We start from the raw sequence: 217,533 nt of genomic DNA on the forward strand, positions 1-217,533 counted from the left end.
GGGGCTTATAAAAGTGCCTCTACTCTCGGTGCTGCCATTCTAAATCTCTCAAAAAATGGGCAGATTGGTACTTTGGGTAGACATAGCTATTTTTTTATTGCAGTTTGCGGAAACTCAAGAAGATGCCCTCCGGGACATGGGGAAGGCAAAAAGATCATGGCAGGAATCTTCGGATGCGCATGGTCCTTCCATCTGTCACTATCGTCACAGAGCCGCTCTGCGCTGTCTGGTACACAGAGCATCTCTCTCGGCGCAGCCGGTCCAGCGTCTCCTGGTGGGGATGCCCGTAGCGGTTGTCCCTGCCAGCCGAGATGAGAGCAGCGCTTGGAGACGCCTTTTGGAGAAACGATTCCGATGTGGAATTTCTTGAGCCGTGATGGGCCGTCTTCAGCACATCGTAAGTCTTCTTAAGCCTCTGCTCCAGCGCCTCCTCCCCCTCTCCCTCCACGTCCCCTGTAAGGAGCATGTCAAAGTCCCCGCAGGATATATCCAGCACGAGGGAGGCCCCGTTTCCCGGCTCCATCTCATCCTCCTCCCCGGGCTGGAGGCAGGTCACTGTAAGGCTGCCGCAGGACAGAGTTCCTCCCCTGTCCATGACCGCGACAGGAACACCCCTGCTTTTTGCCTTCCCCGCCAGAGCCTTCAGCTCCTCATCCCAAACGCCGGGGACAGGCAGCACAAGACAACTCACCTTCACACCTGTCTCCTGCCTGTCGAGCAGCTCCTCCACTGCGTTCATGTGGTCGCTGTCCCCGTGGGTCACAAACACATAGTCCAGCACCCCCACGCCCTCCGCCTTCAAAAACGGCTCGACCCTGTATCTGCCGGCCTGGTCCGTATCGCTGCTGCCCCCGTCCACGAGGATAGCTGTCCCGTCGTCCGCACGGATGAAGCTGCTGTCTCCCTGTCCCACATCCAGCATGGTGATCTCCACCTGTCCAAGGCTTCCCAGGCCGGAGGCAGGTCCGGCAAAAAGAAGGACAGCCGCCCCGGCAAAGACAGGCACAAGGGCCCTGCGCCTCTCCGCCGGGCTTTCTCTGCCTCCGGCCCTTTTCTTTTTCTTCGCCAGCACCCAGAGGACTATGGTGATACCCAAAGTCAGGTAATAGAACCAGACCGCCCCCATATCCGGCTGTCCTGTCACGAGACGGCTCCCCGGAAGGGAGAGGGCTGCCAGGCAGCTGACTTCGTAGATGTCCAGTATCCTGCTCCCCATCCAGACAAGTGCCTGCCCGGCCGGCTCCACCGCCATATACATAAGGCTGCCTGTCATCCCCAGGAAGAGGAGGGCTGACATGAGGGGGATGACGAGCAGATTCAAAAAGACCGAGCAGAGTGGAAACTCAAAATAGTGGTACAGAGTGACGGGCAGGAGGATCATCTGCACGCCCAGACTGGACTGCAGCGCCTGCACAAGTCCCTTCTTCGCTCTTACCGGAAGGCTCTTCTCCTTCTCCGGGCGCCGGTCTTTCCCTCTACCGGCCTGCCGCTCCTTCCCGGATGGCCGCATCAGCTCTCCAAGGATCCACATCCCCAGGATAGCTCCGAAGGACATCTGAAATCCCCCGTCGTAAAAGGCAAGCGGCTGCCACAGGATGACCACAGCTGCCGCCGCGGCCAGAGCGGTGATCATGTCGTAAGCCCTGCCTGCCATGTCCGCCCCCACCCGCAGGAGGAACATGACAAGAGAGCGGAGAACCGCAACGCCTGTGCCGATCATGAGGATATACAGGAGCAGGAAGCCGATGCCCAGAAGGCCGCCTGCCAGATAGGAGCCTGTGCGCCGCCTCAGGAGCTGGTAGGAGCCGATGCCGATAAAAGACAGGTGAAGCCCCGATATGGAAAGGATGTGGGCAATGCCATTGACCTGGTAGAGCTCCTTTGTCTCCGGGTCCATGCCCTGCCGGTCTCCCAAGATCATGGCCGCCAGGATTCCCCCGTCCTTCTCTCCCGCCGCCTCAAGGAGAGCCTTCCTCCACTCTCCCCGGAACCTCTCAAGGGTGTCCCGCAGGTGCCAGAAGGAGTCGTCCTTCACCTCCACGCTCTGTGCCCACAGGCCCACGTGGATATTCTGCCTCTGATAATAGAACTGCTGGTCAAAATTACCGGGATTTCGCGCCTCGTCAAAGAAAAAGAGCTGTCCACTGGCGCGCAGGATATTGCCTGTCCGAAGATCCGTCTTCTCGGGATCGTATAAGATAATGCCGGCCTCCTCTACAGTCCGGCCGGACTTTGTGATAGAATTGTCTCTCAGATAAAACACATGGTATTCTGCCCTCTCCTCCTGTTTCCACACCTGACCCTCTACAAGGACCGTATCGTCCTCCCTAAAGGCCGCCTGGACAGGGGGCTTCCGGAGCTCCTCCAGGAAGCGGTCTCCGCCCAGGTGCACGGCCAGAAAGGCGGCCAGCAGAAAGAGCGAGCAAAAAATAAACAATCGCCTTTCTTTCAATGTGATTCCGTTTCCTCCACCAGATCCGGATTTCTCTCAAAGGGCCGGCTCAGATCCACCGTGTTCCGAAAGCTGATGTCTGACTCTCCGTTCACAGATATCTGCACGGCCCGGACCTCCCCGTCCCCGTTATCCACAAGGGAGTTCACCAGGGAGTAGACGACCAGCTCCGGGGAGACCTGGTAGTCCTGGGCGAGAAATCCCTCATCAAAATTTACATAGCAGATGCCATCCTTTACAGAAACACCCAGGAGCATCGCGTCCGCCGGCAGCGTGTCCTGGCTCTCCTGTGTCCGGGGCCCCTTTAGGAGCTGCTCCAGGATCAGCTTCTGCAGGGATGTATTACTGTTGTATCTCACGTTTACCGTTTCCACTGCCAGGCCGTTTCCGTCAGCAGCCGCAAAATAAAGGGTCAGTTCTGTCTTCTGATAAGAATTCAGAGCTGAGCCGATATTCTGCACAAAATCATCTGCTCCCATGTAGCCTGTCTCTGTCCCGTCCGCCTCCCTGAGAGGCTGGTCACCTATAAAAAAGCGCACCCGGCTGACTCCCTCTATCTGAGTGAGGGACTGGACCACCGCGGCACGCAGCAGCACCTCGCTCTTTTTGGGGAGACTGCTGTAGGAGTCGCCAAAGGTCAGGTCCAGCTTCCCGTTCTGCAGGGACTTCACCTCCACAGACACCTCCGCGGGGATCGCGCTCACATACCCGTCCGGGTTTTCCGGGGTTCTCATCTCATCCAGCGCCTCCTGCACCGTATCCCCGGCCTCTTCTCCGGATGGCTGCCAGGCCACCGGCACAAGGGACGATCCTCCCTGTTCCACATAGAGCAGATACTCCTCCCCCGGTTCCGGGATGCTCCTGTCCCTCCCACATCCGGAGAGATTCCCCAGGGTCAGGAGAAAGGCTGCCGACAGAGCCGCCCCCCTCTTCATGGAACTATACAGATTTTTCATCTTCAGGGACCTCCTTCCTGTCTTCCCTGGCAGAGTACTTCCCACACAGAGGGCTCTGCCGGGATGTTCAGACGATATAGCTCAGGGGGATCCGCACCGTAAATGTGGTCCCCTCTCCCACCTGGCTGTACACCTTGACCGCGCCTCTGTGAAGGACCACGGCATTTCTGGCAATGGCAAGTCCGAGCCCGGTGCCGCCGATCTCTCTGGAGTGGGATTTATCCACCCGGTAAAACCTCTCGAAGATATGCTCCTGGGCCTCCTGGGGGATGCCGATACCCGAGTCCGCCACCTCGATATAGAAAAATTTGTGGTCTGCGTTCAGGGACACATGGACCCAGCCCCCTTCTGTATTGTACTTTACCGCATTCTCCACAAGGTTTGTAATAGCAAGCGAAAGCTTTACTTCGTCAACTTCTGCGTTTACCGGGCGGAAGCTCTCAAAGACCATTTCTATGTTGGCCGCAGCCGCGATGGGACGCAGCCTCTTCAGTATCTTCTCCACCAGCTCATTGATATTGGTCTGCTTCACATCCAGGGTGGAGGCGGTCTTATCCATCTTCACAAGGGACAAAAGGTCATTGATGATCTTGTCCTCCCGCTCGATCTCCTCCGACAGGTCCGCCATAAATTCCCTGTACAGCTCCACAGGCGCGTCCTCCTGCACCAGCAATGAATCCGCCAGCACCTTCATGGATGTGATGGGCGTCTTCAGCTCGTGGGACACATTGGCCACAAACTCCTGCCTGGAGTCGTCCAGCGTCTTCAGACGGCCCAGCATCTTGTTGAAGGCCTCGGACAGGAGGCTTGTCTCGGTGTAGGCGTTTTCGTGGAGATAGTTGCTGTCATAGCCCTCGCTGACCGCCTCGATGGAGGAGGTGATCCTGGCAAAGGGCCGGACCATGACAGAGCCCAGTACGACGGCGAGGGCAGCCACCAGAAGGGCCGTCACTCCCACCGCAACCCAGGCTGTGCTGTCCAGAACATCCAGGCTGTCCAGGACAGAGTCCGCCGACACACTGGCCAGCAGGACGCCTGTCACCTGACTGCTTCCGGGCGCAAACACAGGGGAGGTCACCTCAATATACTGGTTGTCCGGGTCATAGATCTTTGTCCCTTCTCCCTCAAAGCACTGGATCACATCCTCAGACACGATGATCTTCCCCGTGTCCAGGTCGTATGTATCCTCTGTGATCTGATACTGGCTGTTGATGAGCATGATGCGGCCGTTATAAATATCAGACAGCTGCTCCAGCTCACTCTCCAGCACCTCCGAAAGGCCCGCGTCAGGATATCCCCCGGCGCCTATCTGGTTGCACAGGATCGTGCACTGGTTCTGCAGCTGGGCGGTCCGCACGTCAACCGCCCTGCTTTCATAGCTTTCCAGGATAACAGCTTTCAAGACGATGCAGGGAATGATCCCCACCGCTATAAAAAGAAAGATAATTCGGAACTTCAGACTTTTTAAAAAATGATTTCTGAAATACAATCTAACCCCTGAAATAGTAACCAACTCCCCACTTCGTGTACACATATTTCGGATCGCTGGGCTGCGTCTCGATCTTCTCCCTGAGTCTTCGGATATGTACATCCACCGTGCGCACGTCACCCGGATACTCGTAGCCCCACACGAGGTTCAGCAGGTTTTCCCGGCTGTACACCTTATTCGGGTGGGTGGCCAGAAGCTCAAGAAGGTCAAACTCCTTTGCAGTCAGGTTGATCTCCCGGTCCCCTATCACTACTCTGCGGCTCTCGCAGTCTATCCGCATATCCCCCTTGGCCACAATGCTCCCGTCTTCCCTCTGGTCCTTCCTTTTGCCGGTGCGGCGTATGATGGCCTTTATCCTAGCCTTCACCTCCAGGATATTGAAGGGCTTTGTGATGTAGTCGTCGGCGCCGTACTCCAGCCCCAGTATCTTGTCCATATCCTCCCCCTTGGCAGTCAGCATGATGATGGGGACATCCGAGTACTCCCGGATCTGTCTGCACACCTCAAAGCCGTCCTTCTTGGGCAGCATGACATCCAGAAGGATGATATCGTATGTATTTTCAGCGGCCAGCTTCAGAGCCTCCTCCCCATCGTAGGCGCAGTCCACTTCCATGTCATCCTGCTCCAGGCTGAACCGTATGCCCTTCACGATCAGCTTTTCATCATCCACAACCAATACTTTCCAACCCATAATGTCTCCCTTAGCTTTTCATTGTTCTGTCGTCACACAGTAATTTCATCTTTCAGCTTCTCGTAGATGCCTTCCTTGATGCCGTCCACGTTCATGATGTCCTCCGGCGCCCGGAAACCTCCCTCTTCCTCCCGGTAGGTGATAATGGCCTCCGCCCGGGTCTGTCCGATGCCGGTGAGAGTCATCAGTTCCTCCAGGCCGGCGGTGTTCAGATTCACTTTTCCTGCTCCCTGCTCCGGGGAAGGGGACGCCGTCTCTCCGGGGACAGCGGCCGCCTCCTCCCTGGAGGGGACATAGACCTTCTGCCCGTCCTCCGCCAGCTGGGCCAGGTTCAGGCTCTCCGGGACAGCCCCATCAAGAGTGCCGCCTGCGGACTCTATGGCCTGATACACACGGGCACCTGCGGGCAGCTCATAGACTCCCGGAGATGCCACCTGCCCACACACATACACACAGATGACATCCTCCTCTTTTTCGGGCTCTTCATCTGCCCCGTCTGAAACATCCTCCTCATCTGTCTCTTCCAGAGAGATCTCCTCTATGCCGGAGCTCTCTTTCTCTCTCTTACATCCACTCAAACAGGCGGTCAGGATCACAAGGACCCAGAGGACCGCTGTCAGTCTTCTACGCATGATTTTCTCCTTTACAGCCGTGTTCCAGCTGCGGACACCCCTCTTATGCCTAGATAAGATCATTGTACTATTTCCACTGGAAAATTGCAACTCCGATCAGGGCCAGCGCCATGCCTCCCACCTTCCGCCACTCCAGGGGTTCTTTCTCCACACCGAAAAGCCCTGCCAGCTCAATGAGATAGGCCACGATAAGCTGGGCTATGACAATGAGGAGCGCCGCCTTGGCGGGACCCAGCTGCTCCATGCTGCGGATGACTGTCCAGGTGATCCCCGCTCCGATGACGCCGCCAAGAAGCATATACTTAGGCTCCACCCGGGCAATGGCGCCAAAGCTGTCTCTGCCCGCAAAAAACCAGACTCCCAGGCAGACAGCGAGGGCCGAGAACTGCACCCAGGCATTGCTCACATACTCTCCTGTTGTCTTGGTCACCTGGGTGTTGAATACGCCCTGTATGCTCATAAGTGCGCCTGATAATAGCGCGATAAAAAAACCGGCCATAGAAAATCACTTCCTTCCTGTTGATCAGAAGTTAGTATTTCCCACAGCCGGCCTGTATATTCCGCCAGACTTTTTAAAGTACTTTTTCCAGCTTTTCGATCATCTCATCCACATGCTCTTCTGTGATGATAAGAGGCGGCACCATGCGGAGTACATTTCCACCCGCCGTGATGACTAAAAGTCCCTCTTTCTGGGCCTTCACAACGACCTCTCCCACCGGCACATTCAGCACAAGTCCCTGCATCAGGCCTTTTCCTCTGCGCATCTCCACAGACTCTTTGCGCTCTGCCAGGGCATCCAGCTGTGCCTCCAGGTAGGCGCCCACCTTCTTCACGTGGTCACAGATCTTTTCCTTCTCGAAAATGTCCAGCACTGCGCTGACCGCCGCGCACACGAAGGGATTCCCCCCGTAGGTGGTGCCGTGGTCTCCCGGAGCCAGGGATTTTTCAGCCACTTTCTCAGTCATGGCAAAAGCCCCTACCGGGACACCGCCGCCGATGGCTTTGGCCATGGCCATGATGTCCGGCTTTACGCCGTAATCCTGCCAGGCAAACATGGTGCCGGTGCGTCCCATACCGCACTGGATCTCGTCCAGGATGAGGAGCACGTGATTCTCATCACAGAGCTTTCTCACCCCCTGCAGGAATGCCGGGTCAATAGGATAGATGCCTCCCTCTCCCTGGAGAGTCTCCATGATCACCGCGCAGGTATGCTCGTTCATCTGCTCCTTCACGCTGTCCAGATCATTGTAACGGGCAAATTTCACGCCCCCTATCAACGGTTCAAAAGGCGTCCGGTAGGCCTCGTTTCCTGTCACAGCCACTGCGCCCATCGTGCGCCCGTGGAAGGAGTGTTCCATGGCGATAAACTCATAGCGGCCAAAGCCCTCTGTGAAGGCGTACTTTCTGGCCGCCTTCAGGGCACCCTCAATGGCCTCTGTTCCACTGTTTGTAAAGAAGACACGGTCCATCTGAGCCGCCCTGGTCAGCTTCTCGGCCGCCTCCGCCGCCGGCTTGCTGTAGTACAGGTTGGAGGTGTGGAGCAGGGTGTCCACCTGGTTTTTCAGCGCCTCCGTGTACTCTTTATGTCCGTATCCAAGGCCGCACACAGCTATGCCTGCGGCAAAATCCAGGTATTTTTTCCCTTCTGTGTCATACAGGTATACACCCTCGCCTCTCTCCAGAACGATGGGATATCTGTTGTAGGTGTGCAGAAGCGACTGTTCCGCCTCATCGATCCATTTATTTGTCATCGTAAAATCTGCTCCCTTCATCATCTAAGATGGCGGTTCCGATACCTCTGTTGGTGAAGATCTCCAGCAGGAGGCAGTGGGGGATCCTGCCGTCCAGGATATGCACTCTGGAAACGCCGTTTTCAATTGCATCGATACAGTTGTTCAGCTTCGGGAGCATACCGCCTCCGATATAGCCCTCCTCCATCAGCTGTCTGGCCTCGGACACTTTCAGCTCTGAGATCAGCGTCTCCGGATCCCTGGGGTCCTTGTACACGCCCTCTATATCTGTCAAAAATGCCAGCTTCTCCGCGTGCATGGCCCTGGCGATGGCGCAGGCCGCGTCGTCCGCGTTGATGTTGTAGGTGTTGTTCTTGTCGTCCAGCCCTACAGGGCACACAATAGGAAGGAAATCCTTCTCCAGAAGGTCCCAGAGGATATCCGCATTCACTTCCTTCACATCTCCCACAAAGCCGATGTCCTGCCCGTCAGAGAGCTTCTTTGTCACCCGCAGGAGGCCTCCGTCCTTGCCGCTGATGCCGATGGCCCGGACACCCAGTCCCTCCACGAACTGGACCAGCTCCTTATTGACCTTTCCAAGGACCATCTCCGCCAGCTCCATGGTGGCCTCGTCGGTCACCCGCAGACCGTTCACAAAGCGGGGCTCCATGCCCACCTTGCCCACCCAGCGGCTGATCTCCTTTCCGCCGCCGTGGACGATGATGGGCTTAAATCCCACCAGCTTCAGCAGGGTCACATCCTGGATCACTCTCTCTTTGAGGGTCTCGTCCACCATGGCGCTGCCGCCGTACTTCACAACAATAACTTTACGGTTAAACCGCTGGATATAGGGGAGGGCCTCGATGAGCACCTCTGCCTTATCCAGATATTTCTGCATATTGTTATCCATTTTTCTTAACTCCTGTAATCTGCATTGATCTCAATGTACCCGTGAGTCAGGTCACAGCCCCAGGCGGAGGCGCTCTCCTGTCCCATCTTCACGTCCGCGATGGCTGTCACTTCCGGCTCGGAGAGGATTTTTGTGGCCTCCTCCTCGCTGTAGTCCACGGCAGTGCCGTTCTCTATGATCTGGATCTTTCCTGCCTGGCTCTCAAAGAACAGATCCACCTTCTCCGGATCAAACTGGGCGCCGGAGTATCCCATAGCGCAGAGGATCCTTCCCCAGTTTGCATCATGGCCCGCGATGGCTGTCTTGGTCAGGTTGGAGCAGACGATAGCCTTTGCCAGCACCTTGGCCTGCTCTTTGCTCTCGGCTCCGATGACCTTGGCCTCAAAGAGAGCGGTGGCTCCCTCCCCGTCCCCGGCGATCTTCTTTGCCAGGTACTCGTTGATCACGTGGAGAGCTGCCTTAAACTCCTCATATTCCGGCGTGCCGCAGGTGATCTCCTCGTTTTCTGCCATTCCGTTGGCCAAAAGAAGGACCGTGTCATTGGTGGAAGTGTCCCCGTCCACGGAGATCATATTGTATGTATCCGGCACATCCTCGCTCAGGGCACTCTGGAGCGCTTCCTTTGTGATGACAGCGTCTGTGGTGATGAAAGAGAGCATGGTGCACATGTTGGGGTGGATCATGCCGGAGCCCTTTGCCATGCCACCGATGGTGACGGTCGTGTCTTTTACCTGGATGGTGACGGCGATCTCCTTCTCCTTTGTATCTGTAGTCATAATGGCCTTTGCCGCCTCTGTCCCTGCTTCAAGGGTGGAAGCTTTCTTCGGGGCCAGGGCCTCGATGCCGGCTTTCAGCTTCTCGATGGGCATCTGTTTTCCAATGACGCCCGTAGAGCCGATGAGCACGCCTTCCGGGTCAATGCCAAGGACCTTCCCGGCCTTGTCCGCTGTGTCTTTGCAGTATCCAAAGCCTTCTGCGCCTGTGCAGGCGTTGGCAATTCCTGAGTTTACAATGACAGCCTGTGATTTCTTTCCACTCTTTACCACCTGCTGGTCCCACTTTACGGGAGCTGCCTTTACTACATTTGTGGTAAAGGTTCCTGCTGTCACGCAGGGCACCTGGCTGTAGATCAGGGCCATATCTGTGCGGTCCTTGTACTTCAGTCCGGCCGCCGCATGGGCTGCCTCAAATCCTTTTGCCGCGGTCACGCCGCCTTCTATTCTCTCCATGTTATCCACCTTCCCCTGAAAATATTTTTATTGCTTTACTGTTCATTGAACGCCGTAATATTGGCATCGTTCAGCACGAAATCATAGTAGTTGAGGTCTTCCCTCTCTGTCCACCCAATGGTATTCCAGAAGGCATTTCCGATATCGTTTTTTGTAAATGCAATGAGACAGACTTTGTTGATCTGCTCCGCCTTCAGTGCCTCCATGGCCTTCACCACCATGGCTTTCCCTATGCCGTGACGGCGGTAGGCCTCGTCCACACACACGTGATAGAGGCATCCCCGCCTGCCGTCGTGTCCGCACAGAATGCTGCCCACGATCTTTCCGTCCTTTTCCGCCACCACGCTGGTGGTGGGATTTCTCATAAGGAAGCGTTCTACCCCTTCTCTGGAGTCATCAATGCTCCGGATGCCAAATCCCTTGATCTGCTTCCAGAGATGGTACACCTCCTCGTAATCGTCAATGGTCATCTCACGGATTGTCATATCTATTCACCTCTACGGGAACATGGGCACAAGATCCAGCCCCTCATCCTCCGGCAGTCCGAAGGCAAGGTTCATGTTCTGCACCGCCTGTCCGGCCGCTCCTTTCACAAGATTGTCAATGGCTCCCATCATAATGATGCGGCCGGTCCTCTCATCGATCTTAAAGCCGATATCCACGTAATTGCTGCCCTCCACCCACTTAGTCTCGGGGTAGACGCCCTCATCGAGGAGGCGGATGAATTTCTCATCTTTATAATATTTCTCGTACACGGCCTTCACATCCGCATAGGTCACATTCTTTGTCAGCTTTGCGTACTCTGTGGCAAGGATCCCTCGGTTCATGGGCACGAGATGGGGCGTAAAATTCAGCACCACCTGGTGTCCGCAGGCATATCCCAGCTGCTCCTCTATCTCCGGGGTGTGCCTGTGGGAGGCCACGCCGTAAGCCTTCATATTTTCATTGACCTCGCAGAAGAGGTTCGGCACCTTGGCTCCTCTGCCGGCGCCGGATGTACCGGACTTGGCGTCAATGATCAGTGTGTCCATGTCAATGAGTCCTTCTTTTGCAAGAGGATAGGCTGTCAGGATGGAACAAGTGGTATAGCATCCCGGGTTGGCGATCAGCCGGGCATTCTTCACATCCTCCCTGTTGATCTCGCACAGGCCGTAAACGGCCTCTTTTATAAATTCCGGACTCTTGTGCTCTATGCCGTACCACTTCTCGTAGGTAGCCACGTCCTTGATGCGGAAATCCGCGCTCAGGTCGATGATCTTCGCCTTTCTTAAGATATCCTCATTTACAAGGGAAGCGCACAGGCCCTGTGGAGTTGCCGTGAATATCACGTCCGCCGCTGCGGCCAGCTCATCCATATTGTCATCCATGCAGACTGCATCCACGATCTGGAACATATTCTGGTACACACTTGCGTACTTCTTATCTATATAACTTCTGGAGCCGTACCACACGATCTCGGCATCCTTATGCCCCATCAGAATGCGGACCAGCTCTGCCCCCGCATACCCGGTGGAACCGATAATTCCTGCTTTTATCATCTCACGCATATCCTTTCTTATTAAAATAGAATAACACTTGTTAAAGTTTATACCACTTTTCATTCCGTGTAAAGTAGATTGCCGGAACTTTTTCCCGGCTGTGTCTCGGTACTGCATGATTATACATCCATAATGAATATTATGCAAGTTTTTTCTCTCAATATTTCTCTCTCTCCTCCTGTCCCCCTCTGTATATCCGCTCTTTTTCCTTCCCGTCCTCTCTCGCTTATCCCTCATTTTTATGCGGTTTTTCCCGGTGCCGTCGGATTTTCCGCAAAAGCTTTGTATAATATACACTAAAATTTGTTTTTTTTGCATTACACTTGCATAATTATAAAATATGGTGTATAGTTAACCTTGCGATTTAGATTGTTTTAAGCGCGGCTCACAGCGGCGCAGAAAAAGGAAAATACATTTCAGGAGGAAGATACGATGAAAGAAAAAGTGGTACTTGCCTATTCAGGCGGACTTGACACAACAGCCGTCATCCCGTGGCTGAAGGAGACATTCGGATACGATGTTATCTGCTGCTGCGTGAACTGCGGACAGGGCGAAGAGCTGGACGGCCTGGAGGAGAGAGCAAAGATGTCCGGCGCTTCCAAATTATATATAGAAGATATCGTGGATGATTTCTGCGACAATTATATTGTTCCCTGCGTGCAGGCTCACGCAGTATACGAGAACAAATATCTGATCGGTACAGCTATGGCCCGCCCGGCCATCACAAAGCGTCTCGTTGAGATCGCAAGGAAGGAGGGCGCTGTCGCCATCTGTCACGGTGCTACAGGAAAAGGAAATGACCAGATCCGCTTCGAGCTGGCCATCAAGGCTCTGGCTCCGGACATCAAGATCATCGCGCCCTGGCGGATGACAGACCTGTGGACCATGCAGTCCAGGGAGGATGAGATTGAGTACTGCCGCCAGCACGGCATCGACCTTCCCTTTGACGCAAAGCACAGCTACAGCCGCGACCGCAACCTGTGGCACATCAGCCATGAGGGCCTGGAGCTGGAGGATCCGGCCAACGAGCCAAACTACGATGACCTTCTGGTCCTCACTGTACCTCCGGAGAAGGCACCGGACGAGCCGGAGTACGTGACCATGACATTTGAAAAGGGTGTTCCAAAGAGCATCAACGGCGTGGAGATGAAGGTCTCCGACATCATCCGCAAGCTGAACGAGCTGGGCGGCAAGCACGGTATCGGCATCATCGACATCGTGGAGAACCGTGTGGTTGGCATGAAGTCCCGCGGCGTCTACGAGACTCCCGGCGGTACTATCCTCTACGAGGCGCACCAGCAGCTTGAGGAGCTGGTCCTGGACCGCGCCACAACAGAAGTGAAGAAGGAAATGGGAGACAAGCTGTCCCAGGTCGTATACGAGGGCAAATGGTTCACTCCCCTCCGGGAGGCCATCCAGGCATTTGTGGAGACCACCCAGGAGTATGTGACCGGCGAAGTCAAATTCAAGCTCTACAAGGGCAACATCATCAAGGCCGGCACCACCTCCCCCTACTCCCTGTACAGCGAGTCACTGGCAAGCTTCACAACAGGCGACATGTATGACCACCATGACGCCGACGGCTTCATCACCCTGTTTGGACTGCCACTCAAGGTACGCGCATTGAAGATGCAGGAGATGAAAAAAGAGAACGAGAGCAAATAGTAAAAGGGGACGTAACACTTTTAAAAAGTGTTACGTCCCAAATCCATTTAACTGGTGTGTAATTGTGTCAATCCGAAATCAACTTATTTCACAAATTACAGTCATATCATATTTTATCTGTCAAAAAAAGCAAGAGCTTTTCCTCATAATAGCGGAGAGACTCTTGCTTTTACAATTCTCATAGCTGTAATGACCGACGCCTTCGCCAAGCGTATGTGACACAATTACACACCAGTTGGTTCAAATCCGGACGTAACACTTTTGAAAAATATTACGTCCCCACTTTCTTGTTTTTCAACCCGGACCGTTTCCAGAGCCAAAGGCCTGACAGCACAACAAACAGCGCCCCGCCAATCAGCTCAATTTCGTAAATGATGTTCTCACTTGTCGTTCCCATCACTGGCAGCGCAGAGCACACGATAGCCACTCCACAGATCACCAGCTCTGAGTATCCGAGAAAACAGCCCCACTTTTTATTTCTTGTCATCTGGTAAAGTTCCGGCTTATCTTCTTTCTCTCTCTTGATCTTAATGTACGCTGCAAACAAGAGCACGTACGGGAACAGGGAGGTCAGCGCTGTCATAGTGACAAGCACATTATAGATAGTCTCCACCGCTGAGAAAAGGTTGACTCCTGCCAGGAGCACCGTGATCAGGACGGCCTGGAACAGGATGGCTTTCTCCGGAATATCATACTGATTTTTCTTCATGAATTTTTCCGAGAAGATCCCAGGCTCCGAATAGCCAAACAGCATCTTCACCGGCTGTACAATGTACAGGACAAGAGCTCCCAGGACAGAAAGCGCGATCCCGAACGCCAGTACCTGCACAAGGATCTGCGGAACTCCCAGGAGTTCACTGGCCTTGGCCAGCGCGTCCAGCGTGCCTGTGTACGCAAAGATTTCCGATGTGGGCAAAAGCATGGTCATGCAGACAGCTCCCACAACATAGAGCACGCAGATCAGTCCCGCCGCTATCATGATGGCACGGGGATAGTCCTTCTGTGGATTTTTCATGTCAGACACAAAGTTGGCCGTGAATTCCGCACCTGTGTAGGCAAAAGTAATTCCCGAGATGGCAACAAGCGAATTCATGTTCATCTTGGGTGTCATCGTGGCCACCGTGTACTCGGAAGCGCTGGGAGCCACCTTCAGGACCACTATGGCCAGGATCGCCATGCCGATCAGAAATATGGTCGGTATCACAGACCCGAAGGCACCCACACTGGTAAAATATTTTCCAAGCTTCATGCCCCTCATGCTGACAAAGGACAAGCCCCATATTACCACCAGTGACATGATCAGCACAAAGGCTTTATTGTCCGCCAGCTCCGGCCTTCCGATCATATAGCTGAAGTTGATGGCAAGGAAGGTCAGAAATGAGGCATACCAGAATATCAGCGCTGTCCAGTGCATCCAGGATACAAGGAAGCCGTATTTTGTTCCAAAGGCAATCTTCACCCAGTCGTTCAGCCCTCCGTCCGTGGGATAAGCCGAGGCCAGCTCCGCACACATCAGCGCCTGCGGGATAAAGAAGACCAGCATGAAAATGACCCACATGGGGATTGCCCCCAACCCCAGGCCAAAGCTGTCTGAGGTTGATCTGGCAATCCATCTGATCCCGTAGAGTGCAGAGACATTCATCAACACAAGTTCCCGAAAACTGATTTTTTTATACTTGATGGTCCTCACCCCTTTCGGTCCTGTCTTCTGTTTTTAGAGACCGTTTCTCTTTACTTTATAGTCGTAGTCTCTGTGGAACACATGCTCTCCGTTGATGGAGGCGTCCATATGGCCGGTAATGTAGAAATTCTCCAGGTCGGCTGTCTGGGTCACCACGATATCGCAGTCCGTGAGCCATCCTTCCCTGCCGTTCTTCATCTTCTGATAAATCGTATACTTTGCTGACAGCGGATCCTTGTTGCTCATAGTCAGCTCTCTCTTCAGATTGTGTTCCACAACTGTGCCGATATCATCAAAGCGGTATACACCCTCGCCGAACACGCCTCCCACGCCGTCCGTGATAGAGGTCCATGTGTCCGTGATCAGATCATATGTGATCTGCCTGTCCACATGTCCAGGTGACAGTGTTGTCATAGGTGTGAGCGGCGCACATCTCGCCTCCATATCCGGTCCCTTGGCGTCCTTTCCCCTGAACAGAGGCAGGGCAAATTTAGCTGTGGACAGATCCAGCTTCAGCGTGGCAAGCTCCGGTGAAGGCCAGATCATAGGCCAGAAGGAATTGGCTATGGCAAGCCTGATCCTGTGTCCTGCAGGGAAATTGTGTCCGCACACATCCAGCTGTACCTTCGCCTTGTATTTCTTTCCCGGCTCCAGATAAACCACCTTCTCGTGGCCCTCCAGATGAGTCAGGTTCATCAGTCCGTAGGACACTCTCGTGGCCGCTCCGTCCGGATGGATGTCGCAGAGTTCTGCGTAGAGGAAGGCGTTTGGCTTGTCGCTGGTAAGCTCCACCTCAAATTCCGGATATCCAAGGATCTCAACCTCTTCTTTTAATATGTCAGAGTCAAATACCATGGCCATCCCATCGTCCACTCTCATATCCGCCGGGCTCTCTCCCGGAACGCCGGCTCCCATCCACTCGTTGGCCAGGAGTCCGTGGTTGGGAAGGGTACACAGATCCACCACTTCCTCCTTTGTGTTTTCTTCGTCCTGGAGATGTCCATAGGTCATGGACATTGTCTTCATCTCCACGTCTGAGGAAGGCCACTTGTCCAGCGCCACCCAGCGCCCGTCACTAACAGGATGTACAGTCTCCGGTTTCATGCTGTCCTCCAGCCACACCTGCACCATGGGGCAGTCCAGTGTATCATTGTCAATGCCTTTGAGCCATTTATCCCACCACTTTGTGGCCTCTCCCAGGAAATCAATGGCCGGCTGCGGCGCTCCGTCATGGGCAAACACATGAGCCCACGGTCCGATCAGGGCCTTTCGCGGAACACTCAGCCCCTCCATCAGGGTGAGCACGCTGTTTGTGTAGGAGTCAGCCCAGCCATCCAGCGCAAAGACCGGCACCTTGATATCATCGTAGTTCACGCTGACTGAACCGTGCTTCCAGTAGTCATCCCTCGTCTGATGCTCCAGCCAGTTAGCGGGCCACAGAGGCATCTCCTCCAGGCGCCGGATGGACTCCTCACGCCAAGTATCCGGCTTGATCTCCGAGTCAATGGCACGGCACATGTACGCCAGCATGATATTGCCCCACCAGAAGTTGTCGTTCAGCAGGCATCCGCCTTTGTAGTGGATGTCCTGGGTGTATCTGTCGTCCACAAAGCCCACGCAGATAATGGCCTTCAGCCCCTTCGGCTGTCTTGCCGCCACCTGCAGGGAGTTGAAGCCGCTCCAGGATTTTCCCATCATGCCCACATTGCCGTCGCACCAGGGCTGCTCTGCGATCCACTCGATACACTCCACCGCGTCGTCCTGCTCCTGCTTCAGATACTCATCGTAAAAGCACTGGTCAGACTCTCCGGCTCCCCGCATGTCCACGCGGACCACATTGTACCCCATACCGGCGAAAAATCCATACATGGGCTCATCACGCCCCCTCATGCCGTCTCTCTTGCGGTAGGGCTGGGTCTCAAACACTGTTGGCAGGGGCTTGTCCGTCTTCGGGTGCCAGATGCGGGCAGATAATCTGCATCCGTCTGACATGGTGATCCATTCGTTCTCGATCACATCCCACTCGTAGGGAAATTCCTCTCTCCCCATCACTCGTTTTGCTTTTGCTTCTACTTTCGCCATATCTACAAACCTCCTCTTTAAAAAATGTGTGAAAATAGATTTAGCTTTCCTCGCTTTTTGCCGCAGCCGGCTTTTTCGCATATTTTTTTGTCCAGATCACTGCCACGACCAGCCCGATGATACCCATTGCGATCATATACATATGGTTCAGGTGATACCCCTGATAGCCCGGATATGTATCCAGCAGCTTTCCGGCTATCGTGTAGCTGAGCACCTCCGGCAGATATCCGAAGGTGGACGCCATACCGATCGCCACACCTCCCAGCTCTACGGGGATGCCCGCCTCCGAGATGAAGGAAAAGTACAATCCAAAATTGGAGAACATGCCCGCGTACACAAGCACGCACGCTGCAACAACAAGGATCATCCTGGTGTCAGAGCTCATTTTTCCCGTCATATCCATGATGACCACTCCAGCCACCATGAGGATATAGCCCACGATCATAGTTTTGCTCTTTCCCGCTTTATCACCGGCAAAGCCGCCGATGGTAGCTGCAAAGGGACGGATATACTGGGACATGACTGTCAGTATAGCCGCGATCACGGCCGTAACACCAATGATATTGCTGGCATAGGGCGTGAAATAATAGGACGACATATTAAATGTATAGCTTGTGTAGATCATGATGATGATCAGCCACATAACAGGCATTTTCAGAACACTCAGGATCTGCTTGAAGGAAACCTGCTGCGAGGAGCCTGTCTCTCCCACCGTATCCGGCTCTTTCAGGATGAATATAAAGATGATGCCCACGATCAGCGGAGCCAGCGAATAAAACCAGATGATCGCGTCAATCCCCATATAGGGCATTGTCCTGGCCTCAAATACACCGAAGATAGCTGTCGCCACAGCAAGATGTGCCGCGTTGAATACACCTCTGCCTCCCTCAAATATCCCGTATGCCCTGCTCTGCTCCTCATCGGTCGCCTGGATCCTCACGATCTTCATAAGAGCCGGCCAGAAGGTCAGCAGCGAAGTCACGCCCCAGAGTCCGTAAATTGCTGCCAGGGCATAGAAATCGCTCACCACCAGATGCAAAAGTCCACCAAGTCCAGTGGCGATCATAGAGAAGATCAGCAGCTTCTTTGCCTTGATCTTGTCCGCCAGGACACCGCCAATGACGTAGGAAAATACGCCGAGCAGCCCATAGGCGCTCCCCAGAAGTCCCATCTGCGTGTTCGTCAGGTCATACATGCTCTGATACGTGTCATAATAGTAAGAACGGAAATATGGGAGTCCGTAAATGATCGAGCCGGCAAATGCCAGCAGAAGGATCGTTCCCAGATTTTTCCTGTACCCTTGTTTGGCCTCTTTAGCCATCCATACCGCCTCCATTTCAATCTCTCATTTTCATGTGCGCCGCGCTGTTTCTTTATAATGATTATACTTGAATTGACAACAAATTCACAAATTTACCTTTTTTCGTATAACGAAAATCCTTCCTCTCAAAATTCAATTAACAATAAATTTCTATGTCCTTTACCCGCATTTCTGCAATTTTCAATCTATTTTTTCATCTTTTTCATTTATTTTTCTCAATATAAGATAGATGTAGATATTTTCTTCAAATCCGTTCTTTATTATTTTATTTTCAAAAAATATATGTCCATTTTCCCGTTTCTATGTTAAAATTTTTAGTAAAAAAAGAATTTCATCAAAATGCTGGGAGGAATGATCGTATGGATTCTGGTTCTTTCTATATAACTTTAGGGCGTCAGCTCCGGGCCAGACGCCGTGCAAAGCACATGACTTTAAACGAGCTGGCTGAAAAATTGAACAAGAGTACAGCAACTGTATCAAAATACGAAAAAGGAGAAATATTCATCAGCGTTGACACGCTTGTAGATATCTGCAGAATCCTCAATGTTGACATCTCCTCTCTTCTTCCGGATACCTGCATGAAGGAAGACCCAAATGACGTGACAAGATATCAGAAATACTTTTCAGAACGCCTCTATCTCTACTGGTTTAACGGGGAAAAGAATAAGCTGCAGAAGGCAGTCCTTGTCAACCAGAAAATGTCCTTTAAAACTACCATGTATTATGATGTGGCTGATATATCCAACTACTATGAAGCCAACTATGTCTATGAGGGAAGGGTCTTCTACACGGACTCCTGCATGGATTTTATCCTGAGCTGCACAGAGCCTCCCTTTGACACGCTCACCCTCCGCCTGTCTTCCCTGAACCGTCACAGCTCCTACAAGGTGGGGCTTCTCTCGACCATCAGCTATTTCTATCAGAACATCGCCATGAAGGTCATTGTCTCTGATGCGCCGCTGCCGGAGGACGAAGAGCTCATCTCCTCCCTGCGCCTGACGGCGGATGATCTGAAAAATATCAAGCGGACGAATTTCTTCTATGCACAGTAAATCAGGTATCGTTCTATATAATAAAAAAGAGGCTGTCCCTGAATCAAGTTCATTGACAGTCCCTCTTTTATATTTCTTTTTTTATTTCTTTTGCTATTTTTTTCTTTCTTGTCGTGTCCCTCTCTACAAGCTTCACATCAAAAACATTCTCCCGCAGGAACTCCTCTCCCTCCACATGCCGTATGATGATGTCTGCTGCCAGACAGCCCATCTCCCTGATCGGCTGGGACACAGTGGTCAGCTCCGGCGTACACATTCTGCTGAACCTTATATCATCAAACCCGACCAGCTGTATTTCCTCCGGTATGCGTTTTCCCCATGCCGCAAGCTCTTTGTATACGGAAATGGCCACCATATCATTACAGGCAAGGATGCCGTCTGTATCTGGAAACCTTCTCAGAAGCCGGGCGGCTGCCCGGCGTCCCGCCTCGTAATCGTAGGTGCAGTCCACATACTGTTCCGCAAGACCATATTTTCCGCATATATCAAGATAGCCCTGGTAACGCTCCCTGCCGCTGGAGCAGGCCAGAGGCCCTCGCAGACAGACAATGTTTTTGCACCCACACTCCACCAGGTGCTCCGCCGCCAGACGTCCGCCCTTATAGTGGTCCGCCTCAATAAAGGCCGTGCCGCTCTTGCCCTTCAGCTTTCTGTCCACTACCACGACAGGAATGGGACAGTCCTCCAGCACCTGACTTGTACTGTCGCAGTTAGTGGTGATGATGATCCCGTCCGCCTTCATCTGGACAAGCATCTGGATATTCATCATCTCCTTTTGCGGGTCGTCGTCCGAGTTACACAGAAGGATCCGATACCCGGTCCTGTATGCCTGCTCCTCCGCAGCTTTGGAGAGCTCGCTGAAAAAGGGATTTTCAATATCCGGAACGATCACGCCGATCATCCGGGACGACTTCTTGTAGAGGGCCCGGGCCAGCTCGTTAGGCCGGAATCCTGTCTTTTCAATCGCCTCCAGCACTCTCTGCTTTTTCCTCTCATCTACATTAGCGGTGCCGTTCATCACTCTGGACACAGTGGCCGGAGACACACCTGCTATTTTTGCCACTTCTCTGATACTGGTCATATATGGTCTGGTTACTCCTTCCGGTCTGAAACCCATTTCATGTCTTTATTATATTTTCCAGCCGGCAGTCTGTCAAACTGCTGAGTAACACCCTCTTCTACTCTGTGAAGGTCCTCATGGGGAATAAACTCCACCACATCTGCGGCGAGCCCCTGCAGATATTGCTCTATCTTCCTCCTAATTCTCTCTCGACTTCCTCTGAACAGGGCATCCCGCTCTGGGCGCCGAACTTTTCTGTGGAAAGCCCGGCAGCCGTGTTGGCGTACACAAGGGCGTTCCGTATGTCATCGCCTGCGCAGATCCGTACGCAGAAGGCTCCGTTCAGTGTATCTCCGGCTCCTGTCGTGTCTGCCACCTCTGATTTTCTCGCCGGTACCCGCAGGAGCTCTCCGCTCCTTAAGCATGTCACCACACCTCTGGCGCCCTGGGTAATGACCAGTTTTTCCGGATATTTTCTGAGCATTCCCTCCATATCCTTCTGTGCTCCAAAGATCAGCGCCGCCTCGTGCTCATTGGGAGTCAGGTAGGTCACCATATCCACGATCTCCTCCGGGACTGAAGCTGCCGGCGCAGGATTCAGCACAATCGGGATTTTCTTTTCATGACACATTTTCACGGTATAGATGACTGTCTCCAGCGGAATCTCATGCTGGAGCACCACCATGTCATATTGCTCCAGTTCAGCGCTGACACTGTCCACATAAGCCTGGTCCACTTTCCCGTTTGCCCCCGGAACAACTACAATGGTATTATCATTTTCCGCCACTGTGATCATGGCCAGCCCTGTGGTGACTCCCTCCAGGACCCGGATATGCCCGGTCCCCACGCCTGCGCCCTGCAGATTTTTCAAAAGGAGCTTCCCGTTGTCGTCATCTCCCACACAGCCAAACATTTCCACCTCTGCTCCCAATCTTGCCATGGCCACCGCCTGGTTGGCGCCTTTCCCTCCGGGTATGCAGCTAATGCTGTTCGCCCGGAGTGTCTCCCCCTTCATTGGGATCCGTTCGGCTGTCACTGTCATATCCATATTGATACTTCCAACTACTGCAAGCTTCATCCCATGTCCTCTCCTTTCATAATCCGCTTTGAAACCGGTTTCAAATCCTGGCTATATTATAAGTCCGCTTTCCTGACCTGTCAATCTGTTTTCTACCTTTCCTTCCACACCCTGAGTGCGTTTTTGTACCAGACCTTATCCAGCTGCCTCTCCGACAGCCCCGCCTTTTTCAGCGCCTCCCGCAGTCTGTCCATGTGCCCTGTATCGGGGATATCCATCCTTTTCAGTCCGTCAAAGCCGTCAAAATCCGTCCCTATGGCGGGAAGGTCTTCGCCCCCTGTCTCTATCATATGGAGAACATGGGCCGTCATCTCCTCCAGACGTGACTCCTCCGGCGTGCCGAGGAAAGGCCCATAGAAATTAAGGCCTGCCACGCCCCCCTGCTCTCCCAGAGCTCTCAGCATCTCATCTGTCAGGTTACGAGGGTGGTCCGCCAGGGCGCGGCAGTTGGAGTGAGTGGCCGCCACAGGTCTTCTGCTGCGTTTTATAACATCCCAGAACACACCGTCAGCCGCATGAGAGACATCCACGATCATGCCCAGCTCATTCATCCTCTCCACCACCCGGATGCCAAATGGTGTCAGCCCTTTCTCCATATTGGAAGGGACCCGGCTGCCCGGGGCGCCGATGCAGTTCTCATAGTTCCAGAGGAGAGTGATGAGCCGCACGCCTCTTCTGTACAGTTCATCCAGGCGTGCCAGGCTGCCGTTCAGCACGCCGCCCTCCTCCACAGTCAGGACCGCTCCTGTTTTTCCCTTTTTTTGGATGATTTCTATGTCCTCGGGCTTTTTTGCCAGCTCCAGCCGGCCGCTGTAGCGCTCCGCTTGCCGAGACATGTGATCTATCATGTCAAGCACATGCCTGTACCCTGCCTCATACTGCTCTTCGGGCGTGTTCCCTTCCATAGCGTCCCGATAGACAAAGCAGGCAAAAAACTGGGCGAGGGCTCCCTCCTCTTCCAGCTTCCGGATACTGACAGAGCCGTCATTTTCCAGAAGATCCCCCTCTCCCCCCAGGTCCATGAGCTTCCAGAGTGTGTCACAGTGCAGATCGATCAAATTCATGTCTTACCTCCTCCTCTCGCACATATACTATACTACAGTATTTCTGAGGAGGAAAGCGTATGACTCCTGTGATCGGAATCGTCACCTGCGGCTTTGCGGGAAACCGGCAGTTTGTCACAGACAGCTACATCTCTGCCGTGTGCCGCGCGGGGGGCTGTCCTGTCCTTCTGCCCTGCGTGGAGGAGGGGGACAGGGGATTTATGGAGGTCATGGCCTCCTGCTGCCACGGATTTCTCTTCTGCGGCGGAGGGGATATCACTCCCTTTCTTCTGGACCGCCCTCCCCTGTCTCCCTCCGGGGAGACAGACATAAAAACAGACATATTCCAGATGCTTTTTCTGAAATATGTCCTTGCCACGTCAAAGCCTATCCTCGCCATCTGCCGGGGCATGCAGGTGCTGAACGCCGCCTGCGGCGGAGAACTTCTTCAGGACCTCTCTCTCAGGGAGGAGCCGTCCCTGAACCACATGCAGCGGTCCCGCCTGCGCAGCGATCTCTGCCACACCATCGCCGTTAAAAAAGATAGCATACTATATGAAATTTTCGGAAAAGCCACAGCCGTCAACAGTTTTCACCACCAGGGAATCCTGACTCCCGGAGAGGGGCTCACAGTGAGTGCCACGGCTCCTGACGGTATCCCCGAGGCACTGGAAATGCCTTCTCGTCCCTTTGTCCTGGGGGTCCAGTGGCATCCCGAGTGCATGACCCGGTCCCTCAATATGCGCCGCCTGTTCCTGACCTTTGTGGAGGCAGCAAGAAGGCAGGGCGTCAGAGCGGAAAAGTGACGGCGGCGGGTCATTTTTACAGAGATTTGCGGATGTTTCTCCAGATGATGATGGAGAGGAGCACTGCAATGTAATCTGTGATGGCCTGCCCGCAGATCACGCCGTCCAGTCCGGCCACCGCCTCCAGCAGATAGAGGAGCGGTATGAGAAGGACACCCTGTCTCATGACCGACAGTACTGTGGCCGGCAGGGCATGCTCCACAGACTGCATACAGTTCATATTGACAAAGAGGAGGCCGATAAAGGGGCCTGAGACCATGTAGGCCACCAGCATCGCCACCCCGTAGCGGACCACGTCATCGTCGCTGATGAACAGGCGGATGATAGGCTCTCTGGCCACAAAGAAGAGGGCCGTTGCCGCCACGCCCACGGCAACACAGCATTTCTTCGTAAAGCTCTCCACCTCCCGGAACCGGTCCGTGCTGCCCGCCCCGTAGCTGTAGCCAAGAAGGGGCTGGACGCCGTTTGCCAGACCCATCTGCAGGAAAGTAATGAACATATTTGCCTTGAACACAATGCCGATGGCTGCCACCGGAGCATTCCCGTAGGACACAAGGATCTGATTCAGCACAATGGTGGACACACTCATGAGAGCTGAAAAGATGGCCGTGGGAAGGCCCGTGGCACAGACTCCCTTCAGTATGCCGTCCCGGCAGGAGAAATCCCGGGGACTCAGGGACATGGACCGGGATCTTTGCAGGAAATACCACAGGTAGTAAGCGCTGGCCATGATATTTCCAATGGTGGTGGCAATGGCCGCCCCGGCCGCGCCCATGCCAAAGCCGGATATGAAAATGGGGTCCAGCACAATGTTGGCAATGGTCCCGATCATGCTGCCCACCATGGCCTCCCGGCTGGCGCCCTCCGCCCGGACCACAAAGCTGGCGGCGGCGGACCAGATGATAAAGGGTGCCCCCACAGCCACGTAGACCGTGTAGCCTCTTGCGTACTCATAGGTCTGAGCGTCCGCACCGAAGAGGGACAGAACGGGACCAGTGAACACAAGGAGGATCACTGCGAAAAGTACGCCCACGATGAGTGAGGCGTAAGTGACAAAGGAAGACACCTGCCGCACCCTCCTCTCATTTTTCTGCCCGAGGGCCATGGATGCGGCGGCGCTGCCGCCCATGCCGAACATGTTTGCAAAGGCCATAAAAAGGATGAAGATGGGGTTGGTCAGGCTCACCGCCGCCACCTGCAGGGCGTCGCCGGTCTGTCCCACAAAAAATGTGTCCGCCATGTTGTAGAGCACAGTCACCAGACTGCTGATGACGCTGGGGATAGCCATTTTGGCCACGGCTCCTGACACCTTCATGCTCCCCATCCAGTCCTTTTCCAGTTCCTTTTCCTTCATTATCTGCTTCTCCTTCCACCTGCAGCTTTCAGCGCTGACTGTTTTACCCGCACCGCTCATCCAGGTTTTCCAGCATTTTCGCCGCAATCCTCAAAAATGTCTCCTGCTCCTCCCGTGAGATTCCCTGCAGGAGAAGGGCCTCCGACTCCTCAATCTCCCGTCTCAGCGCGCGGTGGAGCTTTTCCGCTTTCCTGGTAAAGACGATCCGTTTCCAGCGGCCGTCCTCTTCGTCCGGGATCCGACAGATCAGCTCCCTCTTCTCCAGGGCTTTGAGCACCTCAGATGCGGTGGGCGGTCTCAGGCCGAACTCCCTCTCTATATCCTTCTGGTAGACCTTGCGCTTCATGCTCTCCACCAGGATGTAATCCAGTATGTTTCCCTGAGAGCCACTGATCCCCACCGCCTCCTGTACCGCCATGGAGCGCCTCCTGAGCCGGTTGGAAATCCGGTTGATCATCTTTCCCGTTTCCACACCAAACACCGCCTTTCTCCCTTCAGGGCTTCGAAACTCCCTGCACTCCCGGAAGATCCGGGCTTTTTACTTATTTAGGTTCCTAAGTATTATAATGTCAATTTTCGCGGATGTCAAGAAAATACGCACTCAGACACGCCGGTCTGCACACAATTACACACCAGTATATGTAAAAGCGGACGTAATACTTTTGCAAAGTATTACGTCCGCTTTTACATGCTTTTGCACTATTCAAACGGATATTTCACTCCCCAGTCCGCACGGAGGGCATCCATCCACTCCATGATACGCAGAGTCTCTGCGTGAGGCATCTCCTCACATTCCAGCTTTCCTGCGGCGAGAGCGCGGCGGCAGGCCAGCACTTCATACTCGTAGCCTGTGATCTGCTCCGGCACTTTTATCTCCCGCACAAGGTGTCTGTCCGGGCTGTAGATTTGAATTGTATCAATATTGTTGATATTGCAGGCGATCATGTAGCCCTTTGTGCCATAGATTATTCCATACTGCTCCGTGTCCGCCCACATGCCTGTATGGAGTACGGCAAGCTTTCCGTCCCTGTAGGTGAGGATGATGGCATCCTGCCCGTCCACGCCCGTGTCAGTTTTCACGCACTCGGACGTCATTTTGACGATGTCATCCCCCAGGACCATGCTGGCAAAATTGAGCGTATAGACACCCACGTCCAGAAGGGCGCCGCCGGCCAGCTCGGGCCTCAGCATCCGCTCCTTATCTGTCAGCTCATATCCCAGGTTGGCGCTGATCATCTTGATATCCCCCAATTCTCCGGAAGCGATGATGTCATTGATCATCTTCCGGGAGGGCATGTACCTGGTCCAGATAGCCTCTGTGATAAACACCTTTTTTTCCGCCGCATAGTCCAACAGCTCTCTGGCCTGGGCCGCGTTGGCTGTAAACGACTTCTCGCAGAGCACCGGCTTCCCGCAGGAAATACACAGCTTCCCATGCTCCAGGTGATGGGAATGGGGCGTGGCGATATACACGAGCTCCACTTCCTCGTCAGCCAGCATCTCCTCATAGGAGCCGTACGCCTTCTCTACATGGTTTGCCCTGGCAAACGCCTCTGCCTTTTCAAGGCTCCTGGATGCCACGGCGTAAGCCTCTGCCTCCTTCATCCCGTTCAGTGTCCTTGCCATGGTGGCGGCGATCCGGCCGGCACCCAAAATACCTACCTTCATATCTTGTCTCTTCCTCCTGCTTCCTTATTCTGAATATCTGTCTGTAATATATCACCTTGCAGGAGGGAAGTAAAGCGAAAGCTTCCTGGTATGTCGCTGTCCCCGTCCTGTCTTTTCCCGCACTCCATGAGGAAGGTCCGCAGGCAGGATTTCTTCACATTTCTGTATATTTTCTCAAATTTTTCCAAACACTAACATCGCAGTACACAAAAAGGAGGTAGGAAGCATGTCAGAAATATCTGTTCTCGATCTGCAGAACCTGCGCCATCTCATTGGCGGCTATGAGACCAGCTGCCAGAAAATGACAGAATATGCAGGTATGGCTCAGGACGCGGAAGTAAAAAAGCTGTTCCAGGATGCCGCGGACAGCGCCATGAAGAACAAACAGGAGCTCCTGCGCTTCCTGTGAGCCACACCGGCCCGGAGACCGGCGCAGAGCATGAATGCAGGATATGACAGTAAGGAGGAAAGACAATGTTGAATGAAAAGACCATGGTTGCGGATGCACTTGCAGGCGTAAACGGAGAACTCACCCGCTTTGGCGAGATGATCCCGCAGACAGAAAACAAAGAGCTGAAGCAGTGCTTAAAGCAGATGCGCAATGCGTGTGAGATGTCACAGGAAAGGCTCTATGGCCTGGCCCGTGAGCGCAGCTACTATGTGCCCGCCGCCAGGGCAAGCCAGCAGGAGATCGAGCATGTCCGCTCCATCCTGACACAGCCGTCTGTAAAATAGGCTGCCATTCTCCGCGGCGCGCTTCCGGCCGGAGGCCGCTTTTTGCGCGCCGCCTACATAACCGGGGCCTGCTGCTCCGCCGGACGCATCTTTTCCATGTCTGCCGGGTCCCCCATTCCCTCCTCAAGCGCTCGTAAAATGAATGAAAAAAGCATTAAAATTTCATTTTTATTGATATTTCTTACAAATTTCCTTATTAAATGAATATTTTTGCAGGAAGCAATTGACGAACGTTCAGTTTACCGCTACAATGGTAGCATTGAGTGAAAAATGAGAAAATGATGGAGGATGCAAGGATGGCAGCATATGAAGAATTGTCAAAAGAAGAACTGTTGAAGATCAAATCTGAACTGGAAGCAGAGTTTGAGCAGGTAAAGTCCCAGGGACTGAAGCTGGATATGTCCCGGGGAAAACCGTCTACAGAACAGTTGAACCTGTCCATGGGCATGATGGATGTCCTGAACAGCAGCTCTGACCTTGTGTGCGAGGAGGGCGTGGACTGCCGCAACTACGGCGTCCTGGACGGCATCCGGGAGGCAAAGCAGCTTCTGGCCGATATGATGGAGGTTCCGAAGGATAATATCGTGATCTTCGGCAACTCCAGCCTGAATATCATGTACGACACCATCGCCCGCTCCATGACTCACGGCGTAATGGGGAGCACTCCGTGGTGCAAGCTGGACAAGGTAAAATTCTTATGCCCCGTTCCCGGCTATGACCGCCACTTCAAGATCACAGAATATTTTGGCATTGAGATGGTCAATGTGCCCATGACTCCCACCGGTCCGGATATGGATATCGTTGAGGAGCTGGTGAGCACAGACCCGGCCATCAAGGGTATCTGGTGTGTTCCAAAATATTCCAACCCTCAGGGCATCACCTACTCTGACGAGACCGTGCACCGCTTTGCCAAGCTGAACCCGGCTGCGGAGGATTTCCGCATCTTCTGGGACAACGCATACGGCATCCACCATTTATATGATGACAAGCAGGATTACCTCATTGAGATCCTCATGGAGTGCAAGAAAGAGGGGCACCCGGATATGGTATACAAATTCTCATCCACATCCAAGATCAGCTTCCCCGGCTCCGGCATTGCCGCCATTGCGGCTTCCACTGCCAACCTGAAGGCAATCCGGGAGCAGATGCAGATCCAGACCATCGGGCACGACAAGGTGAACCAGCTCCGCCACGCAAGATATTTCAAGGATATCCACGGCATGGTGCAGCACATGAAAAAACATGCGGACATTATGCGTCCAAAATTCGAGGCTGTTCTTTCCACTCTGGAAAAAGAGATTGGCGGTCTTGGCATCGGCTCCTGGCTGTCACCGAGAGGCGGCTACTTCATCTCCTTTGACGCACTTCCGGGCTGTGCAAAGAAGATCGTGGCAAAGGCAAAGGAGGCAGGCCTTATCATGACCGAGGCGGGCGCCACCTTCCCCTACGGCAGGGACCCGCAGGACAGCAATATCCGTATCGCCCCCTCCTACCCCACAGCTGAGGAGCTGAAGGTCGCCACAGAAATTTTTGTCCTCAGCGTCAAGCTGGTGAGTATTGACAAGATCCTCGAGAGCAAATAAGATTAGGATATGAACATAAAAAACGTGCGCACAGAGCAATCAGAACCTCTTGCGCACGTTTTCTTTTTATCCCGCTGTCAGTTCTCACCCTCCAGGGTCTGCCGGATGATGCTCTCCATGTTCTCCCGGCTTAAGGTCCCGCTGACATAGCCATACACCTTCCCCTCCCGGTCGATCATGTAGGTGGTGGGGTAGGCACTGATCCCGAACATGGCGCTCACCTCCCCCGTCTCATCCATGAGTACCGGATAGGTGTAGCCATTTTCCTCCATAAATCGGATGACCTCCTCCCTGGTCCCCTCGCCTCCTATGCCCGGCGTGGCGACGCTCAGGAAGACCACCTCCGCCTCCTCTCCCATACCTTCGTATTCCTGGTACAGCTCCTGGATATCCGGCATCTCCATCCTGCAGGGTGAGCACCATGTGGCCCAGAAATTCAGGAAGATCACCTTCCCCCTGTAATCAGAAATGCTGTGCTGTGTGCCGTGCTGGTCTGTCAGCGCAAAATCCACAGTATCCGCCCCGCTCCCGCCGCCGTTTTCATCCTCCTGGCTCTGCCCGCTCTCCCGGCCGGAACCGTCAGAGCCATCCTGCTGACTGCTCTCGTCTCCAACGTTCCCTGCATCATCGGACACACTCTCCTGTCCCGCGCTTCCCACGCCGGACAGATAGCCCGTAATATCATTCATCTTGCCGGTAAACATCATAAGCCCCATGAGGAGCATCAGTACAGCCCCCAGCTTGACCGTATACTTTACGATGTTCATGTGTCTCCTGAAAAGTTTCAGGAGGGAGGTGGTAAAAATGCCCACTGCCAGGAAGGGAAGGACAAATCCAAGCGTGTAGACGCCTATCATAAGAAAGCCCTTTGCCCTTGTGCCTGCAGAGGCTGTCATGAGGAGCACGCTGGAGAGAGCCGGCCCCACGCAGGGCGTCCAGGCAAAGCTGAAGGAAAAGCCCATCAGGAGGGCCGTCACAGGGGACATGGCCATCCGGTCCAGATGAAAAGGCAGCCTGTGTTCATTTCCCAGCAGCTTTGAGGAGCCGAACACCCCCAGCTGGTACAGGCCCAGGGCAATGACAAGTATGCCTCCCACCCTGGCAAAAATACTCTGATAGTCCTTGAAAAAGCTGCCCGCCGCGGACACGCCTAAGCCCAGGAGAAAGAATGTAAAGCTGATGCCGAGGACGAAAAACACGGTGTTTACCAGCACCCTTCCCCTGGGATAGTGCCAGACTCCCTCCTCGTCCTTCACCCCCGTCCCGCCCGACAGATATCCGATATAGAGCGGAATGAGGGGGAACACGCAGGGGGACAGAAAGCTCAGAAGCCCCTGTATAAATACTGTAAAAACCGGAATGCTCACTTCCAGATCAAATCCCATGATTACCTCCCAGGAGCGGCACGGGCCGCCGATGATTTCTTCTTATCATATCTGTTTTTCCCCATACCGTCAACTGTCATCCGCCTCTGCCGCCCTTTTTTGCTCCATTGACACAGGCTGTTCGTCTTTCTATAATAGAGAATAGTGTATACGGGAGGAAAACTTTATGCAGGAAAGCAAGCTTCTGACAGGCAGTATCACAAAAAGCCTGCTCATCTTCGCACTGCCCATGATCGCGGGAAATCTCCTGCAGCAGTGCTACAATATCGCGGACACTATCATCGTGGGCCGCTTTCTCGGGGCGGATGCCCTGGCGGCGGTGGGGAGCGCCTACACTCTGATGACATTCCTGACTTCTATCATCCTGGGCCTGTGCATGGGCAGCGGCGCCTCTTTTTCCATCAGCTACGGACAGCAGGATTTCGACCGGATGAAGGCAGGTATCTTTCAGTCCTTTGTCTTTATCGGAGCAGTGACGCTCGTGCTGAACGCGGCAGTATTTATCGGCATCCGCGGTATCATCTGGTTCCTGCGTGTGCCGGACTCCATCACGGGGCTGATGGAGGACTATCTCCTTGTCATATTTGCGGGCATTGTGGGGACATTTCTCTACAACTATTTTGCCTGCCTGCTGCGGTCCATCGGGAACTCCAGAGTCCCCCTCCTCTTTCTGGCTGTGTCCGCAGTGATGAACATCGTGCTGGACCTGGTGTTTGTGGTTGTCTTTTACTGGGGCGTGGCGGGAGCTGCCTTTGCCACTATCCTCTCCCAGTATGTGTCCGGCATCGGACTGGCCATCTACACAAAGGTCCGCTTCCCTGAGATGATGCCCGGGAAGCGGCACAGAAGGTGGGACCGCGGGATCTTTCACGAGATTACCAGCTTCTCCTTTCTCACCTGCCTCCAGCAGTCTGTCATGAATTTCGGCATCCTCATGGTCCAGGGGCTTGTCAACAGCTTCGGTCCTGTCACCATGGCGGCCTTTGCGGCTGCAGTGAAGATAGACTCCTTCGCCTACATACCGGTGCAGGATTTCGGGAATGCGTTTTCCACCTTTATCGCCCAGAATTACGGCGCAAAAAAAGAAGACCGGATCCGCAGGGGAATGAAGAGCGCTTTCCTGTGCGCCTTCTTCTTCTGCCTCGTCATCAGCCTTCTTGTCTGCGTCTTTGCCAGACCCCTGATGCAGATTTTCGTGTCCGCCAGGGAGACGGAGATCATCGCCGCCGGCGTCCATTACCTGCACATTGAGGGAGCTTTCTACTTTGGCATCGGCCTTCTCTTTCTGTTGTACGGACTCTACCGGGCCATCGCCCGGCCCGGCATGTCCGTGGTGCTCACAGTCATCTCTCTTGGCACCCGGGTTGCCCTGGCTTACATCCTGTCCGCCATCCCCGCGGTGGGAGTCACCGGCATCTGGATGTCCGTGCCCATCGGCTGGGCTCTGGCGGACCTGACTGGCGTTCTGTACTATATACATATCCAGCGCAAGAGGAACTAGCGTTCCTCTTTTTTTGTGAGCTTCTTAAACTCTCTGTAGAACAGGGCCGATGTCGTCGTCACTGCGACAGCGTCTGCCACCGGCTCTGCAAGGAACACGGCAAACACCTTGTCCTCCAGGAGCATCGGCAGGATGTATATAAGAGGGATGAGCACGATGATCTTCCGGAAAATGGCAAGGAAGGCGCTGACCCTGGAATTGCCCAGGGCGATGAAGGACTGCTGGCAGGATATCTGGATCCCCATCAGCAGCACACAGGCCATATATATCCGCAACGCCCATTTTGTGAGCTCCGCAAGCTGAGGATCATTGGTAAAGACCGCCACAAACAGCCCCGGCGCAAGCTCCACCGCCGCCCACAGCACAAAGGCAAAGGTAAAACAGCAGACTGTCTGTATCTGAAACGCCTTCTTCACTCTGGCCATGTTTCCCGCACCGTAGTTGAAGCTGATGATGGGCTGCCCTCCCTGGGTGAGTCCCTGCAGGGGCAGCATGGCGAACTGCATGACGCTGGACAGGATGGTCATAGCTCCCACGGCCAGATTCCCGCCATACTTCAGCAGGGAGGAGTTAAAACACAGGAGCAGGATGCTCTCTGTGGACTGCATGACAAAGGGCGCCACGCCAAGCCCCACGCAGGGCATGAGGAGAGACAGGCGGATGCGCAGGTTTTCTTTCTTCAGCCTGAGCACCGTCTTCTTCCCGCACAGGAACCATACCGCCCACACGGCGCTCAGCGCCTGGGACAGGATGGTGGCCAGGGCCGCTCCCGCCACGCCCATGTCAAACAGGAAAATGAACACCGGGTCCAGCACAATATTGGTGACTGCTCCTATCACCACGGTGAGCATGCTGATCTTGGAAAATCCCTGGGCAGAGATAAAAGCGTTCATGCCCAGCGTGAGCTGCACAAAGATGGTGCCCACAGCGTAGATACTCATATACTCCTTGGCGTAGCCTATGGTCTCACTGCTGGCGCTGAAAAGATAGAGGAGAGGCTCCTGGAAAAGGAGCACCACAGCCGTCAGGATGACAGCTATGATGACCAGAGCAGTAAAGCAGTTCCCCATGATCTTTTCCGCCGTCTTATTGTCCTTTTTCCCCATGTAGATGCTGGCTCTCGGCGCTCCGCCCATGCCTATCAGACTGGCGAAGGCGGATATGATCATGATCAGCGGGAAGCAGACTCCCACACCCGTCAGAGCCGTGGACCCGATTTCCGGTATATGTCCGATGTACATCCGGTCCACCATGTTGTAAAGCGCATTCACAAGCTGGGAGGTGATGGCCGGCACGGCCAGTGTCATCAGAAGGCGCCCAATGGGCTCCTCTCCCAGGTTCACTTCCCTCGACATTTCCATTTTCATCGTCTATCTCTCTCCTTTCTCTGTAAATCTGTCAAGAATTTTCGTCATGGTCACCTCCATCTGGTCGATCTCCTCCTGGGAAATTCCCTCCAGAAAGACTTCATTGATTTTTTTTATCTCACGCTCCAGCCTGCTGACAAGGGGCGACGCCCGGTCTGTCAGATAAATCCTCTGTATCCTCCTGTCCAGCTCATCCTGCCTGCACTCCACCAGGCCCTTGGCGGCCAGGGACTCCACGCTCCGGCTCACCAGCCCTTTGGAGACCCCCAGGATGACCTTCAGCTGGCTGGCAGTGTTGATGGTCCGGTTGTTGGACAGCAGGATCAGCACGGAAATCTCATTGGGGGAAAACCGCTCCTCCTCGAATTTTTTATTCAGTTCATTGGCATACACCTGCCTGATCTGGTTAAAATAGCCAAGCATGGCCTCCACAGTCCTCTGCATGTTTTTCCCCTAACCTCTCTATAGTTTACTTGTAAACAATATGTAGTGTATAACAAAAGGCGGCATCTGTCAATGCCGCCCGGATTTTTATGATCACAGCCCGAACTCTTCTGCGTAGATCACAGGGCCGCCAAGTGCCGGGGCTCCCTCAAGGAGCTGAATGGCCATAAAATTGGCAGAGGGAATGCCCTCCGGCACCTCCACGCCAAATCCGGCCGCCTCCCTGTAGCCCAGCCTTGGATAGTATTCCTCACTCCCTAGCACAATGGAATAGGAAAAGCCCAGCTCTCTGGCAATCCGGTGGCCCTCCTCGATCAGAGCTATCCCCACACCCTGTCTCTGAAAAGCAGGGCGCACTGACAGTGGCGCCAGGGCGAGGACCTCCACCTCTCCCACACGGGCCCTTGTGAAGAGGATGTGCCCTGCCAGCTGGCCGCCCTCCTCCGCCACAAGGGAAAGCTCCGGTATAAAGGCATCTCCTTTTCTAAGCGCCTCCACCAGGTCCTGCTCGTTTCCATCCGCATGTTCAGCCGACGCAAAAGCCTCCCTGACCAGTTCATATACTTCCTCGTAATCCTCTGGCTTTTCCTGTCTGATCCTCATCTCAATCTTCTCCTTTATTCTGCTAGCACAGCAAGATTTTACGTGAATGTCCCTGACAATTCGATTAATATTAACTATTGATTGCTATTATAAAGCAATCGGATTTAAAGATGAATCGTCCAGTATCCTTTTCTCCTTGATCCTTCTCGTATGATTATACCATTTTCTGTTAATTTCCTCATCATTCTTTGGACTTTACTTCTTGATAAATTCAGTCTTTCTCTAATCTCTGACTGAGTCAGTTCAGGATACTCTAACAGCAGATCACACAGCTTTTCTTCTAATTCTGTCAGTCTATAATTTTCAGCCTCATTTTTCACCTCACTTTTAGCCTCACTTTTAGCTTCATTTTCTGAAGCTGAAAAATTCAGATTTTTCAATGTAACAGTAAACTCCACTCGGTCAGAATAGAACACTGGCTCTTTATCTGGTGTGTAGTTCTCCGCACTCCGATAAGCATTTCTTATCTTATTCAGCCCACTGCCCTGCCTTTCCATATATCCCAGTCGGCTAAATATATCTGCCAATACCGGATTACGCCTTGTGGATGGAACAGTATCAATATTCCGTTCCTGGATTTTCGTACCGTCCGGCATTCCGCCTGGAGAATATACTACAAGCCGATCATCAAATATGTCTATATGAACTTCACTTCCATTAATCAGGTAATCTCGATGAATAAGAGCATTGACAATACTTTCAAAAACACTTCTCTCACAATAGTCCGGCAGTTCAATCCTTGAATTAGCTGTCTTTTTCCACGCTGTTTTCATATTCCTTTTTACAAAGCTAAATCCTTCATTCAGAAGCATAATCAGGCTTCCAGTAAACTCCGCACTGTCTAAAGCATCAATCCGCCCTCCACTTTTATCCAGCCCACTCCATCTGGTACAAAATAGCCTTGAATAGCGAATTGGACAATTATCAGCCAACAGTGCTCCAGCATTTGTCAATTTTCCATTACTATCAACAATACCAAACGATTCAAAATTTTTTTCTTCCATGCTGCTGCTATTCCACTCATAGTAGCGTTCCCGCAATTTAGAGAAAGAATAGTCCTTAAAATTATATGATGAAATAAGTGAATCGTAAGATGAATTCCTTCCCCTGAGTACAAGTCTTTTTAATTAAGCCGCATTTGCAGTAACGGTTTCATTCCCTATCCGGACGAAAGCCTCCATAGTTCCGTCTCCCTTATAATAATAAGGTGTCTCTTCTCCTTCCATGACCTTTACCGTTAATATATCCTTATCCCCATCTAACTTATGCAATTCCATAAAAATTTCTGGCAAGGGTTCAATTCTCTCTTTTATTTTCTGGCTGACAAACTCTGATGCACTTTTTATATCCGCAAGACCAATAATGTCATCATTATCTGCTATGCCGAAAACCAATATACCTCCTGAGCCATTTGCAAACGCGCTGACTGTCTTCAGCCAGCTTTTAGGCTTTTTAGTTTCAATTGCTTGCTTTTTATCATATTCTGTTGCCTCTCCCAACAGCTCTGTTATTTTCATAATATAAAAAAACTCCCTTATTATTTATCTACTCATTTTTAGGATGAACTTATTTGCTTTCCTATTTATTTTTCATATCTCATTCAAGTCACTACGCACTGTATAGTATTTCCTCGGTGGATGAGCCTGTATCTTTCATTCAGTATAACATACTGAATCCACATTACAACAGCCTTTTATAGCTGAAGGAATGCCAACACCGTTGCCATCAGGAAGGGTTTCCGGTATAATAGCAGATACATGAACATATGCGCACGTTGCGAGAGAGGAGGCGTCCACGTGAGGCTTTGTATTGCAGCTGCTCCGTGCAGAGTCTGATCCCGGACGGGACTGACGCGGAGCTTTGTCAAATAGAAAATAATAACTGCCGTCCGGAAAGGGCTTTGCACTTTTCATCTGTTTTATGAACAAAGAAAAAAGGAGCAAAGTCATGATACGAAAACTGAATACTTTATTTGACGGATTACACACCTTTATCATTCTCTGGGCCACCCAGGGGTTCTCGGCCCTTGGCAGCTCCATGACGAGCTACGCCCTTGTCATATGGGCCTACCAGCAGGAAGGATCAGCCCTTGCCTCCTCCCTTCTGACTGTGTGTTCCTACGCCCCCTATGTGCTTCTGAGTATTTTTGCCGGAGCCTTAAGCGACCGGTGGAACAAAAAGCTGACCATGCTGGTGTGCGACAGCTTTGCGGCTCTGTGCACGCTTTCCGTCCTGGTCCTCCTTGTGACCGGGCGCCTGGAGCTGTGGCACCTCTATGTGCTCAACGCCTTAAACGGCCTCGGAAATACGCTGCAGCAGCCTGCTTCAGACGTGGCCGTGAGCCTTCTGACTCCCAGAGAACAATATCAGAAAGCAGCGGGGATGCGGGCCTTTTCCAACTCCCTTGTGACCATACTGTCACCGGTTTTCGCCACAGCTCTTCTATCGGCTTTTGGCATTTACACAGTGATCGCCTTTGATCTTCTCACCTTCACGGCAGCTTTCCTCTCCCTGGCCTTCTTTGTGAAGCTCCCGGAGCAGGACCTGTCCAAGCGGAACACTGAACAGGCGTCTGTGCTGCAGACCGCCGGCCAGGGGCTCCGCTACCTGAGGGAGAACCGGGGCATCCTGGATCTTATCCTCTTTCTGGCCTGCATCAATCTGGTGGCTTCTGTGTACAACGCCGCCCTCCCCGCTATGCTACTCTCCAGAGACGGAGGAAGCCAGGCTGCACTGGCACTGGTGTCCACCTGTACGGGCCTGGCAAATGTAACCGGCAGTGTCATCGCCACCTTCCTGCCAGCCCCAAAGAGCCGGGTCAGAGCCATCTGCCTCTCCCTCCTCTTTTCCATGAGCACGGAAAACTTTCTGCTGGCTCTTGGCCGGGGCACTCCTGTATGGTGTCTGGGAGCCATCCTTGGCTGGCTATTTATCCCGGTCATGAACACCAACATGGACGCCCTCTTCCGCACCCACATTCCTGTGGAGATGCAGGGGCGGGTCTACTCCGCAAGAAATACTCTGCAGTTTTTCACCATACCCGTGGGCTATCTGCTGGGCGGCGTTCTCGTAGACCAGGTCTTTGAGCCCTTTATGGCAGACCAGGATAAGGGCAGCATCCCGTCTCTCCTGTTTGGCACAGGAAAGGGGTCAGGCGCAGCCTTTCTGTTCTTTGTGATCGCATTTGCGGGCATCCTGGTATGCCTGTATTTCCAGAGAGATGGACATATCTGGAAGCTGGAGGCCAAAAGAAACGATTAAATTTACAGCAATACAAATACGCAGGCGCAGACTTCTCGGTCTGCGCCTGTAACATTTTCAGGAGGAAAGAAAATGAACGGATTTATACTGCTGCTTCCCTTTTTCTTTATCAGATTTGTCGTCCTGGCAGTTCTCGACAGGACCTCCCTGCAGAGGGCAGCCATGTTTGCGCCCCTGAAGGGAAACGAAAAAACAGCTTATTACATATATCTGTTGACAAACGCAGGGGTTATCCTCTATCCCTTCTTTCTCACGGTAAAACCGAAGCTGTCTCCACTCTTTCTTGTCGGGCTCATCTGCTACCTTCTGGGGCTGCTCCTCTGTCTGTTCACAGTAAAGGCCTTCTCCTCGCCGGATAAAAGCGGACTCAACACTGACGGCATTTACCGCTTTTCCCGCAATCCCATGTATGTCTCCTACTTTGTCTGCTTTCTTGGGATAGCGCTGCTGACCAGCTCCACTCTCACTCCCCCTTATATTCCGTCAGGGAATACCTCTCTCCTTCCGCTTCAAACACCTCTTCAAAGGGCAGCCCATCCCGGTAGCTCCATCTCTTGATGAAGACCGGGCTCATCACAAACAACCTCTCGTTTTTCAGGCCGGAATACCGCTCAAAGGAGCCAGGAAAATGTTTTTCGTACAGCCCGGCAAATCTCTCATTTTCCATGGGATGCCCCAGCTCCCTGCAGACGCCCTCAATCTGTATATTGTCCATGCACAGAGCTGCGTTCTTATTCTCTGTAAGCTGCCTGTATTTGAGGAAGGTCCTGTCTGTCTGAAAATACAGAAGCCCCTCCATCAGGATAACGCTCATCATCCTGGAGGAAACTCTGTCCCCCGCGGCAGTGGAGAGCACCATTTTCTTCGCTTCGCCAAAGGCTTCCCAGAAAGAGCGCTGCTGCCTTTGGAACTCATTTTCGTGGTCCCTGGCATACTGCAGGAGCTCCGGCGTCCTGGACCAGTATCTGACGCCCCAGTGTTCAAAATCCCATTCCTCCATATAGTCGTTGCACTCGTAATCAATATAATATAAGACTCCCTCCCGCAAGATAAAGTTGGTGGGAAAATAATCGATGTTGAGTCCTGCCGGGCCGAGGCGGCGGCACATGTCCCTGACCTGCTCCGCGCAGGTTTCCGGCAGTCTGTCTCTTAACACGAGGTCATACACGGTCTCTCCCTCTATGAACTCCTTGACGATCCGCTCCTCCCCCCGGTCCACATCCAGCAGCTCGGGCATGGGGATCCCCACATTTCTCAGTCTTTCATAGTCCCGCAGCTCCGCCTCCAGCTTATCCCCGAACTGGTAGTAACCGCAGGGCTCATGGTGTATCTGCTTTAATACCACGTAGCTTCCTCCTGCAAGGGCCAGGTAAGAATAGCCGCCCTTCCCTTTCCCCAGAAGCTTAAGGATGGTGTACTCTGTTCCGTTTACAACAACTGTCTGTTCCACGTTTTCTCGCCTCTTCAATCGTATTTCTCAATCTTCACCGTCCCGATGGCCGACAGATCCGGCTCCCCGGTGACAAGGTTCTGGGGCGAGGGCACAAGCATCATAAAGCCCTCCTTCCCGTATCTTTTCGCATAGCCCTGGGCATAGTTCTCCTCCACGGACATGTGCTGTACCTCTCCGATGACCATGGCGGCCATGCCGGCGCCGCTTAAGTCCTGGACGTCCCGCAGAGTGCACTCCATAGTCAAAAACGCCTCCCGGATCACCGGGGCATGGATGGTCCTGGCCTCTTCCAGAATGAAATCTCCTGTCTGAAACTCATCGCTGTCGTAGTCGTTATGGAAAATGGTCTCTGTCAGCCTGCCGTAGCAGCTGATGGGCAGGAAATTGACGCAGAAGCATCTCTCCCGCAGGATGTTGGCGTAGGTGTGAGTATGCTGGTACAGATTGCCCATGACCGCGAAAAAGGCGGTCTTGTCCCCGTGAAAGCAGCTCCAGCTATGGAGGCACACGTTGGGCTTCCCGTTCTCCTTCCACGTAGTGATGGCAAAGAGCGGGCCAGGGACGGCGGCGGTCGTCTCAAAGTGGGAGAAAAGCTGGAACTCCTCCGGGTAGAGGGATTTGAAATATCCGGGGAACTCCTTTCCAATCTCGATCTTCATGTTCTGTATCCTCCTATCTCTTGTGGTCACTCCTGTCAAAGGGCTCCTCAATATCTCTGCCTGTCAGGAGACCATACTTCTCCGGACGCCGGTAGGCGTTTCCGTGGACTTCGCTTTCTCTGTAGCCGCGGAGCATGGACAGGTCTATGTCAGCCAGGAAGACGCCTTCCTCCACCCCGGCCTGCAGGATGCACATGTCTCTTGAGCCCGGAAGGTCCGGCAGGTACGCCACCCCGTCAAAGACAGTGGAGCCCCCGTTGCAGTCCGGCACTGTGCCCGGGTAATTGCAGGTGCAGATGGCTGTCATGTTCTCGAAGGCCCTGGCCCGGAGCTGGGAGAGCCGGTTGATCTCCATGGGGCAGGCGTTTGGCACGAGAATGAGCTCCGCCCCCTTCAGCATCAGGATCCTGGCGCTCTCCGGGAATTCCCGGTCATAGCATATCATGGCTCCGGTCTTCACAGGGCCCAGGGGCGTATCCAGATCCGTCACATAAAAATCCTCACCCGGCATCAGGTCCGCCTCTGCCCCGAACTCACAGGTATGCACTTTTGCGTAGGTGAGGACTCTCTCCCCGTTCCGACCAAATAGCGCCAGTGTATTGCGGCATCCCGACCCGCATTTTTCCAGAAATGTGATGCCGATAGCCATGGAAAGCTCTCTGGCCAGCTCCCCAAACGTCCGGACGAAGGAGCTGTCCGCCGGGACCGCCTCCTTCTTCCACTCTTCAAAAGGCCTGCTGCATATATCATAGCCGCAGCTCCACATCTCCGGGAAAAGGGCGATGTGGGCTCCCATCTCTTTTGCTTTTTCACAGTACTCCACTCCCTTTTTCAGATTCCCCTCCTGAGAACCGCAGGGAGCAATCTGAAGAAGGGCTGTCCTCAAAAGATCCATAACCCTTTCCCTTTCGTTTTCCTGCTCATTTCCCTTTATTTCCTCTGTTCCAGCAAAGCCAGATACGCGTCCGCATCCTCTCTTTTCCTGAAGACAAAAATATCCCTGCTGTCTCTGTATTTTTCCAGCATCTCGTAGATACGGGGGAGCTGGTCCTCCGGGAAATCCACGATCCACTGGCGGAATTCCCGGTCAAACTCTTTCTCCACCCAGGGCAGGTCCTCCCTCTTTTTCCCTATGCGCTCTTTGGCTCCGTCCAGGCAGAGCTCCGTGGGATAGTCCAGGAGAAAAACCGTGTCGCACTCCTGAAGCCTCATTTCCAGGGAATTCAGATAGTTGCCGTCTATGATCCACTGTTCTCTGCCTACAATCTCACTTACCTGCCTGACAAACGCTTCCCTGGAAATGTTGGTGCCGTCAGCCCTGTGCCAAATCATATCCAGGTAATACAAAGGCAGCGATGTCCTGTCCCGCAGCTTCCGGGCAAAGGTACTTTTCCCCGCGCCGGGGCATCCTATCACGATCACCTTTTTCATCCTCTCACCTGCTCACCGGGTCCCACAGGTCCCCGTATCCGTAGCAATCCACAATGTATTTCATTCCGTCCACCACCTCATCCTGGGTAAAGCCGTGCTCCTCCAGGAATTCCTCGCTCTTGCACCCCAGCTTCTCATAAAAGCGGAGAGCCATCTCAAAGTAGGACTGGCTGTCCGGGTCCAGCTCGTCCAGGAGCTGATTTTCCGCCTCGTTGATCTGCCCGTCGTCTATCATGGCGGTCAGCTTTTTAAACTGCTGCAGTCTCTCCACAGAGACCGGAAGCTCGTCCTCCTTGTCGATATCCCTGCCAAATATCAGTCTTATGAGCATGCGCGCGATCTCGTGGGTGAGGCGCATGATATAGTCCTTATCCTCTATCATCTGTCCATCCTCCTTACAGTCTGTTGATCCACCCCTGGGCCCACAGAAGCAGCCTGTCCGACATTTCTCCAAGGTCCGCCTTTCCGCCTGCCTTCAGCGCCAGGAATGTTTTGACAATATTCTGTTCCTCTTTCCCGGCTATGTCAAGCAGATCCTTCTGTTTCCTCGTATATTTCCCCGTCTGTAAAAAGCAGATGGCCTGCACCACAAAGGAGGCCGCCTTGTACAGTCCCTTCAGGATCTCCTCCTGTCTGTCGTAGAGCATATTGTGGATGCAGCCGTGGTAAATATTGCACGCGCCAATCCTTACCGCCCGACGCACCGCCCCGTCGTCGATCCGCTCCAGCAGCTCATCCAGGCTTCCCACAATGGGCCTGGTATCATAGTAAAACTGAAAGAGGTCCGACGGCTCCCATCTGAGCAGCTCCTCCTTCCCGGACAGGAAGCCGCAGACAAGCTCCCGGTCCGGCAGTCTGTCCAGCATCCTCTCGTAGGTCCGCACATCAGCAGGCGTCAGCCTATCCAGTATCACCACCAGGTCGATGTCGCTGCCCTCCGTCTCCTCTCCCCGGCCCCTGCTCCCCTGAAGGCCCGCAAACCAGAGGCGCTCCCCAAAGGTCTCCTCCAGCACCCTGATAAAATGTTCTGTCCAGCTCTTTATCTCGATCATATTTTCCTCCTCACTCTGTAATGCTGTAGCCGCTCTTAAATGGGAGTGACCAGGTAGTTCCAGAGCAGCATCACTGCTGTCATGACTACATAGTCAATGACAGACAGCATGGCTGTTGCCGTGTTCTTCTTTGTCCTGTCGTCCATGCAGCTTTTACCTCCAGAGAAAATGAAGCACCCGGAAGGGGTCTCCCCTCCCGGATGTTATAAAGCATACACTCCGGAGACATCCGCCGCAAGACTACAGGCTTATTTCGGAAACAATCCGGAACTGCCTCCTAGTATGTATTGGCAAAATACCTGGCCCTCTCCAGGTCCTTCCTCAGAACAAAGATTTCATACTCGTACATGAGGTCGATCGAACTTCCCACACTTCCAAAACTTCCACGGACCGTGCCATGACCCATCCATCGGTTTCCGCTGCTCCTCGTCCTGTAAGTGTAGGGAATTTTCTCCCTCTCCAGTGCCTCTCTCATCTCGTTAAACCGCTTCATGTCTCTTCCGATCCACAGGCTCTCCCTGTTAAAAATCGTGATCATAAGCCCCCTCCTCTCTGCTCCGGTCCTGGCAGAGTCCGGCCATCCGATATACATATACAATTTTCAAAATACTCACTACAACCAGGCCAATCCCACAGGCCAGCATTGCGATCACTCCCGGTAAAAACAAAAGGGCACTGCAGACAGTACCTACTGCAAATCCTGCCAGCATGCCCACATACCACTGACGCAGCCTGAGCCACTTTTCGCTCAGTATCACATCTCTATCACGCGCAAATTCAGAGTGTCCCGCAAATTCCTGGTACTCTCCTGCTATATCCACAACGGCTGACACAATGACCACCAAAATGATAAGAGTGACCAACAGACTGCCATCCAGAAAATATGACGCGGCAGAAGATACGATTCCTACAGACGCCGACGCAGCTTTACAGAGCCCCGCCATCCTGAAGTGAGCGCTGAAATGTTCCATCTTCAGCAGGACAGCTCCATAAACCGCTGTTGCCAGGACATTCACAAACCACAGCAGCGTGTAGAGCATTCCATCTCCCTCCCCGTTGGAAATGGTCCTTGCAACAGTACATATGATCAGCAGCCAGAACAGACTCTGGTAACATTTTCCACTTATCTCACTCACTTTTCTTTCACCTCCCTCACCTCCACATCCGCCAGCTTCAGCAGCTCCCCATACCGGAAGCAGTCTCTCTGGTGGTCGTTTATCATGCCGCAGGCCTGCAGGTGGGAGTACACGGTGACAGGCCCCATGTACTTCAGCCCCCGCTTTTTGAGGTCCCGGCTGACCCTGTCGGAGAGCTCATTGCTGGCCGGCAGCCCTTCTGTCTGATGGGCGGGATATATGTAAGTCCTCCCTCCTGTAAAGTTCCACAGGTAGGCACTGAAGGACCCTGCCTCCTGCCGAATCTTCTGAAAGCAACGGGCGTTGTGTATGACAGCCCGGACCTTTCTCTCCGACCGGATCATGCCCTCTGTCTGCAGGATACGCGCCACATCCTCCTCCCCGTAGTCCGCCACCTTGTCAAAGTCAAAGTCGTCAAAGCACTGCCGGAAAATTTCCCGTTTCTGTATCATCATGTTCCAGTTCAGGCCGCACTGCATGACCTCCATCATCAGGAACTCAAACTGCTTCCTGTCGTCATGGAGGGGCACGCCCCACTCCTCATCGTGATACCGGATCATCTTTTCATTGCACATGCACCACTTACATCGCTCCAAACTCTTCCCCTCCTCTCTCTGACACACCGGCCTGTCCCCTTCCAAAGCAATGCGCCGTCTTGTCCCCTTCCGGACAGACGCATTATCTTGTGTAATAGAACATGCTGCCATCATACTTTTCATCCAGCGTCTGGCGGCTTGTGAACACGCACTGTACCCCGTCCGCAAATGCCCCAAAGGGATCGTGCCGTTCTGCGATGGCATCCAGCTTTTTTCTGATACTGCCGCATACGCTATCGTCCTGGTGACGGTCCCTTTGTTCATCTGTCTCAAAAAAGACGTGCACACTGTCAAAAAGGATTTCCACCCGCCAAATATCCGGGGCTTCTATGCTCTTTATCTCCCCGGAACACTCCCGGAGCACCCTCTTTTGTATCTCGTCCCTGAACGTGTCATAGGTCACGAGGAAGTCCCCGGGTCTTCGGTAAGCGGGGTGCATCTTATACCTGACACACAAAGCGGCGAATTTCTCCGCTGTGCGTCTCTGTTTCCGCTCATCCGGGTTTGCGCCCTTTTTCATCTTCCCGGCACAGTCCCTGTCCCACAAAAGCAGGCGCAGCCGGGGCCGCCCTGCGTTAGTCAGCCCGCAAAAATAATCGTAAACCCGCAGGCCGTAGGTTTCCTCAAGCCACTGCTCGAGCTCTGTAAAAAGAGAGGTCTTCTCTTCCATACCGGACAGGATCGCCGTCGCATGACTGTACTCTTCTTCTCGCAATAGCATACCGTCACCCTCTGTTCTGTTTTTCTGTTATTCCGCTTCTTTTTTCATTATAATACATATGGCAGGCTTTCGTTCTTTTACATACACTATTGATTCTCCAATTTTCTGCTCTACAACTTAGGATTTGCAGATACCTTTATTCTTTTAAACTTTCCAATTCTACTAAAGAAAGTTCTTTAACCAATATTGCGTTTTTATTTGTATCCAGAGAATACTGTTCGACTTTTTTCAAGGCTACAAAATAATCGGCATCACCTATAATTGTATCTTTAGATGTACTAACAAGCACTAATTTCCACTCCGCTACCGACTTTCCATCAACTTTATACTCTAACTGCGGATTTTTAGGAAGTACAGTTTTAGTGCCCTCAGTTAAAGCTATTGCACCAAACGGACTACCATCAGGTTTCCCATAAAATTTTGGTGTGGCGTTATAAGCATCACTCCAATCGACGCTCTCCTTTTTCCCTTTTAACTTATCAAATAATCCCATTACTCTACCTCCTCAAATTCCATTTTCTATATTTTTCATTATACTCCTCGCCTTTCACCCCCACAAGAAAAACAGCGCAGATAATGTTTCCATTACCTGCGCCATGTTTACTTTTATGCCTCTAAATATTTACTCAAATTATTTCTGCACAATATTGATGATCCTTCCCGGCACATAGATCTCTTTCACAATGTTTCCGGTCAGTTTATCCTGGACAGCTTCCTTTCCTTTTGCAATGGCGTCCTCTTTGGACACATCAGCAGGAAGAGCCACGACTGCCCTTGTCTTTCCGTTGACCTGGACAGCAATCTCCACCTCGTCGTCCTTCATGGCGTCCTCATCGTAGGATGGCCATCCTGCGTGGAAGACAGTCTCTGTGTGGCCCAGCTCCTCCCACATCTCCTCTGCCATGTGAGGTGCGAAGGGCGCCAGAAGCACTGCCATAGTCTCCAGGGTCTCCTTGTCCACGCCGCCCTCTTTCTTGGCGATGGCGGCCAGGCTGTTGGTGTGCTCCATAAATGCGGAGATGACCGTGTTCAGGCTGAAGTTCTCCAGACGTGTGGTCACGTCGTAAACCAGTCTGTGGCGCTCCTTGAGCATATCTTTTGTAGCCTTGATGTCTTTCTCCTTGCTGTCCTGAAGCAGGTTCCAGACTTTCTTGAGGAAACGGTACACACCGTCAATGCCTCTGTCATCCCACTCTGCATCCAGCTCCGGCGGCCCCACGAAGAGCTCGTACATACGCAGGGAGTCACAACCGTAGTCGCGGACAAGGTCGTCCGGGGAGACGACATTTCCCTTGGATTTGCTCATCTTGATGCCGTTCTTTCCTGTGATCATGCCCTGGTTGAACAGCTTGGTAAAGGGCTCGTCAAAGTCGATCACGCCGATGTCGCAGAGGAATTTTGTATAGAATCTGGAGTACAGAAGGTGAAGCACCGCGTGCTCCACGCCGCCGATATACATATCCACCGGCAGGAGGGCGTCTGCCTTCTCCCTGGAAACCAGCTCCTTGTCATTGTGGTTGTCCACGTAGCGGAGGAAATACCAGGAGGAGCCTGCCCACTGGGGCATGGTGTTTGTCTCTCTCCTGGCCGGCTTTCCGCAGACCGGACATTTGCAGTTCACCCACTCGTCGATGGCTGCCAGCGGTGACTCGCCTGTTCCTGTGGGCTCATAGGACTCTACATCCGGCAGCTGCAGCGGAAGCTCTTCCTCCGGCACGGGCACAGCGCCGCAGTCCGGGCAGTGTACGATAGGGATCGGTTCACCCCAGTAGCGCTGGCGGGAGAATACCCAGTCGCGCAGCTTGTAGTTCACTGTGGCACGTCCGATACCTTTTTCTTCTATAATGTGAGGTCCTTCCTTCTTCAGCACGGAGGACTCCATGCCGTTCCACTCGCCGGAGTTGATCATAACGCCGGATGCTTCTGTGTAGGCCTCTGTCATATTCTCAATCTCTTTTCCATCCTTTGAGATAACCTGGATGATCGGAATATCAAATTTCTTCGCAAACTCAAAGTCACGGTCATCGTGTGCAGGCACACACATGATGGCTCCGGTACCGTAATCTGCCAGTACATAGTCAGAGAGCCAGATCGGCACTTTCGCACCGTTCAGCGGATTGATGGCATAGGTTCCTGTGAACACACCTGTCTTCTCCTTGTCCTGCATACGGTCCACGTTGGACTTCATGGAAGCCTCATAGATGTATTTGTCCACAGCCTCCTTGTTCTCAGGTGTGGCAAGGGAAGCCGCCAGAGCATGCTCCGGAGCCAGCACCATGAAGGTGGCGCCGTGGAGCGTGTCGGGGCGGGTGGTGTAGACGGTGATCTTCTCGTCTCTTCCCTCCACCGGGAAGTCCACCTCAGCGCCGTAGGATTTGCCGATCCAGTCTGTCTGCATCTTCTTGACCTTCTCCGGCCAGTCCAGCTTGTCCAGATCGTTCAGGAGACGCTCCGCGTAGGCTGTGATCTTCAGCATCCACTGGCGGAGGTTCTTCTTGGTCACCTCTGTACCGCAGCGCTCACATTTTCCGTTGACCACTTCCTCGTTTGCAAGTCCTGTCTTACAGGATGGGCACCAGTTGATGGGGAATTCCTTCTCATATGCCAGGCCCGCTTTGAACATCTTCACAAAGATCCACTGTGTCCACTTATAATAGTTCGGATCTGTCGTATTGACCTCCAGATCCCAGTCGTAGAGGGCCGCGATCTGGTTGATCTGCTCTTTGATATGTTTGATGTTCTCAGCCGTGGACTTTGCCGGGTGCACGCCCATCTTGATGGCATAGTTCTCAGCCGGAAGCCCGAAGGCATCCCATCCCATGGGATGGATGATATAATAGCCCTGCAGCAGCTTGTATCTGCTCCACACGTCAGAGATCACATATCCTCTCCAATGTCCCACATGAAGCCCGTTTCCGGAAGGATACGGGAACATGTCCAGACAGTAATATTTTTCACGCTTATTGCCGTTCTTATCTTCTTTGGTATTCACCGGGTTCTTTTCCCAGTTTTCCCGCCACTTCTTCTCGATCGCCTTATGATTATAAGGTACTGCCATTGTTCATTCCTCCTAATAATTTGCGTAAATGTACACTATTTCTAATTTTACCATAGGAAGCCCGTCTGTCAAGTTTTCAGCCCGGATTTTCCAGATTTCACTCTGTATTTTCTTAGTACAGAAACATATAAGTTGCATTTCATACTATTTTTATCTGGACAAACCACCGGAAAATAGGATATGATATAGGAGTCTGCCGTCAGATCTGCATTTGTCTGTATTCCAGGCTTTTCCGGCAGATATCAGACTTCATTTTCACCACATAAATATAAAAAAATAGAACAAAAGAAAGAGAGGGGCAAACATGTTTGCACAGATTATCAACACCTTGAGCGACCTGTTATACTCCTACATTCTGATCGTGCTGCTTCTTGGGACAGGCATCTATTTTACGATCAGAACAAAAGGCGTACAGTTTCGCATGCTGCGCGAATCCATTCGCGTTGTTATGGAGCCAAAGGACAATGACGACGGACTTTCCTCGTTCCAGGCTCTGATGGTTTCTACCGCTTCACGGGTAGGTACTGGAAATATCGCAGGTATCTCCACCGCCATCTGTATCGGCGGCCCGGGCGCAGTATTCTGGATGTGGCTGACAGCCATCCTGGGGAGTGCATCTGCATTCATCGAGAGTACTCTGGCACAGATTTATAAGAGGAAGGCACAGGACGGCACCTGCTACGGAGGTCCGGCCTACTATATCCAGGCTGCTCTGAAAAAGCGTTGGCTGGGCGGAGTATTTGCCGTGTTCCTGATCCTCACCTACATGGTTGGTTTCAACATGGTGGCATCTTTCAACATTGCGGACTCCTTCAGAACGTACAGCTTCTTTAACGAGTCCACCACACCGGTGATCATCGGCGTCATCCTGGCAGTCATCTTCTGTATCTGTATCTTCGGCGGAAGCACACAGATCTCAAAGATCACAGGCGTGCTGGTTCCGGTAATGGGTATTTTCTACCTGGCAGTCGCGCTGTTTATCGTAGTAACCCACTTCAACCTGATCCCGCAGATGTTCATTTCCATCTTCAGCAGCGCATTTGACTTTCAGGCCATCTTCGGCGGATTTACCGGATCATGTATCATGCAGGGTATCAAGAGAGGACTTTTCTCCAATGAGGCCGGCGTCGGTTCCGCCCCCAATGCGGCCGCCAGCGCCTCTGTGTCCCACCCTGTAAAGCAGGGTCTTGTACAGATGCTCTCCGTATTCATCGACACCATCGTGATCTGCTCTGCAACCTCCTTCATGCTTCTCTGCTCCGGAGTTGCACCAAGCGACGCGCTGAAGGGAATGCCCTGGGTACAGGCCGCGGCAGCGGAGACACTGGGAAGCTTTGGAACCACCTTCATCACTATCGCGCTGTTCCTCTTCGCATTCACCACACTCATCGGCAACTACTTTTATGCGGAGATGGGCCTCGGTTATCTGTGCGACAAAAAGCCGGGAAAAAAACTGCTGACTGTTTTCCGCCTTTTTGCTACTGTCGTTGTATTTGGCGGCGCCCTCATGGAGTTCTCCGTCGCATGGGCCACGGCAGACGTGATCATGGGCTTCCTTGCACTTATCAACCTGCCTGTCATCATCATACTTGGCAAGCCAGCCATCCGCTGTCTCAGAGATTATGCCAAGCAGAAAAAAGAAGGAAAAAATCCTGTCTTTAAGGCTGCTGACATTCAGCTGAAGGACAAGACAGATTTCTGGAACTAAAGACAAAACCCCGGATTTTACAGCCGTGTGAAATCCGGGGTTTTTTTCTCTGTCATCTATACAAATATTTATATTGTGTATCTGATTAAATTCATGTATAATAAATGTTAAGAAAAATACGTATGTCAAATACATAAAAAAAGGAGTGTTTCCCATGGTAAATTTATTGACAGGACCCAAAGGCAGCGGCAAGACCCAGCAGATGATCGATCTTGCAAATCAGCAGGCCAAGGCATGCAACGGAAACGTAGTATTCATCAAAAACAGCCACCGCGACACAAGCAGCGTGACGTTTGACATCCGCGTTGTATGCATGGACGATTACGAGGCTATCACGAACATTGACGAGTACATAGGCTTCCTCTACGGCATGTACAGCGCCAACCACGATGTGGAGTGCATCTTCATCGACGGCATCCTCAAGAGAGACCATATCAAAGCCGACGACATGCCCAAGTTTGTAGAGAGGCTGAAGGGGATTTCCTCCCAGTGCGGCATTGACTTCTATGTCAGCATCAGCGCAGACAAGAACGAGCTTTCAGAGGTGGACCTTACCGACTGCAAGGTATTAAACTAAAAAAAGCCGGGGAATTTATTCTGAGCGTACAAAAAAGCTTCGGAACAGTATCAGGACTGCACCGAAGCTTTTTTATATTTCTATGCTATTTCATTGTATTTCTGAGCGATGTTGAGAGCGTGGTCCCCTATCCTCTCAAAGTCTGTCAGTATCTCTGAGTAGATAATGCCTGTGTCTGCCTGACAGGTCCCCTTCTGCATCCGGTTCACCTGCCTGTCTCTGTAGTCGTCTCTCATGTCATCGATCTTCTGCTCATTCTGGGCCGTGCGCTCCAGTATGCGGTCCTTCTGTCCGTTTGTAAAATTCCCGATATCATCAAGGGTCTTCAGGCATATATCCCGCATCTTCTTCAGCTCGCCCAGGGCATCCTCCGAGAAGGTCTGCTTCCACTTTTTCAGATTCACAGCATATCCGGCAATGTTCATGGCATGGTCACCGATCCGCTCCAGATTGCTCACTACCGTGTAGTAGCCGCTGATGTTCCTCAGATCCTGGCTTGCCGACTCGGAGGACATGACGTGGACGATGTACCTGGATATCTCCACATTGAGATAGTCAATGTACTCCTCCCTCTCGCTGATCTCCTCACTCCTGCTCACATCACTTGTCAGCAGGGAGTCAAAGCTGTCCTCTATATTCTGGCGCACCATACCGGTCATACGGCCCACCTCCTGCTCTACCTGGGCCTGCACGATGGCAGCCTGCCCTACCTGGTAGCTGGTCTCAAAGGGCGTAATGTATTTGAGGCGTTTCACCTCGTCCTTCTCCTTCTCGCTCTCCGGCAGGATCCTTTCCGCCAGCCTTGCCATATAGGCTCCAAATGGCAGGAGAAGGATAGTCGTCACGATATTGAAGGTTGTATGCACGTTTGCTATCTGGGCTGCCGGATTGTCCGGAGCTGTTGTGGCCATGATATCAACAAATGGCGTAACAAGCGTGAAGACAGTAAATATAGTCGTGCCGATGATGTTGAACATCAGGTGGATGATGGTGGTCCGCTTTGCGTTTGTCCTTGTCCCGATGGAGGCCAGCACCGCCGTGATACAGGTTCCGATATTCTGTCCAAACAGGATGTACACCGCACTGTGGAGCGGAACCAGCCCCGCTGTCGCCAGCGCCTGCAGGATGCCGACCGAAGCGGAGGAGGACTGGATGATGGCTGTGAACACGGCTCCCATGGCTATGCCGGCCAGAGGGTTGGAGAAGGTGGTCATGAAGTTGATGAACACCTCCGAACTCTGAAGGGGCACCATGGCGTTTCCCATCATATCCATACCAATGAAGAGTACGCCGAACCCGGCAATGACCTCACTGATATATTTTACTTTCTCCTTCTTCACAAACATGATACAGGCCACACCGACAAAGGCAAAAAGCGGTGCCAGAGCTCCCACGTCCAGCGCGATGAGCTGCCCTGTGATGGTGGTACCGATATTGGCACCCATGATCACCCACACTGCCTGTCTCAGCGTCATAAGTCCTGAATTCACGAAGCCTACTACCATGACTGTTGTCGCCGAGGAAGACTGTATCACCGCCGTGATGATGGCTCCCGCCAGGACACCCACAAATCGGTTGGATGTCAGCTTCTCCAGAATCGTCTTCATCTTGTTTCCTGCCGCTGTCTCCAGACCGGTACTCATCATCTGCATACCGTACAGGAAAAGAGCAAGCCCCCCCAGCAGCTGCAAAACCTCAGTAATTCCCATTTCTTTTTTCCATCCTTTGTTTTTTCAATTTTTATACAAAGCCCTTCAGATGAGCGCCTCGTAGAGAAGCACCATCAGAGGCATCGTAACGATACAGAAGAGCACGGACATGACGTTTATCACACTGGCATATCTCGCATCCTTCCCGTGGATCTGTGACAGCTGGGTCACCATGACCGCCGCCGGCGCGCTCGTCGCCAGGAGCACGACCATCAGGATGTACTCCGCATCCTGATGCAGGCGCACCGCCCCGCTGAACACAAAGACCGCAATGGTGATGACCGGGAAGAAGACCAGACGCATAAAGCAGATAAAATACGGCCTTTTCTGCCGGAACACCCATCCCAGGTCCACATTTCCGATGATCATGCCCACCACCAGCATGCTGGCCGGACCGATCATGCTCCCAAAGCCATCGACACACTCACCCACAATGTAGGGCAGCTGGATGCCTGTGGCAAAGAGGATAAGCCCGATGGCAATGGCAATGATGTTGGGGTTGAGAAGTATCTTTTTCCAGTCCCTCTCCTGCCCCTGGCATATGACTGACTGCCCGTGGGTCCAGATCAGGACTGTCTGCACGATGATATAGGCGGTCGTGTAGAAGACCCACTCCTCCCCCAGAACGGCCGCCACCAGCGGCACGATCAGATTGCCCGCATTGCTGTACTCCACGGAGGCCTTTTCTATCCCGTTGAAGTGCAGCGGGCCTGCAAGGAGCCGCCCCCCGCCGATCAGGATGACGTGCACAAGGATACAGGCTCCCACCGCCAGCAGGAACCCCTTGAGCTTGTCGGTTGTAAAGTCAATCTGAAACGCATTGACGATGACGCAGGGCGAACAGATATATACCACCATATTGGAGATGATCCTGCTGTCCTCCTCTTTAAATTTTCCTGATTTCACTGTCAGAAAGCCCACCAGGCCCATGAGGAACAGGACCACGATCTGCTCTGCCAGCAGTATGCTTATCTCCATGGTGCTTTTTTCATCTCTTTTCTCCTTCGTGTCCTCTCTGTTACTGCTTGATCTCCGTGACTGTGTTGGCCGGCGAGCCCTCCTGGTATTCCAGGGTGATGCTGTCGCCCTCCTGATACCGGATGATATCCAGGCAGTCCGCCACGGACACGTCAAATACAGCATCAGAGCCTTCCACCATGACATAGTAGTGGGAGTTTCCGTCCACCACCACCTGCGCCATCCGGGTTATGACTCCGGTGACTGTCAGCTTCTCAGCCACCTCCGCCTCCTCTTCTGCTTTAATGCCATTGCTCACGAGGAGCTCACGGTAATTGTCCTGGCACTGGCTGACGCTGTCGCCTATAGCCACGATCTGGTATTTCTGCACATTGACCATGGCATACTTTTTCACCAGGCCGGCATCATCCTTCAGGGCAATAAAATAGGTGGGCTCATCCGCTATATTCAGCAGCAGCGGGAAGGTTGCCTGGTACTTGAGATTTTGTACCTGCCCCTCTGCCGAGTCCATGGCTGCCTGCTCGGTGGCGCCCTCCACCTCGTAATACTTGGTCTCCATGGTCCTCTGGTTTGCAAGGACAAACCCCACGTTGGACTGATCACCGTTGACGGAGGTCACACCCGTGTACATCCACACGTCATCGTCCATCGCAAGATAATTATATCCCTCTGTTGTCTGCAGACAGTCTCTCTGCCCCAGGATACTGTTGAAAAATCCGTGCTTCAGTGTGCCGTAGTAGTCAAAAAGGTCAACCAGAAGGTCAGCCGAGTACACTCTGTCGATCCACTGAGGCGCATCCTCCACATCACAGGTGGTCGTCTCTCCCGTGATGGCATTGCAGAGGACTACTCTTCCTACCGTCTCCCCGCCAAAAAGGCCGATATTGAATTTTTTCACCGGGGCGATCCAGTAGGGCACCCCCTCCTCGTCGATCTCAAAGCTCAGCTCTCCATAGATATAAGTGGGGTGAGCAAACCGCAGATGACGGTAGATATTCCGGTTAAAATATTCGCTCGTGGAATATTTGATCCCCTCATCCAGCTTTACAAGCTCCGTGTTCTGGCTGGCCATGTCAATGAGGATGTAAGCCGGGATCCCTTCCGACCTGTTCGTCAGCCATTTGATGGGGCTGGCGTATTTCAGCGGTGTGACTCTGACAGGACGGTCCTGGTAGTTGATCTGGCTGTAGATGTCATCCGCCTCAAACTGGGAGACCATGTCCACCATGCTCCCCATCTTCCTGTCTCCCAGGATTTCCGCTGAATCCTTGTCAAGGAGCGGGATCTTGTCAAAGGAGAGCTCCTCTATATCTTCCGCAAAATCGCCCTCCTCCACTGTCATAAGCTGCTGATATTTCTTTGCGTTGATGACAGGGGAAGATAGCAGTGTTCCGGCCAGATATACGATGCCCACACCCAGGATCAGTCCAAGGAAAAACTTCATAGGACGGGACTTTCTGATCTCCCCTCTCCCCAGCCGTTTTCTCGCGGCATAAGCAACCGCGAGGACCACCAGCAGGAAGAGAAGGAAAAACCAGGTGTCCGAAGAATGGATATTGACTGCCGGCAGCGCAATATAATAGTAGATACCTGCAAGAAGCACCAGCGCAATACCCAGAATGATCTTTTTACTCTTTTTCATAATTCCTCCTTTTTGAGGGAGTTAGAATTTCTTTCTCCACATATATGAGAATAACATCAAAAAGGGGAATATTTCAAGCCTTCCGGCCAACATATCAATACAAAATACAAATTTTGAGAACAGGGAGTAGTCCGCAAAGCTTCCCACAGGCCCTGTCAGGTTCAGTCCCGGGCCCACATTTCCAATGGTGGTCAGGACAGAACCTACATTTGTGGTAAAGTCAAAGTTGTCCAGGGACACGAGCAGGACGGAAACAACGGCAATGAAGCCGTAGGCCATCAGGTAGATGTACACGTTGTGGATCGTGTCCTCCCCCAGCTTTTTCCCGCTCAGGCGCACCACATTGACAGACTTGGGATGGGCCATCTGCTTGACCTCCTTCCAGATGCTCTTCAGGGAGATCAGAAGGCGGGACACCTTGATGCCGCCTCCTGTGGATGAAGCGCAGGCTCCCACGATCATCAGAGCCGCGAGGACACTCTGGGAGAACACGGGCCAGAGGGTGTAGTCCGCCGTAGCGTAGCCGGTGGTGGTGATGATGGAGGCCACCTGGAAGGCCGCATAGCGGAATGCCTCCAGGGCGGAGCCGTACAGGTGGCAGGTGTTGGCGGTAATGGCCGCGATAGCGCCGCCGATGATCACCAGGTAGGCTCTCAGCTCCTCGTTTGTGAAGACCGGCCTGAAAGCCCTGAGGGCCAGGAAAAAGTACAGGTTGAAATTGATGCCGAACAAGATCATAAACACAGTGATGACCCCGTCCAGGTAGGCACTGTCAAAATGTCCCACACTGTCCGCATAGTTGGAGAATCCGCCGGTGCCCGCTGTGCCGAAGGCGTGGAGCAGCGAGTCAAAAAGATCCATGCCCCCCAGCATCAAAAGAACGACGAGGACCACCGTTAGCACAAAATACATGCCGTACAGTATCTGGGCCGTCTCTCTGGCTTTGGGTACCAGCTTATCCTTCTCCGGCCCGGGCACCTCGGCTCTCATCAAATGGATGGAGCTCTGTTTGTCCAGGTTCGTCAGCACCATGACAAAGACGAGCACGCCCATGCCTCCCACCCAGTGGGTAAAGCTCCGCCAGAAAGTCATACAGTGGGGCAGCACCTCCACATCCCTCAGGATAGTGGAGCCTGTCGTTGTAAATCCGGACACAGTCTCGAAGAACGCGTCCATATAGTTTGGTATGGAGCCGGACAGGAAAAAGGGCAGGGCCCCGAAGAGGGACCAGAGTATCCAGGCCGAGGACACGATAAACAGCCCGTCTTTCCCATAAAGCCCTGGATTTTGCGGCTTTTTCAGGCCTGTCAGGAGAAAGAACACAAACAGGACCGCCGCCGTGACAACAAACCAGACCGCACAGGTCTCCCCGTAAATCAGTCCCACAAAGGCCGGGAGCAGAAGCAAAAGAGCCTCTACCCCCATCATTTTTCCAAGGATATGTAAAATCATTTTTTTGTTCATATCTGTCTACCTCTATCTGCGAAACATCTCTCTTAAGTCCTCTGTCCCGCGCTCTGTCGTGACAATGACAACACTGTCCCCCACCTGTATCCGGTCATCTCCTCCGGGAATGATGATCCTTCCCTTCCGCCCGATGCAGGCGATCAGATACTCCGGCTTTGTGGGAAGCTCTTTGAGCGGCACGTCCGTGTACTCGCACTCCTGGCGGATCAGGAACTCAAGGGCCTCCACCTTGCCCTCCACAAGACGGTACAGGGTCTCCACATTGGCGCTCTTGATGGATTTCCTCCTGGCCCGCACATAGCTCAGGATGGCATCCGCCGTCACGCTCTTGGCGGACACGATGCTGTCGATGCCCAGCCCCTCCACCATCTGCGCCCGGGAATCCTCGTTGACCTTTGCGACGATCTTCGGCACGTTCTGGGTCCTGGCAAACAGCGCCATGATAATGTTCTCCTCATCCATCCCGGTCAGCGCCACCAGTGCGTCCGCACTTTCGATCCCCTCCTCCAGGAGAAGGTCGTGGTCGGTGGCATCTCCGTGGATGATGGTTGCTTCGGGGAGGAGCTCTGTCAGCTTTTCGCACCTTGCATAGTCCTTTTCGATGATCTTCACATGCATCCTGCTATGCTGCAGCTGGTGGGCCAGGTAGTAGCTGACACCTCCCCCGCCGCAGATGAGGACGTTCTTGACCTTCCCTGTCCTCTTGCCCAGGGCGTTGAAGAAGTTCTCAAGCTCTCTGTGGGTGGCTGCAATGTGGATGCGGTCGCCCTCCTCAAGGACTGTGTCACCGTTGGGGATGAAGACCTCTTTGCCTCTGCGCACGGCACAGACAAGGATACGGATCTGGTATTTTCTGTATATATCTGCCAGGGACAGGTCCTTCAGCCTGCTGTCAGCGCGCACGCAGAATTCGACAAGCTCCACTCTTCCCTTTACAAACGTCTCCACTTTACTTGTGTCCGGAAAGAGCAGCACCCTGGCGATCTCGTGGGACACAGCCAGCTCCGGATTGACTGCCATGCTCAGATGCAGGTCCTCTTTCAGGAGTCCTATCTGACGGTAATAAACAGGATTTCTGACCCTCGCAATTGTGTGCTTTGCCCCCAGTCTCTTCGCCAGCAGACAGCTCAGCATATTGAGCTCGTCTGTGGATGCACAGGCAATGACCAGGTCAGCGTGAGGCACGTCCGCCTCCTTCTGCACCTCCACATTCGCGCCGTCACCTGTGATGCAGAAAATATCCATCCGGTTCAGCGCCTCTTTCAGCTTTCCCGCGTTCTGGTCGATCAATACGATATCATAATCCTCTTCAGACAACTGGGCGCACAGCTTATGCCCTACCTTTCCGTCGCCAATGATAACTATCTTCACCTTTTTATACCTCTTTTTCCCATATTCTCTTTAGAACTTCTGTACATTTCCGATATACAGCAACAGGATTATAGCACTTTTGTATCTGCTCTGCAATACGGAAACAGGCATGAAAAGGGCGGCATACATCACAAAAAAGTGTATGCCGCCCCGGCCTCTTTTTGTGCTATTTTCACACCTGCATTTTATCTATGATTTCGCGGAAAAGCTTCTATAGATAAGAGCGTGTTCTTATTCCTCCGCTGCCCTCTTGGCGATCTCCGCCTCCTGCACATCGTGAGGTGCCTGCTCATAGCGCGCGAAGGCGTACTCGTATGTGCCACGTCCGCCGGTCATGGAGCGGAGGGTGGTGCAGTAGCCGAACATGCCTGTCATGGGCACATCCGCCTCGATGACCTGGCGTCCGCCGCTGACCGGGTTCATGCCCAGCACCCGGCCTCTCCTCTTGTTCAGGTCCCCCATGATATCTCCTGTGTACTCGTCAGGCACAGTGACCTTCACAGACGCGATGGGCTCGAGAAGGATGGGGTCCGCCTCCAGGAACCCCTTCTTGAAGGCCTGGATGGTGGCTGTCTTAAAGGCCATCTCAGAGGAATCCACCGGATGATAGGAGCCGTCGTAGAGCACCGCCTTGACACCCACTACCGGGTAGCCGGCCAGCGGCCCCTTCTGCACGGACTCCTGGAGTCCTTTCTCCACAGCCGGGAAATAGTTTTTCGGCACAGCGCCTCCCACAACCTCCTCTGCGAATTCATAAGGCGTTTCCAGATCCCCGGAGGGCTCAAAGCGCATCTTTACATGTCCGTACTGGCCGTGTCCGCCGGTCTGCTTCTTGTACTTGGAATCCACGTCTGATTTCTTTCGGATGGTCTCCCGGAAGGCAACCTTGGGAGTCTCCAGGAGGATTTCGCATTTATATCTGGAGAACAGCTTGCTGGCTGTGATCTCCAGGTGCTGGTCTCCCATGCCGTAGAGGAGGCTCTGCCTGTTCTCACTGTCGTTGACAGCCTTCAGCGTCACATCCTCGGCCATCATCCTCTGGAGAGCCTGGGACACCTTGTCCTCATCGCCTTTATTTTTTACCACATACTTCATATATGTATAGGGCTTGGAGTAGTCTGTCTTGCTGTACACAACCTGGGTTGTCTTGGAGGAGAGGGTATCTCCCGTCTGGGTGTTCGGCAGCTTGGCGATAGCACCGATGTCACCCGCGAACATCTCGCTCACCTCCACAGGCTTGTTGCCGTTCATCGTGTAGATCTTGCCCAGCTTCACCTCTGTGTCTGATGCGGTGTTGTAGAGCGTGTCATCCCCCTTCAGCACGCCGGAGCATACTTTAATGAAGGAATATTTTCCGATAAACGGGTCTACCATGGTCTTGAACACGTAAGCACTCTTAGCGGCGGAGAAATTGTAGTCCGCCTCGAATATCTCGTTTGTCGTCCTGTTCAGGCCGGCACATTTCCTGCAGTCCGGGCTGGGGAAGAAACGGACGATATCGGACAGAAGGTTGGCAACGCCCTGGGCCTGGATGTTGGAGCCCATAGCCACCGGAACGATATCCCCGTCCATGACCTCCGTGCGCATGGCGGCCCGGATCTCCTCCACGGAGAACTCCTCGCCCGCAAAGTACCGCTCCATGAACTCCTCGCTTGTCTCCGCCACGGCCTCCAGAAGCTTTTCCCTGTAAATCTCCAGGTTGGGCTTACAGTAGTCCGGGATCTCGCACTCCTCCCTCTGACCGATGCCTGTGTAGCGGCGTCCGGCGTTCTTGATGACATTGACATAACCTACCAGCTTCTCGTTCTCGCGGATGGGCTGGAAGTGGGGTGCGATCACCTTGCCGTACCGGTCTGTGAGCTGCTGCACGACCTCGCGGAAGCTGGCATCGTCCACGTCCATCTCTGTCACATAGACCATGCGGGGCAGGTTATACTTGTCACACAGCTCCCAGGCCTTCTCCGTGCCGACCTCCACGCCGGCCTTGCCGGAAACCACGATGACCGCCGCGTCCGCCGCGCTGACTGCCTCCTCTACTTCGCCCACAAAATCAAAGTATCCCGGCGTGTCCAGGACATTGATCTTGGCTTTCTCCCACTCGATGGGCACCAGTGTCGTACTGATTGAAAATTTACGTTTCTGCTCCTCTTTATCAAAATCGCTGATGGTGTTGCCGTCCGTCACCTTTCCCATGCGGCTGATAGCACCGGAGACGTAAGCCATAGCCTCCACAAGGCTTGTCTTTCCGCTTCCCCCATGTCCCAAAAGGACCACGTTTCTGATTTCGTCCGTTCTGTAAACCTTCATATAGCTGCCTCCTTGCGTTTGTAAAATCTCATGTGTATATTGTACTAAAAATTTTCTGATTTTACAACTCTTTCATGCAAGTTTTACAAATTCAACACTCTTTTGACAACTTCTGTCAATCGTAGTAGAATTTTTACCAGACGGCCGCTTTTATACCCTGTTTTATACCTTATTATATAAGGAATATTTAAGGGACATTTTCCCACAGGGCAGGGGAAACCAGCGCGGCTGCAGCATAGAGAGAGGAATTTGACAGGACATGGATCAGAAAAAGAAAATCGGTTTTATCGGGCTTGGACTCATAGGCGGCTCCATCGCAAAGGCCATCCGGCAGTACTACCCCGACTACACCATCACAGCATTTGACAAAAACAAGGAGACGCTGGCGCTGGCCACCCAGGAGTCGGTCATCGACGTGGCAGCCACCCACATTGACGACAGCTTCCGGGGATGCAGCTGTATTTTCCTGTGCGCCCCCGTCTCCTACAACAACGCCTACTTAAAGCAGGTCTCCCAGTTCCTTGACGATGACTGCATCCTGACAGACGTGGGCAGTGTGAAGACAAGCATCCACAGGGAGGTGGAACGGATCGGGCTTGGAAAATATTTTATCGGCGGACACCCCATGGCCGGCTCGGAGAAGAGCGGCTACGCCAACTCCAAGGCCATGCTCATCGAGAACGCCTACTATATTCTTACCCCCACGGAGGAAGTGGCCCCGGAAAAGGTGTCGGCTTTTGAGACATTTATCGAAAGTCTGCGGGCCCTCCCCGTTGTGTTGGACTACCGGCAGCATGATCAGATCACCGGCACCATCAGCCATCTGCCCCACATCATCGCCGCCAGCCTGGTGTGCCTGGTGAGGGACACAGACACGAAGGACGAGCTGATGAAGCAGCTGGCAGCGGGGGGATTCAAGGATATCACGCGCATTGCCTCCTCCTCCCCCACCATGTGGCAGCATATCTGCCTGAACAACCACGAGAATATTTCCCACATACTCCAGCGCTATATTGATATGCTGACAGAGGCAAAAGCGGCAGTGGACAACGAGGACGCCCAGGCACTGTACCAGCTCTTTGACAGCTCCAGGAGCTACCGCAACTCCATCCCGGGCGGCTCCTCCGGCCCTATCAAGAAGGTGTTTGCCGTTTACTGCGACATTATCGACGAGGCAGGCGGAATTGCCACCATCGCCACCATCCTTGCGTCCAACAACATCAACATCAAGAATATAGGTATCGTGCACAACAGAGAATTTGAAGAAGGGGTTCTGCGGATCGAGTTCTACGACGACGCCTCCTCCCGGAAGGCGGCTGAGCTTCTGCAGAAATACAGGTATATCGTCTATGAGAGACAGTAGCAGGCTTATCCGCCCGGCCGGGCGTCCGCTTACCGGTGAGATCACCGTGCCCGGAGACAAGTCCATCTCCCACCGGGCTGTCATGTTTGGCTCTATTGCCAGAGGCACCACCCGCATCCGGAATTTCCTCATGGGTGCTGACTGCCTGTCCACTATTGCCTGCTTCCGTCGGCTGGGAGTGGAGATTGATGTGGAGGCAGCCGCAGGACAGGTAACTGTCCACGGAAACGGACTTCGGGGGCTGCAAGGGCCGAAAGGGCTGCAGGGAGCGGGCAGTCTGCATGGCGGCCCGCAGCGCGCCGGCGTGCTTCCGGGGACAGCGGTATTGGACACAGGGAACAGCGGTACAACCACCAGACTCATCTCCGGTATCCTGGCAGGGCAGGATTTCCCCTCCCTCCTCTCCGGTGACACCTCCTTAAACACCCGCCCCATGAAACGGATCATGGATCCCCTCTCCCGGATGGGAGCTCGGATACACAGCGTAAACGGAAACGGATGCGCCCCCCTCGCCATTGAGCCCGGGCAGCTGCACGGCATCCAGTACACCACAAAGGTGGCCTCCGCTCAGGTAAAATCTTCCATCCTGCTGGCAGGGCTCTATGCGGACTCCTCAACCTCTGTGACCGAGCCCGCCCTGTCCAGGAACCACACAGAGCTGATGCTGAAGGGCTTCGGCGCGGACGTTTCTTCTATTATAAAAGAGGACGGCACGGCCACCGCGTCCATTGCACCCTGCAGGGAGCTGTATGCCCAGGATATCATAGTGCCCGGGGATATCTCCTCCGCCGCCTACTTTATCGCTGCCGCCCTCCTGGTGTCGGGCTCCAGCCTGCTCATTAAAAACGTGGGCATCAATCCCACCCGTGCCGGCTTCCTGTCCGTCTGCCGCAGCATGGGCGGGGATATCACTCTCCTGAACGAGCGCCAGGCCGGCGGCGAGCCGTCCGCGGACCTTCTCGTAAGGCACAGCTCCCTCCACGGCGTCACCATAGAGGGCGGCCTGATCCCCACCCTCATTGACGAGCTGCCCATGGCTGCAGTCCTGGCCGCCTTTGCCGAGGGGACCACCGTGATCCGGGACGCGGCGGAGCTGAAGGTAAAGGAGAGCGACCGCATCGCTACCGTCACCGCCAACCTGCGGGCCATGGGCTGTGACGTCACTCCCACAGACGACGGCATGGTCGTCCGTGGCGGCAGTCCCCTTCACGGCGCTGTCCTCGACAGCTACATGGACCACCGCATCGCCATGTCCTTCGCCGTGGCGGGCCTCGCCGCCGGCGGCGAGACCCGCATCAGGCACGCCAATTGTGTAGACATTTCCTTCCCCGGGTTCTACAATTATTTCAACTAACGCAATTGCGGACGTAATACTTTTAAAAAGTATTACGTCCGCAATGACATTATTGATGTACCATTGTTTCAATTGTCTAGTAATATTTGACTTTTACAGTCTTTCCCAGCTTCTGGGCACAGTCCTTCAGCTGCTCCACCAGATTCATCCTGACGCTCAGGTCAAAGGGCAGGTTGGAGTTCTGGTGTGCCGGGTTGAGGGCTTTCCCCACAAAGAGGTGCAGGTCCGTACATTCCTCGATAATGAGCTTGGCCAGCTTCGAGGCCCCGTTTTGCGCATCCAGCTCATTGAAAAACTCCTCATCAAATTCCTCCTGCTCGTATTTCTTCAGGATACCGAGGGCTTTCCCCAGGGTGATCACTCCCTCTGTCACCAGATCCAGCCCCTCGATGGAGGCCGTGGGCGGAACTGACGGGTCCGCATAGTCCACAGAGGTAACGATCTCCTTTTTCAGGACGCGGGCAGCGATATTGGCGCTGGTCCCGCCGCAGACCACCTTTTTTCCTTCGCTCTTCATAAAGTCGCAGATCAGCTGCTCATCATCCTCCTTGTTGGTGGGCGGCCCGGTGAAAATGTTGACCACCTGTCTCTCGATGACCCTGACCACGGCCACCGTGGTGTCGTCCCCGGGCTTTTCCCCGTACAGGTCATAGCAGGCCTGGGACAGCATAGCCGCAAGCCGGGAGGCGGAGAGAGTCTCTTTTGTGCACTTCAGGGTGTACTGGGCCATATCCTTCCAGGTCCATCCAAAGTTGAGCAGTTCCCCCACCCCGGCGTAGATCACGCCGTCACTCATGAGGACAAAGCAGTCGTTGATCTTCACCTGGAACCGATACTCCCGTATCTTCTTATCCTCGATGAAACGCTCCTCATAGGGGTAGTCCACGATCGTCTTATCCCGCACAAAGACGCAGGAAGGATTGTCAAATTCCACAAGATAGGCATTGCCATCGTGGAATATCTGGAGGATGCTGAAGGTGGCGTAGGCCACCTGACGCACCTGGCAGATGGGCAGCGTCCGGGCAATGGTCTCCACGCAGGACTCAATGGCAGCCCCGTTCAAAAACATGGTCCCCAGTATCTTGGACGTGAGGGTGGCCAGTATGTTGGCCTTCACGCCGCTCCCCATGCCGTCCGCCAGTATCACGATATCCGCATCCTCTGTGTGCAGCACCTCCACCTTGTCACCGCACAGCTCTTCATTATGCTTATTCAGGCTTTTCCATGAAATATCCAGGCAAACGCTCATATCAATCTTCCTCTTCAAACAAAATGGAGTCCCTCAGCTTGGACAGAGTCACCTTGGTCTCCGCGGTAGTCTCTCCCAGGAGCCCCGCAATCTCCTGCGCCACCATCATCTGCTTGTCAATGACCTTCTGGGCCATCTCCACAGTCTCCATTTTCAGGTGGTAATGCTGCTCCTTCGCCTTCTCTTCCTTTGAGACATCCTGGTAGGTGACAAGGACAGACTCCAGACGGTCTATATAAATAATGCTCTCCACCACGGGCAGGCCATTGGGCTCCAGGCGGACCTTCTTCCGGATGATGGGCTCTCTTGTATCCAGCACCCTGTCGATATCCTCCGATTCGATAAACTCGAATATGTACCGCTCCAGAGCCTCCTCCCTGGAGACCTCCAGGAGCTTCAGCGCTTTTTTATTGCACTCTCTTATCCGCATCTGGCTGTCCACGATAAGGATCATGCTGGGCGTCACATCCATGACAACATTGGACATGGACTCAGCCTGGGCCACGGCATTGGGAAGGCACATGCCAATCTCCGCCTTCTTCTGAAAAACAGCGGTGGCCTTGGCGCGGCAGCTGGGATAACCGCAGGCACCGCAGTTGAGCTCGTCTGACTTCGTGTATTTCCCCATCGCCCGGAGCACGTCCTCCATCTGCTCCTCCGTGGGCACCGGGTCCTCCACTCGCCGGTCCGCAAAGGTCTTATGCATATCCACATTTGCTCCGTCAATGTCCTCCGCCGGCCCTCTTTTTACCGCATGTCTCTCCACATCCATCTTGGCCCGCACAGCAGAACGGTTCCACTTATCCGAGGCAGGTCCCTTGATGCAGCCGCCCTCGCACACATTCACCTCAAAAAAGCAATTCTTTATCTCCCCTTTTTTCAATTCCTCGAAAAGCTCCATGCAGGCGTTCAGGCCATCCACCGCCACCTTGTAGTAGCGTCCCTGACCCTCGCGAGGCGCTCCCGGTCCAGCCAGCACAGAGTGGATGATGCCCCCGCCGACCGGATAGAGCTGATTGACCATAGGGCAGGGATTGGCCAGGGCCTCGTCCTCACACTCGGACACGTGGATACCGGCCATCTTCCACCACTGTACCACTTCCTCAAAGGTCAGGATGGCATCCACCGCTCCGCTCACCCGCTCGTCTCCGACAGCCTCTGCCTTTTTTGCGATACAGGGGCCAAGGAAGACCACCTTTACATCCTCCCCGTAAATCTGCCGTATCAGTCGTCCGTGCGCGATCATGGGGGACACCACCGGAGCCATCAGGGGCACGAGCTCCGGGTAGTATTTCTCTATCAGGTCGTTGACGCTGGGACAGCAGGTAGTGATGATATTGGGCATCTCCCCTGCCTGCAGCAGCTTCTGGTACTCAGCCGTCACAAGGGCCGCCCCTTCCGCCGTCTCCCTGACCGCATAAAATCCCAGCTTTTTGAGAGCCGCGACAACCTGCCCCGGCCGGTCATACTCCAGCACTCCCAGGTAGGAGGGGGCAAGGGAGATGATCACTTTCATTCCCTGGCGCAGGTATCCTCTCACCCTGTCTATGTCGCTGGCAAATTTTTTGGCGTTCTGGGGACAGACTTCCAGGCAGTGACCGCAGTTGATGCAGTGATCCTTCATGATGTGGGCCTGCTCATTCTGCACGGAAATCGCCTTCACCTCACAGTGCCGCACACATTTATAACAATGGCGGCAGCTTGCATCTTTAAAATCTATAACTCTCACTTTTGCCCTCCTCCCGCAATGCTCTCACTCATATTTATGCATATTATATCATTCCCGACACAGGCAGGGCAACGAAAAAAGGCTGAAATCTCTCCCTATACAGGGCTTGTTTTTATACAGAAGAGGACGTACAATATAAGTATTACATAAGAGGGAGGGGAGACGGTATTTTCCGCGCAAAATACCGCCTTATACAGAGGAAATGTCCGAATTTGAAAATCACAGAAAAAAGGCCCGGGAAATGCAGCAGGTCCAGGAAGCCAGAGAACAGGCTGCCCAGGAGGTGCGGCGCTCCAGGAGACATTCCCGGAGGAAAAATGACCAGAAGTTCTTTCTATTTGTCTTCACCGCCATCATCCTTGGCATCGTGGCCGCCGCTCTTTTGTCTGTCTTTTTCCCTTCAGGAGAAAAGACACCAGCCAAGCCGAAGGCCCAGCCCGTCAGCGCCCAGACACAGGCCTACACGCCGTCCACCGCTACCTGGACGGCTGCGGGAGATATCGTCTTTCACCTGCCCTTTCTGGAGTCCGGGGTGTATCTGAATCCTTCAGATGGCACCTATGATTACACTTCTATTTTTGACCACTGCCGTCCTCTCCTTGAGACAGCTGATTTCTCCACTGTCACCATGGAGACCTCCCTCGCCGGGGAGGAGGCCGGATACAGCGGCTACCCCATGTTCAAGGCCCCGGATGCGCTGGCCGACGCAATGGCGGGGGGCGGATTTGACATGGTCAACCTGGCCAGCAACCATGTGTACGACGGACTGGATGCGGGGCTTACCCGCACCATGGAGATCCTGAGCCAGAAAAATCTCCAGTACATGGGCACCCGTCCGGACTCAGACCACAAAAAATATAACGTAGTCGATGTAAATGGCATCAAGGTGGGAGTTCTCAGCTATGTGTACGAGACCACGGCCGAGAGCGGATCCAAGTCCATCAACGGCATCCCTCTCTCCGACACGATCGCTCCCCTCATCAATTCCTTCGACCCAGGCAATCCGGAGGCATTCTACAGCGAGGTGGAAGCCTCCCTGGCAGCTATGAAGGAGGAGGGCGTCCAGTACACCATTGCCTACATGCACTGGGGCATCGAGTACCAGACCCAGCAGTCCCAGGAGCAGACGGATATGGCCCAGCGGCTCTGCGACATGGGCATTGACACCCTCATCGGCAGCCACCCCCACGTGATCCAGCCGGTGGATGTCCTCACCTCCTCGGATGGGGAACACCAGATGCTCTGCTGCTATGCCGTTGGAAATTTTCTCTCCAACCAGCGCAGCGAATACATGCAGGCTGAGATGCCCACCGGCGAGACGGAGGACAGCTATCTGCTGACACTGACCCTGTCCAGCGACAAAAAGGGAAAGGTCACTCTCACAGACGCAGTCTTCACTCCCATGTGGACATACCGGTATGAGACTGACGCCGGCGCTGCCTTCGCAGTCCTCCCGGTAAACGACACCGCCTCCCTGGAGGAGTCCACCGGCCTTTCCGGCATCAAAGCGGAGGCGGATGAGTCCGCCGCCAGGACCCAGGCTATCATCGGGGCAGGCGTGGAGAAGGTAAAAGCAGCGCTGCCGCTGAAATCCGCCATATAGTCATATAGAAAAAGATGCACCTTCCGCAGAGGATATACCTCCCAAATACGGCCGTGCATCTTTTTTTCCGCCCTTTTATTTTACGATTTTCAGAATATCCTCCACCTTTTCCGCCAGGTAGTCTGCCCCGGCCTGCAAAAGCTCCTCCCTGCTGCCATATCCGTAGAGGACGCCCAGGCTGTCCACACCGTTTGCCCTGGCACCCTCGATATCATGGCGGCGGTCTCCCACCATGAGCACCTGTCCCGGGTCTGTGATACCGCAGGACTCCATCGCATAGGCGATAACCTCTTCCTTTTTCACCCTTGTCTCGTCCAGGGTCGCCCCCGCCGCATAGGTGAAATAAGAAGTCAGATGAAAATGATCCAGTATTTCGCGGGCAAAGGGCTCCGGCTTTGACGTGGCCAGCACCAGCGTCTTCCCCCTCCGTTTCAGCTCCGCCAGCAGCTCCTCCATGCCGTCATAGACCTTGTTCTCGAAAATCCCTCTGTCTTTATAGTACTCCCTGTACAGAGAGATCCCTCTCCTTGCCTCCTCCGGCGTAAAGCCATAGAAATCCCGGAAGGACTCCGCAAGGGGCGGCCCGATAAACCGGTACAGCTTTGTCCGGTCTGTCTCCTCGATCCCAAAGCCCTTCAGGGCGTACATGACGGAGCCTGTGATGCCAAGCCCCGGGTCTGTCACCGTGCCGTCAAGGTCAAATAAAATGTATTTGTATTCTTTCATTTTCTTCCTCCTGCTTATCCCTTGCTCTCTCTGCCGCAGCCAGGCCTCCCTCCAGGCGTCAGAGACGCTTCTTCCTGTATTCCCTGGGCGGCATATGGAACCGCTCCTGGAACACTCTGTTAAATGTCCTCATACTCGTAAATCCCGCACTCATGGCAATATCCGTGATGGAGCCCTCTGCGCTCTGCAGGAGCGCCAGCGCCTGATTCAGCCGCAGTTCATTTAGATACTGGTTGAAATTCGTGTGGAAGATGCGGGAAAAGACACGGGATAGGGCAAAGGGGCTGTATCCCAGATCCCGGGACATCCTGGTGAGGGACAGCTCCTCCTCCCCGTAGTGCTCCGCCATATAGACCACTACGTCGTACACGATATCATGTCCCGGCTGCTCTTCTCGCCTTCGCAGCTCCAGAAAAGGCAGCGTTCTTGCCAGGATCACCTGCGTGAAGGCCTGCCGCAGCACAGTCTTCTGCGGCTCCTCCTGCTCCCCCGTTTCTTTCTGGTGTTCATCCCGAATACCGTCCATCTCCCGCAGACGCTCCAGTGCATAGGGGATGTCCGGATGGACGCGCTCCAACGGGATGACCGGCGCCAGAGGCCGATGGGTCAGCAGCTGCTCTGAAAAGCGGCCCGCGAAAGAGGGCGGCACCAGAAAATAGATGGCCCTGGACTCCTCCTGGCTGAACACCTGGTAGTGGTGGATCACATTGGGGAAAACAATCCCGAAATCTCCCGTCTCCATGTGACATAGCGTCTCCCCCACGCCCAGCTCCAGCGTCCCCCTTGTCACATAGATACATTCCATGGACTTGTGGATGTGGGGCGGATAGTGGACAGACTCCTTTTCATAGATCTCCATCTGGTCTTCTTTTAGCTCGTAGAAAAAATGCATCAAAACCTCCCTGCAAGATTTGGCTGATTTATCTCCTCTTTTGACAAGAATTATATCCCCTGCCACACTATAATGCAATTGAAAATAAAGAGGAGGTGCCAGATATGATCAGAAGATTTAGCAATTTCTTAAGAGACTCTTTTGAGACATATATGCAGATTTACACAAGAGATTTCTTCTAAAAATGGCATAAAAGACAATGAGACAAATGCAGGATAAAAAGCAGGCGACTGTCACTGACCTTCACCGTTCCCGGTGTCCGGTCTTAGACAGCTGCCTGCTTTTATGCTCCGCCCTTTTGCAAGAAGCCCTGCTGGTTTCCGGTCTCTGCCCAGCAAATACGAGGGAGCCGCTTATCTGTCCCCGTCCTTCAGCCACTTCTCCACTATATCGGTCTTTTCTCCAACAGCCTGGGCAATCTGCTCCACGGTCATACCCATTTTCGACATATTGATAGCTATATCCCGCCGGCCTTCCTGCCAGCCTTCCTCCCAGGCCTCTTCTCGCTCCTGCCTTATATGCCTCGCCTGATCATACTCGTATATGTTCATCCTCTTTGCCTCCGCTCGATATTTCCTCAAAAACTCTTCAAGGATCCCCTCCCGGATACATTCCGTGATGGTGCACTCCACCGCCTCCAGCTCCAGCTTATGCTCTTCTTCCTCCACCTGGTACAGGTCCGACAGCTTTAGTATCCGCCTGTCAGGCTGTTTCTCTTCCCCGTTGTAGAAGATGATAAACTGAGGCGGCGGAAGCATTACCTTTTTCCTTCCATACAGGTTTTCACTTTTCGTCAGGTCCGCGTAAAGGTCTGCCAGATACAAAAGCATCCGCAGCGGAAGGTTGGGGCTGTAGGTGGACTGGTGCTCGTACAGGGAGAGCCGGGAGTCGATCACAAAGGACAGGTCATTTTTGATGGCCATGTAGATGACGTTCTCCAGTGTGTTGACGTTCAACGCTCCGGGATCCTTATACTGTTTTCCGCTTACCGCATTATAGAGTCCCAGCAGTTCCTTCTTGTCGCTGAACAGCATGGTAAAAAGCGAAGAAAAGCATTGAGATTTCTTTTAGATCTTCTTATCAGACTTGCAGACACGGCAGACGCCGCAAAAGAAAAAAACTGCCAGAAATATAATGCTTTGTATTTATCATAGCACACATCTCAGACAGTTTCCATAAGTTTTTTCTAGTATTTCGTATCCCTTTTAAGCTTGGAGCAGATAAGGGCACCTGTCCCCGCTTCTTCTCCTCATAAGGAATGCAAGCACTGCATTTGCAGCCACACAGCCTATCATGCATCCCAGTGAGTTGTGCATGATATCATCCAGCTCAAAAAGTCCCCTCCTGAAGATATACTGGCTCACTTCGATCGTCCCCGACAAGAGCAGGCCCACTGCCAGCGCTGCCGCCGGCCTCACCCTGCGCCCCGCTGCCACAGGCAGCAGAAATCCCACCGGGGCGAGCATGACGCAGTTCAAAAGGATCTGCTCCAGCATCGCCATATCCCGGCCCGCCAGCATCTCTCTCCACGACCAGAAAAGAGTCAGCTCACACTGCCGGTCTGTCACACCCCTTGTAAATACGGTGGAGCCAAACACCAGCACTGTGTAGATAAGTGCAGCCAGCGTTCCCACCGCCTGGGTCTTCTTTATCCTGCGCATCCCTGCCGCCGCCAGGAGCAGGAGCGCCACGGCGATGATCACGCTCCCGAAAAACATGACCTCCCTCTCTGACCAGGGACGGCTGTGGATCGCTATGATCTGATATATAAACATAGGCATGCCTCCTTTTCCCTCTGTAAGCATGTGTCTGTATCACCTGTTTGAGACCTCATACTATATGTTTTTGACGGATACGTCAAGGAATACCGGCTTATGTTTTTATTAATTTTCCTTAAACATCTCTTGTCCATTTGCTTTGGGCTGTCCTTGGGAAAAGCTGGTGAAGCGGGAAGAAAACCGCACCGGCTCTCTTCCCGCTTCTTTATATTATATCACATTAGGAGGTGTCTCTTGTCTGTCCTATCGCCCTATCCGTTAATAGTCCTCTTCACATAGGTGGTGTGCAGATACTCGTGGGCCTTGTGGCTGCCCGGCTCTCCTAAATACTCCTCGTAGAGCTTCTTGATGGCCGGGTTCTCGTGAGACTTGCGGATAGCCTTGGCCTCGTCATTGCGGTACAGGACGCCGGCGCGGATGGCCCGCACGTCTGTGAAATTCCTCACTTCGCCGGATACCTGGGGCTGGCCGCCGCCGTTGACACAGCCGCCGGGACAGCCCATGATCTCGATGAAGTGGTACTGAACCTCACCGGATTTCACCTTGTTGAGGAGTGTTCTGGCGTTGGCAAGTCCGGAGGCAACTGCCACCCTGATATCCATGCCAGCCACATTGTAGGAGGCCTCCTTCACGCCCTCTGTCCCGCGCACATCCGTGAAGTCCAGCTTTGCCAGCTCCTCGCCGGTGAGGGTCTCCACCGCCGTCCGCAGGGCCGCCTCCATGACGCCGCCGGTAGCTCCGAAGATGACAGCGGCTCCCGTGGACTCTCCCATGGGATCGTCAAATTTCTCATCCGGAAGGTCTGTGAAGGAGATGCCGCACCGGCGTATCAGCCTTGCCAGCTCGCGGGTGGTGATGGCAATATCCACATCCGGCACGCCGGCCGCGCTCTGGTCTTCTCTTCCGATCTCAAACTTCTTGGCCGTGCAGGGCATAACGCTGACAGACACGATCTTTGCCGGGTCAATGCCCTCCTTCTCGGCAAAGTAGGTCTTCAGCATAGCGCCGAACATCTGCTGGGGCGACTTGCAGCTCGACAGATTCTCGGTCATATCCGGGAAATAGTGCTCGCAGTACTTGATCCAACCCGGTGAGCAGGATGTGATGAGAGGCAGCACGCCGCCATTCTGTATCCTCTGCAGAAGCTCTGTGGCCTCCTCCATGATGGTCAGGTCTGCCGCCCAGTCCGTGTCGAACACCTTGTCAAATCCGATGCGCCGCAGGGCTGCCGCCATCTTTCCTTCCACGTCAGTTCCCATGGGGTAGTCGAACTCCTCTCCCAGGCCGGCTCTGACGGACGGGGCCGTCTGCACCACCACATATTTGTCGGGATCTGCGATGGCCTCCAGTATCTGGTCTGTGTAGTCCTTCTCGTAGAGAGCGCCCGTGGGACAGACAGCGATGCACTGTCCGCAGGAGACGCAGCTGGTCTGGCCAAGGCCCATGTCAAAGGCTGAGCCGATAAAGGTGGCAAAACCTCTGTTGTTGGGGCCAATGACACCGATACCCTGGGTCTTCTCGCACACAGCCACGCAGCGGCGGCAAAGGATACACTTGTTGTTGTCCCGGATCATGTGGGCCGCAGAGGTGTCCAGCTCGTAGTGGTTGGACTCTCCCTGGAAATAATCTTCATCGTCAACGCCGTACTCCCGGCAGAGCTGCTGCAGTTCGCAGTTGCCGCTGCGCACGCAGGAGAGGCATTTTTTGTCGTGGTTGGAAAGCAGGAGCTGCAGGGTCCGCCTTCTTGACTTTATGAGCCTGGGCGTGTTGGTCCACACCTCCATCCCTTCATTGATGGGATAGACACAGGCCGCCACCAGGTTCTTGGCTCCCTTGACCTCCACCACGCACATACGGCAGGCGCCGATTTCATTGATTTCTTTCAGATAGCACAGGGTCGGGATCCGGATCCCCGCCAGGTGCGCCGCTTCGAGAATGGTGGAACCAGCCGGAGCGGATACTTCTAAACCGTTTATCTTTAAGTTGATGTTCTCCATATTCTCCATCCTCCATTATTCTTTGTAGATCGCGCCAAAGCGGCATTTCTCCATGCAGGCGCCGCATTTTACACATTTGTCCTGGTTGATCACATGAGGCTCTCTCACCTTGCCCTCGATGGCCTCGTTGGGGCAGGTGCGGGCACAGAGCGTACATCCGCGGCACTTGTCCGCATCGATCCGGTACTGCAGGAGGTCCTTGCACACGCCCGCCGGACATTTCTTATCTACAATGTGGGCAATGTACTCATCCCGGAAATACCGCAGGGTGGACAGGACCGGGTTGGGTGCTGTCTGTCCCAGAGCGCAGAGGGAACCTGATTTCAGATGCTCTGCCAGCTCCTCCAGACGGTCCAGGTCCTCCATGGTACCCTGTCCCTTTGTGATCTTCTCCAGGATTTCCAGCATCCTCCTTGTGCCCACCCGGCAGGGTGTACATTTGCCGCAGGATTCATCTACCGTGAACTCCAGGAAGAACTTGGCGATGTCCACCATACAGGTGTCCTCATCCATGACGATGAGTCCGCCGGATCCCATCATGGAGCCGATGGCGATCAGATTGTCATAGTCTATAGGCACGTCAAAGTGCTCTGCCGGGATACATCCGCCGGAGGGGCCGCCGGTCTGGGCTGCCTTGAATTTCTTTCCCTTGGGGATGCCCCCGCCGATCTCCTCCACGATCTCCCGCAGGGTGGTACCCATGGGGATTTCCACCAGTCCTGTATTGTTGACCTTTCCGCCCAGGGCAAAGACCTTGGTGCCCTTGGACTTCTCGGTTCCCATGGAGGCGAACCACTCAGGTCCGTTGAGGATGATCTGGGGAATGTTGGCAAGCGTCTCTACGTTATTTAAGATGGTGGGTTTCTGGAACAGGCCTTTCAGCGCCGGGAAAGGCGGACGGGGACGGGGCTCGCCCCTGTTGCCCTCGATGGATGTCATAAGGGCTGTCTCCTCGCCGCAGACAAAGGCTCCCGCACCCAGGCGCAGTTCAATGTCAAAGTCAAACCCTGTCCCGAAAATATCTTTGCCGAGAAGCCCGTACTCTCTTGCCTGGCCGATGGCAATGTTCAGTCTCTCTACCGCGATGGGGTACTCTGCCCGGACGTAAATGTAACCCTGGGAGGCGCCGATGGCGTAGCCCGCGATGGCCATGGCCTCCAGCACCACGTGGGGGTCTCCCTCCAGCACGGAGCGGTCCATGAATGCTCCCGGGTCGCCCTCATCGGCGTTACAACAGACATATTTCTGGTCCGCCTCGTTGGCGGCGGCGAACTTCCACTTCAGTCCCGTGGGGAAGCCGGCTCCTCCTCTTCCTCGCAGGCCGCTGTCCAGAAGGATCTGGATCACGTCCTGGGGCTTCATCTCTGTGAGCACCTTCCCCAGCGCCTCGTATCCGCCGGTACCGATGTACTCCTCAATATTTTCCGGGTTGATGACGCCGCAGTTGCGCAGGGCGATACGATGCTGCTTTTTGTAGAATTTTGTCTCCTGGAGCGGCAGCACCTCCGCGCCTTTGACTGTCTCATCATAGAGGAGACGCTTAACTACTCTTCCTTTTAAGAGGTGTTCGGACACGATTTCCGGGATATCCTCTTCTTTTACCATGGAATAGAAGGCCCCTTCCGGGTACACGATCATGATGGGACCCAAAGCGCACAGGCCGAAGCAGCCTGTCTTTACCACGCCGACTTCATTTTCCAGTCCCTGCTTTCTTATCTCTTCTTCCAGTCTGTCTCTGATCTTCTGGCTGCCCGAGGAGGTACATCCGGTTCCTCCACAGACCAGTACATGTGAACGATACATAGCTGCAACCTCCTTCTACTCTTTTCCGAGCTGCTCTGCGGCGAGGGTGTACTTGGTCACCACCTGGCCGCCTTTTAAGTGCAGGCGGAACACCTCCATCGCCTTCTCGGGTGTCATTTTCACGTAAGTTACCTTCTCCCTGCCCGGCTCCATGACCTCCACAATGGGCTCATACTGGCACAGGCCGATGCACCCTGTCTGGGTGACATTGATATTGTTCAGCCCCTCCTCCTGCACAGCGTCAGCAAGGGCCGTGAGTACAGGGCGGGCGCCGCTTGCGATGCCGCAGGTGGCCATTCCCACCACCACCCTGGTCTGGGTGGCGTCCTCGGAGCGGAAGCCTACTTTTCCCTGCATCTTCTCTCGTATGGCACGTAATTCTTCAAGAGATTTCATATCCTTCCTCCAATCTTTCTTTTTCCTATAACGCACTGCCGCTGTCCACCTCCCTCCGGTTCTCATCCAGGTATTCCTTCAGGAACCTGGACACCTCCGGCGAGCTCAGCGGCACATTTCCAAGTATTTCCCTCATCTCCCGGGTATCCAGCGTGAATGCGCGTCCGTCCCGGGCGTATCTGTAGTAAAGATCCATCTCCTCATGGCAGGTGACAAGTGTATGTATGGTGGCTGTCATATCTCCCAGGGGCATCCTGTCGATGCTATCGAGGACAAACACCGCCTTTGTCACTGTCCCCTCCCCCTCCTTTGACCGGATGGAAAAGCTTCCTCCTGTGGCCAGGGCCGCCTGCTTGAAAAAGGGAATGCCAAGCCCCACCTTCCGGGTATTCCTGGTGGTAAAAAAGGGATCTTCCACTTTTGCAAGCTGTTCCTCTGACATGCCGCAGCCGTTGTCCGCTATTGTAACGGAGAGGGTATTTTCAGCCGTGTCAGCCAGCACTTCGATCCTTACCAGGGTCGCGCCTGCCCGGACGGAATTCTCCGCCACGTCCAGGATATGAAGGGATATCTCCGGCAGCATGGCTATTCGTATTTGGCCAGGATGTCGTCGATATCATCCACCTTCAGCCTGCCGTAGACCTCATCGTTGATGGTCATGACCGGAGCCAGGCCGCAGGCGCCGATACAGCGGCACGCATCCAGTGAAAATTTTCCGTCGGGTGTACACTCCCCGCCCACAATGCCAAGCTTCTCCATCAGCTTGTTGTAGATGTCTCCGGAGCCCTTCACGTAGCATGCCGTGCCAAGACAGACAGAAATCTGATATCTGCCCTTGGGGCTTAGAGTAAACTGTGAATAAAATGTCACAACTCCGTAGATTTTCTCCAGGGGAATCCCCGTCTCATCGGAAATGATCTTCTGCACTTCTATGGGAAGATAACCGTATATCTCCTGAGCCTTCTGCAGAATAGGCATGAGGGCGCCCTTCTCATCTTTCATGCCGCGGATGACAGCAAGAAGCGCCTCTTCCTGCTCTTTCGTTCCCCGGAACGGAACGGTCGACTTCGTAGAAACCATCTGTAAACCTCCTTGTTCTCAATTTTTGTCTGAAAATTACTTTGTCTTTCACTCTTCAATCATTCTATCACAGACTTTTCTAAATATCTACAATTATCTCTCCTGTTTTTTAGTGATTATAACTTTTCTACGTCTATTTTTTCACATTATATGTTAAAAAATGCACAATATTGTTCTTCAATTTTTATCTATTTTATACAAATTGCCTTGATTTGACTATTTTCTGATGCTATACTCTCATTATACTCATTGTTTCATATTTTATATTTTTTTACTTTGTTTGCAGTATTTTCACAGGAGGTTTCCATGGTAATCAGAGAAATCAAAGCCCTTCTGGATGCACAGGTCCTGTCCGGGGAACAGATGCTGGACCATGAGGTGGAGGAGGCCTTTGCCTCGGACATGATGAGCGATGTGCTGGCCTTTGCAAATCCACACTGCGTCCTTCTCACCGGTCTGTGCAATCCACAGGTCATCCGCACTGCCGAAATGCTGGATGTGTCCTGCATCGTCTTTGTGCGGGGCAAGCCCCTGGACAGCGAGATCCTGAATCTGGCAAGAGCAAGGGAGATGTGCGTCCTGCACACAGAAAAAGGAATGTATACAACCTGCGGCATTCTGTACAGCAGCGGGCTGTAATGCCGGCCCTGCCGGCTTCAAGGAGGTAATCAAAACATGAGCGAATGTCTGACATTTGAATATCAGGTCCCCGGCGATGATTTCACCCGCGCCGGCGAGGCCAGCAGCAGTGTAAAGAATAAGCTCAAGATGATGGGCGTGGACAGCGGTGCCATCCGCAGAGTTGCCATCGCCATGTACGAGGGGGAGATCAACATGGTCATCCATGCGGGAGGCGGCGCCATCAAGGTCATGGTCACTGACGACAATATCCGGATCATACTGGCGGACACAGGCCCCGGCATCCCGGATGTGGAAAAAGCCATGCAGCTGGGCTACTCCACCGCCCCGGAGGAGGTCCGTTCCCTGGGCTTTGGCGCAGGCATGGGTCTGCCCAACATGAAGAAATATTCAGACAATATGCAGATCGACACAGAGGTGGGGGTGGGGACCACTGTGACTATGGACATACATCTGTAGGCGTATCTGCCCTGTAAAGGAGGACATCTTTTGGATAAATTCATACATTCTGTCAAACTGGATAAAGATGCCTGCACAGGCTGCATCAACTGTATCAAATACTGCCCCACCCAGGCCATCCGGGTACACGGCGGAAAGGCCTCCATCAAGCCCCAGTTCTGCGTGGACTGCGGCCGGTGTATCCGGTACTGTCCCCACCACGCCAAGATCGCGGAGTCGGACTCTCTGGATGAGATGCATGATTATAAATACACGGTTGCTCTTCCCGCCCCCTCCCTCTACGCCCAGTTCAACAATCTGACCAACGTGGACATTGTCCTCAACGCCCTACTCTCCATGGGCTTTGACGATGTCTTTGAGGTGAGCGCCGCGGCGGAGCTGGTGTCTGAGATGACCCGCTCCTACATAGAAGAGCACAGAGACGAGGCTCCCTTTATCAGCAGCGCCTGTCCCACCATCGTGCGCATCATCCGGGTCCGCTTTCCCACCCTGATCCCCCGGCTCCTTCCCATCCGGCCCCCGGTGGAGATCGCGGCACAGATTGCCAGAAAGCTTGCCATGGAGAGGACCGGACTTCCCTCCTCGGACATCGGGATCTTCTTCATCTCTCCCTGTCCCTCCAAGGTCACTTACGCCAAGGCTCCCCTGGGCATTGAGAAAAGCCAGATAGACAAGGTAGTTGCCATCAAGGATGTGTACCCAATCCTCCTGTCCCACATGACCCAGGACGAGTCGGAGCTGCGCCCCCTCTCCACCTCCGGCCGCATCGGCATCGGCTGGAGCAACAGCGGAGGTGAGGCGGCCGGTCTCATAACGGACAATTACCTGGCAGCTGACGGCATCATGAACGTACTGCGGGTGCTCAGCGATCTGGAGGACGAAAAATTCCACGGCCTTTTGTTCGTGGAGCTGAACGCCTGCAACGGAGGCTGCGTGGGCGGACCTCTGACTGTGGAAAACCCCTACGTGGCCACTGCCAAGACAAAGCGGCTCCACCGGTATCTGCCCGTCTCCGGCACCCATATGGAAGCCTGCCCGGATGTGGACTATCTGTGGGAAGATTATGTGGAGTATGAGCCGGTCTTCCGCCTTGGGAGCAATTTCCGCGAAAGCTTTGAGATGATGGGTATGGTGGAGGACCTGACAGAGCAGCTTCCCGGCCTGGACTGCGGCTCCTGCGGCGCTCCCACCTGCCGGGCCCTGGCGGAGGATATCGTGCGGGGCGAGGCCTCCAGAAACGACTGTATCTATGAGTTTATCGAGTATATCCAGAGCCTCTCCGGCGACCTGTCCTACCTGACCACCGAGATGGAGGCTGCCGGACATATCAGTCCTGTGGATCTGCAGAACCTGCAGCACTCCATCGGCAAGCTGGCTCTGGAGCTGCGGAGAAAGGATGTGTGACAGATGACTGCCGTGCGGGACCTGATCGAAAAAAATTGTTTTGAGCTGAAAAACCGGGGCAGAGCCGATAAGGCAGTGACGAAGGTGTTCTGCTGCGACCTGCTCAGCGTTGCCATGGGAAAGGCCCCCGAGGGCTGCGCCTGGGTCACTGTCATGGGAAACCGGAATACACTGGCAGTGGCCTCCCTGACGGATGTCTCCTGTGTGATCCTGGCAGAGGGAGCTGCCCTCACACCGGAGGACCTGGCCTGCGCCGAAAAAGAAGAGATCACCGTGTTTTACACAGAGCTGCCCGTCTTCGAGGCAGCCCTGGCGGTGCATAGCCTGCTGTGAGCATGCTCTACTACGACCTTCACATCCACTCCTGCCTCTCTCCCTGCGGCGACAAAGACATGACACCGGCCAACATCGCCGGCATGGCCGCCGTGAAGGGGCTGGATGTGATCGCCCTCACAGACCACAATTCCTGCCGGAACTGTCCCGCTGCCATGAGGCACGCCGAGGATCTGGGTATTACCTTGATCCCGGGCATGGAGCTGACCACCTCCGAGGAGGTCCATGTAGTTTGTCTGTTTCCCACTCTTGAGGCAGCCATGGATTTCGACCAGTATGTGTATCTCCATCTTCTTCCCGTAAAAAACCGTCCGGACATTTTCGGAGAACAGCTGATCCTGGATGAGAAGGATCAGATCACAGGCACCTTAGAGAAGCTCCTGATCAATGCTACAGACATCCCCTTCTACCGGACAGAAGCTCTCGTGGCAGGATTCCACGGCCTCTGCTTTCCGGCCCACCTGGACAGATCCTCCACCAGCCTGTTATCCAACCTGGGCTTTATCCCCCCGGAGAGCACTTTCCGTTGCGCGGAAATCCGCAATCTCACAAAGCTGCATCAGCTAAGGAGAGACCACCCCTATCTGGAGAGCTGCCGCATCCTCTCAAATTCAGATGCCCACTATCTCTGGGACATCAGAGAGCCGGATCTGCAGATCCCCTGCGCCTCCCGCAGCATACCGGATATACTGGAGGTCCTGTCTGCGCCCCCGGCATATATCCAACATGCCGGGGATTGCAGGGATTGACTTGCCCCTGCAGGTGTGCTATCCTGTGGTAAGAAAATCAGATACATACAGGTGCCCTGCCATCTCACAAAAGAAACGGCAGGGATAATAGGGAAACAGGTGCAAGTCCTGTACGGTCCCGCCGCTGTAAGGAGGGAACAGTCTTTATGGTCCACTGTGTCCGGGTCATTCACACTCAGGGATATGGGAAGGCAAAGGCTGTGCGGATCTCCAAGTCAGAAGACCTGCCTGCTTGTAGGGAACTGCCATCTGTCACGGAGTATGATGAGAGGTATGGAAACGGAAGACAGAGCCGTCCGGTCTGCTTCTGTATTTTTGATGCCCCTGTTGCGATCCCGACAGGGGCATTTATCTGATACCGGCACACAGCGCCGGAGCATACATACAGATACCCACACGGTATGAAATGAAGGAGGATCAACACAATATGACAAACAAATCTATGGCACACCGCGAAAAACTGCTGGTGGCTCTCGCCGGCGTCTTCGCCCTGTCCCTTGCGGCGGCGCCGGAGGCAAACGCCATGCACATCATGGAGGGCTATCTGCCCGGGGGCTTCTGCATCGCCTGGGGCGTTTTATGCCTTCCCTTTGTGCTGGCAGGCTTTTTCTCTATCCGAAGGACCGTACAGGAAAACCGGAAGGCACTCATACTGCTGGCCATGTCCGGGGCCTTTATCTTCGTGATCTCCTCTCTGAAAATCCCCTCTGTCACCGGGAGCTGCTCCCACATGACAGGGACAGGACTTGGAGCCATCCTTTTCGGCCCCTCCTGCGTCAGCATCCTGGGCGTCATCGTCCTTCTCTTCCAGGCCATCCTGCTGGCTCACGGAGGACTGACCACCCTGGGAGCCAACACCTTCTCCATGGCCATCGCAGGCCCCTTTCTCGCCTGGGGATTGTACGCACTCCTCAGCAGGCTGAGGGTCAACCGGAGAGTGTCCATCTTCCTGGCTGCCGCTCTGGGAGACCTCTTCACCTACTGCGTGACCAGCCTGCAGCTTGCCCTGGCCTATCCGTCCCAGCAGGGGGGAGTGGCCGCCTCCGCCCTGAAATTTCTGGGTGTCTTTGCCCCCACACAGGTGCCTCTTGCTGTCATCGAGGGAATACTCACAGTGGTCATCGTCATCGCTCTTGAGTCCTACGCACAGCCGGAGCTGAAGCTGATCGGCTACTACAGGGAGGTAAAATAGGATGAAGAAGAAACATATGAGCAAAAATACAAAAACCGTGCTTATCCTGCTTGTTATCGCTGTCCTCATCGCCGTAGTCCCCCTCTTTGCACGGAAGGGAGCTTCCTTCGGCGGGTCCGACGACGCAGGCAGCGTCATGGTGGAGGAAGTCAGAGGCGCATCCTACGAGCCCTGGTCCACTCCTGTCCTGGAAAATCTTCTGGGCGGCGAGCTGCCTGGAGAGGTAGAGAGCCTCATCTTCTGCGTCCAGACCGGCATCGGCGTTGGCATCATCGCCTTCTGCATGGGCCGCCTTGTAGAGCGGAAAAAATGGATGAAAAAATATGAGAAGGAGCAGGAAGAAACGGAAGAAGACGGAGGGATTGCAAGAGACCATGCTGGAGATAGATAAGCTCTGCTACACGTCAAAGCTGCGGTATGTGAACGCCGGGGAAAAATGTTTCTTTTCCCTGGCTTCTGTCATACTCTGCATTGTCAGCCGGTCCGTCCCGGCGGCCCTTCTCCTCCTTATCGCCTCCACGTACCTGACCGTGAGAAGGGGCGGTATTTCTGTAAAGCGCTGGCTGAGATACATGACTCTGCCCCTTACGTTTCTGCTCCTTGGCACAGGAGCCATCCTGGTCAATATCTCCCGGACTCCCCTGGACGCCTTTGCCCTGCCTGTGGGCTCTCTCTATCTGACCGGGAGCCGGGCGGGAGTGCTGCAGGCCGCGCAGCTGATCCTGACAGCCCTCTCCAGCGTGTCCGCCCTCTTCTTCCTGTCCTTCAATACACCCATGACAGACATACTGGGCGTGCTGAAGGCCTGCCGGCTGCCCCGCCTTCTCATTGAACTTATGATGCTCACCTACCGGTTCATTTTCCTGCTCCTGGAAAACGCCTCCGCCATGCTCCTCTCCCAGGACGCCAGGCTGGGGAACCGGGACCTGCGGACAGCCTTCAGGTCCCGGGGCATGCTGGCCTCCATGCTCTTTATACGGGCCATGAGACAGGCCGGCTCCCTCTACGATGCCATGGAGGCCCGGTGCTACGACGGACAGATCCGGGTGCTGGAGGAGCAGCGCCCGCCCAGAGGGCGGGAAATCCTCTCCATAGCAGTGTTTGAGGCAGTGCTCCTCCTGCTGGCCCTGCTTCCCTTCGCAGCCGGAGCCGCGGGAGCAGGTGCATGGCTGTAGAACAGAAAGGATGACTATGAACGATCTTATTCTTGAAGCGAGACATGTATCATACTCTTACGGCAGCGGGGAGACGCCCTCCTTGAAGGACCTGTCCCTGTCCATCCGCCGGGGCAGACGCACCGCGGTCATGGGCGCCAACGGCTCGGGGAAATCCACCTTTTTCCTCTGCTGCAACGGCATCCTGCGGCCGGACGAAGGTCAGATATACTACAATGGCCAGCCCCTCTCCTACCGGAAGAAGGACCTCCTCTCTCTGCGGGAGAAGGTGGGCATCGTGTTCCAGGACCCGGACATGCAGCTCTTCTGCGCCAGCGTGTACCAGGAGATTTCCTTTGGTCCTCTCAACCTGGGACTTCCCAGGGAGGAGGCCGCCAGGGAGGTGGAGGCGGTCATCCGGCGGCTGGGCATCACTCCCTTCCGCCACCGCCCCGCCCACGCCTTAAGCGGCGGTCAGAAAAAGCAGGTGGCTCTGGCGGACATCCTTGTCATGCACCCGGAGCTCCTCATCCTGGACGAGCCCTTTGCCGCCCTGGACCCCAGCCATGTCCACATCATCCGCGACATGATACGGGACCTGGAAAAGGACAGCTCCCCCTCCGGCCCCCTGACTGTCGTCATCGCCACCCACGACACGGACTTTGCCCTGGAGTGGGCAGATGAGGTCATCCTCTTCAGCGAGGGACAGGTGCTGGCCCAGGGAGCTCCCGCCTCCGTCCTGACAGACCGGGAGCTGCTGGCCCGGGCCAGCCTGGATCTACCCGGCGTTATAAAGGTCTTTGAGAGCCTGCAGGCGGCGGGACTTCTGGGGGCGGACCTTCCCGCCCCGAAGCATCTTGACCAGCTCACCGACTATATCAGACACACTGTATAAATGTCAGACACACTTCGCAAAGATCAGGTACACTTGTATAAAAACATAAGGAGAATAGACATGGAACACAGAGGACTCCTGGTTGTCAGCTTTGGCACCAGCTATCCGGAGACAAGAAAGAAAAATATCGAACATATAGAGAGCCTTCTGTCCGCGGCCTTCCGGGACAGGACCTTCTACCACGCCTACACAAGCGGCATGATACGCAGGAAGCTGCGGGAGCGGGACCAGCTCCTCATCCCCAGCGTGAAGGAGGCAGTCCAGGCGGCTCTGGAGGACGGGGTCAGGGACCTCCTCGTCCAACCCACCCACATCATGAACGGCATTGAGAATGACCAGATGAAGGAGGACGTGCAGAGCTTTGCGGACCAGTTTGACAGGATTTCTATCGGCGCTCCCCTCATCTCCAGCACAGAGGACCAGTTTGCAGTCATAGAGGCCCTGATGGGAGAACTTCCCTCCCTCTCAGACCAGGAGGCCCTGGTCTTTATGGGACACGGCAGCACCCACTATGCCAACACTCTCTATGCCGCCCTGGACTACGCCTTCAAGCAGGCCGGGCACCCGGGCGTGTACGTGGGCACGGTGGAGGCCTTCCCTGACGCCCGGGCCGTGCTGTCCCAGCTGAGAGAAAAGGACATCCGGCGGGTGTACCTGACGCCCTTCATGCTGGTGGCAGGGGACCACGCGTGCAACGACCTGGCCGGGGAGGACGAGGACTCCTGGGACAGCATCTTCAAAGCGGAGGGGTACGAGACCTGCTGCATTTTAAAAGGCCTGGGAGAGTACGACGGCATCTGTGACCTCTACGTCCGCCACGCCCTTCAGGCCCTTCTCTGATTTCTATTTTACACCATCCCGCGCCATGTACAGGATGGCGTTGCAGATGGCGGCGGCAATATTGCTGCCGCCCTTTCTTCCTTTCGCCACGATGGATGGCACGTCTCTTTCCAGGAGCAGCTCCTTGGCTGCCACCACGTTGACAAATCCCACCGGCACGCCGATCACCAGGGCAGGGGACAGCTCCCCCGCGTCCATGAGGCTGCATATCTCCACAAGGGCGGTGGGGGCGTTCCCAACCGCCAGGATGAGGGGGCGCTCCGTCTCCCTTGAGAGGGCCGCCGCCTTCCTCATGCTGGCCACTGCCCGGGTAGTCCCCTCTCTCTTTGCGGCCTCCGCCACATCGGGGTCGGCCATGAAGCAGAGGACCTCCCCGCCGAAGGAGGCAAGGGTCTTCTTGCTGACTCCAGCCTTTCCCATATTTGTGTCCGTGACGATGAGGGCTCCGGACCGGATGGCCTCCAGCGCCTTTCTCACAGCCCCCGGGGAGAAGACCAGATTGTCCGCATAATCGAAATCCGCACTTGTGTGGATGCATCTCTTTATGACAGGCTCCTCCAGGGGGTCAAAGGTCCTGTCCCCCAGTTCCTGGGTGATGATCTCAAAGCTCCTTTTCTCAATGTCTCCCGGCAGCACCTGCTCCAGCTTCTCTGTCATAGCTCTTCTGTCTCCTTCTCTGTGTATTCACTACAGCCCCTCACCGATGATACGGTACACCGCCTCCATATCGAGAGAGGCCCGCAGCTCTTTTGCCAGCAGTCTGTACTGGCTCTCCTTATAGGTCCTGAAATCTGTTCCTTCCCCCACAGCCTCCAGGGTGATGCCCTTCGCTGCCGCCAGCTTCTCAAGGATGGCATCGGACATCTCCCGGCTGTCAAAGATGCCGTGGATGTAGGTCCCAGCCGCATTGCCACGGCAGATGCCCAGGACCCGGTCCCCCCTTCTGGCCATGACCTGCACCTCCGCCAGCTCTGGCGAGGTCTCTGTATCTCCCATATGGATCTCATATCCCTCGTAGCTTCGCCCGGAGAGCGCTTTCCAGAAGCCCTCCAGCTGCTCCGTCTGCCCCTCCGTCCGGGTGGTCACCTTGGAGCGTCCAAAGACGGTCCGCATCGGAAGGAGCCCCATCCCCCGCATGGAGCCGCCGGCTTCCACTCCGCAGGGATCCTCGAGCTCCTCCCCCATCATCTGGTAACCGCCGCAGATGCCAAAGACAGGCACCCCCTTTCCGGCCAGCTTCAGGATGGAGGCCTCCAGTCCGGACATCCGCAGCCACCGCAGGTCCTCCATGGTATTCTTACTCCCGGGCAGGATGACAAGGTCCGGCTCCTTCAGCTGCCGCGCGCCGGAAACGTAGCGGACACCGGCACAGGGCCGGCTCTCCAGAGGCGCCATGTCTGTGTAGTTGGAAATCCTGGGGAGCCGGATGACGGCAATATCCAGAATCCCGGGCTTTGCTTTTTCCCCGTCCTCCCGCAGCCTCTCGGAAATGCTGTCCTCCTCCTCGATATCCGCCTGTATCATAGGCACAACGCCCACCACCGGGATGCGGGTCTTCTCCTCCAGCATGGCAATGCCCGGCTCCAGGATGGTCTTGTCCCCCCGGAATTTGTTGATGACAAGCCCTTTGATACGGGCTCTCTCCTCCTCTTCCAGAAGGGCGGCCGTGCCGTAGAGCTGAGCAAAGACGCCCCCTCTGTCAATGTCTCCGGCCAAAAGCACGGGAGCCTCCAGCATCCGGGCCAGGCCCATGTTCACAATGTCATTTTCCTTCAGGTTGATCTCTGCCGGGCTGCCGGCACCTTCCACCACGATGACATCGTACTGGTCAGCCAGCTTCCGGTACGCCTCCAGGATGACCGGGACCAGCTCCCTTTTGTAGGCAAAATACTCCCGGGCGCTCATGTTTCCCAGCACCTTCCCCATGACGATGACCTGGGAGCCTGTGTCCGTGGTGGGCTTTAGGAGGATCGGGTTCATAAGGACAGAGGGCTCTGTCCCGGCGGCCTCCGCCTGGACTACCTGGGCTCTCCCCATCTCCAGCCCCTCCGCCGTGATGTAGGAGTTGAGGGCCATATTCTGGGACTTGAAGGGGGCGACGCGCAGCCCGTCCTCCTTCAGTATCCGGCACAGCCCCGCTGTGAGGAGGCTCTTGCCTGCCCCGGACATGGTCCCCTGTATCATGATCACTTTTGCCATCTGTCCATCTTCCTCTCTTTCATGATTTCCCGGAGGACCTCCAGGAGGACCAGGTTCTCCTCCCTGGTCCTTACGCCAATCCGCCATGTCCCCGCCCAAAGGCCGGGAAAGCTGGCGCCGTCCCGGATATAGATTCCCTCCTTAAGGCAGGCCTCCTGCAGGTCCTCCGGCCCCTCAAACAGGAGAAAGGTGGTGTCGGAGGGCCAGACGCGAAAGCCCAGCTTTCGGAGCTGTCCGGACAGCCACTCCCGCTCTTCCAGAAGGAGGTCGGCTGACTTTCGGGCAAATTCCTGCTCCTCCAGGGCCGCGCAGCCTGCCATCTGGGCCGGCCAGGACACGTTCCAGGGGGGCAGCATCCGGCGGATGCTCTCCGCCGTCTCCTCCCCGCCTGCTGCCAGCCATCCAAGCCGCAGCCCGGGCATGGCATACATCTTCGTGAAGGCCCGCAGCACAAGGAGCTCCGGGCAGTCTCCCTGGAGCGCCAGGGCGGAGGCCGCCTCCCCCTCCCGGGTCAGGTCCAGGAAGCACTCATCCACCACCAGGGTGATCTTCCTCTCATGGCAGACATGGGCCAGCCCCTTTAATATCTCTGCCGGGGCAAGCCTGCCGGTGGGATTGTTTGGATGACAGAGAAAAAGCATCTCAAGCCCCGGCTCCTCCCCGGCCCTGCGGACCAGCTCCCGGGTCGCCAGCCAGTCGTTCTCTCCCCGCAGATAAAACCGCTCCACCTGGCAGCCCCGGGCCAGGAGGGCTCCCTCGTACTCCCCGAAGGAGGGAGCGCATACGAGAGCCTTCCCCGGCTGCAGGGCCGCCGTGATCCCCCAGATAAGCTCCGCCGCCCCGCTGCCGGCCACGATCCGCTCCGCCGGTATGCAAAAGGCGTCAGAGAGGGCCTGCCTGAGCTCCCTCTGCCGGGGATCCGGGTAGCGGAAGGACTCCTCCACTCCCCGGACGGCCGCTCTTTTGACCGCCTCCGGCATGCCGAAAGGATTTACATTGACAGAAAAGTCGATCCGTATGTCTTTGTCGTAAATATTTCCGCCGTGGTCTTCCATCTCATCCACCTCAGTCTTCTACAGCATAAAAAGGACCGCCGCCTTCAGGGCTCCAAGGACAAGGAGCTGGAGAAGGGCGGTGGCATACTCCAGGCGGCAGGCCCGCCTGATATCCTGCCGCTCTATGGGCCGTATCCCGTCGCCGATAAAGGGCTTTCTGACAAGCTTCCCAAAATACCAGGCATCCCCCGCCAGCTGCACATCCAGGGCCCCTGCCATGACCGCCTCCGTGTGGGCCGCGTTGGGGCTCTTGTGTTTCTTCCTGTCCCGCTTCAATATCCGCCACGCGTTCTTCCCGTCGTACCCGGCAAGGAAGGCGGCGGCGGTCATAAAGAGAGCGCTCAGGCGGGCCGGGATAAAGTTAGCCGCATCGTCCAGTCTGGCGGCGCAGGTGCCGAAATACCGGTATTTCTCATTCTTATAGCCCACCATGGAGTCCATGGTGTTCACCGCCTTGTAGGCAAATCCCCCCAGAGGGCCTGCCAGTATCATGTAAAACAGGGGGGCCGTGACGCCGTCGGAGGTGTTCTCCGCCACCGTCTCCACAGCCGCCTTGATGACCCCCTCCTCGGTCAGGTCCCGGGTGTCTCTCCCCACGATCATGGAGACGGCCCGCCGGCCGGCCTCCAGCCCCTCCTTCTCCAGAGCCTCCTCCACCTTCAGGCTCTCTGTCCTCAGAGATCTTGCCGCCAGCAGCTGCCAGCAGAAGATGCAGGAGAGGAGGAAAGAGAGAAGGGGATGGACAAGAGACAAAAAGAAGAGGAGCAGGGCCGGCACACCCACAGAGACAAGAAGGGTCAGGACCACAAGGACGGCCCCCGCCCATCTCTCCCCCCTCCTGCCTGCCGGGAAGAGCCGCCGGAGGATTTTCTCCAGCCTGCTGATGACCCAGCCTATGCCCTGCACCGGGTGCCAGAGCTCCCTTGGGTCCCCCAGGATAAAATCAACTATAGATCCGATGATCAATGCCGCCAGTGACTGTACCATCCAGCTGTCCGTCCTTCCATTTGTTCTCGTCAATCTCCAGTATGTATCCCTCTCCGTTCTCCACATTCCAGCCATAGTAGCTGCTGCCCTCTATGACCTGGGAGAGGACCGCCATGATGACGCCCCCGTGGACGCAGCAGGCGATGGAGCCATAGCCCCTCTTTCTGCTGGTCTCCACTGTCTCCCGCAGCGCCTCCAGGCACCGGGCGTTAAAGCCGGGGATGCTCTCCCCGCCGGGGAAGGTGTCCGCCCCTGACCTGCCGATGAAGGCGTCGTAGGCCGGATCTCCCAGCAGCTCCTCGTGGGTCTTCCCCTCCAGGATGCCAAAGTCGCACTCCCGGAAACCCTCCACCACCTCCGGGGTGCGTCCCCGGAAGATAGTCTGCGCCGTCTGCACGCAGCGCAGCATGGGGCTGGAAAAAATGTGCTCCGGCTGGGGGTAGGTCCGATTTTGCAGCGCCTCCAGCCCCTCCCGGGACACCGGCTCGTCCGTCCCGCCCCCGATAAACCTGTGTACTTTGTTTCCTTCTGTCTGTCCGTGACGGACCAGTGTGATCTTCATCTGTTCTACCCTGTCACCGCCATGGCCAGCAGGATGACCAGCTCGCAAAGCTGCACAAAATATCCCGCCAGGTCTCCGGTGATCCCTCCGAATTGTTTTCTGCTCATGTGATAGTACCATCCAAAGACGGCCGCCGCCGCTGCCGCCGAAAGCCCTCCTCTCCAGCCTCCAAGCCACAGAAGAAGGCCCCCCTCCAGGACGAGGAGAAGGGCGAGGAAGAGGACTGCCCGCCGCTTGCTAGCCCTCCGGGCGAACATGGCCACGTAGGAGCCGCTCTTCTTAGCCTTCGGAAAGCAGAGCACCGACAGGCCGCTCAAGGTCCGGCTGACCATGTAGCCCAGGCAGACACATGAGAGCCCGGGCCCCGGCTCCAGGGCGCACCAGGCGCCAAAGGAGAGGATCAGGTAGAGACCGCAGCCCATGACCGCGAAGGCCCCTGTGTGGCTGTCCTTTAAGATGGCCAGCTTCTTCTCCTTATCCCCGCAGGAGGCCAGGGCGTCCCTCGTGTCCATGTACCCGTCCATGTGGATGCCCCCTGAGACCCACAGGGGCAGGGCCGTCAGGACAGCCCCCAGGAGGAGGGGGGACAGTCCCAGGAAGAGGCCCCCTTCAAAGCAGAGCCAGGCAAGAGCCCCCAGGACTGTTCCCACAAAGGGAAAATAGCACATGACATAGTCCATGGAGGAGTGCTCCCAGTCCGGCTGGGGCACCGGGATGCGGGAGTACATGCTGAAGGCGATGAGAAAGCTGTTGACCTGTTTCATCGGCTCTCCACCTCGCTTAGCAGCTCGCCGCCCTTGAGCACCAGGGGCAGGCCGAACTTCACTTCCACCACCACGTCCGCCTCCTTTGCCAGCAGCTGGTTCACCCGGCCGGACTCCTTTACATACCTGCGCATCTCCGGGTCCATGGGCACCTCCGAGAAGGCGTCCTGGGCGATGACGATGAGGTCCTCCGCCTGGCCCTTCAGATGCCGGATGCCCTCCATGATGTAGGTGGCTGTATCCTGCGGATGCTTAGCATTAGGGCTGTACAGCTCATTGGCCAGCAGATTGGTCATGCACTCCAGGAGGACCAGCCGCTCCCCGGACAGGTCCAGAGTCTCCAGGGACAGTCCCTGCTCCACTGTGCGGAAGTTCTTTCCCTCCCGCATCCTCCTGTGGTCCTGTATCCTCCGCTCCATCTCCTCGTCAATGTCCGTCAGAGTGGCCAGGTAGACCTTTTCTTCGGGGCACAGCTTCACAGCCAGGTCCTCCGCGTAGGCGGATTTTCCGCTGCCGCTCCCTCCAAAAATCATGTACAGCATCGCTTGTCTCCTCTCTTTTCTATGCTTCCCCGCCCAAGGGCTTGTAAGCCTCGATCTGGATGCCGTCAAAATCCGGCATCTTCCGGTAGACCTCCAGGGTCATGTCCAGGAGGGGCATCAGGGCCACCGCGCCGGTCCCCTCTCCCAGCTTCATGTGACAGCCGATGAAGGCCTCCTTCCCAAGCTCTTTTAATATCCGCCCCATGCCCGGCTCCCCGGACATGTGGGAGGGCAGGATAAAGCGCTCCGTCCCTGGGGCGATGCGGCAGGCCAGAAGGGCCGCCGCCGCGGAGATAAATCCGTCCATCACCACCGGCAGGCGCTCCATGGCGCCGCCCAGGAAGACGCCTGCCAGGCCTCCGATGTCAAAACCTCCCACCTTGGCAAGAACGTCTATGGGGTCTGCCGGGTCCGGCTTCCACAGTCCAATGGCCCGGCGGATCACCTCGCGCTTTCTCTGAAGCCCCGCATCCGACAGGCCGGCCCCCCTGCCGGAGAGCCTCTCCGGGTCCTCCCCCAGGAGGACAGAGGCCACGGCGCTGCTGGTGGTAGTGTTGCCGATGCCCATCTCCCCGGTGAGGAGGATCTGGTAGCCCTCTTTTTTCAGCCTTTTTGCCGCCCGGATGCCGGCAAGGATGGAGCCCTCCGCCTCCTCCCGGGTCATGGCCGGCTCCTTCAACATGTTCTTTGTGCCGTAGGCTATCTTGTCGGTGTACACCTTCGTGTCAGTCGCCACGCCGATATCTATGGGGAACACATCCACCCCGGCCGCCCGGCTCATGATGCAGGCGGAGGTGAGGCCCCTGGAAAAGTTGTCCGTCACCACCGCGGTGACGCTGCTGTCAGTCTGGGAGATGCCCTCCTCCACCACGCCGTTGTCCGCGCACATGACGATGAGTCCCTTTTTGTCAATAGACACATCCGCCGTGCCCGTCATACCCGCCATCTGCGTGACGGCATCCTCCAGGGTGCCAAGTCCGAAGAGAGGCTTGGCGATGGAGAGCCACCTGCTTTGGCATTTCTCCATAGCCGCCCTGTCGGGGGAGGGGATGTCCTCCTTTCCCGGTATCTTTATCTCACTGTCTCTTGTTTCCATATTCTTCCGCCTTTCTGACAAATCTTCCGGCCATCTCCACACAGGAATACAGATACAGGTGAGGGAAGCCCGCATAGAAGCCCTCCCCCATTTGTCCGCAGGTCCAGCTCCTGCCTGTGACCGGCTTTCTGGCAAGGAGAGCCTCCCCTGTGTCCGCTGTGTCCATGTAGTGGAACTCGTGTCCGCGGATGCTCTCCCCATGCACAAGGACCTCCCCGCTCTCTTCTGATGCCGCAGCTTTCCCGTCCTCCGCCGGGGTCAGGGTGACATAGCCGAACCTGGAGAGCTTTCCCGTATAGCGGCTCTTTCCGGGAAGGAGGCCGGCCATCCGGTGGCCCCTTCCCTCCCGGTCTTCCAGCTCCTCCAGAAGATAGAGAAAGCCCCCACACTCCGCCAGGCAGGGCATCCCCGACTGAATGCGGGTCTTTATGGAGTGCCTCATGGAGACATTCTCCGCCAGCTCCCCGCCGTGGAGCTCCGGGTAGCCGCCTCCCAGCAGGAGGGCGTCCGCCTCCCCGGGGACCCCTTCATCTTTCATGGGAGAAAAGGGGATGAGCCTGGCTCCCAGCTTTTCAAGGAGCCGCAGATTGTCCTTGTAATAGAAGGAAAAGGCCGGGTCCCTGGCCACTGCGATGACTGGTCCCTTTGGGGATGTTTCTCTCTGCAAATGCAGGTCCGGGAAGAGGCGCTCTCTTCTCTCCTCCAGGGCCGGCGCCTCCGCCCCTATCTTCTCCAGCAGCTCCAGGTCCAGCGTCTCCTGGCAGGTCTGTCCCAGCCGGTCCATCTGCTCCTTCAGCCCCTCTATCTCCTGAGGCATGACAAGCCCCAGATGGCGGCTCTCCATAGTGATCCCCTCCAGCTTTGGAAGATAGCCGCAGACAGCAAGGCCCAGCCGCTCCTCTGTCATAGTCTTCAGGGCGGGGTAGCGCATAGGGGACACCCGGTTGAATATCACGCCCCGTATCCGCCTGTCCTCCATAAAGTCCATAAAGCCACGGATAAGAGCCAGGACAGACACGCTGGACCTTGCCCCGTCCACCACCAGGATGACCGGCGCCTCCAGAGCTCGGGCCACGTCCCAGGTGCTGGCCCGGGTCGTGACTCCTCCCAGGCCGTCATAGAGTCCCATGACGCCCTCCACAACGGAGAGGTCAGCCGGACTTACATCCTCCAGGAAGAGCTGCCGGGTCAGCTCCTCCCCAGCGAAAAAGGTGTCCAGGTTCTTGGAGGGGGTCCCCAGGACTGTCTCGTGGAACATAGGGTCTATGTAATCCGGGCCGCACTTGAAGGCCGCCGCCCGGCGCCCCTCCTTTTTCAGGGCTGACAAAAGCCCGCATGTCACCAGCGTCTTGCCGCTGCCGCTGGAGGGAGCGGCGATGACAAGTCTGGGCGCTTTTTTCCTCATTGCTGTCCCTCTCCTTCAAATGTAACGATGTAGACCGGGTTCTGGCCCTCCATCATCTGGTAATCCCCGGCCTTTTTCCCCTTAGACACCTGTACCTGCAAGATCTCAGCCGGATGGCTTTCAAACGCCTGCATGCAGGCCATGCACTCTGCTACCGTGTTGATGGTGATGGCTGACACCACCACCCTGGCACCCGGGTTTTTCTCCCAGATGGCAGCCAGTATCCGGCGCAGATTTCCTCCGCTTCCTCCGACAAATGCCAGGTCCGGGGCAGGAAGGTCCCGGAGGATTTCCGGCGCCTCCCCGTGGACAGGGCGGATGTTGGACACATGGAAGCGGAGCATGTTCTTGTGTATGAGGGAGAGCCCCTCCTCATTTTTCTCCACCGCGTACACCATGCCGTCTATGGCTCTTTTGGCGAGCTGGATGGACACCGCCCCGGTGCCGGCTCCCACGTCGTAGATGACCGCGTCCTTTGCAGGGGTCATCCTGGAGAGTATCACGCTTCGCACCTCGCTCTTGGTCATGGGCACCTTCCCCCGGACAAAATCTCCGTCCCTTCCGTCCGATGGCTCCGGACGGCGGGAGCGGGGCAGCTCCATGTAGACCACACTCAGCCCGTCCCACTCCGTCCCGCTCTTTGCCAGCCGCTCTGCCAGCCCCTGTACGATCCTCTCCCCCGGATAGGAGAGGCGGCTGCCCACATACACCCTGGCCCTTCCCCAGCCGTATCTGCACAGCCTCGTCAGCACGGACTGCACCTCTTTTCCGCTGCTCACCAGCAGGAAGACCCGGCCGGATTCCCGGAGGTAGTCCAGGTAGTTGCAGCTTCTCCCGTGGATGCTCAGGAGCGGCACGCCCTCCATGCCGACGCCGATGCGGGCCGCCATACAGGAGACGGAGGAGATACCCGGAAGGACCGTCACATCGTACTCCTTAAGCTCCTCCTTTAATCCGGCCGCTCCACTGTAAAATCCGGTGTCGCCGGAGAGAAGGATGGCGATCCGGCGGTACCTGGAGTTCATCTGGATAAATTCGTGTATCTTCTCCGCACGGTACTCCTCATAGTGCTCCACCGGGATATTCTCCGCTGCCTTCAGCATCCGCTCCGCCCCTATCAGCACGTCGGCGCTCTCCATGGCCTCCCGGGCCTCCCCGGTGAGACATTTCCCATCCCCAGGCCCCACGCCGATAAGGACGATTTTCCTGGGATCGCGGAAGCCGTACTTCTCCGCCAGCATAAGGAAGACCTCCTTCAGGGGAAGCCCTCTCTCCTGGGGCCTGCCAATGACAATGGGAACTGCCCCCGCCTTCCTGGCCGCCTCCATCTTCTCCTGAAAGCCGCCGATCTTGCCGGAGTCCTTTGTCACCAGATAGCGGGCCTTCACGTGGACGAGGAGCTGCTCGTTCATCCCTTCCGAGAAGGGCCCCTGCATGGCAATGAGGTGCTTCCCCTCAAATCCCTTCGCCACCGCGTGCTCCACCGCCTCCTTTGTGGAGAGCACCCGCAGGAAGCATCGCCTCCTGTAATCCGGGATGCGGGTATAGGGGTCCAGCTCCTTGCTGCCTGTAGTGATCAGGATATTGCCCTTCTTGTCTGCCAGGTAGGCGGCTGCGTCCCGGATATTCTTCACCCACACGGCATTCTCGCCGCCGGCGGCTCCTTCCCGGAGCACCCGCACACAGGGAATGTCCTCCTTCTCACACATAGTCCGGATGTTCTTTGACACCTCCATGGCAAAAGGGTGGGTGGCATCGATGACAAGCTCCGCCTGACATCCTCTTGCCAGCTCGCCCATACCTGCCACGTCCAGCCTTCCTGCCAGGACATGGATGTTTTCCCCGTCTTCCACAAGCTCCCTGCCATACTCGGTAGCCGTGCACACATACACCTCCGGCGCATGTCCCCGGAGGTATTCCGCAATCCTTCTCCCCTCTGTCGTACCTGCAAAAACTAAAATACTAGCCATTTTCATACCCTCTTGGTGTGATCATGTGTCCTTTGAATGCCTTTGTCTGTGAGTTTCCGATGAACACTGTTGTAAACATATCCGTCCGGGCATCTTCCAGCTCCCTCAGGGTACAGATATGATACGTCTCCCCCTCCCGGCCGATGTTGGCCGCATAGCCGCAGACCGTATCGCCGCTCTGATACTCCTCTATGATGCGGCAGGCCTTTTTCAGATAGTCCGCCCGTTTCCTGCTGGATGGATTGTAAAGGCAGATGACAAAATCCGCCTGGGCCGCGCTGCGCAGCCTCCTCTCGATCTTCTCCCAGGGCGTCAGGAGGTCGCTCAGGCTGATGAGCGCAAAATCGTGGATCAGAGGCGCGCCAAGAAGGGCTGCACCCGAGAGGGCTGCCGTCACCCCGGGCACTACCTCCACCTCCACCTGGGGGTAATCCTTCCCCATAGAGTAGATAAGGCCCGCCATGCCGTAGACGCCGGCATCCCCGCTGCACACCATGGCCGTGGTCTTTCCGGCCGCCGCCATCTCCAGAGCCAGGCGGCACCTCTCCTCCTCCTTCCTCATGGGAGTGGTGAGGAATTCCTTCTCCGGATAGTAGTCCCTTATGAGGTCCACATACACGGTGTAGCCCGCGATCACATCGCAGGACGCAAGGACCCGCGCCGCCCGCATGGTCATATCTTCATAGCTTCCCGGCCCCAGGCCGATCACATACAGCTTTGTCAAAATCCACACTCCAATCTTCCGCCGCCAGGGCCAGCGTCATGCCCTGCCCAGCTGTCTTCTCCAGCACGAGCCGCCCTCCGCCGCTGCCAAGGATGGCGGCCCGCTCGCATACATTTCCAACGCCCACAGTCTCTTCCACAAAGGAGGACTCGCCTGTGACTGCAGTGACCGTCCCCAGCTGCCCGGCTGTCCAGGTCTCATAGGGGATCTGCCACTTTTCCGCCAGCTCCACAAGGCCCGGCTCCCCCGCCTTCCGGTCAATGCTGGCAAGTCGCCGCACCTGACCGGGACATAAGCCCAGGGCTTCCAGCCTTCCAACAAGGAAATCCTCCAGCTCCTGCCGGGGGACGCCCTTTTTGCAGCCCATCCCTGCGGTCAGGTTGGCAGGCAGGAGGCTGAGGACATGGTCACCGTCCTCCCCTCCCGCCCTCTCCTCCACCGCGATGGCTGCGGGAAAAAGGCCCAGCTTTTGCCGGCTCTCCACCGGCGTCAGCTCCTCCGGCACCCTGCCAAGGACCGGGAACTCGCTGTAAAATCCTACCTTCTCCCCCTTCAGGATGCGGGCCGAAATGTCCTTTGCCTTTGTCCTGTCTGTCAGCACAAGGCCGCACTTTTTTGCAAACACGTCCACCGCGAAGCGCCCGTTCACGTCCGTTGCCGTGGTGATGACCGCCTCCGCCCCCGTGGCCCGGGCCAGAAAGCGGGCCAGGTCGTTGGCACCTCCCACGTGCCCGGAGAGGAGGGGGATGACGAACCGTCCCCCCTCGTCCAGCACCAGCACGGCGGGGTCTGTGAATTTATCCCGGATACAGGGGGCCATGAGCCGCACCGCGATGCCCGCCGCGCCGATGAAGACGATCTCCCGGACCTGCTGCCAGTACTCCTGAAGGAAAGCCCCGCCCTTTGGCCGCTCCAGCGAAAGGACCGTGCGCCCCGACCTCTCCAGCAGGCCGCGTATCTCCTCCATCTTCTCTTTTCCCCGGTCTGTGTAGCACACAAGAAGAGCCCTATCTTCCATCTTCCTTTTGTCCCTTTCCTTTCCGGAACTCTGTGGTGAAGGCGGGGTCATACAGGCAGGACCGCTGGTAGGCCTCCCCTGAGAGCACTCTCCCTACGATGATGAGAGCAGTCTTCCGGATCCCTTCCCGCCGGGCCGCCTCCGCCAGCTCTGACACCTGGCAGAGCACCTTCTTCTCATCCGGCCAGGTGGCCTTGTACACGATGGCGGCCGGAGTGTCCGGCGGATAGCCGCCCTCCACCAGGGCCTTGGCCAGCTCCTCCAGAAGGCCTGTGCTGAGGAACAGGACCATAGTGGACTGGTGGGCCGCAAAGGACTGTATCTTCTCCCTCTCCGGCACCGGCGTGCGCCCCTCCATGCGGGTGATGACCACGCTCTGGGAAATGCCCGGCAGAGTGTACTCAAGCCCCAGGGCCGCCGCCGCCCCGGAAAAGGAGCTGACACCGGGACACACCTCATAGGGGATGGACAGCTCCTCCAGCCGGTCCATCTGCTCCCTGATGGCCCCGTAGAGGCTTGGGTCTCCCGTGTGGAGCCGGACTACGTCCCGCCCCGCCTCATGGCACTCTTCCATCACCCGGACCACCTCCTCCAGGGTCATCCGGGCGCTGTCGTAGATCCTGCAGCCCTCAGGACACAGGGACAGAAGGGCCGGATTGACCAGGGAGCCCGCGTATATCACTGTCTGCGCGCCCTCCAGAAGCCTTCTTCCCTTTACTGTGATCAGGTCCGGGTCTCCGGGACCTGCTCCCACGAAATGTACCATCTGCTATTCACCTGCCTCTTTTGCCACTATAATAGAATAATAACTCAGATCGTCGGGAATTTCATCCAGGGAGTGAAAAATCCTCTCCCCCTCCATCCCGCATCTCTCCACAGCCCAGCCCTTCTCTCCCCGGGCCAGCAGCTCATCCCGCACTCTGGCGGCAGCCTTTCCCGCCTTCATCATCACCTTTGTGCCGGGAAGCCCTGCCGCCTCCTCTGACTGGTAGGAGGCCGGGATCAGGTGGAGCATCTGGGCGTTCTCCACAAGCCCCTCCCCCACGGCTGCCGAGGCAGCGATAAAGGAGGGGATGCCGCTGATGATCTCCGCCCGGCAGCCGGCGCTTCGCACCTTTTTGTGGACGTACAGGTAGGTGGAGTAGATGCAGGGGTCTCCCAGGGTGAGAAAGGCCGCCCTCCTCCCCTTCGCAAGCTCCTGTATGATACGCTCCGCTGCCTCCCCGTGGGCTTTCTTCAGAGTGTCCGGGTCTTTTGTCATAGGCATGTGTATCCCCACAGCCTCCTTTTCCTCCAGCTCCGGCACAGCTCCCGCCGCAATCTGCCAGGCCACTGTCTCCCTTGGCTCCTTTCCCGGCGCCAAGATCAGGTCACACTCCCGGATGACGCGCACCGCCTGCAGAGTCATAAGCTCAGGGTCGCCGGGGCCCACCCCGACGCCGTACAAAATTCCTTCCATAGCTGTTCCTCTCCTATATTTCTGTGTCATTTTTCCGGATTTCTTCCAGCAGCTCCTCCCCGTACCGGGTCATCCCCAGCAGGCCGTACACGTTGGAAAAGAGGATGGCCCCCGTCTTCATACCCCGGCCTGCGCAGCTTTCGGCGCGGATGTTCAGATACTCGTGTATCTTCTCAAGAAGGCTGCCCGTCACCTGGCCCCGCTCCCTGGCAGAGAGTGCCTGCAGGGCATCCTCCGTGGTGTTGCAGCCAAGCAGCGCCGCCGCTCTCTCCCCGGGGAGCCCGGCACGCAGGGCCGCCGCCGCCAGAAGCTCCATCCGGCAGTCACCCTGGTGGGAGTGGGTGTTCATGATGCCCCCGGCCACCTTCACCAGCTTGCCGATGTGTCCCACAAAGAGGAGCCCCTCCGCCCCCTGCTCTGCGGCCAGGTCGATGGTCTCGCCGATGTAGTTGCTGCACTTGACGGTATCCCGGGGCAGGATGCCCCATTTCTCCCGGAGGAAATCCAGGCCGTAATTGCCCGGCGCGGCGATGAGGCAGCGTCTCCCCTCCGCCAGCTTTACTTTGATCTCCACCTCGATGGTGTCGATGAGAGCCTTCTCGCTCATAGGCTCCACGATGCCGCTGGTGCCAAGGACAGAGAGTCCTCCCACAATGCCGATCCTGGGGTTGAAGGTCCGCCGGGCCAGCTCCTCCCCGCCGGGGATTTCCACAAGGACCCGGAAGCCTCCCTCCCAGCCTGCCGCCTCCTTCAGGCGGCCCAGCTCTCTTCGTATCATCTCCCGGGGGACAGGGTTGATGGCCGCGCTGCCCACAGGCTGGGCAAGCCCCGCCTTGGTCACTCTCCCGACGCCCTCTCCCCCTTCGATCTCGATCCGGTCCTCCGGAAGGAGGGACACCGTGGCACAGACGGTGACGCCGTCGGTCACATCCGGGTCGTCCCCGCTGTCCTTTTTTACAGCGCAGGTCACGGCGGTGAGCCGTCCTTCGCCGTCCCTCTTCTCCTCCCTGCCGGACTGCACCGGCAGGGTGAAGGGCTGCCCCTCCGGCAGATGGACCGTGACGGTCCAGCCCTCCCTCTCCCGGGGAAGCCCCCCTGCCAGGAGAGCCTCAGCGGCCGCCGCAGCCGCCGCCTGGGCGCAGGTTCCGGTGGTCCACCCCCTGCGCAGGCCCTTTTTATTTTTCTCCATCCGGCTTACTCTGTCCTTCTCCATCTTCTCTCTCCTCCACCGCCATCTGCAGTGCCAGGTCCACCAGGTCCCGGAGGGTGGCCCGGGCTGCCGTGAAGGTCCTCATGCCTGCCCGCTTCGCCTCCCCTGCCGTCATCTCCCCGATGCACAGGGCAGTCACCTTTGACAGGTCCAGCCCCCCCGCAGCCCTCACAAAGCCGCGGACAGTGGAAGCGCTTGTGAACATGGCCCAGCAGCTTCCCGTCTCAAATTCTCTCTCACAGTCCATCCAGGGAAAGGATTCGTACTCTGTATCGTAGATGGGCAGGTCCGTCACCCGCGCGCCCGCATCCTCAAGTCTTCTCACCAGCTCCTGATTGCCTGCTCTGGCCCGGGGGATGAGCACCTTTTCCCCGGCCTGCACGCTGGCTGCCAGCGCCTCCCCCAGGTGGTCTCCGTCGTACTGCTCCGGCATCAGGTCCGGGCAAAAGCCCCACGCTTCCAGCTCTCCCGCAGTCCCCTCGCCGATGGCTGCGATCTTCAGGTGGGCCAGGCTGCGGACATCCTTTCTTCTCTTCCTTAACTCCTCCCGGAACACCCGGACACCGGAGGGGCTTGTGAAGACGATCCAGGAAAAGTCCTCCACCCCGGCCAGAGCGCGGGACAGGGGTTCCCCCTCTGTCACAGGCGCAATGCGGATAGTTGGCAGCTCCAGCACCTCCGCCCCCTCCTCCCGGAGCATGGCGGCCAGGCGGGAGCTGCGCTCTCTGGGTCTTGTGACAAGTATCTTCCGCCCAGCCAGAGGACGGCACTCATACCAGTCCATATGCCGGAAAGCGGCCACATAGCCCACCAGGATGATGGCCGGGGACTGGACCTTTGCCCGGGCTGCCTTCCCGGCTATGGTCCCCACCGTGCCGACGATCTTTCTCTGGGCAGCGGTGGTCCCTCTCTCCAGCACGGCGGCCGGCATATCCGGGGACATGCCCTCCCCCAGGAGCCCCTCCATGACGCTTCCCAGGGTGCTCACTCCCATGAGGAACACAATGGTCCCGCCCCCCTCGGCCAGGGAACGGTAGTGGATGTCCGGCAGGCTCCCGTCCTTTTTGTGGGCCGTCACGATGTGGACGGAGGAGGCCAGGTCCCGGTGAGTCACAGGGATGCCCAGGTAGGAGGGCACGCCGATGGCGGAGGTGATGCCGGGCACGATCTCAAAGGGAATGCCGGCCTTCTCAAGGACTGCTGCCTCCTCGCCGCCTCTGCCGAAGACGAGAGGGTCGCCCCCCTTCAGCCGCACTACATTCTGGCCCTTCCGGGCTTCTCTCACAAGTATCTGGTTGATTTCCTCCTGCGGGATGGGGTGGTGTCCGGAACGCTTCCCCACATCGATATACCGTGCATTTTTACTGCCCCACATGAGGACACCGTTTCCCACCAGCCTGTCGTACACGATCACCTCCGCCTCCTCAAGGAGGCGCTTTCCCTTCACGGTGATGAGCTCCACATCCGAGGGGCCGGCCCCCACAAGGTAGACCTTCCCGGTCCTACAGCTTTTCTGCGTATCTCTCTCTAAGCTCATGAGCAAGCTCCCTTCCCATCCGGGCCGCCCGGGCCGGATCATTTTCTTCTATACAAAAGCTCTTTTCCCCGATGCTGTATCCGCCGGACTGCTCGTCATAGTACAGCCCCCTCAAGACACAGGTGTCTCCCAAGACTCTGGCATGGGCCGCCACCGGGGAGGAGCATCCACCCTCCAGCTCCCGGACAAAGGCCCGCTCCACAGCAGCCTCCAGTACCGCCTCCCTGTCATTTGTGCAGGCCACAGCCGCCCTCAGTGACTCTCTTCCCTGGACAGCCATGATGCCCTGCCCGGCCGAGGGGAGGATTTCCTCCACGCTGAAGAAGCGGCTGATGCGCTCCTCAAGGCCAAGGCGGATGAGACCGGCGGCCGCCAGCACCAGGGCGTCGTACTCCCCCGCGTCCAGCTTCTCCAGCCGGGTCAGCACATTGCCCCGGATATTTTTTATCTGCGCCTCCGGGTACAGAGCTCCAAGCTGCAGCTTCCTGCGCAGGCTGGAGCAGCCGATGACACTGTCCTCCTTCAGGCCCTCAAGCCCTTTGCGCAGCACAAGCACATCCCGTGGGTCCTCCCGCCTGGTGCAGGCCAGGACCGGATAATCCTCCGGGGGCTCCATGGGCATGTCCTTCAGGCTGTGGACAGCCAGGTCTATCCGCCCCTCCTGCAGGGCCAGGTCCAGCTCCTTGATGAAGAGCCCCTTTCCTCCGATCTGGTCCAGTGTCCTGTCCAGGATGCGGTCCCCGGTCGTCTTCATGGTGACCAGGCTTATCCTGGCCTCCGGGTGATGTTTCTTCAATTCTTCCATGACGATCTGCGCCTGCCGCACGGCCAGACGGCTCTGTCTGCTTCCCACTGCGAGCCTCATGTCCTGTCTCCTTTGTCCTTTTTTGTCTCTTCCTCCCCCGCCAGGCACCTGCGTATCAGGGCCGCCGCCCGGGCCGTCCTTCCGTGATCCTGCCCGTCCCCGGCAATCCCCACCGACAGATCCTCCCCGGTCACCACAGCCGGGAAATAAAAATCGCTCAAGCTCCGGTCAGAGGCGATGTTCACCGGGATGCCCAGCTCCCGGCAGCTCTCCTTTGCGATGCCGTCCGCCTCCGGGTCGCCGGCAGCGCAGATGACAAGGAGAAACTCCGGCGTGATGTCCGCCTTTTCAAGACGTTTCCGCCTCAGACGCACCTTCCCCGTCTCCAGGAAGCCTTCCATCTCCCGCCTCTGTCCTTCGGGGATCTCCCGGGCCACCACCGTGATATCCGCCCCGAACAGGAGAAGGGTGCGTATCCGGCGGACCGCCACCTGCCCGGCTCCCACCAGCAGTATTTTCTTGTCCTCGATATCGAGAAATACCGGAAATCGAAGTCCCATTCTCTCACTCCCTCTGTATCCGTGGGCAAAAGCTTCCCCACTAAACAAATGAGACTGCGCATGACGCGCAATCTCCCGCACACAAAGCAGGCCCTCCCGGGCCCTGCCATCACCAGGGTGCGATCTTAAATCCTCACCGAAAGATCACGTTCTGTATTCACAGGTATCCTGGCTCGGAACTAAAGCCTACTCCCCCGCCTTCCCACCCGCAGGCCGGCGGTTTTCCCTCCGGCCCGGGCAGTGGCATATATCGGGTTTCGTCATCCCTCACAGTAGAGTGAGCTGCTGCGGATTCTCACCGCATTCCCTGTCTTATCTTTAAAATAACATGTTCTATTCTATACTGTTTGGGCCTGTCCGTCAACCGCATTTCCCGTGTCACAGCACAAAGGACATGAGAGTGCCAAGGGCCGCCAATCCCAGTCCGACCCAGATAAAGACCCAGCCCACGATGGAGCCCTTGGCCGGGACCCTCTCCACATAGGCTCTCCGGGGCTCCTCCGGGTCGTACCACACCGGGATGGAGGAGCCCATGGGGTACAGGCTCTCGGCCATGGCCCGCAGGTTCAGCACAGCGCCGCCCCGGATGTGGAGCACATCGTTCTCACTGATATAGCAGCTCTGGCTCTCCTCTGTCCAGTCCTTTGGGGAAAGCTTCCTGCGAACCTCCACCACGCCACGGAACCTGCGCTTTTTCTCGTAGGATACGCCCCCCACCGTGTAGGACGCCACAGGGCTCGGCGTTCGGTTTGCAAAGCTGTACCGGACTATGGTCCCCATTGTCATGGCTGTGCAGCGTCCCTTCTTCCTCTTTTCCAGCACAAGGGTCAGTATCCCCGCCAGCATAAAGAGCAGCCCCGGGACCGCCAGTGTAAGGAACGCAAAAAGTCCCACATTTACTCCCTCATCCATAAACATCCTCCTTTGTTGTCCTTCTACGCCGTATATTTCCCGGCAATCTCAAGCAGCCTGTCTTTGTTCCCCGCCTCCCATTCGGCAAAGGAGAGCCCGGAGGCCGCCGCTTCTCTTCCCACCTCCACAAGGAAGGCGGGGATGTCCTCCTGCAGCATAGTCCCTGCCGCCTGGCCAAGCCGCTCCTCCCCCTGTCTGTCGCAGCCGAAGAAGAACACCTCAAAGGCCGGCTGCGGTGTCTTATCTATCATCTTGACGCCGCCACGGAACCCGATCTGCCCGATCTGGTGAGTGCCGCAGGACGACGGACAGCCGGAGATGTGGATCCTGGGAAGGGCAGATGCCGGAAGCTTGGCCTTGCGCACCGCCTCCACCGCTGCCCCGAGCAGACTCTGGGAGTCCCGCACGCCCGCCTGGCAGACAGAGGCACCGATGCAGGCCACGGAGGCCTCAAAGGGCGTCTGCGCCCCATCCTCTGTCACCTCCAGCACCTGCTCCGCCTCAGAGCCGGTCAGGTTGATGACATAGAGCGTCTCATCCGGCGCAATGCGCAGCTCCACCTTCTCCATGTCTTTGATGACATCGTAAAGCCTGCCAAAGATGGCCGGGTCGGGACACCCGCCCAGGGGGTGATAGAGGACAGAATAAAGGCCCTCCTGCTTCTGTTCCAGGATGCGGCTGCCGGACACTCTCGTCCCATCCGGCTCCTTGGCCACCTCCTCAGCCTCCACCCGGATAGTCAGGTCCTCCCCGGCCTCCGCCCGGGCCAGCTTTTCCAGGAACGCCTGCCTGTAGCCCTCATCCCCCAGCTTGTCTCTCATGTAGCGGGTGCGGGCCTTCCCTCTCTGCTCATAGTTGCCCTGCTCCAGGAACAGCTCCCGCATAGCCAGGATATAGTAGAGGATGCGGGACGGGTCCACTGCCTCCGCCATCAAAAGTCCGAGCTTCGGCTGGTTGCCCAGGCCACCCGCGCTGTACACGTCAAATTTTCCGTCCGGCCTGGCCACGAATCCCAGGTCCCGGAAGGTGGCGTGAGTCACGTTGGCCGGGCTGCTGGAAAAGCAGACCTTAAGCTTCCTGGGCATTTTCTTTGCATCCAGGAAGGACAGGAGAAATTCTTCCGCCTTTCCGGCGTAGGGAAGCACGTCAAAATACTCCCCTCTCTCTGTCCCGGACAGAGGCGGCGCCATCACGTTTCTCGGGAAATCCCCTCCTCCTCCCAGAGTGATGATCCCGTGCTCCACAGCCCCCTCCATGATACCGCAGACCGCATCCGCATCCAGGTCGTGGAGCTGGATAGTCTGGCAGGTTGTCAGATGTGCCCTCCTGACATGATATTTCTCTATACTCTGTGCGATATATAAAAGCTTGTCCTTCGTGAGCCGTCCTCCCGCCATACGCAGACGGATCATGCTGCACTTTCCTCCCTTCTGGGCGTAGCTTCCGTACCTTCCCGAGTAACCCTTGTAATCATTTTTTGTTATCTTCCCTTCATAGAAATCCTTTGTCCTCTGTCTGAACTCCTCCAGCTCTTCCCTTCCGAGTGTGGGTATTTTTCTTTCCATACTAAACTCCTCCTTCTATCCTTCTACTTCCACCACAAGATAAAAGCCTTTCTGCGTGTGCTCTATCCTGGCAATCCTGCCTTTTCTCGCCTTTATCCTCTCGTTCGTCCGGTAAATGCCGGACATAGCCACAGATGGCTCCACGAGATAAGTGTAGCGCCCTGTGCTGGGACTCCTCTCGCTGATCTCCACCTCCTGGCCCTCCTCCACAAGACCCTCTCTTTCCATTTTAAACCTCTCCTGCCTCATGGCTGTCTTCCTCTCTTTTTCATTCTCCCTTTCCGGATGCTTCCGGGTACTGTTAACCAGTATAGCACATTTCCCCCTACAGAGCGGACAATCCTAACAATTTCCCGTGTATACATGCTGAAGATACACTGCCGCCCGCTCCCCACCACCGCGATCCGGCGGCCCGGCTTCCCGGCTGTCACCGACATTTTGCCGCCTCCTGTCTGCTGAAATAAAATGACCCATTCCGCTGTGCTTACATATCTATTATACCCCCCGGCGGCGCCAAAGTCATTGCAGATATCAGGATAAATGCTGGAAATGAGGGCGTGACTTTAAAAAGGCGCCTGCGGACCGGTTCCCGCCGCCATGGCGGTACCTGCGCAGACGCCCTTATCTACGAAAATAATAAAGCAGATGTTTGAGATGCCACTACCTCTCTGCCGCAAATCCTGAGAATATTTCAGCCGCCGACTCCTCGTCATCCCCGCTGACCTGCAGGAGAAGCGGCACGTCAAGCTCCAGAGTCATCAGACCGATAATGGATTTTCCGTCAATCCTGTCGTAGGGATTCTCCAAACTCACAAGATCAATGTCCGATGTCATTTTCTGGCATAAGGCACAGAAGCTCTTGATTTCTTCCGCCTCCGTAAATCTCACTTTCATTTCAAACATACTTTTGTCCCTCCGGCATTAAAAATGCTACTTTCGTAATATACACTATTTTGAATGATTTTGGTACATTTTTTTGAAAAAATCCGGCAAATTTTCCGCAGGGAGTCATATGCTATAATGCCAATAGGCAAAGGGAAATAAATAGTCCATGCAGTAAGACAACCGAAAACCCCGGAGTGCACCAGACTCCGGGGTCTTCTCTTCTGTATTTCCCATAAATAATTTATACATTTTTATTTAATGAACATGGCGTCGCCGAAGGAGAAAAATCTGTATCTCTCCCTCACCGCCTCCTCATAGGCGGCCAGCACATGCTCCCTCCCCGCCAGGGCGGAGACCAGCATCAGCAGGGTGGACTCAGGCAGGTGGAAGTTGGTGATCAGGCAGTCCAACAGCTTGAATTTGTAGCCCGGATAGATGAAGATATCGGTCCAGCCGCTCCCGGCCCGCAGGTGCCCGTTTTCATCTGCCGCGGACTCGATGGTCCGGCAGCTGGTGGTCCCCACGCAGATGACACGGCCGCCCTTCTCCTTTGCCCGGTTGATCTTCTCAGCCTCGCTCTCCTCTATCTGATAGAATTCCGAGTGCATGTGGTGCTCCAGGATATTGTCCACCTTCACCGGCCGGAAGGTGCCAAGTCCCACGTGAAGGGTGACGCTGGCAATGTCCACTCCCTCGCCCTCTATCTCCTGCAAAAGCTCCGGCGTAAAGTGCAGTCCTGCCGTGGGGGCTGCCGCCGACCCGCTGTGCTTTGCGTAGACTGTCTGGTAGCGGTTCTTGTCCTCCAGCTGGTGAGTGATATAGGGAGGCAGGGGCATCTGTCCCAGCTGGTCCAGTATCTCCTCAAAGATGCCGTCGTAGGTAAACCGCACAAGACGGTTGCCCTCCTCCACCACATCAATGACCTCTCCTATCAGAAGACCCTCTCCAAAGCTGATCCTGGCACCCGGCTTCGCCTTTTTCCCCGGCTTCACCAGCGTCTCCCAGACATTATCCTCTTTTCTTTTCAACAATAAAATTTCTATCTTTGCGTCCGTTCCAATCTTGGACCCGATCAGCCTGGCGGGGATGACCTTTGTGTCATTGATGACAAGACAGTCCCCTGGGTGCAGGTAGTCCTTGATTTCCCGGAACACATGGTGAGATGTCTCCCCGGTCTCCTTGTCCAGCACAAGGAGCCTGGAGCTGGCCCGGTCCTTCAGCGGGTCCTGGGCAATGAGCTCCTGGGGCAGATTGAAGCTGAAATCCTGTCGTCTCATTTCCATATATCTATTCTTCCTTTCTCCGCGGTACAGTGCGTAACATAGCGATACAGGGAGCCGGATCGGTCCCCCTGTATCGTATCACATCTTCTCTGTCTGCGACAGCTCTTTTATGAAGCTATATACGCGGTCTCTATTCCTACAGGTCTACTTGCGCAGCTCGATCCCCATCTCCTCGAGAGCGCCCAGGATAGCGTCCATGGCCTTGGACACGTCCGCCTCCTCGAGAGTCCTGTCCTTTGCCCGGAACACGATGGAGTAGGCAACAGATTTATGTCCCTCTTTGATCTGGGCTCCCTCGTAGAGGTCGAAGAGAGCATAGCTCTCCAGGTACTGTCCGCCCTTGTCCTCAATGACCTTCTCCACCTGTCCTACCATGATCTCCTTGGGCATCACCATGCTGATGTCCCTGGTCACAGCCGGGAATCTGGCAATTCCTTCGTACTTCCTGTCAAAGTTTGCCCGGGATACGACCTCCGGCATGTCGATGACAGCCACGTAGGCCCTCTCGCCGATGCCGTAGATGTCAGCCACATCCGGGTGAACCTCGCCCAGGTAGCCGATCACGGCCCCGTCGTAGATGATATTTGCCTGGCGGCCCGGATGAAGGAAGGTTTTTCCTGCCTTCGGGTCATAGACCTCCTTCTGGTTAAGGCCTGCCTTCTCCAGGAACTCCTCCACAACACCCTTCATGCTGAAGAAGTCTCCCTCTCCGTACATGCCGAGAGTGAACTGCATCCTCTCCTCGGGCAGCTCTGTCAGGGGCAGCTCCTTGGGAAGATAGATATTGCCAAGCTCGTAGAGCCTTACATTCTTGTTTCTGCGGTTGTAGTTTGTGGCAAGAGATGTGAGCATGCCGTTTAAGGACAGAGTCCTCATGATGCTGTAGTCCTCGCCCAGGGGATTCATGATGCTGATGGCCCTTCTCTCCGGCGCGTCCGCGGGGAGCAGCAGCTTGTCGAACACCTTGGGGCTCTCAAATGAATAATTCATTCCCTGGCTGAAGCCGCAGTACTCTGCCACACTTCTTGCCACCTCCTCGATGCGCAGCTTGAAGGAGAGCTTGCCTGTTGTGGCCTCACCCTTCGGAAGCGTGGTGGGGATATTGTCATACCCGTAGAATCTCGCCACTTCCTCCGCCAGGTCCGCAAGACGGAACAGGTCGTGCCGGAAGGTGGGCGCGATCACTTCGTTTGTCTTCTCATCGTACTCCAGGTCGATCATGCGGAAGTAGGAGAGCATGTCCTCCCTGGAAATATCTGTCCCCAGGAGAGCGTTGATCTCGTCTGCGTCAAAGGGAACACGCACAGGCTCTTTTTTCTTCCCGTACACATCTACCATGCCGCCGACCACTTCTCCGGCGCCCAGCTCTTCCACCAGCTGGCAGGCGCGGTCAATGGCCGCCTGGGCATTGTTTGGATCAAGGCCCTTTTCAAACTTGCCGGAAGCGTCTGTGCGCAGGCCGACTTTCTTGCTGGATTTGCGGATGTTTGTACCGTCAAAGCAGGCAGCCTCGAAGAGCATAGTCTTCACATCGTCAGTGATCATGGAGTTCTCGCCGCCCATGATACCGGCGATACCCACAGATTTCTCGCCGTCACATATCATCAGCACAGAGGGGTCCATCTGCCTCTCCTGACCGTCCAGGGTGGTAAATTTCTCGCCCTCCTCCGCGCGCTTCACAATGATCTCATGGCCTGCAATGGTGTCCAGGTCGTAGGCGTGCATGGGCTGCCCGTACTCCTCCATCACATAGTTGGTGATATCCACCAGGTTGTTGATGGGACGGATGCCCACAGAGGCGAGCCTTCTCTGCATCCACTTGGGTGAGGGGCCGATCTTGATATTTTTCACGACTCTGGCACAGTATCTGGGGCACAGATCTGTGTCCTTCACTGTCACCTTGATATAGTCATTTACATCCTCGTCATTTCCTGTAGGCGTCACCTGCGGCGGGCAAAATGTCTTGCGGAATGTGGCAGCCGCCTCTCTGGCAATGCCGACAACGCTGTAGCAGTCCACCCGGTTTGATGTGATCTCGTACTCAAAGACCACATCGTCAAGGCCCAGCAGCTTCACAACGTCCGCTCCCACCTCTGTGTCCTGGGGCAGGATGTAGATGCCGTTCTCCGGTGCGTCCGGGTACATATCGCGGCTGGAGCCCAGCTCCTCGATGGAGCACATCATACCGTTGCTCTCAATGCCTCTCAGCTTCCCCTTCTTGATCTTGATGCCGCCCGCCACACGGCTTCCCGGCTCGTGGCCGCCTGCCACGCGGCCGCCTGCCAGGACAACCGGCACCTTGTCTCCCTCCTTCACATTGGGAGCCCCCGTCACGATCTGGATGGACTCTGTGCCCACATTTACCTGGCACACGATCAGCTTGTCCGCGTCCGGATGCTTCTCTATCTTGTCAATCTGACCCACCACGATCTTGTCCAGGTCCGCATCCAGCTCCTCATAATTCTCTACCTTTGTCCCGGAAAGGGTCATTGCGTCCGTGTACTCCTGCGCAGTGACATCCAGATCCGGCACGTATGCTTTTATCCATGATAATGATGTATTCATTGTATTCTCCTTTACGTTAATAGTTTAACAGGTGACGTAATACTTTTCAAAAGTATTACGTCCGGAATGACACCAACTGGTGCGTCATTGTGTCTATTGTACTAGAATTGTTTCAGGAATCGGATATCATTCTCGTACAGAAGCCGCATATCGTCAATCTCGTACTTCAGCAGGGCGATACGCTCCAGGCCCACGCCGAAGGCAAAGCCCGTGTACTCCTCCGGGTCAATGCCGCACATCTCGAATACGTGAGGATGCACCATGCCGCAGCCCAGGATCTCGATCCAGCCGGAGCCCTTACAGAAACGGCATCCCTTTCCGCCGCACTTAAAGCAGGTCACATCCATCTCGGCGCTTGGCTCTGTGAAGGGGAAGTGATGGGGACGGAATTTGGTCTTCGTCTCCGGCCCGAACAGCTCCTTGGCGAACACTTCCAGTGTTCCCTTCAGGTCAGCGAAAGAAATCTTCTTATCCACTACCAGTCCCTCGATCTGATAGAAGGATGGGGAGTGGGTGGCATCTACCTCGTCGGAGCGGAACACACGTCCCGGTGAGATCATACGAATGGGGAGCCTGCCCTCTTCCATGACGCGGGCCTGCACAGGGGATGTCTGTGTCCGAAGCACAATGTCCTTGTTGATGTAGAAGGTATCCTGCTCATCCTTGGCCGGATGGTCCGCAGGGATATTCAGCTTCTCAAAATTGTAGAGGTCGTACTCGATCTCAGGCCCCTCTACCACCTCATAGCCCATGCCGATGAAGATGCGTTCCACTTCCTCCTGGGCGATGGTGTTGGGGTGGCTGTGGCCCACCATATTTTTCTTTGATGGGAGCGTGACGTCGATGACCTCCTGCTTCAGCCTCTCCTCGCGGATCTTTCTCTCCATGTTCTTCTTGGTCTCCTCCAGGAGCTCCTCGATGGCCGCCCTGGTCTCGTTGACCATCTGTCCCACCTTGGGCCGTTCTTCCGGCGCCACATCCTTCATGGCCTTGAGGACAGCGGTCAGCTCCCCTTTTTTGCCCAGGAACTTCACACGCACTTCGTTGAGCTTTTCAGGCACATCGGAAGCTTCAATCTGGCGGATCGCTTCTTCTTTAATGCTTTGCAGTTTCTCTTTCATCATTTTTCTCCTTTTCTTTATGAAATGTAACACAGGGACGTTTATATTCAATGAGGACTTCGTTCCCGATCAAATAAAAAAAGCCTCCTCCCTGAAAAGGGACGAGACATACAAACCCGCGGTACCACCCTGCTTCCCGCCGCGCTTCACGCGACAGACTCTCGATCATGCGTAACGTGCACGAAACGGCGCATCCTACTGACCGCCTGGCGGCCCTGTTCAGACACGCGGCTCACGTGGGAAATTCAATCCTCATCTGAACCCGGGGAAACTTTCAGCCAGCGATCTCCCCTCTCTGCCGGAAAATGAGTCTCTACTTACACGGTCAAAGCCTTTTCGATATTATGATCGCTCCCTACATTTTAACACAAGAAAACGGGATGTCAAGGTTTTCCCCGGACATCAGGAAAACATTTTGTCAGCCGCCAGCTTGTTCAGCTCCCCTCCCAGCAGGATACTGTACATACAGCAGTAAAGCCAGAGCATGATGAGCACGATAGTGGTGAGGCTCCCGTACATATCGGAAAACCCCTGAAAAATATCCACGTACACGGAGAACACCCAGGAAATGACCATCCAGGCCAGAGCTGTAAACACGGAGCCCGGGATCTGTCTGCGGAAGGTAGCCTTTCTGTTGGGAAGGAACTTGTAGATGAGAAGGGAAAATCCCATCATCACCACCGGCGTGATGACCGCGCGCCTCTGGATCAGCCAGTCCGCCACGGGCTTCAGGAATCTCACATGGCTCGTGATAAAAATATTCAGCGTATTTCCAAAGACGGACACGATCAGGAGCAGCAGGATGACCACGATAAAAAGTACCGTGTAGATGGTGGAGCGTATCCTCAGAAAAACATAATTCCTTGTCTCCTGGCACCTGTAGATACAGTTCAGCCCGCTGGTCATGGCCAGCACGCCCTTCCCGGCAGACCAGAGAGCCACCAGCGCGGTCACGGGGATGATGCCCATGGACTGGTTGTAGACCTGGTTGACGATGGACACGATCAGGGAGTCCACGGAGGAGGGAAATACCTGTACCACAGCGGTCATAACATCCGCCTTCGTGACCGGCGTAAACTGCACCAGGGTAAGGAGCAGAAGGATGATAGGGATCATACAGAGCATAAAAAAGTAAGCCGACTGGGCAGCATAAGCCCCCACATGGTCCTTCCCCACTTCCTCAGATACATCGATTGCCTTGTGAAAAATCTTCCTGATCATATTCCTCCCCCGCTGTCTTACTGCAGGCAGCCAGCGGTTCTCCTGCCATTTTATAGGGAAATCATACCATCTGACCACAAAATATTCAAGCGGATTTCTCCGCCGCGCCTCCACCTGTCCCTCAGCTGATCTCCACATCCTTATAGAACATCTGCAGGATTTCCCGGTAATCCGCCCCCTGCTTTGCCATCTCATTGGCGCCGTTCTGGCTCATGCCGATGCCGTGCCCGAAGCCGCCGCCGCTGATGACAAAGGTGTCACCGCTCTTCTCTATAGTAAAGAAGGCGCTGGGCAGCAGGGCTGTGCTCTGGCTGGTGCTGCCATCGTTTTTCGTGATGGTGTAGCCGCTCCCTCCCAGGGCCCCGCGTATCTTGTTCTCCGTGTCCACCGTGACGCTGCCCGCGTCCCCGGAAGCCACGATCTGGAGGGCCACATCCCCGGGGCCCCGCTTTGTCACCTCCACGCTGGAGAGAGTGCCCACACTCACCCCTGTATTGGCACTGACAAGGGCGGACAGGGTCTGGACCGGCACCTGGGCCGTCCACCTGTACCAGGGCAGGTCCTTCTCGTAATCCCCGCTGTCCCCGCGCACCTCCACACTCTGGAGGTACCCGCCGCTGTCGCCCGGGTCCGTCCCCCAGGCCTCCAGGCTGGTGGTCCTGCCGCAGGAGGTTGAATAGTAGTATGTGGTGGCTATCTCCCCTTTATACCTGACAACCTGTCCCTCTGTCTCAGCCACGGCCCGGGTACTGTTCTCCTGCCGTTCGCTGTTGTTGTATACCTGGAAATCCGTGCTGTCATTGACATGGGCCTCGTACTCCGGATACCCGTAGGAGGTCATCTGCCGGAAGGCGTAGCTCCTGGCACACACTGCCTGTGCCTTCAGGGCCTCCAGCTCATAGGAGGCAGGCATCTCGCTGGGCACCACGCCGCACAGATAGGTCTCCACAGGCAGCTCATTGATGACTGCCATGCCGCCGGAGACCGCCCGCAGCTCCAGAGTCCCTGCGTAGGAGGGCGTGCCGCAGCCCCTCTCTATGCTCTCCAGCCGCATCTGTCCCCCCTCCTCCAGGGGCTCAACCCGTATATTGCCCTTCTGGAACCGGGCGTCATCCGGGAGGATCTGGTATGTATCCGCCCTGTTCCACTCAATGCTCTCTCCGCCGCAGCTCACCCGCAGCCCCGCGTCCGAGGAGACCCTCACCTCGCTGTGTATCTCGCCGCTGTAGCCTGTTGTCATGAGGAGCACACGGATGGAGCTCCCCGAGGTCGGCTCCGGCAGTTTCCCGTCCGGCACGTCAAGCCTGCTCTCTGTGTCCGTGCCCCCAAAGCCTCCCTCCTCCCGGGTTACCATGTGGGCAAGTCCGGTTATGAGGAGCAGCCAGATAAAAATGGCCGCCAGATATCTCCCATAGACTCTTCCCGTTCTTTTTCTTCTTCTCAAAGCTGTCCCTTTCCCGCCTTTTTCTTAAATGTATGAAAAAAGACAGCTGCATATACGCAGCTGCCTTTCATCTTTTGTACATCCCCAAAATGCCGGTTCCTGTATTTTGACTCCTAGCCGCAGCCAGGTGGGCGTCCGCATCTGTTTTTCTGTCTTCCACTGCAAGTTCGGAGGCCTGACATATTACAGAGATAATAAGAGTCCCGTTTAAAGTTTTGTAGGTTCAAAATTACAGGAATTGTCGTGCATCCCAGGTTTCCTAAAGACATTATACTCTATTGTCTCCATCTTTTCAACCATAATATACTTCCTGTATTTACCTGCTCTTTACACAGATTTTCCTTTTCTCTCCTCCGTCTGTAAAAAGGAGACCCAGATCACAAATTCTCCGTCTTCCCTGTAAGCCCCTATAGATCCTCCCATCTGCTCCGTCAGGGTGCGGGCAATGGAAAGTCCCAGGCCCGTGCTCTCTCTGCCGCTCTCCACTGTGTAAAACCGTTCAAACAGTTTTGCCGCCTCCACCTCGTCCAGACGTCCGGCATGGTTTACAAAGGTCACCCGCCCCTCCGGGTACAGAGTGATCCGAAGATCGCCGTCACTGTATTTCACAGCATTGCTGATGATATTTCCAAAGACACGGGAAAGTGCATCCCGGCTGGCAAGGACAACTACCTTCTCCTCCGGGATATGGATCTGCGGCGTGATCTTCTTCTCCACCAGAACGCCGTAAAACCCGGCAATGGATTCCGTCAGCACATCCCCCAGACAGACCGCCTCCCTCTCCTTTCTTTTGTCCGGGGAGACAATGACCGAATACTGGAACAGCTCCTCTGTCAGCCTTATCATGGCCAGGATCCGGTCATCCATAATATCCAGATACTCCCGCACCCGGGGCGGTACTTCCTCCTTTTCCAGAAGCTGCATGTATCCGCTTAAGGCTGTGAGGGGCGTGCGCAGGTCGTGGGAAATATTGGTGACTGCCCTCTTCAGCTCTGCATCTCCCTCTTCATACTTAAGCCGGGTTCTCCTCAGTTTTTTCATCTGCCTGTCAAGATCCGCGGCCAGAGCCAGCATTTTCCCATCCCGGCTGCTGATATCAATGCCCACATTGGTATCCTCCTCAAGGCGCAGGGCGCACTGGCGGCGGATCTCGTCCGCCGCTTTTCTCATAAAATAAATCTTCAGTCCCATTCCCCCGCAGACAAGCAGAAGAAGGATACAGGCCACGCCTAGCAGATACATATGCTTTCCTCCGGTTCTTTCATCTGACAGCTCTTTCGAGCTCTGAAACTATGATAGCACAGGGCCGGTATGTTTCCGGTTAAGGAAACGGTAAAGAAACAGTTAACATTCCTCCTGTTCCTTATGCATCTTAAATCCGATCCCCCACACTGCCTCTATATAATCTCTGTCCGTATCTCTCTTTAATTTCCGTCTGAGATGACTGATATGGATCTTGAGAGACCCTTCCGTACAGTCCGGCGTGTCCATGCTGATGGCATCCAGAAGCCTGGCCTTTGTGATCACCTGGGATGGGTGCATCATAAGCTGCCTTAAAATGGCGAACTCAGTGGGCGTCAGATGCAGCTCCTCCTCCCCCGCCCACACGCGGTACGCTGCCGTGTCCACCTTAAGATCACGGAACACCAGCACCTGCCCGCCTTCCGCCCCGTCCTGTTTCTCAGCCCGCCGCAGGTGCACGGCGATTCTGGCCAGGAGCTCTCTTATATCAAAAGGCTTGGTCACATAGTCCACCGCACCTCCAAGGAGAAGATCCACCTTGTCTTCCACATCCGCCCTGGCGCTGACTACGATCACCGGTATCCCCTCAATCTTTTTCAGCACTTCCTCCCCGGCAAGCCCGGGCATCATCAGATCCAGCAGCACCAGATCCGGCCTGTTTTTTTCAAAGAGAAGAAGGGCCTCTGTTCCCGAGTAAGCCCGCACCACCTGGTAGCCCTCACTCACAAGCGCCCTCTTCAGCATATCGCCTATATATTCATCGTCGTCAATCACTGCGATCAGACTCATCTCTTACGTCTCCTTTTCCGCAGATATTCCGGCCGGCGTCCGCACTTCGATCAGATTGCCGTCGGGATCATAGAACCGGAGCATTTTCTGTCCTCCCGGCAGCTCCCGCAGCCTGTCTGTGTAGCGTATCACCTCTTCGTATGCCTGCAGCTTTCCTGCAAAGCCCTCCAGGTCCGTCTCCTCAAAATAAAGCTCCGAGGCACTGCTGTAAGACGCCGCCTTCTCTCCCAGGCTGTCCTCCCACACCTTTCGGTCCTGGAGCACGAGCCCTTCCGTCAGCATCACATTCGCATCCCCGTCCAGTATCACATCCAGACCAAACAGGTCTTTATAAAACGTTTTAGCCCGCTTCGTGTCCTGCACTGTGATGAGTACATTTTTCAACCGCATATACAGCCTCCTTTTCGTCTTCTCATAGAAAGAGTATACTCCATGCGGTCCGCCGGGACAACCGTTTCCCTCTCTTTCCATTCAACCCGCCAACTGCTCACAGGTCCTCCATCCGCCTCACCAGCCTGCGGTTCAGGGCAAAGGCCCCCGCCACCAGGCACACGCCCAGCACGACGCTCCAGACAGGCATCCGCATGTCAAAGCGGACCCGCAGGATAAGGGAGATGGACAGGTACACGCCTCCCAGCACCTGGAGAAATTCCAGTATCTTCCTCTGGTATTCCTGAAGCTTCACTTTTCTCTTGTATTTTATGAACTTGCCCGCCCCGGAGATCCGTTCCAGGTCCTCCATATCGTCATCGGATATGAGCGCGTCCAGGCTCACCCCGAACTCCGTGGCAATCTTCTTCGCCGTGATCAGGTCCGGGCATCTGGAGCCGTTCTCCCAGCGGCACACAGTCTGCCTGGACACGTACAGCTTATCTGCCATCTGCTGCTGTGTCATCCCTCTCTCCTCCCGTAGCCTTCTGATATTATCTCCTAACGCCATCATCCGTCCTCTCCTCCTTGCCTCTCCGGCTGTTTCTTTCTGCCTCCACTATACAGCATCGGCAGCCCTGTGGACAGCACCGCTCTGGTTTTTCCGTGTTTCCATTCCGGTAACAGGAAAGGACCGACCGCCGGCAGATGCACAAAGTGAAAAACTCCCCGGCATAAACCGGGGAGTCATATTTACATTTCTGATTACTCTTCGATCTGAGGACCAGCTGCAACAAGAGCCTTTCCAAGCTCGTTGCTCTCGTATTTCTTGAAGTTCTTGATAAATCTCTGCGCCAGGTCCTTTGCCTTTGCATCCCACTCGGAAGCGTCAGCGTATGTGTCGCGGGGATCCAGGATGGCAGGGTCTACTCCCGGAAGCTCTGTCGGAACCTCAAAGTTGAAGTAAGGGATCTTCTTTGTGGGCGCTGTCAGGATAGAGCCGTCCAGGATAGCGTCAATGATGCCGCGTGTATCCTTGATGGAGATACGTTTTCCTGTTCCGTTCCAGCCTGTGTTTACCAGGTAAGCCTTTGCTCCGCTGGCTTTCATCCTCTTAACAAGCTCCTCTGCGTATTTTGTCGGATGCAGCTCAAGGAATGCCTGTCCGAAGCATGCGGAGAAGGTCGGTGTAGGCTCTGTGATGCCGCGCTCTGTTCCTGCAAGTTTTGCTGTGAAACCGGACAGGAAGTAGTACTCTGTCTGCTCAGCTGTCAGGACAGATACCGGAGGAAGTACTCCGAAAGCGTCAGCGGACAGGAAGATCACGTTCTTTGCTGCCGGAGCTGCGGAAACCGGGCGAACGATCTTCTCAATGTGATCGATCGGGTAGGACACACGTGTGTTCTCTGTCACGCTCTTGTCTGTAAAGTCAATGTGTCCCTCTGCATCCAGTGTCACGTTCTCAAGAAGAGCGTTTCTCTTGATGGCATTGTAGATATCCGGCTCGGAGTCTTTGTCCAGGTCGATAACTTTTGCGTAGCATCCGCCCTCGAAGTTGAACACGCCGTTGTCATCCCAGCCGTGCTCGTCGTCACCGATGAGAAGTCTCTTGGGATCTGTGGACAGTGTTGTCTTACCTGTTCCGGAAAGTCCGAAGAAGATAGCTGTGTTCTCGCCGTTCATATCTGTGTTTGCAGAGCAGTGCATGGAAGCGATGCCCTTCAGCGGCAGATAGTAGTTCATCATGGAGAACATACCCTTCTTCATCTCTCCGCCGTACCATGTGTTCACGATCACCTGCTCGCGGCTTGTGATGTTGAACATAGCAGCTGTCTCAGACCTTAAGCCCAGCTCTTTGTAGTTCTCGACCTTGGCCTTGGAAGCATTGTAGACAATGAAGTCCGGCTCAAAGCTCTCCAGCTCCTCTGCTGTGGGGCGGATGAACATATTTGTAACGAAGTGAGCCTGCCATGCCACTTCCATGATAAAGCGGATAGCCATCCGTGTATCCTTGTTTGCGCCGCAGAAAGCGTCAACAACGAAAAGCCTCTTTCCGGAGAGCTCTTTCTTAGCGATTTCCTTCACAGCATCCCACGCTTCCTGCGTGGCCGGATGGTTGTCGTTCGGATACTCGTCAGATGTCCACCATACAGTGTCCTTGGAATTCTCATCCATAACAATGTATTTGTCTTTAGGAGAACGGCCTGTGTAGATACCAGTCATAACATTGACTGCACCCAGCTCGCTGACCTGGCCTTTGTCAAAGCCTTCCAGGTTCGGGTTTGTCTCCTCTTCAAAAAGCATCTCAAAGGAAGGATTGTGAACAATCTCAGTTGTTCCGGTGATACCGTACTTAGTTAAATCGATATTTGCCATGTTACGCTCAACCTCTTTCTTTCTATAGTATATAGCTGCCTGTGATCCGGCAGCCCCGATATGCCAACATTATACAGGAAACGGTATAAAAAATCAACCACTAAATGTTAAGAGAGTAACAAAGACATGAATTTTATTAATTCAAATCTTTTATTTTTCCCTTTTCCCCAAAATTATTCCTGCATTTTTCATAAAAAAATGCAGGATTTATATTTCAATCCTGCATTTTCACCTCTCCCAAAAGAAGTTTCCCCCTTCTGCTCCCCATCTGCTTTTCTTCATTTTTTCCACAAATATCCCTTCTGCCTCTCTCCGCCCGATACACTCCGGCAGTCGGGCCTCCGATCATTTATCAGAGGGCAGACGCCTGCTTTGCGGCCCTTTTGGCCGGGACAGGGGAGACTGTCCCACAGTTCCGGCTTCCCGGAAGTGCTCTCATTCGGACACCTTTTTTGCATCCCGCTTTTTACGTACACATCCCCCATATCCCGCCAAATGTCAGACATTTCAGAAATATGTATTGTTGGCCTTTTTTGTCCGGATCGCAAACCACACCAGAGCCGCCATAACGAGGACAATGACTGCAAAAATCGGCATGGTGATAGAGACCACATAGGTGTTCACAAGCTCCATCCCCCCGTAGACTATAAGAAGGAGGCCAACCAGAAGGAGCTGTGTGGAGGTCATCTTAATGTAAGCCTCCACATCCCTGCACTTCTTCGGGTCCTCGTCCTTTGGGAGCATGATCCCCTTTGGGATCTGGCGCCTCCTGACCATCAGCAGATACCCGTATATGCAGTAGATGCCCGCGCCAATCCCCACGATACCAAAAAAACTTCCCATACTGTTCATATATCTCTGTCCTTCCCTGTGTTTCACAAAAACTGCTACCTGATGCCCAGGATTTCTTCCACCGTCTCCTGCATCCTGTCCGCATCACACTCCCGGCCATGCCGGACCTGCGCATCCAGGATTTCCCTTATGGCCCTTGGCATATCCACGCCGGATACGCGCTCCAGCTCCGGCAGCAGCTCCAGCTCCGCCTTCTGAGAGTACGCGTCCCCGTCAATAGCTGTGAGCACGCTCTTCACGAACTTGTACGGACTTGCCGTGGAGGCCACCAGGCATTTTGTGGTGTCACCAGAAGCTTTCTTATACTGCTCGCACACGTGGGCTGCCACCGCCGTGTGGGTATCCATCACGTAGCCTGTCTTTTCATATATCTCCCGGATGGTCTCAGCCGTCTCTTCTTCCGTGGCGTATCCTGCCGCGAAATCAGAAAGCCGCTCTCTCATCTCCTCGGTGATCGTATATTTCCCCTCTGTCTGAAGCTGTCTCATCAGCTCCGCGTCCGTCTCTCCGTCCCGCCCGCATATCTGGTAGATGAGCCTCTCCAGATTACTGGAGATAAGGATGTCCATAGAGGGAGATGTGGTCAGCATGAACTCCCGGTTCTTATCGTAGGTCCCGGTCTGGAAGAAGTCAAAGAGCACCTTGTTCTCGTTGGAGGCACAGATCAGCTTTCCCACAGGCAGCCCCATATGCTTTGCGTAGCAGGCCGCCAGTATATTGCCGAAATTGCCGGTAGGGACAGTGATGTTGACCTGCTCCCCCTCCTGGATCTCCCCGTTCTCGAGGAGCCTGCCGTAAGCGTACACATAGTACACGACCTGGGGCACCAGGCGTCCGATATTGATGGAATTTGCGGAGGAGAACTGGTAGCCTTCTGCCGCCAGCTTCTCTGCCAGCTCCCTGTTTCCAAAGAGTTCCTTCACCCCGCTCTGGGCGTCGTCAAAGTTGCCGTGGATAGCCACCACATCCACATTGTCCCCCTTCTGGGTCACCATCTGCAGCTCCTGCACCCGGCTCACGCCTCCCTTGGGGTAGAAGACGATGATGCGGGTCCCCTCCACGTCCGCAAATCCGGCCATGGCAGCCTTCCCCGTATCCCCGGAGGTAGCGGTAAGGATGACGATCTCTCCCTCCGCCCCGTTCTTCTTTGCCGCCGTGGTCATCAGATGAGGCAGGATGGAGAGGGCCATATCCTTGAAGGCGATGGTGGGGCCGTGGAACAGCTCCAGATAGTAGGTGTCGTCCACCTTTGCGATGGGGGCGATCTCCCGGGTGTCAAATTTGCTGTCGTAAGCCCTGGCGATGCAGGCCTTCAGCTCCTCCTCCGTGTAATCTGTGAGGAATTCCTTCATCACCGCGTAGGCTGTCTCCTGATAGGTCATCCCCTTCAGCTCACCTAAGGAAACAGGGAGAGCCGGGATGCGCTCAGGGACAAAGAGTCCGCCGTCGTCCGCCAGGCCCTTCAGGACCGCCTGGGAGGCTGTGGCCGTTATCTTCGGGTTTCTCGTGCTCATGTACTGTAAATTCATGTTCTTCACCTTTCTACCTCTTCCTCTGCCGAGAAAGGGATTGCTCTATGCTTCCTTCCTGCTCCGGAGCAGGATAAACAGGACCGCACTCACTGCCATCAGTATAGGATAGTAGAGATACGGGATAATGTCGTATGGTGTCAGCGCTGTCAGAGAAGCTGCCGAGAGCAGCTGGGCTCCGTAGGGGATCAGCCCCTGTCCCACAGAGGTAAATATATCCAGCAGGGAAGCGGACCTCCTGGGAGAGACCCCGTACTCCTCGCTGATCTCCTTCGCGATGGGCCCCGCCATGACAATGGCCACCGTGTTGTTGGCCGTGCAGGCGTCCACAAGGAGAGCCAGCCCGGCAATGCCAAGCTCCGCCCCCTTCTCCCCCTTTATCCTCCTGTGTATCCACTGGAGGATGAAATGGATGCCGCCGTACTCCTTCACAAGAGACACGATGCAGGCCACGATGATGGAGATGACCGTGATATCATACATGCCCATGACACCGCTTATCTCCTGACCGTTAATGGTGGTGTTCCCGCCAATAGCCAGGAAAATCTGGTCCCAGGCAAGGCTTCCCGTGGCGATCCCCACTGCCACGGAGAGAATGGTGCCGCCGATCAGCACCACGTACACATTGATACCTATGAGCGCACCCACCAGGACAAGCACATAGGGGACCACTCTCCAGATGTTGAAAGTAAGGTCACCCAGCTGTGCCGTGCCGCCGCCTCTTGTGATAAGCAGAAAGATGATCACCGTGAGGATGGCAGCCGGCAGCACGATGAGAAAATTCTCCCGGAACTTGTCCTTCATCTCACACCCCTGGGTCTTCACTGCCGCAATGGTCGTATCCGATATCATGGACAGGTTATCCCCAAACATGGCCCCACATACTACCGCGCCGATGCAGATGGCCATGGAAAATCCGGTCTTCTCGCTGATGCCCACGGCGATGGGCGCCAGGGCCGCAATAGTCCCCATGGATGTACCCATGGACACGGAGATAAAGCAGCCGATGACAAAAAGTCCTGCCACTGCCACACTGGGAGGCAAAATGGAAAGTCCTAAATTTACCGTGCTCTCCACGCCCCCTGCCGCAGTCACGGCGCCTGAAAATCCGCCGGCGCAGAGAAAGATAAGGCTCATAGTGATGATATTGTCATCTCCCACTCCCTGGGCGATGATGTGCATCTTCTCATCAAAGCTGACCTTCCTGTTCTGCAGAAAGGCCACACACAGGGCGATGAGAAAGGCCACAATGGTGGGCATGGAATAAAAATCCCCCGTCACGATGCCCGAGCCAAGAAAGATCACAAGGAATACTACGATTGGCAAAAGGGCAGACGCTCTTCCTTTGTTTTCCATAACAATACTGATTTCCTTCTATATATTTATTTTCTATTCTGGTTTGTATAATTTACAAGGCCGCCCGCCGCAATGATCTTCTGCATGAATTCCGGGAACGGCTGTCCCTGGAACTGGATACCCTTTGTCCGGTTGTAAATCATTCCGCTGTCAAAGTCCACTTCCACCTGGTCTCCGTCCTCAATGTTCCTTGCCGCCTCGGGGCATTCGATGATGGGAAGGCCGATGTTGATGGCGTTCCTGTAGAAGATCCGGGCAAAGGTCTCCGCTATGACGCAGCTCACGCCCGCCGTCTTAAGGCACAGGGGCGCGTGCTCCCTGGAGGAGCCACAGCCAAAGTTTTTGTTCGCCACGATCAGATCGCCCGGCTGTACCTTATTTACAAATTCCGGGTCAATGTCCGCCATGGCATGGCTGGCCAGCTCCTGAGGATCAAAGGAATTCAGGTATCTGGCCGGGATAATGACGTCTGTATCCACGTTGTCTCCGTATTTAAAAACTCTTCCTTCTGCTTTCATTAGTTTTCACCTGCTTTCTCTGGATTGGCAATGTAGCCCGCAATGGCGCTTGCCGCCGCGGTCTCCGGGGATGCCAGGTAGATGAGGGAGTCCACATGTCCCATCCTTCCGACAAAGTTCCGGTTTGTAGTGGAGACGCACTTCTCTCCTGCCGCCAGGACACCCATGTGTCCTCCCATGCAGGGGCCGCAGCTGGGTGTATTAAAGGAGCAGCCCGCATCAATAAAGATATCCACAAGCCCTTCTTTGATACACTGCTTGTAGATCTTCTGGGTGGCAGGGATGACCATGACGCGCACGTCCGGGTGGACCTTGTGTCCCTTCAGGATAGCCGCCGCCCTGCGCATGTCCTCCATCCGTCCGTTTGTGCAGGAGCCGATGACCACCTGGTCGATCTTGATAGGCTCCATAGCCTCGATTTCATCGATGGTCTTTGCATTCCCTGGAAGATGCGGGAAGGCAACTGTAGGACGGACCTCCGAGAGGTCGATCTCCACCACGTCCTCGTACACTGCATCCTCGTCCGCCTCGTAAATCTTATACTCCTTGTCAGAGTGCTCCCTGATGTAGCCCTCCGCCAGAGCGTCCACCGGGAAAATGCCGTTCTTGGCACCTGCCTCGATGGCCATGTTGGCCATGGTGAAACGGTCGTCCATGGAGAGGTTTGCAATGCCGTCCCCTGTAAATTCCATGGATTTGTAGAGGGCTCCGTCCACGCCGATCTTGCCGATAATATGGATGATGATGTCTTTTCCGCTGACGTACCTGGACGGTTTCCCTGTCAGCACGAACTTGATGGCGCCGGGCACCTTGAACCAGATCTGCCCTGTGGCCATGCCTGTGGCAACATCTGTTGTACCCATGCCTGTGGAAAATGCGCCCAGAGCTCCGTATGTGCAGGTGTGGGAGTCCGCGCCGATGATACACTCACCCGCCACCACGATGCCTTTCTCCGGCAGGATGGCATGCTCGATGCCCATCTGGCCCACTTCATAGTAATGTGTCAGCTCCTGCTCCTTTGCAAACTCCCGCAGAGCCTTTGCATTCTCCGCGGATTTGATATCTTTATTGGGTGTGAAATGGTCCGGAACGAGAACCACTTTCTCCTTGTCATATACCTTATCCGCCATCTGCCGGAACACCGGGATCGCCATTGGCCCTGTGATATCATTCGCCATGACTACGTCCAGGTCCGCCATAATGAGCTGGCCTGCTTCCACATGGTCCAGCCCCGCATGGGCGGCAAGTATTTTCTGTGTCATTGTCATACCCATGATCGTATGCCTCCTTTTTCCTTCTGTTAGTCTTAAAATTCATTTTATCATGATAAAGTGCCAAGCGCAATAATCAATCCTTATCCTCTTTCCGCTGCCAGGGGCAGCTCCACCCGGACGGCAAAGCCCCCCTTTTCGCTGTGTCCGACATCCATCCTGCCGCCGTGGACCTGAGCGATCTGACGGACAATGAGAAGCCCCAGGCCGTGGCGCTGGCCGGTCACATTTTCATCGCACATCATGTAGTGGGGCGCGTTGTCCAGCTCCTCCAGCTTCTCCTCCGTGACGCCCGCCCCGTCGTCCTCTATGGTGACCGAGCAGGTCGTCTCCTGCTGTTCCACAGTCACGTAGATGGTACACCCTTCCGGATTGTGGTTCATGCTGTTCTGGATCAGATTACCTGCCGCCCGGGAAAGGAGGGCAGCGTCGGCGTACACAAAGCAGGCCGGCACGTCCTTCCCTGTCAGCCATTCCATGGGATATTTCCCCTCTGCATCCATGTTCAGGAAATCTACCACCGTCCTTCGCATGAGAGATACCAGGCTGACGCTCTCCCTGTCCACGGGCTGCATATTGTACTCCAGCTTGGAGGCCAGATTCAGATCGTTGATGAGATTTTTCATCCGCTGGCTCTGGCTGCAGATCACCTGCGCCTTTTTTCTCTCTTCCCCGGACAGATGAGGGCTGTCCGCAAGCTGGGCGGCGTAGCCCATGACCATGGAAAGGGGGGTGCGGATATCGTGGGACACGCCGGCGATCCAGTTGGCCCGTGCCGTCTCTTTTTTCCGAAGCTCCCGGTTCCTTGCCTGCAGGATCTCGGAGGTCTTGTTCACGCTCTGGGCGATCTCGGAGAGAAGACCTTTTTTTCTGATGTAGGCTGTCCGCCCTTTTGACAGCTTTTCAATGCCATCCACAATGGGGCCCACGGATTTCAGAAGTTTCATGTCCGTCACCAGATAAATAAGAATGACCACCCCGATATCTGCCAGGATAATGACCGCTGCAAGAGGAGGGAGGATCTCGATAAGCCCTCTGTCCCAGGACGGATACATGTGTTTCCAGAAGGATTCCTTCGGATAGCCCGCCACCACCACATCCCCGCCCCGGCTGGCCGGGAAGGTGGGATAGTCCTGCACATATCCCCTTGTGAGGGAGGCAATGTCCGAGGCACTGTAGGAGAGGGGGATCTCAGCCGGCAGATCCTCCGTGTGCCAGACTACCTGTCCGGTGCCGCTCTGGATGAGCATGGCCCAGGCCCCCGCCTCTGCAAGGCTCTCCTGCAGCTGGGGAGAGAGGGCATAGCCGCTCTCCGTCTCGGAAAGCCCCGACGCCACCTCCTCCGCCATGGTGTAGGGGGAACCGTTGCCGGCATATTTCACGGTAAAAGAAAAAAGGATGATCAAATCCAGCACCGGCAGGAGCAGACAGACGAGGAACATGCCCACCACCAGCCGGCGCAGGAGCTTCAGTGCGTTTTTCATCTATTTCCCCTCCACCATCAGTTTGTATCCCAGGCCCTTCACCGTGACGAGGGAAGCCGGGTGGGAGGGGTCTTTTTCAATCTTTTCCCTGATCCGCCGGATGTGGGCCATCAGGGAGTTCTCGTAACCGAAGGGGTTGTCTCCCCAGGCCGCCTCACACAGAGAGTCAATGGTGACGATCTTCCCTGCATTCCTGCACAGGGCAGAGAGTATCTCAAACTCCTTGGCGGTCAGGGGAATGTGCTCTCCCTCCTTCAGCACCTCCGCCCTCTGAAAATCAATCTGGCTTCCGGCAAGGCGGACAAGGGGCGTCTCATTTTTATAGCTCCTCCTCAATATCACGCCCACCCGCAGGGTCAGCTCCTTTGGCAGGAAGGGTTTTACCATGTAATCGTCGGCTCCAAGTCCCAGGCCCTTAAATTTATCTTCATCCTCACCCCGGGCTGTGAGGAAGAGCACCGGATAATCTCCCATCTGCTTCAGCTTCTCAAAGAGAGAAAATCCGTCCCCGTCAGGCAGCATCACATCCAGGATAGCCAGCTCCGGCTGAAGATCCGCAGCCGCCTCCAGGGCTTCCCTCACGGTCCCGGCCCTTTGGATGTGGCGGTATCCCTCCTCCATTAAAATAGAACAAACCATGTCCAGCAGTTCCTCCTCGTCGTCCACAAGGAGGATGCGCTTTCCTTTCAGATATTCTGTGTCCATAGCCTTTTGTTTCCTTTCCTCAGATTGCGGCAGATGCGCAGCGGATTTCTGCGGTTCCGCAGAAACCGCTCTATGCGCAGGTATAATAACCACGCTGTGGTTATTATACCATATTTCCCCGCTCTCACTCCATCTCTCCTCTCTTTGTAAGGTAAATGTAAGGCAGGGGAAATGTGCCTGTAAGGATGGCCCGGTACAATAGAGCCAGAAAGACAAAGGAGGCACACAAAGCTATGAAACCGATCATCGAGACACACGAACTGACAAAGACATACGGAAATTTCACAGCCGTCTACCGGCTGAACCTTCATATAAGGAAGGGGACTGTATACGGATTTCTGGGCCCCAACGGGGCCGGGAAGTCCACCACCATGAAAATGTTCCTGGGGCTTGTGCGCCCCACTGTCGGCACATTCACCATCGATGGGATGGCCTACCCCAGGGACCGGATGGAGATCCTGCGAAGGACCGGCTCCCTCATCGAGGAACCCTCCTTCTACGGCAATCTGACGGGCCGGGAAAACCTCGACCTGATCCGCCGCATCCTGGGACTTAAGCCCTCCGCTGTGGACGACGCCCTGGAGCTGACAGGTCTGACCCGGTTCGGGGACCGCCCGGCAAAGAAATACTCCCTGGGCATGAAGCAGCGGCTGGGCCTTGCGGGAGCCCTCATCGGCCGGCCGCCCCTCCTCATCCTCGACGAGCCCACCAACGGGCTGGACCCGGTGGGCATCCACGAGATACGCACGCTCATCCGGTCCCTGCCCGAGAAGATCGGCTGCACGGTCCTCGTCTCCTCCCACCTCCTGCCGGAGATCGAGCTCATGGCGGACGACGTGGGGATTTTAAACCGGGGCCATCTCCTCTTTGAAGGCAGCATGGAAGAACTGCGGGAGACGGCGGCCATGAAGGGGCTTCCCTCCGATAACCTGGAGGAGACCTTCCTGGCTCTGGTGGACGAAGACAACAGGAAACGGAGGCCTATGTGATGACGATCGGTATAGAACTGAAAAAACTGAAATCCACAGGATTTTTTACATCCTTTTTTGTGGGAGGCCTGGTGGCGGCCCTCGTGCCCATAGCCAACACAGGATTCCGGACAGAGCTTTTCACCTCCCTGGAGGGCTCGCCCCTGTCCATCCTCCTTAATGCCAACCTGCAGATGGTGACCATGCTGAACCAGATACTCATCATCTGCGGAGCCTGCCTGATGTACCATACAGAATACGCGGACCACGCCATCCGCAGGATGCTGACCCTGCCCCTCAAAGGAGAGTCCCTGTTTTTCGGGAAGTCTCTCCTCCTGGCCCTGGGATTTTTCTTTCTCCTGGTCCTGGAGAGCGCTTCCTACGCCTTCTGCACCATGCATTGGTTTAGGATGACAGACGGTTTTCTCCCGGAGCTTTTAAAAAACATGGGATTTGCCACTCTCCTCACACTTCCCACCCTGCTCTTTATGCTGCTGGTGGCGTCCGCCTGCCAGAGTATGTGGGTGAGCCTTGGCATCGGCGTCATCTTCATGTCCATGGGAACCGTCCTGCCGGAGGGCCCCTTCCCTCTCACGCTTGTTCCCTTTGTCACGCCCTTTAAGACACTGGCCGATGCGGGGAGCGGCTGGGCCGCCTACGCCGCCGCATCGGGTGCGGAGCTTCTGCTCCTCGCCCTTGCCGCCTGCATGTTTATCCGAATAAGGAGGTACTCACTATGAATCTATTTGCACTCACTGCTGCCGAGCTCAAAAAAATACGGCGCTCTTTTATCCTGCCCCTTCTCTTTGTCCCCCTGGTGATCCTTTGGGTCCCCAATATCATCAATGCGGACAAGAGCCTCACCCCTGTGATGGCGGGCATCACGCCGGAGAACAACTTTTTCATCCAGAGCTTTATGGGCTTTGCCTGGTTCATCTTTCCCGCCAGCATCATCGTGTGCACCGTTCTTTTGCAGCAGCTGGAGCAGAAAAACAAGGGGCTCCTGAAAATGCTGGCGCTTCCCATAAATCCCAGGCTCCTGTGCCTTGCCAAATTCCTTGTCCTTGTGCTCCTGGCCTTTATCCAGGCAGCGGCCATGACAGGGCTCTACTTCCTCTGCGCCCGCATCGCCTCCTCCTACGTGGGCGCCGGCCTGATGGCCCAGACCGGCATGGTGCTGCGGATATCGGGTACCCTCTTCCTCTCCTCCCTGCCCATGATGGCTCTGTACTGGCTGATGTCCGTCTGCCTGACCACACCAGTGTTCTCCATCGGACTGGGGCTGGCCACCATGGTCCCCTCCGTTCTCCTGATGAACACGAAGCTATGGTTCCTTTACCCGCCCTGCTATCCCTTCTATGTGGTCACGTCAAACTACATGAAGCTGTCCACAGATCCGGACAGCGCCATCGACCTGGTCCCCTGGGTCCCTGCGGCGGCAGGCATTTCTATCCTGTGCCTGCTCATCGCCTGTCTGGCCTTCGGACACAGGGAGAGAAAATAAGAAAAATGAAAACAAGAACGCAAAAGGAGTGATATTTTTATGCGCACACCCAAGACAGACCCGACAAAGGCGGCCATCCTGACTGCCCTCTGCACCATCATGGTCTTTATCCCATGGACCATCTTCCCCCTCCGCACCCAGCCCTGGGCGCTGGAGATCCCGGCCGCCGGCATGATCATAGCATGCTATGCGATTTTCATGATATTTTCCGGTATTTTCACTCTCATATGTTACTCAAAATACCGGGCACAGAACACGCTGATGAAGATCTGCGTGGTCATCAATCTCATCTACGCCATTTTCGGCGTGGCGGCCCTGGGGATGATGGCTGTGACGGCGGCGTGACAGCGTCATGACAAAGGCTGCCGGGGCTGTCCGGCAGGCAGGCCCTTTTCATCTTTTATATGAGAAGCGCAGGCAGTCCGGCGGCTGCCTGCGCTTCTTAAATACAGTTCCCTGTCATTACTTTATATCGCCACTTTACTTCGACTATTTTACTTCGCTGAGCCTCTCCTTTAATTCAATTGTTTTGCCTCTGTCGGCGTCTCATGATTGGCAGCCTTTCTTTCGAAGCCGCAGCTCAATCTTTTGCTCAGCCACTATCCTTTCCAGTACATCTGCGGCGTGCCGGCTTTTCTCCTTATCCGACAGTTCATCCAGGTCTGCCTCTTCTTTAATCTGCAACAGGGCTTCCCGCAGCTCCGGCAGCTCCAGCAGATTGACAGCCAGGCAGAAAAAGGTCTTCCTTCGCCCATCATTATAGTGGGCAAGAAGGTCTTCCAGTATCCTGGCCTTTTCCTCCTGTTCCAGATTATAAGCCTCTATCCCTATATTTCTGGCTCTCTCCAAATCCAGCTTCTGCCTCCTGTGGGTGATAAAGGAGTCGTACTCATCAATATGCAGATACCTATCGCAGGGATATTTCTCACACTCATAGCAGTATTCAATCTTGCCCTGCTCCAGGCTGCACCTGGCTATCCCGCAGGATTGATTTCCGTTGCCGCAGCCGCCACAGTATTTCCCGATGAACATGGGACACAGCCCGCAGTTCAGACCGCAGAGTGACAAAAGCTGATTTTTACGTACAAATCCTTTCATAATCCCCCCCCCCCCAGAATTTACGGCCTTTTTTCTATGATGTAGGACTGCAGACTTTTTTGGCAGCCATTCTTCTCATAAAATCCTTCCACCCCTGGCTGAGCTCCAAAAAACAGCATGCTGGGAGTGTTCTCCCGGGCCAACTCAAGAAGCCTGCTGCCTATCCCCTTTTTCTGATACTTAGGAAGTAAAAGCCGTAAGCTTCCTGTCGTCTACTATGTATTCCATCTGTCTCCTCCGCTAAAATTTTTATCTCATACAGGCGTTTACGAATTTCATCGGCACATCCATGCGCTCTGCCGTCTGCTCCGGTGTCATTCCGCTATCCAGGAAGCGCCGGCATACTGCTTTCAGGTTCTCCCCAACCTCTATGATATGCCTGTCCGGGTCATAGAAGCGGACAACACGCTGGCCCCAGGGGTGTTCTGTGACCGGGTGGACATACTCCACATCACATTCCTTCAGCTTATCGACAAATTTCTCAAAATCATCCTCTTCAAAATAAAGTTCAAAGTTGTTGCCGCCAAACGAGATTTCCGTTGTGCCGATAAAATCCTTATATGTATCAGCTGTCTGCAGGGCCAGGCCGCCGGTCAGAGTCTTATTGGCTCCAAAGTCCATAATGACATGAAGGCCGAAAACTTTTTTATAGAACTCAACCGACCTGTCGATATCTGTTACCACCAGCATAGGATTTTTCAATTTCATTTTCATCTCTCCTCATCATGCCATTTTCGTTTTTCCATTAAACAGACCCATTCTCTGGATCTCAACATTACGGTCCGACGTGGTACTGACGCCGCGATTAGAGGAGCGATCTACTCCAGGCTACAAAATACCATTTAAAAGTGTCCCTGCAAAAATGGAGGCCGCCCCAACGATCACGAACATCGTTCCGACTACGCACTGGATAAGCTGTCCGCTCTTTTTGATGTACGAAGCTTCCGGCTTTTTCAAATTGTAAATAACACTGCATTCATTTCCCTCAACAAAAATCCCGTTTGAAGTCCAGCCTGTGTTTTGCGTATAGCTTCTTCCGCATACATGATACTCAAACACAGCTCTTGTACTCTGTCCGTCCGTTTCAATCTTGATGACTCTGCCTGTTGTCTGGCCCTTGTATTTTATAAACCTAATGTATCTGGGAACAGAGACTATAAGCCCCACCACCAGAAACAACCCTCCCATGATCCAGAACACTGCCATATCTGTCTCCCTCCATTTCTACCTTAGTCTGAAAATCTTCTCTTTGTCTCCTATACTCCAGAAATCAAGGACCCTTTTCCATGATATAGGACTGCAGGCTTTTGGGGACAGCCATGCGGGCCTTACATTTCCAAATCTATCGTAGGGAAGTTTCTCGCATTTTCCACAACACTTCAACTTCTGCTTATTTTCGCAGCAATCATATATACCGCAGCAACTAATAATTTCATCTATTTATGTTGCTCTATACAAATTAGGATTTGTTTATTTCATCTTCTTCGATATTTTTTTTGGTCTGCTCTATTGCCGCTGTTACTATACCTCGAATTTTTTCTTCTGTTATGCTTTCATCTCCAAAACGAAATGTCATTACCGCTGTATGTCCTTGCATGTGATATAGACAAGTTAATTGCCCCCAACAGGGGATACTATAGTAGTTAATTTCCCCAGTCGAGAAACTTCCAGCTTCTTTGGGATACATAATTTGCGGAGTATCAACACTATTTAGAATCTTTTTTACCATTTCAGAAATTCTATCTATCGAATCAGAGCTATCAGTGTTTTCATCGCCCTCAATGCCTATGGTTTCCTCCGAATAATCAACATTGAATCCATATTCTTTGGCAATATCACTTACTTTATTTAGGTAATCCTGACTCTCCAACAGAACTTTTAAATAGTCGTTTCTACATCCAAAATGATATGTATTATCATAGATCAGACCGTGTACCGTGAACTCTATTCCGTTTTTATCTTCAAATTTTCCTGAATCATTTTCTTTATTAAACGATTCCACAACCACAAAATCATGTTCTGGATATTCTTCCTCGAGACACATTATAATGCGTTCATCTGTGTTCTTCCCACTTAAAGGATTATTCTCACCGTACGTATCCTTCGTTAATTCAACTAATTCAGAACAACCGGATAAGGATACACACACTAATAATAAGGTGAGCAAAAACATTCCTAATTTTTTCAAATTATGTCCCCCTACAAATTCCAATTTCTATCCTTTTTTCTTATTTCATTCTCCAAACTCAACCTGCTTATTTAAAAGCCATACTATTTCAACGGCTATAAATCCACTCTAAATCCACTATCCACAAAACGCTTGCAAACCGTTTTTAGTGTAAGGTATAGAACAGTCAAATCAGAATTCTGCAGCTTAGGCTCATACTTTTAAATCATATTCTCCTGGACTTTGAACACTTATAGTTGCAAATCTTAATTGCTCTTTTTTATCATAAGCATTTTTTAATATCATATATCCGTTGACTATGCTAACAGCATATCTCTTCATGATACTCTTTAAATTGTTGTATACTCTTTTGCTGCTTTCATCATACCAAATTGTAGATACAGTTGTAGGCAAAATAGTATTTTCATCATATGATCCACCCAGATCGATAACAATACTTGTTTCATTTAATTTTTGATTTATATGTTTATATTTATCAAGTCTCACTGTTTCATCATCTTCTATAACAAGATATTGATTTCCTATATGACGCCCACTAAGAGAAATGCCAAAGTTGTCGATTTTAGTAATATCTGTTATCTTATCGCTATCGCTTTTGCCACACCGATAATATTTTATCATATTGTTCTTTTGGAATTCTCTGAATATGTTTTCTAAATCTTTTTTCGTTCCAAACACTCTAAAGCTTCTTGAACTCATTTTATTTTATCACCCGTACAAATCCTGATTTGCATTTGACATGAGAACAAAACCAACAAACCTGTTCTTACTGCTTTGTGCGGCATCGGTCTGCTCCTTTTTCTTTTTCATTTTATCAAATAATCCCCTATTTTTAGACCTCACACCGTATTTTTCAGCTATTTACTGTCGCCAACATAAAGAATGGCATAGACTTGATTTATCCTTGCCGGGTCTGTTTCTTCTACACTACCGTCATAATATACCGCTACTTCATCGCCAATTTCACCGCCAAAAGCGCCGTCTTTTCTCTCGACATTTCGCGAAACTTCTATATTTTTATAACTTTTATACAGCTCATCATCCTCATTTACGCTGATCACAATATAGGTTTCGCTTATTTGAGAAACAACACCTTTTACGCATGGCTCATTATCGACAATATAATTGATGTCCCTTGCACAGCCGGATAATGCAGATATACAAATAATAAGTGAAACTATTGTAAATATATTGATTTTTTTCATTATGAAATCACCGCTCCTGCATCGCAATATCAGGTATTCCCGCATTCTCGTTTTTATGATATTATCTCACAAGGTAAATTCTTTCTTCAATTTCTTATATGAAGGCTTACTGGCGAAGAAATCTCTTCTGCGTGCGATCATTTCGCACACCATTTTATATGCCGTTTCTTCGGATTTCAGTTCAGGACAAAGATGTTTGATACAATGATCATATAATTCTTCATGCCATTCAATATACAGTTTTCCTACATAAAAGGAGTCCTTGAGTATCTGAAGAAAACGACCAAAGTATTCTTTTCCCTCCTCAAAATCTCTTTTTAGAAAGCAGAGCATAGCCAATTCATAGACTTCCCAGAACACTCTGTGTCCCGGCATGTCATTTAGCTGACTTTCCATCTGTTCTTTTGCATAACCCATATCGCGGAAAAGGCGGTATTCCCTCACTTTTTCCAAGGCAGCTTCAGCAAAGTGTTCCATTTTTTCCTCATAGGCGGCATCATTGCCTCTATACGAAGCATATCCCGCCTTATCTACACGATAACCGATATTAAACGCCAGTGTATCGTTTAAGCCTTTACTGGCTTCCCATAAGAAACTGATCCCAACATTCAGATATGAACCTCTGTCATATGCACTGGGCTGAAATTCTACCTGTATTACAAAATACCCGTTATCATCAATCCATCTTCTGGAAGCCCCCACTCTGAAGAGTCCTTCGGGGGCAAGTATTTTCTTAGCTGCTGCATTTATGATTTTGTTATGTTGTCCTGGCATTTTTCCTCTCAATCGTAATCTCCTCACAGATCAGGAGTTGTCAATATAACTCTATTTCCTCTGAGCCTTCAAATGTGGGTTCAGCAATGTATTCTTTTACGCACCACTGTTTAATATATTGTGCAGCCCTGTGTTCTGCATATTTTGCATTTAGGACCTCTCCATTTTCATCAAGTTCAAGGTTATTCATAAATATTGCATATACTGTTTCTAATAAACTTGGGCTTTCTTTAAATTCACTAAAATAATCTATTCCTTCTAATAATGGATAACCCACTGTCCCATTTGCGATCCAATATGAAAATTGTCTAACAGCACCGCTTACCGAATGACTTAACTTCATACATCCTCCTTATAAGGTTAAATGTTTTTCCAACATAATCGAATTGCCCGTCTTACTCTTCCAACAATCTCACGGCCTCTACCAGATATCCAAAGGATCCCAATTTCTGTTTCTTCATATAGCTGAATTTTTTATACTTGCTCTGTCCAATACTCGCCGCTATGTATTTCTCCGGATTTTCGATTTCCCGGAAGGGCTGTTTCATAAGCAGACAAGCAGCCAGATACATCGTCTTGCAGGCCTGGTGAGCGGCAATTTCACCACTGTATCTTTGGTCCATCACATGGCTGTCCAACGCCTGGATGCCTCGAAGATACAGAGGGTACTCTTCTTTATCTACACTGCCTTTTCCAATAATACATGCGGCTGCCCGAATCGTGTCACGCAGCACATCTTCCCCTCTCAACTCTAGGCCCCGATACGCAAGTTCTTCTGCCACTGCTTTGTCATATGTTTTTTTAAGTGCCTCCTGATCAGAGAGGACCTCCGTCAGCGTTGTCACATCATAGAGCTGTTTGATTATTTCCAGCTCTTTATTGACACCAAGAGGAACGCCCGTGGTATGCGGAGCAAAGGCTGTCAGTTTATCCCCAAGGATACATTCCGGACTGGGGATTGTAACAGATACCGGCGCTCCTTCATTCCAGAGCAGGGAACTTTCAATACCTCTCTATATTGTTACCAGGTAGGGACTCTCTGCAAAAACCACATCCAGCAGGATATAAAATTCTGTATTGCGAAGCGGCGAGTCATACACAAACTTAAAGTGTCTCTTTTCAATATGGTTTTTCCCCAATCGTTTCTGTTCCTCATAGGTTTTAAACGGGAAAATCTTTGCCGCTTCCATGATATACCGGTCAATATCCGTTCCCGGCTCTACCAGGATATCTATGTCAGTTGAAAGCCGCCGGGGCTGATCTGTCATCAGCATCAGACAACTTCCGCCCTTAAATACAAATGGCATACCTACCTGTGCAATAGCCTCCAACAGTCCAAACGCATATAAGACTCGTTCCAGAAGCCCAGGATCTTTTTTATATTTACTGCGCAGCTCTCGTATATGCTCTATCTCATAATTTTCTCTTGTCAGCATCTCGTTTCTTTTATTCTCCTGGCGTCAGTTGTACATTCGTTTCCTGACGGATAAATGCTTTCATCTTTGTTTCTACATTGCGCCGCCTTGCATAACGGAACATCTTGGTCGTATCCAGATAATATTTGTGGAAGGCGTCTTCCATGATGGCCGGATACTCACTTTTTTCAATAAGATAGCCGGTAAACTTGCTTGTAAAGAGATCCACAAGAAGCTTCTCCAGCCGGCTGCTATGTCCTTCCCGGGGCTTTGGCGCTTCCGAAATCAGTTTTAATACAACAACCGTGTTTTCTTCCCCTTTATGCCGATAATAGTATTCCATCTGAGGTGAATAGAGTACATAAGGATATTCCCTATGCAGAGTATCAAACACTGTCTCCTCAAGCATATTTTCCACTTCCACCACAATCAGGTTCTTTGCAATCTGATGGTTCACAAATTCGTTAAACTGTATCAATTCCCACATCTGGAATTCTACCAGAGGATATTCTTTTGTAATCTTTCTTTCAATGTCCCGGTATTCTTTAGAGTGAGTGTAACCATATTGGTTCTTCTCTGCCATATCCGACATTCGCTCATATTTTCCCTGTCCAACTGCTATGATCTGATTTTCTTTTTTTAGTTTTTCCAGGAGCCAATTGATAGAGGATTCCGCATATTCTGGATTTAATGCATGGACTGCTTTCCTGAACTGGCTTTTTGTAAAAGTCTTCCCTGGGAAAAAATTCTTCAGTACAGTTTCCTGATCCATCTTCTCACCACCGTTATTAATCCGGCAATTTTTATCATTTTTGCCGATTTTATAATGATATTATATGCGATCCGTTCCCCAAAATCAAGGTTAAACTTCCCTCATCGGAAAATACAGATAACTCTTTCCTGTTGCCGGGTCAGTATAGTCGTGAACTGCTCCGACCAGAGGGACACCCTCCTCCTTCATTTGTCCGAGGGTTTCCTCAAACGCTCCACTATGGTTTTCAACAACTATATACTCATAACCCGGTATTGTCCACTTGGTCCATCCATCAGGAGCTTCTGCATGGTCCACGCATTCCACTCCCGCCAGATACAAGCCTTTGCCAAATCCCTCACCGTCTGATGTTGAACCCTCTTTTCCAATGACAACAAATCCGTCCTTTTTCACCTTAACCATTCTATCCCTCCTCAAATAGCAATTCATCTTTTTATATAGACTAAATCCGTCATACCATCATACGACCGTGTTCTGAGCAGCCTCAGCTTGATTTCACGGTCAGCCTTTTCAAAAAGCCGAATGCCTGAGCCAAGAATTGTTGGGATAACAGTAATATGATAGCGATCGATCATATCTTCTCTGACCAACTGCTGGACCAGATTTGCCCCTCCGCATATCCAGATCCCTTTTCCGCTTTCTTCCCGCAGCCTTTTTAGCAGCAGGGTGGGATTCTTACTGGTAAAGCGGATTTTATCAGAGGATGCTTTGGAACGGTGCGTCACAACATAGGTTGTAAGGTCGTTATAAACCCACTCATTTGGCGAGAGCTCCGTGACAATCTGATGGTAGGTATTCCAGCCCATTATCACCGTATCAATATCTTTCACAAATTCAGAATATGCGTCAATGCTCTCATCCCCATTGCCCTGACCGGTCAGCCAGTCAACACTGCCCTTCCCGTCTGCGATATAGCCATCAAGGCTCATCGCTATGAACAAACTGATTTTTTTCATGATCTCTCCTATCGCCTCACAGATGGAAAATCATCTGTGGATATACATTCTTATCAGATTGGGTCCGTCCTCATCCCGGACCATACATAAAAATTCCCAGCCATACCTCTCATAGAAGGTTGTGTGGTCTGTGACCAGATAAAGCGGGGTTATCCCCTTAGACTTCATATCCTTCACAACTATGTCAAGTAATCGCCCCGCGATCCCCTGACAGCGATACTCCTTCTCCGTATACACCGCACATACATTGGGCGTAAGGTCTTTCCTGTCATGAAAATCATTTTCAATGACTCCAAGGCCGCCCACAATTTGTCCGCTGTCCAGGCAGAGATACCAGCCATATTCGGTTTCATTGTCAAGATAGGCTTCCATACATTCAAGATAAGCTTCCTGCGGCACTCCCCATTTGTCATGGAACCATGCCGCAGCCTCTTCTTTTAGTTCGGGCTTTTGTCTCAAAGTGACATAGGTATATTCTTTCATATCGCCCTCCAAAATTTCGGTTTATCTGTTCTGCTTATCGATAAATATGGGTTTCTCTCCATCGTCAATCTCAAACCTGTGGCCATCCACTCTTATATACGTGCTGCCTGTCGCAGAGTGCAGATAGGGAATGATATCTCTGTCATAGTTACAGATCGTATTGATCGCAAAAATATGATGATTGCCGGGATTTGCCATATATTCATCATCTTCATTGCCAGCCATAAATCTCCAGCCGCTGTCTGGATTTTCCCCGACAGGTTGTTCACGATACATATATCCGACTTTAAAACCTTCCTTCGTTATTTTATCGGATACGATACATCCCTCTCCGTTGGGTTCATTCCACTCGATCAACTTTTCAACTTCTATTTTAATAAAATCATTTCCCTTGTCAGATGTTCCCATAACCTGTCCCTCCATGCCATATACTATACTGCTTGCCGATTTACCGGGAAAATGCCCCGGCTGTCTTCCTGACTGTATTGGCCGTTCTGATCGTCAGTTTTCCGGCAATGTCAGAGCTTGCCGTTTTGGACCACCAGTTTGTCTTTTGGTAATCCTTTCGCACAAAGGACCAGAAGACGGCGTTTTTGTAATCCATGACCCTCTCCAGGCCTTCTTTCGGCTCCCCGATCTCACGGAGCACATCCGTAAATGTAAGCGGCGGCAGGATAAAAATAAGGTTATCATAGATGTCTTTATTTTCATCGTCCCACCAGTCAGGCGCGTGCTGCAGGATGTCCTCCAGCTCCTCACTGGAAATGACAAACACCGGGACTTCAAGCCCAAACTCATCTTGCACCATCCCTTCAATCTGCCCTGCCAGCCTGTCTGTATCGTCCTCCTCGCTGGAGAAAACCACGTTCCCGCTGTTCAGGTATGTCTTCACTCCCTCAAGTCCCAGCTTTTCAAAGCCTTTCTTCAGCTCTGTCATTGGGATCTTGTTTTTGCCGCTTATGTTGATGCCGCGCAGGAATGCGGCAAAGCTTTTCTCCTCTTCCATAAGACACCTCCTTTTTCTCAGTATCCCATCACTTATCCGCCCTCACATGGATGCGGCGGAAGGTTTCAAAGCAGGTCCCGTCTGCCTGCAGTGTCCTGTCCAGCATAGCCCTGACAACCTCATCGCGAAACTTTTCCCTTACTCCCTCGGGAAGAGCCCTGACAAAAGGCACGATGCTGGGCTGGTCTATCCACCTGATCATCTCATCCGCATCGGAGAAAAACCTGTCTCTGTTGACCTCCGAAATATTACAGGAAGAAAAGCCGAAGGCGGCCACTATCTTTGCGTAATCCTCCCTGGATGGCATATACCAGGGCCACTCAAACTCTTTAAAATACTGCCCATACTCTTCGCTTTCCATTTCTTTGCGGATGACATCAAAGAAGTTGGAACAGTTTCCGTCCCCTGCAAAATCCCACAGGAGGTGGCCGCCATCTTTTAATGCCCTGAATGAATTTTTAAGGAGTCTGCCGTGGTCCTTGACCCAGTGGAGCGCCGCATTGGAAAAAATGACGTCAAACTCATTTTGAAAATCCATGTCATTCATATCCATCTGCACAAATGTCAGGTTCGGTTTTGACCTGCTCTGCGCCGCGGCGATCATTCCCGCAGACGCGTCTATTCCCACAACTTTTCCATCTGGCACCAGCTCTGACAGCTGCCCCACTCCTTCTGGTGCCTGGACGCCTTTTTGTATTTTTCTCCGTCAAATTCAAATGTAGGACTCATAATACTGCTATCACCTCCGACTCAAATATGCAGCAGTTCACCATACGGCGAGCTCCCATCCAGAACAGTTCCATAGGTATCCACCCATGCAGGGATGTATCCGCATCTTGCCGCCACCATCTGAGAACCTATGTTGGTAACCGAAGCTGAATAAAAGGGAACTACATCCCGCTCCAGGAGCTCACCGGTCAGCTTTGTCACCAGGTATGTCCCCATTCCGGAATTTCTGTATTCAGGCAGGACATCCACTCCCACTTCCCACAGGCCCTCCGGTGACACCGGCGCCGCCCCGGATACACCTGTGATCATATCGACATTTCTTGCAAGACAGGCAGCTTTCGTGGGCGTATGGCCCCTGTCGTCAAAGGCCAGAGAATTGTCAAATCCCTGCAGACCCCTCAGCGAAAAAATCTCATCCCTGCTTTTGTTCTCCACCAAGTCCCTCACCCGCCCGGCCAGGTCCTTTGACGTGCAGACAACTACCGTGTCTCTGTACGCCATGATCTTAATATAGGGCCGGTCAGCTGCCCCATGAACGGTGTAGACGGTGCCTCCCGCACGCAGCCTGGACGGACTGCACCAGTACTCCCTGGCCAGGTATTCCTCCACTTTGTTCCTTATCATCTCTCTCAAAATTTACCGCTCTCCCGTTTTAATAAAATGGATCAGCTCTTCCACGTCCTCAAAGTCATCGTAATCCCCGAGTATGCCTTCCCGGTGGTACACAATCCCGTTTTTTTCATTTCGCTCAAGGCAGTCCAGCAATTCTTCCATGCCGTATCGCCTGATGAACAGCGTAAAACCATAGGGCTTGATTTTTCCAAGCAGTCCCTTTTTGCAGTCCAGGTCACACTCAGAGCAGTGAGAAACACGCTTCTCCAAAGTGCATTTCCTGTTCTCACACCAGTCCTTATCCGGACACTCTCCTGAATTGCAGCCGTGGCAGCTCGTATTCTCCCCGCAAAGACAGCAGGCAAGGCCGCATCTTGCTATTCCCAGTTCCCGTTTCATATCCTGTTTCTCCTGTCTCTTTTTTCCAGTTCTTTCCTCATGCAGACAGAGTCCGGCAGGTCCCTGATCAGTTTTTTCGCCTTTTCCTGTGCTGCATTATTCAATCTCTCGTAAACGTAGTTTCCGGCTTTCCAGTTATCCAGGTTGCGAAGTCTTGCTCCGCTATCGCCATGCTCCGGGTCATCGAACAGCTCTCTCAGCTTTTGGCAGGGCATATTCGGGCATTCCCCGCAGTGTTCCATCCCCTTCTCTTTCCACAGCACTCGATCATTCTCCGCCATCTTCCGGCGCCTGGTTAAGGTCAAAGAGGACCTTCTCATAGTCCTTCACATAGTATCTGATGTTCTTTCTTCCCCTCTCGACAATGGTATGCCCCTCCGCTTCCAGCTTCTCTTTCTGGGCATCAATGCCTCCGGGATATTTTGCGTTCAGCTCCCCATTTGCCTTCAGGGTCCGCCAGTAAGGTGTCTTGTCTTCATGGCGCTGATGGCTGGCCCAGGCTGCGATGGACACGAAGATCCCGGCTGTGATGGGATCCGTAAAGTCAGCGTTGTTCTTTCCTGCCAGGTAATCCCTGACAGCACCGACCGTGATGACTTTTCCAAAGGGAACCTTCTTCATGATCTCGTCATAGGTGACCGGAGGCGCAAAATACATCCTCTCCCCGCCGTATTTCTTTATGGTGGCTTCATCCGTGACGATATGCATTTTGGGCATATCCGTTTCCCTGTGCAGCATTGCGTTGAAATCCTTCTTCTCCTCATTTGCCATGTCTCCCACCTCCTGCCCTCATTATATAAAAGCACACTCTGTCATGCAATGAGGCGGTCTTAAGATTTCTTTAATTTTATCTGCTTCCTATTGTCAGGGTGCTTTATGTCAGGTGTAATGTAAACCATTCAACGGGAAATTCTTTTTCCCCTGTGTCATTGCAAAATGACATTCTTTTACTCAAGCGGCGGGTTCCGCCCTACATTCCCTTTTATATGAGCTCATAAAAGGTTGCAGCTTTCGGTTTTTATGTCTATAATGGAGGTGTAGCATTTGAAAATGGATTTGATCAACACAGAAGAATATCCCCAAGCTGACAGACAGTACAAGGACCGGCTGTTCCGCTTTATTTTCCAGCGGCCCGCCGACCTTCTGGACCTGTACAACGCCGTCAACGGGACGGACTACTCAGACCCCGGCGCCCTGGAGTGCGAGACCGTGATGCTGAATATCAACTACGGGCACAACAGGGCTTTGATGGAGAAGTGCCGCCGTCTGAAGGAGTACGCCATCTTCGTAGCCACAGTCCGGGAGAACCTGGAGCGTCCGCTTCCCCTCAGGGAGGCAGTGGCAGAGGCGGTGGATACATGCATTGAAAACAATGCGCTGAGGGATATCCTGTTGGAGCAAAAAGCGGAGGTGATCCAGATGGTTCTGGAGACATTTGACCAGGAGAAATATGAAAAGGCCATGCACCAGGAGGGGTACGAAGACGGCTACCAGGATGGCAGAAGAGACCTGCTCCGGGAACTGATCCAGAAGAAGCTGGCAAAGGGCAGATCCATAGAGGCCATTGCCGGGGAGCTGGAGGTGGCCCCTGAGACAGTGCAGGAGCTGGCAAAACAGACGTAAGATATGACTTGAGGGCAGGAAACTCCTGCCCTCACTTATTGCTTACTATTTACTATTTCTCTGCTCTCTCATCGTACTCTGCCAGATACTTCTTCACATAGTCCACATCGGAGGGGCAGTCCAGATAATCGCTTCCGTACTTCTGCCTTGTCTCAGCGCCCTTTCCGGTGATGAGGAAGAGAGTCTTTCCCTCAGAGCTCTCGATGGCATCTTTTATGGCCTCGCCCCGGTCCTCGATCATCTCATATGGACAGTTCTGGGCCTTTACGTACTGGGCGATATCGGCAGATATGTCAGCCACCGGTTCGTATCCCGGGTCCTCCGCTACAAGGTAGACCTTCTTTGCGTACTGGCCCGCCACAGTGCCCAGGTCCCGGCGTCGGATCAGCGCCTTCTTGCCAGGACAGCCGAAAATGGAGACAATGCCGTAATCCGGGTACTCCTCCTTCATGGAGGAGAACAGCTTCTCAAAGCTCAGCTTGTTGTGGGCGTAGTCCACGATCGCGATCTTTGTCTTATCCCTGCTTGCATAGAGCTCCATGCGCCCGCTGGACCTGGCCCTCTCAAGACCGGAGTGGATATACTCCCGGGGGATGCCCAGCTTTGTGGCCGCCGCTATGACGCCCAGGGCGTTTTCCACATTGAAAAGTCCTGGCATGGTGAGGACAAACTCCTCGTCAAAATCTGCGCATTTCACAGAGAACAGCGTCTCGTGCCCGTCTTTTCGGATATTGTAGGCGTAGAAATCTGCCTCCGGGTTCTTCGTGCTGAAGGTAAAATACTCTTTCGCGTCTTTGGCGTATGTCAGGATACGCTCAATGTGATCTGCGTCCAGGTTGACAAAAGCCCGGTCCGCCTTGGCGAACATCCGCATTTTGGATGTGAAATAGTCTTCAAAGTCTTCGTGTTCAATGGGGCTGATGTGGTCCTCCGAGATATTGAGGAAGATGGCCGCGTCAAACCGCATGTCGTCCACCCGGTGGTATTTCAGCGCCTGGGAGGAGACTTCCATCTCCGCGTACTCAATGCCGCAGTCCAGCGCATTTCTCAGGTGCTGCTGCAGCTCTACCGCCTCCGGTGTTGTGATGTGGGACTCCACCAGGCTCTTGCCATCGTAGATGTCAATGGAGGAAATGACGGCGCTCTCCTTTTTCCCCTGAGCCGCCATATAGTCGTCCACCACTGCCTTCATATAGTAGGCGGAGGTGGATTTTCCCTTTGTCCCGCCAATGCCTGTCACCACCAGGTCCTCCCAGGGACGGTTGTAGAAGAAGTTGGCCAGGACGGACATGGCCTCCCTGATATCTTTTACAAGAATGTACGGCACCTGCCGCTCCAGGTCGAAGGTCTTCTCACTGATATAGCAGACCGCTCCCCTATCCACTGCCTCCCGCAGGTAGGCCAGCTTGAAGGCCGCCCCCTTGCAGATGAACATAGTGTCGGCTCCGGCCTCCTTTGAGTTGTAGGTGAGGTTGCGGATCACATGGTCCGTCGCTCTATCCACGTCTGCTTCCAGGAGCATCCCCCTTTTCTCAAGCAGCTCCACATATTCCTTCACGGTATAATACTGCATTTTTCCCATTTCAAACAATCTCCCTCAATGATTTTCTTATGTATGACTGATTTCTATTGATACTCCGCCCCCGAGCGCAGGATGGCCTCCCGCACCAGCACATCCATGGCATCCAGGCATATGGTGGGTATCTCGTGCTTTCCCTTAAATACAGACAGCTCCGTGCAGGCCAGGATCACTGCATCGCAGTTTTTCCTCATGAACTCGCTCATGACCCTGTCGAATTTTGCCCGGTCTCCCCGCTTTCCGCTCTTGATGTCGTCGTAGATGAGGGACATCACGTCCTTCTGCCTCTCCGGCGAGGGCTTTACCGGTGTCACTCCGAGCTTTCTGCACTCCCTGTGATAAATCCTGGAACCAATGGTACCGTCTGTCCCCATAATGCCGATCCGCTTCACCTCCGGCAGCTCCCGCACCGCATAGGCCACGCTCTCGTGTATCATATTGATGATAGGTACGGACACGGCCTTCTGTATCTGGTCATAGTAATAGTGGGACGTATTGCAGGTGATGGCTATGTTGGCCGCCCCCAGCTTTTCCAGCGTTCTTGCGTCCTCCTGCAGCATATGGACCAGCTTTTCGCTGTCCCCGCTCTTGATGGCCTCCGTCCGGTCCGGTATATCCGCATGGCTGAGGATGACCATATTCAGATGATCCTGGTCCCTCTGCGCCTTTGTGTGGGCGATGACATTCTCATAAAAGTAGCTGGTGGCCTCCGGCCCCATGCCTCCGATCACGCCGAGTATCTGTTTTCCTCTTCCTTCTTCCATTGGCTTTCCCCTTATTTTCCACAGCTTTACTGGTAATATTTATTGAAATAGCCGTACTGTTTCCAGTGGGTCTTCAGCATCCGCAGAAAGCGCATGGGCTTCAGATCCCCCCGCATGAAGACAGGATTGACCATTTTCCCTTCTTTTACGAGCTTCTTCATCTTTGCCACCATGGCAGGGTCCTTCACGTGCTTGTAGGCAACGCCCTTGGGCACGGTCATCCAGAGATGCTCCTCTGTGGCCTCCTCGTAGGGAAGCTCCCGGTTGTAGATATAGTCCTCTACAAAATATTTCGCTACATTAAAGCCGGAGCCTGTCACGTAGTAGTTGCTGCGCCCCTGTCTCGTGTTGATCTCAAAGAAGCGGTAGGTGCCGTCCCTTCTGTCGTACTTGATATCAAAATTGGAAAATCCCACATAGTGGAGGTCCTCCAGAAGGTTTTTCACCCTTCCCATGAGCTCCTGGTTTGGCTCTGTGATGATGACCGCATGGTTGCCCAGGCCGTGGGGAGTGTGTTCCTCAAGGAGCACATGTCCCAGGCACATCATCTTCACCTTCCCGTTCCGGTCAGAGTAGGATGTAAGGACCCGCATGTACTCGTCATTTCCCGGGATCATGTCCTGGATGATCAGGTCGTCGTCATATCCCGCATCATAAATCTGGGTGATGATTTCCTCCAGCTCCTTCCTGCTGCCCGGCTTGTAGATCTTGTTCTGTGTGGGGAAGGGATGCTCCCAGTAGGCGATGCTGTTGGACGGCTTCAGGATCACCGGGTAGGGGAAGTCGCAGGCAAATTCAAGGCCCATCTCCTTTTTGTACACGATGGTCTTTGGATAGTCCACGCCGTGCTTCTCGCAGAGCTGGTAAAACCGCTCCTTCTGCTGCAGGCTGTCCATCAGATCGAAGTCGATGTAGGGGGCAATGACATTGTCCGGCAGCTTATTTTTATGCCGGCTTGCCAGCGCCACATAGCTGTCCCCGCAGCCGATGAGCAGGATTTTCTTGTCCTTATGCTCCCCGGCAAAGCGGCTGATCCTCTCCAGGAAATAGTCGTCTGTGTCAATCTTCGGATTTCCCTCATAGACTGTGATCTGGCTGTTGAAGCTGGGTCCTGTCTGATACTTTCCAAAGACATAGGATTTCACCTGGTACTGCTCGTAAAAAGCCCGCGCCACGCTGTAGGTATTGATATCCCCGCCAAGGAGGACGGGAATGAATGTTTTCTCTTTAAATTCCATGCTTTCTGACCTTCTCTCCGTACAGATTTATACCAGCATATTATAACGCAGGAGCACCCTGACTTGTCAAGTAATGCGCCCCTTTTATATGGCCCTTTTGTGCCCCTTTCGACCTCCGTTTACAGGGATCCCGTTTACAACTCCTCCAGCTCTTCCTTGAAGCCCTCTCCCACGACCTCGTTTGACTCCATGATAATAGTGAAGGATTTGGGGTCCACCTTTCTGGCCAGTCTCTTGATGGTGTACATTTCCTTGTTGTTGCTGGCGCACATGACAACGTCCTTCTCCTGCCCCGTGTAGCTTCCGGTCCCCCTGATGATGGTGGAGCCTCTGTCCAGGTATTCGTCGATCTTTCCGGCCACCTCTTTACCCTTGTCCGTGACAATGAGGGTCATCTTGCCCTCATCGATACCGTACATGATACGGTCCATGACCGTGGCCATGAGATAGGTCACGATAAGTCCGTATATAAAACCGTCCACGTCCTTGAACACGATCACGCTTCCCAGCAGGATAGTCAGCATATCCAGCACAAACGTGATGACGCCCAGTGTCATGTGGGGCTTGACCTTCCGGATCGCCACACTGATAAAATCCTGTCCTCCGGTGGAGGAGCCTCTCATAAAGATCAGCGCGTACCCGATGCCTGTCAGCACGCCCATGCAAAGAGCGGCCAGAAGCCGGTCTCCCTCATACACAGGAAGAAGAGGGGACACATAGTCCATCAGAAATGAAGAGATGACCATGGATTTCACTGACTTCAGGAAGAAAGTCCTTCCCAGGAATTTATAGCAGAAGATCGCCACCGGCACATTCAGTATTATAGTCCCCGCGCCCACCGGAATGCCCAGGAGGTGATACAGGATAATAGCCATGCCGGAAAATCCCGCCACCGGGAAATTGGCATACAGGGCAAAGTTATAGATTCCTATGGCAATGACCATACCCGCTGCGATATCTATCAATATGTCCATGCCTATCTCTTTCCAGTTGATGCTTTTCATTTATTCTATCTTCCTTTCTCACACGATATGTCACAACAAAAAAGCAGCTGCAAACTATAAAAATATAATTCGCTGCTGCTCTTTTACTTATTCATTATATCGGTCTTCCGCAGGTCTGTCAATCGGATGTATCATCTTCCGATCTTTTGAGGAAGCTGCCTCTCATCACCGCGTCCTCTCCAAACTTCTGTCGGATTTCATCCAGGGCCCTTGACAGCTTTTCCTGCTTCAGAGCATTTGCGGAGCTCCTCTCCTGCTTTCCGGCTTCTGCCGTCTCCTCACCCGGCACGCTCCCGGCCTTCCCGCTGTTTTTCACCGGCGCCTGGGGCAGGTCAAAGATGCTCATCTGCCAGGGCTCATCCTCCCTCACCAGCTTGGAGGTGCGGATGCCAAGAAGGCGGATAGGCCGGCCGTCCCACAGCTCGTCAAAGAGCTCCATGGCCGCCTGGTAGAGCACCGTATCGCTTGCCGTCTCCCCGAAGAGCTGCTTCTGGTGGGAGCTGGTCTCAAAGGTGGCGTACTTGATCTCCACACTGACCATTCCTGCCTTCTGACCGGCTTTTCGCAGCCTTCCGCCCACGCTCTCGGCCAGTCCGAGGAGGATCTTCGCTGCCTCCTCCCGCTCTGTCACGTCCGCAGGCAAGGTGGTGGAGTTGCCGATGCCCTTCGCCTCTGTCTTCCAGGTGACCACGGGGGAGTCATCGATCCCGTTGGCAAAATTCCACAGCATCCTGCCGTGGCTTTTCAGATGCAGCTCCAGTATCTTAGGGTCCGCCTGAGCCAATTCTCCGATGGTGCGGATGCCCAGCTTTTTCAGCGTCTCCACGCTGGAACCGCCGGCCATGTACAGCTCCCGTACAGGGAGGGGCCACATCTTCACCTTAATCTCTTCCGGGAAAAGGGTGTGGACCCTGTCCGGCTTCTCAAAGTCCGAGGCCATCTTGGCCAGCAGCTTGTTGGAGGAGATACCTATATTGACTGTAAATCCGAATTTCTCCCGCACCCTGTCCTTGATCTCAAAGGCCGCGGACACATAGGAGTGATACCTGTGGGCGATGCCGGTGAAATCCAGGTAGCACTCGTCCACGCTGACCTGCTCAATGTCCGGCGTATAGGTGTGCAGGAACTCCATCAGCCTTCTGCTGTACTCGTGATACAGGGCATGGTCCGGCGGCTCCATGTGGATGTCCGGACACTTCCGCAGGGCATTTGCCACCGGCTCTCCGGTGTGTATCCCGTACTTTTTTGCCGGGATAGATTTGGCCAGCACTACGCCGTGTCTGGATTTCCGGTCCCCGCCTATGATGGCGGGAATGGTCCTGATATCAAGCGCGGCGCCGCTTTTCAGCTGCTCTACAGCAGTCCAGCTCAGGTACGCCGAATTGACATCGATATGGAATATGATGCGGGACATAGGCTTTCCTCCTCTCCCCCCGGATCCGCGGATTTCTTCTTTCATTGTATCCGGCCCGCCGCAAATGTCAATAAATACACGAAAAAAGGGGCGACGCCTCTGTAAAGCGCCTCCCCTGTGTGTTTCATTTCTGGATATTGCGGACTACTATACAGCTGTCAGTCCCTCTTTTACCCTGGCCGTCAGTTTTCCATCCTGGTCATCTATGAGGATCGTGTCGCCGCTGCCCACATTGCCCTCAAGCATCAGCCTTGCGGCCGTTGTCTCCACATTTTTCTGCAGATACCGCTTCAGCGGTCTTGCGCCGTACATGGGCTCGTATCCGCCCTCCACGATGCGGGCCTTGGCAGCCTCTGTCAGCTCAATGCCGACCTCCTTCTCTCTCAGCCTGCGGTTCACGTCCGCCACCAGCAGGTCGATGATGTGGTAAATGTTGTCCTTTGTCAGAGGCTTGAACATGATGATCTCGTCCAGACGGTTCAGGAACTCTGGGCGGAAATGGGCCCGCAGGTCGTCCGTCACCGCCTTCTGGCTTGCCTCGCTGATGTTTCCGTTCTCGTCAATCCCTTCCAGCAGGTAGGCTGAACCGATATTGGATGTCATAATGAGAATGGTGTTCTTGAAGTCCACGGTCCGCCCCTGGGAGTCTGTGATACGGCCGTCATCCAGCACCTGGAGGAGCACGTTGAACACATCCGGGTGGGCCTTCTCCACCTCGTCAAAAAGGACCACGGAGTAGGGCTTTCTCCTGACCGCCTCTGTGAGCTGTCCGCCCTCATCGTACCCCACATATCCCGGAGGAGCTCCGATGAGCCTGGACACGGAATATTTCTCCATATACTCACTCATATCGATGCGGACCATATTGTTCTCATCGTCAAACAGGCTCTGGGCAAGCGCCTTTGCCAGCTCTGTCTTACCCACGCCCGTGGGTCCAAGGAAGAGGAAGGAGCCGATGGGTCTTGTCGGGTCCTTGATCCCGGCCTTGGACCGGATGATGGCCTCTGTCACCAGCTCTACAGCCTCGTCCTGCCCTACCACACGCTTGTGCAGCTCGTCGGCCAGGTGCAGGGTCTTGCTCCTCTCACTCTCGTTCAGCTTTGCCACCGGAATGCCGGTCCACTTGGAGACGATCTTAGCGATCTCATCCTCTGTCACGCTCTCATGTACAAGGGAGAGATCCTCGTCTTTGACCTTCGCCTCCTCGGCCTCCAGCATCTTCTGGAGCTCCGGCAGCTTCCCGTACTGCAGCTCCGCCGCCTTCTCCAGGTCGTAGGACTGCTGTGCCTTCTGGATGTCGCCCCGTATCTGCTCAATCTGCTCCCTCAGCTTCTGCACTCTCTCCACGCTGACCTTCTCGTTGTCCCACTGGGCTTTCCTTGTGGCAAACTCAGCCCGCAGCTCTGCCAGCTCCTGCTGCAGATGCGCCAGGCGGTCCTGGCTCAACCGGTCGTCCTCTTTCTTAAGGGCAGCCTCCTCGATCTCAAGCTGCATCACTTTCCTGCGCATCTCATCCAGCTCTGCCGGCATGGAGTCAAGCTCTGTCTTGATCATGGCGCAGGCCTCATCCACCAGGTCAATGGCCTTGTCCGGCAGGAACCTGTCTGAGATGTATCTGTGGGAGAGGGTGGCTGCCGCCACAAGGGCGCCGTCTGTGATCTTCACGCCGTGGAAGACCTCGTACCTCTCCTTCAGCCCGCGGAGGATGGAAATGGCGTCCTCCACTGTGGGCTCATCGACCATGACCGGCTGGAAACGTCTCTCAAGAGCCGCGTCCTTCTCTATATACTGTCTGTACTCATCCAGCGTAGTGGCTCCAATGCAATGGAGCTCTCCTCTGGCCAGCATGGGCTTCAGCATATTGCCGGCATCCATGGCGCCGTCTGTCTTTCCGGCTCCCACGATGGTGTGGAGCTCATCGATAAAGAGGATAATTTTACCGTCGCTGTTCTTGACCTCCTCAAGAACGGCTTTCAGACGCTCCTCAAATTCTCCTCTGTATTTCGCACCGGCCACCAGGGCGCCCATGTCCAGGGAGAAGATCGTCTTGTCCTTCAGAGCCTCCGGCACGTCGCCGCTCACAATCCTCTGGGCCAATCCCTCCACGACGGCTGTCTTGCCGACGCCGGGCTCACCGATCAGAACCGGGTTGTTCTTTGTCTTCCTGGAAAGGATCCGGACCACATTGCGGATCTCGCTGTCACGCCCGATGACAGGGTCCAACTTCTGGTCCCTGGCACGGTCCACCAGGTCTGTTCCGTATTTGTTCAGGGTATCGTAGGTGGCCTCCGGATTGTCGCTTGTCACCTTCTGGTTGCCTCTCACTGTGGAGAGAGCCTGCAAAAAGCCCTCCCTGGAAATGCCCAGCTCACGGAAGAGCTGCTTTATCTCCCGGCTGGGATGCTTCAGAAGTGCCAGGAAGAGATGCTCCACAGAGACGTACTCATCGCCCATCTGCTTCATCTCGTCCTCGGCGCTTATGAGTGCCTTGTTCAGGTACTGTCCCACATAGGGCTGGCCGCCCTGCACCTTGGGCCGCTTTGCTATGGCCTGCTCCACCCGGTCCACGACCAGATTTTTATCCAGGCCCATTTTCTCCATCATCTTTAAGATCAGGCTGTCATCCTGGGTCAGCAGAGCATAGAGAAGATGCTCCTGCTCGATTTCCTGGTTGCCGTACTCCATTGCTGTCTTCTCGCAGTCCTGGACCGCCTGCAGGGATTTCTGTGTAAATTTATTTATATTCATAAAGGTCCCTCCTTGCCTTTCACTGAAAAGGCGCCCTCTCAGGCACCTGGTTTTCCTGTTCTATTAGGAATATAACACTTTTTATCAGCACTGTCAACACTCGAGTGCTAATTTCTGAATTTTTCAACCGTCTACCCCAACCTAGTAAAAATTCCCATAATATCCTCACTTTCAATTTTTAATTTCCTGTTCAGCAACTTAGGATTTACTTAACAATATGTGCCGTGATAATTGTATAACTATCTGAATTGATAGTGATTTTGATATTTTCAACTTCACAATACCAATTTTTACCTCGTTTGTATATATTGCATTTTTTATCTAGCATCTTATTTTTGCAATACTCAACAACATCATCTGTATCTATTTTTAGATTTCTTTTTATTCTACCAACTCCCATTTCAGTTGTATGAATTTTGTCAATATTATCAAGTAATATCTTTTTATTTTCCATTTTTCTCCTTAAATTCCAGTTTATCGCTCGTCATACAAATAGGGATTTGTCAATTTCTTTTCATATACAATAATGGATATGGATTCCCCTATACAACCAGTTCACCTATTGCATAATTTTCAATACCATATTGTAGTAACTGTTTTCCTACTCCTTGTCCTCTGTATTCATTTGAAACAAATAACATTTTAGGCGTCCCATCTCAAATCAAGTTTCATATCTTTTGCGATTTTCTCAACTCTATAACTGGTATTTGTCTATTAATCGCCTAATATATTGCGTACGGTTCCGTACTTTTACCGTCATACACAAATACCTTTATTTCCGTATTTTCATCTACTTCGGCATGAACACCCACTGTATATTCTTTATCGGTTACTTTCAGAAAAGAACAGCTGCCACCTGCGGGAATGTTATCAGAAACAATTTCCTTCTCTCCCGCGCTTAGTAAGTGAACAACAATATCAAAATCATTTCTATTCTGAATCGTCAGTGCTCCTGTTTGGGATATAACCTTTACATCAGAATAAGTTATTACATACTCGTCAGAGGATTCTGCACAAGATACTGAGCAATCCCACTGTGTTATATTCCCTGTAGCTTGGTCTTTTCTATATGATTCAGAAGACCTGTATATTACGAATATAAGAATTGCAATTATAGCAAATACAAGCAATGAACTTAATAATAATGTTATTTTTTTCTTCATTGCCATTCCCTCCACAAACTTCGATTTGTCGTCTTGTTCGACTTCTTGAAAAACTATAATTTAGTCAACTTGGAATTATAGTTTTAAATCATATTCTTTTGGGCTTTGAGCACTTATAGTCACAAATCTTAATTGCTCTTTTTTATCATAAGCATTTTTTAATATCATATATCCATTGATCATGCTAACAGAATATCTTTTTATAATGCTTTTTAAATTGTTGTATATTTTTTTGCTACTTTCATTATCATACCAAATTGTAGATACCGTTGTAGGCAAAATAGTATTCTCAGCATATAATCCACCCAAATCAATAACAATACTTGTTTCATTTGACTTTTGATTTATATGTTTATAATTATCAAGTCGTACTATTTTATCGCTTTTTATAACAAGATACTGATTTCCTATATGACTTCCATTAAGAGAAAAGCCAAAATTATCTGTTTTAGTAATGTCTGTTATTTTATTGCTATCGCTTTTACCGCATCGATAATAGTTTACTATATTGTTTTTTTGAAATTCATTGAATATATTTTCTAAATCTTTTTTCGTTCCAAACACTCGAAAGCTTCTTGAAATCATTTTAATCACCCTTACAACTTCCAATTTTCTGCTCGACAACTTCCAAATCATCAATCTATTTAGCCTATTATAACACCCTGAATATTCCCCTGTCATTCTATTTCTGGCTCATACGGAATGGCCATACAGAAAGGGAGCGGAACATCATCTGTCCGCTCCCTTTCAAATATTTTTTCATCATCCTCTGGAGACCGTCCACATCTCCTTGATCTGGCCGGAGATATCGCTGTAGTTCCAGGTCTTCTCCGTGTTGCTGATGCTGAAGGGGTCGTTGACCGTCACCTGGCCGTTCTCATAGCCGGTGAGCACGATGAAATGTCCCCCGTCCGTGAAATCTCCCGGCAGCATGCTGCAGATCACAGGGTGTCCCGCCTGCAGCCGGGCGGCGAGGGTCTCCTCGTCCATCATCCCCTCCTGACAGCTCAGTCCCCACTGGCGGGCCGCACTGTCCAGGAACGCCCAGTAGGTATTGTTCTCCCCGTCTATGAAGCCGTTCTCCTCGCTGTATTTCGCAAGACGGTATGGCGTGGCCGTGGTATCCCCGGTAAGTCCCACAATGACCATGGACATGCAGGTAGGGCCGCACCCGCTGGAGGCGATCGTACTGGTGCCGTAGGAACTGTAGCCCCACCGCTCGTCCCACTGGAGATAGTGGGGAATGGCTCCGTTCCCTGTAGATGCCTCCACCGTCTCCGGCACAGGATTGTCCTTATTCTCGGCATAGTCCCGCACAAAATCCAGGGTCTCCTCGTTCTGGTCAATGAGGCCGATGATCTCCTCCGGGCAGCCCTCCGCTCTCGCCTGCTCTTTTACTTCGGCAATCTCCCTGGCCTTCTCCTCCTCCGGCGTCAGCTGCTCCTCTTCTTCCCGGGCCTCCTGCTCCTCCCGGAGCTGCTGTTCCCTCTGCTGCTCCTCCCGGGCCTTCTCCCGGGAGCTGTGGGCCATGGCAAAGCCTCCCGCAATGCCGGCAGCCAAGATCAGGATGGCTGTCCCGAGTATGAGCCTCCTCGTTTTTTGTCTTTCCCTCTGTTCCTTCATCCCCCTGCTGCCATCCGCAGACCTTTGGTTTTTGTCTGTCCTGTTATGTATCATGTCTGTCTTCCTCTTCTGCTATGGTTATTTTCTTCTGGACAAAGCTGCCAGCAGTGTCCCTGCTGCAATACATACATCGCCCAGATTAAGGGTCAGTCTGGAAAGTCTCTTCCATCTGCTCTTAAAGGCAAGATAATCCACTACCTTTCCCCGCATCACGCGGTCATAAAGATTGCTGAGAGCACCTCCTGTGAGGAGCATCATCCCCGTCTTCTCCACTGTGTGTCCTTTTGTCCTCAGCAGAAATGCGTCTCGCACAAGAAGGACAGCTCCCAGCAGGGCTGAGAGCTTCATCACGAAACGGGGAGATTTCTCCAGCAAATTAAAAGCAGCGCCCCGGTTGTAGACCTTTCGGAGGACCAGGCGGCCGCCCGCCATCTCCCGGTCCTCACCCCCGGTCACATTGTCCAGGACATACTGCTTGACCCTAAGGTCCAGAGCCGCAGCCGCGGCCGCAATGGTACAAAATATCATTACATTTCCTCTTTGATGCGCACGATCTGCTCCTCATACTTTTCAATCTGCTCATCCCGCTTTTCAATGGCTTCACAAAGAGCGATCATATCCATATCCTGTATCTCATTTTTGGTAAATTTTTCATATATGGCTTTCCCGATATCAACGAAATCCCTCTGGTTTCCTCTTTTCAAAAAGCGTATCTCGCTTTTCAGCTTCTGGACCTCTATCGTGTCTCCCGCCTTTTTGCCCAGGTCACTTGCCACATCTGCCACTCTTTTCCCGAATCCATCAAAAAAATCTGCCATGTTTCATCTCTCCTTTGCCTCAGATCTGTCTCAAACGGTCCAGCGTCCTGTACAGATCCAGGGTTCCGTACCCCCACTCTCTGTTGGGGTACTCCTCCCCCGGTCTCTGGCGCGCCCCGAGGATCAGCAGGTTCTTGAGCTGGAGGGTGTCCGCTCCCCTGCTGCCTGTGTAGTACAGGATCCACTCCATCAGGAGCGCCGCGGCTCCGGCTGTGATGGCCGCCGCACCGCTGGAACCGGACCGGACAGTGAATCTGCCGCCCGGCAGCGCCCCCTTTACATCCACTCCCGGGGCTGCCAGGTCCGGTTTTATCTTGTCAGTTCTAGTATATCCTCTGCCGGAATGAATATCAACACTATTCTCCCTTCCATCGTAGAAAGCCGCCGTGATGGCCGAGCGCACCGCAGACGGGGATGTGAGGGTGATATCCGGATCAGACCGGAGAAAAAACACCTCCCCGTCCAGGAACTCCTGCACAGGGAGCCACACGTGAAAGGCGCCTCCCGCCAGCTGCACCGGCTCCACCAAAATTTTCCATATGCCGGGGGCCGGCGCCCCGAACCGCAGGAAAATGAGCTGGGAGTCGTTCCTCTCCACCAGGAGCCGGTAATCCACCGTCACAAGAGTCCCCTCGAAGACAAACCGGAACTGGGAGCTGCCCCCCTGGATGATGGGGATCCTCTCCCGCACCTCCCCGGAGGGAGACACAAGGGACACCGTGAGGATATTGGGGATATCTGTCCACAGCTCTGCGACAAACCCCCGCACATTTTCCCCCACCCGGATCTCCACCTCCTCCTGGTCGTCTCCGCTCTCCAGCACGCCGTAAAAGTGGTGCCTCTGCGATGCCTCGTTGCCGGCCCCCACCACCACTCCCTTGTTGAGACTGTTGGAATAGTATTCCAGCATCACCGCCAGAGGGGTTGTGCCGTTGTGCCCTCCCATGGAGCTTCCAAGGGCAATGCACAGGATCAGGGGCAGCCCCCTCCTCTCCGCCAGGTCCACCAGATATTGTATGCCCAGCATAATATCGTTTTCCTGGTAGCAGTCTGCGTTTTCCGCTATATAGTAGAAATCCCTCAGATACCGCTTTGCTCCCTTCAGCTTGACGACCCCGATGGCCGCACCGGGGGCTGCCCCCAGGAACCGGTTCTCCTCATCCGCACTCCCCGCCGCCAGGCTGGCCACGTAGGTGCCATGTCCGTTCTCGTCCCGGCTTGGCACGATGGAAAAAGGGTCCTCTGCTCCCAGGGCCCTGTCTATATCCTCTCTCGTATACTCGCTCCCGTAGAGAAAGCCGGGAGGCTCCGTCCCCTCCTGCACAGTCTGGTCCCAGATCGCCTCGATACGGGTCCTCCCGTCCAGCTCCCGGAACACAGGATGCGTATAGTCAATGCCTGTGTCGACAAATCCGATCATCACATTCTCTCCCATCAGCTCCAGGGTGGGATAGTTCTGCACCGGAGTGATGCCCGCCTGTCCCATAGCTTCCATGTCCAGGAGGGTGTAGCACTGGGGAATGGAGCTGTAGGTAAAGCTGCCGAAATCCAGAGGATTGGCCAGGACCTGCTCCACATAGACCACATCGTACCCGGCCCGGGTCCCCTGACGGCAGAGCTGTTCCTCCGGCACTGTGAAGGCAATCCGGCTGCCCCCGGACTGGATGATGAAATCCCGGTACTCCTCCGAGAGTATCCTCTGACGGCAGAGCTGCTTTTCCGCCATATAGAAAACACCTCATATACCTTTGTGATCAGTATATGAGGCGAAAGACTGTCTTATCCCTCCAGACGCAGGGGCTCCTGTCCCCTCAGGGTGATGACCGGTCCCCCGGTCCCCTCTATGTAGCTTTCGGTGATGGTCACCTGGCCGATGCTGTCATCCTTGGGGATCTCGTACATGATATCCAGCATAAAGTCCTCGATGATGGCCCGCAGAGCCCTGGCTCCGGTATCCTTCTTCATAGCCTTTCTGGCAATGGCACGGAGTGCGCCCTCGTCAAAATCCAGCTTCACTTCATCCAGGGCCAGCAGCTTCTGGTACTGCTTGAGGATGGCGTTTTTTGGCTCCTTCAGTATCTTGACCAGCATATCTTCATCCAGCCCTCTGAGGGTACAGATGATGGGAAGACGTCCCAGGAACTCGGGTATCATCCCAAAGCTCCGCAGGTCCTCTGTGGAGACCCTGGAGAGGAGGTCCTTATCGTTGTCGTATTTATCCTTCAGGTCCGCGTTAAAACCGATGGAAGACTGTTTGGTCAGCCTCTCCTTGATGATGTTGTCCAGATCCGGGAACGCGCCGCCACAGATAAAGAGGATGTTCCTGGTGTTGACCGTGGTCAGAGGCACCATGGCGTTCTTGCTGTTGGCCCCTACCGGCACTTCCACTTCACTGCCCTCCAGGAGCTTGAGCATTCCCTGCTGGACGGACTCGCCGCTCACATCCCGCTGGTTTGTGTTCTTCTTCTTGGCGATCTTGTCGATCTCATCGATAAAGATGATGCCCTGCTCCGCTTTCTCCACATCATTGTCCGCGGCGGCCAGGAGCTTGGACACAACGCTCTCAATGTCATCCCCGATGTAGCCGGCCTCGGTGAGGGAGGTGGCGTCTGTGATGGCCAGCGGCACATCCAGCAGCCGGGCCAGGGTCTTCACCATGTAGGTTTTTCCCGAACCGGTGGGCCCGATCATGAGAATATTGGATTTCTCGATCTCTATGTCATCCATGGTGTCAGTGGCCACACGCTTGTAGTGGTTGTAGACAGCCACGGAAATCACCTTTTTTGCGTACTCCTGCCCCACCACGTACTCGTCCAGCCTGGCCTTTATCTTGTGGGGTGCGGGAATGTGGTTGATGTCTATGAGGGGCTTCTTCTCCTCCCCCTCCTTTTTCTTCTTGACCTTCTGCTGGCGGGGGGCCGCGTTTTCCAGGTCGGACATGTTAAAGATCTGGACACCCGGTATGTTCATCAGTTTGCTGTAGTCGATCTGACCGCTTGTCATGGCGTCAAAACTCTTCTGCATGCAGTCCGAACACACGGAAATATTGTTGGGGAGGTCGATGAGCTTTCCCGTCACACTCTCGGGCCTGTGGCAGATAAAGCAGAACTTCTCGTACCCGTCGTCCTTCTTTTTCTCTTCCACATGCACGTCCTTGTCTTCCACTTTTTCTATCTCGTTTTCATTTCTGTTGTTCTCGTTCTCTGACATGTTACATCCTTTCTATATATAATGCACGGGCACTCCCTATTCCAGCATCTGAAGGAACTGTTCCTCCGTCAGTATGGGCACGCCCAGCTCCTTTGCTTTCCTGTTCTTGGAGGATGTGGAGGCAGCGTCGTTGTTGATGAGGTAGCTGGTCTTTGAGGTGACAGAGCCTGTCACCTTTCCGCCTTTGCTCTCGATGAGACTCTTCAGCTCACTCCTGTTCGCGAAGTGCTCCACGCTCCCGGTAATGACAAAGGTAGTGCCCTCCAGGGTCCTTCCTCCCTCATCCGCCGTCTCCTGCTCAATATGCACCTCTCTCAGGAGCTCTCTGTACACCTGCCGGTGGGTCTCGTCCTCAAAGTAATCCACATAGGCCTTTGCGATGACACCGCCCACGCCGGGCGCTGCACTGAGCTCCTCCTCGGTGAGGTCCGGAAGGGCCTCCGGTGAGACCTTCATTTCCCGGCAGATCACCTTGGCGACCGCCACCCCGATGCCCGGGATGCCCAGGCTGTAGAGCAGACGGGGAAGGGTGGTCTCTCTGGCCCTCTCCGCGCTCTCGATCAGATTCTGGCAGGATTTCTCCCCGAAGCCCTCCATCTCCTGTATTTCCTCCCTGTGCCGGTCCAGATGGAACAGATCGCCGTAGGTCTGGATAAATCCTCTGGCAATAAATTTTTCAAGGGTGGCCTCGGAGAGCCCCTCTATATTCATGGCATCCCGGCTCACGAACAGGGCGTAGGACTTTATCTGCTTTGCCTGACAGGACGGGTTGGTGCAGTACAGCGTCTTTGCGCTGCCCTCCTGCCGTATCTCGGTCGCGCCTCCGCACACCGGACAGACCCCGGGGATGTCCCTGACACCGCTGCGGGTAAGATTCCTGGCAATCTGAGGGATGATCATATTTGCCTTGTACACTTCAATCCTGTCTCCGACGCCAAGCTCCAGCTCTTCCATGATGCTGATATTGTGGACACTGGCGCGGCTCACGGTAGTTCCCTCCAGCTCAACCGGATCGAAGATGGCCACCGGATTGATAAGGCCGGTCCTCGATGGGCTCCACTCGATCTCCCGCAGAGTCGTCTCCCGGGTCTCGTCCGCCCACTTGAACGCATAGGAGTCTCTCGGGAATTTTGCCGTCCTCCCCAGGGACTCACCGTACCTTATATCATCATATATTAGCACAAGACCATCTGAGGGAAAATCGTTTTGCGCTATTCTTTCTGAAAATTTAATAACTTCCGCCTCTATATCCGCCGGAGCCACCACGTAGTGCTCCACCACCTCGAAGCCCTGCTCCTTCAGCCAGTCCAGCTGAAAGGCCCTGGAGTTGTGGAAGTCCACATCCTCCGCCCGGACAAGAGAAAAGGCGTAGAAACGCACGTTCCTCCTGGCCGTGACCTCGCTGCTCAGCTGGCGCACAGAGCCGCTGCACAGATTCCGGGGATTTTTGTACCTGGCGTCCGCATCCGGGATTTCCTCATTGATGCGCTCGAAATCCCTGTAGCCGATGACCGCCTCCCCCCGCAGGATAAGCTCGCCCTGGTAGGGAATGCGAAGAGGAATGTTCTTGAACACCCGGGCATTTCCGGTGATCACTTCTCCCACCTCCCCGTTTCCCCGGGTGACGGCCTTTGTGAGATTACCGCCCTGGTAGGTAAGGACAATGGTAAGGCCGTCCATCTTCCAGGACATGACCACGTCGTGGTCCCCCGCAAAGGCCCGCAGCTCCCCCACATCCTTGGTCTTGTCAAGGGAGAGCATAGGGCTCTCATGCCTCTCCTTTGGCAGCTCGCTGACCACCTCGTATCCCACATGGATGGTGGGGCTGCCTGCCAGGGTGACATGGAGCTCCCTCTCCAGCTGTGTCAGCTCATCGTAGAGTGCATCGTACTCGTAGTTGCTCATGATCTCCCGGGACTCCTGGTAGTAGGCTCTCCCTGCCCGGTCCAAAAGCTCCACCAGCTCCTGCATCCTCTGCTTCTTCTTTGCTGTATCCATTTTTCTATTTCCTGCCTCGCACATGTATTGCTTCTCCTGTCTGCTTTTTTGTGGGGCCTCCGGCCAGAGCCCGCAGTGTCTCCAGCTCCTCCCCTGTCACCTTCCGGTATTCGCCGGGTCTCAGATCCCCCAGCCTGATATTCATGATACGCACCCGCTTCAGCGTCCGCACGCGGCAGCCGCAGGCCCGGCACATCCTCCGGATCTGCCGGTTCAGCCCCTGGGTGAGGATGATGCTGAAGGTGTATTTCCCCTCCCTTCGGACTGTGCAGGGCCTTGTCACCGCGTCCAGCCCCTTCTCCTCGTCCACAATGTGGACGCCGGCACTCATTTTCTCTATAAAATCATCCGTGACCTCCCGGTCTACGGTGACCCTGTACTCTTTTTCGTGAAGGTTCCTGCCCCGCATGATGCGGTTGATGAGGTCCCCGTCGTTGGTCATGAGGAGGAGGCCCTCCGAGTCCTTGTCCAGCCTTCCCGCGTAGGTGACCCGGACGGGGTATTTGAGGAAGCGGACAATGTTGTTCTTTGTCCTTCTGTCCTCTGTGCAGATGATACCCACCGGCTTGTAGACAGCCAGGATGACCTTCTCATCCTTCCCGCCGATGACCCGGTCTCCCACCTGCACCCTCTGGCCCGGCCGCACCTTCATGCCTCGCAGGGCCGGGACCCCGTCCACCAGCACCTGGCCCTTTTCGATGAGGCGGTCCGCCTCCCTGCGGGAGCAGATGCCTGCCTCGCTCATATATTTATTAAGACGGATCTCCTCCATGTATCCTCCTGCCTTCCTGCCTTTTCTCCCGCGCCCTGAGCGCAGGTATATATTCACACTGGGCTCGAAAGAACCTCGCCAAGTGTTCCTATTATACCATGCTTTCCAGCCCCTTGGAACACCCGGAGATCAAAAATCAGTGTTTGTAAAAAGACGGAAAATATACTAAAATAGATATAATGCTATTCACACTCAGAAAGGATTTTTTCTATGATCATCTTAACGCTGGACACGAAAAAATGTATGTCCTCCCTGCTTCTGTCGGAAGCGTTTGACCACTTCTTTTTCATCGAGGGAGAGATCACGACCTTTGGGAAATTTACCATGGACGGCTATATGCAGAAAGACTTTTTCGAGGAGCTCCCGCAGCAGTCCTACGCCTTCTGGAAGGACATCAGACCCTACTGCTTTTCTCTCATAAAAGGAAAGCGCACCCCTCTTGGCTTCCGGTTCATCTTCTCCCTGTCCGGCGACGACATTCCCGCCTTCCTGGAGGAGCACAGGCTGGACTTCACGCCCCAGGAGATCCAGGGACTCTTCCTGAATTTCCGCTTTGACGGCTCCCGCCTTTCCTGCACCACAGGGGTGTCTGTTTCAAAGTTCACACTGGACAAATCTCTTGAGCAGACCTGGGACAAGTGGGCACAGGCCTTCTTCGCAGACCTCCACATTCCCTTCGAGTCTGAGCTCTGAACAGGGCTTTAAAAAAGGACTGCGCTCTCATCCGCGCAGCCCTTATGTATCATTTTCCAGCTATCCTTTCCGGTCTCTCTATCCCTTCAGCCTCTCGGTGAAATCAGCCATTGCCTCTGAGATCTTGATCTGCTGGGGACAGACTGCCTCGCAGCTCCTGCAGCCGATGCAGGCGGAAGGTCTCTTGTCCTCCGGGAGCGTCGACACCACCATGGGCGCGATAAATCCGCCGCCTGTGAAGCAGTGCTCGTTGTAGAGCTCCAGGATCCTCGGGATATCCAGCTCTTGGGGACAGTGGCTCACGCAGTAGTGGCAGGCTGTACACGGAAGGACGATCTTCTTCACCATGTCGTCGGCAATGCCAAGAAGGGTATCCATCTCCTCTTTATTCAGCGGCTTATCCTCCTCAAAGGTGGCGATATTCTCTATCAGCTGCTGTGCGTTTGACATGCCGGACAGAGTCACCTTCACCTCAGGCATGCTCTGCAGGAACCGGAACGCCCATGCCGGGATGCTCTCCTCCGGGCGGAGCGCCTCCAGCTTCTTTGCGGCCTCCTCGTTTATCTTTGCGAGGGAACCGCCGCGCAGCGGCTCCATCACCCACACAGGGATGTCATACTCCTTCAGGAGCTCCATCTTGCCCTTTGCGTCCTGGAATGTCCAGTCCAGATAGTTGAGCTGGATCTGGCAGAATTCCATGTCTTTTCCGTACTTCTCAAGGAAACGCTTCATCACGTCGTAGTTTCCGTGGGCGGAAAATCCCAGATGGCGGATACGTCCGTTTTTCTTCTGCTCCATGAGATATTTGTGGATGCCGTGGGACTCATCCAGGTAAGCGTCTATGTTCATCTCGCACACATTGTGGAAAAGGTAGAAATCAAAATACTCTGTCTGGCACTTCTTCAGCTGCTCCTCAAAGATTTCCTCCACCTTGTCCATGTTGGAGAGGTCGTAGCCCGGGAATTTATCAGCCAGGTAAAAGCTCTCCCTTGGGTATTTGGAGAGAACGCGGCCCATCACCAGCTCGGAGGTGCCGTTGTGGTATCCCCAGGCAGTATCGTAATAGTTTACGCCGTGGTCCATGGCATACTGTACCATATCGGCTGTGGCGGCCTCGTCTACCTTCGCGTCATCGCCGTCAATGACCGGCAGGCGCATGCAGCCCATGCCCAGGGCAGACAGCTTTAAATCTTTGTAATCTCTGTAGATCATCTTTGTCCACTCTCCTTCTCTTCATTTCAGTCATCCTGTATAAAAAGTATCAGGGAACTATATTTTATTATAATTCCCCGATACGAGAACCGCAAATACTTAAATAAAATACCCGGTCATACTTATTTTCTATACTTTTTATTTTGTCAGCAGCAGCATGATCTCGTTGCTCCTCTGTACAAAGGCTGTCATCTCCTCCGGTGTCAGAGGCTTGTGTGCCAGCATGGCCATGTCGTAGAGCTGTCTGCAGATGACAGGTGTGTTCTCATTGTCTCCGTGCTCTGCCACAAACTGTACAAGAGGATGGTTGGCGTTCAGCGTCAGTGTGATCTCGCCGCCAAACATGGATGCATCCATGCCTGCCATGCCGTACATTCTCATCATCTCCTGCATACGGCGGCTCTGCTCGGACAGGGTGATCATGGAAGCCACCTTGTCGTCTTTCAGTTTCTCCACTTTCACGTCCAGCTTGTCATTTTCCATAACTTTGCGGAATGTCTCCACAAGAGCGTCCGTTGTCTTCTGGAAAGCCTCTTTGTCTTCTTCTTTCACTTCCTCTTTTGCACTGTCCGTAATGTCCGCATCAATGCGCTGGAACTGCAGGTTCGGATTTCTCTGCTCAAGCTGGGTGATGAACGGAGAGTCGATGTTGTGATTCAGGATCACCGCATCCTGCCCCTGGTTTTTAAACATGTTAATGTACTGGCTCTGCTGCTGCTCGTCAGATACATAGTAGATGGTGGTCTTGGGCTCTTCCTTCTTCTCCTCGCCCTCCTTTGGCTCCTCTTTTTCCTCCTTGGGGTCGATGAGCTTACCGCCGTTTGCCTCCACGCACTCTTTCAGCGTCATGTATTTGTGATCCAGGTTCTTGAAGAGGATGTAGTCCATCATCTTGTCGCAGAATTTCTCGTCCTTCAGGCAGCCGAACTTGATGAAGGGGCTGATGTCATCCCAGTATTTCTCGTAGTTCTCCTTGTCGGTCTTGCACATGCCGCTCAGCTTGTCGGCAACCTTCTTGGAAATGTAGTCTGCGATCTTGTTTACAAATCCATCGTTCTGGAGCGCGCTTCTTGATACGTTCAGCGGCAAATCCGGACAGTCGATGACTCCCTTTAACACCATCAGGAACTCCGGAATGACTTCCTTGATGTTGTCCGCGATGAACACCTGGTTGTTGTACAGCTTGATGGTTCCCTCGATGGAGTCGTACTCTGTGTTGATCTTGGGGAAGTACAGGATACCCTTCAGGTTGAACGGGTAATCCATATTCAGGTGGATCCAGAACAGAGGCTCCTTGTAGTCCAGGAATACCTTCCGGTAAAACTCTATATAATCTTCCTTTGTGCACTCATTTGGATGCTTTGTCCACAGAGGCTGGGTGTCGTTGACCGGAACAGGACGCTTGTTGATCTTCACCCTGTCTCTGGCAGGAGATACTTCCACCATCTCCTTCTCCCCGTTCTCGTTCTCCTTCTCCTCCATCTTTGCATCCTCGTGGATGTGCTCTACGACCACATCGTCGTCCCGAAGGTCCGCCTCATCGATGGTCTCATACTCCTGCTCTGCATTGGCCTTCTCAAGGAAGATCTCCACCGGCATAAAGGAGCAGTACTTCTCCAGCACTTCACGCACTTTGTACTCGTTGGCAAACTGGAGGCTGTCCTCATTTAAGAACAGGGTGATCTCCGTCCCCACTTCCTGCCGGTCTCCGTCGGACATCTCATACTCTGTGCCGCCGTCGCTTGTCCAGTGCACAGGAGCTGCCCCCTCCTGGTAGGAAAGTGTGTCGATGTGTACTTCGTCCGCCACCATGAAAGCGGAGTAGAAGCCAAGACCGAAGTGACCGATCATGTCATCCTCTGTCGTCTTGTCCTTGTATTTCTCCAGGAACTCTGTGGCTCCGGAGAAAGCGATCTGGGTGATGTACTCCTCCACCTCGCCGGCCGTCATACCCACACCGTTGTCGATGAATTTCAGTGTCTTGTCCTCCGGGCTGACGATCACACGGATCCGGGCCTTGTAGTCATCCGGAAGCTGATACTCTCCCATCATGTCCAGCTTTTTCAGCTTGGTGATAGCGTCGCATCCGTTGGAGATCATCTCACGGACAAAGATATCGTGGTCTGAATAGACCCATTTCTTGATAATAGGAAAAATATTTTCGCTGCTGATAGACAGACTTCCTTTTTTTGCTGCCATTTATATCACTCCTTAAATCTCAATCTGTTTTGTGCGGGATCTGACCCGCACCCTCTGCATGTTATGATAATACCCGGGAGCGCAAATGTCAATATAAAATTAGCACTCATCGCAAATGAGTGCTAATAACTTTATAAAATCCATAAACCTTCTATAAACTTTGCTTTTCATGTCTACTCCACGCTCTTCAGAGACTCTACCATGTCTATCTTCTTCAGCTTGAAGTACATGACCCAGTTGACGAACATGGAAAAGCCGAGCGTGAACAGGAAACTGTACAGATAGCTGGTAAGATCCAGCACCCTGCCGAACATGACGTCGTCCACCTCCACAGTGACAATGACAAACTGCAGCAGCACCCAGCCAAGGGCCATGCCCGCCACCGCGCCAATGAGGGTGAGCAGGACATTTTCCCTGTACACATAGGCAGCCACCTCCGTGTCGTAAAAGCCCAGCACCTTGATGGTTGCCAGCTCCCTCTTTCTCTCCGTGATGTTGATGGTGTTCAGGTTGTAGAGAACGATAAAGGCCAGCATGCCCGCCGAGATGATCAGCACCACAATGACCAGGTTCAGACTCTGCAGCATATCGTCAAGGCGGTCCTCTATACTGGAGGTATAGCTCACGTTCAGCACATTGCTGTCTCCAAGTAGCCTGCCGCCCACTGCCTCGATCTGGTCTGTCTGCCCCTCTTTCATCTTAAACAGCACGCCGTTGGAGGCGGCCTCTTTCCCGAACAGCTCCCTGTAGTAGTCCGGCGAGAGGTACAGGTAGTGTCCCATATAATTCTCGCAGATGGCGTCTATGGTCACTTCCTTCACACCCATGCCGTCGTCCTCCAGAGTGACTGTATCTCCCACCTCCACGCCAAGGTCGCTTGCCGCCTTCTCGGTCAGGATCACCTGCTCCTTCTCCAGGGAGTAGGTCTCCGGCTTTGTCCGGCTGTGGAAATCCAGGAAATCGCCTACGTTTTCCAGATTTTCAGGCACTGTCAGATAGATTTCCATGGAAGTATCTCCCGCTGTCACTTCCAGGTTCTGCATGCGCACCATCAGCTCCCCGCTGACTGCTGACTCATCCCTGAAAAGGGCCGCTATCTCCTCCTTGTCCTCCCGGGAAATCCCCGCGTCAAAGTACACCGCCGCATCGTAGGTCTGGATGCTGTTGTACTGCAGCTCCGGTATGACAAAGATACAGTCCTTCAGTCCGAAGCCCACCACCATCAGGGCCATACAGCCTCCGATGCCAAACACAGTCATGAAGAAACGCTTCTTGTACCGCACCAGATTCCGGATAGAAGATTTCCAGGAAAAATTCAGATGCTTCCATATGATCTTCACCCGCTCCAGAAGGATGCGCTGCCCCTGCTTCGGTGCAGGCGGCCGCATGAGCTGGGCCGGCACGGAGGCAAGCTCCCTGTAGCAGGAGAAAATGGTTGCCGCCAGGGTGCACAGCACGGCGATCAGCGTGGCCTGCACGGCATAGCTCAGGTGATAGGGCATGAGGATGTCCGGTATGTGCTGATACATGATCTTGTACGCATAGATGATGATCCAGGGGAACACCTTCTCACCGAACAGGACGCCCAGCACGCTCCCTCCCAGGGTGGCTGTCAGAGCGTAGGCTATGTATTTCCCGGCAATGGAGAGCTTGCTGTATCCAAGGGCCTTCAGCGTGCCGATCTGTATCCTCTGCTCCTCCACCATCCTGGTCATGGCAGTCAGGCTGATGAGAGCCGCCACCAGGAAGAAGACTGCCGGGAACACCTGCCCGATAGCCCGCATCCGGTCCGCATTGTCCCCGTACCCGTCATACTCGATGAGGGCGCTGCCGCGGTCCTGGACATACCACTGAGGATTTTCAATCTTGTCGATTTCCGCCTGGGCCTCCGCAATATCATTTTGCGCCTCCTCCAGCTGCCTCTCGCCGTCGGCGATCTGCGCCTCCCCGTCAGCGATCTCCTGAGCCGCCTGGGCAGCTCCCTGCTCGTATTCCGACCAGCCGGAGGCAATCTCCTGCTCTCCCGCCGCCAGGTCCGCCTTTCCGCTGGCGAGCTGGCTTTCCTGACTGTTTATGAGAGCCCACGCCGCGTCGATCTGGGCCTGTCCGGCGTCAATCTGCTGTTTGGAGTCCTCCAGTGTCTGACGGGCGGCGGCCAGCTGCGCCTTGCCGTCCTCGATCTGCTGCCCGTAGGCGAGGAGCTCCTGCTCTCCGGCCAGGAGGGTCTGCTCCCGGGCGAGGAGTTCCTGCATTTTCCCCTGCAGCCCGGCCACTGCCTCCTCCGCACTCTCGTAGGAAAAATCCTCTCCCTGTTCTGCGAGGGCGTCAAGGGCCTCTTCTTCCGCGGCCTCGGCGTATGTAATGCTCTGTGTCTTCTCAGTCTCCTGCGCTTGGAGCTTCTTGGCCTCCTCAGGCCAGTCCTCTAAAAACTGCTTCTGCTCCTCCGTTCTCTCGCTGTCTGAGATAGCGCTGTATTCCTCATACTTTTTATTTCCCTCTGTCAGAGCATTGTTTATTTCCGCAAGCTCCTCCCTAAGAGAAGAAAGATGATCCGCCAGCGTCTCCATCTGGGAAATGGACGTTGTCAACAGCTCCTTCCCCGCCGCAATTTCCTGTTTTCCCTGCTCTATGAGGGGCATCTGCTGGGCATACTGGGCAAGGTACTGCACCTCCGACGCGTCCAGCTGCGCCTGCTGCTGTTCCAGCTGGGCCATACCGCTCTCATACTGCTCCCTGCCGCTGTCCAGCGCCGCCTGCTGGGTGCTCAGCTCCTCCTTGCCCGCGGCAAGCTGGGCCTCCCCATCGGCGATCTGCTGCCGGGCCGCGTCCAATTGGGCCTGGGCGTCCTCCAGGGCCTGCCTGGCATCGGCAAGCTCCCGGGCAGCCTGGCTCCGCCCCTCCTCGAGCTCACTCCGGGCGTCAGCCAGCGTCTGGCTCTCCTCGTCCACTGTGGCCTGGGCATCGGCAAGCTCCCCCTCCGCCTCGTCCACGATCTCCTGCCGCCGGGCCTGGCACCTCTCATCCTCAATCTTCTCCAGGGCGTCCACGGCCGCGTCTGTCAGAGAGGTATATCCGTCCGTGTAGGCGATCTCCTGCTCCGCGTCCGTCACCCGCACGCAGATTTCCGAATAGACATCCATACAGAAAGAGTCCGGATCCACAGCGATAAAGCCGCTGACCTCACCGTTTCCTATGGTGCTGCTTCCCCTCCCGAAGGAAATATAGAGAGGGCTGTTCCCTATGCCGACGACCTCAAAGACATCCGTTGTCAGGCTGTCCTCCAGCGGGTCCTCATCTCCTGAAGACAGAGTGATGGTATCCCCCACTCCGTACCCGGATGCCAGGGCGAACTCCTCATCCATGAGGCACTCCCCCTCTTTCTCCGGAAGGCGGCCCTCGCTCACCTGGACATCATTAAAGTGTTCCTGCATGGCCATGACATGGACCACCTGCTCCGTGTCGCCTGTATTGCAAAGGGCGTCCATGCTGTAGGTACCCTCCGCCAGCTCGATACCGTCCACATCCTCTATGGCCTCCACATCCTCCTCCGTCAGCCCCATGGTCCCCATGACCTTGATGTCCATGAGATGCTCTTTGTCAAAATAGGCATCCCCGGAGATGCGCATGGAAGGCTCCGAGGCGCGGATGCCCGCATAGAAGGCAACTCCAAGCGCCACTATGAGAAAGATGGAGATAAATCGTCCCCAGGATTTTCTGATTTCCATAAAGAAATCCTTGCGCAACATGTTTTTCTTCATACAACCCCTACCATTCTATCGTCTCGACCGGCACCGGATGCGGGTTGGTCTCTATGCTCTCCGCCCTGCCGTTCTTGATCCTTATGATCCTGTCTGCCATCGGCGCGATGGCGGAATTGTGCGTGATCAGGATCACTGTCATCCCCCTCTGACGACAGGTATCCTGCAGGAGCTTCAGGATGGCTTTTCCCGTGTTGTAATCCAGCGCACCCGTAGGCTCGTCGCACAGGAGAAGCTTGGGATTTTTCGCCAGCGCCCGGGCGATGGAGACCCTCTGCTGCTCTCCTCCCGAGAGCTGGGCCGGGAAGTTATCCAGCCTCTCGCCCAGGCCCACATGCTCCATGACCTCTCTCGCGTCCAGCGGGTCTTTGCAGATCTGGAGAGCCAGCTCCACATTCTCCAGGGCTGTCAGGTTGGGGATCAGATTGTAGAACTGGAAGACAAATCCTATATCGTCCCTGCGGTATGCAGTCAGCTCCTTCCCTTTGTACTTCGTGATATCCTGCCCGTCTATCCACACTTCCCCGCTGGTGGCTGTGTCCATCCCCCCCAGGATATTCAGGACCGTCGTCTTTCCTGCGCCGCTGGGCCCTACCACCACGGCAAACTCCCCTTTTCTGATGTCAAATGTGATGCCGTTCGCCGCCGCGATGTCGATCTCACCCATGTGATAGATTTTTTTTACATCCCTCAGGGACACGAACTCTGACATATATGTATCCTCCTAACACAGACCGGCATGTCTCTGCTTATATAGTGCTATTATAACACCTGGAGGGACGGATGTACTATCTGAAAAGGGAAGTTTATAAGAATTTATTCCTCTGTCATGCAGCTCGCAATGGCCTCCTCGATATAATCCTTCAGATACTCGTCGATTTCCTCCGCTGTATGGAAGGCGCCTTCCACGTCCGGTTCATAGGCGTAGTCCCGGTAAATCCTTGTGTTCCTTCCCGGGTATCTGCGCAGCATGTCCGAGCGGAACAGTTTGTCGCTGTCTGTGTACTGTTTCATATTCATCCATCCTTTCTGCATTTACTGTTTTCCAAGCATCTTCTCCAGCTTTCTGATCTGTGCAGAGACCTTCTTCTCCATTTGTTTCAGCTCTGCAAGCAGCTTTTCCGCCTCCTCATAGTCCGCCGGGGGCACAGGACTTTCCCGGTAGCGGCCAAAAGACAGATCGTACCCGTTGGCCGCCAGCTCTTCCCTGTCTACCAAAAACGACTTGCCGGACCTGTCACGGTCTTCTTCCTGCTCCCGGCAGTGGAACTTCCTGATCACAGCCGGAATACCGTTCTCGCCGGCGAGGGTCCTTCTCCCATCCAGGCTCATCCCTACAGCCTCCAGCTCGAAGAACCAGACAAAGTCCGTTCTATCACCGGCATCCCTGCACCTGGAAAAGACAAGCAGCGCGGTCCGGATCCCCGTGAAGGGCAAAAAGACACCGGCCGGGAGGCCTATCACAGCCTCCAGCCTGTTTTCCTCCACGATCTCCTTTCGCAGCGCCCTGTGGGACCGTGAGGATCCTGACAGCACATCCGGGCTCACGAGACAGGCGCACCTTCCTCCCGGCCGCAGCATCCGAAGAAAAAGCTCCGGGAAAAGAAGTTCGGTCCTCTTTGACCTGAACCCCTTCTGGAGGTCCGGGGAAACCATATCGTAATCTGTCATACCCCGAAAAGGCGGCACAGACAGGATCAGGCTGCAGCAGCTCCTGTCTGTATTCTGCTCTGAGAGGCTGTCCAGACAGGAAAGAGAGACAGCCGCAGTGCCGCATCTGTTTAGATACGCGTTTCCAACACGGGTCAGCACCGGGTCCATATCATAGCCCTTCAGAATGTGAGCCGGCCTTTTCCCTTCCTTTTCACATTGTTCCGCAGCCGCCAGCAAAAGCTCCGGGATGCGGCAGGCGGGATCGCAGATGCTGTCTTCCGGCCCGGGCCGTGTCAGACCAGTCATCAGCTGAACGACAGGCGCAGGGACCCGGGCGCAAAGACCGCTTCCTGCACAGAGCTTCTCAAGCAGATATTCAAAGCTCTCTTTGGTGAGTCCTTCCAGCTCGTCCAGCAGCCCCAAAATCCTGGCAAGCAGAGCGGGGCCGGCGATTTTGAAGACCGCCCCCCGCATACACGAGGGATCGCGGGACTCCAGAATGCCTTTCATAAACGGGAAGGCCCAGTCACGCACCGTCCGGTACTGTTCCTCCTCCGGAAACATCCGGAAGACACTCCACCGCAGATGAGCGCCGGGTACACGGCGCCCGCCCGCGCTTATCTCCTCCGGGAAAATGTCCCTGCACAAAGTCCCGTCAGCCTTTCTTTCCAGATCCCGGATCAGAAGCAGGCAGGCGATCTGGTCCAGCATCTCCATGCCTCTGCCCAGTCCGCTTCCCTCTAAAAGACGTATCAGGTCATCGAGTTCTTCCATCCTGGTCTTTTCGAGCATTTCTGTCACCTCTCTTCGTTCCATTTGTACGACGTATAGCGTCCGCCGCTGATCTTCAGGATCTCGTTTTGTTCCTGGAGCTCCTTGAGAGCTCTCTGGATCGTGATCTGACTGATGTCCGGACATGCTTCCATCAGCTCGGACTTGGTGATGCTGCCGGGATGATTCCTGACAGCCTCACGCACCCTCTCTTTTTTGGATACTCCACTGCAAAGAGGGGCTGTCCTCAGAGAGAACTCTCTGTATGTCTCCCGCAGCGCGCAGAGGAAGCCTGTCACCGCCCCATGCAGGCTTCCGGGCGATTCCGCCAGCCCCAGAAGGCCCTCTTCCAGGCATGTGTAGCTGATCACATGGTGTCCGGAACGATACAGCAGCAGCCGGGCGAGGAGGCAGAAAAGACGCCGGTTCCCTCTCCGAAAGGGGCGGGCGGCCAGAAAGTCAAAAAGGAATACGGAAGTCAGCAAAAGCGGCTCCGTCCCGCCCGCATTGAGCAAATCCTCATATATCCGGCAGTCCTCCTCTATATCCGACATCCTCCGGCTGTCCCGCGGCCCCTTTCCCTGTCTCGTAGCCAGCTTTTTCTGGAACTCTGTCAGCAGAGGAAGGCCCATCTGCAGATACCTGTAGTCATTGCGGATCATCTCAAGCGCATCCCTGTACCCCGCCGCCTCCTTCTCCCCTTCCGTCACAGGGATCGTCTTATTCTGAGCCAGCTTTTTCAGGCGCCCCCTGGATACCGCAGCCCCTGACAGCCTGCATGAGGCGTCTATGCTCCTGACCCTGGCATCTGCCTCCAGGTATACAAGGACATCCGCCCCCTCTTTTTCCAGGAACGATTGTCTGCCCCTGCACTCATAAATTTCGGTAAGCAGGAGCACGATGTCCGGCGTGAGCAGACTGCGGCACTTTTTTTCATAAGTATCCTTTTCCACCTTCTGTCCCCCCTCTCTACATCCTGATTATATCATCAAATCTGTAACCCAACATGCTCCCGCCCATTTTTAATTTAATCATTTTATAAGATTTGATTAAATTAAAACCCGTAAAAAAACAGGGGGGCTGAAGGGGCGGGAGCCCCTAGCCGATCCCCCCGTTGAGCGCCCCCAGGACAAACACGGCGATGGTGAGAATACAGAACACATATTTGTAGAGAGGATAATACCATTTTCCGATGGGATGCTTCCTCCCCGTGGACACAGCTTCCTCCACCGCTCTCCTGCCCCATACCCAGGCGAACATGATTCCTGCAAGCCCGGCTCCCAGAGGGCAGATGTAGATGGACACAAAGTCCATCCACTGGGAGACGATCCCCTGGATACACAGGGAGACTGCCGCTCCCACCGCCGCAATGACAATGACAGCCTTTGCCCGCCCAAACTTCAGGTTGTCCTGGAGCGTGGCCACCGGCGCCTCATAGAGATTGACAAGGGAAGTCATCCCGGCAAACAGGGCCGCCAGGAAAAAGATGAACATGACGATCTGCCCTCCGGGCATGTTGGAGAACAGGTGGGGCAGAGAGATGAACATCAGGCCCGGCCCGCTCTCGGAGAGCACAGCCCCCGTAGTGGCCATGGCGGGAATGATGACCAGGGCCGCCAGCATGGCTGCGCAGGTGTCGCAGATCGCCACCGTGATGGCGGAGCTCACCGTGTCCTCCTTGTCCGACAAGTAAGAGCCGTAAATGATGGTCCCGTTGCCCGCCAGAGACAGAGAGAAGAAGGACTGCCCCAGGGCAAACACATACAGCATGGGGTCCTTAAAGGCCTCCGGCCGGATGGTGAACATCCACCTGTAACCGTCCGCCGCCCCGGGCTGAAGAGCCACGTAGACTGCCAGACCGATAAAAAGCACGTAAAAGACCGGGATCATGATCTTGTTGGCCTTCTCAATGCCGCTGCTGATGCCCGCCGCCATGATGATAAATGTCACCACAAGGACAAGGATAAGCCACAGATTATTGCCAAAGGCACTGGCCATCTGTCCGAATACAGCCCCGAATTCGTCCACACTTCCGGGCGCCAGGGCAGAGCCTGTGACGCTCCCTGTCATATACTTTACGATCCAGCCCACTACTACGGAGTAGCCTATGGCCAGGGCCAGCGCTCCCAGCATGGGGACCGCGCCTATGGCTCGCCCGAGATTCCGCCTGTTCTCACCTCTTGACGCGCAGGCCGTGCCGAAGGCCTCCACAGGGCCCGAGCGCACGGCCCGCCCAAAGCTCATCTCCCCTACCACGCCGGAAAAGCCCAGCAGCACATCAAAGATCAGATATACGACCAGAAAGGAGCCTCCGTAGGCTGCCATCCTGTACGGAAAAAGCCAGATATTCCCCATCCCGACCGCTGAGCCGACGCATGCCAGGATAAACCCTGTCTTTGAGTTCCACCAGTCTCTCTTTGCCGCTCTGTCTGTGTTTGTCATATTTTTCTCCTTCTCTTACCAGCTTCCGCTGTTCTTTCTCCTATGCCGGAGCCTCTCCTCCTTCACGGCACAAAAGAAGGCATCCACGCCGTAGGTTGACCCGGCGGCGGGGCGCCTTCCATCCTGTCTCCATCACTTTCGCGATCGTCTTCCAGTCAGTCTTCTAGTCATATGTGTAATAGCTCAGATAATCCTCAGATGCGATCGTTTCACTTGGTATCAGCTCCAGCTCCAGAGCTTCGTCCATATTTGCGATCACGGCACCCTGAGGCAGTATCATATTCCGGTATACATTCTCCGTATCCGAGCTGTCTGAAATCCAGAGATAGACCGTGGTGAGCTCAGTCCCGTCTGTATCGTAGATCGTGATATCCGGGGAGCCATAGCCGCTGACAGCCTTCACATCATACACGCCCGCCGGGAAATCCCCACCTGCCGTCATGGTCTCTTCCGCGCCGATGCGGACGCTCTCAGTCAGCGGATTGGGCTGGCTGCTCATCTGCCCTGTCTGGGCATTATCCGCCGAGAACCTCAGGTATCCCTCACCGGACACGGAGACCTCCGCCCCCGCGTAGAGACGGACATCCTCCACCTTGACTGTTTCCTCGTCCACGGACTCATACATATAGATACTGTTTTCCTTATCCTCCACAGTCAGGGAGAAAAAGGATTCCCCATCCCCCTCCACAATGTAGGTGCCTTCCGGTATATGGGTGCCGACTATATAATTCCCCTGCGCAAGCTGCTCCGAATAGGTCTCTCCATCCGCTGAAAGCTCCCTGGTCACATAGGCGTAGGGATCGTATTCATAGTCCTCATATGTGTAGTCATAATCATAATCCTCAAAGAAGGGTGCCTCCTGCCCGCTCCCACTCAGAAACTGGCTCAGGATGGGCGGCACGACAGACACAAGGAGGATAATGACAACAACAAATACAACAGCCTTTCCCACCCTGCTCTTGCGTCTTCTCTTTTCCTCTTCTATATATGTATTATAGGTCCGCTCCTTTTTCTTCCGCCTTCCTTCTCTCTCCACTGCCTGCCCGGGTACGCTCCTCCTGGCTTCCGTCTGCCCGGCCGTGCCTCCGGACTGCGCAGCCCTGGCCTGGGTCTGTGGAGAGCCGCCCGTATTCCCGCTGTAATACCGGGACCCATGTACGTGAGTGAGAGGCTGCCCGTCACAGCTGCTCCGGTTTACATGATAATGCTTTTCTGATTTATTATTGTCAAGGCCGCATTCTGTACATACCCTGTGACTGTCCAGCCTTCCGCCGCACAGACTGCATCGTTCCCCAAACAACATAACCCCGCCCTCCTTGTCTGTTTTCGCCGATACTTTCCTAGAGTATAACACATTGCGGGACTTTTTGCATCCGGCTGCGGGAAAACTTTTCCCCGGACAGGTCAGAATTTTCTCCCCACCAGATCGTCCAGGCTGACCTCAAAGATGTCTGCCATGCGGCAGAGCACAAAGATATCCGGCATCCTTTTGCTGTGCTCATATGAAGAAAGGGATGTCCTGTCCACCCCTATCTTTGCCGCCAGCTGGTCCTGTGTCATGTTCTTTTCAAGCCGGAATCGCCGTATCCTTATTCCAACGCTGCTCTCCACCGCTCTCATCTTCTCACATATTTTCCTCCAGATTTTCTCTCATATCCCGTATCATACGCCGGATGATCCTGAGCCGGGTACTGTCAAGCTGCTCCAGCTCGTCCGATATCTCGCTGCGGTAAATGCCGCCCGGATCTTCCAGGCTGTCACACAGAAGATGGTCCGTCGTTGTATGCAGGGCATTGGCCGCTTTCACGATAAAATCCAGGCTCGCCTTTGTACTGCCGTTTTCCACATGACTGATATGCGGGATGGAATACTCAATCTCATAAGACAGGTCCTGCTGGGACATATTCCGCATTTTCCGTATTTCTTTCAGCCTCTTCCCAAGCATTTTGTAATCCATCTTCCTACCTCCGGCGCTCGTACATTCATTTTATTAGAAAGCCTTTTCTTTTAACATGCACCGAAGAGATACTTCTATGTATGCAGTTTAAAAACAAGTCAAAAAAAATTTCTCCACTGACCTCAATGCTGTGACAGTATTGATATTGTCAATGGAGAATTTTTCTTTATTTTCTATATCGGCTCCCCGCAGATCCGTTCCATCTGTCCCATGATATCAGGGCTGTCATATTCGTCGGCCATAACGACCAGGCTGTCCCCCGGAAGCAGCCGGGTGCTTCCCTTGGGTATCAGTTCATTGTCTCCTCTTTTTACAGCCACAAGGAGACTCTCCCGGGGCCACTCCAGCTCACGCACCTTCTTCCCCGCGGCCAGGGAGCCCTGGCTCACGACAAACTCTCTGAGCACCTTTTCTCCTCCTTCTGCCGGGATTTCGCCTCTCCTCTTCAGGAGTCCGGCAAGAAGGCTTTCATAAATGGGCTCCGAGCGCATCAGGGTCGCCACGATATAGGCACATATGGATACCACGGCCAGGGAGAACAGCTGGCTCACCGTCCCGGTCATCTCGAAGATGAGGATGATCCCGGTCAGCGGCGCCCGCACAATGGCGGTAAAGTACCCTGCCATGGCGAGGAGCACAAAATTGTTCAGGTACATCATGTCAATCCCGAAAAGGGCATGTCCCGCACACGTAAAGATGCCTCCGATAAAGGCTCCCAGGATCAGCAGCGGGAAAAAGATGCCTCCCGGAGCCCCGGAACCAAAGCAGACAGCTGAAAAAAGGAATCTGCCCGCCAGCAGAAAGGCCATCGTCCCCACAGCCATGCCTCCGGCTGTCAGCTCATCCACCAGACTGTGCCCTGTTCCCAGAAGCTCCGGCGCCACAAGCCCCAGCACCCCCGCGATAAGGAAGGGGATCAGTATTTTCCCCGCTGTCGGGAGCCCGGTCAGGCGGTTGTACAGAGACTGTACCCAGAGAGTAAACCAGTTGTAAAACACGCCCAGGAAGCCCAGCACCACTCCCAGCAGGACCAGGAGCCCATAATACTCCGGCGGCAGCGCCTCTGTCAGCGTGAACTGGAACACAGAGTCCGTCCCCAGCACAGCCGTGCAGAGAAAGTCCGCTGTCAGAGACGCGGACATGACTGACAGGAGGACAGCGGCCGAGAAATTCCTGTGTACCTCCTCCAGCGAAAACATGACGCCTGCCAGGGGCGCATGGAATGCGGCCGCAAGTCCGGCGCTGGCTCCGCATGTAAGAAGATAGCGCTCCTCCGTCTTCCCCCGGTCCAGATATCTGGAAGCTCCCTTTCCCACCATGGCTCCCAGCTGGATGGACGGGCCCTCCCTTCCCAGGGCGAGTCCGCCCAGGATGCACAGAAAGCCCCCCACAAATTTGGCCGGAAGGACCTTCCACCATACCTGGTCGATCTTACCGACCATCTCCCCCTCAAGCTGGGGAATCCCGCTGCCGGATATGAGCGGCTCAATAGTGACCAGACCGGCCACGACAAAGGCCAGCACAGCCAGCGCGGCAAACCACAGAAAAACCCAAAGCGGCCGCCCGTCTATAAAATCCAGGATCCACTGCATCCACCTTCCTGCGTTTTCCAGCAGCAGCCGGTAGAGGAGCACCACCATGCCGGCAAGGCCGCCCACGATGATGCCCTCCCCGATGAGGATGACCCGGAACCGTTCTGCCCTCCTGAGAGTAGCGGAGATATCTTTTTTGTTTTCATCTTCCTTCATTGTCTCATTCCTCCGGAGACAATTTTACCATATCAGCTCCCGGTTTGCACTTTTTTCCTGGGTGTGCCCCGCATATATTTTTTCCGCAGTGCGTCCGCCCCCAGAAAGAGCGCCGCCGCCAGGGACACCGCCAGTCCCGCCGCCTTTCCCGGCGCGTCATATCGTATCTCCACCTGGTGGCTTCCCGCCTCTGTTTCCGCTCCCAGGAATCCACCGTTGACCTGGCTGGCCGGAACCTCCTTCCCATCTATATATACAGTGAAATGCTGGTCATAGGGGAGGGAGGTGATCAGCCAGCCGTCCTTCTCCGTCGTATAGCTTCCTGTCAGCCCGTCCCCGTCCGCCGTCAGCTCCAGGCCCGCATCCACATACTCTGCCTGGCCGCTCCCGGCGTCGTCAGCGCTTCCGTACCAGGCCTGGGCATCCGATATCTCATAACTTCCTTCGCCAAATGCAATTTCCACAGATGTCTGCCCCTCCTCCAGGGGACACATATAATAGAAAACCTGGTTTTCATTGTCATAGGCATAGCCCTGCGAAGCACTCTGCTTGTTCGTCTCCCCGTTCACCGAAATGCTCACGTCCCGGCGGGACCTGTTATTCTTTACTTTAAAACTGAGAAAAAGATACTGGTCTGTCTCCTGTCTGTCCTCCAGCGCAAAGTCTTTTGTCTCCCCGCCGGAATCCACCTCATATTCTCCTTCCAGAGAACCAAGATCCGCCTCCCGGACCTGCGGCTGAAAGTCTGCCGTATCCTCCTCCCCGGCCGCCGCCAGGGTCAGAAGGGCCAGGGACTGCTCCGGCCAGGACAGTTCCGCAAAGGTTTCTTTGGAGATCACCTGGTCTGTCACATAGCCCACAGGAGCCGTGCTTTCATTTTGATAGATCTCCACCGTCCCCACCTGGCCTGTCTTCTCGTAGCCCTCCGGGATCTCTGTTTCATTTCCCTCCCGCACCAGGAGATACTTCACCCCCATAAGCCGCAGAAAGACCGGATTTTCCGTGGACTCCTGCATCAGCCCGTTTCTGGCCGGGCGGGCCAGATGCAGGATTTCCTCCCGGAATGTCTCATAGGCAGTGTTGCCCACGGAGGAATACAGGGTCGTCAGGTTCTGCCCTTCGGCCATCACCTGGTTGTCTGCCGCCTTCTCCTGCTCCCTCGTGCCCCGGACCTCCATCCGGTAGAGTCCGCTGTCCTCACTGCGGATCTTCTGTGCCGCCTCCGCCATGTCTCCGCTTGAAAATTCCTTCATCCAGTCCGCCTTTACCAGACTGTCCTTTGAGAAGGCAATCTGTACGCAGGAGGCGCAGAGCATAACCGCCGCAAGGCCTGTGCACACAGCTCTGCGCCAGAGTTTTACGCCTGCCAGGAACAAAAGGCCACATACCAGAAGATCCACGTAGAGCACTGCCCTTGCCCCGTCTGCGACACCATTTCCCATGCTTCCCCATACCAGAATGCAGACAGCCAGCGCATAGCCAGAGAGCAGCTTCCACCTGGCGATAATGCCCCGGCGGAAATACCCGAAGAAGGCCGCCGCCAGATAACAAAGCAGCGGCAGGAAGGGGATGAAAGCCTTGGCTCTCATATACAGCCCGCCGTTCAGAATGTAAGACGCCAGCGGGAAGAGGAGAAGAAGTCCCAGGCACATGGCCATGTATTTTTCCCTGCACCGGCAGTAAAACAGGCTGACGCACAGGACCACCACCGCCATGGCCGTCAGCCCCATGCCGTAAGGTGAGTAGAGAACTTTAAAGAGACTTACTTCCGGCGTAATAAGATCCGACAACGCATAGCTGCTGTCATCGCTCCTTCCACCCAGCATGGCAAAACACACCGGCACCAGGTAGAAAAATGACAGAAGTCCCCCGAAGAAGGCAGGATAGAACTGTTTCCACAAAGACCGGACAAGGACCCCAGGGGAGGAAGCCCACTCCTTCTTCCAGCCGCACAGTCCATAGATTAGAAGCGCCGCCACACCTCCCACCGCAAAGTAAAAGCTGGTGAGAGCCATGAGAAGCACACCCGCGGTCAGAAGGCTGTATTTTCCTGTGCTTACGTACCTGTCATAGCCTAGGAGCGTCAGAAGCAGGAAGGGCATATAGCTGACAAACATGATCTGCATGGAAGTATGGAATACCACAGGACCCGAAAGCACGAGGAGAAGGGCTGCAAAAAAACTGTCCTCCCGACGGAAGTGGTCGTTCTTCAGCCAGATGTAGCACAGCAGGCCGTCTGCGATCCAGGTCAGCGCCATGACCGCCTGCACGTAGTCGGACATTTTTACAAAGGGCAGGAGAAAGGACAGCAGATACAGGGGATTGTAGAGTCCGTAGTAGGCAAAATTCCATATATTCTGCCCGCCGCCCAGCTCCATGGCAAAATCCGGCCAGAGGTTGCCGGTCTCATAAAATTTCTGCCGGAAATACTCGGGAAACACAATGTGCTGGGAGAGCCAGTCGGTCTCAGATCCCGCCAGATACCCTCCGCTTATCTTCATCAGAGTGAGAAGGACCGGTATAACTGTAAGTATCAATGGAAACAAAATTTTCCTGCTGCTTTTCATCTTCTTCATCACTGGAACTCCTTAAGATATAGATTGGTCTGTCTTTGATCTCCGTGTAAGCCCGCGCCAGATACTGGCCCATGATGCCCATGCACAGAAGCTGGATACCGCCTATGAAAATGATGGCGCACATCATGGCAGGCCACCCTGCCACCGGGTCATGCCAGATCAGATTTTTGATCACGAGAAAAACGATCATGACAAAAGCCAGGCCGCAGAAAAAAATGCCTCCGTAGGAAGCCACGGACAGAGGGATGGTAGAAAAACCCAGTATGCCGTCCAGGGAATACCGGAAAAGCTTTGCCACGGACCACTTTGTGTCGCCGGCCGCCCGCTCCACGTTGTGGTAGGGAAGCCACTTTGTCTTAAATCCCACCCAGCCGAAAAGCCCTTTGGAAAAACGGTTCTTCTCGCCCAGGGACAGAAGGGCGTCCGTCATCTTCCGGTTCATCATCCGGAAGTCCCTGGCGCCCTCCTCAATCTTTACCTTTGAGAGTCTGTTGATACATTTATAAAAAGAAGCGGACAGAAAGGAACGGAACCTTTTCTCCCCTTTCCGGTCCTCCCGCCGGGTGGCGACGCAGTCGTACTCTCCTTTCTTCAGCGTCTGGAACATAAGAGGGATATACTCGGGAGGATCCTGCAGATCCGCATCCATGACAGCCACATAATCCCCGAGAGCCGCCTGCATGCCGGCGTACATGGCCGCCTCCTTGCCAAAATTCCGGGAAAAGGAAAGATAACGGTAATTCTGCCGCCTGCTGTGGAACTGCCGCAGCATCTCTGCCGTGCCGTCCGTGGAACCATCGTCCACAAAGATGATCTCCACCCGGGCCGTCTTCATCCCGCCAATGATACTCTCCATTTCCTTTATGTAGATAGGGAGAACTTCTTCTTCGTTGAAACATGGTACGATGATACTGATAAGTGGTTTTTGTTCTTCAAGCATAAAAAAAGACTCCTTTCCGCAGCGCCCCTCTCCGCGGGGCCCTCGCCTTATCTCCAGACAAGTCTAAACTTAATTTGTGATAATTCGTGGAAAGAAATCTTAAAATTCGTTAAATATTATCTAAAGGTTTGTTTTCATATTTTCCGGATACATTTATAAATTTCCTCTATGGCATATAGAGGAAGATTGATGAGCCAGTCCTCTTTCTTATAGTCCGCCATGGATGTACGGACGGAAATCACAGGATGAAACCTGTCACGGAAGGTCTTCAGGCTCTTGGCTTTCAAATTCACCTCCGCCTTCACCTCCACAGGTACAGCCGTCTCTCCGTTATCGATGATAAAATCCACCTCACATGATCCACGGTCATTTGTGTAGTAATAGATCCCCAGATCCTCTATTGTCTTTAGCTGCTGACATACATACTGCTCAGTCAGCGCTCCCTTGAACTCAGTAAACAGATCATTTCCATCAAGCAGAGTTCCCTGGCGCAGTCCGGCCATACATCCCAGAAGTCCCACATCAACGACAAAAAGCTTAAATGCCTTTAGATCTTCATATGCTTTCAGAGGAATACCCGCCCCTTTTACACGGCCGACTCTATGGACAAGCCCGCAATCACAAAGCCACATAATAGCGGTCTCATAGTCCTTTGCGCGTGCTCCTTCCCGCACAAGGCCATATACAAATTTTTTGTTTTCTCTGGCAAGCTGGGAGGGAATACTGTCCCATATCATTCGGATCCTGGGGACAATCTCAATTGGCGCATGTTTGGAAAAGTCCTGCTCATAGGCTGCCAGTATGCGCTTCTGGATCTTCCTCACCTCATTAAAATCCTTCTCCTGCGCAAAGTTCTGAACCGCTTCCGGCATTCCTCCTACATAAAAGTACTGTCTGAGTGCATCTGCAAATGTCTGCCTAAAGGAAGTGATCATGGCATAATCTTGATTATCCAGAAGCCCTGCAAACTGTTCTCCCACCACAGCTGTCAGAAACTCTTTAAACGATAATGGATAGAGACTCAGAAAATCCACCTTTCCCACCGGGAAAGATGTACCCTCATGGAGAGCGATCCCGAGCAGCGAGCCAGCACAGACAATATGGTACTGCGGCGCGTCTTCATAAAAATATTTAAGGGAAGAGAGGGCCCTTGGCACCTCCTGCACCTCGTCAAATATAAGAAGTGTATTGTCCGGATCGATCTTCCTTCCGGCATACAGCTCAAGCCCCATGATCAGACGATCCGTATTCAGATCAGACTCAAAGAGGGCAGCCATTCTGGAGTTAGAGTCAAAATTTATATATACCATATCCTTATAGGCTTCTGTTCCAAACTGCTTCATCAACCACGTCTTGCCAACCTGTCTTGCCCCCTGGATGATCAGCGGTTTACGGTTCCTGCCTTCTTTCCATCTGTAAAGTTGTTTTATTGCTGTCCTGTACATATGCACACCTCCTCAAACTCGCGTACTTATAGTTATAGGATACCCCGGGTTCGCAAAAAATACAACGAATATTTTGTATTTTATTACATTTTTTACACCGAATATTTGTTGTCTTTCTACATTTCTTGCAGCGAAAAAGCTCCCTGAGAACCTTTTCTCAGAGAGCCCTGTGTTTTAAAATTACTAATAGACCTTTTTTGATATTCCCAAAACCTGCATAATAGCTTCCTGAAGCAATTTGGAATAATTGATCCCGGCTTTCTCCGCTTCTACATTCAGCCAATACGGAATGGTACAATTCTTTTTGACTGCTTTATTGTCTACTTTTTTTCTGTACTCCATAAAATCAACGTCTACAAGCGTAACAATATCATCTTTATCTGCTATTACTTCTTTCGAACCTGGTTCCGGAATTTCCTTCCCATCATCCATGAAATCAATTCCCATAAGTCCGATGGCATCCCTCGCCATTTCCATAGCATCCGCAATGCTTTCACCCTGAGTTGCAATATCAAAATCCGGGATTTCCACATAGAAAAATCCATCACTTTCTTTTGATATCACAATCGGGTATGCCTTTCTCTCTTTAATTAGCATCGTTCACTCCTCCTGGTCTCTCAAAAAGCTGACTGTTAATGATATGCAACATTTAAGAAGAAGGGGTTATTTAAGCCACCATTTCTTTTTACATACCATCCATTGTCTTCGAGCAGCTTCACCAGCTCTCTGCGTTTCATCTACATGTGTCTCCCTTTTTATCAATACGTATTCTATACGTATATTATACGTACAAAATCTCGGTCTGTCAAGATTTCTACACTTAAATCATACGTATATTGTACGTATGCACAAAGTCCATTCTTATTCATATATATTGCACAAGGACATAAAAAACCACCAGCCATTTCTGACTGGTGTTATACTGTCATCCATATCAAATAAACCAGCTGTATAGCTCTGTACCGCTATGCCTACAGCGTCTCAATGAACCTCATGAACGCCCTGCGGCCTTCCTCCGTGCACTTGTAGACGCCTGCGTCCTCCAGCACGTGGGTGAAGACGATGCCTGTCTCCTCCTTCAGAATATCCATCACATTGTCCTTTGTGATGCTGTCGTATTTCGGCAGGAAGGAGTCTGTCCAGTCGGCATGCTTGGCGATCTTCTCGTTGGAGCGGATGTCTTTGCCCTCCACGATATAGTCCGCCAGGATCTCCAGCTCCTCCTTCAGCCTGGAGGGAAGGACTGCCAGACCCATGACCTCGATAAGGCCGATGTTCTCCTTCTTGATATTGTGGTACTGTGCATGGGGATGGTACACGCCCAGGGGATGCTCCTCTGTGGTGATATTGTTCCGCAGGGTCAGATCCAGCTCGTAGATGTCTCCCTTCTTTCTGGCGATGGGAGTGATGGTGTTGTGGGGTGTGCCGTCTGTCTCCGCGTAGATGAAGGCATCCTCGTCCGTGTATCCTCTCCATGCCTGCAGCACGTGGTCTGCCAGGTCGATGAGTCGCTTCTCATCTGCGTGGCGGATACGGAGCACGGAGAGGGGCCACTTCACGATGCCAGCCTCCACATCCTCGTAGCCGGGGATGGTCACCGGGATCTCTACGGGAGCCTTTGCCATGGCAAATGTGTAGTTTCCGCCCTGGAAATGGTCGTGGCTCAGGATAGAGCCGCCCACAATAGGAAGGTCCGCATTGGAACCCAGGAAGTAGTGGGGGAACTGCTTCACGAAGTCAAACAGCTTCACAAAAGCAGCCCGGTCGATCTTCATGGGCACGTGCTGACCGTTGAACACGATGCAGTGCTCATTGTAGTACACATAGGGAGAATACTGAAATCCCCATCTGCTGTCATTGATGGTAATGGGGATAATGCGGTGGGTCTCCCTGGCCGGATGGTTTGCCCGCCCGGCGTAGCCCTCGTTCTCCATGCAGAGCTGGCACTTGGGATAGCTGCTTGCCTTTGCCGCCCCTGCCGCCGCGATGGCCTTGGGATCCTTCTCCGGCTTGGACAGGTTGATGGTAATGTCGATCTCACCGTAGGGTGAGTCCACTTTCCACTTCATATCCTTCTTCACCCGGTAACGGCGGATGTAGTCGCTGTCCTGGCTGAATCTGTAGAAAAATTCTGTCGCAGCCTCCGGGGATCTCTCATATTCTTCCCAGAAAGTCTTCTGTACCTGGGCAGGTCTGGGCAGAAGGCAGTTCATCAGCTTCGTGTCAAAGAGGTCGCGGAACACCACGCTGTCCTCCACAAGTCCCCTTGCCACAGCCTCGTCAAGAAGCGCTTTTAAGATCTGCTCCAGGTCCAGCTCCTCGCCTTCTATGGACACGTCCTCATAGTCATCTTCTTTGAAAATCTCCAGAAGCAGGTTGGTGGTGTAGGTCCTCTCACACTCCGGCGTAAGACCGGTCTGAACACCGTACTCCACAAGCTTCTTTATATTCTTATATAACATTCCCTTTTCCTCCTGAATACAGGGCATCCGCCCTCACTATGCCAGCCGGTGCGCCCCGTCGCCGACCTCAACTACGTAGAACTCTGCCGTTTTGTGGCATTTGTCCTTGTAGCCCTTTTTCACTGTGTCGATAAATGTGTCTACCGCGTCATTTTTCACAATGCTGACTGTACAGCCGCCAAATCCGCCTCCTGTGATACGTGAGCCGATGACGCCGGGCACGCTCCATGCCAGATCCACCAGCACGTCGATCTCCTGGCAGGACACCTCATAGTCGTCCCGAAGAGAAATGTGAGACTGGTTCATATACTTTCCGAACTGCTCCACATTTCCCTCTTTCAGCGCCGCCTCTGCGTGGATGGTCCTCTGGTTCTCGTACACCGCATGCTTGGCCCGCTTCCGGCAGACTTCCTCCTGGATGGCGTCCTTGTGAGCCTCAAAGGCCTCCTCGGTCAGGTCTCCCAGGGCGCTGATATCCGTCACTTTCTTAAGATCTGCCAGAGCCCTCTCACACTCGTTTCTTCTGTCATTGTAGGCAGAGTCCACCAGGCTGTGCTTCACCTTGCTGTTGGTGATGACGATCTTTGCGTCCTCCAGCTTCACAGGCGCGTACTCGTACTGCAGCGTATTGGTGTCCAGGAAAATGGCATGGTCCTTCTTCCCCATGGCGCTGGCAAACTGGTCCATGATCCCGCAGTTGCATCCATTGAAATTGTTTTCAGAATACTGTCCGATCTGCGCGATCTCCACCATGGATACCGGGAAGCCGTACAGGTCCTTCAGCATGGTGCCTGTCAGCACTTCCAGGGAGGCTGATGAAGAAAGCCCGGAGCCGTTGGGGATATCGCCGTAGATGACTACGTCCAGACCACAGTCCATCTCGTACCCTCTTCCCCTGAAGGCCCACATCACTCCCTTCGGGTAGTTGGTCCATCCGGCTTTCTTGTCCGGTGTAAGCTCGTCAAGGCTGGTCTCGATGACTCCCAGATCCCTGAAGTTCATAGAGTAGAAGCGGATCTTCCGGTCCTCCCGCTTTCTTGCCGCGCCGTATGTACCGATGGTCAGCGCGCAGGGAAAAACATGTCCCCCGTTGTAGTCCGTATGTTCCCCGATGAGGTTGACACGGCCCGGCGCGAAATACAGACGGATATCCCCGCCGTCGCCGTATTTTTCTTTGAAAACGCTCAATACTTTCTCTTTCATTTCCACATACACCTTTCTACTGTTTTTCTATAATTATAGTTGGATTTCTCACCAAAAACTATAAGGATAGTTGCTGAAACTATAAAAATATTGCGTTTTTCACTAATCAATCAGCCCCAGATGCTTCATGGCCTGCCAGATGCCTTCCTCCTCCACTTTCGGAGCCACATATTCCGTGTACGGATCCAGCACTTTGTCGTGTTTCCCCATGGCAATTCCGTGAGCAGCGTACCGGAACATGGCCAGGTCGTTGCTGCTGTCCCCGAAGACATAGGAGCGCTCCCGCCCCAGATTAAAATAGTGCAGGATATAGTCGATGATGGTTCCCTTGGAATACCCCTTCACGATGCACTCGTAGGTGTTATCCCCCCGGTCCAGTATCTCCATATAGTCCGTGAGGAAATCAAAAAATTCTTCCTTTTTGCTCTCCCGGTCCGTGTAGGCAAAGATCTTGTCGTAGGGACAGCCGCTCTGCTCGATATACCTCTCTACTCCCAGCCCTCTGTTCTTCATGTATCTCCTGGTGTTCTCCAGGCTGTCAAACCGGGATATCCTGGAGGAGAAGTACACGTCCTCCATCCCCTCGTACAGGGCATCCACCCTGCACTTTTCCGCCATCTCCACAATAGAAGCAGCGGCCTTCGCATCCAGGTGCTCCTCGAAGATCACCTGTCCTCTGTACTCCGCATAGATGCCGCACCCGCAAAGGATGCCGTCCACCGGGAGCCTGCGTATCTCCGGCGGCACAGAGCAGGCTGTCCGGCCGGTATTGATAAAGACCAGATGTCCCTTCCTCCTGGCCTCCTCCAGAGCGTGCACGGCACTCTCCGGTATGGTCCTGGTCACCTCGCTGAGCAGGGTGCCGTCTATATCGAAAAATAAAACTGCTCTCTCCATTCTTCTTTCTCCTCTTGACTTTTCCGCGGCAGCACGGGCCTTTCCCGGCTCTGCGGCCGCCTCTATTGTAGCATGACCAGAGTCGTTCGTAAATCCTGTTTCCTGCCCGCGCCGTTTCCTCTTGACATGAAATCCGAGTTCGGACTATAATATTTTTTGTCCGTTTTCGGACTAAATCCGTTTTAATATGAACTTGCAGGAAGAGAGGACGCTATGACAAAAAACAGGAAATCTCTGGAAAAATATTATAATCTCTGGCAGGAGACGACCATTCTGTACGAGAGATGGGCGCGGCTCCACGGTCTCACCTACAACAGCCTGACTGTACTGATAGCGGTCGCAGACAGAAGGCGCGGGACCTGTACCCAGAAGAGCATCTGCCGGGAGTGGGCCCTCCCCAAGCAGACAGTCAACACGATACTGAAGGATTTTGAAAAGCAGGGCCTGCTGGAGCTTGTCCCGCTTGAGGAGGACCGGCGCAGCAAGGCCATACATCTCACAGAACAAGGGCGGGAATTCTGTGCGGAAACCCTCGGAAGCCTGAAAAAGCTGGAGCTTTTTATCATAGAACAGATGGACCCCGCCCTCGTGGACGCCATGATCGGCGGCATGGAGCTGTTCTGTCAGTATTTTAAGAAAGGAATGGAACAAAAGCATGAAGCTTTATAGAGAATTTTTCAGCCATGTCATCCCCTCACTCCTGGCCTTCGCCCTGTCGGGTGTCTACTGTATCGTAGACGGCTTCTTTGTGGGGAACAGCATCGGCGATGTGGGACTGACCACCATCAACATCGCCTACCCGGTAGTGGCCCTCCTGCAGGCTGCCGGCACCGGCATCGGGATGGGCGGCGCCGTACACTATTCCATCCGGCTGGCAGCCGGGAAAAGGGAGGAGGCGGAGAGATACACAGACGGCACTGTACTCCTTCTCCTGGCCGCCTCCCTCATCTCCACCCTGGTCTTTTACCTGGCCTCCCCGTCTGTCCTGGCGGCGCTGGGGGCCTCCGGGCATATCCTGGACCTGGGGAACTCCTACCTGCGCATCATCGTCCTTGGGTCTGTGTTCCAGATCTTCGGCACAGGGCTTGTGTCCCTCATCCGCAACATGGGCGGCGCCTTCTACGCCATGATGATCATGGTGGCGGGCTTTCTCACAAACATTGTGCTGGACTACGCCTTTGTGTGGGTCCTGCACCTGGGCGTGGACGGTGCGGCCCTGGCTACCCTCATCGGGCAGGCGGTGACCATGGCGGGCGGACTCCTCTTTTTCCTGCGCAGGGGCGTATCCTTCCACCTGCTCCGCTCTGTCTTCTCCTCCGGAAGGGCGGGCGGACTCCTCGGAGGCATTGTGAAGATCGGGCTGTCCCCCTTCGGGATCACCTTCTCCCCCAACATCACCATCATCCTCATGAACCGTTTTCTCATGGACTACGGCGGGGAGAAGGCAGCTGCCTGCTACGCCTGCATCGTGTACGTCATTGTCATCGTGTACCTGCTGCTCCAGGGTGTGGGAGACGGCTGCCAGCCTCTCATCAGCAGGTACTACGGAGAAGACCAGGCAAAAAGCATGAAGAAGGTCTGCAGCCTGGCCTACCTGAGCGGAGTCCTCATCGCGGCCGCCTGCATGCTCCTCATCTTCCTGACCCGCTATCAGATCGGAGGGCTCTTCGGCGCCTCGGACCAGGTACGCGCGGAGGCCGGACAGGTCCTGCCCTGCTTCCTTATAAGCCTCGTCTTTCTGGCCTTTGTGCGGGTCACCACCTCCGCCTTCTATGCCACGGAAAAAACGTTCCTGTCCTACATCCTGGTGTATGCGGAGCCGGCGTTCCTCTTCCTTCTCCTTCTTTTTCTGCCGCGGCTGGCCGGTCTTACCGGCGTGTGGCTGAGCATCCCTCTTGCCCAGACGCTGACCTTTGTGACAGCGCTTGCCTGTAGGCTTTGGGTGTCATCCCGAAGCTCCGGCGGAACACGCGGTTAAAATAGGAAAGATTATTAAAGCCCGCGTCCAGGGCAATGTCCGTAATACTGGACCGGCCCTCGGACAGTCTGCCCGCGGCGATCTCCATCCGGTACTGATTGATATACTCCACGCAGGTCATGTTCATATGCTGTTTGAAAAAGCGCATAAAATAGTACTCGCTGAGGTGGCAGACCTCTGCCAGCTCGGCCACGCTCAGTGGGTGCTGATAGTTTTCCTTTATGTACTGGAGGACCGCCCGGAGCTTCTCAATGACCTCCCGGTTCTCCTGTCTCTTCCTCTCAAACGGGACCTGCCTGTACAGAAGGAGCAGGATTTCCAGAAGCCCGGCCTTCACCTCCAGCTCATAGCCCTCCTCCTTTTCGACAAAGCTCCTCCTCAGCCGGCCGACCAGGCTCTCCAGCCTTTCAGAAAACTCCCGGCCTGTGTCCTCCGCCCGCACCACCGCCGGGAAACAGATCTCCCCCTTCTCCACAGGCGCAATGTACTTCACACCGCAGGCGTCCGTCCTGCCCCCCAGCATAGCGGGGTGGAAGACAAAGCTGTCTGTCTCCAGCAGCCTTGTCTTTCCCTCCGGTATCCCGTGGAGCATACCTGAGGGGAGAAAAAGGAAGTCCCCTTCTTTCACCTGGCAGGGCTCCAGGTTGATAAGATAGGTGCAGCTCCCCCGCTGCACCCGCGTGATCTCAAACTCCTCGTGCCAGTGGACCGGAAGGCCGGCCAGCCCTGCCGGGTACACGCAGTGATAGTAATCTGCCGGGAACAGGCTTGTCCCGTGATGGCGCTTCTCAAGATACTGTCTTTTTTCCTCCATATCTTTTCCTCCATGGCAGGATTGTGTCAAAAACTGCTAGGAATATGCAAGTAAATCCTGCTTTTCACTTATATAATAGTAGCATACTACAAACGGAACTGAAAGGAGAACTACGCATGATCCGCAAATATACTTTTGGAAACCCATTCCCCACAGAGGCAGTCGTAAAGGACATCCCCGCCTCCCAGGGAACGCTCCCCTGTTTTTCCATGGAAGATGGAAGTCTCGTCCTCACCATGGAGAAGGGCGCCCCGGTGTACGGCCTTGGCGAGCAGGTGCGGGGCATCAACAAGAGAGGCTGGCTCTACACGAGCAACTGCACCGATGATCCCCACCACCTGGAGACCACCCACTCCCTCTACGGAGCACACAACTTCCTTCTCATAGGCGGCAGTGAGCCCTTCGGGATCTTCATCGACTATCCCGGGCGCCTCACCTTTGACATCGGCTACACGCAGAAGGACACCCTGCGCATCACCCCGGAGGACTGGGACCTGGATATCTACGTCATCCAGGAGGAGGACGGCCTTCTCCCCTCTATCGTCCGCAGCTTCCGCCAGCTGATCGGCAGAAGCTACATCCCGCCGAAGTGGGCCTTCGGCTACGGCCAGAGCCGCTGGGGGTACAAAAACGAGGCGGATGTGCGGGAGGTGGCCGCAAAGTACCAGGAGGCCGGCATTCCCCTGGACGCCATCTATCTGGACATCGACTACATGGAGCGATACGAGGACTTCACTGTGTCAGAAGAGAAATTCCCGGATCTGCCCGCCCTGGCTGCGGACATGAAAAAGGAGGGCATCCACCTGGTCCCCATCATCGACGCCGGCGTCAAGATCGAGGATGGCTACTCTGTCTACGAGGAAGGAAAAGCGGCCGGCTACTTCTGCAAGGAGGAGGACGGCACCGACTTTGTGGGAGCTGTGTGGCCGGGACGGGCGCATTTCCCGGATATGCTGAACCCGGCGGCCAGGAGATGGTTTGGTCTGAAATACAAATTCCTTCTGGACCAGGGCATCGACGGCTTCTGGAACGACATGAACGAGCCCGCCATCTTCTACTCCGAGAAACGTCTGAACAAAGTATTTGACGAGGTGGCCTCCATGAAGGGGCAGAACCTGGATCTGGACAAGAACGATCACCTGCTGGGCCTTGTGAACACCCTGGCAAACAACCCGGAGGATTACCGGAGCTTCTACCACCAGCCGGGCGGCGGCCTTCCCAGAGTGCGCCACGACAAAGTCCACAACCTGTACGGCTACAACATGACCCGGGCAGCCGGGGAGGCCTTTGAGGAGCTGGAGCCGGACAAGAGGATCCTTATGTTCTCCCGCTCCTCCTACATCGGCATGCACCGCTACGGCGGCATCTGGCAGGGAGACAACCTGTCCTGGTGGTCCCATCTGCTCATGAACGTGAAAATGATGCCTTCCCTTAGCATGTGCGGCTTCCTCTACACAGGGGCGGACCTGGCAGGCTTCGGGGCGGACACCACGGAGGATCTGGTGATGCGCTGGCTCCAGTTCGGCATCTTCACCCCGCTCATGCGGAACCACTCCGCCATGGGCACAAGGGAGCAGGAGGCTTACCGCTTCTCAAACGCGAAGGCGCTGGGACAGATCATAGGGCTCCGCTACTGCCTGCTGCCCTACCTGTACAGCGAGTACATGAAAGCGGCTCTCAACGACGACATGCTCTTTCAGCCCCTGTCCTTCGCCTACCCGGATGACGCTTTAGCTGCCCAGGTGGAGGACCAGATCCTCCTTGGCGAGAGTCTTATGCTGGCCCCCGTCTATCAGCAGAATGCCACAGGCCGCTACGTCTACCTGCCGGAGGACATGCTCTGCGTGACCACCTCCGGGCCGGAGGATTTCCGCTGTCAGAAAATGGCTGCCGGACACCACTATGTACCTGTGGCGGAAGAGGAACTGATCTTCTTCGTCCGCAAAGGCCATCTCCTTCCTCTGGCAGAGGCGGCAAAAAATGTGGAAGAACTGGACGCATCCCGCCTGCATGTCATCGCTTACCCTGCGGATACATGCTGCTACACACTCTACGATGATGACGGCTACGGAAAAGACTACGAGGATCCCTCACACCTGTCCGCTATTGACGTGACGGCAGACGGCGGGGTAAGATATGAGGGGTCACAGGAAAGGACTATCGACATATGTTTCATCTGCTCTTAGCGATCATTTACCTTGCATTTATAAGCCTGGGCCTTCCCGACGGACTCCTTGGGTCCGCCTGGCCCTCCATGTACCAGGAATTCCAGGTGCCGGTGTCCTACGCCGGCATCATTTCCATGATCATCGCGGCAGGCACCATCATCTCCAGCCTCCAGAGCGACCGGCTGACCCTGCGCCTGGGGCCCGGAAAGGTGACAGCTATCAGTGTGGCCATGACAGCGGCCGCCCTGTTCGGCTTCTCCTTCAGCCACTCCTTCATCCTTCTGTGCCTGTGGGCCATTCCCTACGGCCTGGGTGCGGGCAGCGTGGACGCCGCCCTCAACAACTATGTAGCTCTCCACTACTCCAGCACACACATGAGCTGGCTCCACTGCATGTGGGGTGTGGGAGCCTCCGCAGGCCCCTACATCATGGGCCTTGTACTCTCCGGCGGCGCCCCCTGGAACACCGGCTACCGGTATGTCGGCATCCTGCAGGTCATCCTCACGGCCATCCTGCTCCTCAGCCTTCCTCTGTGGAAGGACCGGCAGACCGGAACGGACAGTGAGGCCTCCCGGGGACATGCCCCGGAGGACTCCGGACAGACCGCCCCGGCAAAGCCCTTGTCCTTAAAGCAGATCGCCGCCATCCCCGGGGCAAAAGAAGTCATGGTGACCTTCTTCTGCTACTGCGCCCTGGAGCAGACGGCAGGGCTCTGGGCAGCCAGCTACCTTATGCTCCACGAAGGCATCTCCTCCGAGACCGCCGCTTTCTACGCCAGCCTCTTCTACATCGGCATCACCGTGGGAAGGGGGGCCAGCGGCTTTCTCACCATGCGCTTTAACGATACCCGGATGATCCGGCTGGGTCTGATCCTGATCCTTGCAGGCGTGCTGACTATCCTCCTGCCCCTGGGCGGAAACACGTCCCTGGCAGGGCTGATCATCGTGGGCCTTGGCTGTGCGCCTGTGTACCCCTGTGTCATCCACTCCACACCGGAGCGCTTCGGAGCAGACCGGTCCCAGGCACTCATCGGCGTCCAGATGGCTTCCGCCTACGTGGGCACCTGCCTCATGCCGCCTGTCTTTGGACTGATGGCAAACCACATCAGCATTTCCCTGTTTCCCTTCTATCTGCTTGCCATCCTTGTACTGATGTTTGTGATGCACGAGAAAATGCTGAAGAAAACCGCGAAATAACTGTAAAAATAGTAGGAGGAAGGAACATGCAGATCACACTGCGCAGCGACGGGCGGGAGATCAAGTCCCACGGGGACTACGCTTTCCCCGTGCTTGTCAGCCCTGAGCGGCTGGATGCCTATGAGATGGGCAGCTTTGCCTGCCACTGGCACCCGGAGATTGAGTTTACCCTGATCCTTACGGGCGAAATCCTGTACCAGGTCAATGACCGCACCTATCACCTGAAAAAGGGGGAGGGCGTCTTCTGCAACGCCAACATGCTGCACACAGGCCGCCACGCGGACAGCCATGACTGCACCTATCTGTCGGTCACCGTCAACCCTTCCCTTCTGTACGGCTACGAGGCCAGCCTTCTGCAGACCAAGTTCATCCAGCCCGTGACAGAAAACCCGCTTCTCCCCTCCGCCTCCTTCTCCAGGGAGGTGCCCTGGGAGAGGGAGGTCCTCTCCCATCTGGACACGATCCGGCAGCTCTGGCAGGAGCCGCCACGCTCCTACGAGCTGCGGCTCCTCACGGAGCTCTACCAGATCTGGATCCTGCTTTTTGACCACCTGGACCTGGATGCACGCCCCTCCTCCGGGGATGTGCGGGAGCTGGAGCGGCTGCGCCGCATCGTCACCTTCATACACGGACATTATATGGAACACATCTCTCTGGAGGATATCTCCGGCTGCGTCAACATGTGCAAGAGCGAGTGCTGCCGCCTGTTCAAGCGGAACATGAACCAGCCTCTCTTTGACTACCTCCTCCACTACCGCATCCGGCAGAGCATTCCCCTTCTCGTCCAGGGGAAGGACAGCATCACGGACATCTCCCTGCAGTGCGGGTTCTCCAGCCCCTCCTACTACACAAAGCTGTTCCGCAAGTTTATGGGCTGCACCCCCAGGGAGTACACGAAATCGGTCCATGCAAAGAAACAAAGCTGACCATGGATTTCTGGGGGGCAGAGTACCCTCTTATACTGCAAAAACAGCGCCTCGCAGGAAGTATAATTCCCGCGGGCGCTGTTTTTCACTGTTTTCTATCTCTTCATCCACACAAAATCCCACCCGGACAGTTCCACTGTTTCTGTTTCCTGTGTGACGCCTGTCACAAGGTTTGTGTACTGCGCTTTTTCCGGCATCCAGATGGTGCGTCCCTCATCGCTGAAATTAAACACAGCGTGAAGTTCCTCATCTCCAGCCCTGCGCACGATCCAGAGGATGGAGTTATCGCTGTAATCCTTTGTGTACACCTCTGCATCCGCGCCAAACACGGCTTCTGTCCTTCGGATCTTCTCCAGCTCTTCCAGTCCTGCGAAAATCCGGCCCTGTACGCTGGACCCGTCTTTGATGCGCTCTGTCAGATCCCAGCAGAATTTTCCCCTGTGGATATATCTGGAGTCGGGCGCCTTGTCCGGGTCCTCCTTGTAGGCGTAGTCGTTCACCTGGCCGATCTCGTCCCCGCTGTAGAGCATGGGGATGCCGGACTGGGTAAACATGTAGGCGTGGAGCATGAGATCCTTGCGGATGGCGCAGGCCATTTTCTCCTGGTCCTGTTCAAATCCCGCGCTCTCCACACCGCACATGGACGCCGTGGTGGCGCAGAACCTGGCGTCCCCGGTAACCGGGTCCTCGTTGTACAGCTCGCCCCGGCTTACGCTTCCCTCTGTCTTTCCCTGGAAATAGTCATTCAGATATTTCTTGTGGGACACTTCCTCCATGCCCCACTCACGCAGGGAGGCATAGTCCAGCCCCCAGCCGATGTCGTCGTGACACCGCAGGTAGTTGAGAAATGTGTACTCTCTCGGGAGAGAGCAGACCACGTCCATCTGCCTGCGAAGAAGGCGGATATCCCTTGTAGCCACCGTGTGCCAGGTAGTGGCCATGGTGGTCACATTGTAGAGCATGTGGCACTCCGGCTTCTCCACTGTGCCGAAATAGGGAGCCACCTCTTTTGGCTCCATGACCACTTCTCCCAGGAGCACGATCCCCGGGCACACGATCTCGCCGATCATGCGCATCATGCGGACAATGGTGTGGACCTGGGGCAGGTTCCGGCAATTGGTCCCCAGCTGCTTCCAGATATAGGGCACTGCGTCGATGCGGATGATGTCCATGCCCTGGTTGGCCAGGTAGAGGAAATTGTACATCATCTCGTTGAATACCCTGGGGTTGCTGTAGTTCAGATCCCACTGGTAGGGGTAAAACGTCGTCATCACATAATGTCCCATCTCCGGCAGATAGGTAAAATTACCCGGCGCTGTGGTGGGAAACACCTGGGGCACCGTCTTCTCATACTCCCGCGGGATGGCCGGATCGGCGTAGAAGAAATACCGGCTCATGTACTCTCCGTCTCCCTGGCGGGCTTTCCTGGCCCACTCGTGATCCTCGGAGGTGTGGTTCATGACAAAATCCATGCACAGGCTGATCCCTTTTTCATGGCATTTTCCCGCCAGGCGGGCCAGATCCTCCATGGTCCCAAGCTCCGGCTTCACCTTCCGGAAGTCCGCCACGGCGTAGCCTCCGTCTGATCTCCCTTTCGGGGAGTCCAGGAAGGGCATCAGATGCACGTAATTCACATGGCACTTCTCCAGGTAGGAGAGTTTCTCCTCCACCCCTTTTATAGTTCCGGCAAAGTTGTCAATGTACATCATCATGCCCAGCATGTCTCTCTTCCGGTACCATGCGCCTTCCGCCTCCCGCCGGGCGTCCAGCTTCTTCAGTTTGTCGTTTCTCTGGTCATAGTACCATTTCATCTGGTCGCAGAGCTCGGCAAACATGTCGTCGTTGCCGTACAGCTCCATGTACAGCCACCGCAGCTCATCGTGATGCCGGCCAAGCCTCTCCGCAAAAATCCGGTCGGCCGCCGCCTTTCCTGCGGGTTTTCTTTTTTTCGCTGTTTTTCCTGCCATCTGTCTTATCCCCCGATCACAATCATTTTAGTCTTCACATACAAAATGCCACTGGTACGCCTGGTACTCTCCTTCTAGCACCGGCTTTGGCACACCCACTTCCCGAAGGGCCGTGCTGTTATACAGCATGCCGGTCTCTGTATCACGGTACATGGTGTTCTCTTTCAGCCCTCTGACTTTGATGTAGTCCACAGTCATGTTGGCATGTTTCCGGATGCCCACTACCTGCACGAGAGCTTCCTTCCGGTCTTCGGACACAAACTCCCAGGCCCCCTGGTTGTCAGTCTGGGGATTGGTGAGTCGGTAGTAGTCTCCTCTCTGCACAAGAGCCGCATACTTTTTATACTCCGCGATCTGGCGGCGGATCTCCTCTTTGTCCTCCGCACTCAGTTCATTTAGGTTCAGCTCGTAGCCGAAGGTGCCTGCCATGGCCACCATGCCCCTGGTCCTCATGGATGTGAGACGCCCTGTCTGATGGTTGGGCGAGGCGGACACATGGGCTCCCACAGAGGAAGCCGGGTAAATGAAGGAGGTGCCGTACTGGATCTCCAGGCGGTCAATGGGATCTGTATTGTCGCTGCACCAGATCTGAGGCGTATAGTACAGCATGCCCGCGTCAAAACGTCCGCCGCCTCCGCTGCATCCCTCGATGAGAATATCCGGATACCGGTCCACCAGCCTCTCCAGGAAATCATAGAGTCCCAGCACATAGTCGTGGAGCACCCGCCCCTGGCTGTCCGCCGTGGCGGAATAGATGTCCGCAAGGCTCCGGTTCATATCCCATTTCACATATTCCACATTGCCCTGGTCCAGGACAGCGCAGATCTTCTCGTAGATGTAATCCACCACTTCTTTTCTGGAGAAATCCAGGACAAGCTGGTATCTGGAGCGGTTGGGGCGGCGTCCCGGTATGACGAATGCCCAGTCCGGGTGCTCCCGGTAGAGGTCGCTGTCCTCGTTGACCATCTCCGGCTCGATCCAGATACCGAATTTCAGTCCCATGCCGTTGATCTTTTCAATGAGTTCCCCAAGCGTGCAGCCCAGCTTTTCCTCGTTGACAACCCAGTCTCCCAGGCCCCGCATGTCGCTGTCTCTCTTTCCAAACCAGCCGTCGTCCAGGACGAACATCTCGATCCCTAAGTCCGCTGCCTGCCGCGCCAGCGCAAGAAGGCTGTCCCCTGTAAAGTCAAAGTAGGAGGCCTCCCAGCTGTTGAGGAGAATAGGACGCACGGTCTCCTTGTATTTTCCTCTGCACAGATGGGAACGGATACAGCGGTGCATATTCTGGGACAGCTTTGAAAGCCCTTCGGAGGAGTAGCTTAAGATCACCTCCGGAGACTGGAACTGCTCTCCCGGGTTCAGCGGGTAGGCAAACTGCTCCTCGCTCATTCCCATGAGCAGACGGGTCTGGTAATACTGGTCCTGTCCTGCCTCACTCTGAAATCCTCCGCTGTAGACAAACGTCATGGCGTAGCAGCTTCCTGCGTCTTCCGTGGCGTCATGCTCCGCCAGAATCACCGCCGGGTTGTACTGGTGGCTGGAAGTTCCCCGAAGGCTTCCGATCTTTGCCACGCCGTGTCCCACAGGCATCCGCTGGCAGTTTCTCTCCATGGCATGGCGGCCGTAAAATGTAATAAAATCATACTCTCCGCCCACAAGGTCCAGGCAGGCCGGCGCCAGCTTCTTGACAGAGATATGCCCTTTGCTGGCATTGACAATCTTCACACTTCTTGTGATCACATCATACTGGGGCAGCACGCCGTAGAGAAGCACCGCCTGCACCCCTGTCACCGGATCTGCCAGCACCACCTCCAGGGTCTGGGCCTCGTCCGTGTCCGCGTACACAGCCGGAAGGCCGGGAAGGGAGTACTTTCCTTCTTTGATGGTATGGCTTACATACCGGAAATCACTGGCATAAGTGCGGTCCGTGTTTTTGATGATGCAGGCCGGCGTGCGGTAGTCCCCGGTTCCCAGGGACGGGAACTCCTGGGGCAGCGCGTCCATGGAGTAGGTCCTGTCCGTTTCCGCCTCATAGGGGTTTCCTGAAAATCCCCGGTCATAATAGGTCAGCAGATAATCCATGCACCCTTCCGCTGTCTTTCCGTAGTACAGGTGCAGAAGGAAGCCGTACCGGTCTACCTGCATCTGATACGTGGTATTTCTTGTGTGTAATGTGATGGTCTTATACTTTTCATCATAAATAATGCTCATTTTGTCTCTCCTGCTCTGTGAATTATCAAGTACCGCAAGAGCGGGTACATATACCTTCCGGTACACAGACCCGCTCTGCGGCAGATACATCCATCTGTATGGTGTATCTGAATGTATTTATTTTACAGCACCATTTACAACACCGTTGATGATCTGTTTCTGGCAGATCACGTAGAAGATAAGGATCGGGATCAGCGCCAGCAGATAAGATGCAAATGCCAGGTTGTAGTTTGTACCAAACTGCGTCTGGAAATTCAGCTGTGCCAGAGGCAGTGTGTTCTGCCCTGTACCGGACATGATGACAAGTGGTGTCATCACATCGTTCCATACAGCCAGTGCTGTGATGATGGCCACTGTAGCGTGCATAGGCTTCATGATGGGGAAGATGACTTTCCAGTAGGTGCGCCATGTGCTGGCACCGTCCACCCTGGCCGCCTCCTCCAGGGCAATGGGAATGTTCACCAGGTACCCTGAGTACAGGAGCACGTTCATAGGCATATAGAATACCACATACAGGATGATAACACCAGCCCAGTTTGCAAGTCCCAGCTCCGCTGTCTGTTTTGCCAGAGGCATCATCAGGATAGCGAAAGGTACGAACATACCGCTTACAATGAAGAGGTACACGAATTTATAAAATTTGCTGTGGGCGCGGTTCCGGCCGATGGCGTATCCCATCATAGAGTGGAGAAGGATGGAAAGCACCACGGTCACAACTGTGATGAGGACACTGTTTCCAAGGGATCTCCAGAAGTCTGTCACCTCCATGGCCTGGGCAAAGTTGGAAAGACTCCAGCTCTCCGGGAGGGAGAGGATGCCGGAGATGCTGTTGGTCATCTCAGAGGGCTGCTTAAATGCGATCACGACAGCCATGTACAGCGGGAACACGATGGTGCTCAGTCCCAGGATGAGAAGGACCACGACCGGCCAGTTTGTCTTGACTTTATCTACTTTTTTATTCATTATAACTGCTCCTCCTTCCTGCTGGAGATGCTCATCTGTGCCGCGGAGATAGCCACGATCACGATGAAGAAGATGACGGCGTTAGCGCTCTGGTAACCGAAGCTTCCGCCCTTCATACCATTGTTGTAGATCAAGAATGAAATGGACTCTGTGCTCTGTGCAGGTCCTCCCTGTGTCATGGCCATGATCTGGTCAAATACCATGAGGAAGTTCTTCACGCACAGCACCATGTTGATGGTGAAGAAGGGGATGATCAGCGGGAAGGTCAGATGTCTGAACTGCTTCCATCCCGTAGCTCCGTCCAGGGAGCCTGCCTCGTACACATCCTCCGGCACGGTCTGCAGACCGGAGATGTAGATGATGGTGTTCATGGCTATATTCTGCCAGCAGCACACGATGACAATGGCAAACCAGGCCGTGCTCTCGTTGGAGAGAAGGCTGGAGCTCAAGGTCTCGCTTCCGATCATCTCGCCGAGAGCCGGAAGGATGTAGGTGAACAGATACTGGAACACATAACCTACTACCAGGGCGCCAAGCACGTTTGGCAGGAAGTAGGCTGCCCGGAAAAATCCTTTTGCCCGGATCTTGCTGTTCAGCCCCAGGGCCAGGATCAGACTGATCACATTGGTGATGATGGTGGCACAGATGGCCAGCTTAAATGTAAACAGGTAGGAGCCGCCCACACGTGAGTCCGTGAACAGGTCCATGTAATTCCGAAGGCCTACCCAGTCGTAGGTCCCAAAGCCTTTAAAGTTCGTAAAGCTGTAGATAACGCCCCGGATCAGAGGGATGGTGTTAAAGCACACAAATAATGCCAGGATCGGTATCGTTATCAACAGGAAGGTGCGTTTTCTCTCATTTTTCATTGTATCCCCACTCCTTTCCTACTACTCATTGCCGCCGTTTTCTTCGTACTCCTGTACTTCGCGGATGATGTCGCGGTTGTACCGCTGCCAGTCCTTATCGAATCGTGCCAGGAAGGCGTCTGTATCCTTGTCGATCACATAGGTCTGAAGGATCGCGTCCGCAGCCATCTCCGACGGATAGTAGTGGTCCTGGTAGTCGGTCATGTTGCCGGACTCTATGTACTCGGTCATGCCGTCCACGTAGGGGGCCAGCTCAAAGTCTCCCTCGCGGCAGGGAATGGCATTCTGGTCATCCACATAGGCCTGGATGTTCTCATCCTCCAGCAGGAAGTCAAGGACTTCATAGGCAGCCTCCTTGTTGGGGCAGTCCGCTGTCACGCAGAAGCCAAGGTCGATACCGGAGTTCAGCGTGTTGCCGTCTGAAGAGTCGCTGGCAGGCATAACGAAGGAGTCAATGTTCATATCCGGATTGACAGAAAGGATCTGGGGAACCGCGTAGCTTCCGATGGGGTACATGGCGGACTCGCCTCTTGCAAAGGCTGTACATGCGTCGTTGTAGCCGTATGCCACCGGGTCCTCCGGGCCGTACTCCATAAGCTGGATATATTTCTCAGCAGCCTCTGCGTAGCCTTCTGTAAAGTTCGCCTCTCCTTTGTTCACCTGCTTGCACAGGTCAGCGGGAGCTAAGTCCACCGCGATACCGTTCCAGGGCGCCAGACATGTCCAGGTGTCACGGAAGCCGAAGTAGAAGGGAAGGATGCCCTCCGCCTCTATCTCCTCGCACAGGCTCATCAGCTCGTCCCAGTTAGTGGGGATCTCCCAGCCGTGCTCCTCAAACATATCCCTGTTGTAGAGAATGCCTGCCGCATTGGCCACATAGGGCACGATGTAGGTACCGTCTGTGGGAACGATCTCCAGGGCTTCCGCAATGTCTATGTAGGACTCCTTGATGTTCTGCATGCCTTCGTAGTCCGATACATCAGCCAGGATCTCCGCATCCACATAGTATGAATAGTTGATATCACCGCCGATACCGATGATATCCGGGTAGTCTTCCCGGATAAACCTTGTCCTCATGATGGTAGACGCATCGTTAGGGGAGTCGATGGTCAGATGGATATCGTCGTGGGTGGCATTGAACTGTTCTTCCACCTGGTCAAAGTAGGTAGCCGCCTCCGGCTTGTACTGCAGGATCTCGATCTCAGTCTTCCCGCTGGACTCGCCGCTTCCCGAGCAGCCCGACAGCATCAGCCCGCCGGTCATGACCAGGACCAGCGCCGCACTGAGATATCTTGCACTTTTTCCTCTCATTTTCATATCTCCTTTCTTCCTTTATGCTTTCTTTTTTACGGTAGCTTCATTTTAACATATCAATATGCGTCTATAAATACCGCTGTTTTTTTTGTTTTATGCCTTTATACTTGTTTTCGCCCTATATATTGATGTCATCTAGCATTTTGGTATATAATGATGTCAGATACGAAAGATACCGAAAAAATGCTGCAGGAGGTGAATGTATGAGCAATGTACTGTACTCCATCTTTCCAAGCGAGAACTTTATAGACCTGGGGCTTTACCAGTATGGGTGGGAACAGTGTGACCCGGCCCACTCCTTCGGGCCTGCTGCCAGGAACCACTATCTGTTCCACTATGTCATATCCGGGACCGGCACTCTGACCGCGGAAAACTCCCGACGGGAGTCCGTCACGTACAACGTCAAGAGCGGCCAGGGATTTATGCTCTTCCCGCACCAGATCTGCACTTACATCGCTGACAGCGAACTCCCCTGGGAGTACACCTGGCTTGAATTTGACGGGCTGAAAGTAAAGGAGTTCATCGAGACTGCCGGGCTCACCATGAACACACCCATCTACCGGCCCCGGCACAAAGACATTGCACAACAGATGACGGATGAGATGCTCTACATCGCCAACCATTCCCAGGAGTCCCCCTTACATCTGATCGGCCATCTGTACCTCTTTCTGGACTATCTGGCAAAGTCCAACGCCTCCCCCATCCAGACCCAGGGGAACAGGATGCGGGACTTCTATATTAAGGAAGCCCTCTCTTTCATTGAGCAGAATTTCCAGAATGATATCTCAGTGGAGGACATTGCCGCTTTCTGTAATCTGAACCGGAGCTACTTTGGAAAGATCTTCCGGGACACCGTAGGGATATCTCCCCAGGAGTTTTTGATCTCCTACCGCATGTCCAAGGCGGGGGAACTTCTGAAGATGACGTCCCTGTCTATTGCGGACATCGGAAACGCGGTGGGCTATCCGAACCAGCTGCATTTCTCAAGGGCATTTAAAAACGTGTACGGCGTATCCCCCAGGGCGTGGCGGTACGAACAGCAGGAGAAAATGGAGTAGTTGATCCTTAAACATTATCCGCATCGAACATATAATATCGTACGATATTGTATTGATATTTTCGTATGATTTGTGTATAATAACAATATATAAACCACACCTCGAAGGGAGGAATTTGTATGATCATTACTGCAACCGAATTTAAGACCAACCTTGGAAAATATCTGGAAATAGCGGCGTCCCAGGATATTTTTATTACCAAGAACGGCAAAAATATTGCCCGCCTTACAAGCCCCGCTGTCAATAAACTGGCTCTTCTTGATGATCTTGTGGGAATTATTCCAGAAAGTCAGACAATGGATGAAGATACTATACGAGAGGAGCGGTTGGCCAGACAATGAGAATACTGATTGATACCAATGTCATTATGGATATTATCCAAAGACGAGAACCGTTTTTCGCAGACTCCTACCAGGCGTTCCGCAAGGCCATAGAAAATGATGTGGAATGTCTCATCTCCGCATCTGCTGCCACAGATATTTTCTATATACTCCGCAAAGCGTTTCAGTCCGCTCAAAAGGCAAAGGATCGGATTGAACAGCTTTCTCAACTTGTCACATTTGCTGATGTACAGAGTGTAGATATTCATACCGCACTCATGCGCTCTATGCCCGACTTTGAAGATGCCGTTGTAGACGCTGTGGCGGAGCGGAACGGTGCAAGCTATATTCTCACAAGGAATATCAAAGATTTTGCCGGTTCCTCTGTTCCGGCGATCACGCCGACTGAATTTTTGAAAAAGTAACATCAAAAAAGGAAGTAATCCACAAAACAATGGGGAATACTTCCTTTTTCAAATTTTACTCCTCCGCCTTCAAAAGGAACAGCCTGGAGTCAAAGTCCTGGGGCGCCTGCTCCCGGTCTGTCACCTCCCCGGCAGTTCCGTCTGTCGTGATAAGGCCGATGTTCATCAGCTCATCGCCGTAAAAGCTTCCGTACGGCTTCTCTGTCTCTTTTCTTACCTGGACCTCATATCTAGCCTCCGGGTCCAGCCCTTTGAGCGGAAGCCTTGTGTAAGCCAGGTTGGCGCCGGAGAGCGTCCTGTACCAGCCTGCCACAGCCTCCTTTTTGTCCGGGCTTACCGCCATCCAGGCGGTGACATTTCCCTCAAAAGGACTTTCCAGCCTGTAGAAGGTACCGAACTGGAGAAGCCGTCTGTATTTTTTCATAAATCGGATCTGTTCCTTCACCGCCTCCTGCTCCTCATCCGTCAGCGTATTCAGATCCAGCTCGTAGCCAAATGTTCCGAAAAAGGCCACATTGGCTCTTGTGTGAAGGGGCGCCGTCCTGCCTGTCTGATGGTTGGGGATGGTGGACACATGACTGCCCATGCTGCTCACCGGATAGCAGTAGGAGCTGCCGTACTGGATCTTCAGCCTCTCTACCGCATCTGTGTCATCGCTTGTCCATGCCTGGGGCGCGTAGTACAGCATCCCCGGGTCGAACCTGGCCCCGCCGCTTGCGCAGGACTCGAAAAGAACATGGGGGAACTCCCTTGTCAGCCTTTCGTACAGGCTGTACACGCCGAGAATATACCGGTGGAACACTTCCCCCTGCCGGTCCGCCGGAAGCGCCACAGAGAAGCACTCTGTAATGCTCCGGTTCATGTCCCATTTAATATAGGAAATCTTTGCCTCTGACAGGATCTTTCTCATCATATTGTAAATGCAGTCCACCACTTCTTCCCGGGAGAAATCCAGCACATACTGGTATCTGCCGTGAGAAGTGGCTCTTCCCGGCACATGGAGGATCCAGTCCGGGTGGGCCCGGTAGAGATCTGAGTCTTTGTTCACCATCTCCGGCTCAAACCAGAGACCGAACTTCATTCCCATATCCTCGATCTTCTGCGCCAGGCCCGTGATCCCCTCCGGCAGCCTTTCTGTGTTGGGTGTCCAGTCACCAAGACCTGCCCGGTCGCTGCACCGCGCGCCGAACCAGCCGTCGTCCAGGACGAACATCTCCACGCCGCACGCCTTTGCCTTTCCGGCAATCTCCAGGATCTTCTCCTCTGTAAAGTCAAAGTAGGTGGCTTCCCAGTTGTTGATAAGGATGGGGCGCTCCCGGTCCCTCCAGTATCCCCTGGCCAGCCTTTTCTGATACAGACGGTGGAAGGTCTGGCTCAGATCGTTAAGCCCCCGGTCCGTGTAGATCAGCACCGCCTCCGGTGTCTGGAAAGTCTTCCCGGGCTCCAGCTTCCAGTCAAAGCCGTCCGGGTGGATCCCCAGGAGCACTCTTGTGGTGTCGTGGGCCCCCACTTCCGCCTGGGCCAGGAAATTGCCGCTGTACACAAGGCTGAAGCCTATGGCCTCCCCCTGGAATTCATCCGCATGGGGACGCTTCAGTATAACAAATGGATTATGCTCGTGGGAGGAGTGTCCTCTTCTGCTGCCCACAGACTGCACACCGTACTCCAGCTTTCTCACCCGGGTATGTCTCTCTCTTGCCCAGGCGCCGGAGAACTGCATCCACTCGTAGTCGTGGTCCGGCAGATCCATGCAAAGGCTCATGGCTGTCGTCAGATGCAGATCCTTCTCCCCTCTGTTCACAAATCTGGCACTTCGGGCCAGGATGCCTCCTTTTGCAAAGATGGTGTAGGACAGCTCCAGGCCAAGCCCTGTCATTCCATCCTCCAGCGCCACAACCAGTGTCTCCGCCTCATCATCAGCCTCCGTGTAGGTGGCCGGAAGTCCTTCCAGAGACAGCTTTCCTTTCATTACCCTGTGTTCTTTATAGATAAAATCCGAGATCCTGCTTCCGTCCTCCTGCAGAACCTCCACTGCCGGGGCGCGGTAATCCCCTGTTCCGTAAGAAGGATACTCCTGCTTGATATGTTCAAGGGAAAACGCCTTGTTGCCTTCAAACACGCAGGATGCCATGGGCCTGGGCAGGCTCTCCAGCAGATAGGAAAAATCCTCCCTGTCATGTACCCTTTTTCCAAAATAGAGCTGTCCCAGATGTCCGCTGGGAAGCACCTGCATAATATAACTGATCTCTTCATTATAAAGATGAAATGTCCTGTTCTCTTCTCTCCATACCATACTCATCTCTCTTCTGCCTCCTGTCTGAAAAGTCTTTTGCCTCTTCGCTTTACTGCTTCCACCATTATATAGAAAAGGGAGCTCCCGCAACAGGTTATTACGTGATAAAAAACAGTCAGAATGTTAACTGGCGCTCTTCATTTTTCTTTCTGTAGGCAGAGGGCGTCACCCCCATCCTGGCCTTGAAGATCTTGGAAAATCCCAGCGCATCCTGGTAGCCGCAGGACATGGCCACACTCTCTATGGACAGTTCGGTGATCTCCAGAAGCTGGGCGGCCCTTGTGATGCGGAAGCTGGTCAGATACTCTTTGGGCGACAAGTGAAGATGTTCTTTAAAGAGGGTGCAGAGATAGCTCCTGTTAATGCCCACATAGTCGGCGATCTCCCCCACCTGCACCGGGTAGGAATAGTGGTTCTGGATATACTCCACCGCCTTGCGGATATAGAGGTTGTCATCTTTTTCCTTCCGCCCCTCCCCGATCTCTATATTTTCTGCCAGCACAGAGAAAAACTGGTAGAGCAGCCCTTCCAGCAGATACTCATTTGCCACTGTGTAATTCTTGTTCTCCAGCATGGTCTGGACAATCTTCTCCAGCTTCTCTCCGCTGGAACACTGGTAGACAGGATGTTCGCTGCCAAGGCCCAGATCCCGCAGGTACTCTCCTGCCCGATCCCCGGAAAATCCGATCCACACATATGTCCAGGGATCTTCTTTATCCGCCTCGTAAAATGTCAGTACTTCCGGCTCAATGAGAAAGCCCTGTCCCCCGCGGAGCCGGTACTCCTCATTTCCCACCGTGAACCGCCCCTTCCCTTTTATGATATAGTGGAGAATATAATTGGGTCTGACCGCAGGGCCGAAGCTGTGCAGGGGCAGGCACCGGGCGTAGCCGCAGAAGCAAAGATACAGATCCGAAAATTTTCTGTTTTTTAACTGCAATACATGTGCGTCTTCCATACAAAACTCCTCCGGCTTTTTAGTCTCTCAAAGGCAATAAGATGGTGATCTTCGTTCCCTCGTTCTCCTGGCTGACAATATTGATGCCGTAGTCCATCCCGTAGATCATCTTGATCCGGTTATCCACATTGTTGACCCCGATGCCTGTGAAATGCTCTGTCTTCTGCCCGTTTTTCCCCCGGATATCCATGAGCTTCTCCGTGGTCATGCCGACGCCGTCGTCTTCAATGTCTACAATTTAAGCACGCGCCCCGGCTCACTCCTCTAAGATTTTCTGATGGCAAAACGCAGCTCCAGATTACTGTCAGAGGAAATAAGGAACTGATCATGTACAGGAGCTCCCCAGCTGTCGTCTCCTCCCACGCCCATCTGGGCTGCCAGTATCCGCACCCATGTGTAGTGCACAGGCGGCAGCTCTTCCTGGTGGGTGGCAGCCTCCAGCTCATAAGCGCTCCAGGGCAGCACACTGTTTTCAAAGGATCCTTCCTCCGCCTGGAAGCGAAGGCCCGCCCCTTCGTCGTCTGTCACTTCCACCCATCTGACCCCTGTGTGATTGCCGCATTCCTGGGGCACAAGATAGGGCGATACATTGTCCGCCGCGGTACTTTCGTAGACGCCCAGCTTCGCGCCCTCCCTGCGGTCAATGTAATTTTCCTCCGGTCCATATCCATAATATCTTACATTATGATACCTCTCTTTGAGACGGAAGTCCATACCAAAAGCCGGAAGATGGGGCAGTCCCTTTTCCCCTCTGTAAAGAAGGTGGACGTGGATCACGCCGTCCCCTGTCACGGTGTAGGTGACAAAGCTTTTTGTCACAGGCACTACAGGCAGAGTGTACTCAAAGGTAATACTTACTTTGTCCTTCTCCTCCTGCATATCCCCGCCGGTAAGTTTCGGGAACAGCCCCGCCGTCATCCACGGAGCACAGGCAGATCCAAGCTTCGCGCCCCTGTCATTGTCCGTGAGGGCCCGCCAGTATGTCAGTTTCGGCGTTCTTGTGATATACTCCTTCCCGTCGTAGCACAGGGAGGCGATGCCCCCTTCCGCTTTGGAGAACATGACGGTAAATCCTTCGCCTCTTACGCCGATATTCACATCGCCGTGTATGATCTCCATGGAAACTTTTTTCTCTTTCTTTTCTTCTTCCACTTTTTTCACATGCTGGCCAAAGCAGATCTCATAGCCTGCCTTGGCCCACAGTGTGTCTTCTGAAAGAAGCATCTGCACTTCAAAGATATACTCTCCTGGCTCTTCTGCCTCCGGATAATCCAGCTCCACAAATGCTTCGCTCCGGGCAGGGATGGCAATATCGCTGCGGGTCTTTTCAAACAGGCAGACGCCGTCTCTTAGCAGACGGTATCTGAATGTATATCCGCCTGTGGTGATAAACAGGTTCTCGTTGCGCACAGTGACGCCTTCTTCAGTGGGCGTCAGTTTTACATTGGAATAGAGCGCTTTCACTTCCTGGGCCTTGGGAGACTCTTTCCTGTCTGCGAACACAAGGCCGTTTCCGCAGAACTCATAGTCCGTAGCCCGGTCGTCGTGGTCGCCGCCGTAGGTCAGCACTTCCTCCCCCTGCTCGTTGATCCTGTACAGGGACTGGTCGATGTAATCCCAGATAAATCCTCCCTGGTACAGATCAAACTCCCTCTCCAGGTCTGTGTACAGCTTCATGCCGCCGCAGGAGTTGCCCATGGCGTGCATGTACTCGCAGCTTATATAGGGCTTCTTCGGATCCTTTTCCAGATATTCCCGTATCTCCTGGGGCTTTGCGTACATGCGGCTTTCCATATCGCTGATATGGTCAAAGGCCCTGTTCCAGAACACGCCCTCATAGTGCACCAGCCTGCCCGGGTCCTCCCTGTGGAAGAAATCCGACATGGCCTCAATACAGGTGCCTGCGTAAGACTCATTTCCGCAGGACCAGATCAGCACGCTGGGATGGTTCTTATCTCTCTGGAACATGGAGTTTGCCCGGTCCAGGACGCAGGCTTTCCACTCTTCCTTATCTCCCGGCACGTTCCAGGACGGTTCGCACTGGCCCAGTTTCTGCCAGGAGCCGTGGCTCTCCAGATCAGTCTCGTCGATGAGATAGATGCCGTACCTGTCGCACAGACGGTACCACAGCGTCTGGTTTGGATAATGGGAGGTGCGCACCGCGTTCAGATTGTGCCGCTTCATAAAGCGGATGTCCCACAGCATATCTTCCTCTGTCACAGCGCGTCCTCTTCTGGCATTGAATTCGTGGCGGTTCACACCCCGGAAAAGGATTCGCTTTCCGTTGAGACACATGACTTTGTCAATCATCTCAAATCTCCGGAAGCCCACCCCTTCGGGCACCACCTCGGCTATATTTCCTTCCTGGTCCTCCAGGTAAATGCGCAGTGTGTACAGGTAAGGGTCCTCGGCGCTCCAGCATCTCACCTTTCCTGCGCCGCACGTAAGAGAGACTTCCCTGTCCGCCTGGCAGGAGCCCTCGGCCACCTTATTTCCCTCTCTGTCACACAGCTTAAGAGACACCCTGCCCCCCGGCTCCCCTGCCAGCTTCATATCCACCCGCAGACAGCCCTCTGTGTACGTGTCGTCCAGCTCTGCCTTCACAAAGAAATCCCTCACATGCATCTTTGGCACAGCGTAGAGATACACGTCCCGGAAGATGCCGGAAAAGCGGAAGAAATCCTGGTCCTCCAGCCAGCTTGCGCTGCTTCTTTTGTACACCTCCACAGCCAGCTTGTTCTCTCCTTCTTTCAGATAGCCGGTAATGTCAAATTCCGCCGGTGTGAAGCTGTCCTCGCTGTACCCGGCAAAGACGCCGTTGACCCACACATAGAAGGCCGTCTCCACACCCTGGAAGGAAAGAAACGTCTGCTTTCCTTTTAAATGTTCGTCCACACGGAAGTATTTCACATAGCTCCCCACCGGATTATACCGCTGTGACACCTGGGGCGGGCGCATCTCCTCCTGCCCGTCCCAGGGATACATGGTGTTGATGTACTGGTTCCTGTCATAGCCCTGGGTCTGGATATGGCCCGGCACCTGGATATGATCAAAGCTGCGGCAGTCAAAGTCCTCCCTGTAAAAATCCTTGATCCTCATATCGGGACAGGTGGCATAGGAAAAATACCATGTCCCGTTCAAGCTCTGTCTGAGGGGCATATCCCCCGCCAGAGCGATCTCTTCTTCCTTTTCATAGTACAGATGATCCGAGTGCGCTTCCACCCGGTTTACTGCGAATACTTCCGGATCTGCAAGCCAGGAAGTCTTTGCCTCTTTTGCTGTCATAACTTTATTGCTCCTCTCCTAAGTTAGCCCTTCACAGATCCTGTCATTCCGGCCACAAACTGCTTCTGCATGAAGAAGAAGATCAGTGCCGTGGGGATGGTCATGATCAGAACGGCCACCATCATCATACCATAATCCGGCGTATAAGATGAACCCATTGCTGAAATGACAAGGGGCAGCGTTTTCTTGCAGCATCGCCGGATCCTCCTTCTTCAGATGAGCTTCCGCAGGCTGCAAGGCTGAATGTCATTGCGCAGGCCAACACTGCCGCCAATACTTTTTTCAGTTTCATAATAAAATCCTCCTTCAATCTTTGTGCCTTTACTATAGCACACACCCCTCCTGTTTCTTTAGGAAATAATTAGTCTGGATTTTCAATTTTTTAATTTTTACAGGTAATTTTTAAAAATTTTGTGATTATTTTTGTCTGTTTGGACTTTTTTGAGTGAAAGTCAAAGGATACGTCCAGATTTCGTCTGTACGTCGGAAAAGTTAAAGATTATAATGAAGAGTGAGAACAAAGATGCACTGATGAGAGGAGGCGCATTATGAAAAGATCAACGAACCGATGGCTCATCCTGGCGGCTGCCGCCATCGTCAATTTTGTCCATGGAAATCCTTACATATGGACTGTCTTCCAGCCCTATGTCAAGGAGGAGTACGGCCTTTCCACTGCCGCCTCCAGCCTGCCCTTTACACTCATCATCGGCATCTTCGCCGCAGGGAACATGGCAGGCGGATATCTCCAGCACAGGGCGGGTGCCCGGATGACCGCCTTTCTCGGAAGCCTTATCATGTGCGCCGGCTTTTTCCTGGCCGCCACAGCTCCCCACAGCATGCCCTGGCTGATCAGTCTGGGATACGGGGCCCTGGGAGGCTTTGGCTCGGGCTGCGCCTTTGCCATGCTCACCGCCGTGCCCCAGGCCTGGTTCCCGGAGCGCCGGGGCATGGTCTCCGGCATCACCATCGGCATGGTAGGTCTCTCCGGCATCCTCATGAATCCCCTGTGCGACCGGCTCCTGGCCTCCTTTGGCTATCGGACCGCCATGCTCTGGGTCACTTTCATCTACGCCGTCCTCTGCCTGGGCATCTTTTTCCTGCGGGAGCCGGAGGAAAGCGGGGCCAGGATATGCGCGCACCAGGCCTCACAGGCCTCTTTGGAAACTGACTCCAGGCAGTACACGCCCCTGGAGATGATGCGCACCCGCTCCTTCTATATCATCAGCCTTGTGTACGCCCTGGCCGTCCCGGCCTACGCCCTGGTGAACCCGGTGATGAAATCCCTGGGGATGGAGCGGGGTCTGACAGACACCGCCGCCCTCCTGGGCGTGGTTGTCGCCTCCGCGGCTAACGTTGCGGGGCGCTTCGCCCTCCCCTGGCTCTCCGACCGCACCGGGCGCCGCAGGGTACTTGCGGCCACGTACCTTCTGTGCACTGTCTCTGCCTTTGGGCTGGTCTTTGCCAGAGGCGCACTCTTCACAGCTCTCTCTTCCGCAGTCTGCCTCGTGTACGGCGGCGTGGTGAGCGTCTTCCCCGTAGTCGTATCCGACCGCTTCGGCACAAAGTACCAGGGGACCAACTACGGGGCGGCCATGATCGGCTATAGCATCGCCTCCCTTGTCTCCCCCCTTCTGCTTTCCCTGGCAGGGCAGGAAATCTCCCTTGTCGTCGCGGGACTGGCCAGCCTGGCCGGGCTCTTCCTGCTGCGGTTCCTTTAGTGGCCGGATGTGGCCTTCAGCCCCATGATCCCCACAAGGAGCAGAAGGATGAAGAAGCACCTTGCGGGAGTGATGGACTCCTTAAAAAGAATGACTCCCGCCACCACTGCCCCCAGGGCGCCTATGCCTGTCCAGATAGCGTAGGACGTGCCCAGGGGCAGCGTCTTTGTGGCCTGCGACAGAAAGAGAAAGCTGACCACCATCCCCACAATGGTCAGCACCGTAAACTTCAGCACCGTAAATCCTTCCGAGAGCTTCAGACAGGTGGACCAGAACACCTCCATAACACCTGCGATAACCAGATAAACCCATGCCATATTCCTATACCTCCTATGTGATCGCTTTTATCTCCGCTGAAGTCAGACACAGAAAAAACGTCCTACTTATTCCAACTAAGGCCTACTGGAATAAATAAGACGTTACCCGGCGGTAAATCTCCGTAAATCCTGTTTTTTGTGTCCGCTCTGTCCCATCCAGGGGGGACTTTTTCAGCCATTCAAAATTACCACAAACACGCCGGAAAGTCAAGGCTGACCCGTTCTCCCGTCCCATAAAAAGCGCAAAAATACGCTCTAAAAAATGCGCCAGGAGGGGAAGGGCAGCTCCACGATCCGGGTGCACACCTGGTCCAGCAGGCTGTCATCGTGGCTCACCACCAGAAGTCCCAGGGAACGCCTCTTCGTCTCCTCAAGGAGAAACTGCCAGATCTGGGCCTGGGTCACCAGGTCCAGCATGGCGGATATCTCATCGCAGAGGAGGAATCTCACTCCCGGATGGAGAGCCCTTGCCAGACAGAACCTCTGCAGCTCCCCGCCGGACAGCTCCGAGGGAAAACGGTCCATCCATCCCTCCTCAATATGCAGCGCCTCCCTCAGCCTTTCCTCCACATCCCCCGCCTCCGAAAGCGTAGTTCCCAGCCGCAGCAGCGGGTCTACCACAGTCTCCGGATGCTGCCAGACCATCTGTACCGGGCAGGCCCCCCTGTAGGCTCCCAAGGGCTTCCCGTCCAGCAGAATCTCCCCCTTCACCGGCCGCTCATACCCTGCCAGGAGGCGGCACAGGGTGGTCTTTCCCCTGCCGCTGGGAGCTTTAAGTCCCACCCGCTCACCGGAGTTTATATACAGGCTGAAGTGGTCCAGCACCGGCGATTTCTTTTTCCCTCTGTAATAAAATGTCACGTCTCTTGCTTCCAGCGTCATACTGTCTCCTCCTTTTCCGGATACAGGCACCGCACCAGACCGCCTCTGACCCGCTGTACGGGAATGCGGTCCGCCTCGCCGCACTCCTTCCGGCCGGCCTCACACTGCCCGGCAAAGGGGCAGCCGGATGAGACTGTGCCCGGGTAGGGCTGGCTTCCCCGGATGGGGGCGAAGCCGTGGGAGGGCATAGCGCGAAAGAGCGCCCTTGTAAAGGGATGCCTGAGTCTCCCCTCATCCTGAAAGTCCTCCGCCCTGGCCTCCTCGATGGTCTCCCCTGCGTAGAACACCACCACCCGGTCCGCGATGGTGAGGGCCAGCTCCAGGTCGTGGGTGATAAAGAGCATCCCCGCACCGGTCTCCGCCAGCTCCCGGAAGTGTCCCAGGATACGGCCGGCCGCCCGGGCATCCAGCCCCGGCGTGGGCTCGTCCGCGATAATGAGCCTTGGCTCGTCCATAACAGCGGAGGCGATCAGCACCCTTCTCGCCATACCCCCGGACAGCTCAAAGGGATAGAGGTCTGCCGTCTCAGGGCCAAGGCCGTATTTTTCCAGCACCTGCCGGCATCGCTCCTTTGTCTTTTCATCCTTCCTCCCCCTGGTGAGCTGGGCCCCCACCTTCATGAGGGGGTCCAGGTAGGTAACGCCCTGGGGGATGAGGGCCAGGCCGTTTCCCCGCAGCTTTTCCGCCCGCTCCTTCGTCAGAGGCTCTCCGCCGTAGAGGATTTCTCCCTCCATATGGCTGTTGTATGGGAGGATGCCCAGGATACCGTGGGCCAGAAGGCTTTTTCCTGACCCGCTGGCTCCCACCACGGCCACCACTTCCCCCGGCTCCACCGTCAGGCTCAGATCTCGGATCACAGGCAGGCTGCTCCTCCGGATGCCCTGGTCATACCGGGTGAACCAGATGGACACATGGTGCACCTCCAGTATAGGCTTTTTGTTCTGTCTTTCCTTTTCCATCCTCTCGCCTCCTTCTATTCGTGTGCGCTGGCCGGGTCCAGCAGATACCGTGCCCTCTCCCCCAGCAGGGCAAAGAGGACTACCACCAGCACAAGAGAGAGCCCCGGAAAGAGAGCCAGCCACCATCTCCCGGTGGTCAGGTACTGCATGCTCTCCGACAGGATCACGCCGATGGCGGGCTGCTCCGAGGAGAGGCCAAAGCCCAGAAAGGTGACGCTGGCCTCGTGGAGGATAGCGTGGGGAAAGAGAAGGATCAGCCCTGTGAGGAACTGGGGGAACAGATGGGGGAGCATGTGCCGGCACGCCACCTGCAGCTTTGACACTCCCAGCTTCTCCTCCACCAGGATGTAAGGAGCGTTCTTCAGCTGCAGCACTTCCCCCCGTATCACCCTGGCCAGAGAGGGCCAGTGGCTCAGGGACACGCCTGCCACGACGCCGGCAAAGCCCCGGCCGCAGGCGATGGAGATGAGCATCACGAGGAGGATGTGGGGGATCCCCATGACAAGGTCTATGCACCAGGAGATGGCACTGTCCGCCCTTCTCCCCAGGGTGGCGGCCATCGTTCCCAGCACCAGCGCCGCAGCCGCGCTCACCGCCGCTGTCAGAAGGCCGATCCGTATACTCAGGGAGAGCCCTGCAATGGTCCTGGCAAACATGTCTCTCCCCATCCAGTCTGTCCCGAACCAGAACTCCGCCCCCGGAGCCAGATTGGTCCGGGAGAAATCTGTCACAGCCGCCTCCTCTTCCAGGAAGATACCCGCTGCCGTGATCCCCGCCAGGACAAGGATGGCCAGGACAAGGAAAAGGAGAGTGCCTGCCCTTCGGTTCCAGTGTCTTTCCGTCATTTTGCCGCCCTCCTTCTTATCTTCGGGTCCACCGCGCCGTAGAGGAGGTCCGCCGCCAGATTGCCGCCAAACACGATGGCCGATGTGATGAGTGTGATGCCCATCAGAAGGGGCAGGTCGCTGCCAAGCCCCGCCGTCACCGCAGCCTGGCCCAGGCCCGGGTAGGAGAACACCTGCTCCACCAGGACGGACCCGCCTATGATCTCGCTGACGGACCCGAACTGGAGCGTGATGGCGGGCAGGGATATCCCCCGCAGCCCGTGGCGCCACACGATGGAGCCCATGGACTCCCCTCTGGCTCTGGCAAAGAGGATATAGTCCGACTCCAGCACATCCACCATTTTCTCCCTTGTGTGGAGGGCGATGTTAGACACCCCTGTGATGCTCAGGGTGACTGCGGGGAGAATGGCGTGCCGCAGCCTGTCTCCGGCCGTCACCAGGCTGCTCTCCATGCCGATGGGCACAGAAAGCCCGGCCGGCAGCCAGCCGAGCCACACAGAAAAGACCAAAAGGAGAAGGATGGCCAGCCAGAAGGCGGGCGAGCTGGAGAGGAGCAGACACCAGCCCCGTATCAGTTTGTCCGGCCAGCGCCCTCTCCACACGCCCGCCGCCACGCCCAGGAGCAGCCCCAGCACGCCTGAGATGACCCAGGCGGACAGAAGGAGGAGAAGGGAGCTGGACAGCCGCTGCCATATGACAGAAGTCACCGGCTGCCGGTAGAGAAGGGAGGTCCCCATATCCCCGCAGAGCAGGTCTGTAAGCCACCCCGCATATCGCTCCAGGGGAGGCGTGTCCATGCCCCAGTAGGCCTCCAGACGCTCCACCTGCTCCTGGCTCATGGTGCCGAGGGCCGCCTGCCCCACGTTGGTCTGCAGAGGATCCAGGGGGGAGGCGCTCATCAGGAGAAATGTGACAATGCTGACTCCCAGCAGCAGAAGTCCCATCCGCAGTAATTTTTTCGCCGTAAACAGTAGGCGGTGTCTCAAAATGATCAGTCCTTTCGTTCTCGTATATCCCTTCGTCCCCTCGCCTCTTTTACTCTCCGGCCGGGTCCTCGGACCAGGTCCACTGGTCCACGTTGTTGACCAGAGACCAGCCGTGCCCGTGGGGATGGATCTTCTGCTCCGCCACAGTAAGTCCGTCCCTCACCCAGTAGAGGTGGTCGATGTTGACCAGCCACACCCAGGGAATGTCCCCCTCCTGGGTCACCCCTGTAGTGCCGTCCCACTGGGCCTTCTGCCACAGCTCATAGGAGCTCTCCAGGTCGCTGCTGGCAAGGGCCTGATCCATGTAGCTGTCCACAGCGGCGTTTCCGTAGGGGGAGTACTGGGCGGAGCCTGTGCCCTCTATGGTGTGGTAAATGTTGTAGAGCTCCATGGGCGTGTGGGCACCCCAGCCCCACAGAAGAGGCTGGGAAAGGGCCCTGTCGTAGGCCGTATCCCAGCCCACTCCCTCAGTGGTGCAGGAAATCCCCAGCTCCTCCATCTGATCCGCGAAATCCGCTGTCAGGGCCTGACGCACAGAGTCCCCGGTGGAGTAGAGCAGGTGGAGCTCAGCCTTCTGCCCGCCCTTCTCCCGGACGCCGTCGTCCCCCATGACCCAGCCCGCCTGGTCAAGCAGGTCTGCCGCTCCCTGAGGGTCATACTCCACCTGGGAGGCCTCATTGTACCAGGGAAGCTGGTCGCAGACGCTGTAGGCAGGGCTCCCGTAGCCGTTCAGCACGTTGTCGATCATCTCCTGGCGGTCCACACCGATATTAATAGCACGGCGCACAAGAACATCCGCTGTGAGATCATTTCCCACGGTCCGCCCCTCCTCGTCCGTTGTCTCCTCCACAGCCGGAAGGTTAAAGCCTCTGTTGTCCACGCTGGCGTAGGAGGCCAGGCTGTAGCCGTTCACCTCCTGGTCCGAGTAGGTGGCAGAGGTGTAGGCCACGTCCACCTCCCCGGCCTGGGCAGCCAGAAAGGCCGCGTCCTCCTCCATAAAGAGGATAGTGACCTGCTGCATTTTGGGCGCCTCGCCGTAATAGTCCGGGTTGGCCTCCAGGATCACCTGCTGTCCCCTGTCCCACTGCTTCAGCATATACCGTCCGGACCCGATGGGGTTGGCCCCGTAAGTCTCGCTGTCGTAGGCGTGCTCCGGCACGATCCCCACGATGGCCATGGTGTAGGGCCAGATGGAGAAGGGCCGGCTCATGTGGAAGAGGACCATGGTGTCATCCGCCGCCTCCGCATGGTCCAGCATAGTAAAGTCATTAACGGAGCTGGCCTCCTTCACTGTATTGTATGTAAATGCCACATCCTCCGCTGTCAGCGGCTCCCCGTCCGTAAAGGACACGTCGTCCCGTATCTTCACGGTCCAGGTCAGCCCGTCCTCGCTGACGGAATACTCTGTGGCCAGGTCATACCCGATGGTCAGGTCTGTGTTGGTCACGGTGAGGGTGCTCTGGATCAGCGGCTCGTGGACATGCTCCCCGGCTCCCCAGCCGTAGGCCGGGTCAAATCCCGCCTCCGGCTCAGAGGTGGGGCCCATGGCGATGACCACGGAGTCCGTGTCTCTGCCGGAGCTGGCCCCCTGCTCAGAGGACTCTCCGCTGCCGCCGCACCCGGCCAGCAGCCCCGCCGCCAGCGCCAGGGCAAGGAAACTGGAAATCAGTCGCTTTTTCATATGTCTGTCACTCCCTTTTCTGTGTTTCATGCATCCTCTACTTTTCAGTCGGCTCAGCCAGCTGTCCCAGGGCATCCCGGTACACCCTCTCATAGGGCACTCCGTTTTCCCGGGCCAGGGAAGCCACATCGTCGTACTCCGGTTTCGCGTGGGATACACCGTGTCCCTCCGCCGTCTTCACCCGCACTTCGCCCCATGGGGTCTGCACGGTCTTTATCCCTGGCTGCAGGAAGTACTTTGTACAGCGGCGGGCGCGCAGTCCGTTGGTGGTGGTCTCCTCAAGGACATGCCGGGCCATCTCCTCCTCATCCATGGGATCGCACAGCACGGTCAGCACATGGCCGGGCCGTCCCTTTTTCATAGTCCCGGGGATGGTGTAGGCGTCCAGCGCCCCCTCCTCTATCAGCCTTGCGCAGGCAAATCCCAGGGCCTCCGGCGTCATGTCGTCGATATTGCAGACAAGCTCTGTGATGACGCCGTCTCCCTGCTCCGGTGCAGTCCGGACGCGGCCTGTCTCCTCCAGCGACTCTCCCAGGAAAGCGCGGACACAGTTGGCCTGGTCAAAGGTCTTTGTGCCAATGCCGATGCCGGTACGGCTCCCCTTCATGAGGGGCATGGGGCCGAACTCCCCGGCAAAGTATTTCAGGAGGGCCGCCCCGGTGGGCGTGCAGAGCTCTCCTCTCACAGCGCCGCCGTAGACGGGGACGCCCTCCAGGATGTTGGCCGTGGCCGGCGCCGGTACCGGCATCACGCCGTGGGCGCAGCGGACCGTCCCGCTTCCCACATGGACGGGGGAGACGATGACCTTCTCCGCCCCCAGAAGATACATGGCGTAGCAGACGCCTGTCACATCCGCCACCGCGTCCAGGGCTCCCACTTCGTGGAAGTGGACATCCCCCTCCGGGCAGCCGTGGGCCTTCGCCTCCGCCCGGGCGATGATGCGGTACACAGCCTTCGCGTTCTCCTTCACCTGCTCCGGAAGGTCCAGGCTGCTGATGAGTTCCCCGATATGTCCCGGGGTGGCGTGATGGTGATGATGCGTGTGAGCATGGTCGTGAGTATGATGACTGCCATGACCGTGCTCATGGTCATGGACATGCAGATGGCCGTGCTCATGAGCGTCCGGCCCCTCCGGCTCTGTCTCCTCCTCCCCGTACACGGTCACTGCCATGTGGGTCCCGGCGATACCGCAGGCGGCACCCTTCCGCGCCTCCAGGCGGACACCGGGAAGTCCCAGCCTGTTCATCCTGTCCAGAAATGCCTGTCTGTCATCCAGCAGTTCGTAAAGGGCCGCCATGAGCATGTCCCCGGCTGCTCCCATGTTACATTCTATATAAAGTGTCTTCATTCCTTCTCCTCCTAGTATAATAATGGTGTAGTCAATAATGACTACGGGTTAATAGTTACAAAGTCTAAATGAATAACTGAAGGAGGGCTTCCCTCTCCATCAGATGTTATTGTTTCCTTACCGTGTCTGAGGCTTTCTTCATGCACTTTGTCAGATCCCGAGGTATAATCACTGAGGCAGGGCTTTTGACGACTCCTCCTTGGGACCCGGCCTTCCGCCGGGGAAACCTCTCAGAAAGTCTGTCTGTCCATTCGGTGGTGATTTATGGTTTGGCTGGTTGGGAAGCCTCAGGCTATACCTGTATAAGCCGCTAGGTTGTGTATCCACCTTTTGGAAATGGATGCCTGCCGGAAAGGATGTTTATCATGCATTACCAAAGATTTCTTGCTTTTATTGACAGCGTCTCTTCTTTCCTCTCTGTTGGCCTTGATGTTGGCGCTGATTGTACCTGGATGTCGATCGCTCTCCCCAATGGTTCTCTTGTCGGGAAACCCTTTAAGATCACCCATTCTGATCCCACCTCCAGAGAGCTCGCTGTCTCAAAAATAAAGGAAGCACAAGAGACGTATTCTCTTAAAAGCCGCTGCTTCCTTGAGTCTACCGGGATCTACCACATCCCACTCCTGTGCTTCCTTCGTGATAAGGGATTTGACTGCTCCGTCATTAATCCTATCATCACTAAGAATAGCACAAATATCAACATAAGGAAACTGCATAATGACAAATTCGATTCAAAAAAGGCTGCTCTTCTCGGCCTCAACGTTTCTCTCAAGACTTCCATCATTCCGCATGACTCCGTCGTCGATCTGAGAAACCTGGTCCGTGATTACTATTATTTCAAGGACCTCCAGTCCGCTGTCGTCCTGAAGCTCACCGCAGAACTGAAAGTATCTTTCCCTGCTTACGCTAAGGTCTTCAGCAAGATCACCATCCAGTCTTCCTTAAAGCTGTTAAGCTCTTATCCTCTTGCGCAGGACATGCTTGCCGCTCCCAAGGACGACATTGTGGATATCATCCGCAATACTGCACGTTTTGGCCAGGCTTATGCTTTGCGTAAGTATGATGCCATCATCGCTGCCGCACAGGATGCCGCTGTTTTTGGCCGGGCTCTCCCCAGCAATGCCATCCGCATCCGCCTTTATATCGATGCTTATTACGAATACCAGAAGCATCTGGACGCACTCCTGAAAGCGCTCCATGAGACAGTAGAGAAACTGCAGGATACTCTGATCTACAACCAGATCTGCCTTCTGCAGTCCCTGCCTGGGATCGGCTTTCTCAGTGCGGTCGTCCTGATCGCGGAGATGGGGGATTTCAACCTGTTTTCTTCTCCGAAAAAGCTTTACGCCTACTTTGGGCTTGACCCCGCTGTCAAGCAATCCGGAAAACTCTCTGGCGATAAGGTCCATATGTCCAAGCGTGGCCCCAGCCTTGCCAGGCGGGTCCTTCACATAGCCGCACTCAACAACATAAAGGTTGCTAAAGGGAGCGGCTCACCTGTGAATCCCGTGATTTACGCCTATTACACCCGGAAGTGCTCCGGCAAGAAAAAGCCAGTAGCAATGGGCGCTGTCATGCATAAGATCTGTAACATCATCTTCGCCATGCTCCGGGATAACAGACCTTTTGAGATCATCACGCCAGAGGAGCACTGCAGGCGTTTTGCCGAAGAGTATCCTGACAAGGGAAGAAAGGCTGCATAAGTAACACGGTACTCTGGATATTTAGTTCCTGACCACTCCTATATCGGGGAATGGTCTGTTAAGGTTGCCTTTTTTGCTCTGTTGTAACAAATTTAACTTTTTTTATATCACCTCTTGACATTTCTTAGCTGGACTTT

General features: G+C 54.5%; 210 protein-coding genes, 1 other RNA gene, 1 pseudogene and 2 riboswitches. Of the genes and pseudogenes, 40 read left to right on the plus strand and 172 right to left on the minus strand.

The window, feature by feature from the left end; genetic code table 11:
- Window positions 1-154: 154 nt before the first annotated feature.
- From B5E62_RS05695 to argC, 11 genes are all read right to left on the minus strand, one after another.
- Window positions 155-2,437, minus strand: coding sequence for a DNA internalization-related competence protein ComEC/Rec2 (locus B5E62_RS05695; RefSeq protein ID WP_162610263.1), 2,283 nt, complete (start codon window positions 2,435-2,437; stop codon window positions 155-157).
- A gap of 11 nt (window positions 2,438-2,448) precedes the next feature.
- A complete protein-coding gene (locus tag B5E62_RS05700; RefSeq protein ID WP_087173675.1) occupies window positions 2,449-3,408 on the minus strand; it encodes a GerMN domain-containing protein in 960 nt (319 codons plus the stop codon).
- A gap of 67 nt (window positions 3,409-3,475) precedes the next feature.
- Entirely contained in the window at window positions 3,476-4,942 is a 1,467-nt protein-coding gene (locus tag B5E62_RS05705; RefSeq protein WP_087173676.1) for a sensor histidine kinase, read from the minus strand.
- On the minus strand, window positions 4,899-5,588 hold the full coding sequence (locus B5E62_RS05710; protein ID WP_087173677.1) for a response regulator transcription factor: 690 nt from the start codon (window positions 5,586-5,588) through the stop codon (window positions 4,899-4,901). The genes B5E62_RS05705 and B5E62_RS05710 overlap by 44 nt, the downstream gene beginning before the upstream one ends.
- A gap of 32 nt (window positions 5,589-5,620) precedes the next feature.
- Window positions 5,621-6,220: a helix-hairpin-helix domain-containing protein gene (locus tag B5E62_RS05715; protein WP_087173678.1), complete on the minus strand. Its 600-nt coding sequence runs from the start codon at window positions 6,218-6,220 to the stop codon at window positions 5,621-5,623.
- Window positions 6,221-6,287: 67 nt separating this feature from the next.
- Entirely contained in the window at window positions 6,288-6,719 is a 432-nt protein-coding gene (locus tag B5E62_RS05720) for a DMT family transporter (protein WP_087173679.1), read from the minus strand.
- A 73-nt stretch (window positions 6,720-6,792) separates the two neighbouring features.
- Window positions 6,793-7,971, minus strand: a complete 1,179-nt coding sequence (locus B5E62_RS05725) for an aspartate aminotransferase family protein (protein WP_087173680.1) — start codon at window positions 7,969-7,971, stop codon at window positions 6,793-6,795.
- Entirely contained in the window at window positions 7,961-8,860 is a 900-nt protein-coding gene (gene argB / locus B5E62_RS05730) for an acetylglutamate kinase (RefSeq protein WP_087173681.1), read from the minus strand. The genes B5E62_RS05725 and argB overlap by 11 nt, the downstream gene beginning before the upstream one ends.
- Before the next feature lie 5 nt (window positions 8,861-8,865).
- Window positions 8,866-10,089, minus strand: coding sequence for a bifunctional glutamate N-acetyltransferase/amino-acid acetyltransferase ArgJ (argJ, locus tag B5E62_RS05735; RefSeq protein WP_087173682.1), 1,224 nt, complete (start codon window positions 10,087-10,089; stop codon window positions 8,866-8,868).
- A gap of 35 nt (window positions 10,090-10,124) precedes the next feature.
- Window positions 10,125-10,574 (minus strand): GNAT family N-acetyltransferase, encoded by a 450-nt coding sequence (locus B5E62_RS05740; RefSeq protein WP_076776556.1) that lies wholly within the window; start codon window positions 10,572-10,574, stop codon window positions 10,125-10,127.
- A 12-nt stretch (window positions 10,575-10,586) separates the two neighbouring features.
- A complete protein-coding gene (gene argC, locus B5E62_RS05745; protein ID WP_087173848.1) occupies window positions 10,587-11,627 on the minus strand; it encodes an N-acetyl-gamma-glutamyl-phosphate reductase in 1,041 nt (346 codons plus the stop codon).
- Window positions 11,628-12,059: 432 nt separating this feature from the next.
- On the opposite strand from argC, the gene B5E62_RS05750 reads away from it, so the two are divergent.
- Window positions 12,060-13,292 (plus strand): argininosuccinate synthase, encoded by a 1,233-nt coding sequence (locus tag B5E62_RS05750; RefSeq protein WP_087173683.1) that lies wholly within the window; start codon window positions 12,060-12,062, stop codon window positions 13,290-13,292.
- A 271-nt stretch (window positions 13,293-13,563) separates the two neighbouring features.
- On the opposite strand, the gene B5E62_RS05755 is transcribed toward B5E62_RS05750, so the two are convergent.
- Genes B5E62_RS05755 through B5E62_RS05765 form a run of 3 tightly spaced genes read right to left on the minus strand, consistent with a single transcriptional unit; the run spans window position 13,564 to window position 18,376 of the window.
- A complete protein-coding gene (locus tag B5E62_RS05755) occupies window positions 13,564-14,982 on the minus strand; it encodes an APC family permease (protein WP_330398020.1) in 1,419 nt (472 codons plus the stop codon).
- A gap of 24 nt (window positions 14,983-15,006) precedes the next feature.
- Window positions 15,007-17,055: a CocE/NonD family hydrolase gene (locus B5E62_RS05760; protein ID WP_087173684.1), complete on the minus strand. Its 2,049-nt coding sequence runs from the start codon at window positions 17,053-17,055 to the stop codon at window positions 15,007-15,009.
- Between the two features lie 40 nt (window positions 17,056-17,095).
- Complete coding sequence (locus tag B5E62_RS05765) at window positions 17,096-18,376, minus strand: MFS transporter (protein WP_087173850.1); 1,281 nt, start codon at window positions 18,374-18,376, stop codon at window positions 17,096-17,098.
- A 359-nt stretch (window positions 18,377-18,735) separates the two neighbouring features.
- Here B5E62_RS05765 and B5E62_RS05770 point away from each other — a divergent pair, with 359 nt between their 5' ends.
- The gene (locus tag B5E62_RS05770) at window positions 18,736-19,428 is read left to right on the plus strand and encodes a helix-turn-helix domain-containing protein (RefSeq protein ID WP_162610264.1); all 693 of its coding nucleotides are present in this window, start codon (window positions 18,736-18,738) and stop codon (window positions 19,426-19,428) included.
- 67 nt (window positions 19,429-19,495) lie between these two features.
- On the opposite strand, the gene B5E62_RS05775 is transcribed toward B5E62_RS05770, so the two are convergent.
- The 3 genes from B5E62_RS05775 to B5E62_RS05785 form a co-directional block, all read right to left on the minus strand.
- On the minus strand, window positions 19,496-20,509 hold the full coding sequence (locus tag B5E62_RS05775) for a LacI family DNA-binding transcriptional regulator (protein WP_087173686.1): 1,014 nt from the start codon (window positions 20,507-20,509) through the stop codon (window positions 19,496-19,498).
- 166 nt (window positions 20,510-20,675) lie between these two features.
- Complete coding sequence (rbsK, locus tag B5E62_RS05780) at window positions 20,676-21,566, minus strand: ribokinase (protein WP_087173687.1); 891 nt, start codon at window positions 21,564-21,566, stop codon at window positions 20,676-20,678.
- Window positions 21,567-21,658: 92 nt separating this feature from the next.
- On the minus strand, window positions 21,659-22,630 hold the full coding sequence (locus B5E62_RS05785) for a dipeptidase (RefSeq protein WP_087173688.1): 972 nt from the start codon (window positions 22,628-22,630) through the stop codon (window positions 21,659-21,661).
- A 59-nt stretch (window positions 22,631-22,689) separates the two neighbouring features.
- Here B5E62_RS05785 and B5E62_RS05790 point away from each other — a divergent pair, with 59 nt between their 5' ends.
- Entirely contained in the window at window positions 22,690-23,415 is a 726-nt protein-coding gene (locus B5E62_RS05790; RefSeq protein WP_087173689.1) for a gamma-glutamyl-gamma-aminobutyrate hydrolase family protein, read from the plus strand.
- A gap of 16 nt (window positions 23,416-23,431) precedes the next feature.
- Here B5E62_RS05790 and B5E62_RS05795 read toward each other — a convergent pair whose 3' ends face one another.
- The 3 genes from B5E62_RS05795 to B5E62_RS05805 form a co-directional block, all read right to left on the minus strand.
- Window positions 23,432-24,769, minus strand: coding sequence for an MATE family efflux transporter (locus tag B5E62_RS05795; RefSeq protein WP_087173690.1), 1,338 nt, complete (start codon window positions 24,767-24,769; stop codon window positions 23,432-23,434).
- 43 nt (window positions 24,770-24,812) lie between these two features.
- Window positions 24,813-25,241 (minus strand): MarR family winged helix-turn-helix transcriptional regulator, encoded by a 429-nt coding sequence (locus B5E62_RS05800; RefSeq protein WP_087173851.1) that lies wholly within the window; start codon window positions 25,239-25,241, stop codon window positions 24,813-24,815.
- A gap of 227 nt (window positions 25,242-25,468) precedes the next feature.
- Window positions 25,469-26,437, minus strand: a complete 969-nt coding sequence (locus B5E62_RS05805) for a Gfo/Idh/MocA family protein (protein WP_087173691.1) — start codon at window positions 26,435-26,437, stop codon at window positions 25,469-25,471.
- Window positions 26,438-26,663: 226 nt separating this feature from the next.
- On the opposite strand from B5E62_RS05805, the gene B5E62_RS05815 reads away from it, so the two are divergent.
- The 3 genes from B5E62_RS05815 to B5E62_RS05825 all read left to right on the plus strand — a co-directional run bounded on the left by B5E62_RS05815 (window position 26,664) and on the right by B5E62_RS05825 (window position 28,755).
- Window positions 26,664-26,846, plus strand: a complete 183-nt coding sequence (locus B5E62_RS05815; RefSeq protein WP_087173693.1) for a hypothetical protein — start codon at window positions 26,664-26,666, stop codon at window positions 26,844-26,846.
- A gap of 68 nt (window positions 26,847-26,914) precedes the next feature.
- Window positions 26,915-27,172 carry a spore coat protein gene (locus B5E62_RS05820; protein ID WP_087173852.1) on the plus strand — a complete coding sequence of 86 codons (258 nt, stop codon included), beginning with the start codon at window positions 26,915-26,917 and terminating at the stop codon, window positions 27,170-27,172.
- Window positions 27,173-27,468: 296 nt separating this feature from the next.
- A complete protein-coding gene (locus tag B5E62_RS05825) occupies window positions 27,469-28,755 on the plus strand; it encodes an aminotransferase class I/II-fold pyridoxal phosphate-dependent enzyme (RefSeq protein WP_087173694.1) in 1,287 nt (428 codons plus the stop codon).
- A gap of 77 nt (window positions 28,756-28,832) precedes the next feature.
- Here B5E62_RS05825 and B5E62_RS05830 read toward each other — a convergent pair whose 3' ends face one another.
- On the minus strand, window positions 28,833-30,140 hold the full coding sequence (locus tag B5E62_RS05830; RefSeq protein ID WP_087173695.1) for a cytochrome c biogenesis protein/redoxin: 1,308 nt from the start codon (window positions 30,138-30,140) through the stop codon (window positions 28,833-28,835).
- Window positions 30,141-30,306: 166 nt separating this feature from the next.
- On the opposite strand from B5E62_RS05830, the gene B5E62_RS05835 reads away from it, so the two are divergent.
- On the plus strand, window positions 30,307-31,641 hold the full coding sequence (locus B5E62_RS05835; protein ID WP_087173696.1) for an MATE family efflux transporter: 1,335 nt from the start codon (window positions 30,307-30,309) through the stop codon (window positions 31,639-31,641).
- On the opposite strand, the gene B5E62_RS05840 is transcribed toward B5E62_RS05835, so the two are convergent.
- From B5E62_RS05840 to B5E62_RS17235, 5 genes are all read right to left on the minus strand, one after another.
- On the minus strand, window positions 31,638-33,008 hold the full coding sequence (locus B5E62_RS05840) for an MATE family efflux transporter (RefSeq protein WP_242957734.1): 1,371 nt from the start codon (window positions 33,006-33,008) through the stop codon (window positions 31,638-31,640). The two genes, B5E62_RS05835 and B5E62_RS05840, sit on opposite strands and share 4 nt — an antisense overlap.
- 3 nt (window positions 33,009-33,011) lie before the next feature.
- On the minus strand, window positions 33,012-33,452 hold the full coding sequence (locus tag B5E62_RS05845) for a MarR family winged helix-turn-helix transcriptional regulator (RefSeq protein ID WP_087173697.1): 441 nt from the start codon (window positions 33,450-33,452) through the stop codon (window positions 33,012-33,014).
- A 93-nt stretch (window positions 33,453-33,545) separates the two neighbouring features.
- A complete protein-coding gene (locus tag B5E62_RS05850; RefSeq protein ID WP_087173698.1) occupies window positions 33,546-34,055 on the minus strand; it encodes a GNAT family N-acetyltransferase in 510 nt (169 codons plus the stop codon).
- A 104-nt stretch (window positions 34,056-34,159) separates the two neighbouring features.
- On the minus strand, window positions 34,160-35,059 hold the full coding sequence (locus tag B5E62_RS17230; protein ID WP_242957735.1) for an ATP-binding protein: 900 nt from the start codon (window positions 35,057-35,059) through the stop codon (window positions 34,160-34,162).
- Window positions 35,060-35,182: 123 nt separating this feature from the next.
- Window positions 35,183-35,572 (minus strand): AlbA family DNA-binding domain-containing protein, encoded by a 390-nt coding sequence (locus B5E62_RS17235; protein ID WP_242957736.1) that lies wholly within the window; start codon window positions 35,570-35,572, stop codon window positions 35,183-35,185.
- A 403-nt stretch (window positions 35,573-35,975) separates the two neighbouring features.
- Here B5E62_RS17235 and B5E62_RS05860 point away from each other — a divergent pair, with 403 nt between their 5' ends.
- Window positions 35,976-37,316: an MFS transporter gene (locus B5E62_RS05860; protein WP_242957737.1), complete on the plus strand. Its 1,341-nt coding sequence runs from the start codon at window positions 35,976-35,978 to the stop codon at window positions 37,314-37,316.
- A gap of 72 nt (window positions 37,317-37,388) precedes the next feature.
- The gene (locus B5E62_RS05865) at window positions 37,389-37,874 is read left to right on the plus strand and encodes a methyltransferase family protein (protein ID WP_087173700.1); all 486 of its coding nucleotides are present in this window, start codon (window positions 37,389-37,391) and stop codon (window positions 37,872-37,874) included.
- On the opposite strand, the gene B5E62_RS17490 is transcribed toward B5E62_RS05865, so the two are convergent.
- From B5E62_RS17490 to leuS, 12 genes are all read right to left on the minus strand, one after another.
- Window positions 37,780-38,766, minus strand: a complete 987-nt coding sequence (locus tag B5E62_RS17490; RefSeq protein WP_330398023.1) for a hypothetical protein — start codon at window positions 38,764-38,766, stop codon at window positions 37,780-37,782. The genes B5E62_RS05865 and B5E62_RS17490 overlap by 95 nt on opposite strands.
- A 14-nt stretch (window positions 38,767-38,780) precedes the next feature.
- Window positions 38,781-39,428, minus strand: coding sequence for a flavin reductase family protein (locus B5E62_RS05880; RefSeq protein WP_087173701.1), 648 nt, complete (start codon window positions 39,426-39,428; stop codon window positions 38,781-38,783).
- Window positions 39,429-39,441: 13 nt separating this feature from the next.
- Complete coding sequence (locus tag B5E62_RS05885; RefSeq protein WP_087173702.1) at window positions 39,442-40,323, minus strand: carbon-nitrogen hydrolase family protein; 882 nt, start codon at window positions 40,321-40,323, stop codon at window positions 39,442-39,444.
- A gap of 35 nt (window positions 40,324-40,358) precedes the next feature.
- Window positions 40,359-40,859 carry an adenylate kinase gene (locus B5E62_RS05890; RefSeq protein ID WP_087173703.1) on the minus strand — a complete coding sequence of 167 codons (501 nt, stop codon included), beginning with the start codon at window positions 40,857-40,859 and terminating at the stop codon, window positions 40,359-40,361.
- 4 nt (window positions 40,860-40,863) lie between these two features.
- Window positions 40,864-41,241, minus strand: coding sequence for a DUF6483 family protein (locus B5E62_RS05895; RefSeq protein WP_076776512.1), 378 nt, complete (start codon window positions 41,239-41,241; stop codon window positions 40,864-40,866).
- Between the two features lie 13 nt (window positions 41,242-41,254).
- Window positions 41,255-41,911 carry a nucleotidyltransferase domain-containing protein gene (locus tag B5E62_RS05900; protein WP_087173704.1) on the minus strand — a complete coding sequence of 219 codons (657 nt, stop codon included), beginning with the start codon at window positions 41,909-41,911 and terminating at the stop codon, window positions 41,255-41,257.
- Window positions 41,912-42,188: 277 nt separating this feature from the next.
- Window positions 42,189-42,449, minus strand: a complete 261-nt coding sequence (locus B5E62_RS05905; RefSeq protein ID WP_087173705.1) for a hypothetical protein — start codon at window positions 42,447-42,449, stop codon at window positions 42,189-42,191.
- On the minus strand, window positions 42,433-43,047 hold the full coding sequence (locus B5E62_RS05910; RefSeq protein ID WP_087173706.1) for a hypothetical protein: 615 nt from the start codon (window positions 43,045-43,047) through the stop codon (window positions 42,433-42,435). Before B5E62_RS05910 ends, B5E62_RS05905 begins: the two co-directional genes overlap by 17 nt.
- Window positions 43,044-43,643, minus strand: coding sequence for a DNA-3-methyladenine glycosylase I (locus tag B5E62_RS05915; RefSeq protein WP_087173707.1), 600 nt, complete (start codon window positions 43,641-43,643; stop codon window positions 43,044-43,046). The genes B5E62_RS05910 and B5E62_RS05915 overlap by 4 nt, the downstream gene beginning before the upstream one ends.
- A gap of 82 nt (window positions 43,644-43,725) precedes the next feature.
- Window positions 43,726-44,364: a hypothetical protein gene (locus tag B5E62_RS05920; RefSeq protein ID WP_143468809.1), complete on the minus strand. Its 639-nt coding sequence runs from the start codon at window positions 44,362-44,364 to the stop codon at window positions 43,726-43,728.
- Between the two features lie 136 nt (window positions 44,365-44,500).
- Entirely contained in the window at window positions 44,501-44,857 is a 357-nt protein-coding gene (locus tag B5E62_RS05925; RefSeq protein WP_087173709.1) for a DUF4299 family protein, read from the minus strand.
- Between the two features lie 138 nt (window positions 44,858-44,995).
- Entirely contained in the window at window positions 44,996-47,422 is a 2,427-nt protein-coding gene (gene leuS / locus B5E62_RS05930; RefSeq protein WP_087173710.1) for a leucine--tRNA ligase, read from the minus strand.
- A gap of 304 nt (window positions 47,423-47,726) precedes the next feature.
- Here leuS and B5E62_RS05935 point away from each other — a divergent pair, with 304 nt between their 5' ends.
- Both B5E62_RS05935 and B5E62_RS05940 read left to right on the plus strand, forming a co-directional pair.
- Window positions 47,727-49,130 carry an alanine/glycine:cation symporter family protein gene (locus B5E62_RS05935; RefSeq protein WP_087173711.1) on the plus strand — a complete coding sequence of 468 codons (1,404 nt, stop codon included), beginning with the start codon at window positions 47,727-47,729 and terminating at the stop codon, window positions 49,128-49,130.
- Between the two features lie 154 nt (window positions 49,131-49,284).
- Complete coding sequence (locus B5E62_RS05940; RefSeq protein ID WP_087173712.1) at window positions 49,285-49,707, plus strand: hypothetical protein; 423 nt, start codon at window positions 49,285-49,287, stop codon at window positions 49,705-49,707.
- 80 nt (window positions 49,708-49,787) lie between these two features.
- Here B5E62_RS05940 and B5E62_RS05945 read toward each other — a convergent pair whose 3' ends face one another.
- The 6 genes from B5E62_RS05945 to B5E62_RS05970 form a co-directional block, all read right to left on the minus strand.
- A complete protein-coding gene (locus tag B5E62_RS05945; RefSeq protein WP_087173713.1) occupies window positions 49,788-51,416 on the minus strand; it encodes a Na/Pi cotransporter family protein in 1,629 nt (542 codons plus the stop codon).
- A 45-nt stretch (window positions 51,417-51,461) separates the two neighbouring features.
- Window positions 51,462-52,394 (minus strand): AEC family transporter, encoded by a 933-nt coding sequence (locus B5E62_RS05950; RefSeq protein ID WP_087173714.1) that lies wholly within the window; start codon window positions 52,392-52,394, stop codon window positions 51,462-51,464.
- Window positions 52,395-52,434: 40 nt separating this feature from the next.
- On the minus strand, window positions 52,435-54,036 hold the full coding sequence (locus B5E62_RS05955; protein WP_087173715.1) for a hypothetical protein: 1,602 nt from the start codon (window positions 54,034-54,036) through the stop codon (window positions 52,435-52,437).
- Window positions 54,037-54,057: 21 nt separating this feature from the next.
- A complete protein-coding gene (locus B5E62_RS05960) occupies window positions 54,058-55,500 on the minus strand; it encodes a TrkH family potassium uptake protein (protein WP_087173716.1) in 1,443 nt (480 codons plus the stop codon).
- 12 nt (window positions 55,501-55,512) lie between these two features.
- Entirely contained in the window at window positions 55,513-56,874 is a 1,362-nt protein-coding gene (gene trkA, locus B5E62_RS05965; RefSeq protein ID WP_087173717.1) for a Trk system potassium transporter TrkA, read from the minus strand.
- A 231-nt stretch (window positions 56,875-57,105) separates the two neighbouring features.
- Window positions 57,106-59,181: an elongation factor G gene (locus tag B5E62_RS05970; protein ID WP_087173718.1), complete on the minus strand. Its 2,076-nt coding sequence runs from the start codon at window positions 59,179-59,181 to the stop codon at window positions 57,106-57,108.
- Window positions 59,182-59,440: 259 nt separating this feature from the next.
- On the opposite strand from B5E62_RS05970, the gene B5E62_RS05975 reads away from it, so the two are divergent.
- On the plus strand, window positions 59,441-60,544 hold the full coding sequence (locus B5E62_RS05975) for a prephenate dehydrogenase (RefSeq protein WP_087173719.1): 1,104 nt from the start codon (window positions 59,441-59,443) through the stop codon (window positions 60,542-60,544).
- Window positions 60,531-61,898, plus strand: a complete 1,368-nt coding sequence (gene aroA, locus B5E62_RS05980; protein ID WP_087173720.1) for a 3-phosphoshikimate 1-carboxyvinyltransferase — start codon at window positions 60,531-60,533, stop codon at window positions 61,896-61,898. The genes B5E62_RS05975 and aroA overlap by 14 nt, the downstream gene beginning before the upstream one ends.
- Before the next feature lie 76 nt (window positions 61,899-61,974).
- Here the strand turns inward: aroA and B5E62_RS05985 are convergent, their stop codons facing one another.
- Window positions 61,975-63,147: a SpoIIE family protein phosphatase gene (locus B5E62_RS05985; RefSeq protein WP_087173721.1), complete on the minus strand. Its 1,173-nt coding sequence runs from the start codon at window positions 63,145-63,147 to the stop codon at window positions 61,975-61,977.
- A gap of 1 nt (window position 63,148) precedes the next feature.
- On the minus strand, window positions 63,149-64,876 hold the full coding sequence (locus B5E62_RS05990; RefSeq protein WP_087173722.1) for a [Fe-Fe] hydrogenase large subunit C-terminal domain-containing protein: 1,728 nt from the start codon (window positions 64,874-64,876) through the stop codon (window positions 63,149-63,151).
- 202 nt (window positions 64,877-65,078) lie between these two features.
- Between B5E62_RS05990 and B5E62_RS05995 the strand changes: the two genes are divergently transcribed.
- A complete protein-coding gene (locus B5E62_RS05995; protein WP_087173723.1) occupies window positions 65,079-66,479 on the plus strand; it encodes a CapA family protein in 1,401 nt (466 codons plus the stop codon).
- 75 nt (window positions 66,480-66,554) lie between these two features.
- Here B5E62_RS05995 and B5E62_RS06000 read toward each other — a convergent pair whose 3' ends face one another.
- The 9 genes from B5E62_RS06000 to B5E62_RS06040 all read right to left on the minus strand — a co-directional run bounded on the left by B5E62_RS06000 (window position 66,555) and on the right by B5E62_RS06040 (window position 75,151).
- Window positions 66,555-67,205: an HAD family hydrolase gene (locus tag B5E62_RS06000; RefSeq protein ID WP_087173724.1), complete on the minus strand. Its 651-nt coding sequence runs from the start codon at window positions 67,203-67,205 to the stop codon at window positions 66,555-66,557.
- A 58-nt stretch (window positions 67,206-67,263) separates the two neighbouring features.
- Window positions 67,264-68,097 carry a helix-turn-helix transcriptional regulator gene (locus B5E62_RS06005; RefSeq protein WP_087173725.1) on the minus strand — a complete coding sequence of 278 codons (834 nt, stop codon included), beginning with the start codon at window positions 68,095-68,097 and terminating at the stop codon, window positions 67,264-67,266.
- A 353-nt stretch (window positions 68,098-68,450) separates the two neighbouring features.
- Complete coding sequence (locus tag B5E62_RS06010; RefSeq protein ID WP_087173726.1) at window positions 68,451-69,131, minus strand: hypothetical protein; 681 nt, start codon at window positions 69,129-69,131, stop codon at window positions 68,451-68,453.
- A gap of 171 nt (window positions 69,132-69,302) precedes the next feature.
- Window positions 69,303-69,872, minus strand: a complete 570-nt coding sequence (locus B5E62_RS06015; protein ID WP_242957739.1) for a VanZ family protein — start codon at window positions 69,870-69,872, stop codon at window positions 69,303-69,305.
- A gap of 254 nt (window positions 69,873-70,126) precedes the next feature.
- Window positions 70,127-71,872, minus strand: a complete 1,746-nt coding sequence (locus B5E62_RS06020; protein WP_087173727.1) for an NADH-dependent [FeFe] hydrogenase, group A6 — start codon at window positions 71,870-71,872, stop codon at window positions 70,127-70,129.
- A 15-nt stretch (window positions 71,873-71,887) separates the two neighbouring features.
- Window positions 71,888-73,675: an NADH-quinone oxidoreductase subunit NuoF gene (gene nuoF, locus B5E62_RS06025; protein WP_076776403.1), complete on the minus strand. Its 1,788-nt coding sequence runs from the start codon at window positions 73,673-73,675 to the stop codon at window positions 71,888-71,890.
- Window positions 73,676-73,690: 15 nt separating this feature from the next.
- Window positions 73,691-74,071, minus strand: coding sequence for a (2Fe-2S) ferredoxin domain-containing protein (locus B5E62_RS06030; RefSeq protein ID WP_033126328.1), 381 nt, complete (start codon window positions 74,069-74,071; stop codon window positions 73,691-73,693).
- 25 nt (window positions 74,072-74,096) lie between these two features.
- Window positions 74,097-74,654 carry an ATP-binding protein gene (locus B5E62_RS06035; protein ID WP_087173728.1) on the minus strand — a complete coding sequence of 186 codons (558 nt, stop codon included), beginning with the start codon at window positions 74,652-74,654 and terminating at the stop codon, window positions 74,097-74,099.
- 2 nt (window positions 74,655-74,656) lie between these two features.
- On the minus strand, window positions 74,657-75,151 hold the full coding sequence (locus B5E62_RS06040) for an NADH-quinone oxidoreductase subunit NuoE family protein (protein WP_087173729.1): 495 nt from the start codon (window positions 75,149-75,151) through the stop codon (window positions 74,657-74,659).
- Window positions 75,152-75,457: 306 nt separating this feature from the next.
- Between B5E62_RS06040 and B5E62_RS06045 the strand changes: the two genes are divergently transcribed.
- The 10 genes from B5E62_RS06045 (at window position 75,458) to B5E62_RS06090 (ending at window position 82,816) form a co-directional block, all read left to right on the plus strand.
- Entirely contained in the window at window positions 75,458-75,790 is a 333-nt protein-coding gene (locus B5E62_RS06045) for a DRTGG domain-containing protein (protein WP_087173730.1), read from the plus strand.
- Between the two features lie 36 nt (window positions 75,791-75,826).
- Window positions 75,827-76,249 carry an ATP-binding protein gene (locus B5E62_RS06050; protein ID WP_087173731.1) on the plus strand — a complete coding sequence of 141 codons (423 nt, stop codon included), beginning with the start codon at window positions 75,827-75,829 and terminating at the stop codon, window positions 76,247-76,249.
- A 30-nt stretch (window positions 76,250-76,279) separates the two neighbouring features.
- On the plus strand, window positions 76,280-77,653 hold the full coding sequence (locus B5E62_RS06055; RefSeq protein WP_087173732.1) for a [Fe-Fe] hydrogenase large subunit C-terminal domain-containing protein: 1,374 nt from the start codon (window positions 76,280-76,282) through the stop codon (window positions 77,651-77,653).
- Window positions 77,654-77,656: 3 nt separating this feature from the next.
- A complete protein-coding gene (locus tag B5E62_RS06060; RefSeq protein ID WP_087173733.1) occupies window positions 77,657-77,986 on the plus strand; it encodes a hypothetical protein in 330 nt (109 codons plus the stop codon).
- Window positions 77,987-77,988: 2 nt separating this feature from the next.
- On the plus strand, window positions 77,989-78,735 hold the full coding sequence (locus B5E62_RS06065) for a PHP domain-containing protein (RefSeq protein ID WP_330398027.1): 747 nt from the start codon (window positions 77,989-77,991) through the stop codon (window positions 78,733-78,735).
- 32 nt (window positions 78,736-78,767) lie between these two features.
- Window positions 78,768-78,981: riboswitch (cobalamin riboswitch) on the plus strand.
- A 196-nt stretch (window positions 78,982-79,177) separates the two neighbouring features.
- The gene (locus B5E62_RS06070) at window positions 79,178-79,927 is read left to right on the plus strand and encodes an energy-coupling factor ABC transporter permease (RefSeq protein WP_087173856.1); all 750 of its coding nucleotides are present in this window, start codon (window positions 79,178-79,180) and stop codon (window positions 79,925-79,927) included.
- A 16-nt stretch (window positions 79,928-79,943) separates the two neighbouring features.
- On the plus strand, window positions 79,944-80,318 hold the full coding sequence (locus B5E62_RS06075) for an energy-coupling factor ABC transporter substrate-binding protein (RefSeq protein WP_052084089.1): 375 nt from the start codon (window positions 79,944-79,946) through the stop codon (window positions 80,316-80,318).
- Window positions 80,302-81,102: a cobalt ECF transporter T component CbiQ gene (cbiQ, locus tag B5E62_RS06080; protein ID WP_087173735.1), complete on the plus strand. Its 801-nt coding sequence runs from the start codon at window positions 80,302-80,304 to the stop codon at window positions 81,100-81,102. The genes B5E62_RS06075 and cbiQ overlap by 17 nt, the downstream gene beginning before the upstream one ends.
- Window positions 81,103-81,118: 16 nt before the next feature.
- The gene (locus B5E62_RS06085) at window positions 81,119-81,976 is read left to right on the plus strand and encodes an energy-coupling factor ABC transporter ATP-binding protein (protein WP_033126336.1); all 858 of its coding nucleotides are present in this window, start codon (window positions 81,119-81,121) and stop codon (window positions 81,974-81,976) included.
- 60 nt (window positions 81,977-82,036) lie between these two features.
- Window positions 82,037-82,816: a sirohydrochlorin cobaltochelatase gene (locus tag B5E62_RS06090; protein WP_087173736.1), complete on the plus strand. Its 780-nt coding sequence runs from the start codon at window positions 82,037-82,039 to the stop codon at window positions 82,814-82,816.
- 3 nt (window positions 82,817-82,819) lie between these two features.
- Here B5E62_RS06090 and B5E62_RS06095 read toward each other — a convergent pair whose 3' ends face one another.
- The 40 genes from B5E62_RS06095 to B5E62_RS06295 all read right to left on the minus strand — a co-directional run bounded on the left by B5E62_RS06095 (window position 82,820) and on the right by B5E62_RS06295 (window position 124,196).
- Window positions 82,820-83,473: a precorrin-8X methylmutase gene (locus B5E62_RS06095; RefSeq protein ID WP_087173737.1), complete on the minus strand. Its 654-nt coding sequence runs from the start codon at window positions 83,471-83,473 to the stop codon at window positions 82,820-82,822.
- Between the two features lie 30 nt (window positions 83,474-83,503).
- Window positions 83,504-85,015: a cobyric acid synthase gene (locus B5E62_RS06100; RefSeq protein WP_087173738.1), complete on the minus strand. Its 1,512-nt coding sequence runs from the start codon at window positions 85,013-85,015 to the stop codon at window positions 83,504-83,506.
- Window positions 85,003-86,070 carry a pyridoxal phosphate-dependent aminotransferase gene (locus B5E62_RS06105; RefSeq protein ID WP_242957759.1) on the minus strand — a complete coding sequence of 356 codons (1,068 nt, stop codon included), beginning with the start codon at window positions 86,068-86,070 and terminating at the stop codon, window positions 85,003-85,005. Before B5E62_RS06105 ends, B5E62_RS06100 begins: the two co-directional genes overlap by 13 nt.
- 18 nt (window positions 86,071-86,088) lie before the next feature.
- Complete coding sequence (cbiB, locus tag B5E62_RS06110) at window positions 86,089-87,057, minus strand: adenosylcobinamide-phosphate synthase CbiB (protein ID WP_087173740.1); 969 nt, start codon at window positions 87,055-87,057, stop codon at window positions 86,089-86,091.
- Complete coding sequence (locus tag B5E62_RS06115; protein ID WP_162610265.1) at window positions 87,014-87,619, minus strand: histidine phosphatase family protein; 606 nt, start codon at window positions 87,617-87,619, stop codon at window positions 87,014-87,016. Before B5E62_RS06115 ends, cbiB begins: the two co-directional genes overlap by 44 nt.
- A gap of 5 nt (window positions 87,620-87,624) precedes the next feature.
- A complete protein-coding gene (locus B5E62_RS06120; RefSeq protein ID WP_087173742.1) occupies window positions 87,625-88,383 on the minus strand; it encodes an adenosylcobinamide-GDP ribazoletransferase in 759 nt (252 codons plus the stop codon).
- Window positions 88,380-88,925: a bifunctional adenosylcobinamide kinase/adenosylcobinamide-phosphate guanylyltransferase gene (locus B5E62_RS06125; RefSeq protein WP_087173743.1), complete on the minus strand. Its 546-nt coding sequence runs from the start codon at window positions 88,923-88,925 to the stop codon at window positions 88,380-88,382. Before B5E62_RS06125 ends, B5E62_RS06120 begins: the two co-directional genes overlap by 4 nt.
- A 19-nt stretch (window positions 88,926-88,944) precedes the next feature.
- Window positions 88,945-90,021 carry a nicotinate-nucleotide--dimethylbenzimidazole phosphoribosyltransferase gene (cobT, locus tag B5E62_RS06130; RefSeq protein WP_087173744.1) on the minus strand — a complete coding sequence of 359 codons (1,077 nt, stop codon included), beginning with the start codon at window positions 90,019-90,021 and terminating at the stop codon, window positions 88,945-88,947.
- A complete protein-coding gene (locus B5E62_RS06135) occupies window positions 90,002-91,426 on the minus strand; it encodes a cobyrinate a,c-diamide synthase (protein WP_087173745.1) in 1,425 nt (474 codons plus the stop codon). Before B5E62_RS06135 ends, cobT begins: the two co-directional genes overlap by 20 nt.
- Entirely contained in the window at window positions 91,423-93,396 is a 1,974-nt protein-coding gene (cobK, locus tag B5E62_RS06140; protein WP_162610266.1) for a precorrin-6A reductase, read from the minus strand. Before cobK ends, B5E62_RS06135 begins: the two co-directional genes overlap by 4 nt.
- Complete coding sequence (cobJ, locus tag B5E62_RS06145; protein ID WP_442911351.1) at window positions 93,389-94,072, minus strand: precorrin-3B C(17)-methyltransferase; 684 nt, start codon at window positions 94,070-94,072, stop codon at window positions 93,389-93,391. Before cobJ ends, cobK begins: the two co-directional genes overlap by 8 nt.
- A 4-nt stretch (window positions 94,073-94,076) precedes the next feature.
- The gene (locus B5E62_RS06150; RefSeq protein ID WP_162610267.1) at window positions 94,077-95,138 is read right to left on the minus strand and encodes a cobalt-precorrin 5A hydrolase; all 1,062 of its coding nucleotides are present in this window, start codon (window positions 95,136-95,138) and stop codon (window positions 94,077-94,079) included.
- Window positions 95,128-95,904 (minus strand): precorrin-4 C(11)-methyltransferase, encoded by a 777-nt coding sequence (gene cobM, locus B5E62_RS06155; RefSeq protein ID WP_087173749.1) that lies wholly within the window; start codon window positions 95,902-95,904, stop codon window positions 95,128-95,130. Before cobM ends, B5E62_RS06150 begins: the two co-directional genes overlap by 11 nt.
- 3 nt (window positions 95,905-95,907) lie before the next feature.
- Complete coding sequence (cobI, locus tag B5E62_RS06160; RefSeq protein ID WP_087173750.1) at window positions 95,908-96,597, minus strand: precorrin-2 C(20)-methyltransferase; 690 nt, start codon at window positions 96,595-96,597, stop codon at window positions 95,908-95,910.
- Between the two features lie 13 nt (window positions 96,598-96,610).
- Complete coding sequence (gene cbiD, locus B5E62_RS06165) at window positions 96,611-97,810, minus strand: cobalt-precorrin-5B (C(1))-methyltransferase CbiD (RefSeq protein WP_242957741.1); 1,200 nt, start codon at window positions 97,808-97,810, stop codon at window positions 96,611-96,613.
- Window positions 97,773-99,344 carry a uroporphyrinogen-III C-methyltransferase gene (cobA, locus tag B5E62_RS06170; protein ID WP_087173751.1) on the minus strand — a complete coding sequence of 524 codons (1,572 nt, stop codon included), beginning with the start codon at window positions 99,342-99,344 and terminating at the stop codon, window positions 97,773-97,775. Before cobA ends, cbiD begins: the two co-directional genes overlap by 38 nt.
- On the minus strand, window positions 99,310-100,209 hold the full coding sequence (gene hemC, locus B5E62_RS06175; protein ID WP_087173752.1) for a hydroxymethylbilane synthase: 900 nt from the start codon (window positions 100,207-100,209) through the stop codon (window positions 99,310-99,312). The genes cobA and hemC overlap by 35 nt, the downstream gene beginning before the upstream one ends.
- Window positions 100,206-100,709: a precorrin-2 dehydrogenase/sirohydrochlorin ferrochelatase family protein gene (locus B5E62_RS06180; RefSeq protein ID WP_087173753.1), complete on the minus strand. Its 504-nt coding sequence runs from the start codon at window positions 100,707-100,709 to the stop codon at window positions 100,206-100,208. The genes hemC and B5E62_RS06180 overlap by 4 nt, the downstream gene beginning before the upstream one ends.
- A gap of 141 nt (window positions 100,710-100,850) precedes the next feature.
- A riboswitch (cobalamin riboswitch) is annotated at window positions 100,851-101,056 on the minus strand.
- A 31-nt stretch (window positions 101,057-101,087) separates the two neighbouring features.
- The gene (locus tag B5E62_RS06185; RefSeq protein WP_162610268.1) at window positions 101,088-101,621 is read right to left on the minus strand and encodes a DUF3592 domain-containing protein; all 534 of its coding nucleotides are present in this window, start codon (window positions 101,619-101,621) and stop codon (window positions 101,088-101,090) included.
- A 23-nt stretch (window positions 101,622-101,644) separates the two neighbouring features.
- Complete coding sequence (locus tag B5E62_RS06190) at window positions 101,645-103,186, minus strand: nitrite/sulfite reductase (protein WP_087173755.1); 1,542 nt, start codon at window positions 103,184-103,186, stop codon at window positions 101,645-101,647.
- 15 nt (window positions 103,187-103,201) lie between these two features.
- The gene (locus B5E62_RS06195; protein ID WP_087173756.1) at window positions 103,202-103,435 is read right to left on the minus strand and encodes a hypothetical protein; all 234 of its coding nucleotides are present in this window, start codon (window positions 103,433-103,435) and stop codon (window positions 103,202-103,204) included.
- A 411-nt stretch (window positions 103,436-103,846) separates the two neighbouring features.
- Entirely contained in the window at window positions 103,847-104,089 is a 243-nt protein-coding gene (locus tag B5E62_RS06205) for an HPr family phosphocarrier protein (RefSeq protein WP_087173758.1), read from the minus strand.
- Between the two features lie 233 nt (window positions 104,090-104,322).
- A complete protein-coding gene (queA, locus tag B5E62_RS06210; RefSeq protein ID WP_087173858.1) occupies window positions 104,323-105,348 on the minus strand; it encodes a tRNA preQ1(34) S-adenosylmethionine ribosyltransferase-isomerase QueA in 1,026 nt (341 codons plus the stop codon).
- A gap of 150 nt (window positions 105,349-105,498) precedes the next feature.
- Entirely contained in the window at window positions 105,499-107,919 is a 2,421-nt protein-coding gene (pheT, locus tag B5E62_RS06215) for a phenylalanine--tRNA ligase subunit beta (protein ID WP_087173759.1), read from the minus strand.
- Window positions 107,920-108,020: 101 nt separating this feature from the next.
- Window positions 108,021-109,040, minus strand: coding sequence for a phenylalanine--tRNA ligase subunit alpha (pheS, locus tag B5E62_RS06220; protein WP_087173760.1), 1,020 nt, complete (start codon window positions 109,038-109,040; stop codon window positions 108,021-108,023).
- Window positions 109,041-109,442: 402 nt separating this feature from the next.
- Complete coding sequence (locus B5E62_RS06225; protein WP_087173859.1) at window positions 109,443-110,261, minus strand: YihY/virulence factor BrkB family protein; 819 nt, start codon at window positions 110,259-110,261, stop codon at window positions 109,443-109,445.
- A gap of 121 nt (window positions 110,262-110,382) precedes the next feature.
- Window positions 110,383-111,705: a SpoIID/LytB domain-containing protein gene (locus B5E62_RS06230; RefSeq protein WP_242957743.1), complete on the minus strand. Its 1,323-nt coding sequence runs from the start codon at window positions 111,703-111,705 to the stop codon at window positions 110,383-110,385.
- Between the two features lie 77 nt (window positions 111,706-111,782).
- Window positions 111,783-111,965, minus strand: a non-coding RNA gene (gene ssrS, locus B5E62_RS06235) — 6S RNA.
- 67 nt (window positions 111,966-112,032) lie between these two features.
- Entirely contained in the window at window positions 112,033-112,947 is a 915-nt protein-coding gene (locus B5E62_RS06240; RefSeq protein ID WP_087173761.1) for a sensor histidine kinase, read from the minus strand.
- A gap of 102 nt (window positions 112,948-113,049) precedes the next feature.
- Window positions 113,050-113,736, minus strand: coding sequence for a response regulator transcription factor (locus B5E62_RS06245; RefSeq protein WP_087173762.1), 687 nt, complete (start codon window positions 113,734-113,736; stop codon window positions 113,050-113,052).
- Between the two features lie 3 nt (window positions 113,737-113,739).
- Window positions 113,740-114,126, minus strand: coding sequence for a VOC family protein (locus tag B5E62_RS06250; protein ID WP_087173763.1), 387 nt, complete (start codon window positions 114,124-114,126; stop codon window positions 113,740-113,742).
- A 97-nt stretch (window positions 114,127-114,223) separates the two neighbouring features.
- Complete coding sequence (locus tag B5E62_RS06255; RefSeq protein WP_242957744.1) at window positions 114,224-114,679, minus strand: helix-turn-helix transcriptional regulator; 456 nt, start codon at window positions 114,677-114,679, stop codon at window positions 114,224-114,226.
- A 191-nt stretch (window positions 114,680-114,870) separates the two neighbouring features.
- Window positions 114,871-116,481 (minus strand): phosphoenolpyruvate carboxykinase (ATP), encoded by a 1,611-nt coding sequence (gene pckA / locus B5E62_RS06260; protein WP_087173764.1) that lies wholly within the window; start codon window positions 116,479-116,481, stop codon window positions 114,871-114,873.
- A gap of 507 nt (window positions 116,482-116,988) precedes the next feature.
- Complete coding sequence (locus B5E62_RS06265) at window positions 116,989-117,324, minus strand: hypothetical protein (protein ID WP_143468810.1); 336 nt, start codon at window positions 117,322-117,324, stop codon at window positions 116,989-116,991.
- A gap of 44 nt (window positions 117,325-117,368) precedes the next feature.
- Window positions 117,369-118,862, minus strand: coding sequence for a threonine synthase (thrC, locus tag B5E62_RS06270; protein ID WP_087173862.1), 1,494 nt, complete (start codon window positions 118,860-118,862; stop codon window positions 117,369-117,371).
- Window positions 118,863-118,907: 45 nt separating this feature from the next.
- A complete protein-coding gene (locus B5E62_RS06275; RefSeq protein WP_087173766.1) occupies window positions 118,908-120,218 on the minus strand; it encodes a Na+/H+ antiporter NhaC family protein in 1,311 nt (436 codons plus the stop codon).
- Between the two features lie 26 nt (window positions 120,219-120,244).
- Window positions 120,245-120,736, minus strand: coding sequence for a 3-isopropylmalate dehydratase small subunit (leuD, locus tag B5E62_RS06280; RefSeq protein ID WP_087173767.1), 492 nt, complete (start codon window positions 120,734-120,736; stop codon window positions 120,245-120,247).
- The gene (leuC, locus tag B5E62_RS06285) at window positions 120,736-122,010 is read right to left on the minus strand and encodes a 3-isopropylmalate dehydratase large subunit (RefSeq protein ID WP_087173768.1); all 1,275 of its coding nucleotides are present in this window, start codon (window positions 122,008-122,010) and stop codon (window positions 120,736-120,738) included. Before leuC ends, leuD begins: the two co-directional genes overlap by 1 nt.
- A gap of 80 nt (window positions 122,011-122,090) precedes the next feature.
- On the minus strand, window positions 122,091-123,491 hold the full coding sequence (locus B5E62_RS06290; RefSeq protein WP_087173769.1) for a sensor histidine kinase: 1,401 nt from the start codon (window positions 123,489-123,491) through the stop codon (window positions 122,091-122,093).
- Entirely contained in the window at window positions 123,492-124,196 is a 705-nt protein-coding gene (locus tag B5E62_RS06295) for a response regulator transcription factor (RefSeq protein WP_087173770.1), read from the minus strand.
- 233 nt (window positions 124,197-124,429) lie between these two features.
- Here B5E62_RS06295 and B5E62_RS06300 point away from each other — a divergent pair, with 233 nt between their 5' ends.
- The 4 genes from B5E62_RS06300 to B5E62_RS06315 are packed head-to-tail and all read left to right on the plus strand — an operon-like array spanning window position 124,430 to window position 127,013.
- Window positions 124,430-125,185, plus strand: coding sequence for an ABC transporter ATP-binding protein (locus B5E62_RS06300; protein WP_087173771.1), 756 nt, complete (start codon window positions 124,430-124,432; stop codon window positions 125,183-125,185).
- On the plus strand, window positions 125,185-125,904 hold the full coding sequence (locus tag B5E62_RS06305; protein WP_087173772.1) for an ABC transporter permease: 720 nt from the start codon (window positions 125,185-125,187) through the stop codon (window positions 125,902-125,904). Before B5E62_RS06300 ends, B5E62_RS06305 begins: the two co-directional genes overlap by 1 nt.
- Entirely contained in the window at window positions 125,901-126,668 is a 768-nt protein-coding gene (locus B5E62_RS06310) for an ABC transporter permease (RefSeq protein WP_087173773.1), read from the plus strand. Before B5E62_RS06305 ends, B5E62_RS06310 begins: the two co-directional genes overlap by 4 nt.
- A 39-nt stretch (window positions 126,669-126,707) precedes the next feature.
- Window positions 126,708-127,013, plus strand: coding sequence for a hypothetical protein (locus B5E62_RS06315; protein WP_087173774.1), 306 nt, complete (start codon window positions 126,708-126,710; stop codon window positions 127,011-127,013).
- 201 nt (window positions 127,014-127,214) lie between these two features.
- Here the strand turns inward: B5E62_RS06315 and B5E62_RS06320 are convergent, their stop codons facing one another.
- The 22 genes and pseudogenes from B5E62_RS06320 to B5E62_RS06420 form a co-directional block, all read right to left on the minus strand.
- On the minus strand, window positions 127,215-127,766 hold the full coding sequence (locus B5E62_RS06320) for a DUF3795 domain-containing protein (protein WP_087173775.1): 552 nt from the start codon (window positions 127,764-127,766) through the stop codon (window positions 127,215-127,217).
- Window positions 127,767-127,786: 20 nt separating this feature from the next.
- Window positions 127,787-127,960 (minus strand): annotated as a pseudogene (locus B5E62_RS17730) (GNAT family N-acetyltransferase); the annotation flags it as partial.
- Window positions 127,961-128,015: 55 nt separating this feature from the next.
- Window positions 128,016-128,474 carry a VOC family protein gene (locus B5E62_RS06330; RefSeq protein WP_087173776.1) on the minus strand — a complete coding sequence of 153 codons (459 nt, stop codon included), beginning with the start codon at window positions 128,472-128,474 and terminating at the stop codon, window positions 128,016-128,018.
- A 120-nt stretch (window positions 128,475-128,594) separates the two neighbouring features.
- The gene (locus B5E62_RS06335) at window positions 128,595-128,972 is read right to left on the minus strand and encodes a DUF3592 domain-containing protein (RefSeq protein WP_087173777.1); all 378 of its coding nucleotides are present in this window, start codon (window positions 128,970-128,972) and stop codon (window positions 128,595-128,597) included.
- A 253-nt stretch (window positions 128,973-129,225) separates the two neighbouring features.
- Window positions 129,226-129,954: a hypothetical protein gene (locus tag B5E62_RS06340; RefSeq protein ID WP_087173778.1), complete on the minus strand. Its 729-nt coding sequence runs from the start codon at window positions 129,952-129,954 to the stop codon at window positions 129,226-129,228.
- Window positions 129,955-130,146: 192 nt separating this feature from the next.
- Window positions 130,147-130,653: a hypothetical protein gene (locus B5E62_RS06345; protein ID WP_143468811.1), complete on the minus strand. Its 507-nt coding sequence runs from the start codon at window positions 130,651-130,653 to the stop codon at window positions 130,147-130,149.
- A gap of 158 nt (window positions 130,654-130,811) precedes the next feature.
- Entirely contained in the window at window positions 130,812-131,159 is a 348-nt protein-coding gene (locus B5E62_RS06350; RefSeq protein WP_087173780.1) for a hypothetical protein, read from the minus strand.
- Between the two features lie 66 nt (window positions 131,160-131,225).
- On the minus strand, window positions 131,226-131,945 hold the full coding sequence (locus B5E62_RS06355) for a hypothetical protein (RefSeq protein ID WP_143468812.1): 720 nt from the start codon (window positions 131,943-131,945) through the stop codon (window positions 131,226-131,228).
- Between the two features lie 28 nt (window positions 131,946-131,973).
- Window positions 131,974-132,276, minus strand: a complete 303-nt coding sequence (locus B5E62_RS06360) for a DUF7677 family protein (protein ID WP_087173782.1) — start codon at window positions 132,274-132,276, stop codon at window positions 131,974-131,976.
- A 52-nt stretch (window positions 132,277-132,328) separates the two neighbouring features.
- A complete protein-coding gene (locus B5E62_RS17495) occupies window positions 132,329-132,682 on the minus strand; it encodes a hypothetical protein (RefSeq protein WP_330398034.1) in 354 nt (117 codons plus the stop codon).
- A 264-nt stretch (window positions 132,683-132,946) separates the two neighbouring features.
- Window positions 132,947-133,369 carry a nucleotidyl transferase AbiEii/AbiGii toxin family protein gene (locus B5E62_RS17500; RefSeq protein ID WP_330398035.1) on the minus strand — a complete coding sequence of 141 codons (423 nt, stop codon included), beginning with the start codon at window positions 133,367-133,369 and terminating at the stop codon, window positions 132,947-132,949.
- Between the two features lie 10 nt (window positions 133,370-133,379).
- Window positions 133,380-134,120, minus strand: a complete 741-nt coding sequence (locus tag B5E62_RS06370) for a DUF6577 family protein (RefSeq protein WP_087173783.1) — start codon at window positions 134,118-134,120, stop codon at window positions 133,380-133,382.
- 90 nt (window positions 134,121-134,210) lie between these two features.
- Window positions 134,211-134,522, minus strand: coding sequence for a GyrI-like domain-containing protein (locus B5E62_RS06375; protein WP_087173784.1), 312 nt, complete (start codon window positions 134,520-134,522; stop codon window positions 134,211-134,213).
- 23 nt (window positions 134,523-134,545) lie between these two features.
- Window positions 134,546-135,076: a dihydrofolate reductase family protein gene (locus tag B5E62_RS06380; protein ID WP_087173785.1), complete on the minus strand. Its 531-nt coding sequence runs from the start codon at window positions 135,074-135,076 to the stop codon at window positions 134,546-134,548.
- A gap of 30 nt (window positions 135,077-135,106) precedes the next feature.
- Entirely contained in the window at window positions 135,107-135,559 is a 453-nt protein-coding gene (locus B5E62_RS06385; protein WP_087173786.1) for a GNAT family N-acetyltransferase, read from the minus strand.
- Between the two features lie 21 nt (window positions 135,560-135,580).
- Window positions 135,581-135,967 carry a DUF2185 domain-containing protein gene (locus B5E62_RS06390; RefSeq protein ID WP_242957746.1) on the minus strand — a complete coding sequence of 129 codons (387 nt, stop codon included), beginning with the start codon at window positions 135,965-135,967 and terminating at the stop codon, window positions 135,581-135,583.
- A 40-nt stretch (window positions 135,968-136,007) separates the two neighbouring features.
- Entirely contained in the window at window positions 136,008-136,565 is a 558-nt protein-coding gene (locus B5E62_RS06395) for a DUF1697 domain-containing protein (protein WP_087173788.1), read from the minus strand.
- A 28-nt stretch (window positions 136,566-136,593) separates the two neighbouring features.
- Window positions 136,594-137,232: a class I SAM-dependent methyltransferase gene (locus tag B5E62_RS06400; protein ID WP_242957748.1), complete on the minus strand. Its 639-nt coding sequence runs from the start codon at window positions 137,230-137,232 to the stop codon at window positions 136,594-136,596.
- An 83-nt stretch (window positions 137,233-137,315) separates the two neighbouring features.
- Window positions 137,316-137,918 carry a GNAT family N-acetyltransferase gene (locus B5E62_RS06405; protein ID WP_164488600.1) on the minus strand — a complete coding sequence of 201 codons (603 nt, stop codon included), beginning with the start codon at window positions 137,916-137,918 and terminating at the stop codon, window positions 137,316-137,318.
- A 12-nt stretch (window positions 137,919-137,930) separates the two neighbouring features.
- Complete coding sequence (locus tag B5E62_RS06410; RefSeq protein ID WP_087173790.1) at window positions 137,931-138,305, minus strand: DUF3795 domain-containing protein; 375 nt, start codon at window positions 138,303-138,305, stop codon at window positions 137,931-137,933.
- Window positions 138,302-138,586, minus strand: a complete 285-nt coding sequence (locus B5E62_RS06415; RefSeq protein ID WP_087173791.1) for a DUF3795 domain-containing protein — start codon at window positions 138,584-138,586, stop codon at window positions 138,302-138,304. Before B5E62_RS06415 ends, B5E62_RS06410 begins: the two co-directional genes overlap by 4 nt.
- Window positions 138,573-139,076, minus strand: a complete 504-nt coding sequence (locus B5E62_RS06420) for an MGMT family protein (RefSeq protein ID WP_087173792.1) — start codon at window positions 139,074-139,076, stop codon at window positions 138,573-138,575. The genes B5E62_RS06415 and B5E62_RS06420 overlap by 14 nt, the downstream gene beginning before the upstream one ends.
- Before the next feature lie 273 nt (window positions 139,077-139,349).
- Between B5E62_RS06420 and B5E62_RS06425 the strand changes: the two genes are divergently transcribed.
- On the plus strand, window positions 139,350-139,928 hold the full coding sequence (locus tag B5E62_RS06425) for a hypothetical protein (RefSeq protein WP_143468813.1): 579 nt from the start codon (window positions 139,350-139,352) through the stop codon (window positions 139,926-139,928).
- 52 nt (window positions 139,929-139,980) lie between these two features.
- On the opposite strand, the gene B5E62_RS06430 is transcribed toward B5E62_RS06425, so the two are convergent.
- The 17 genes from B5E62_RS06430 to B5E62_RS06505 form a co-directional block, all read right to left on the minus strand.
- Window positions 139,981-141,510: a Mur ligase family protein gene (locus B5E62_RS06430; RefSeq protein ID WP_242957749.1), complete on the minus strand. Its 1,530-nt coding sequence runs from the start codon at window positions 141,508-141,510 to the stop codon at window positions 139,981-139,983.
- Between the two features lie 44 nt (window positions 141,511-141,554).
- Window positions 141,555-142,271 carry an aspartate/glutamate racemase family protein gene (locus B5E62_RS06435; protein ID WP_087173794.1) on the minus strand — a complete coding sequence of 239 codons (717 nt, stop codon included), beginning with the start codon at window positions 142,269-142,271 and terminating at the stop codon, window positions 141,555-141,557.
- A gap of 26 nt (window positions 142,272-142,297) precedes the next feature.
- Entirely contained in the window at window positions 142,298-143,509 is a 1,212-nt protein-coding gene (locus B5E62_RS06440; protein ID WP_087173795.1) for a carboxylate--amine ligase, read from the minus strand.
- Window positions 143,510-143,643: 134 nt separating this feature from the next.
- Complete coding sequence (locus B5E62_RS06445; protein ID WP_087173796.1) at window positions 143,644-144,513, minus strand: YitT family protein; 870 nt, start codon at window positions 144,511-144,513, stop codon at window positions 143,644-143,646.
- A gap of 118 nt (window positions 144,514-144,631) precedes the next feature.
- Complete coding sequence (locus B5E62_RS06450; protein WP_087173797.1) at window positions 144,632-145,927, minus strand: DNA polymerase Y family protein; 1,296 nt, start codon at window positions 145,925-145,927, stop codon at window positions 144,632-144,634.
- Window positions 145,928-146,074: 147 nt separating this feature from the next.
- A complete protein-coding gene (gene clpB, locus B5E62_RS06455; protein WP_087173798.1) occupies window positions 146,075-148,675 on the minus strand; it encodes an ATP-dependent chaperone ClpB in 2,601 nt (866 codons plus the stop codon).
- Between the two features lie 205 nt (window positions 148,676-148,880).
- Window positions 148,881-149,129, minus strand: coding sequence for a DUF3781 domain-containing protein (locus tag B5E62_RS06460; protein WP_087173799.1), 249 nt, complete (start codon window positions 149,127-149,129; stop codon window positions 148,881-148,883).
- An 88-nt stretch (window positions 149,130-149,217) separates the two neighbouring features.
- Window positions 149,218-149,316 carry a GNAT family N-acetyltransferase gene (locus B5E62_RS17635; RefSeq protein ID WP_143468814.1) on the minus strand — a complete coding sequence of 33 codons (99 nt, stop codon included), beginning with the start codon at window positions 149,314-149,316 and terminating at the stop codon, window positions 149,218-149,220.
- Between the two features lie 81 nt (window positions 149,317-149,397).
- Window positions 149,398-149,838 carry a hypothetical protein gene (locus B5E62_RS06465; RefSeq protein WP_242957751.1) on the minus strand — a complete coding sequence of 147 codons (441 nt, stop codon included), beginning with the start codon at window positions 149,836-149,838 and terminating at the stop codon, window positions 149,398-149,400.
- Window positions 149,839-149,913: 75 nt separating this feature from the next.
- Window positions 149,914-150,432 carry a hypothetical protein gene (locus B5E62_RS06470; RefSeq protein ID WP_162610269.1) on the minus strand — a complete coding sequence of 173 codons (519 nt, stop codon included), beginning with the start codon at window positions 150,430-150,432 and terminating at the stop codon, window positions 149,914-149,916.
- Window positions 150,433-150,600: 168 nt separating this feature from the next.
- Window positions 150,601-151,515, minus strand: coding sequence for a C39 family peptidase (locus B5E62_RS06475; RefSeq protein ID WP_242957753.1), 915 nt, complete (start codon window positions 151,513-151,515; stop codon window positions 150,601-150,603).
- Between the two features lie 24 nt (window positions 151,516-151,539).
- A complete protein-coding gene (locus B5E62_RS06480) occupies window positions 151,540-151,989 on the minus strand; it encodes a signal peptidase II (RefSeq protein WP_087173802.1) in 450 nt (149 codons plus the stop codon).
- Window positions 151,989-152,279: a hypothetical protein gene (locus B5E62_RS06485; protein ID WP_087173803.1), complete on the minus strand. Its 291-nt coding sequence runs from the start codon at window positions 152,277-152,279 to the stop codon at window positions 151,989-151,991. Before B5E62_RS06485 ends, B5E62_RS06480 begins: the two co-directional genes overlap by 1 nt.
- A 19-nt stretch (window positions 152,280-152,298) precedes the next feature.
- The gene (locus B5E62_RS06490) at window positions 152,299-154,005 is read right to left on the minus strand and encodes a S8 family peptidase (protein ID WP_087173804.1); all 1,707 of its coding nucleotides are present in this window, start codon (window positions 154,003-154,005) and stop codon (window positions 152,299-152,301) included.
- Between the two features lie 53 nt (window positions 154,006-154,058).
- Window positions 154,059-155,489, minus strand: coding sequence for an ATP-dependent Clp protease ATP-binding subunit ClpX (gene clpX, locus B5E62_RS06495; protein WP_087173805.1), 1,431 nt, complete (start codon window positions 155,487-155,489; stop codon window positions 154,059-154,061).
- A 36-nt stretch (window positions 155,490-155,525) separates the two neighbouring features.
- Window positions 155,526-157,460 carry an NAD-dependent DNA ligase LigA gene (gene ligA / locus B5E62_RS06500; protein ID WP_087173865.1) on the minus strand — a complete coding sequence of 645 codons (1,935 nt, stop codon included), beginning with the start codon at window positions 157,458-157,460 and terminating at the stop codon, window positions 155,526-155,528.
- A 31-nt stretch (window positions 157,461-157,491) separates the two neighbouring features.
- On the minus strand, window positions 157,492-158,259 hold the full coding sequence (locus B5E62_RS06505) for a pseudouridine synthase (protein ID WP_087173806.1): 768 nt from the start codon (window positions 158,257-158,259) through the stop codon (window positions 157,492-157,494).
- A gap of 210 nt (window positions 158,260-158,469) precedes the next feature.
- Here B5E62_RS06505 and B5E62_RS06510 point away from each other — a divergent pair, with 210 nt between their 5' ends.
- The gene (locus tag B5E62_RS06510) at window positions 158,470-158,952 is read left to right on the plus strand and encodes a DUF5721 family protein (protein ID WP_087173807.1); all 483 of its coding nucleotides are present in this window, start codon (window positions 158,470-158,472) and stop codon (window positions 158,950-158,952) included.
- A 78-nt stretch (window positions 158,953-159,030) separates the two neighbouring features.
- Here the strand turns inward: B5E62_RS06510 and B5E62_RS06515 are convergent, their stop codons facing one another.
- The 20 genes from B5E62_RS06515 to B5E62_RS06600 form a co-directional block, all read right to left on the minus strand.
- Complete coding sequence (locus tag B5E62_RS06515) at window positions 159,031-160,164, minus strand: aldo/keto reductase (protein WP_087173808.1); 1,134 nt, start codon at window positions 160,162-160,164, stop codon at window positions 159,031-159,033.
- A 138-nt stretch (window positions 160,165-160,302) separates the two neighbouring features.
- Window positions 160,303-162,363 carry a molecular chaperone HtpG gene (gene htpG / locus B5E62_RS06520; protein ID WP_087173809.1) on the minus strand — a complete coding sequence of 687 codons (2,061 nt, stop codon included), beginning with the start codon at window positions 162,361-162,363 and terminating at the stop codon, window positions 160,303-160,305.
- Between the two features lie 173 nt (window positions 162,364-162,536).
- Window positions 162,537-166,088 carry an ABC transporter permease gene (locus B5E62_RS06525; protein ID WP_330398036.1) on the minus strand — a complete coding sequence of 1,184 codons (3,552 nt, stop codon included), beginning with the start codon at window positions 166,086-166,088 and terminating at the stop codon, window positions 162,537-162,539.
- A gap of 40 nt (window positions 166,089-166,128) precedes the next feature.
- The gene (locus B5E62_RS06530; RefSeq protein ID WP_087173811.1) at window positions 166,129-166,833 is read right to left on the minus strand and encodes an ABC transporter ATP-binding protein; all 705 of its coding nucleotides are present in this window, start codon (window positions 166,831-166,833) and stop codon (window positions 166,129-166,131) included.
- Between the two features lie 104 nt (window positions 166,834-166,937).
- The gene (locus B5E62_RS06535) at window positions 166,938-167,135 is read right to left on the minus strand and encodes a hypothetical protein (protein ID WP_143468816.1); all 198 of its coding nucleotides are present in this window, start codon (window positions 167,133-167,135) and stop codon (window positions 166,938-166,940) included.
- Between the two features lie 21 nt (window positions 167,136-167,156).
- The gene (locus tag B5E62_RS06540) at window positions 167,157-168,590 is read right to left on the minus strand and encodes an HsdM family class I SAM-dependent methyltransferase (RefSeq protein WP_162610270.1); all 1,434 of its coding nucleotides are present in this window, start codon (window positions 168,588-168,590) and stop codon (window positions 167,157-167,159) included.
- Window positions 168,572-169,498: a cell filamentation protein Fic gene (locus B5E62_RS16890; protein WP_162610271.1), complete on the minus strand. Its 927-nt coding sequence runs from the start codon at window positions 169,496-169,498 to the stop codon at window positions 168,572-168,574. The genes B5E62_RS06540 and B5E62_RS16890 overlap by 19 nt, the downstream gene beginning before the upstream one ends.
- A gap of 145 nt (window positions 169,499-169,643) precedes the next feature.
- Complete coding sequence (locus B5E62_RS06545) at window positions 169,644-170,987, minus strand: sodium-dependent transporter (protein WP_087173814.1); 1,344 nt, start codon at window positions 170,985-170,987, stop codon at window positions 169,644-169,646.
- Window positions 170,988-171,150: 163 nt separating this feature from the next.
- On the minus strand, window positions 171,151-172,290 hold the full coding sequence (locus B5E62_RS06550; protein ID WP_087173815.1) for a hypothetical protein: 1,140 nt from the start codon (window positions 172,288-172,290) through the stop codon (window positions 171,151-171,153).
- Window positions 172,291-172,391: 101 nt separating this feature from the next.
- Entirely contained in the window at window positions 172,392-172,607 is a 216-nt protein-coding gene (locus B5E62_RS06555; RefSeq protein ID WP_087173816.1) for a helix-turn-helix domain-containing protein, read from the minus strand.
- A 4-nt stretch (window positions 172,608-172,611) separates the two neighbouring features.
- Window positions 172,612-172,944: a helix-turn-helix domain-containing protein gene (locus B5E62_RS06560; RefSeq protein ID WP_087173817.1), complete on the minus strand. Its 333-nt coding sequence runs from the start codon at window positions 172,942-172,944 to the stop codon at window positions 172,612-172,614.
- Window positions 172,945-173,117: 173 nt separating this feature from the next.
- Window positions 173,118-174,692, minus strand: a complete 1,575-nt coding sequence (locus B5E62_RS06565) for a ClC family H(+)/Cl(-) exchange transporter (protein WP_087173818.1) — start codon at window positions 174,690-174,692, stop codon at window positions 173,118-173,120.
- Window positions 174,693-174,724: 32 nt separating this feature from the next.
- Window positions 174,725-177,268, minus strand: coding sequence for a YfhO family protein (locus tag B5E62_RS06570; protein ID WP_087173819.1), 2,544 nt, complete (start codon window positions 177,266-177,268; stop codon window positions 174,725-174,727).
- A complete protein-coding gene (locus B5E62_RS06575; RefSeq protein ID WP_087173820.1) occupies window positions 177,159-178,208 on the minus strand; it encodes a glycosyltransferase family 2 protein in 1,050 nt (349 codons plus the stop codon). The genes B5E62_RS06570 and B5E62_RS06575 overlap by 110 nt, the downstream gene beginning before the upstream one ends.
- 134 nt (window positions 178,209-178,342) lie before the next feature.
- On the minus strand, window positions 178,343-179,653 hold the full coding sequence (locus B5E62_RS06580; RefSeq protein ID WP_087173821.1) for an ATP-binding protein: 1,311 nt from the start codon (window positions 179,651-179,653) through the stop codon (window positions 178,343-178,345).
- 183 nt (window positions 179,654-179,836) lie between these two features.
- On the minus strand, window positions 179,837-180,250 hold the full coding sequence (locus B5E62_RS06585) for a type II toxin-antitoxin system HicB family antitoxin (RefSeq protein WP_087173822.1): 414 nt from the start codon (window positions 180,248-180,250) through the stop codon (window positions 179,837-179,839).
- 35 nt (window positions 180,251-180,285) lie between these two features.
- On the minus strand, window positions 180,286-180,390 hold the full coding sequence (locus B5E62_RS17110; RefSeq protein WP_206414301.1) for a type II toxin-antitoxin system HicA family toxin: 105 nt from the start codon (window positions 180,388-180,390) through the stop codon (window positions 180,286-180,288).
- Window positions 180,391-180,624: 234 nt separating this feature from the next.
- Window positions 180,625-182,115, minus strand: a complete 1,491-nt coding sequence (gene galT / locus B5E62_RS06590) for a UDP-glucose--hexose-1-phosphate uridylyltransferase (protein ID WP_087173823.1) — start codon at window positions 182,113-182,115, stop codon at window positions 180,625-180,627.
- A gap of 36 nt (window positions 182,116-182,151) precedes the next feature.
- Window positions 182,152-183,318, minus strand: coding sequence for a galactokinase (locus B5E62_RS06595; protein ID WP_087173824.1), 1,167 nt, complete (start codon window positions 183,316-183,318; stop codon window positions 182,152-182,154).
- Between the two features lie 102 nt (window positions 183,319-183,420).
- A complete protein-coding gene (locus tag B5E62_RS06600) occupies window positions 183,421-184,215 on the minus strand; it encodes a Cof-type HAD-IIB family hydrolase (protein ID WP_087173825.1) in 795 nt (264 codons plus the stop codon).
- 213 nt (window positions 184,216-184,428) lie between these two features.
- Between B5E62_RS06600 and B5E62_RS06605 the strand changes: the two genes are divergently transcribed.
- Both B5E62_RS06605 and B5E62_RS06610 read left to right on the plus strand, forming a co-directional pair.
- A complete protein-coding gene (locus B5E62_RS06605) occupies window positions 184,429-184,884 on the plus strand; it encodes a MarR family winged helix-turn-helix transcriptional regulator (protein WP_087173826.1) in 456 nt (151 codons plus the stop codon).
- Complete coding sequence (locus tag B5E62_RS06610) at window positions 184,871-186,193, plus strand: MATE family efflux transporter (protein ID WP_087173827.1); 1,323 nt, start codon at window positions 184,871-184,873, stop codon at window positions 186,191-186,193. The genes B5E62_RS06605 and B5E62_RS06610 overlap by 14 nt, the downstream gene beginning before the upstream one ends.
- Here B5E62_RS06610 and B5E62_RS06615 read toward each other — a convergent pair.
- Window positions 186,084-187,007 carry an AraC family transcriptional regulator gene (locus B5E62_RS06615; protein ID WP_087173828.1) on the minus strand — a complete coding sequence of 308 codons (924 nt, stop codon included), beginning with the start codon at window positions 187,005-187,007 and terminating at the stop codon, window positions 186,084-186,086. The genes B5E62_RS06610 and B5E62_RS06615 overlap by 110 nt on opposite strands.
- 116 nt (window positions 187,008-187,123) lie before the next feature.
- Here B5E62_RS06615 and B5E62_RS06620 point away from each other — a divergent pair, with 116 nt between their 5' ends.
- From B5E62_RS06620 to B5E62_RS06630, 3 genes are read left to right on the plus strand one after another with little or no spacing between them, the layout of a single operon-like run.
- On the plus strand, window positions 187,124-189,193 hold the full coding sequence (locus B5E62_RS06620) for a TIM-barrel domain-containing protein (RefSeq protein WP_087173829.1): 2,070 nt from the start codon (window positions 187,124-187,126) through the stop codon (window positions 189,191-189,193).
- Window positions 189,175-190,371, plus strand: a complete 1,197-nt coding sequence (locus B5E62_RS06625) for an MFS transporter (protein ID WP_087173830.1) — start codon at window positions 189,175-189,177, stop codon at window positions 190,369-190,371. The genes B5E62_RS06620 and B5E62_RS06625 overlap by 19 nt, the downstream gene beginning before the upstream one ends.
- Window positions 190,372-190,397: 26 nt before the next feature.
- The gene (locus B5E62_RS06630) at window positions 190,398-191,297 is read left to right on the plus strand and encodes a helix-turn-helix transcriptional regulator (protein WP_087173831.1); all 900 of its coding nucleotides are present in this window, start codon (window positions 190,398-190,400) and stop codon (window positions 191,295-191,297) included.
- A gap of 95 nt (window positions 191,298-191,392) precedes the next feature.
- On the opposite strand, the gene B5E62_RS06635 is transcribed toward B5E62_RS06630, so the two are convergent.
- The 5 genes from B5E62_RS06635 to B5E62_RS06655 all read right to left on the minus strand — a co-directional run bounded on the left by B5E62_RS06635 (window position 191,393) and on the right by B5E62_RS06655 (window position 198,615).
- Entirely contained in the window at window positions 191,393-193,264 is a 1,872-nt protein-coding gene (locus tag B5E62_RS06635; RefSeq protein ID WP_087173832.1) for an alpha-amylase family protein, read from the minus strand.
- Window positions 193,265-193,291: 27 nt separating this feature from the next.
- Window positions 193,292-195,475, minus strand: a complete 2,184-nt coding sequence (locus B5E62_RS06640) for an alpha-galactosidase (protein ID WP_087173833.1) — start codon at window positions 195,473-195,475, stop codon at window positions 193,292-193,294.
- A gap of 117 nt (window positions 195,476-195,592) precedes the next feature.
- The gene (locus tag B5E62_RS06645) at window positions 195,593-196,438 is read right to left on the minus strand and encodes a carbohydrate ABC transporter permease (protein WP_087173834.1); all 846 of its coding nucleotides are present in this window, start codon (window positions 196,436-196,438) and stop codon (window positions 195,593-195,595) included.
- Window positions 196,438-197,304: a carbohydrate ABC transporter permease gene (locus B5E62_RS06650; RefSeq protein ID WP_087173835.1), complete on the minus strand. Its 867-nt coding sequence runs from the start codon at window positions 197,302-197,304 to the stop codon at window positions 196,438-196,440. The genes B5E62_RS06645 and B5E62_RS06650 overlap by 1 nt, the downstream gene beginning before the upstream one ends.
- 21 nt (window positions 197,305-197,325) lie before the next feature.
- Window positions 197,326-198,615: an extracellular solute-binding protein gene (locus B5E62_RS06655; protein ID WP_242957757.1), complete on the minus strand. Its 1,290-nt coding sequence runs from the start codon at window positions 198,613-198,615 to the stop codon at window positions 197,326-197,328.
- Window positions 198,616-198,821: 206 nt separating this feature from the next.
- Between B5E62_RS06655 and B5E62_RS06660 the strand changes: the two genes are divergently transcribed.
- The 3 genes from B5E62_RS06660 (at window position 198,822) to B5E62_RS06670 (ending at window position 200,421) form a co-directional block, all read left to right on the plus strand.
- On the plus strand, window positions 198,822-199,676 hold the full coding sequence (locus B5E62_RS06660) for an AraC family transcriptional regulator (RefSeq protein WP_087173837.1): 855 nt from the start codon (window positions 198,822-198,824) through the stop codon (window positions 199,674-199,676).
- 119 nt (window positions 199,677-199,795) lie between these two features.
- Window positions 199,796-200,017, plus strand: a complete 222-nt coding sequence (locus B5E62_RS06665; RefSeq protein ID WP_076778747.1) for a type II toxin-antitoxin system Phd/YefM family antitoxin — start codon at window positions 199,796-199,798, stop codon at window positions 200,015-200,017.
- On the plus strand, window positions 200,014-200,421 hold the full coding sequence (locus B5E62_RS06670; RefSeq protein WP_076778750.1) for a PIN domain-containing protein: 408 nt from the start codon (window positions 200,014-200,016) through the stop codon (window positions 200,419-200,421). Before B5E62_RS06665 ends, B5E62_RS06670 begins: the two co-directional genes overlap by 4 nt.
- Window positions 200,422-200,476: 55 nt before the next feature.
- On the opposite strand, the gene B5E62_RS06675 is transcribed toward B5E62_RS06670, so the two are convergent.
- The 5 genes from B5E62_RS06675 to B5E62_RS17115 all read right to left on the minus strand — a co-directional run bounded on the left by B5E62_RS06675 (window position 200,477) and on the right by B5E62_RS17115 (window position 207,249).
- Entirely contained in the window at window positions 200,477-202,720 is a 2,244-nt protein-coding gene (locus B5E62_RS06675; protein ID WP_087173838.1) for an alpha-galactosidase, read from the minus strand.
- 109 nt (window positions 202,721-202,829) lie between these two features.
- Window positions 202,830-203,672, minus strand: a complete 843-nt coding sequence (locus B5E62_RS06680; protein WP_087173839.1) for an AraC family transcriptional regulator — start codon at window positions 203,670-203,672, stop codon at window positions 202,830-202,832.
- 19 nt (window positions 203,673-203,691) lie between these two features.
- A complete protein-coding gene (locus tag B5E62_RS06685) occupies window positions 203,692-203,910 on the minus strand; it encodes a sensor histidine kinase (protein ID WP_326167589.1) in 219 nt (72 codons plus the stop codon).
- A 26-nt stretch (window positions 203,911-203,936) separates the two neighbouring features.
- Window positions 203,937-206,957: a glycoside hydrolase family 2 TIM barrel-domain containing protein gene (locus B5E62_RS06690; RefSeq protein ID WP_087173841.1), complete on the minus strand. Its 3,021-nt coding sequence runs from the start codon at window positions 206,955-206,957 to the stop codon at window positions 203,937-203,939.
- A 124-nt stretch (window positions 206,958-207,081) separates the two neighbouring features.
- Window positions 207,082-207,249 (minus strand): hypothetical protein, encoded by a 168-nt coding sequence (locus B5E62_RS17115; RefSeq protein ID WP_206414302.1) that lies wholly within the window; start codon window positions 207,247-207,249, stop codon window positions 207,082-207,084.
- A 256-nt stretch (window positions 207,250-207,505) separates the two neighbouring features.
- Between B5E62_RS17115 and B5E62_RS06700 the strand changes: the two genes are divergently transcribed.
- On the plus strand, window positions 207,506-208,675 hold the full coding sequence (locus B5E62_RS06700; RefSeq protein ID WP_087173842.1) for an MFS transporter: 1,170 nt from the start codon (window positions 207,506-207,508) through the stop codon (window positions 208,673-208,675).
- Here B5E62_RS06700 and B5E62_RS06705 read toward each other — a convergent pair.
- The 7 genes from B5E62_RS06705 to larC all read right to left on the minus strand — a co-directional run bounded on the left by B5E62_RS06705 (window position 208,672) and on the right by larC (window position 215,693).
- The gene (locus B5E62_RS06705) at window positions 208,672-208,992 is read right to left on the minus strand and encodes a DMT family transporter (protein WP_087173843.1); all 321 of its coding nucleotides are present in this window, start codon (window positions 208,990-208,992) and stop codon (window positions 208,672-208,674) included. The two genes, B5E62_RS06700 and B5E62_RS06705, sit on opposite strands and share 4 nt — an antisense overlap.
- A gap of 255 nt (window positions 208,993-209,247) precedes the next feature.
- Window positions 209,248-209,874: an ABC transporter ATP-binding protein gene (locus B5E62_RS06710; RefSeq protein WP_087173844.1), complete on the minus strand. Its 627-nt coding sequence runs from the start codon at window positions 209,872-209,874 to the stop codon at window positions 209,248-209,250.
- Window positions 209,871-210,833, minus strand: a complete 963-nt coding sequence (locus tag B5E62_RS06715; protein ID WP_087173845.1) for an ABC transporter ATP-binding protein — start codon at window positions 210,831-210,833, stop codon at window positions 209,871-209,873. The genes B5E62_RS06710 and B5E62_RS06715 overlap by 4 nt, the downstream gene beginning before the upstream one ends.
- Before the next feature lie 14 nt (window positions 210,834-210,847).
- A complete protein-coding gene (locus tag B5E62_RS17040) occupies window positions 210,848-211,678 on the minus strand; it encodes an ABC transporter permease (protein ID WP_164488601.1) in 831 nt (276 codons plus the stop codon).
- Window positions 211,675-212,664, minus strand: a complete 990-nt coding sequence (locus B5E62_RS17045) for an ABC transporter permease (RefSeq protein WP_330398037.1) — start codon at window positions 212,662-212,664, stop codon at window positions 211,675-211,677. The genes B5E62_RS17040 and B5E62_RS17045 overlap by 4 nt, the downstream gene beginning before the upstream one ends.
- A 49-nt stretch (window positions 212,665-212,713) precedes the next feature.
- A complete protein-coding gene (locus tag B5E62_RS06725; RefSeq protein ID WP_087173846.1) occupies window positions 212,714-214,345 on the minus strand; it encodes an ABC transporter substrate-binding protein in 1,632 nt (543 codons plus the stop codon).
- A 37-nt stretch (window positions 214,346-214,382) separates the two neighbouring features.
- Window positions 214,383-215,693, minus strand: a complete 1,311-nt coding sequence (larC, locus tag B5E62_RS06730; RefSeq protein ID WP_087173847.1) for a nickel pincer cofactor biosynthesis protein LarC — start codon at window positions 215,691-215,693, stop codon at window positions 214,383-214,385.
- A gap of 365 nt (window positions 215,694-216,058) precedes the next feature.
- On the opposite strand from larC, the gene B5E62_RS06735 reads away from it, so the two are divergent.
- Window positions 216,059-217,396 carry an IS110 family transposase gene (locus B5E62_RS06735; protein ID WP_087173866.1) on the plus strand — a complete coding sequence of 446 codons (1,338 nt, stop codon included), beginning with the start codon at window positions 216,059-216,061 and terminating at the stop codon, window positions 217,394-217,396.
- The last annotated feature ends 137 nt before the right edge of the window (window positions 217,397-217,533 follow it).

Origin of the sequence: Lachnoclostridium sp. An118 (assembly GCF_002160985.1) — a bacterium.
Classification (GTDB): Bacteria; Bacillota; Clostridia; order Lachnospirales; family Lachnospiraceae; genus Claveliimonas; species Claveliimonas stercoravium.

Excerpts from the sequence above, each read along its gene's own strand:
- B5E62_RS05700 (WP_087173675.1), bottom strand. The coding sequence starts at position 3,408 with ATGAAAAATCTGTATAGTTCCATGAAGAGGGGGGCGGCTCTGTCGGCA.
- B5E62_RS05705 (WP_087173676.1), bottom strand. The coding sequence starts at position 4,942 with ATGTGTACACGAAGTGGGGAGTTGGTTACTATTTCAGGGGTTAGATTG.
- B5E62_RS05710 (WP_087173677.1), bottom strand. The coding sequence starts at position 5,588 with ATGGGTTGGAAAGTATTGGTTGTGGATGATGAAAAGCTGATCGTGAAG.
- B5E62_RS05715 (WP_087173678.1), bottom strand. The coding sequence starts at position 6,220 with ATGCGTAGAAGACTGACAGCGGTCCTCTGGGTCCTTGTGATCCTGACC.
- B5E62_RS05720 (WP_087173679.1), bottom strand. The coding sequence starts at position 6,719 with ATGGCCGGTTTTTTTATCGCGCTATTATCAGGCGCACTTATGAGCATA.
- B5E62_RS05725 (WP_087173680.1), bottom strand. The coding sequence starts at position 7,971 with ATGACAAATAAATGGATCGATGAGGCGGAACAGTCGCTTCTGCACACC.
- argB (WP_087173681.1), bottom strand. The coding sequence starts at position 8,860 with ATGGATAACAATATGCAGAAATATCTGGATAAGGCAGAGGTGCTCATC.
- argJ (WP_087173682.1), bottom strand. The coding sequence starts at position 10,089 with ATGGAGAGAATAGAAGGCGGCGTGACCGCGGCAAAAGGATTTGAGGCA.
- B5E62_RS05740 (WP_076776556.1), bottom strand. The coding sequence starts at position 10,574 with ATGACAATCCGTGAGATGACCATTGACGATTACGAGGAGGTGTACCAT.
- argC (WP_087173848.1), bottom strand. The coding sequence starts at position 11,627 with ATGATAAAAGCAGGAATTATCGGTTCCACCGGGTATGCGGGGGCAGAG.
- B5E62_RS05750 (WP_087173683.1), top strand. The coding sequence starts at position 12,060 with ATGAAAGAAAAAGTGGTACTTGCCTATTCAGGCGGACTTGACACAACA.
- B5E62_RS05760 (WP_087173684.1), bottom strand. The coding sequence starts at position 17,055 with ATGGCGAAAGTAGAAGCAAAAGCAAAACGAGTGATGGGGAGAGAGGAA.
- B5E62_RS05765 (WP_087173850.1), bottom strand. The coding sequence starts at position 18,376 with ATGGCTAAAGAGGCCAAACAAGGGTACAGGAAAAATCTGGGAACGATC.
- B5E62_RS05770 (WP_162610264.1), top strand. The coding sequence starts at position 18,736 with ATGGATTCTGGTTCTTTCTATATAACTTTAGGGCGTCAGCTCCGGGCC.
- B5E62_RS05775 (WP_087173686.1), bottom strand. The coding sequence starts at position 20,509 with ATGACCAGTATCAGAGAAGTGGCAAAAATAGCAGGTGTGTCTCCGGCC.
- rbsK (WP_087173687.1), bottom strand. The coding sequence starts at position 21,566 with ATGAAGCTTGCAGTAGTTGGAAGTATCAATATGGATATGACAGTGACA.
- B5E62_RS05785 (WP_087173688.1), bottom strand. The coding sequence starts at position 22,630 with ATGAATTTGATCGATCTGCACTGTGACACACTCTGGAAGCTCATGGAC.
- B5E62_RS05790 (WP_087173689.1), top strand. The coding sequence starts at position 22,690 with ATGACTCCTGTGATCGGAATCGTCACCTGCGGCTTTGCGGGAAACCGG.
- B5E62_RS05795 (WP_087173690.1), bottom strand. The coding sequence starts at position 24,769 with ATGAAGGAAAAGGAACTGGAAAAGGACTGGATGGGGAGCATGAAGGTG.
- B5E62_RS05805 (WP_087173691.1), bottom strand. The coding sequence starts at position 26,437 with ATGAAGGTAGGTATTTTGGGTGCCGGCCGGATCGCCGCCACCATGGCA.
- B5E62_RS05815 (WP_087173693.1), top strand. The coding sequence starts at position 26,664 with ATGTCAGAAATATCTGTTCTCGATCTGCAGAACCTGCGCCATCTCATT.
- B5E62_RS05825 (WP_087173694.1), top strand. The coding sequence starts at position 27,469 with ATGGCAGCATATGAAGAATTGTCAAAAGAAGAACTGTTGAAGATCAAA.
- B5E62_RS05830 (WP_087173695.1), bottom strand. The coding sequence starts at position 30,140 with ATGGGATTTGATCTGGAAGTGAGCATTCCGGTTTTTACAGTATTTATA.
- B5E62_RS05835 (WP_087173696.1), top strand. The coding sequence starts at position 30,307 with ATGCAGGAAAGCAAGCTTCTGACAGGCAGTATCACAAAAAGCCTGCTC.
- B5E62_RS05840 (WP_242957734.1), bottom strand. The coding sequence starts at position 33,008 with ATGAAAATGGAAATGTCGAGGGAAGTGAACCTGGGAGAGGAGCCCATT.
- B5E62_RS05845 (WP_087173697.1), bottom strand. The coding sequence starts at position 33,452 with ATGCAGAGGACTGTGGAGGCCATGCTTGGCTATTTTAACCAGATCAGG.
- B5E62_RS05850 (WP_087173698.1), bottom strand. The coding sequence starts at position 34,055 with ATGAGGATCAGACAGGAAAAGCCAGAGGATTACGAGGAAGTATATGAA.
- B5E62_RS17230 (WP_242957735.1), bottom strand. The coding sequence starts at position 35,059 with ATGGAAGAAAAAAATTTTGAATCGTTTGGTATTGTTGATAGTAATGGA.
- B5E62_RS17235 (WP_242957736.1), bottom strand. The coding sequence starts at position 35,572 with ATGAAAATAACAGAGCTGTTGGGAGAGGCAACAGAATATGATAAAAAG.
- B5E62_RS05860 (WP_242957737.1), top strand. The coding sequence starts at position 35,976 with ATGAACAAAGAAAAAAGGAGCAAAGTCATGATACGAAAACTGAATACT.
- B5E62_RS05865 (WP_087173700.1), top strand. The coding sequence starts at position 37,389 with ATGAACGGATTTATACTGCTGCTTCCCTTTTTCTTTATCAGATTTGTC.
- B5E62_RS05880 (WP_087173701.1), bottom strand. The coding sequence starts at position 39,428 with ATGAAGATCGAGATTGGAAAGGAGTTCCCCGGATATTTCAAATCCCTC.
- B5E62_RS05885 (WP_087173702.1), bottom strand. The coding sequence starts at position 40,323 with ATGGATCTTTTGAGGACAGCCCTTCTTCAGATTGCTCCCTGCGGTTCT.
- B5E62_RS05890 (WP_087173703.1), bottom strand. The coding sequence starts at position 40,859 with ATGAAAAAGGTGATCGTGATAGGATGCCCCGGCGCGGGGAAAAGTACC.
- B5E62_RS05895 (WP_076776512.1), bottom strand. The coding sequence starts at position 41,241 with ATGATAGAGGATAAGGACTATATCATGCGCCTCACCCACGAGATCGCG.
- B5E62_RS05900 (WP_087173704.1), bottom strand. The coding sequence starts at position 41,911 with ATGATCGAGATAAAGAGCTGGACAGAACATTTTATCAGGGTGCTGGAG.
- B5E62_RS05905 (WP_087173705.1), bottom strand. The coding sequence starts at position 42,449 with ATGATCACGATTTTTAACAGGGAGAGCCTGTGGATCGGAAGAGACATG.
- B5E62_RS05920 (WP_143468809.1), bottom strand. The coding sequence starts at position 44,364 with ATGCTATTGCGAGAAGAAGAGTACAGTCATGCGACGGCGATCCTGTCC.
- B5E62_RS05925 (WP_087173709.1), bottom strand. The coding sequence starts at position 44,857 with ATGGGATTATTTGATAAGTTAAAAGGGAAAAAGGAGAGCGTCGATTGG.
- leuS (WP_087173710.1), bottom strand. The coding sequence starts at position 47,422 with ATGGCAGTACCTTATAATCATAAGGCGATCGAGAAGAAGTGGCGGGAA.
- B5E62_RS05935 (WP_087173711.1), top strand. The coding sequence starts at position 47,727 with ATGTTTGCACAGATTATCAACACCTTGAGCGACCTGTTATACTCCTAC.
- B5E62_RS05940 (WP_087173712.1), top strand. The coding sequence starts at position 49,285 with ATGGTAAATTTATTGACAGGACCCAAAGGCAGCGGCAAGACCCAGCAG.
- B5E62_RS05945 (WP_087173713.1), bottom strand. The coding sequence starts at position 51,416 with ATGGGAATTACTGAGGTTTTGCAGCTGCTGGGGGGGCTTGCTCTTTTC.
- B5E62_RS05950 (WP_087173714.1), bottom strand. The coding sequence starts at position 52,394 with ATGGAGATAAGCATACTGCTGGCAGAGCAGATCGTGGTCCTGTTCCTC.
- B5E62_RS05955 (WP_087173715.1), bottom strand. The coding sequence starts at position 54,036 with ATGAAAAAGAGTAAAAAGATCATTCTGGGTATTGCGCTGGTGCTTCTT.
- B5E62_RS05960 (WP_087173716.1), bottom strand. The coding sequence starts at position 55,500 with ATGAACAAAAAAATGATTTTACATATCCTTGGAAAAATGATGGGGGTA.
- B5E62_RS05970 (WP_087173718.1), bottom strand. The coding sequence starts at position 59,181 with ATGAAGGTTTACAGAACGGACGAAATCAGAAACGTGGTCCTTTTGGGA.
- B5E62_RS05975 (WP_087173719.1), top strand. The coding sequence starts at position 59,441 with ATGGATCAGAAAAAGAAAATCGGTTTTATCGGGCTTGGACTCATAGGC.
- aroA (WP_087173720.1), top strand. The coding sequence starts at position 60,531 with ATGAGAGACAGTAGCAGGCTTATCCGCCCGGCCGGGCGTCCGCTTACC.
- B5E62_RS05985 (WP_087173721.1), bottom strand. The coding sequence starts at position 63,147 with ATGAGCGTTTGCCTGGATATTTCATGGAAAAGCCTGAATAAGCATAAT.
- B5E62_RS05995 (WP_087173723.1), top strand. The coding sequence starts at position 65,079 with ATGTCCGAATTTGAAAATCACAGAAAAAAGGCCCGGGAAATGCAGCAG.
- B5E62_RS06000 (WP_087173724.1), bottom strand. The coding sequence starts at position 67,205 with ATGAAAGAATACAAATACATTTTATTTGACCTTGACGGCACGGTGACA.
- B5E62_RS06005 (WP_087173725.1), bottom strand. The coding sequence starts at position 68,097 with ATGCATTTTTTCTACGAGCTAAAAGAAGACCAGATGGAGATCTATGAA.
- B5E62_RS06010 (WP_087173726.1), bottom strand. The coding sequence starts at position 69,131 with ATGCTGTTCAGCGACAAGAAGGAACTGCTGGGACTCTATAATGCGGTA.
- B5E62_RS06015 (WP_242957739.1), bottom strand. The coding sequence starts at position 69,872 with ATGTTTATATATCAGATCATAGCGATCCACAGCCGTCCCTGGTCAGAG.
- B5E62_RS06020 (WP_087173727.1), bottom strand. The coding sequence starts at position 71,872 with ATGGAGAACATCAACTTAAAGATAAACGGTTTAGAAGTATCCGCTCCG.
- nuoF (WP_076776403.1), bottom strand. The coding sequence starts at position 73,675 with ATGTATCGTTCACATGTACTGGTCTGTGGAGGAACCGGATGTACCTCC.
- B5E62_RS06030 (WP_033126328.1), bottom strand. The coding sequence starts at position 74,071 with ATGAAATCTCTTGAAGAATTACGTGCCATACGAGAGAAGATGCAGGGA.
- B5E62_RS06035 (WP_087173728.1), bottom strand. The coding sequence starts at position 74,654 with ATGCTGCCGGAGATATCCCTTCATATCCTGGACGTGGCGGAGAATTCC.
- B5E62_RS06040 (WP_087173729.1), bottom strand. The coding sequence starts at position 75,151 with ATGGTTTCTACGAAGTCGACCGTTCCGTTCCGGGGAACGAAAGAGCAG.
- B5E62_RS06045 (WP_087173730.1), top strand. The coding sequence starts at position 75,458 with ATGGTAATCAGAGAAATCAAAGCCCTTCTGGATGCACAGGTCCTGTCC.
- B5E62_RS06050 (WP_087173731.1), top strand. The coding sequence starts at position 75,827 with ATGAGCGAATGTCTGACATTTGAATATCAGGTCCCCGGCGATGATTTC.
- B5E62_RS06060 (WP_087173733.1), top strand. The coding sequence starts at position 77,657 with ATGACTGCCGTGCGGGACCTGATCGAAAAAAATTGTTTTGAGCTGAAA.
- B5E62_RS06065 (WP_330398027.1), top strand. The coding sequence starts at position 77,989 with ATGCTCTACTACGACCTTCACATCCACTCCTGCCTCTCTCCCTGCGGC.
- B5E62_RS06070 (WP_087173856.1), top strand. The coding sequence starts at position 79,178 with ATGGCACACCGCGAAAAACTGCTGGTGGCTCTCGCCGGCGTCTTCGCC.
- B5E62_RS06075 (WP_052084089.1), top strand. The coding sequence starts at position 79,944 with ATGAGCAAAAATACAAAAACCGTGCTTATCCTGCTTGTTATCGCTGTC.
- cbiQ (WP_087173735.1), top strand. The coding sequence starts at position 80,302 with ATGCTGGAGATAGATAAGCTCTGCTACACGTCAAAGCTGCGGTATGTG.
- B5E62_RS06085 (WP_033126336.1), top strand. The coding sequence starts at position 81,119 with ATGAACGATCTTATTCTTGAAGCGAGACATGTATCATACTCTTACGGC.
- B5E62_RS06090 (WP_087173736.1), top strand. The coding sequence starts at position 82,037 with ATGGAACACAGAGGACTCCTGGTTGTCAGCTTTGGCACCAGCTATCCG.
- B5E62_RS06095 (WP_087173737.1), bottom strand. The coding sequence starts at position 83,473 with ATGACAGAGAAGCTGGAGCAGGTGCTGCCGGGAGACATTGAGAAAAGG.
- B5E62_RS06100 (WP_087173738.1), bottom strand. The coding sequence starts at position 85,015 with ATGGCAAAAGTGATCATGATACAGGGGACCATGTCCGGGGCAGGCAAG.
- B5E62_RS06105 (WP_242957759.1), bottom strand. The coding sequence starts at position 86,070 with ATGGAAGACCACGGCGGAAATATTTACGACAAAGACATACGGATCGAC.
- cbiB (WP_087173740.1), bottom strand. The coding sequence starts at position 87,057 with ATGGTACAGTCACTGGCGGCATTGATCATCGGATCTATAGTTGATTTT.
- B5E62_RS06115 (WP_162610265.1), bottom strand. The coding sequence starts at position 87,619 with ATGAAGATCACACTGGTCCGTCACGGACAGACAGAAGGAAACAAAGTA.
- B5E62_RS06120 (WP_087173742.1), bottom strand. The coding sequence starts at position 88,383 with ATGAAACAGGTCAACAGCTTTCTCATCGCCTTCAGCATGTACTCCCGC.
- B5E62_RS06125 (WP_087173743.1), bottom strand. The coding sequence starts at position 88,925 with ATGCTGTACATGATTTTTGGAGGGAGCGGCAGCGGAAAATCCGCCTAC.
- cobT (WP_087173744.1), bottom strand. The coding sequence starts at position 90,021 with ATGGAAACAAGAGACAGTGAGATAAAGATACCGGGAAAGGAGGACATC.
- B5E62_RS06135 (WP_087173745.1), bottom strand. The coding sequence starts at position 91,426 with ATGAGGAAAAAAGCGCCCAGACTTGTCATCGCCGCTCCCTCCAGCGGC.
- cobK (WP_162610266.1), bottom strand. The coding sequence starts at position 93,396 with ATGGCTAGTATTTTAGTTTTTGCAGGTACGACAGAGGGGAGAAGGATT.
- cobJ (WP_442911351.1), bottom strand. The coding sequence starts at position 94,072 with ATGACCATGCGGGCGGCGCGGGTCCTTGCGTCCTGCGATGTGATCGCG.
- B5E62_RS06150 (WP_162610267.1), bottom strand. The coding sequence starts at position 95,138 with ATGGAAGATAGGGCTCTTCTTGTGTGCTACACAGACCGGGGAAAAGAG.
- cobM (WP_087173749.1), bottom strand. The coding sequence starts at position 95,904 with ATGGTACATTTCGTGGGAGCAGGTCCCGGAGACCCGGACCTGATCACA.
- cobI (WP_087173750.1), bottom strand. The coding sequence starts at position 96,597 with ATGGAAGGAATTTTGTACGGCGTCGGGGTGGGCCCCGGCGACCCTGAG.
- cbiD (WP_242957741.1), bottom strand. The coding sequence starts at position 97,810 with ATGGAGAAGGACAGAGTAAGCCGGATGGAGAAAAATAAAAAGGGCCTG.
- cobA (WP_087173751.1), bottom strand. The coding sequence starts at position 99,344 with ATGAGCTTAGAGAGAGATACGCAGAAAAGCTGTAGGACCGGGAAGGTC.
- hemC (WP_087173752.1), bottom strand. The coding sequence starts at position 100,209 with ATGAGGCTCGCAGTGGGAAGCAGACAGAGCCGTCTGGCCGTGCGGCAG.
- B5E62_RS06180 (WP_087173753.1), bottom strand. The coding sequence starts at position 100,709 with ATGGGACTTCGATTTCCGGTATTTCTCGATATCGAGGACAAGAAAATA.
- B5E62_RS06185 (WP_162610268.1), bottom strand. The coding sequence starts at position 101,621 with ATGGATGAGGGAGTAAATGTGGGACTTTTTGCGTTCCTTACACTGGCG.
- B5E62_RS06190 (WP_087173755.1), bottom strand. The coding sequence starts at position 103,186 with ATGGAAAGAAAAATACCCACACTCGGAAGGGAAGAGCTGGAGGAGTTC.
- B5E62_RS06195 (WP_087173756.1), bottom strand. The coding sequence starts at position 103,435 with ATGAGGCAGGAGAGGTTTAAAATGGAAAGAGAGGGTCTTGTGGAGGAG.
- B5E62_RS06205 (WP_087173758.1), bottom strand. The coding sequence starts at position 104,089 with ATGTTTGAAATGAAAGTGAGATTTACGGAGGCGGAAGAAATCAAGAGC.
- queA (WP_087173858.1), bottom strand. The coding sequence starts at position 105,348 with ATGAGACGACAGGATTTCAGCTTCAATCTGCCCCAGGAGCTCATTGCC.
- pheT (WP_087173759.1), bottom strand. The coding sequence starts at position 107,919 with ATGAATACATCATTATCATGGATAAAAGCATACGTGCCGGATCTGGAT.
- pheS (WP_087173760.1), bottom strand. The coding sequence starts at position 109,040 with ATGAAAGAGAAACTGCAAAGCATTAAAGAAGAAGCGATCCGCCAGATT.
- B5E62_RS06225 (WP_087173859.1), bottom strand. The coding sequence starts at position 110,261 with ATGATCAGGAAGATTTTTCACAAGGCAATCGATGTATCTGAGGAAGTG.
- B5E62_RS06240 (WP_087173761.1), bottom strand. The coding sequence starts at position 112,947 with ATGTATCTGCTAGGCGTGGCCTGTATCCTTCTTCTGCTTGTCTGCGGG.
- B5E62_RS06245 (WP_087173762.1), bottom strand. The coding sequence starts at position 113,736 with ATGAGTCTGATCGCAGTGATTGACGACGATGAATATATAGGCGATATG.
- B5E62_RS06250 (WP_087173763.1), bottom strand. The coding sequence starts at position 114,126 with ATGCGGTTGAAAAATGTACTCATCACAGTGCAGGACACGAAGCGGGCT.
- B5E62_RS06255 (WP_242957744.1), bottom strand. The coding sequence starts at position 114,679 with ATGATGGCGTTAGGAGATAATATCAGAAGGCTACGGGAGGAGAGAGGG.
- pckA (WP_087173764.1), bottom strand. The coding sequence starts at position 116,481 with ATGGCAAATATCGATTTAACTAAGTACGGTATCACCGGAACAACTGAG.
- B5E62_RS06265 (WP_143468810.1), bottom strand. The coding sequence starts at position 117,324 with ATGGGAAGTTTTTTTGGTATCGTGGGGATTGGCGCGGGCATCTACTGC.
- thrC (WP_087173862.1), bottom strand. The coding sequence starts at position 118,862 with ATGAATTTACAGTACATGAGCACGAGAAACCCGAAGATAACGGCCACA.
- B5E62_RS06275 (WP_087173766.1), bottom strand. The coding sequence starts at position 120,218 with ATGGAAAACAAAGGAAGAGCGTCTGCCCTTTTGCCAATCGTAGTATTC.
- leuD (WP_087173767.1), bottom strand. The coding sequence starts at position 120,736 with ATGAAAGCAGAAGGAAGAGTTTTTAAATACGGAGACAACGTGGATACA.
- leuC (WP_087173768.1), bottom strand. The coding sequence starts at position 122,010 with ATGGGTATGACAATGACACAGAAAATACTTGCCGCCCATGCGGGGCTG.
- B5E62_RS06290 (WP_087173769.1), bottom strand. The coding sequence starts at position 123,491 with ATGAAAAACGCACTGAAGCTCCTGCGCCGGCTGGTGGTGGGCATGTTC.
- B5E62_RS06295 (WP_087173770.1), bottom strand. The coding sequence starts at position 124,196 with ATGGACACAGAATATCTGAAAGGAAAGCGCATCCTCCTTGTGGACGAC.
- B5E62_RS06300 (WP_087173771.1), top strand. The coding sequence starts at position 124,430 with ATGAAACCGATCATCGAGACACACGAACTGACAAAGACATACGGAAAT.
- B5E62_RS06305 (WP_087173772.1), top strand. The coding sequence starts at position 125,185 with ATGACGATCGGTATAGAACTGAAAAAACTGAAATCCACAGGATTTTTT.
- B5E62_RS06310 (WP_087173773.1), top strand. The coding sequence starts at position 125,901 with ATGAATCTATTTGCACTCACTGCTGCCGAGCTCAAAAAAATACGGCGC.
- B5E62_RS06315 (WP_087173774.1), top strand. The coding sequence starts at position 126,708 with ATGCGCACACCCAAGACAGACCCGACAAAGGCGGCCATCCTGACTGCC.
- B5E62_RS06320 (WP_087173775.1), bottom strand. The coding sequence starts at position 127,766 with ATGAAAGGATTTGTACGTAAAAATCAGCTTTTGTCACTCTGCGGTCTG.
- B5E62_RS06330 (WP_087173776.1), bottom strand. The coding sequence starts at position 128,474 with ATGAAATTGAAAAATCCTATGCTGGTGGTAACAGATATCGACAGGTCG.
- B5E62_RS06335 (WP_087173777.1), bottom strand. The coding sequence starts at position 128,972 with ATGGCAGTGTTCTGGATCATGGGAGGGTTGTTTCTGGTGGTGGGGCTT.
- B5E62_RS06345 (WP_143468811.1), bottom strand. The coding sequence starts at position 130,653 with ATGAGTTCAAGAAGCTTTAGAGTGTTTGGAACGAAAAAAGATTTAGAA.
- B5E62_RS06350 (WP_087173780.1), bottom strand. The coding sequence starts at position 131,159 with ATGAAAAAAATCAATATATTTACAATAGTTTCACTTATTATTTGTATA.
- B5E62_RS06360 (WP_087173782.1), bottom strand. The coding sequence starts at position 132,276 with ATGAAGTTAAGTCATTCGGTAAGCGGTGCTGTTAGACAATTTTCATAT.
- B5E62_RS17500 (WP_330398035.1), bottom strand. The coding sequence starts at position 133,369 with ATGCTGACAAGAGAAAATTATGAGATAGAGCATATACGAGAGCTGCGC.
- B5E62_RS06370 (WP_087173783.1), bottom strand. The coding sequence starts at position 134,120 with ATGGATCAGGAAACTGTACTGAAGAATTTTTTCCCAGGGAAGACTTTT.
- B5E62_RS06375 (WP_087173784.1), bottom strand. The coding sequence starts at position 134,522 with ATGGTTAAGGTGAAAAAGGACGGATTTGTTGTCATTGGAAAAGAGGGT.
- B5E62_RS06380 (WP_087173785.1), bottom strand. The coding sequence starts at position 135,076 with ATGAAAAAAATCAGTTTGTTCATAGCGATGAGCCTTGATGGCTATATC.
- B5E62_RS06385 (WP_087173786.1), bottom strand. The coding sequence starts at position 135,559 with ATGAAAGAATATACCTATGTCACTTTGAGACAAAAGCCCGAACTAAAA.
- B5E62_RS06390 (WP_242957746.1), bottom strand. The coding sequence starts at position 135,967 with ATGGGAACATCTGACAAGGGAAATGATTTTATTAAAATAGAAGTTGAA.
- B5E62_RS06395 (WP_087173788.1), bottom strand. The coding sequence starts at position 136,565 with ATGGAAGAGGAGAAAAGCTTTGCCGCATTCCTGCGCGGCATCAACATA.
- B5E62_RS06405 (WP_164488600.1), bottom strand. The coding sequence starts at position 137,918 with ATGATAAGGAACAAAGTGGAGGAATACCTGGCCAGGGAGTACTGGTGC.
- B5E62_RS06410 (WP_087173790.1), bottom strand. The coding sequence starts at position 138,305 with ATGAAACGGGAACTGGGAATAGCAAGATGCGGCCTTGCCTGCTGTCTT.
- B5E62_RS06415 (WP_087173791.1), bottom strand. The coding sequence starts at position 138,586 with ATGGCGGAGAATGATCGAGTGCTGTGGAAAGAGAAGGGGATGGAACAC.
- B5E62_RS06420 (WP_087173792.1), bottom strand. The coding sequence starts at position 139,076 with ATGGCAAATGAGGAGAAGAAGGATTTCAACGCAATGCTGCACAGGGAA.
- B5E62_RS06430 (WP_242957749.1), bottom strand. The coding sequence starts at position 141,510 with ATGGGAAAAATGCAGTATTATACCGTGAAGGAATATGTGGAGCTGCTT.
- B5E62_RS06435 (WP_087173794.1), bottom strand. The coding sequence starts at position 142,271 with ATGGAAGAAGGAAGAGGAAAACAGATACTCGGCGTGATCGGAGGCATG.
- B5E62_RS06440 (WP_087173795.1), bottom strand. The coding sequence starts at position 143,509 with ATGGAATTTAAAGAGAAAACATTCATTCCCGTCCTCCTTGGCGGGGAT.
- B5E62_RS06445 (WP_087173796.1), bottom strand. The coding sequence starts at position 144,513 with ATGAAAAGCATCAACTGGAAAGAGATAGGCATGGACATATTGATAGAT.
- B5E62_RS06450 (WP_087173797.1), bottom strand. The coding sequence starts at position 145,927 with ATGTCCCGCATCATATTCCATATCGATGTCAATTCGGCGTACCTGAGC.
- clpB (WP_087173798.1), bottom strand. The coding sequence starts at position 148,675 with ATGAATATAAATAAATTTACACAGAAATCCCTGCAGGCGGTCCAGGAC.
- B5E62_RS06460 (WP_087173799.1), bottom strand. The coding sequence starts at position 149,129 with ATGGAAAATAAAAAGATATTACTTGATAATATTGACAAAATTCATACA.
- B5E62_RS17635 (WP_143468814.1), bottom strand. The coding sequence starts at position 149,316 with ATGTTATTTGTTTCAAATGAATACAGAGGACAAGGAGTAGGAAAACAG.
- B5E62_RS06465 (WP_242957751.1), bottom strand. The coding sequence starts at position 149,838 with ATGAAGAAAAAAATAACATTATTATTAAGTTCATTGCTTGTATTTGCT.
- B5E62_RS06475 (WP_242957753.1), bottom strand. The coding sequence starts at position 151,515 with ATGATACATAACAGGACAGACAAAAACCAAAGGTCTGCGGATGGCAGC.
- B5E62_RS06480 (WP_087173802.1), bottom strand. The coding sequence starts at position 151,989 with ATGATATTTTGTACCATTGCGGCCGCGGCTGCGGCTCTGGACCTTAGG.
- B5E62_RS06485 (WP_087173803.1), bottom strand. The coding sequence starts at position 152,279 with ATGGCAGATTTTTTTGATGGATTCGGGAAAAGAGTGGCAGATGTGGCA.
- B5E62_RS06490 (WP_087173804.1), bottom strand. The coding sequence starts at position 154,005 with ATGGCGGAAAAGCAGCTCTGCCGTCAGAGGATACTCTCGGAGGAGTAC.
- clpX (WP_087173805.1), bottom strand. The coding sequence starts at position 155,489 with ATGTCAGAGAACGAGAACAACAGAAATGAAAACGAGATAGAAAAAGTG.
- ligA (WP_087173865.1), bottom strand. The coding sequence starts at position 157,460 with ATGCAGGAGCTGGTGGAGCTTTTGGACCGGGCAGGGAGAGCCTACTAC.
- B5E62_RS06505 (WP_087173806.1), bottom strand. The coding sequence starts at position 158,259 with ATGGAGGAGATCCGTCTTAATAAATATATGAGCGAGGCAGGCATCTGC.
- B5E62_RS06510 (WP_087173807.1), top strand. The coding sequence starts at position 158,470 with ATGATCATCTTAACGCTGGACACGAAAAAATGTATGTCCTCCCTGCTT.
- B5E62_RS06515 (WP_087173808.1), bottom strand. The coding sequence starts at position 160,164 with ATGATCTACAGAGATTACAAAGATTTAAAGCTGTCTGCCCTGGGCATG.
- htpG (WP_087173809.1), bottom strand. The coding sequence starts at position 162,363 with ATGGCAGCAAAAAAAGGAAGTCTGTCTATCAGCAGCGAAAATATTTTT.
- B5E62_RS06525 (WP_330398036.1), bottom strand. The coding sequence starts at position 166,088 with ATGGAAATCAGAAAATCCTGGGGACGATTTATCTCCATCTTTCTCATA.
- B5E62_RS06530 (WP_087173811.1), bottom strand. The coding sequence starts at position 166,833 with ATGTCAGAGTTCGTGTCCCTGAGGGATGTAAAAAAAATCTATCACATG.
- B5E62_RS06535 (WP_143468816.1), bottom strand. The coding sequence starts at position 167,135 with ATGAAACAGTACACAGACAGCGACAAACTGTTCCGCTCGGACATGCTG.
- B5E62_RS06540 (WP_162610270.1), bottom strand. The coding sequence starts at position 168,590 with ATGGAACGAAGAGAGGTGACAGAAATGCTCGAAAAGACCAGGATGGAA.
- B5E62_RS06545 (WP_087173814.1), bottom strand. The coding sequence starts at position 170,987 with ATGACAAACACAGACAGAGCGGCAAAGAGAGACTGGTGGAACTCAAAG.
- B5E62_RS06550 (WP_087173815.1), bottom strand. The coding sequence starts at position 172,290 with ATGTTGTTTGGGGAACGATGCAGTCTGTGCGGCGGAAGGCTGGACAGT.
- B5E62_RS06555 (WP_087173816.1), bottom strand. The coding sequence starts at position 172,607 with ATGAGAGCGGTGGAGAGCAGCGTTGGAATAAGGATACGGCGATTCCGG.
- B5E62_RS06560 (WP_087173817.1), bottom strand. The coding sequence starts at position 172,944 with ATGGATTACAAAATGCTTGGGAAGAGGCTGAAAGAAATACGGAAAATG.
- B5E62_RS06565 (WP_087173818.1), bottom strand. The coding sequence starts at position 174,692 with ATGAAGGAAGATGAAAACAAAAAAGATATCTCCGCTACTCTCAGGAGG.
- B5E62_RS06570 (WP_087173819.1), bottom strand. The coding sequence starts at position 177,268 with ATGAAGAAGATGAAAAGCAGCAGGAAAATTTTGTTTCCATTGATACTT.
- B5E62_RS06575 (WP_087173820.1), bottom strand. The coding sequence starts at position 178,208 with ATGCTTGAAGAACAAAAACCACTTATCAGTATCATCGTACCATGTTTC.
- B5E62_RS06580 (WP_087173821.1), bottom strand. The coding sequence starts at position 179,653 with ATGTACAGGACAGCAATAAAACAACTTTACAGATGGAAAGAAGGCAGG.
- B5E62_RS06585 (WP_087173822.1), bottom strand. The coding sequence starts at position 180,250 with ATGCTAATTAAAGAGAGAAAGGCATACCCGATTGTGATATCAAAAGAA.
- B5E62_RS17110 (WP_206414301.1), bottom strand. The coding sequence starts at position 180,390 with ATGAAACGCAGAGAGCTGGTGAAGCTGCTCGAAGACAATGGATGGTAT.
- galT (WP_087173823.1), bottom strand. The coding sequence starts at position 182,115 with ATGTTATATAAGAATATAAAGAAGCTTGTGGAGTACGGTGTTCAGACC.
- B5E62_RS06595 (WP_087173824.1), bottom strand. The coding sequence starts at position 183,318 with ATGAAAGAGAAAGTATTGAGCGTTTTCAAAGAAAAATACGGCGACGGC.
- B5E62_RS06600 (WP_087173825.1), bottom strand. The coding sequence starts at position 184,215 with ATGGAGAGAGCAGTTTTATTTTTCGATATAGACGGCACCCTGCTCAGC.
- B5E62_RS06605 (WP_087173826.1), top strand. The coding sequence starts at position 184,429 with ATGACAAAAAACAGGAAATCTCTGGAAAAATATTATAATCTCTGGCAG.
- B5E62_RS06610 (WP_087173827.1), top strand. The coding sequence starts at position 184,871 with ATGAAGCTTTATAGAGAATTTTTCAGCCATGTCATCCCCTCACTCCTG.
- B5E62_RS06615 (WP_087173828.1), bottom strand. The coding sequence starts at position 187,007 with ATGGAGGAAAAAAGACAGTATCTTGAGAAGCGCCATCACGGGACAAGC.
- B5E62_RS06620 (WP_087173829.1), top strand. The coding sequence starts at position 187,124 with ATGATCCGCAAATATACTTTTGGAAACCCATTCCCCACAGAGGCAGTC.
- B5E62_RS06625 (WP_087173830.1), top strand. The coding sequence starts at position 189,175 with ATGTTTCATCTGCTCTTAGCGATCATTTACCTTGCATTTATAAGCCTG.
- B5E62_RS06630 (WP_087173831.1), top strand. The coding sequence starts at position 190,398 with ATGCAGATCACACTGCGCAGCGACGGGCGGGAGATCAAGTCCCACGGG.
- B5E62_RS06635 (WP_087173832.1), bottom strand. The coding sequence starts at position 193,264 with ATGGCAGGAAAAACAGCGAAAAAAAGAAAACCCGCAGGAAAGGCGGCG.
- B5E62_RS06640 (WP_087173833.1), bottom strand. The coding sequence starts at position 195,475 with ATGAGCATTATTTATGATGAAAAGTATAAGACCATCACATTACACACA.
- B5E62_RS06645 (WP_087173834.1), bottom strand. The coding sequence starts at position 196,438 with ATGAATAAAAAAGTAGATAAAGTCAAGACAAACTGGCCGGTCGTGGTC.
- B5E62_RS06650 (WP_087173835.1), bottom strand. The coding sequence starts at position 197,304 with ATGAAAAATGAGAGAAAACGCACCTTCCTGTTGATAACGATACCGATC.
- B5E62_RS06655 (WP_242957757.1), bottom strand. The coding sequence starts at position 198,615 with ATGAGAGGAAAAAGTGCAAGATATCTCAGTGCGGCGCTGGTCCTGGTC.
- B5E62_RS06660 (WP_087173837.1), top strand. The coding sequence starts at position 198,822 with ATGAGCAATGTACTGTACTCCATCTTTCCAAGCGAGAACTTTATAGAC.
- B5E62_RS06665 (WP_076778747.1), top strand. The coding sequence starts at position 199,796 with ATGATCATTACTGCAACCGAATTTAAGACCAACCTTGGAAAATATCTG.
- B5E62_RS06670 (WP_076778750.1), top strand. The coding sequence starts at position 200,014 with ATGAGAATACTGATTGATACCAATGTCATTATGGATATTATCCAAAGA.
- B5E62_RS06675 (WP_087173838.1), bottom strand. The coding sequence starts at position 202,720 with ATGAGTATGGTATGGAGAGAAGAGAACAGGACATTTCATCTTTATAAT.
- B5E62_RS06680 (WP_087173839.1), bottom strand. The coding sequence starts at position 203,672 with ATGGAAGACGCACATGTATTGCAGTTAAAAAACAGAAAATTTTCGGAT.
- B5E62_RS06690 (WP_087173841.1), bottom strand. The coding sequence starts at position 206,957 with ATGACAGCAAAAGAGGCAAAGACTTCCTGGCTTGCAGATCCGGAAGTA.
- B5E62_RS17115 (WP_206414302.1), bottom strand. The coding sequence starts at position 207,249 with ATGAAACTGAAAAAAGTATTGGCGGCAGTGTTGGCCTGCGCAATGACA.
- B5E62_RS06700 (WP_087173842.1), top strand. The coding sequence starts at position 207,506 with ATGAAAAGATCAACGAACCGATGGCTCATCCTGGCGGCTGCCGCCATC.
- B5E62_RS06705 (WP_087173843.1), bottom strand. The coding sequence starts at position 208,992 with ATGGCATGGGTTTATCTGGTTATCGCAGGTGTTATGGAGGTGTTCTGG.
- B5E62_RS06710 (WP_087173844.1), bottom strand. The coding sequence starts at position 209,874 with ATGACGCTGGAAGCAAGAGACGTGACATTTTATTACAGAGGGAAAAAG.
- B5E62_RS06715 (WP_087173845.1), bottom strand. The coding sequence starts at position 210,833 with ATGGAAAAGGAAAGACAGAACAAAAAGCCTATACTGGAGGTGCACCAT.
- B5E62_RS17040 (WP_164488601.1), bottom strand. The coding sequence starts at position 211,678 with ATGACGGAAAGACACTGGAACCGAAGGGCAGGCACTCTCCTTTTCCTT.
- B5E62_RS06725 (WP_087173846.1), bottom strand. The coding sequence starts at position 214,345 with ATGAAAAAGCGACTGATTTCCAGTTTCCTTGCCCTGGCGCTGGCGGCG.
- larC (WP_087173847.1), bottom strand. The coding sequence starts at position 215,693 with ATGAAGACACTTTATATAGAATGTAACATGGGAGCAGCCGGGGACATG.
- B5E62_RS06735 (WP_087173866.1), top strand. The coding sequence starts at position 216,059 with ATGCATTACCAAAGATTTCTTGCTTTTATTGACAGCGTCTCTTCTTTC.